The sequence below is a fragment of the Streptomyces sp. NBC_00457 genome, assembly GCF_036014015.1.
Classification (GTDB): Bacteria; Actinomycetota; Actinomycetes; order Streptomycetales; family Streptomycetaceae; genus Streptomyces.
In genome coordinates this window covers 8,009,167-8,237,833 of record NZ_CP107905.1, presented here as the reverse complement: position 1 = coordinate 8,237,833, position 228,667 = coordinate 8,009,167, and the positions used below count along the sequence as shown (strand labels likewise).

210 protein-coding genes and 6 pseudogenes (2 of these 216 running past the window's edge) are annotated in these 228,667 nt (G+C 69.8%); 87 read left to right on the top strand and 129 right to left on the bottom strand.

Annotated features, from left to right (window positions below; genetic code table 11):
• Both OG828_RS37625 and OG828_RS37620 read left to right on the top strand, forming a co-directional pair.
• On the top strand, positions 1-605 hold the 3' portion of the coding sequence (locus OG828_RS37625) for a response regulator transcription factor (protein ID WP_328503708.1). It extends 70 nt beyond the left edge of the window; only the last 605 of its 675 coding nucleotides appear in the window; its start codon lies off the left edge, out of view; its stop codon occupies positions 603-605.
• Between the two features lie 65 nt (positions 606-670).
• A complete protein-coding gene (locus OG828_RS37620) occupies positions 671-2,119 on the top strand; it encodes a peptidoglycan D,D-transpeptidase FtsI family protein (RefSeq protein WP_328503707.1) in 1,449 nt (482 codons plus the stop codon).
• Between the two features lie 77 nt (positions 2,120-2,196).
• Here OG828_RS37620 and OG828_RS37615 read toward each other — a convergent pair whose 3' ends face one another.
• The gene (locus OG828_RS37615; protein WP_328503706.1) at positions 2,197-3,651 is read right to left on the bottom strand and encodes an NCS2 family permease; all 1,455 of its coding nucleotides are present in this window, start codon (positions 3,649-3,651) and stop codon (positions 2,197-2,199) included.
• 250 nt (positions 3,652-3,901) lie between these two features.
• Here OG828_RS37615 and OG828_RS37610 point away from each other — a divergent pair, with 250 nt between their 5' ends.
• From OG828_RS37610 to OG828_RS37600, 3 genes are all read left to right on the top strand, one after another.
• Positions 3,902-4,468 (top strand): SigE family RNA polymerase sigma factor, encoded by a 567-nt coding sequence (locus OG828_RS37610; protein ID WP_328366961.1) that lies wholly within the window; start codon positions 3,902-3,904, stop codon positions 4,466-4,468.
• Positions 4,465-5,322: a hypothetical protein gene (locus tag OG828_RS37605; RefSeq protein ID WP_328503705.1), complete on the top strand. Its 858-nt coding sequence runs from the start codon at positions 4,465-4,467 to the stop codon at positions 5,320-5,322. The genes OG828_RS37610 and OG828_RS37605 overlap by 4 nt, the downstream gene beginning before the upstream one ends.
• A gap of 83 nt (positions 5,323-5,405) precedes the next feature.
• Complete coding sequence (locus OG828_RS37600) at positions 5,406-7,088, top strand: rhamnogalacturonan lyase B N-terminal domain-containing protein (protein WP_328503704.1); 1,683 nt, start codon at positions 5,406-5,408, stop codon at positions 7,086-7,088.
• 101 nt (positions 7,089-7,189) lie between these two features.
• Here OG828_RS37600 and OG828_RS37595 read toward each other — a convergent pair whose 3' ends face one another.
• Entirely contained in the window at positions 7,190-8,344 is a 1,155-nt protein-coding gene (locus OG828_RS37595; protein ID WP_328503703.1) for a right-handed parallel beta-helix repeat-containing protein, read from the bottom strand.
• A gap of 203 nt (positions 8,345-8,547) precedes the next feature.
• On the opposite strand from OG828_RS37595, the gene OG828_RS37590 reads away from it, so the two are divergent.
• Positions 8,548-10,746, top strand: a complete 2,199-nt coding sequence (locus OG828_RS37590; protein ID WP_328503702.1) for a family 43 glycosylhydrolase — start codon at positions 8,548-8,550, stop codon at positions 10,744-10,746.
• A 136-nt stretch (positions 10,747-10,882) separates the two neighbouring features.
• Here OG828_RS37590 and OG828_RS37585 read toward each other — a convergent pair whose 3' ends face one another.
• The 17 genes and pseudogenes from OG828_RS37585 to OG828_RS37505 form a co-directional block, all read right to left on the bottom strand.
• The gene (locus OG828_RS37585) at positions 10,883-11,974 is read right to left on the bottom strand and encodes a dienelactone hydrolase family protein (protein ID WP_328503701.1); all 1,092 of its coding nucleotides are present in this window, start codon (positions 11,972-11,974) and stop codon (positions 10,883-10,885) included.
• Positions 11,916-13,025 carry a pectinesterase family protein gene (locus OG828_RS37580; RefSeq protein WP_328503700.1) on the bottom strand — a complete coding sequence of 370 codons (1,110 nt, stop codon included), beginning with the start codon at positions 13,023-13,025 and terminating at the stop codon, positions 11,916-11,918. Before OG828_RS37580 ends, OG828_RS37585 begins: the two co-directional genes overlap by 59 nt.
• A 98-nt stretch (positions 13,026-13,123) precedes the next feature.
• The gene (locus OG828_RS37575; protein WP_328503699.1) at positions 13,124-14,437 is read right to left on the bottom strand and encodes a pectate lyase family protein; all 1,314 of its coding nucleotides are present in this window, start codon (positions 14,435-14,437) and stop codon (positions 13,124-13,126) included.
• Positions 14,438-14,479: 42 nt separating this feature from the next.
• Positions 14,480-15,268, bottom strand: a complete 789-nt coding sequence (locus OG828_RS37570) for a rhamnogalacturonan acetylesterase (protein ID WP_328503698.1) — start codon at positions 15,266-15,268, stop codon at positions 14,480-14,482.
• A gap of 133 nt (positions 15,269-15,401) precedes the next feature.
• A complete protein-coding gene (locus tag OG828_RS37565) occupies positions 15,402-16,751 on the bottom strand; it encodes an ABC transporter substrate-binding protein (RefSeq protein WP_328503697.1) in 1,350 nt (449 codons plus the stop codon).
• A gap of 73 nt (positions 16,752-16,824) precedes the next feature.
• Positions 16,825-17,883: pseudogene (locus tag OG828_RS37560) on the bottom strand (pectate lyase family protein); the annotation flags it as partial.
• 42 nt (positions 17,884-17,925) lie between these two features.
• Positions 17,926-19,434, bottom strand: a complete 1,509-nt coding sequence (locus OG828_RS37555; protein WP_328503695.1) for a glycoside hydrolase family 43 protein — start codon at positions 19,432-19,434, stop codon at positions 17,926-17,928.
• The gene (locus OG828_RS37550) at positions 19,431-20,276 is read right to left on the bottom strand and encodes a PmoA family protein (protein WP_328503694.1); all 846 of its coding nucleotides are present in this window, start codon (positions 20,274-20,276) and stop codon (positions 19,431-19,433) included. The genes OG828_RS37555 and OG828_RS37550 overlap by 4 nt, the downstream gene beginning before the upstream one ends.
• Complete coding sequence (locus OG828_RS37545; RefSeq protein ID WP_328503693.1) at positions 20,276-21,430, bottom strand: Gfo/Idh/MocA family protein; 1,155 nt, start codon at positions 21,428-21,430, stop codon at positions 20,276-20,278. Before OG828_RS37545 ends, OG828_RS37550 begins: the two co-directional genes overlap by 1 nt.
• Entirely contained in the window at positions 21,427-22,710 is a 1,284-nt protein-coding gene (locus OG828_RS37540) for a pectate lyase family protein (protein WP_328503692.1), read from the bottom strand. The genes OG828_RS37545 and OG828_RS37540 overlap by 4 nt, the downstream gene beginning before the upstream one ends.
• On the bottom strand, positions 22,707-23,606 hold the full coding sequence (locus OG828_RS37535; RefSeq protein WP_443062465.1) for a carbohydrate ABC transporter permease: 900 nt from the start codon (positions 23,604-23,606) through the stop codon (positions 22,707-22,709). Before OG828_RS37535 ends, OG828_RS37540 begins: the two co-directional genes overlap by 4 nt.
• Positions 23,603-24,541, bottom strand: a complete 939-nt coding sequence (locus tag OG828_RS37530; RefSeq protein WP_210575691.1) for a carbohydrate ABC transporter permease — start codon at positions 24,539-24,541, stop codon at positions 23,603-23,605. Before OG828_RS37530 ends, OG828_RS37535 begins: the two co-directional genes overlap by 4 nt.
• A gap of 111 nt (positions 24,542-24,652) precedes the next feature.
• Complete coding sequence (gene araD, locus OG828_RS37525; protein WP_328503691.1) at positions 24,653-26,383, bottom strand: L-arabinonate dehydratase; 1,731 nt, start codon at positions 26,381-26,383, stop codon at positions 24,653-24,655.
• Complete coding sequence (locus OG828_RS37520; protein ID WP_328503690.1) at positions 26,380-27,291, bottom strand: dihydrodipicolinate synthase family protein; 912 nt, start codon at positions 27,289-27,291, stop codon at positions 26,380-26,382. Before OG828_RS37520 ends, araD begins: the two co-directional genes overlap by 4 nt.
• The gene (locus OG828_RS37515) at positions 27,288-27,968 is read right to left on the bottom strand and encodes a GntR family transcriptional regulator (protein ID WP_210575695.1); all 681 of its coding nucleotides are present in this window, start codon (positions 27,966-27,968) and stop codon (positions 27,288-27,290) included. The genes OG828_RS37520 and OG828_RS37515 overlap by 4 nt, the downstream gene beginning before the upstream one ends.
• 124 nt (positions 27,969-28,092) lie before the next feature.
• Complete coding sequence (locus OG828_RS37510) at positions 28,093-28,686, bottom strand: TIGR03086 family metal-binding protein (protein ID WP_328366911.1); 594 nt, start codon at positions 28,684-28,686, stop codon at positions 28,093-28,095.
• A 95-nt stretch (positions 28,687-28,781) separates the two neighbouring features.
• The gene (locus tag OG828_RS37505; RefSeq protein WP_328366908.1) at positions 28,782-29,216 is read right to left on the bottom strand and encodes a VOC family protein; all 435 of its coding nucleotides are present in this window, start codon (positions 29,214-29,216) and stop codon (positions 28,782-28,784) included.
• Positions 29,217-29,335: 119 nt separating this feature from the next.
• On the opposite strand from OG828_RS37505, the gene OG828_RS37500 reads away from it, so the two are divergent.
• Complete coding sequence (locus tag OG828_RS37500; protein ID WP_328503689.1) at positions 29,336-30,547, top strand: MFS transporter; 1,212 nt, start codon at positions 29,336-29,338, stop codon at positions 30,545-30,547.
• On the opposite strand, the gene OG828_RS37495 is transcribed toward OG828_RS37500, so the two are convergent.
• Together OG828_RS37495 and OG828_RS37490 are read right to left on the bottom strand one after the other, a co-directional pair.
• Positions 30,484-31,656 (bottom strand): hypothetical protein, encoded by a 1,173-nt coding sequence (locus tag OG828_RS37495; RefSeq protein WP_328503688.1) that lies wholly within the window; start codon positions 31,654-31,656, stop codon positions 30,484-30,486. The genes OG828_RS37500 and OG828_RS37495 overlap by 64 nt on opposite strands.
• Entirely contained in the window at positions 31,653-32,594 is a 942-nt protein-coding gene (locus tag OG828_RS37490; protein ID WP_328503687.1) for a 5-dehydro-4-deoxyglucarate dehydratase, read from the bottom strand. Before OG828_RS37490 ends, OG828_RS37495 begins: the two co-directional genes overlap by 4 nt.
• 203 nt (positions 32,595-32,797) lie before the next feature.
• Between OG828_RS37490 and OG828_RS37485 the strand changes: the two genes are divergently transcribed.
• From OG828_RS37485 to OG828_RS37450, 8 genes are all read left to right on the top strand, one after another.
• Positions 32,798-33,622, top strand: a complete 825-nt coding sequence (locus tag OG828_RS37485; protein ID WP_328503686.1) for an NAD-dependent epimerase/dehydratase family protein — start codon at positions 32,798-32,800, stop codon at positions 33,620-33,622.
• Between the two features lie 302 nt (positions 33,623-33,924).
• Positions 33,925-34,695 (top strand): DeoR/GlpR family DNA-binding transcription regulator, encoded by a 771-nt coding sequence (locus OG828_RS37480; RefSeq protein WP_328366893.1) that lies wholly within the window; start codon positions 33,925-33,927, stop codon positions 34,693-34,695.
• Positions 34,696-34,770: 75 nt separating this feature from the next.
• Positions 34,771-36,141 carry an ABC transporter substrate-binding protein gene (locus tag OG828_RS37475; RefSeq protein WP_328366890.1) on the top strand — a complete coding sequence of 457 codons (1,371 nt, stop codon included), beginning with the start codon at positions 34,771-34,773 and terminating at the stop codon, positions 36,139-36,141.
• Positions 36,138-37,076 carry a carbohydrate ABC transporter permease gene (locus tag OG828_RS37470; protein WP_210575703.1) on the top strand — a complete coding sequence of 313 codons (939 nt, stop codon included), beginning with the start codon at positions 36,138-36,140 and terminating at the stop codon, positions 37,074-37,076. Before OG828_RS37475 ends, OG828_RS37470 begins: the two co-directional genes overlap by 4 nt.
• Positions 37,073-37,918 carry a carbohydrate ABC transporter permease gene (locus OG828_RS37465; RefSeq protein ID WP_328366886.1) on the top strand — a complete coding sequence of 282 codons (846 nt, stop codon included), beginning with the start codon at positions 37,073-37,075 and terminating at the stop codon, positions 37,916-37,918. Before OG828_RS37470 ends, OG828_RS37465 begins: the two co-directional genes overlap by 4 nt.
• A complete protein-coding gene (locus tag OG828_RS37460) occupies positions 37,915-38,904 on the top strand; it encodes a zinc-dependent alcohol dehydrogenase family protein (protein WP_328441266.1) in 990 nt (329 codons plus the stop codon). The genes OG828_RS37465 and OG828_RS37460 overlap by 4 nt, the downstream gene beginning before the upstream one ends.
• Before the next feature lie 357 nt (positions 38,905-39,261).
• Entirely contained in the window at positions 39,262-39,483 is a 222-nt protein-coding gene (locus OG828_RS37455) for a hypothetical protein (RefSeq protein ID WP_210575706.1), read from the top strand.
• Positions 39,484-39,569: 86 nt separating this feature from the next.
• Positions 39,570-40,787, top strand: coding sequence for a TerD family protein (locus OG828_RS37450; protein ID WP_328505010.1), 1,218 nt, complete (start codon positions 39,570-39,572; stop codon positions 40,785-40,787).
• Between the two features lie 67 nt (positions 40,788-40,854).
• Here OG828_RS37450 and OG828_RS37445 read toward each other — a convergent pair whose 3' ends face one another.
• The 5 genes from OG828_RS37445 to OG828_RS37425 form a co-directional block, all read right to left on the bottom strand.
• Positions 40,855-41,871, bottom strand: a complete 1,017-nt coding sequence (locus OG828_RS37445) for a 1-aminocyclopropane-1-carboxylate deaminase (RefSeq protein ID WP_328503685.1) — start codon at positions 41,869-41,871, stop codon at positions 40,855-40,857.
• A gap of 14 nt (positions 41,872-41,885) precedes the next feature.
• Positions 41,886-42,515, bottom strand: a complete 630-nt coding sequence (locus tag OG828_RS37440; protein ID WP_328505009.1) for a GntR family transcriptional regulator — start codon at positions 42,513-42,515, stop codon at positions 41,886-41,888.
• A gap of 93 nt (positions 42,516-42,608) precedes the next feature.
• Complete coding sequence (locus tag OG828_RS37435; protein ID WP_328503684.1) at positions 42,609-44,192, bottom strand: TROVE domain-containing protein; 1,584 nt, start codon at positions 44,190-44,192, stop codon at positions 42,609-42,611.
• Positions 44,193-44,679: 487 nt separating this feature from the next.
• Positions 44,680-46,131 (bottom strand): alkaline phosphatase PhoX, encoded by a 1,452-nt coding sequence (locus OG828_RS37430; RefSeq protein WP_328503683.1) that lies wholly within the window; start codon positions 46,129-46,131, stop codon positions 44,680-44,682.
• 189 nt (positions 46,132-46,320) lie between these two features.
• A complete protein-coding gene (locus OG828_RS37425; protein WP_328503682.1) occupies positions 46,321-47,748 on the bottom strand; it encodes a hypothetical protein in 1,428 nt (475 codons plus the stop codon).
• A gap of 320 nt (positions 47,749-48,068) precedes the next feature.
• Here OG828_RS37425 and OG828_RS37420 point away from each other — a divergent pair, with 320 nt between their 5' ends.
• On the top strand, positions 48,069-49,895 hold the full coding sequence (locus OG828_RS37420; protein ID WP_328503681.1) for an endonuclease/exonuclease/phosphatase family protein: 1,827 nt from the start codon (positions 48,069-48,071) through the stop codon (positions 49,893-49,895).
• Positions 49,896-49,905: 10 nt separating this feature from the next.
• Here the strand turns inward: OG828_RS37420 and OG828_RS37415 are convergent, their stop codons facing one another.
• The 3 genes from OG828_RS37415 to OG828_RS37405 are packed head-to-tail and all read right to left on the bottom strand — an operon-like array spanning position 49,906 to position 52,028.
• Positions 49,906-50,649, bottom strand: coding sequence for an SRPBCC family protein (locus tag OG828_RS37415; RefSeq protein ID WP_328503680.1), 744 nt, complete (start codon positions 50,647-50,649; stop codon positions 49,906-49,908).
• Between the two features lie 13 nt (positions 50,650-50,662).
• Positions 50,663-51,268: an ArsR/SmtB family transcription factor gene (locus tag OG828_RS37410; protein WP_328366859.1), complete on the bottom strand. Its 606-nt coding sequence runs from the start codon at positions 51,266-51,268 to the stop codon at positions 50,663-50,665.
• Between the two features lie 58 nt (positions 51,269-51,326).
• A complete protein-coding gene (locus tag OG828_RS37405; protein ID WP_328503679.1) occupies positions 51,327-52,028 on the bottom strand; it encodes an antibiotic biosynthesis monooxygenase in 702 nt (233 codons plus the stop codon).
• 101 nt (positions 52,029-52,129) lie between these two features.
• Here OG828_RS37405 and OG828_RS37400 point away from each other — a divergent pair, with 101 nt between their 5' ends.
• Complete coding sequence (locus tag OG828_RS37400) at positions 52,130-52,483, top strand: putative quinol monooxygenase (RefSeq protein ID WP_328503678.1); 354 nt, start codon at positions 52,130-52,132, stop codon at positions 52,481-52,483.
• A 126-nt stretch (positions 52,484-52,609) separates the two neighbouring features.
• Here the strand turns inward: OG828_RS37400 and OG828_RS37395 are convergent, their stop codons facing one another.
• From OG828_RS37395 to OG828_RS37385, 3 genes are all read right to left on the bottom strand, one after another.
• Entirely contained in the window at positions 52,610-52,969 is a 360-nt protein-coding gene (locus OG828_RS37395; RefSeq protein ID WP_328366848.1) for a DUF3618 domain-containing protein, read from the bottom strand.
• A 65-nt stretch (positions 52,970-53,034) separates the two neighbouring features.
• Positions 53,035-53,712, bottom strand: coding sequence for a hypothetical protein (locus OG828_RS37390; RefSeq protein ID WP_328366845.1), 678 nt, complete (start codon positions 53,710-53,712; stop codon positions 53,035-53,037).
• Positions 53,709-53,885, bottom strand: coding sequence for a hypothetical protein (locus OG828_RS37385; protein WP_328503677.1), 177 nt, complete (start codon positions 53,883-53,885; stop codon positions 53,709-53,711). Before OG828_RS37385 ends, OG828_RS37390 begins: the two co-directional genes overlap by 4 nt.
• Positions 53,886-54,028: 143 nt before the next feature.
• On the opposite strand from OG828_RS37385, the gene dapA reads away from it, so the two are divergent.
• Positions 54,029-54,925: a 4-hydroxy-tetrahydrodipicolinate synthase gene (dapA, locus tag OG828_RS37380; protein ID WP_328503676.1), complete on the top strand. Its 897-nt coding sequence runs from the start codon at positions 54,029-54,031 to the stop codon at positions 54,923-54,925.
• A 92-nt stretch (positions 54,926-55,017) separates the two neighbouring features.
• Here dapA and OG828_RS37375 read toward each other — a convergent pair whose 3' ends face one another.
• On the bottom strand, positions 55,018-55,242 hold the full coding sequence (locus OG828_RS37375) for a hypothetical protein (protein WP_210575728.1): 225 nt from the start codon (positions 55,240-55,242) through the stop codon (positions 55,018-55,020).
• 233 nt (positions 55,243-55,475) lie between these two features.
• On the opposite strand from OG828_RS37375, the gene OG828_RS37370 reads away from it, so the two are divergent.
• From OG828_RS37370 to OG828_RS37345, 6 genes and pseudogenes are all read left to right on the top strand, one after another.
• On the top strand, positions 55,476-55,832 hold the full coding sequence (locus OG828_RS37370) for a hypothetical protein (RefSeq protein WP_328503675.1): 357 nt from the start codon (positions 55,476-55,478) through the stop codon (positions 55,830-55,832).
• Between the two features lie 284 nt (positions 55,833-56,116).
• Positions 56,117-56,344, top strand: coding sequence for a hypothetical protein (locus tag OG828_RS37365; RefSeq protein ID WP_328503674.1), 228 nt, complete (start codon positions 56,117-56,119; stop codon positions 56,342-56,344).
• Positions 56,331-56,846, top strand: coding sequence for a DUF6879 family protein (locus OG828_RS37360; protein WP_328505008.1), 516 nt, complete (start codon positions 56,331-56,333; stop codon positions 56,844-56,846). Before OG828_RS37365 ends, OG828_RS37360 begins: the two co-directional genes overlap by 14 nt.
• 73 nt (positions 56,847-56,919) lie before the next feature.
• A pseudogene (locus tag OG828_RS37355) lies at positions 56,920-57,054 on the top strand (helix-turn-helix domain-containing protein); the annotation flags it as partial.
• Positions 57,055-57,129: 75 nt separating this feature from the next.
• The gene (locus OG828_RS37350) at positions 57,130-57,705 is read left to right on the top strand and encodes a DUF5753 domain-containing protein (protein WP_328503673.1); all 576 of its coding nucleotides are present in this window, start codon (positions 57,130-57,132) and stop codon (positions 57,703-57,705) included.
• A gap of 269 nt (positions 57,706-57,974) precedes the next feature.
• Positions 57,975-58,208, top strand: a complete 234-nt coding sequence (locus tag OG828_RS37345; protein ID WP_328503672.1) for a hypothetical protein — start codon at positions 57,975-57,977, stop codon at positions 58,206-58,208.
• A gap of 291 nt (positions 58,209-58,499) precedes the next feature.
• Here OG828_RS37345 and OG828_RS37340 read toward each other — a convergent pair whose 3' ends face one another.
• The 3 genes from OG828_RS37340 to OG828_RS37330 form a co-directional block, all read right to left on the bottom strand.
• Positions 58,500-60,755, bottom strand: coding sequence for a restriction endonuclease (locus OG828_RS37340; RefSeq protein ID WP_328503671.1), 2,256 nt, complete (start codon positions 60,753-60,755; stop codon positions 58,500-58,502).
• A gap of 262 nt (positions 60,756-61,017) precedes the next feature.
• The gene (gene dapD / locus OG828_RS37335; RefSeq protein WP_328503670.1) at positions 61,018-62,013 is read right to left on the bottom strand and encodes a 2,3,4,5-tetrahydropyridine-2,6-dicarboxylate N-succinyltransferase; all 996 of its coding nucleotides are present in this window, start codon (positions 62,011-62,013) and stop codon (positions 61,018-61,020) included.
• Between the two features lie 54 nt (positions 62,014-62,067).
• Complete coding sequence (locus tag OG828_RS37330; protein WP_443062464.1) at positions 62,068-63,279, bottom strand: MFS transporter; 1,212 nt, start codon at positions 63,277-63,279, stop codon at positions 62,068-62,070.
• Positions 63,280-63,404: 125 nt separating this feature from the next.
• On the opposite strand from OG828_RS37330, the gene OG828_RS37325 reads away from it, so the two are divergent.
• Positions 63,405-64,298 (top strand): winged helix-turn-helix transcriptional regulator, encoded by an 894-nt coding sequence (locus tag OG828_RS37325; RefSeq protein WP_328503669.1) that lies wholly within the window; start codon positions 63,405-63,407, stop codon positions 64,296-64,298.
• On the opposite strand, the gene OG828_RS37320 is transcribed toward OG828_RS37325, so the two are convergent.
• Together OG828_RS37320 and OG828_RS37315 are read right to left on the bottom strand one after the other, a co-directional pair.
• Positions 64,267-64,824 (bottom strand): TetR/AcrR family transcriptional regulator, encoded by a 558-nt coding sequence (locus OG828_RS37320; RefSeq protein ID WP_328503668.1) that lies wholly within the window; start codon positions 64,822-64,824, stop codon positions 64,267-64,269. The genes OG828_RS37325 and OG828_RS37320 overlap by 32 nt on opposite strands.
• On the bottom strand, positions 64,824-65,144 hold the full coding sequence (locus OG828_RS37315) for a DMT family transporter (RefSeq protein ID WP_210575738.1): 321 nt from the start codon (positions 65,142-65,144) through the stop codon (positions 64,824-64,826). Before OG828_RS37315 ends, OG828_RS37320 begins: the two co-directional genes overlap by 1 nt.
• Before the next feature lie 173 nt (positions 65,145-65,317).
• Here OG828_RS37315 and OG828_RS37310 point away from each other — a divergent pair, with 173 nt between their 5' ends.
• Positions 65,318-66,133: an AbfB domain-containing protein gene (locus OG828_RS37310; RefSeq protein ID WP_328503667.1), complete on the top strand. Its 816-nt coding sequence runs from the start codon at positions 65,318-65,320 to the stop codon at positions 66,131-66,133.
• An 87-nt stretch (positions 66,134-66,220) separates the two neighbouring features.
• Here the strand turns inward: OG828_RS37310 and OG828_RS37305 are convergent, their stop codons facing one another.
• From OG828_RS37305 to OG828_RS37270, 8 genes are all read right to left on the bottom strand, one after another.
• Positions 66,221-66,553, bottom strand: coding sequence for a metal-sulfur cluster assembly factor (locus OG828_RS37305; RefSeq protein ID WP_055636909.1), 333 nt, complete (start codon positions 66,551-66,553; stop codon positions 66,221-66,223).
• On the bottom strand, positions 66,550-67,017 hold the full coding sequence (gene sufU / locus OG828_RS37300; protein ID WP_328366809.1) for a Fe-S cluster assembly sulfur transfer protein SufU: 468 nt from the start codon (positions 67,015-67,017) through the stop codon (positions 66,550-66,552). Before sufU ends, OG828_RS37305 begins: the two co-directional genes overlap by 4 nt.
• A gap of 16 nt (positions 67,018-67,033) precedes the next feature.
• Positions 67,034-68,290 (bottom strand): cysteine desulfurase, encoded by a 1,257-nt coding sequence (locus OG828_RS37295; protein WP_328366807.1) that lies wholly within the window; start codon positions 68,288-68,290, stop codon positions 67,034-67,036.
• Entirely contained in the window at positions 68,287-69,051 is a 765-nt protein-coding gene (gene sufC / locus OG828_RS37290; RefSeq protein WP_328366804.1) for a Fe-S cluster assembly ATPase SufC, read from the bottom strand. Before sufC ends, OG828_RS37295 begins: the two co-directional genes overlap by 4 nt.
• Positions 69,052-69,058: 7 nt before the next feature.
• Positions 69,059-69,376, bottom strand: a complete 318-nt coding sequence (locus OG828_RS37285) for a non-heme iron oxygenase ferredoxin subunit (RefSeq protein ID WP_210575747.1) — start codon at positions 69,374-69,376, stop codon at positions 69,059-69,061.
• Positions 69,376-70,557, bottom strand: a complete 1,182-nt coding sequence (gene sufD, locus OG828_RS37280; RefSeq protein WP_328503666.1) for a Fe-S cluster assembly protein SufD — start codon at positions 70,555-70,557, stop codon at positions 69,376-69,378. The genes OG828_RS37285 and sufD overlap by 1 nt, the downstream gene beginning before the upstream one ends.
• A gap of 61 nt (positions 70,558-70,618) precedes the next feature.
• On the bottom strand, positions 70,619-72,040 hold the full coding sequence (sufB, locus tag OG828_RS37275; RefSeq protein ID WP_031057584.1) for a Fe-S cluster assembly protein SufB: 1,422 nt from the start codon (positions 72,038-72,040) through the stop codon (positions 70,619-70,621).
• A complete protein-coding gene (locus OG828_RS37270) occupies positions 72,037-72,780 on the bottom strand; it encodes a helix-turn-helix transcriptional regulator (protein ID WP_328366795.1) in 744 nt (247 codons plus the stop codon). Before OG828_RS37270 ends, sufB begins: the two co-directional genes overlap by 4 nt.
• Before the next feature lie 161 nt (positions 72,781-72,941).
• Between OG828_RS37270 and OG828_RS37265 the strand changes: the two genes are divergently transcribed.
• The 4 genes from OG828_RS37265 to OG828_RS37250 all read left to right on the top strand — a co-directional run bounded on the left by OG828_RS37265 (position 72,942) and on the right by OG828_RS37250 (position 76,661).
• Complete coding sequence (locus OG828_RS37265; RefSeq protein WP_328503665.1) at positions 72,942-73,754, top strand: aminoglycoside N(3)-acetyltransferase; 813 nt, start codon at positions 72,942-72,944, stop codon at positions 73,752-73,754.
• Between the two features lie 31 nt (positions 73,755-73,785).
• Positions 73,786-74,709 carry an ABC transporter ATP-binding protein gene (locus OG828_RS37260; protein ID WP_328366789.1) on the top strand — a complete coding sequence of 308 codons (924 nt, stop codon included), beginning with the start codon at positions 73,786-73,788 and terminating at the stop codon, positions 74,707-74,709.
• A 112-nt stretch (positions 74,710-74,821) separates the two neighbouring features.
• A complete protein-coding gene (locus tag OG828_RS37255) occupies positions 74,822-75,595 on the top strand; it encodes an ABC transporter permease (protein ID WP_328366786.1) in 774 nt (257 codons plus the stop codon).
• Between the two features lie 46 nt (positions 75,596-75,641).
• Positions 75,642-76,661 (top strand): COX15/CtaA family protein, encoded by a 1,020-nt coding sequence (locus OG828_RS37250; RefSeq protein WP_328366783.1) that lies wholly within the window; start codon positions 75,642-75,644, stop codon positions 76,659-76,661.
• A 20-nt stretch (positions 76,662-76,681) separates the two neighbouring features.
• Here OG828_RS37250 and OG828_RS37245 read toward each other — a convergent pair whose 3' ends face one another.
• From OG828_RS37245 to OG828_RS37235, 3 genes are all read right to left on the bottom strand, one after another.
• Positions 76,682-77,788: an amidohydrolase family protein gene (locus OG828_RS37245; protein WP_328366780.1), complete on the bottom strand. Its 1,107-nt coding sequence runs from the start codon at positions 77,786-77,788 to the stop codon at positions 76,682-76,684.
• Between the two features lie 101 nt (positions 77,789-77,889).
• Positions 77,890-78,219, bottom strand: coding sequence for a hypothetical protein (locus tag OG828_RS37240; RefSeq protein WP_328503664.1), 330 nt, complete (start codon positions 78,217-78,219; stop codon positions 77,890-77,892).
• A 60-nt stretch (positions 78,220-78,279) separates the two neighbouring features.
• On the bottom strand, positions 78,280-79,248 hold the full coding sequence (locus tag OG828_RS37235; RefSeq protein WP_328366775.1) for a heme o synthase: 969 nt from the start codon (positions 79,246-79,248) through the stop codon (positions 78,280-78,282).
• Positions 79,249-79,630: 382 nt separating this feature from the next.
• On the opposite strand from OG828_RS37235, the gene tkt reads away from it, so the two are divergent.
• Genes tkt through pgl form a run of 5 tightly spaced genes read left to right on the top strand, consistent with a single transcriptional unit; the run spans position 79,631 to position 86,365 of the window.
• On the top strand, positions 79,631-81,718 hold the full coding sequence (gene tkt / locus OG828_RS37230; RefSeq protein WP_328503663.1) for a transketolase: 2,088 nt from the start codon (positions 79,631-79,633) through the stop codon (positions 81,716-81,718).
• A 34-nt stretch (positions 81,719-81,752) separates the two neighbouring features.
• Complete coding sequence (gene tal, locus OG828_RS37225; RefSeq protein WP_328441244.1) at positions 81,753-82,871, top strand: transaldolase; 1,119 nt, start codon at positions 81,753-81,755, stop codon at positions 82,869-82,871.
• Positions 82,872-82,875: 4 nt separating this feature from the next.
• Complete coding sequence (gene zwf / locus OG828_RS37220; protein ID WP_210575775.1) at positions 82,876-84,414, top strand: glucose-6-phosphate dehydrogenase; 1,539 nt, start codon at positions 82,876-82,878, stop codon at positions 84,412-84,414.
• Positions 84,411-85,586, top strand: a complete 1,176-nt coding sequence (opcA, locus tag OG828_RS37215; RefSeq protein ID WP_328366766.1) for a glucose-6-phosphate dehydrogenase assembly protein OpcA — start codon at positions 84,411-84,413, stop codon at positions 85,584-85,586. The genes zwf and opcA overlap by 4 nt, the downstream gene beginning before the upstream one ends.
• Positions 85,583-86,365, top strand: a complete 783-nt coding sequence (gene pgl / locus OG828_RS37210) for a 6-phosphogluconolactonase (protein WP_301978953.1) — start codon at positions 85,583-85,585, stop codon at positions 86,363-86,365. Before opcA ends, pgl begins: the two co-directional genes overlap by 4 nt.
• Before the next feature lie 85 nt (positions 86,366-86,450).
• Here pgl and OG828_RS37205 read toward each other — a convergent pair whose 3' ends face one another.
• The 6 genes from OG828_RS37205 to OG828_RS37180 form a co-directional block, all read right to left on the bottom strand.
• Positions 86,451-87,134: a DsbA family protein gene (locus tag OG828_RS37205; RefSeq protein ID WP_328372493.1), complete on the bottom strand. Its 684-nt coding sequence runs from the start codon at positions 87,132-87,134 to the stop codon at positions 86,451-86,453.
• Between the two features lie 100 nt (positions 87,135-87,234).
• Entirely contained in the window at positions 87,235-88,074 is an 840-nt protein-coding gene (locus OG828_RS37200) for a carbohydrate ABC transporter permease (protein WP_210575781.1), read from the bottom strand.
• Positions 88,071-89,429: an ABC transporter permease gene (locus OG828_RS37195; RefSeq protein WP_328441240.1), complete on the bottom strand. Its 1,359-nt coding sequence runs from the start codon at positions 89,427-89,429 to the stop codon at positions 88,071-88,073. Before OG828_RS37195 ends, OG828_RS37200 begins: the two co-directional genes overlap by 4 nt.
• Before the next feature lie 5 nt (positions 89,430-89,434).
• A complete protein-coding gene (locus tag OG828_RS37190; protein WP_328441239.1) occupies positions 89,435-90,760 on the bottom strand; it encodes an ABC transporter substrate-binding protein in 1,326 nt (441 codons plus the stop codon).
• Positions 90,761-90,785: 25 nt separating this feature from the next.
• Positions 90,786-92,624 carry a glycoside hydrolase family 13 protein gene (locus OG828_RS37185; RefSeq protein ID WP_328503662.1) on the bottom strand — a complete coding sequence of 613 codons (1,839 nt, stop codon included), beginning with the start codon at positions 92,622-92,624 and terminating at the stop codon, positions 90,786-90,788.
• A 135-nt stretch (positions 92,625-92,759) separates the two neighbouring features.
• Entirely contained in the window at positions 92,760-94,031 is a 1,272-nt protein-coding gene (locus OG828_RS37180; protein ID WP_328503661.1) for an ABC transporter substrate-binding protein, read from the bottom strand.
• A gap of 125 nt (positions 94,032-94,156) precedes the next feature.
• Between OG828_RS37180 and OG828_RS37175 the strand changes: the two genes are divergently transcribed.
• From OG828_RS37175 to OG828_RS37165, 3 genes are all read left to right on the top strand, one after another.
• Positions 94,157-94,672, top strand: a complete 516-nt coding sequence (locus OG828_RS37175; protein WP_328503660.1) for a PadR family transcriptional regulator — start codon at positions 94,157-94,159, stop codon at positions 94,670-94,672.
• The gene (locus OG828_RS37170) at positions 94,669-95,418 is read left to right on the top strand and encodes an ABC transporter ATP-binding protein (RefSeq protein WP_328503659.1); all 750 of its coding nucleotides are present in this window, start codon (positions 94,669-94,671) and stop codon (positions 95,416-95,418) included. The genes OG828_RS37175 and OG828_RS37170 overlap by 4 nt, the downstream gene beginning before the upstream one ends.
• 388 nt (positions 95,419-95,806) lie before the next feature.
• Entirely contained in the window at positions 95,807-98,089 is a 2,283-nt protein-coding gene (locus OG828_RS37165) for an ABC transporter permease (protein WP_328503658.1), read from the top strand.
• A gap of 65 nt (positions 98,090-98,154) precedes the next feature.
• Here OG828_RS37165 and pgi read toward each other — a convergent pair whose 3' ends face one another.
• The 13 genes from pgi to OG828_RS37100 all read right to left on the bottom strand — a co-directional run bounded on the left by pgi (position 98,155) and on the right by OG828_RS37100 (position 114,378).
• Positions 98,155-99,810: a glucose-6-phosphate isomerase gene (gene pgi / locus OG828_RS37160; protein ID WP_328503657.1), complete on the bottom strand. Its 1,656-nt coding sequence runs from the start codon at positions 99,808-99,810 to the stop codon at positions 98,155-98,157.
• Between the two features lie 73 nt (positions 99,811-99,883).
• On the bottom strand, positions 99,884-101,152 hold the full coding sequence (locus OG828_RS37155; protein ID WP_328503656.1) for an MFS transporter: 1,269 nt from the start codon (positions 101,150-101,152) through the stop codon (positions 99,884-99,886).
• A 133-nt stretch (positions 101,153-101,285) separates the two neighbouring features.
• A complete protein-coding gene (locus OG828_RS37150) occupies positions 101,286-101,621 on the bottom strand; it encodes an RNA polymerase-binding protein RbpA (protein WP_003957010.1) in 336 nt (111 codons plus the stop codon).
• 199 nt (positions 101,622-101,820) lie between these two features.
• Positions 101,821-102,051: a preprotein translocase subunit SecG gene (gene secG, locus OG828_RS37145; RefSeq protein WP_210576005.1), complete on the bottom strand. Its 231-nt coding sequence runs from the start codon at positions 102,049-102,051 to the stop codon at positions 101,821-101,823.
• A 113-nt stretch (positions 102,052-102,164) separates the two neighbouring features.
• Positions 102,165-102,941, bottom strand: a complete 777-nt coding sequence (gene tpiA, locus OG828_RS37140; RefSeq protein ID WP_328503655.1) for a triose-phosphate isomerase — start codon at positions 102,939-102,941, stop codon at positions 102,165-102,167.
• 6 nt (positions 102,942-102,947) lie between these two features.
• Positions 102,948-104,159, bottom strand: coding sequence for a phosphoglycerate kinase (locus tag OG828_RS37135; protein ID WP_328503654.1), 1,212 nt, complete (start codon positions 104,157-104,159; stop codon positions 102,948-102,950).
• Positions 104,160-104,282: 123 nt separating this feature from the next.
• Positions 104,283-105,290, bottom strand: coding sequence for a type I glyceraldehyde-3-phosphate dehydrogenase (gene gap, locus OG828_RS37130; protein ID WP_328366724.1), 1,008 nt, complete (start codon positions 105,288-105,290; stop codon positions 104,283-104,285).
• A gap of 235 nt (positions 105,291-105,525) precedes the next feature.
• A complete protein-coding gene (locus OG828_RS37125; protein WP_328503653.1) occupies positions 105,526-108,468 on the bottom strand; it encodes a M14 family metallopeptidase in 2,943 nt (980 codons plus the stop codon).
• A 151-nt stretch (positions 108,469-108,619) separates the two neighbouring features.
• Positions 108,620-109,603 carry a DNA-binding protein WhiA gene (whiA, locus tag OG828_RS37120; RefSeq protein WP_210575804.1) on the bottom strand — a complete coding sequence of 328 codons (984 nt, stop codon included), beginning with the start codon at positions 109,601-109,603 and terminating at the stop codon, positions 108,620-108,622.
• The gene (locus tag OG828_RS37115) at positions 109,594-110,661 is read right to left on the bottom strand and encodes a gluconeogenesis factor YvcK family protein (RefSeq protein ID WP_328366716.1); all 1,068 of its coding nucleotides are present in this window, start codon (positions 110,659-110,661) and stop codon (positions 109,594-109,596) included. Before OG828_RS37115 ends, whiA begins: the two co-directional genes overlap by 10 nt.
• Positions 110,658-111,614 (bottom strand): RNase adapter RapZ, encoded by a 957-nt coding sequence (gene rapZ, locus OG828_RS37110; protein ID WP_328503652.1) that lies wholly within the window; start codon positions 111,612-111,614, stop codon positions 110,658-110,660. Before rapZ ends, OG828_RS37115 begins: the two co-directional genes overlap by 4 nt.
• Entirely contained in the window at positions 111,611-113,653 is a 2,043-nt protein-coding gene (gene uvrC / locus OG828_RS37105; protein WP_328503651.1) for an excinuclease ABC subunit UvrC, read from the bottom strand. Before uvrC ends, rapZ begins: the two co-directional genes overlap by 4 nt.
• Before the next feature lie 53 nt (positions 113,654-113,706).
• Positions 113,707-114,378, bottom strand: a complete 672-nt coding sequence (locus tag OG828_RS37100) for a response regulator transcription factor (RefSeq protein WP_328366708.1) — start codon at positions 114,376-114,378, stop codon at positions 113,707-113,709.
• A 199-nt stretch (positions 114,379-114,577) separates the two neighbouring features.
• On the opposite strand from OG828_RS37100, the gene OG828_RS37095 reads away from it, so the two are divergent.
• A complete protein-coding gene (locus OG828_RS37095) occupies positions 114,578-114,733 on the top strand; it encodes a hypothetical protein (protein ID WP_328503650.1) in 156 nt (51 codons plus the stop codon).
• A 111-nt stretch (positions 114,734-114,844) separates the two neighbouring features.
• Here the strand turns inward: OG828_RS37095 and OG828_RS37090 are convergent, their stop codons facing one another.
• Positions 114,845-117,544, bottom strand: coding sequence for a nitrate- and nitrite sensing domain-containing protein (locus tag OG828_RS37090; protein ID WP_328503649.1), 2,700 nt, complete (start codon positions 117,542-117,544; stop codon positions 114,845-114,847).
• A gap of 142 nt (positions 117,545-117,686) precedes the next feature.
• Positions 117,687-119,099 (bottom strand): ABC transporter substrate-binding protein, encoded by a 1,413-nt coding sequence (locus OG828_RS37085; RefSeq protein WP_328503648.1) that lies wholly within the window; start codon positions 119,097-119,099, stop codon positions 117,687-117,689.
• Positions 119,100-119,269: 170 nt separating this feature from the next.
• On the opposite strand from OG828_RS37085, the gene OG828_RS37080 reads away from it, so the two are divergent.
• The 4 genes from OG828_RS37080 to OG828_RS37065 all read left to right on the top strand — a co-directional run bounded on the left by OG828_RS37080 (position 119,270) and on the right by OG828_RS37065 (position 123,001).
• Complete coding sequence (locus OG828_RS37080; protein ID WP_328503647.1) at positions 119,270-119,641, top strand: response regulator; 372 nt, start codon at positions 119,270-119,272, stop codon at positions 119,639-119,641.
• A 213-nt stretch (positions 119,642-119,854) separates the two neighbouring features.
• On the top strand, positions 119,855-120,802 hold the full coding sequence (locus tag OG828_RS37075) for a hypothetical protein (RefSeq protein ID WP_328503646.1): 948 nt from the start codon (positions 119,855-119,857) through the stop codon (positions 120,800-120,802).
• Positions 120,803-121,041: 239 nt separating this feature from the next.
• Complete coding sequence (locus OG828_RS37070) at positions 121,042-122,109, top strand: LacI family DNA-binding transcriptional regulator (RefSeq protein WP_328503645.1); 1,068 nt, start codon at positions 121,042-121,044, stop codon at positions 122,107-122,109.
• Positions 122,090-123,001, top strand: a complete 912-nt coding sequence (locus OG828_RS37065) for a carbohydrate kinase family protein (RefSeq protein WP_328503644.1) — start codon at positions 122,090-122,092, stop codon at positions 122,999-123,001. The genes OG828_RS37070 and OG828_RS37065 overlap by 20 nt, the downstream gene beginning before the upstream one ends.
• 56 nt (positions 123,002-123,057) lie before the next feature.
• On the opposite strand, the gene uvrA is transcribed toward OG828_RS37065, so the two are convergent.
• On the bottom strand, positions 123,058-126,087 hold the full coding sequence (gene uvrA, locus OG828_RS37060) for an excinuclease ABC subunit UvrA (RefSeq protein WP_328503643.1): 3,030 nt from the start codon (positions 126,085-126,087) through the stop codon (positions 123,058-123,060).
• 224 nt (positions 126,088-126,311) lie between these two features.
• On the opposite strand from uvrA, the gene OG828_RS37055 reads away from it, so the two are divergent.
• Entirely contained in the window at positions 126,312-126,998 is a 687-nt protein-coding gene (locus OG828_RS37055) for a maleylpyruvate isomerase family mycothiol-dependent enzyme (protein WP_328503642.1), read from the top strand.
• A gap of 44 nt (positions 126,999-127,042) precedes the next feature.
• Positions 127,043-127,696 (top strand): MBL fold metallo-hydrolase, encoded by a 654-nt coding sequence (locus OG828_RS37050; RefSeq protein WP_328503641.1) that lies wholly within the window; start codon positions 127,043-127,045, stop codon positions 127,694-127,696.
• A gap of 750 nt (positions 127,697-128,446) precedes the next feature.
• Here the strand turns inward: OG828_RS37050 and OG828_RS37045 are convergent.
• Positions 128,447-129,073 carry a hypothetical protein gene (locus OG828_RS37045; protein WP_328503640.1) on the bottom strand — a complete coding sequence of 209 codons (627 nt, stop codon included), beginning with the start codon at positions 129,071-129,073 and terminating at the stop codon, positions 128,447-128,449.
• Positions 129,074-129,265: 192 nt separating this feature from the next.
• Here OG828_RS37045 and OG828_RS37040 point away from each other — a divergent pair, with 192 nt between their 5' ends.
• Positions 129,266-129,535, top strand: coding sequence for a hypothetical protein (locus OG828_RS37040; RefSeq protein WP_328503639.1), 270 nt, complete (start codon positions 129,266-129,268; stop codon positions 129,533-129,535).
• Between the two features lie 21 nt (positions 129,536-129,556).
• Here OG828_RS37040 and OG828_RS37035 read toward each other — a convergent pair whose 3' ends face one another.
• Positions 129,557-130,060, bottom strand: a complete 504-nt coding sequence (locus OG828_RS37035; RefSeq protein ID WP_328503638.1) for a hypothetical protein — start codon at positions 130,058-130,060, stop codon at positions 129,557-129,559.
• A gap of 43 nt (positions 130,061-130,103) precedes the next feature.
• On the opposite strand from OG828_RS37035, the gene OG828_RS37030 reads away from it, so the two are divergent.
• Positions 130,104-130,241 (top strand): hypothetical protein, encoded by a 138-nt coding sequence (locus OG828_RS37030; RefSeq protein ID WP_328503637.1) that lies wholly within the window; start codon positions 130,104-130,106, stop codon positions 130,239-130,241.
• A 42-nt stretch (positions 130,242-130,283) separates the two neighbouring features.
• On the opposite strand, the pseudogene OG828_RS49680 reads toward OG828_RS37030, so the two are convergent.
• The 15 genes and pseudogenes from OG828_RS49680 to OG828_RS36960 all read right to left on the bottom strand — a co-directional run.
• A pseudogene (locus OG828_RS49680) lies at positions 130,284-130,511 on the bottom strand (competence protein CoiA family protein); the annotation flags it as partial.
• A 270-nt stretch (positions 130,512-130,781) separates the two neighbouring features.
• On the bottom strand, positions 130,782-131,447 hold the full coding sequence (locus OG828_RS37025; protein ID WP_328503636.1) for a hypothetical protein: 666 nt from the start codon (positions 131,445-131,447) through the stop codon (positions 130,782-130,784).
• A 29-nt stretch (positions 131,448-131,476) separates the two neighbouring features.
• Complete coding sequence (locus tag OG828_RS37020) at positions 131,477-132,574, bottom strand: tyrosine-type recombinase/integrase (protein ID WP_328503635.1); 1,098 nt, start codon at positions 132,572-132,574, stop codon at positions 131,477-131,479.
• 202 nt (positions 132,575-132,776) lie between these two features.
• Positions 132,777-133,088: a hypothetical protein gene (locus OG828_RS37015; RefSeq protein WP_328503634.1), complete on the bottom strand. Its 312-nt coding sequence runs from the start codon at positions 133,086-133,088 to the stop codon at positions 132,777-132,779.
• 55 nt (positions 133,089-133,143) lie between these two features.
• The gene (locus tag OG828_RS37010; RefSeq protein WP_328503633.1) at positions 133,144-133,344 is read right to left on the bottom strand and encodes a hypothetical protein; all 201 of its coding nucleotides are present in this window, start codon (positions 133,342-133,344) and stop codon (positions 133,144-133,146) included.
• Positions 133,345-133,414: 70 nt separating this feature from the next.
• Positions 133,415-133,945 (bottom strand): hypothetical protein, encoded by a 531-nt coding sequence (locus tag OG828_RS37005; protein WP_328503632.1) that lies wholly within the window; start codon positions 133,943-133,945, stop codon positions 133,415-133,417.
• Positions 133,946-134,389: 444 nt separating this feature from the next.
• Positions 134,390-135,520 carry a hypothetical protein gene (locus OG828_RS37000; RefSeq protein WP_328503631.1) on the bottom strand — a complete coding sequence of 377 codons (1,131 nt, stop codon included), beginning with the start codon at positions 135,518-135,520 and terminating at the stop codon, positions 134,390-134,392.
• Positions 135,517-136,197, bottom strand: coding sequence for a hypothetical protein (locus tag OG828_RS36995; RefSeq protein WP_328503630.1), 681 nt, complete (start codon positions 136,195-136,197; stop codon positions 135,517-135,519). Before OG828_RS36995 ends, OG828_RS37000 begins: the two co-directional genes overlap by 4 nt.
• Before the next feature lie 668 nt (positions 136,198-136,865).
• Positions 136,866-137,072, bottom strand: coding sequence for a hypothetical protein (locus OG828_RS36990; RefSeq protein ID WP_328503629.1), 207 nt, complete (start codon positions 137,070-137,072; stop codon positions 136,866-136,868).
• 484 nt (positions 137,073-137,556) lie between these two features.
• Complete coding sequence (locus tag OG828_RS36985) at positions 137,557-138,090, bottom strand: helix-turn-helix domain-containing protein (RefSeq protein WP_328503628.1); 534 nt, start codon at positions 138,088-138,090, stop codon at positions 137,557-137,559.
• Between the two features lie 200 nt (positions 138,091-138,290).
• A complete protein-coding gene (locus OG828_RS36980; protein ID WP_328503627.1) occupies positions 138,291-138,689 on the bottom strand; it encodes a hypothetical protein in 399 nt (132 codons plus the stop codon).
• A gap of 174 nt (positions 138,690-138,863) precedes the next feature.
• Positions 138,864-139,334: a hypothetical protein gene (locus OG828_RS36975; protein WP_328503626.1), complete on the bottom strand. Its 471-nt coding sequence runs from the start codon at positions 139,332-139,334 to the stop codon at positions 138,864-138,866.
• Positions 139,331-139,714, bottom strand: a complete 384-nt coding sequence (locus OG828_RS36970; RefSeq protein ID WP_328503625.1) for a hypothetical protein — start codon at positions 139,712-139,714, stop codon at positions 139,331-139,333. The genes OG828_RS36975 and OG828_RS36970 overlap by 4 nt, the downstream gene beginning before the upstream one ends.
• Positions 139,715-139,840: 126 nt before the next feature.
• Positions 139,841-140,062, bottom strand: a complete 222-nt coding sequence (locus tag OG828_RS36965) for a helix-turn-helix domain-containing protein (protein ID WP_328503624.1) — start codon at positions 140,060-140,062, stop codon at positions 139,841-139,843.
• 171 nt (positions 140,063-140,233) lie between these two features.
• The gene (locus OG828_RS36960; RefSeq protein WP_328503623.1) at positions 140,234-140,590 is read right to left on the bottom strand and encodes an ASCH domain-containing protein; all 357 of its coding nucleotides are present in this window, start codon (positions 140,588-140,590) and stop codon (positions 140,234-140,236) included.
• A gap of 329 nt (positions 140,591-140,919) precedes the next feature.
• Here OG828_RS36960 and OG828_RS36955 point away from each other — a divergent pair, with 329 nt between their 5' ends.
• Together OG828_RS36955 and OG828_RS36950 are read left to right on the top strand one after the other, a co-directional pair.
• Positions 140,920-141,774: a hypothetical protein gene (locus OG828_RS36955; RefSeq protein ID WP_328503622.1), complete on the top strand. Its 855-nt coding sequence runs from the start codon at positions 140,920-140,922 to the stop codon at positions 141,772-141,774.
• A complete protein-coding gene (locus OG828_RS36950) occupies positions 141,771-146,336 on the top strand; it encodes an NACHT and WD repeat domain-containing protein (protein WP_328503621.1) in 4,566 nt (1,521 codons plus the stop codon). Before OG828_RS36955 ends, OG828_RS36950 begins: the two co-directional genes overlap by 4 nt.
• An 86-nt stretch (positions 146,337-146,422) precedes the next feature.
• Here OG828_RS36950 and OG828_RS36945 read toward each other — a convergent pair whose 3' ends face one another.
• Positions 146,423-146,740: a DUF6083 domain-containing protein gene (locus OG828_RS36945; RefSeq protein ID WP_328503620.1), complete on the bottom strand. Its 318-nt coding sequence runs from the start codon at positions 146,738-146,740 to the stop codon at positions 146,423-146,425.
• Positions 146,741-147,766: 1,026 nt separating this feature from the next.
• On the opposite strand from OG828_RS36945, the gene OG828_RS36940 reads away from it, so the two are divergent.
• Positions 147,767-148,264 carry a helix-turn-helix domain-containing protein gene (locus tag OG828_RS36940; RefSeq protein ID WP_328503619.1) on the top strand — a complete coding sequence of 166 codons (498 nt, stop codon included), beginning with the start codon at positions 147,767-147,769 and terminating at the stop codon, positions 148,262-148,264.
• A complete protein-coding gene (locus OG828_RS36935; protein WP_328503618.1) occupies positions 148,192-148,623 on the top strand; it encodes a transposase family protein in 432 nt (143 codons plus the stop codon). The genes OG828_RS36940 and OG828_RS36935 overlap by 73 nt, the downstream gene beginning before the upstream one ends.
• 32 nt (positions 148,624-148,655) lie before the next feature.
• Here OG828_RS36935 and OG828_RS36930 read toward each other — a convergent pair whose 3' ends face one another.
• Entirely contained in the window at positions 148,656-148,916 is a 261-nt protein-coding gene (locus tag OG828_RS36930) for a hypothetical protein (RefSeq protein WP_328503617.1), read from the bottom strand.
• A gap of 318 nt (positions 148,917-149,234) precedes the next feature.
• Between OG828_RS36930 and OG828_RS36925 the strand changes: the two genes are divergently transcribed.
• From OG828_RS36925 to OG828_RS36915, 3 genes and pseudogenes are all read left to right on the top strand, one after another.
• Entirely contained in the window at positions 149,235-150,461 is a 1,227-nt protein-coding gene (locus OG828_RS36925; protein ID WP_328503616.1) for an IS110 family transposase, read from the top strand.
• 108 nt (positions 150,462-150,569) lie between these two features.
• Positions 150,570-151,398: pseudogene (locus OG828_RS36920) on the top strand (radical SAM protein); the annotation flags it as partial.
• A 172-nt stretch (positions 151,399-151,570) separates the two neighbouring features.
• Positions 151,571-151,759: pseudogene (locus OG828_RS36915) on the top strand (MBL fold metallo-hydrolase); the annotation flags it as partial.
• A 253-nt stretch (positions 151,760-152,012) separates the two neighbouring features.
• Here the strand turns inward: OG828_RS36915 and aroQ are convergent.
• Positions 152,013-152,486 (bottom strand): type II 3-dehydroquinate dehydratase, encoded by a 474-nt coding sequence (aroQ, locus tag OG828_RS36910; RefSeq protein WP_210575842.1) that lies wholly within the window; start codon positions 152,484-152,486, stop codon positions 152,013-152,015.
• Between the two features lie 104 nt (positions 152,487-152,590).
• Here aroQ and OG828_RS36905 point away from each other — a divergent pair, with 104 nt between their 5' ends.
• Positions 152,591-153,634, top strand: coding sequence for a S66 family peptidase (locus OG828_RS36905; protein ID WP_328503615.1), 1,044 nt, complete (start codon positions 152,591-152,593; stop codon positions 153,632-153,634).
• A 62-nt stretch (positions 153,635-153,696) separates the two neighbouring features.
• Entirely contained in the window at positions 153,697-155,001 is a 1,305-nt protein-coding gene (locus OG828_RS36900) for an MFS transporter (RefSeq protein WP_328503614.1), read from the top strand.
• 57 nt (positions 155,002-155,058) lie between these two features.
• Here OG828_RS36900 and OG828_RS36895 read toward each other — a convergent pair whose 3' ends face one another.
• The 7 genes from OG828_RS36895 to OG828_RS36865 form a co-directional block, all read right to left on the bottom strand.
• Positions 155,059-156,159 (bottom strand): calcium:proton antiporter, encoded by a 1,101-nt coding sequence (locus OG828_RS36895; RefSeq protein WP_328503613.1) that lies wholly within the window; start codon positions 156,157-156,159, stop codon positions 155,059-155,061.
• Between the two features lie 58 nt (positions 156,160-156,217).
• Positions 156,218-156,520 carry a hypothetical protein gene (locus tag OG828_RS36890; protein WP_328366670.1) on the bottom strand — a complete coding sequence of 101 codons (303 nt, stop codon included), beginning with the start codon at positions 156,518-156,520 and terminating at the stop codon, positions 156,218-156,220.
• Between the two features lie 131 nt (positions 156,521-156,651).
• Positions 156,652-157,653, bottom strand: a complete 1,002-nt coding sequence (locus OG828_RS36885) for a TerC family protein (protein WP_328503612.1) — start codon at positions 157,651-157,653, stop codon at positions 156,652-156,654.
• A gap of 223 nt (positions 157,654-157,876) precedes the next feature.
• Positions 157,877-159,838, bottom strand: coding sequence for a TerD family protein (locus tag OG828_RS36880; RefSeq protein ID WP_328503611.1), 1,962 nt, complete (start codon positions 159,836-159,838; stop codon positions 157,877-157,879).
• A 50-nt stretch (positions 159,839-159,888) separates the two neighbouring features.
• Positions 159,889-160,467 carry a TerD family protein gene (locus OG828_RS36875; protein ID WP_210575856.1) on the bottom strand — a complete coding sequence of 193 codons (579 nt, stop codon included), beginning with the start codon at positions 160,465-160,467 and terminating at the stop codon, positions 159,889-159,891.
• 139 nt (positions 160,468-160,606) lie between these two features.
• Positions 160,607-162,745, bottom strand: coding sequence for an excinuclease ABC subunit UvrB (gene uvrB, locus OG828_RS36870; RefSeq protein ID WP_210575859.1), 2,139 nt, complete (start codon positions 162,743-162,745; stop codon positions 160,607-160,609).
• 40 nt (positions 162,746-162,785) lie between these two features.
• Positions 162,786-163,652: an MHYT domain-containing protein gene (locus OG828_RS36865; protein WP_328366658.1), complete on the bottom strand. Its 867-nt coding sequence runs from the start codon at positions 163,650-163,652 to the stop codon at positions 162,786-162,788.
• Positions 163,653-163,935: 283 nt separating this feature from the next.
• On the opposite strand from OG828_RS36865, the gene OG828_RS36860 reads away from it, so the two are divergent.
• The 3 genes from OG828_RS36860 (at position 163,936) to fdhA (ending at position 166,756) form a co-directional block, all read left to right on the top strand.
• Entirely contained in the window at positions 163,936-164,814 is an 879-nt protein-coding gene (locus OG828_RS36860; protein WP_328503610.1) for a glycerophosphodiester phosphodiesterase, read from the top strand.
• Positions 164,815-164,863: 49 nt separating this feature from the next.
• Positions 164,864-165,418 carry a methylated-DNA--[protein]-cysteine S-methyltransferase gene (locus OG828_RS36855; RefSeq protein ID WP_328366652.1) on the top strand — a complete coding sequence of 185 codons (555 nt, stop codon included), beginning with the start codon at positions 164,864-164,866 and terminating at the stop codon, positions 165,416-165,418.
• A gap of 111 nt (positions 165,419-165,529) precedes the next feature.
• The gene (gene fdhA / locus OG828_RS36850) at positions 165,530-166,756 is read left to right on the top strand and encodes a formaldehyde dehydrogenase, glutathione-independent (protein ID WP_328441196.1); all 1,227 of its coding nucleotides are present in this window, start codon (positions 165,530-165,532) and stop codon (positions 166,754-166,756) included.
• A 78-nt stretch (positions 166,757-166,834) separates the two neighbouring features.
• On the opposite strand, the gene OG828_RS36845 is transcribed toward fdhA, so the two are convergent.
• Positions 166,835-167,263, bottom strand: coding sequence for a VOC family protein (locus tag OG828_RS36845; protein WP_328503609.1), 429 nt, complete (start codon positions 167,261-167,263; stop codon positions 166,835-166,837).
• A gap of 99 nt (positions 167,264-167,362) precedes the next feature.
• On the opposite strand from OG828_RS36845, the gene OG828_RS36840 reads away from it, so the two are divergent.
• Positions 167,363-168,271 (top strand): pseudouridine-5'-phosphate glycosidase, encoded by a 909-nt coding sequence (locus OG828_RS36840; protein ID WP_328503608.1) that lies wholly within the window; start codon positions 167,363-167,365, stop codon positions 168,269-168,271.
• Positions 168,268-169,218 carry a carbohydrate kinase family protein gene (locus tag OG828_RS36835; RefSeq protein ID WP_328503607.1) on the top strand — a complete coding sequence of 317 codons (951 nt, stop codon included), beginning with the start codon at positions 168,268-168,270 and terminating at the stop codon, positions 169,216-169,218. Before OG828_RS36840 ends, OG828_RS36835 begins: the two co-directional genes overlap by 4 nt.
• A gap of 95 nt (positions 169,219-169,313) precedes the next feature.
• Here the strand turns inward: OG828_RS36835 and OG828_RS36830 are convergent, their stop codons facing one another.
• Positions 169,314-170,108, bottom strand: coding sequence for a methyltransferase domain-containing protein (locus OG828_RS36830; protein WP_328503606.1), 795 nt, complete (start codon positions 170,106-170,108; stop codon positions 169,314-169,316).
• A 243-nt stretch (positions 170,109-170,351) separates the two neighbouring features.
• On the opposite strand from OG828_RS36830, the gene OG828_RS36825 reads away from it, so the two are divergent.
• On the top strand, positions 170,352-171,479 hold the full coding sequence (locus OG828_RS36825) for a magnesium and cobalt transport protein CorA (protein ID WP_328503605.1): 1,128 nt from the start codon (positions 170,352-170,354) through the stop codon (positions 171,477-171,479).
• 30 nt (positions 171,480-171,509) lie between these two features.
• On the opposite strand, the gene OG828_RS36820 is transcribed toward OG828_RS36825, so the two are convergent.
• Together OG828_RS36820 and OG828_RS36815 are read right to left on the bottom strand one after the other, a co-directional pair.
• The gene (locus OG828_RS36820; RefSeq protein ID WP_210575877.1) at positions 171,510-171,941 is read right to left on the bottom strand and encodes a CBS domain-containing protein; all 432 of its coding nucleotides are present in this window, start codon (positions 171,939-171,941) and stop codon (positions 171,510-171,512) included.
• 198 nt (positions 171,942-172,139) lie between these two features.
• Complete coding sequence (locus OG828_RS36815) at positions 172,140-172,772, bottom strand: uridine kinase (RefSeq protein ID WP_328366628.1); 633 nt, start codon at positions 172,770-172,772, stop codon at positions 172,140-172,142.
• Between the two features lie 89 nt (positions 172,773-172,861).
• On the opposite strand from OG828_RS36815, the gene OG828_RS36810 reads away from it, so the two are divergent.
• From OG828_RS36810 to OG828_RS36800, 3 genes are all read left to right on the top strand, one after another.
• Positions 172,862-173,551 carry a DUF2293 domain-containing protein gene (locus tag OG828_RS36810; protein WP_328503604.1) on the top strand — a complete coding sequence of 230 codons (690 nt, stop codon included), beginning with the start codon at positions 172,862-172,864 and terminating at the stop codon, positions 173,549-173,551.
• A gap of 153 nt (positions 173,552-173,704) precedes the next feature.
• Entirely contained in the window at positions 173,705-174,187 is a 483-nt protein-coding gene (locus tag OG828_RS36805) for an anthrone oxygenase family protein (protein WP_328503603.1), read from the top strand.
• 144 nt (positions 174,188-174,331) lie between these two features.
• A complete protein-coding gene (locus OG828_RS36800; protein WP_328503602.1) occupies positions 174,332-175,819 on the top strand; it encodes a glutamate synthase subunit beta in 1,488 nt (495 codons plus the stop codon).
• A gap of 63 nt (positions 175,820-175,882) precedes the next feature.
• On the opposite strand, the gene OG828_RS36795 is transcribed toward OG828_RS36800, so the two are convergent.
• On the bottom strand, positions 175,883-176,368 hold the full coding sequence (locus OG828_RS36795; RefSeq protein ID WP_328503601.1) for a carboxymuconolactone decarboxylase family protein: 486 nt from the start codon (positions 176,366-176,368) through the stop codon (positions 175,883-175,885).
• Positions 176,369-176,415: 47 nt separating this feature from the next.
• On the opposite strand from OG828_RS36795, the gene pdxR reads away from it, so the two are divergent.
• The 4 genes from pdxR to OG828_RS36775 all read left to right on the top strand — a co-directional run bounded on the left by pdxR (position 176,416) and on the right by OG828_RS36775 (position 181,944).
• Positions 176,416-177,831, top strand: a complete 1,416-nt coding sequence (gene pdxR / locus OG828_RS36790) for a MocR-like pyridoxine biosynthesis transcription factor PdxR (RefSeq protein ID WP_328503600.1) — start codon at positions 176,416-176,418, stop codon at positions 177,829-177,831.
• A 247-nt stretch (positions 177,832-178,078) separates the two neighbouring features.
• Positions 178,079-180,226 (top strand): PEP/pyruvate-binding domain-containing protein, encoded by a 2,148-nt coding sequence (locus OG828_RS36785; RefSeq protein ID WP_328503599.1) that lies wholly within the window; start codon positions 178,079-178,081, stop codon positions 180,224-180,226.
• Positions 180,223-181,143: a hypothetical protein gene (locus tag OG828_RS36780; RefSeq protein WP_328503598.1), complete on the top strand. Its 921-nt coding sequence runs from the start codon at positions 180,223-180,225 to the stop codon at positions 181,141-181,143. Before OG828_RS36785 ends, OG828_RS36780 begins: the two co-directional genes overlap by 4 nt.
• A gap of 96 nt (positions 181,144-181,239) precedes the next feature.
• Positions 181,240-181,944: a protein-tyrosine phosphatase family protein gene (locus OG828_RS36775; RefSeq protein ID WP_328366604.1), complete on the top strand. Its 705-nt coding sequence runs from the start codon at positions 181,240-181,242 to the stop codon at positions 181,942-181,944.
• A 45-nt stretch (positions 181,945-181,989) separates the two neighbouring features.
• On the opposite strand, the gene OG828_RS36770 is transcribed toward OG828_RS36775, so the two are convergent.
• From OG828_RS36770 to OG828_RS36760, 3 genes are all read right to left on the bottom strand, one after another.
• Complete coding sequence (locus OG828_RS36770; RefSeq protein ID WP_328441186.1) at positions 181,990-182,805, bottom strand: SAM-dependent methyltransferase; 816 nt, start codon at positions 182,803-182,805, stop codon at positions 181,990-181,992.
• Between the two features lie 85 nt (positions 182,806-182,890).
• The gene (locus OG828_RS36765; RefSeq protein ID WP_210575902.1) at positions 182,891-183,145 is read right to left on the bottom strand and encodes a DUF397 domain-containing protein; all 255 of its coding nucleotides are present in this window, start codon (positions 183,143-183,145) and stop codon (positions 182,891-182,893) included.
• Positions 183,146-184,006: a helix-turn-helix domain-containing protein gene (locus OG828_RS36760; protein WP_328366593.1), complete on the bottom strand. Its 861-nt coding sequence runs from the start codon at positions 184,004-184,006 to the stop codon at positions 183,146-183,148.
• Between the two features lie 173 nt (positions 184,007-184,179).
• On the opposite strand from OG828_RS36760, the pseudogene OG828_RS36755 reads away from it, so the two are divergent.
• The 3 genes and pseudogenes from OG828_RS36755 to OG828_RS36745 form a co-directional block, all read left to right on the top strand.
• A pseudogene (locus OG828_RS36755) lies at positions 184,180-184,809 on the top strand (ATP-binding protein); the annotation flags it as partial.
• A gap of 221 nt (positions 184,810-185,030) precedes the next feature.
• Positions 185,031-185,474 carry a hypothetical protein gene (locus OG828_RS36750; protein ID WP_328503597.1) on the top strand — a complete coding sequence of 148 codons (444 nt, stop codon included), beginning with the start codon at positions 185,031-185,033 and terminating at the stop codon, positions 185,472-185,474.
• Between the two features lie 190 nt (positions 185,475-185,664).
• Positions 185,665-187,521 (top strand): ABC transporter ATP-binding protein, encoded by a 1,857-nt coding sequence (locus OG828_RS36745; protein WP_328372492.1) that lies wholly within the window; start codon positions 185,665-185,667, stop codon positions 187,519-187,521.
• A gap of 118 nt (positions 187,522-187,639) precedes the next feature.
• Here the strand turns inward: OG828_RS36745 and OG828_RS36740 are convergent, their stop codons facing one another.
• The 3 genes from OG828_RS36740 to OG828_RS36730 all read right to left on the bottom strand — a co-directional run bounded on the left by OG828_RS36740 (position 187,640) and on the right by OG828_RS36730 (position 190,106).
• Positions 187,640-187,825, bottom strand: coding sequence for a hypothetical protein (locus OG828_RS36740; protein ID WP_210575910.1), 186 nt, complete (start codon positions 187,823-187,825; stop codon positions 187,640-187,642).
• A gap of 153 nt (positions 187,826-187,978) precedes the next feature.
• Complete coding sequence (locus OG828_RS36735) at positions 187,979-188,668, bottom strand: DUF899 domain-containing protein (protein WP_328503596.1); 690 nt, start codon at positions 188,666-188,668, stop codon at positions 187,979-187,981.
• Between the two features lie 79 nt (positions 188,669-188,747).
• Complete coding sequence (locus OG828_RS36730) at positions 188,748-190,106, bottom strand: amidohydrolase (RefSeq protein WP_328503595.1); 1,359 nt, start codon at positions 190,104-190,106, stop codon at positions 188,748-188,750.
• 138 nt (positions 190,107-190,244) lie between these two features.
• On the opposite strand from OG828_RS36730, the gene OG828_RS36725 reads away from it, so the two are divergent.
• On the top strand, positions 190,245-191,198 hold the full coding sequence (locus tag OG828_RS36725) for an endonuclease/exonuclease/phosphatase family protein (protein ID WP_328503594.1): 954 nt from the start codon (positions 190,245-190,247) through the stop codon (positions 191,196-191,198).
• A 139-nt stretch (positions 191,199-191,337) separates the two neighbouring features.
• On the opposite strand, the gene OG828_RS36720 is transcribed toward OG828_RS36725, so the two are convergent.
• The 3 genes from OG828_RS36720 to OG828_RS36710 form a co-directional block, all read right to left on the bottom strand.
• A complete protein-coding gene (locus OG828_RS36720; RefSeq protein WP_328503593.1) occupies positions 191,338-193,200 on the bottom strand; it encodes an FUSC family protein in 1,863 nt (620 codons plus the stop codon).
• A 164-nt stretch (positions 193,201-193,364) separates the two neighbouring features.
• Positions 193,365-194,180: a nucleotidyltransferase domain-containing protein gene (locus OG828_RS36715; RefSeq protein WP_328503592.1), complete on the bottom strand. Its 816-nt coding sequence runs from the start codon at positions 194,178-194,180 to the stop codon at positions 193,365-193,367.
• 54 nt (positions 194,181-194,234) lie between these two features.
• Positions 194,235-196,133: a tetratricopeptide repeat protein gene (locus OG828_RS36710; RefSeq protein ID WP_328503591.1), complete on the bottom strand. Its 1,899-nt coding sequence runs from the start codon at positions 196,131-196,133 to the stop codon at positions 194,235-194,237.
• 196 nt (positions 196,134-196,329) lie between these two features.
• On the opposite strand from OG828_RS36710, the gene OG828_RS36705 reads away from it, so the two are divergent.
• The 5 genes from OG828_RS36705 to OG828_RS36685 all read left to right on the top strand — a co-directional run bounded on the left by OG828_RS36705 (position 196,330) and on the right by OG828_RS36685 (position 199,730).
• Positions 196,330-196,842, top strand: a complete 513-nt coding sequence (locus OG828_RS36705; RefSeq protein WP_328503590.1) for a hypothetical protein — start codon at positions 196,330-196,332, stop codon at positions 196,840-196,842.
• Between the two features lie 121 nt (positions 196,843-196,963).
• Positions 196,964-197,671, top strand: coding sequence for a hypothetical protein (locus tag OG828_RS36700; protein ID WP_328503589.1), 708 nt, complete (start codon positions 196,964-196,966; stop codon positions 197,669-197,671).
• A gap of 65 nt (positions 197,672-197,736) precedes the next feature.
• Positions 197,737-198,759, top strand: coding sequence for a GNAT family N-acetyltransferase (locus OG828_RS36695; protein WP_328503588.1), 1,023 nt, complete (start codon positions 197,737-197,739; stop codon positions 198,757-198,759).
• A 48-nt stretch (positions 198,760-198,807) separates the two neighbouring features.
• The gene (locus OG828_RS36690; protein WP_328366561.1) at positions 198,808-199,227 is read left to right on the top strand and encodes a RidA family protein; all 420 of its coding nucleotides are present in this window, start codon (positions 198,808-198,810) and stop codon (positions 199,225-199,227) included.
• Positions 199,224-199,730, top strand: a complete 507-nt coding sequence (locus OG828_RS36685; protein ID WP_328503587.1) for a GNAT family N-acetyltransferase — start codon at positions 199,224-199,226, stop codon at positions 199,728-199,730. Before OG828_RS36690 ends, OG828_RS36685 begins: the two co-directional genes overlap by 4 nt.
• A gap of 81 nt (positions 199,731-199,811) precedes the next feature.
• On the opposite strand, the gene OG828_RS36680 is transcribed toward OG828_RS36685, so the two are convergent.
• Both OG828_RS36680 and OG828_RS36675 read right to left on the bottom strand, forming a co-directional pair.
• A complete protein-coding gene (locus tag OG828_RS36680) occupies positions 199,812-200,531 on the bottom strand; it encodes an aspartate/glutamate racemase family protein (protein WP_328503586.1) in 720 nt (239 codons plus the stop codon).
• Positions 200,532-200,536: 5 nt separating this feature from the next.
• A complete protein-coding gene (locus OG828_RS36675; protein WP_328366552.1) occupies positions 200,537-202,015 on the bottom strand; it encodes an NCS1 family nucleobase:cation symporter-1 in 1,479 nt (492 codons plus the stop codon).
• Between the two features lie 218 nt (positions 202,016-202,233).
• On the opposite strand from OG828_RS36675, the gene OG828_RS36670 reads away from it, so the two are divergent.
• Complete coding sequence (locus OG828_RS36670) at positions 202,234-202,899, top strand: GntR family transcriptional regulator (RefSeq protein WP_328366549.1); 666 nt, start codon at positions 202,234-202,236, stop codon at positions 202,897-202,899.
• On the opposite strand, the gene pip is transcribed toward OG828_RS36670, so the two are convergent.
• Both pip and OG828_RS36660 read right to left on the bottom strand, forming a co-directional pair.
• A complete protein-coding gene (gene pip / locus OG828_RS36665) occupies positions 202,896-203,858 on the bottom strand; it encodes a prolyl aminopeptidase (RefSeq protein ID WP_328503585.1) in 963 nt (320 codons plus the stop codon). The genes OG828_RS36670 and pip overlap by 4 nt on opposite strands.
• A gap of 37 nt (positions 203,859-203,895) precedes the next feature.
• Positions 203,896-204,591, bottom strand: a complete 696-nt coding sequence (locus OG828_RS36660; RefSeq protein ID WP_328503584.1) for a uracil-DNA glycosylase — start codon at positions 204,589-204,591, stop codon at positions 203,896-203,898.
• 109 nt (positions 204,592-204,700) lie between these two features.
• Between OG828_RS36660 and OG828_RS36655 the strand changes: the two genes are divergently transcribed.
• Positions 204,701-205,360 carry an RNA-binding S4 domain-containing protein gene (locus OG828_RS36655; RefSeq protein WP_328503583.1) on the top strand — a complete coding sequence of 220 codons (660 nt, stop codon included), beginning with the start codon at positions 204,701-204,703 and terminating at the stop codon, positions 205,358-205,360.
• Positions 205,361-205,515: 155 nt separating this feature from the next.
• Here the strand turns inward: OG828_RS36655 and OG828_RS36650 are convergent, their stop codons facing one another.
• The 3 genes from OG828_RS36650 to OG828_RS36640 all read right to left on the bottom strand — a co-directional run bounded on the left by OG828_RS36650 (position 205,516) and on the right by OG828_RS36640 (position 207,794).
• Positions 205,516-205,992, bottom strand: coding sequence for a DoxX family protein (locus tag OG828_RS36650; protein ID WP_328366535.1), 477 nt, complete (start codon positions 205,990-205,992; stop codon positions 205,516-205,518).
• A gap of 104 nt (positions 205,993-206,096) precedes the next feature.
• Positions 206,097-206,783, bottom strand: coding sequence for a class I SAM-dependent methyltransferase (locus tag OG828_RS36645; protein ID WP_328503582.1), 687 nt, complete (start codon positions 206,781-206,783; stop codon positions 206,097-206,099).
• A gap of 99 nt (positions 206,784-206,882) precedes the next feature.
• Positions 206,883-207,794, bottom strand: a complete 912-nt coding sequence (locus OG828_RS36640; RefSeq protein WP_328366529.1) for an acyltransferase domain-containing protein — start codon at positions 207,792-207,794, stop codon at positions 206,883-206,885.
• Positions 207,795-207,884: 90 nt separating this feature from the next.
• Here OG828_RS36640 and OG828_RS36635 point away from each other — a divergent pair, with 90 nt between their 5' ends.
• Positions 207,885-208,193 (top strand): DUF6343 family protein, encoded by a 309-nt coding sequence (locus tag OG828_RS36635; protein ID WP_328366526.1) that lies wholly within the window; start codon positions 207,885-207,887, stop codon positions 208,191-208,193.
• A gap of 15 nt (positions 208,194-208,208) precedes the next feature.
• Here the strand turns inward: OG828_RS36635 and OG828_RS36630 are convergent, their stop codons facing one another.
• From OG828_RS36630 to rpsA, 5 genes are all read right to left on the bottom strand, one after another.
• Positions 208,209-208,589, bottom strand: a complete 381-nt coding sequence (locus tag OG828_RS36630) for a tetratricopeptide repeat protein (RefSeq protein ID WP_328366523.1) — start codon at positions 208,587-208,589, stop codon at positions 208,209-208,211.
• Positions 208,590-208,705: 116 nt separating this feature from the next.
• Complete coding sequence (gene coaE, locus OG828_RS36625; RefSeq protein ID WP_328503581.1) at positions 208,706-209,311, bottom strand: dephospho-CoA kinase; 606 nt, start codon at positions 209,309-209,311, stop codon at positions 208,706-208,708.
• A gap of 39 nt (positions 209,312-209,350) precedes the next feature.
• Positions 209,351-210,289 carry a PAC2 family protein gene (locus OG828_RS36620; protein ID WP_328366517.1) on the bottom strand — a complete coding sequence of 313 codons (939 nt, stop codon included), beginning with the start codon at positions 210,287-210,289 and terminating at the stop codon, positions 209,351-209,353.
• Between the two features lie 137 nt (positions 210,290-210,426).
• Positions 210,427-211,953, bottom strand: a complete 1,527-nt coding sequence (locus tag OG828_RS36615; protein WP_443062527.1) for a flavin monoamine oxidase family protein — start codon at positions 211,951-211,953, stop codon at positions 210,427-210,429.
• 332 nt (positions 211,954-212,285) lie between these two features.
• Positions 212,286-213,794, bottom strand: a complete 1,509-nt coding sequence (rpsA, locus tag OG828_RS36610) for a 30S ribosomal protein S1 (RefSeq protein WP_210575955.1) — start codon at positions 213,792-213,794, stop codon at positions 212,286-212,288.
• Positions 213,795-214,336: 542 nt separating this feature from the next.
• Here rpsA and OG828_RS36605 point away from each other — a divergent pair.
• Together OG828_RS36605 and hrpB are read left to right on the top strand one after the other, a co-directional pair.
• Positions 214,337-214,972 carry a class I SAM-dependent methyltransferase gene (locus OG828_RS36605; protein ID WP_443060225.1) on the top strand — a complete coding sequence of 212 codons (636 nt, stop codon included), beginning with the start codon at positions 214,337-214,339 and terminating at the stop codon, positions 214,970-214,972.
• A 4-nt stretch (positions 214,973-214,976) separates the two neighbouring features.
• A complete protein-coding gene (gene hrpB / locus OG828_RS36600) occupies positions 214,977-217,463 on the top strand; it encodes an ATP-dependent helicase HrpB (protein ID WP_328503579.1) in 2,487 nt (828 codons plus the stop codon).
• Here hrpB and OG828_RS36595 read toward each other — a convergent pair.
• The 3 genes from OG828_RS36595 to OG828_RS36585 all read right to left on the bottom strand — a co-directional run bounded on the left by OG828_RS36595 (position 217,453) and on the right by OG828_RS36585 (position 220,501).
• Complete coding sequence (locus tag OG828_RS36595) at positions 217,453-218,445, bottom strand: DUF3068 domain-containing protein (RefSeq protein ID WP_328366501.1); 993 nt, start codon at positions 218,443-218,445, stop codon at positions 217,453-217,455. The two genes, hrpB and OG828_RS36595, sit on opposite strands and share 11 nt — an antisense overlap.
• A gap of 21 nt (positions 218,446-218,466) precedes the next feature.
• Positions 218,467-218,601 (bottom strand): SPW_0924 family protein, encoded by a 135-nt coding sequence (locus tag OG828_RS36590; protein WP_155055294.1) that lies wholly within the window; start codon positions 218,599-218,601, stop codon positions 218,467-218,469.
• Between the two features lie 169 nt (positions 218,602-218,770).
• Positions 218,771-220,501 (bottom strand): lytic transglycosylase domain-containing protein, encoded by a 1,731-nt coding sequence (locus tag OG828_RS36585; RefSeq protein WP_328503578.1) that lies wholly within the window; start codon positions 220,499-220,501, stop codon positions 218,771-218,773.
• Between the two features lie 317 nt (positions 220,502-220,818).
• Here OG828_RS36585 and OG828_RS36580 point away from each other — a divergent pair, with 317 nt between their 5' ends.
• Positions 220,819-221,676: a DUF4184 family protein gene (locus tag OG828_RS36580; protein ID WP_328503577.1), complete on the top strand. Its 858-nt coding sequence runs from the start codon at positions 220,819-220,821 to the stop codon at positions 221,674-221,676.
• Here the strand turns inward: OG828_RS36580 and OG828_RS36575 are convergent.
• Positions 221,612-222,016, bottom strand: coding sequence for a hypothetical protein (locus OG828_RS36575; RefSeq protein WP_328366497.1), 405 nt, complete (start codon positions 222,014-222,016; stop codon positions 221,612-221,614). The two genes, OG828_RS36580 and OG828_RS36575, sit on opposite strands and share 65 nt — an antisense overlap.
• A gap of 233 nt (positions 222,017-222,249) precedes the next feature.
• On the bottom strand, positions 222,250-224,976 hold the full coding sequence (polA, locus tag OG828_RS36570; RefSeq protein WP_328366495.1) for a DNA polymerase I: 2,727 nt from the start codon (positions 224,974-224,976) through the stop codon (positions 222,250-222,252).
• 174 nt (positions 224,977-225,150) lie between these two features.
• On the opposite strand from polA, the gene OG828_RS36565 reads away from it, so the two are divergent.
• From OG828_RS36565 to OG828_RS36555, 3 genes are all read left to right on the top strand, one after another.
• A complete protein-coding gene (locus OG828_RS36565; protein WP_328503576.1) occupies positions 225,151-227,430 on the top strand; it encodes an FdhF/YdeP family oxidoreductase in 2,280 nt (759 codons plus the stop codon).
• Between the two features lie 47 nt (positions 227,431-227,477).
• Positions 227,478-227,945: a PaaI family thioesterase gene (locus OG828_RS36560; protein ID WP_210576012.1), complete on the top strand. Its 468-nt coding sequence runs from the start codon at positions 227,478-227,480 to the stop codon at positions 227,943-227,945.
• 62 nt (positions 227,946-228,007) lie between these two features.
• Positions 228,008-228,667, top strand: the 5' portion of a protein-coding gene (locus tag OG828_RS36555) for a hypothetical protein (RefSeq protein ID WP_328503575.1). The gene runs 21 nt beyond the window's last position; the window shows 660 of its 681 coding nt (coding positions 1-660); the start codon lies at positions 228,008-228,010; its stop codon lies beyond the right edge, outside the window.

The following is a 228,667-nucleotide window of genomic DNA, read 5'->3' as shown; positions in this document are numbered from 1 at the left end:
CGATCCTCTCCGCAGAACCGGACATGGAGGTCATCGGCGAGGCGGCAACCGGCGCGGAGGCGGTCTCGGTCGTACGGAACCTCCAACCCGACGTAGTCCTCATGGACGTCCGCATGCCGGAGGCAACCGGCATCAGGGCCACCGAACAGATCCTCGCCACGCTCGACGCACCACCCCGGATCGTCGTCGTCACCACCTTCGAGAACGACTCCTATGTGTACGACGCCCTGCGCGCCGGAGCCGCCGGGTTCCTGCTGAAGCGGGCGGACGCCGACACGCTCGTGCAGGCGGTACGGCTGGTCGCGCGCAGCGACACCCTGCTGTTCCCGTCCGCCGTACGGACCCTCGCCACCGAGCACGCGCGCGTGCACCCCGCTCCACCCGCCTGGGTGGCGAAGCTCACCGGCCGGGAGAGCGAGGTGCTGCGGCTCATGGCGGCCGGGCTGACCAACGCGGAGATCGCGCGGCGCATGGAGGTCGGCCCGGCCACCGTGAAGACGCACGTGGCGGCGGTCCTGGCGAAGACCGGCACGCGGGACCGTACGCAGGCGGTGATCGCCGCGTACGAGGCGGGGTTCCTGAAGTCACCCCGGCCGGCTTCATGAACACCCGATGAGAAAAGCGGGCGGAACGGAACCCTCCGCAAGGCCTCGTTCGTCTTCTTGGCGGGATGAACAAGACGATCAGGCGTGTATCGGTCTTCACGCTGCTGCTGGTGTTCGCTCTGCTGATCAGGGCGACCTGGGTGCAGTTCTACGACGGCCAGGCACTCGCGGACGACAGCAAGAACCGGCGGAACGCGATCGAGACGTACTCGTCGCCGCTCGGGAACATCATCGTGGCCGGCGACGCGATCACCGGCTCGGCACCGACGAAGGGCAGCGACCTCGCGTACAAACGCACGTACACCGACGGCGAGCTGTACGCCGCGGTGACGGGCTACGCCTCGCAGAGCTACGCGCCCACGCAGCTGGAGGGCATCTACGGGGACCTGCTCAACGGCACGGACACCCGGCTGAAGACCTTGATGGACACGGTCACCGACAAGCGGGCCGACCCGGGCAACGTGGTCACGACGATCGACCCGGCCGTGCAGAAGGCGGGGTACGACGCGCTCGGCGACACGAAGGGCGCGGCCGTCGCGATCGACCCGACGACCGGCAAGATCCTGGCGGTCGTGTCGACCCCGTCGTACGACCCGACGTCGCTGACGGACGCGGGCACCGCCGGAGCGGCCTGGAAGAAGCTCAACGCGGACTCCGACAAGCCGCTCACGAACCGCGCCCTGCGCCAACCCCTGCCGCCGGGCTCCACCTTCAAGCTGGTCGTCGCGGCTGCCGCGCTGGAGGACGGGCTGTACTCGTCGGTCGACGAGAAGACGGACAGCCCCAACCCGTACCCCCTGCCGGGCACGACGAGGACCCTGGACAACGAGAACGCGTCCGCGCCCTGCGAGAACGCCACCATCCGCACCGCGCTGCAGTACTCCTGCAACAACGTCTTCGGCAAGATGGCCGTCGACCTCGGCCAGGACAAGGTGAAGGCGATGGCCGAGAAGTTCGGCTTCAACGACGAGACCCAGGACGTGCCGGTGCGGGCCTATCCCAGCGTCTACCCGTCCGGCATGGACGAGGCGCAGACCGCCCTGACGGGCATCGGCCAGTTCGACGTCACGGCCACACCGCTGCAGATGGCCATGGTGTCCGCCGCCATAGCCAACGGCGGCGAGCTGGTCACCCCCCACATGGTCTCCGAGATCACCGACAGCGGCGGCGACGCTCTGGAGAACTACGACGACAACACCAACACCACCCGCATCGTCAGCGACGACACGGCCGAACAACTGCAGTCCGCCATGGAAACGGTCGTCTCCAAGGGCACCGGCACCAACGCCCAGATATCGGGCGCCACGGTAGGCGGCAAGACCGGCACGGCCCAGCACGGCGAGAACAACAGCCAGACGCCGTACGCCTGGTTCACCTCCTACGCCAAGTCCGGGGACAAGGAAGTAGCCGTAGCGGTGATAGTCGAACAGTCGGACGCGGCCCGCTCCGAAGTAAGCGGCAACGGCTTGGCGGCCCCGATAGCCAAGGCAATGATGGAAGCAGCGGTCGAGTAAGCGCCCCGTCAGGGGCGCGGGGAACTGCGCGACCAGCCACGACGAGCCCGCACCCGACCGCGCAGCAAAACCTCACTTCACACGCCGAGAATCTGCTCAATAGGGTCAATAGCGAAGTACACCAGGAACAACGCCGACGCCCCCCACAGCAACCAGTGAACCTCCTTCGCCTTCCCCAGCACCGACTTGATCACCACATACGCCAAGAACCCCGCCCCGATCCCATTGGTGATCGAGTACGTGAAGGGCATCACGGCGATGGTGAGAAACGCCGGTATCGCGATCTCGTACTTGTCCCAGTCGATGTGCTTGACCTGGGTCATCATCAGGAACCCCACGGCGACCAGCGCAGGCGCCGCCGCCTGAAGCGGCACGATCGTCAGCAGCGGCGTGAGGAACAGGGCGAGCGCGAAGAGCCCACCGGTGACCAGGTTCGAGAAGCCCGTGCGCGATCCCTCGCCGACGCCCGCCGCCGACTCGATGTACGACGTCGCGGAGGACGAGGACGCCGCACCGCCGGCGACCGCGGCCGCACCGTCGATGAGCAGGACCCGGCCGAGGTTCGGGACCTTGCCCTGCTCGTCCAGGAGGCCCGCCTCCGCGCTGATGCCGACGACCGTGCCCATGGTGTCGAAGAAGTCCGACAGGATCAGCGTGAAGATCAGCAGGATGACCGTGATGACACCCACGTCGGTCGCGCTGAACGCGCCGAACAGGCTGAACTGGCCGATGAGTCCGAAGTCGGGGGTGTCGACGATCTTGTCGGGCCACTCGGGCGTGGTCAGCCCCCAGGCCTTGACGTCGGCGATCGAGTTGATGATGAGCGCGACGACCGTCATGGCGACGATGCTGATCAGGATCGCGCCCTTCACCTTCCGGGCGAGCAGCGCGATGGTGAGCAGAACTCCGAGGCAGAAGACGAGGATCGGCCACCCGGTCAGCGAGCCGGTGCCGCCGAGCTGAACCGGCACGGTCGTGTTGGCGGCGTCGGGGATGCGGGTGACGAAGCCGGCGTCGACGAAGCCGATGAACGCGATGAACAGGCCGATACCGACGCTGATCGCCTGCTTCAGCGGCTGCGGAATCGCGTGCATGACGGCCTCGCGCAGGCCGGTCAGCACCAACACGCAGATCAGCAGGCCTTCGAGGACGATGAGGCCCATCGCGTCGTCCCAGCTCATCAGCGGGGCGATCTGGAAGGCGACGACCGCGTTGAGGCCGAGGCCGGCGGCGAGGGCGAGCGGCAGGTTGCCGCCGATGCCCATGATGATCGTCATCACCGCGGCCACCAGGGCGGTGGCGGTGGTGAGTTGGACGGGGTCGAGCTGTTCGCCGAACTTGTCCTTGGCGCTGCCGAGGATGATCGGGTTCAGGACAAGGATGTAGGCCATGGTGAAGAACGTGGCGAAGCCGCCGCGTATCTCACGGCCGAAGGTGGAGCCCCGTTCGGAGATCTTGAAGTACCGGTCGAGGCTGCTCACCGCGGAGGGCGCGGGGCTTGGCCGGTCGGCCACCTTCTGCGAATCGGTCATGGACACGGACTCCTTGCTGCCTGATTGATCAGTGTGCGGATGCTGGCTGGATTGTTCCCCTGCCGAACCCGTTTCAGGTTTTCCCCGTGTTACGGAATCGGAGCTGCTCACCGTGCGACCTGCCACACGGTGTTCGAAGCCTCGTACGAATCACGTGTTCGATCACTGCTAGGCTTCCGCATCTCGACCGGATGATCTCCGGACGATCACACGTCTTCCACATGCCACGCAGAGCCAGGAGAGGTCGCCCGTGGGCACAGTCGTCGACGACGCAGCCTCCGTGGAGTTCCATGCCTTCTTCGAGCGCCACTACGCCGAACTGTCCCGTCTCGCCCACCTTTTGACGGGTGAGTCGGACGCCGCCGACGATCTGGCGGCGGACGCGCTGCTGGCGCTGTGGCACCGCTGGGACCGGGTACGCGCCGCCGATCATCCGGTGGCCTACGCCCGCGGAGTCGTCGCCAACCTCGCCCGTACCCGGATCCGCAGCGCGGTCCGCGAACGGCGGCGGGTCGCCCTGTTCTGGTCGCAGCGCGAGGAGAAGACCGAGAACCCGGACGTCGCGGGCGTGGTCGATGTCCAAGAGGCGTTGCGTAGACTTCCGTTCCGCAAACGGGCCTGTGTGGTGCTGCGGCATGCTTTCGACCTCTCGGAGAAGGACACGGCGCTCGCCCTGGGGATCTCGGTGGGTACGGTGAAGAGCCAGACCTCGAAGGGAATGGCCGAGCTGCAGAAACTGCTCGGCACACAGGGTGCTCCGCCCAGGGTGCACGCGGCGATGGCACGCACCAGTGACGCCGGAGGGAGGAACCGATGACCATGCGGCGGGACGTGCACGACGAACTGCGCGCCCGGCTGCACGAGGCGGCCGGACAGCACGAGCCCGACCGCGCGCGCATCCTGGCCCGCGTCGAGCGTGGCATGACCGAGCAGACCCGGCCGGACCACCGGGCCACCCGTCCGCCGGTCTTCGGCTGGGTGCGGGTGGTCAGCGCCACCGCGGCGGTCGCGAGCGTGCTGGCGGTCGGCGGGTACGCGGTCGCCTCCGCCGTGAAGGACGAACCCTCCCCGCAGCAGGAGGTCGCCGTCTCGGCGACTCCCACGCCGTCGCCGGACGCGACGAGCCGCGCCCCCGTCCCGCCGGTGGACCCGACGCGGAGCGCGCCGCCGAAGTCCGGGCAACCGAGCACCCCCGAGTCGGCGTCCCCCTCCGCGCCCGCCACCACCCTGGCGCCCGCGAACGGCGAGAAGGACGGCCCGCTCTGGTCGGACGGCTCGGTCGACCCGCACAGCAACGACTTCTGGGCGCAGAGCAATGTGACCGTCCGGACCGACGAGCAACTCACCGCGCTGACCGTCCAGTTGAAGGTGAAGCAGACCGGCGGGGTGAGCTCCACCGGCGCCTGGCGCGCACTGCCCGAGCAGGACTTCACCCTCACCGCCGGCGAGCAGGACGGCTTCCTCGTCTACACCTGGGTCCTCAAGGAGGGCCGTACGGTCCCGAAGGGCGAGTGGGTGTTCGCCGGCCAGTACAACCATGAGCGCGGCGGGCGCGACGCGGGGGACGACGGCTACGCGGCGACGGCCACCGCAGGGGACCAGCAGCTGTCCGTGGCAGGCGACTTCGCCCCGCACGAGGGCGACGAGTCGGCGTCCGAAGGCGACTCGTAAAAAAGTTCCGAGGACGCGGCAACCTTTCCCGCACGCGTGGCGACCGGGAGACGTAAGGATCCCAGCACGAAGGGCCTGACCCCTTGAGCACGCACAAGAAGCACCTCACACGCAGACGCGTGCTCGGGGCCTCGGCGATCGGTGTCGCCGCCACCGGCGCCGCCGTCGCGGGCGGCACCGGCCTCCTCCCGTCCGCGTCCGCGGCGACCTTCGGCTACAAGGACGACGGCTCGAACTACGTGATCGACACGGGCGCCTCGCTGGTCTTCAAGGTCTCGAAGTCGACCGGCGACATCACGTCCCTGGTCCACAAGGGCAAGGAGTACGAGGGGTACGGCGGCAGGCACTCGCACGTCGAGTCCGGCCTCGGCGCGTCGACGGTCACAATCAGGCAATCCGGGTCGACGATCCTCGTGAAGGCCGTGCACGGCGCGATCACCCAGTGGTACGCGGCCCGCAGCGGCCAGAACAACGTCTACCTGTGGACCGACAAGGCGGACGCCTCCTTCACCGCGACCCGCTACATCGTCCGGCTCAAGCCCGGGATCTTCCCGAACGAGGGCCCGGACACCTGGATCGAGGCCTCGGACAAGGTCATCGAGGCGGGAGACGTCTGGCAGCGCGCGGACGGCACGACCCACTCCAAGCACTACTCGGGCAAGCGGGTCATCGACTACGACCACGTCGGCTTCACCACCGGCTCCGTCGGCCTCTGGCTGGTCCGCTCCAACCATGAGAAGGCGTCCGGCGGCCCGTTCTACCGCTCACTGCTGCGCCACTCGAACGACCTCGGCGTCGGCCTCTACGAGATCCTGCACTACAACCAGTCGCAGACGGAGGCCCAGCGCTTCGGTCTCCAGGGCCCCTACGTCCTGTCCTTCACGGACGGCGGCGCCCCCGCGTCCTCGCTGTTCCACGCGAACCTCGACACCTCCTGGGTCGACGGCCTCGGCATCACCGGCTGGGTCGGCAAGGCGGGCCGCGGCAAGGTGGCGGGCGTCGGCCTGAAGGGCATGGACGCCACGTACGCCTACACGGTGGGCTTCGCCAACAAGGACGCCCAGTACTGGACGAAGGCCGCCGCCGGCACCGGCGCCTTCTCCTGCAAGGGGATGCTGCCGGGGACGTACACACTGACCGTCTACAAGGGCGAACTCGCCGTCCACACCCGGGAAGTGAAGGTGACGGCGGGCGGCTCCACGGCGCTCAACACCCTCACCCTCACCGGCGACCCCTCCGCTGCGCCGGCCGTCTGGCGGCTCGGCGACTGGGACGGCACACCCGGCGAGTTCAAGAACGCCGAGCTGATGACGTACGCGCATCCGTCCGACGCCCGCGCGGCGAAGTGGACGGGCAACGTCACGATCGGCAGCGGCAGCGAGGCCGCGTCCTTCCCGGCGTACATGTGGAAGGACGTCAACGACGGCGTCCTCGTCTACTTCAAGCTGACCGAGGAGCAGGCCGCCTCCGCGCACACCCTGCGCGTCGGCGTCACCACGGCCTACATCAACGGTCGGCCGCGGGTGACCGTGAACGACTGGGTTTCGGCCATCCCCACCGCCCCCACTCAGCCAACTACGCGCTCTCTCACCACAGGTTCGTACAGGGGACACAACCACTCGTTCACGTTCAACGTCCCTAGTAGTGCGTGGAAGACGGACGTGAGTCAGTACAACGTCCTGAAGCTCAACATCGTCAGTGGTTCGACCGGCTCGGCCTACCTCAGCCCGGGCACGTCGTTCGACTGCATAGACCTGCTGATCTGAGCCCCCCTCGATCAGCAGTCGCCGGCCTGAGCCCCCCTCGGCAAAGCAAGAGAGGCCCCGCCGGTGACGACCGGCGGGGCCTTTCCGTGTGCCCGGCCCGTTCAGTTCATCGGCGACCCGATCGCCGTAGAACCCGTCGTCAGAAAGGTCGTCGCAGGCAGCGAGCCGTCCGCCTTACGCGCCCCGTACGCCGTAGCCGCATCCGTCGACTTGAAGCCCGGCGTACTCACCCCGCTGTCCCAGTTGTTCGCGGCGCACACCGTGCGGGAACCCACCTTCGACAGCCCGCCCTTGTTGCCCACCGCCAGATTCCGCGCCAGCCGCGCCTTACCTGTGGCGAAGTAGAACCCGGCCTCGGCATTGGCGTACGCGGTGTTGCGGTGCAGCGCCATCGCGCCGGTGTTGGAGTTCTCGGTGAAGCCGTGCAGCGTGTTGTCCCAGGCCGCGTTGTTGTTGACGACATGCGCGACCGTGGCGCCACCGCCGCCCAGCTTGAACCCGTTGCCGTTGCCCTCGAACGCGGAGTCGCCCCACCGGTTCTTGCCGTTGCCGAAGGCCCACGCGTGGTCGATGGTGACCGGCGAGGAGAACTGCCACAGGTCGAGCCCGTCATCGGAATTGTTGTAGAGGCGAGCGCCCGTGATCCTGTTGCCCGTACCGGAGCCGAACTTCACGGCGATCCCGTCGGCGTTCTGGCCGTGCCCGGCCGGGTCGTAGTTGCCGTGACTGTCCAGGTTCTGCACGAGGTTGTCGCTCGTGCCGTCGCCGCGCAGGGTGAATCCGGAGTCGCCGTTGTTCGCGGTGACCAGGTTCTTGAAGACGCCGCCCACGGACGACGTGGCGACGAAGCCCTGGGCCGGGGAGTTCTGGAAGGTGAGGTTCTGCACGGTCCAGTAGTCACCGTAGATCCCGGCCAGCCAGGAGCCGTCGGGCAGCTTGGAGCCGTCGATCTTCACCTTCTCGCTGCCGTAGGCCCGCAGCGTGATGCGGTTCGAACCGGTGCCGTCGGCCGCGGACTTGAGGGTGGCCGTCGGGTAGTACGTGCCGGCGCGCACCTGGATGACGGTGCCCGCGGCGGCGCGGGCGACGGCCGACTCCAGCTGGGCGGTGCTGGAGACGGTGACGGTCGTCGCGGCCGCCTGGGCGCCGCCGTTCGACAGTCCGAGGTAGACGCCGCCGGCGCCGGCGGAGACGGCCACCGCCGCCGCGATCGAGAGGGTGCGCGTCCTGCGGTGGCGTCCGGTGCTGAGCCGCACTGGGCGTTCCTTTCCTGGGGGATGGGGACGCGATGCAGTCGCCGCCGCGACCGCAAGAGGTTGCCGTGTCCCTGGCGAAAGCGACCGAAACTTTCGCCACCCTTCATCTCATGCCTACCGATTGACGTGCTGTTTCCCACTGGTGACACTCCGAAGGCGCCGCATCATCCAACAGAAACGCCCACACTCCTACAGGACTGCCCATGCGCCCCAGAGCCGTGCTCGTCGCCTGTCTCGCCCTCCTCCTCACCCTTGTCACCGCCCCAGCCGGCACCGCGCAATCAGGAGCGCCGCCCGTGAGCAAGTCCAAGTACGCCGGCTATCTCTTCGCCTACTTCACCGGCGAGGGCACCGCCGACGGCGAGCAGATCCGCTACGCCCTCAGCCGCGGCAACGACCCGCTGCGCTGGCGCGAGTTGAACGCGGGCAAGCCGGTCCTCACCTCCACCATCGGCGAGAAGGGCCTGCGCGACCCGTTCGTGATCCGCTCCCCCAAGGGCGACAAGTTCTATCTGATCGCCACCGACCTGCGCATGTACCAGAACAGCAGCGGCAGTTGGGACCACGTCCAGCGGCACGGCAGCAAGTCCATCATGGTCTGGGAGTCCACCGACCTGGTCAACTGGACCGACCAGCGCCTGGTGAAGGTGTCCCCGGACAACGCGGGCAACACCTGGGCGCCGGAGGCCTACTGGGACGACACGCTGGACGCGTACGTCGTCTTCTGGGCGTCCAAGCTGTACGCCGACGACGACCCCGACCACACCGGCTCGACGTACAACAAGATGCTGTACGCGACGACGAAGGACTTCCGCACTTTCAGCGAGCCGAAGGTCTGGGACGACCCCGGCTACTCGGTCATCGACTCGACCGTGGTCAAGCACAAGGACACCTACTACCGCTACACCAAGGACGAGCGGGACCCCACCTCCTCCAGCCCCTGCTCGAAGTTCATCACCGCCGAGAAGTCGACGACGCTGACGGACACCTCGTACGACTTCGTCTCGGACTGCATCGGCAGCGGCTCGATCGACCGCGGTGAGGGCCCGACGGTGTTCAAGTCGAACACCGAGGACAAGTGGTACCTGTTCATCGACGAGTACGGCGGCCGGGGCTACGTCCCCTTCGAGACCACCGACCTCGACTCGGGCAAGTGGACCATGTCCGCGAACTACCAGCTTCCCGCAAGTCCCCGGCACGGCACGGTGATTCCGGTGACGCAGGCCGAGTACGACCGGCTCCTTGCGGCCTACCCGGTCACCCCGACGTCGGTCGTGGACGCGACGGCGAAGGGCCAGAAGGGGTACGCGGTCGTCACCGAGGCGACGAGCAAGGTCGTGCTCCCGATGCAACCCGCGGCGGATCTACGGCACTTGGCGCCCCGGTTCGCCGTCGGTGTGGGCGCGAAGATGACCCCGCCCAGCGGCACGCGCCGAGACTTCCGCAAGCCGCAGACGTACAAGGTGACGGCGGCGGACGGAACGACCAGAACCTGGACCGTCGAGGCGGTGCCGACCCGCAGCCCGGTCCTGCCGGGGCTGTACGCCGACCCCGACATCCGCTACATGGACGGCCGTTACTGGATCTACCCGACGACGGACGGCTTCCCCGGCTGGAGCGGTACCCAGTTCAAGGCGTTCTCGTCGAAGGACCTGGTCCACTGGAAGGACCATGGCGTGATCCTCGACCTGGGTCCTGATGTCTCGTGGGCCGACAAGAACGCGTGGGCTCCCGCGATCGCCGAGAAGGACGGCAAGTACTACTTCTACTTCTGCGCCGAGCAGCAGATAGGGGTGGCCGTCGCGGACTCCCCCGCGGGCCCGTTCAAGGACGCCCTCGGCAAGCCCCTCGTCGCCAAGGGCGGTTCCCTCAGCGGCCAGATGATCGACCCGTCCGTCTTCACGGACGACGACGGGACGTCGTATCTCTACTGGGGCAACGGACACGGCTACGTCGTCCCGCTGGGCGACGACATGACCTCGTACGACCCTTCGAAGGTGCGGGACATCACCCCGGACAACTTCCGTGAGGGCTCCTTCGTCGTCAAGCGCAAGGGCACGTACTACTTCATGTGGTCCGAGGACGACACCCGCAGCGAGAACTACCACGTCGCCTATGCGACGGGACCGTCCCCGCTCGGCCCGTGGACCAAGCGGGGCACGATCCTGTCCAAGCGCCCGGAGTACGGGATCAAGGGAACGGGCCACCACTCGGTGGTGAACACGCCCGGCACCGACGACTGGTACATGGTCTACCACCGGTTCGCCCTCAACGGCCCCGGCACGGCGGGCGGCGACGGCACCCACCGCGAGACCACCGTCGACCGCATGGAGTTCGCGGCCGACGGCACGATCAAGCCGGTGGTGCCGACCCTGGAGTCGATCAGGCCGGTACGGCGCTGAGCGCTCCGCGGGAAGTGCCGCTCTATACGGTCGGTCGCCTGCGGCACCGTCGTGGCTGGTCGCGCAGTTCCCCGCGCCCCTTCGGGGCGCTGCCGAACCGCAGCGGACTTCGCCGGGCGCGCTTGGCTCAGCTCACTCACAGGACGGTGTCGAGCCAGGCGAACACCTCGTCCTGCATGCGGTCCTCGAAGACATGGCCCAGGTCGGGCCATGTCTTCAGGCGCAGCCGCTCCTCGGCGTGGTGCGAGCGCCAGACGGCGGTCAGCTTGTCGTGGGCCACCCGTACGCCGTCGGCGGGGAAGAGGGGGTCCAGGGCGCCGCTGAAGAAGAGCATCGGCCTGGGTGCGGCGATGCCCGCCACGTCGGGGTAGTCCAGGAACCGGGGAAGCCCGGGGTGGAGCATGTAGTACGACGACTGCCCGCGCAGCGTGTTGTTGCCGGGCACCATCATTTCCTTCAGGCCGGTCATCCAGCAGACGGCCGCCGTGGCCGCGACGGAGTCGGTCAGCGCGGCGGTCTGCCAGGCGCGATAGGCGCCCATGGAGAAGCCGAGCGTGGCGACCCCGCGCACGCGGTGCAGGCCGGCCAGGAAGTCGGCCGCGCGGGCGTCCTCACGGGCCATGAGCCCGGCGAGCGAGGAGCCGAGGTGGTAGAAGGTGCTGGCCAGGGCCTGCTGCTGGTCATAGGCGAGGGGCCCTCGATCGCCCCAGCCGGGCGCGTCCAGGCAGAGGACGACATACCCGCGCCGGGCGAGCTCGTCGCCGATGAACCTGCCGCTGAAGTGCCGGTCCGCCCAGGCCCGCGCGGAGGCGAGCCGGGTGTCGTCGTACCAGGGACGGACCAGCTTCTCCTTCCCGATGTCGAACGTGGCTCCGTGGTCGTGCAGCAGCAGTACGGCGGGGAAGGGGCCGGGGCCGTGCGGGGTGAGCAGAACACCGCGGACGCGTTCGTAGCGGGTGAGGGAGAGGGTGACCAACTCCCGCGTGCAGAAGTCGTCTTGTACGGCGTCCGTGACCTCGGGCGCATACGGAACCCCGTCCTGCCGCCCGACGACCAGCAGTTCCTCCACCTTGGCCCGCGCCGCCCGCCGCCACTCCTCGAAGTCCCGGATCGGCGAGGTGCCCCAGGCGAGCGGGAAACGCAGGTCGTCCTTGAGGGTGGAGTGGAACTCAGGCAGCGGGGCGCCAGTCACGGAGGTATGCCTTCCGGGTGTGCGACTCGGCTTCATCGGCGCTGAGCTGGGGACGGTTCGCCGGGACGGTGATCGCGGCGCCGGGTCCGGTGTTGCGGTACTCGGCGAACCGCTGGTCCTGCCAGGGGAAGCCGGATGCCATGTTGGTGTAGGGCGCGGCGGCGTCGATGCCCGTGCCCATCCAGGTGTCGCGCACGACGAGGGCAGGCCGCGCCGTGGTGTCGGAACTCGGCACCCAGGGCCGGGCCAGCTTGTACGCCCCGTCCTCCGCGCCGCTGGTGATACGGCACTTCACGGCCAGGTAGCCGTACGGGTTGCCACGGGCCGTGGACGGCGCGAACACCATGCCCTTGGGCGTGAAGTCGACGTCCCGGGCCAGCGTGTGGAAGCGGCAGTGCTCGTACACGGCGGTGGCCCGCCCGAAGACGAAGTCGACGTCACCCTCGGCGTAGCAGTGCGCGAAGTACTGCCGGGCGAAGGTGCCGAGCGCCATCGAGTCGGCGTACAGCGTGTCCTGATGCCCGAGGAACCGGCACCGCCAGAACGCCGAGCGGTCGCCCTGCACCTTGATGGCGACGGCCTGGGTGCCGGTGATCTCGGGGTGGTCGGCGCGGAGCCAGTCGTTGGCGAAGGTGATGTCCCGCGCGGTGAACCCGTCAGCCTGCACGGTGGTGGTGGCGGACCCGCTGGTGCCGTAGGTGCCGCCGCCGGGTTTCGGAGTACCAGCCGCGTTGTCGTACACGATCACGACGTCGCGGGGGTTCTCCGAGGCGCCGATCCAGGTCGCTTCCGTCCGGCTGGCGTCGACGGCGACCGTCTCCCGGTAGGTGCCGGGTGCCAGGACCAGCGTCCAGCCGCTGCCGGCCGCGGCGTTCACGGCGGCCTGTACGGAGGTGAAGTCGCCTTGGCCGCGCGGGTCGACGTACAGAGACTTCGGGGTGCGGCGGGCGGCCGGTGAACCGTACCGGCCGAACGGTCGCGGTCTGCCGCCTGCCCGCGCGGGGGCGGAGGCGAGACCGAGGGCGGCGCCCGCCGCGGCGGACGCCATGAGGAATCCTCGGCGGGACAACGGGAACTGCGAGGGCATACGGGTACTCCTTCGCGGTGCGGCTCGTGTGGGTGGGTGGGCAGGCGGGCCGGAGGGGTGCGGCCCCCCGGCCCGTCCGCTCGCTCGCGCTCTTGGATTCAGCGCAGGCGGCCGGCGCCCGCGCGGTGGGCGACGATTCCCGGGACCGCCTTGGGGTGGTCGACCTTCGTCCGCAGGGTCGGCTTCCAGCCGGCGCCGGACTGGAGGGTCTCCTCCGGGATCTCGGCGTTGTGGACGGCGATGAGGTCGGTCCGCTTGCCGTTGACGTAGTTGTTCTCGGCGGTCAGCGGTGACTCGTTCCACTTCTTCAGCGCCTTGCCGACGCTCGCGCCGGGCGGCAGCGTGATCGCGTTGTCGGTGGCGTGGAGCTGCGAGGAGATGCCGACGCCGAAGATGTAGTAGTCGTCCTGCTGTTCCTCGTTCACCACGTAGTGGTTGTTGTAGACGTCGACCTGTCCGAACCGCACGCGCGGGGAACGCTGGAGGATCCCGTCGAAGCGGTTGTGGTGCATGGTGACCTTGAGCTTGCCGGCGTCGATGGCGGCGAGGCCGTCGCCGTTGCCGATCAGCATGTTCTTGTCGTGGTTCTCGTAGCGGTTCCAGGACACCGTCACGTAGTTGGAGCCGCGCACGATGTCCGTCAGGCCGTCGTGCTGCTGGAAGACCTTGCCGAAGTAGACGGGCCGCTCGCTGTCGGGGAAGCGCCCGTCGGTGAACGTGTTGTGGTCGAGCCACACGTGATCCGTGCCGTAGACGACGACGGTGTCGTACTCGGAGTTCCAGTTCCCGGTGTTGTTGTCGTCGGTCGGGTCCCACTTGGGGAAGCAGTCGAGTGGGGCCTCGATGGTGAGGTTGCGCAGGATGACGTTCGAGACACCGAGGATCTGGAGGCTGGCGCCGAGGATGGCGGAGTTCTTCCCGACGCCGACGATGGTGGTGTTGCTGGGGATGAAGGCCTTGATCTCCGCGTCCTGGTTGGCGGCGGACGCGACCCGCGCGTCCTCCTGCGGTCCCATGGCGACCTTGTCGTTGCCGTAGACGGCCGGGTCGTAGTCCTTGAGGTACTGCTGGAGGTCGTAGCCGTCGGTGACGAAGGCCTCGCAGCCCTGGGAGACGGCGTCGATCACGCCCTTGACCTTGATGATCTTCGGTGCGTCTCCCCCGGCCTGCAGCGCGGCCTTGAACTCGGCCCACGTGGTGACGGTGTAGACGTGCTCGGCGTCGGCTGCCGAACCACCGGTCGTCCCCGCACCCTCCGATCCCCAGCCGTCACCCGCGCTGAGGACCTGACGGCCCAGGTCACGGGGTCCGGCCTGGGCACTGGTGCCGGTGAGACCGAGGACGAGCGCGGTGCAGCCGATCAACACAGCTGCCTTGGTTGTGGCATGCGCATGCCATCTCTGTGCGTTCATTGTGCGGCTCTCTTTTCTGGTGGTCGTCTGTGGTCGGTGTGGTTACGCGGCGGCCTGCGGCCAGGTGATCCAGGACTCCGGGATCTCCTCGTCGAGCCGGCGCACGTCCTGCGGGCGGAGCACACGCGTACGCACCAGCTCCCGCGCCGCGATCCGCGCCACGGCGATCGCACCCGGCGGATTGAAGTGCGTGTTGTCCTGCTCGGTCTCGGTCCAGTTGAAGTACTTCTTCGTCGCCTCGACCCCGAGCCCCTGCCACAACGCGAGCGACAGCGCCTGAAGGTCGAGCAACGCCACCCGCTCCTCCTGGGCCAGCGCCCGCATCGCCGCCGGATAGTCGCCATGACTGGGCACAGCGTTGCAGCCCACATCGAACCGACGCCGCTCGACGGCCGTCGCCAGCACGGGCCGCGCCCCACGCGCCCGAGCCCCGTCGACGTACAACCGCAGATACTCCTGATACGTCGACCAGGGCTCCGTGTACCGAGTCGGATCGTCGGCCTTCTCGTCGTTGTGCGCGAACTGGATCAGGAGGAAGTCACCGGCCCGAATCTGTCCGAGGACGACATCGAGCCGCCCTTCATCGACGAAGCTCTTCGAACTACGGCCGTTCACCGCATGGTTGGAAACGGGCCGGTCCTTGTGGAGGAAGAAGGGAAGCGCCATTCCCCACCCGGTTTCCGGAGCGGCGGCGGCGTACTTCTGGGCGGCGGTGGAATCACCGGCGATGAAGAGGGTGCGGGGTCGGCGGCCAGATGCATGAGCGGTACCGGTCGCGACAATCGGAACGACCCCAAATGCAGCAGCAACCTGTCTACGACTGAGAGACACAACGGTGCCCTTTCAGTAAGGGGAAGATCACCCACCCAGGGGCGCGGGGCTGTATCGATTTGCGGCTCCGCCGCGTGGGCGCGACCAGCCACACCAGCCCCGCAGCCCCCCACAACCGAAACGCACCAATCTCTCAGCCGTTCTGTTCCTTCCACTCGGCCTGAGCCTCGTTCAGCTGGTCGGCGAGCGTGTCCAGAAAGTCCTTCGCGCTCATGTCTCCGAGCAGCACCTTCTGGAAGTTCGGCTCGTTCTCCGCCTTGGAAATCGTGTTCCAGTCAGGCAGGTAGTACGGCAGCTGCACAATCGTCGTCGACCCGTCACTCAACGCCTGCGCAGCCAGTTTCGTGGGCTCGGCCTCAGAGATCCACGCGTCCTTGGCCGCATCCGTGTTCGCCGGCACCTGCCCCGCCGACTTGTTGAACTTCGAGTTCTCCTCGGGCGACGTGGCGAACTCGATGAACTTCCACGCCGCGTCCTTGTTCTTGGAGCTCTTGAACAACCCCAGCCCGTCCACGGGGTTGGACACCTGGACCCGCTTGCCGCCGGAGCCGATCGGCTGCGGAATACCCCGGAACTTGTCGACCCCGAGCGCCTTCACATGATCCTGGTACGACCCCAGGTTGTGGTTCAGCATCCCGATCGTGCCGGAATCCCACTGCGCGACCATCTTGGTGAAGTCGTTGTTGAGGTCGGCAGCCGGAGTGACCTTCTTGTACAGAGCCGCGTACTTCTCCAACGCCGCCACGTTCTTGGGGTCGTTGACGGTCGTCTTCTCACCGCTCGCGTCCCAGAAGGACGTGATCCCGGACTGCCCGTACATCGCGTCCAGCGCCTGCGCGATGGACCCGGCGCCACCACGAATGGTGTAACCGAACTCGTTCTTCCCGGAGTTGGTCAGCTTCTCAGCGGCCTTGTAGAAGGCCTCCCAGGTGAGCGGCTCCTCCAGCCCGGCCGCCTTGAACAGATCGGTGCGGTAGTACAGGACACCGTTGTTCGCCGAGGTCGGAATCGAGTACAGCGCGTCGTCCCCGCCGCCGGCGGCCTTCAGCGACTCGACTATGTCCTCGTTGAGCTTGCCGTTCAGCGAGGACTTGGCGAGTCGGTCGTCCAGCGGCTCCAGCGCGTTCTGCGCGGAGAACCCGGCGAGCATGGCCGCGCCGACACCGCCGACGTCGGGCAGGCCGTCGGCCTGGATGGCGGTGTCGACCTTGGACTGGTACTCGGTGGAGGCGATACCGACGTACTCGACGTCGATGTCCGGGTTGGCCTTCTCGAAGTCGGCGATGATCTCTTTCCAGATGTCGGTGCGGACACCGCCGTTGTTGTCCCAGAAGACGACCTTGCCCTTGCCGCTGCCTTCCGCGCCCGTGTCACCGCCCGTCCCGCTGCCGTCGTCACCGCAGGCGGTGGCGGTCAGCGCGAGCACTGACCCCAGGGCGACCGCGATGGCCGCGCGCCTGCTTCTGCGAATACTGATCTTCATGGTCGGCTCTCTTCTTCTTCTGGATCCAGCTGAGTTATGAAGTTGTGGGGGTCTGAGTCGGCTCAAGCGCCACCCCGATCCGCTCCTGCGGGCCGGAGAACCGCTTCACGATCGCGGGCACGGCGGCGGCCGGGTCGAGCCGGTAGTCGTAGAACTCCCGCGGATCGAAGGCCGCACCCCACGCGTCGTGCCGCCCGCTGGTGTTCTTCAGGATCGACCCGCGCTGCACCAACTCGGCGGTGGCATCGGCCTGGTAGGGGTGCTGGACGTCCTGGTAGTAGGAGTTCTCGATGACCATCTTGGTCTTGCCGCGTGACCAGTTCCCGTACGTCCACACGGGGTCGCCGGGATCCACCTGTGCGGTCAGGTAGTTGTTGTAGAGGTGCGCGTACGCGGCGTTGTCGATGGACGGGTTGCGCTGCTTGGTGTGGGCGAACCAGTTGTGGTCGATGGTGATCTGGGTCTTGACGTTGGTGGTCCAACCAAGCCCGAACGTCTTGTTGTTGTTCTCGAACCGGTTGTAGGAGACGGTCACGTACTCGCTGTCCTTGCGGACGTCGAGCTGTCCGTCGCAGATGTTCGAGAAGCGGTTGTGGTCGACCCAGACGTGGTGGACGGTGTCCATCTGGATGCCGTCGAAGTCGGTGTCCTTGCAGTCCCAGTTGCCCTCGATCGCCGAGTCGCGGATCGTCATGTTGCGGATGATCACGTTGTGCGTGCCGGGGCTGAGATGGAACTCGCCCTGCACCAGCTCACCGCTCGCGCCGACCCCGACGATCGTCTTGTCCGAGGCGACCTCGACGCTCGCGCCGAACGGCTGAGCCGTGATCGTGCCCTGGACCCGGATGATGTACGGCTCCTCGGCGCCCGCGTACTTCATCAGCGAGGCCTGGTCGGTGACGGTGACGACCTTGCCGCCCGCGCCCCCGGTGGTACCGCCGGCGAGCGAGGCGAACCCGTGCGGCTGGTCGCTCCAGCGGGACCAGGAGGCCGGGGCGGCGGCCTTCGCCTCCCCGACGGATCCGAGGCACAGTGCGGCGACCAGGCCCACGACCGCGGCCAGGACGAGGCCGTACCCCGGTCTCGAAGCATGGGGCAAGCGCTTGCTATGGAGGCTGTGGAAGTGCGTCATTGCGGCTCCCGACGGGCGTAACAGGCTTACGGGTGACGTGAGTTACAGGGGGGTGATCCGGAAGTGCGTGAAGACCGCGGCGCCGGCGTGTCCCCCGCCGGCGGGCGCGAGCGCGAACAGTCCGAGCAGGGCGCCGACCCAGCGCCAGGGGGTGGCGGCGAAGACGGGACCGGAGGACGTCCAGCCGTCGCCGACGTCGTACGAGAAGCGGCAGCGTGCCCCGGAGCCGATCTCGATCCGCAGCCGGGCCCGTCCGCCGGGCGCGAGCCGCGGATGGGCGGCGTCCCGTTCCTGCTCGGCCACAGCCTCGGCGAACCGGTGCACCAGGTGGACCGTCCCGTCGGTCCCCCGCTGCAACCCGATCCAGCTGAAGGCGTCTCCGAGCACCGCGAGCCCTGCCCTGGACCCGGGCTCCTCGCTGTGGAGCTGCAACCCGACCTCCACCGTGCAGGGCGTCCCGGGCAGTCGCTGGGTGAGGACGCTCGGCAGTTTGCGCAGGTCGTGCGTGTCGGCCGAGCGGACGCAGGTGAGGCGGAGGCCGTCGCCGGAGTGCTGGGTGGCCCAGCCGTCCTGCGGGTTGGCGGTCCACGACCACTGGCGGCCGAAGCGTCCGCCGGGGAAGCCGTCGTCGGTGGCGGGCGCGGTGGCCGGCTGCGGCGGCAGGTCCGGACGCTTGTGTACGGCGACGGGGGCGCCGTCGTCGCCGAGCACGGGCCAGCCGTCCGTGCCCCAGCGCATCGGCTGGAGATGGACGACCCGGCCGTAGGCACCGCGCTGCTGGAAGTGCACGAACCAGTCCTCACCGGACGGGGTGCGCACCCAGCCGCCCTGGTGCGGTCCGTTGACGTCGGTGTCCTTCTGCTCGAGGACGATCCTCTCCTCGTACGGACCGAAGAACCCGCGCGAGCGGAAGGCGCCCTGCCAGCCGGTCTCCACTCCCCCGGCGGGGGCGAGGATCCAGAACCAGCCGTCGTGCCGGTAGAGCTTGGGGCCTTCGAGGGTGAACCAGCCGGGGATGCGGTCCCCGTCGACGATCACCTTGCCCTCGTCGAGGAGTGACGTCCCGTCAGGCTGCATCCGGTGGCCGGTGAGGCGGTTCTTGATGCCGGAGCGGGACTTGGCCCAGGCGTGGATCAGATAGGCCTCGCCGGTCTCCTCGTCCCAGAGGGGGCAGGGGTCGATCAGGCCCTTGCCCGCCTTGACGAGGTGGGGGCGGGTCCAGGGGCCCCGGATCTCGGGGGCGTTGATCTGGAAGATGCCCTGGTCGGGGTCGCCCCAGAAGATCCAGAAGCGGTCGTCGTGGTGGCGTAGAGCCGGTGCCCAGACTCCGCAGTCGTGGCGCGGGGATCTGAACTCGGCCGCCGGTTCCAGGCGCTCGAGTGCGTGGCCGACCAGGGTCCAGTTGACCAGGTCGCGGGAGTGGAGCAGGGGCAGGCCGGGGGCGCGGCCGAAGCTGGAGGCCGTGAGGTAGAAGTCGTCGCCCACGCGGACCACGTCCGGGTCGGACCAGTCGGCGTCGAGGATCGGATTGCGGTAGGTGTCGGTCGTCATGCGTTCACCGCCTTGCGGATCAGGGACGCCGCTTCGAGCCGGCTGATGCGGCCGTCGGCGACGACGGTGACGATCCGGCGGACGGCGGTCTCGCCGGGCGGGATCGGCAGCCGCTGTTCGGCGGCGAGGGAGGAGCCGACGCCGGGGTACTCCGTGGCGCGCACGAACCACCGGTCCCGGCGGGTGTGTTCGGTGGCCCCGGCGAAGATCAGGGTCCAGGTGGAGCCGGCGAGAGCCACCCAGGCGGCGCAGGTGCCGTGGATCTCCTGCTCGCCCTCGCGGTCGAGGGTGAACACGTCCGGCGCCGTGGACTCCTTGCGCGCCCGCCAGAAGAAGCCGCCATAAGCAGCGCCGGGGCGGCCGTTGGTGGCCGGGCTGCCGATCGACAGCAGGTTGGAGGTGATGTTGGTGAGGGAGAAGGTGAGGTCCAACGCCCAGGCGGCGTCGGTGAGTTCGGTGGCCGCCACGGTACGGCGCTCGCGCAGCAGCTCGGCTCCCGCGGCCACCCAGCGCAGCTCCTCCACGAAGCCGTCGGGGTCGCGGAGCTGGAACGCGGTGTGCCGCTGGGCTCCGTGGTTGTCCAGCTCGGTGGGGCCTTGGTCGCGGACGTAGGTGCGTCCGCCCCAGAAGTTGTGCCCCTCGACGTCGGGAACGGCGACACCGACGCCGAGGTGGTGGGTGTGGTCGGCGGGGCTCAGCTCGGTGACCGCCGTGCCGGCCAGGGTGGTGACGGGGTGCAGATAGGGGCGTGGGGAGAGCCGGGGGGCCAGCTCGGGCCGCGTCACATAGCGGGCGACAGGGCGGCCCGCGACGCGCAGGACCGGGGAGTCGGTGGTCGTCATCAGGTGCTCACCTCTTTCGGGCGCGCTTGCGGGAGCGCCCAGGGGGCGCCCAGCTCGGAGTAGAGGGAGAGGGTGTCGGCGGCGGCGGCGACGAGGCCGTCGACGCCGGGGACCACCCGGCGGCCCTCTTCGGGGACGAAGTCCCAGGCCTCCTCGGGCAGCGGGGCCGGGTCGGGGGCCAGTCGAATCGCTTCAACGACTTTCATGAAGGCGCCCGTCGAGTCCGGCGTGACCAGCAGCGCGGCGCCGGTGGTGACGTGGTCGACGAGGTTCTCCAGCAGGTCCGTACGGGCGTACTCGGTCTCCTCCGGGCCGTGGTCGGCGCGCTGGAGCAGCACGCGGTCCTGCTTGTACCAGAAGGTGATCCGGCCGCGGCTGCCGTGCACGAGGACGTACGGCTCGTCGGGAACCTCGGCGCACAGGGTCGCGGCGACGGTGACCGTGCGGCCCGTTGTGGTCGTGACGCGGACGCAGGAGGTGTCGTCGGACTCGATGTCGTTGGCGCGCAGCAGCTCGGTCTCGATGTCGGTGACGTCCTCGGCGCGGGTCGTGCCGTTCAGCGCGAGGGCGGTGGCGACGGCGTGCGCGAGCGGGTTGGTCAGCACTCCGTCGATCACCTCGACACCGTTCAGCCGCCGCTTGCCCGCCCACGGCGCACGCCGGTAGTACGCCTCAGCGCGCGCCCAGGCCCCCGCCCCGCCGATGCCGACCAGCTCACCGATCGCCCCTTCGGCGATCAGCTCACGGATCACCGGCACCGCGTGCGAGCCCAGCGACTGGAACCCGATCTGGCAGGCGACCCCCGCCCGGGCGACCCCGTCGGCCATCCGCCGGAACTCGGCGTACGACGGCGCGGGCGGCTTCTCCAGCAGCAGATGCACGCCCCGCTCGGCGGCGGTCAGGGCGAGGTCGGTGTGGGTCGGGATCGGCGTGCAGATCACGGCGATCCGCGCGCCGGTGGAGTCGAGGAGGGCGCCGAAATCCGGCGACTGGGCGGGCGTGCCCAGGCCGTCCGGGAGCTCCCCTTCCGTCAGCGGGGTCAGCTCGCAGATGCCCGCGAGCCGGACGATGCCCTTGTCCTGGAGTCGGCGGATGTTGTCGAGGTGCCAGCGGCCGTGGCCGCGCGCGCCTGCCAGGACGATGTCTACGCTCATGGGATCCTCCCCGCGCCCGCGCCGCGCGCCACCTCTCGGTCGGCCCGCTCGGCGCTGTCGATCTTTGTGTGCAGGGTAGGTGTCCAGCCGACGTCTGCCGTGAGATCGCGTTCGCTGCCGGAGTTGTAGGCGTTGTGGATCGCCAGCAGGTCGACCGGGTAGCCGTTGAAGAGGGTGCCGGTCTGGTGCAGGGCGGTGCCGTTCCAGCTCTTCACCAGGTCGGCGGCCTCGATGTGGCCGGGGGTGTGGAAGGCGTTGTTCTCGGCGTAGAGGGCGGACTCGGTGGAGACGCCGAGTGAGTACCGGTGGCCGTCCTCCACGTCGTACCGGTTGTTGTAGACGTGCACCTGTCCGAAGCGGACGCGCGGGGCGCGTTGTACGACGGACTCGAATTCGTTGTGGTGCAGGGTCACCCGGAGCTTGCCGCGATCGCCCGTCGCCGTGTCGCCGTTGCCGATCAGCATCGCCTTGTCGTGGTCGGCGAACCGGCTCCAGGAGACGGTGATCAGATCCGAGCCGCCCGTGATGTCCAGCAGGCCGTCGTGGCGGAGGTAGTTGCGGGCGAAGTAGGTGGGTTCCTTCGCGTCGGGGTGGCCCTTGTCGCTGGCGGTGATGTGGTCGACCCAGACGTGGGTGGCGCCGTTCAGCCACAGGGTGTCGTACGCCGTCTTCCAGTCGCCGAGGCCGCCGGTGTTGGGCTGCCAGACGGGGAAGCAGTCGTAGGCGTCGCGGAGTTCGAGGTTGCGGATGATGACGTTGTTCGCGTTCTTGACCTGGAGGCTCGCGCCCTTGAGTACCGCCGAGGAGCCGAGGCCGACGATCGTGGTGTTGGAGCCGACGTTCAGGACGACCCGTTCGGTCTGCCGGGCGGCGGAGGCCTGGCGGGCCTCCTCCTGGGGGCCGCTCGGCTTCGCCGCACCCCAGGTGCGGGGATCGTAGGCAGCGAGGTACTTCTTCAGGCTGTAGCCATCGGTGGCGTAGTCGGCGCAGTCCAGGTGGTGGCCGTCGTCGTCGGTGTTGGCGTCGATCGTCCCGGCGATCCGGATGATCTTCGGGGTGTCGCTGCCGCCGTCGAGGGCGCGGACCAGTTCGGCGCGGTCGCTGACGGTGAAGACGTGGGCGTCGTCGGCCGCCGATCCTCCGGTGGTGCCGGGACCGTACGCCGCCCAGCCGTCGTTCACGGGCAGGGTGTCGCGGCTGATGTCACGGTCCTCGGCGTGGGCGGGGACGCTGAGCGCGGCCAACACGGCCAGCGGCACGATGAGCTGATGCTTTCTCACCCCTTCACCGCCCCCGCGCTGAAGCCGGTGATCAGCCACTTCTGGATGAAGGCGAAGACGATCACCACGGGTACGGCGGCGATGATGCCGCCCGCGGCGAGCGCGCCCAGGTCGACGCTGTCCGCGCTCATCAGGGTGTTGAGGCCGACGGGGATGGTCTGCTTGTCCTGGTTGTTGAGGAACATCAGGGCGAACAGGAAGTGGTTCCAGGAGTGCACGAAGGCGAAGGAGCCGACGGCGATCAGACCGGGCCGCAGCAGCGGCAGGACGACGATCCGGAAGGCGGTCATCCTGTTGCAGCCGTCGACCCAGGCGGCCTCCTCCAGGGAGTACGGCACGTTCTTGATGAAGTTGCTGATCAGGATCATCGACAGCGGCAGCTGGAAGACCGTCTCCGCGAGGATGACGCTGCCCAGCGAGTTGATCATCTGCAGTTCGGCGAAGATCTCGAACAGCGGCACCAGGAGCAGCGCGCCCGGCACGAACTGCGAGCACAGCAGGCCCAGCATGAAGGCCCGCTTGACCTTGAAGTCGAACCGGGCGAGGGCGTAGCCGCCGGCCAGCGCGACGATCGTCGTCATGACCAGGGTCGCGACGCCGACGAGGACGCTGTTCTGGAAGTAGGTGCCGAAGGACCGGTCCGTCCACACCTTCTCGAAGTGGTCGAAGGTCATCGGCCAGGGCACCAGCGAGGTGGATCCTGCCGGGCGGAGCGCGAAGAGCAGGATCCAGTAGAAGGGGATCAGGGTGAAGACCAGGTAGATCCCCAGCGGGGTGTAGATCTGCCAGCGCGGGGCCTCGTCCCAGGCGCGGCGCTTCTTCGCCGGACGCTGCGGCTCGGGTGCCGGGCGGCGGGCTGCCGGGGCGACTGCGGTGGCCTCCTTGATGGTGCTCACTTGGCCTCACTTCCGAACTTGCTCAGCCGCAGATAGACCATCGAGCAGAAGAGCAGGATCACGAACGCGACGGTGGTCAGGGCCGACGCATAGCCGAAGTTGTGGGCGTCGACGCTGGTGTTGGCGATGTAGAGCGGGAGTGTCGTCGTCTCGCCCGCCGGTCCGCCGCCGGTGAGCGTGTACAGCAGGTCGACGTTGTTGAACTCCCAGACCGCGCGCAGCAGCGTGGACAGGATGATCGCGTCCTTCAGATGGGGCAGCGTGATGTGCCAGAACTGCTGCAGCCTGGTCGCCCCGTCGACCTCGGCCGCCTCGTACAGGTCCTTCGAGACGGACTGGAGGTCGGCGAGGATGAGGATCGCGAAGAAGGGCACGCCGCGCCAGAGATCGGCGACGATCGCCGCCGGGAAGACGGTGGAGGTGTCCGACAGCCAGCTGGTGCCGTAGGTGCCGATGCCCATGTCGGCGAGGTAACGGGTGATGCCCGTCTGGGAGTTGTAGAGGAGCACCCAGATCGCGGAGGTCAGCACACCGGAGACGGCCCACGGCGAGAACACCAGCGCGCGGCCCAGTCCCCGTCCGACGAACGTCTGGTTGACGATCAGCGCCAGCGCGAGACCGAACAGCAACTGCAGCCCGACCTCGACGACGACCCACTTCGCGCTGAAGACCAGCGTGTCCCAGAAGATCGGGTCTTCGGTGAAGGCGTGGACGAAGTTGTCGAAGCCCGCGTAGCCGTTCCGCCAGGGTTTGGTGGGGTTGTAGTTCTGCAGGCTGTAGTAGAAGACGCTGAGCACCGGGTAGGCGATGAAGCCGAGCATCAGCACGGCGGCCGGGGCGATCAGCAGGTACGGCAGTCTGCGCGGGGTGGCAGAGGCACGGCGCCGCCGCCTCGGTGGCGCGGGCGGTTTCGCCACGGCTGCGGCTTGGGCCATGACTGTTCTCCGTTCTCGTGCGTTTGCTCGTGCGCTCACTCGTCACGCGGGTGAAGCGCTTACCGATCAACGTTCGGGATCTCGACCGAAGAGGGTCCGGCCGAGAGTGGTTCAGCCCGCGTACGGGTCCTGCACCGTGCCCGGCCGCGCGAGGAACTCGAAGTCGCAGCCGGTGTCCGCCTGGGTGATCTGTTCGTTGTAGAGCGCGCCGTATCCACGCTCGTACCGCACGGGCGGCGGCGTCCACTCCGCCCTGCGGCGCTCCAACTCCTCGTCGTCCACGTTGAGTTGGAGCGTTCGCGCGTCGACGTCCAGGGTGATCGAGTCGCCCGTGCGCACCAGCGCGAGCGGGCCTCCGATGTACGACTCCGGCGCCACGTGGAGCACGCACGTGCCGTAACTCGTGCCGCTCATCCGGGCGTCGGAGATCCGCACCATGTCCCGTACACCCTGCTTCAGCAGATGGTCGGGCAGGGGCAGCATCCCGTACTCCGGCATGCCCGGACCGCCCTTGGGCCCGGCGTTGCGCAGCACCAGCACGCTGTCGGCGGTGATGTTCAGCGCCGGGTCGTTGATGGTCCGCTGCATCGCCTTGTAGTCGTCGAAGACGACCGCGGGGCCGGTGTGCTTGAGCAGGTGCGGCTCGGCGGAGATGTGCTTGATGACGGCGCCGTCCGGGCAGAGGTTGCCGCGCAGCACGGCGACCCCGCCTTCTGGCGCGACCGGGTTATCGCGCGGGCGGATGACGTCGTCGTTGTGGACGACGGCACCCTCGATCTGCTCGCCCAGGGTTCCGTTCACGGTCGGCCGGTCCAGGTGCAGCAGGTCGGTGATCCGCGAGAGGAAGGCAGGCAGGCCGCCGGCGAAGTGGAAGTCCTCCATGAGGTACGTCCGTCCGCCGGGCCGTACGTTGGCCAGCACCGGCACGGTGCGGGCGATGCGGTCGAAGTCGTCGAGGGTGAGCTTGACGCCGGCCCGTCCCGCCATGGCGATCAGGTGGATCACGGCGTTGGTGGAGCCGCCGAGACCCAGGACGGTCGTCACCGCGTCCTCGAAGGCCTCGCGGGTGAGGATGGAGGACGGCGCGATCCCGGTCCAGGCGAGCTCCACCGCGCGGCGCCCGGAGGCGGCCGCCATCCGCTCGTGTCCGGAGTCGACGGCCGGTATCGAGGAGGCGCCCGGCAGGCTCATGCCGAGAGCTTCCGCCGCCGCGGTCATCGTGGAGGCGGTCCCCATGGTCATGCAGTGACCCGGCGAACGCGCCAACCCGCCCTGGAGTTCGCGCAGTTCACAGTCGGTCAGGTTGCCCGCGCGGTGCTCGTCCCAGTACTTCCACATGTCGGTACCGGACCCCAGGGTCGTACCGCGCCAGTGCCCCGGCAGCATCGGACCCGCGGGAACGAAGATCGACGGCACATCGGCCGAGACCGCGCCCATGAGCAGCGCCGGCGTCGACTTGTCGCAGCCGCCGAGCAGCACCGCCGCGTCGATCGGATACGACCGCAGCAGTTCCTCCGTCTCCATCGCGAGCAGGTTGCGGTAGAGCATCGGGGTCGGCTTCTGGTAGGTCTCCGAGAGCGTGGAGACCGGGAACTCCAGCGGGAAGCCGCCGGCCTGCCACACCCCCCGCTTGACCGCCTGGGCGCGCTCGCGCAGATGGACATGGCAGGGGTTGATGTCGGACCAGGTGTTGAGGACGGCGATCACCGGGCGGCCCCGGTACTCCTCCGCCTCGTATCCCAGCTGGCGCATGCGGGCGTTGTGCGACCAGGTTCGCAACTGGCCCTCGGTGCCGTACCACTGGTGGCTTCTGAGTTCTTCCGGGCGCTTTCTTCCGGTCATATGGACCACCCCGCGGCGATCGCGGCGACCTCGGCGCGTTCGTCCTCGGGCAGCAACTTGCTCGGCGGGCGGACGTCGCGGCGGCACAGGCCGAGGGAGGCGAGGGCCTCCTTGACGACGGTGACGTTGTTCGCGGAGCCGTTGGCGGCGCGGAGTTCCTCGAAGCGGCGGATCTGCTCCCAGACCTTCATGGCGGCCGGGTAGTCGCCGGATCGAAGCGCTTCGATCATGTTCAGCGAAACGGACGGGGCGACGTTCACGAGTCCCGAGGTGAAGCCGGTGGCGCCCGCGGAGAAGTAGGAGGGGGCGTAGGGCTCGGCGAGGCCGGCGACCCAGACGAAGCGTTCCAGGCCCGCGTCGCGGGCGAAGGCGGCGAACCTCGCGGCGTCCGGGACGGCGTACTTCACGCCGATGACGTTCGGGCAGGCGTCGGCGAGTTCGGCCAGGCGGAAGCCGCTGAGCTGGGCGTTGCGGAGGTACGGGACGACGCCCAGCTCGGGCACGGACTCGGCGATGGCGCGGTGGTAGTCGACCCAGCCGCCCTGGGAGACGTACGGGTGGACGGGCTGGTGGACCATCACCATCTGGGCGCCGAGTTCACGGGCGTGCCGGGCGGAGGCGACGGCGGTGGGGATGTCGTGGCCGACGCCGACCAGGATGGCGGCGCGGTCGCCCGCCTCGTCGACGGTCAACTCGGTGACGAGCTGCCGCTCTTGGGGCGTGAGGGTGTAGAACTCGCCCGTGTTCCCGTTCGGCGTGAGGATGCCGATGCCGCCGTCGAGCAGCCGACGCAGCAGGGCCCGGTGGGTGTCCTGGTCGACGCTGCCGTCCTCGGCGAACGGGGTCACCGGGATCGCCACCACGTCGGCCAGGGCCGCCCGCTGGGCCTCGAACGTCACGCTGCTCATTCCTGACCTTCCTCGTCCTGCTGCTCGGCCTGGATCTCTTCATGGGCCCCGGGGAAGGCCCGCCGCACGAACGACGCGATGTGCGCGTGGAGGGCGCGGGCCGCACCGTCCGCGTCGCCCTCCAGGGCCAGCCGCAGGATCTCGCGGTGCTCGCCGGCCTCCCGGTCCCAGGAGGGCGAGGCGGCCCAGGCGACGGCGGAGACGAGGGCGGCCTGGTCGCGGACCTCGTCGAGCATCCGGCCGAGCAGCGGGTTGCCGCAGGGCAGGTACAGGGCGCGGTGGAACTCCCGGTTGGCGAGAGAGCGTTCGGCGGTGTCGCCGGCCGCGTCGGCGCGGGTCAGCGCGGCGCGCGCGGCGTCGAGCGAGGCGCCGCGCCGGACCGCGCGCTTCAGCGCCTCGGGCTCCAGCAGCAGCCGCACGTCGTAGACCTCGCGTGCCATGTCCGCGTCCACCATGCGCACCGTGACGCCCTTGTACTGGTTCATCACGACGAGCCCGGTCCCGGCCAGGGTCTTCAGCGCCTCCCGCACGGGGGTCTTCGACACCCCGAACTGCGCGGCGAGCTCGGTCTCGACCAGGGCCTGACCGGGCGTCAACTGCCCGGTGAGGATGCGGCGTTTGATCTCCTCCTGCACATATTGCGTGCGGGAGGGGATCGGCGTGGGCACAGAGGTCATGCGCGCCTCTCGGATCTCACATATCGCGTCTCATATATGACGTACGAAGTACGACGCGTTGAAGGTAAGAGGGGCGCAATGTTTCGTCAATGCTTCTGACAGGTTCTGCCGAAGGAAATTGAAGTTACGGCGCGGGCGTCCACCCCGGGTCGCGGCCGCTCAGGCCCACCGCTCGGTCGAGCAGTGGTGCGTCCTCCGGTACCGGGACGACCGGGCCGAAGATGCCGCCGCCGCGGGAGGGGTCGTCGGCTGCGGCGAGGAGCAGGCCGTGGCAGAGCTGGAGGGCGGCGGGGTCGGGCTCGTAGGGCTGGCCGGTGGCGCGGGCCAGGTCCCAGCCGTGGATGACCAGCTCGTCCACGGCGACGGCTCCGGCCTCCGCGCCCGACAGCGGCACACCGCCCGCGCGGGTCTCGCCGGTCCAGGCCGCCGGGTCGCGCCAGGCCTCGGCGAGTTCGTCGAGGACCTTGGGCAGCTCCTCGCGCCAGCCGGGTGCGATGTCCGGCACGGAGGCGCCGGGGTCGGTGTCCGTGCCGGGGCCGAGGTCCTTGCGGCCGGCGTCGCGGAAGGCGGCGGCCAGGTGGGTGAGGTGCCCGAGCATGTTGCGCACGGTGTAGTCGGGGCAGGGCGTCACGTCCCCGAGCCGTTCGTCGGGCACACCGTCCGCCAGGCGTGCCACGATCCTGGTCTGCGGGCCGAGGTCGATGATCGGCTCGGGCATGGCGGGTCCTCCTGATGTCGGCGGTCGCGGTCTCTGCTCAGGTGGTGGACCCGCCCACGACACAAAACTCATCGGCCGGTCCGCTCATCGCCTCCTCAGCGTTGCGCGAGCGGCGCCGGCATCTCCTGGACCACCCAGCCGTTGCCGTCGGGGTCCTTGAAGAACACGAAGGAGTTCCAGTCGCCCTCGCCCTTGCCCTCCTCCCACCCGGACGCGCCCACATGTCGCACCGGCCCGACCTCGACACCCCGCGCGACCAGTTGCTCCCGGGCCGCCTCGATGTCCGCGACGCAGAGCTGGAGGCCCTGGAGCGAGCCGGGCGCCATCTCCGGCTGGCCCGGCGTCTGCGGCAGACCGCTCTGCAGCACGATGGAGCACCGCGAGCCGGGCGGCGTGAGCTGCACCAACCGCCCGCCCTCGAACGGCGAGACATCGACGTCGGCATGGAAACCGCACTGATCGGCATAGAAGCTCTTGGCCCGGTCCACGTCGGACACCGGGACCGGGATCACTTCAAGGGTCCATTCCACAGGGCTGCCTCCTCGCCCGGACGACTGACCGGCGCCCGTCCTTCCATCGTGCTTCCGCAGCCGTATTAAGGCATCTGCCCGATGCCCGCCACCCTGCCTTAGAACCACCATGACCAGGCATGACACCGACCTGGACAGTGCTGCGCGACCGCAACGCGGGGCTGTATCTCTCGGGCGTGGTCGTCTCCGGCTTCGGTACGTCGGCCCTGTGGCTGGCGTCCGGCGTATGGGTCAAGGACCTCACCGGCTCGGACGGCCTGGCCGCGCTCAGCATGCTCGCCATGTGGGCGCCGACCCTGTTCGGCCCCCTCCTGGGCACGCTCGCCGACCGCACCCGCCGCAAACCTCTCCTCATCGGCACCAACGTGCTCCTGGCCGCCCTGTTGCCCGCCCTCCTCACCGTCGACTCCGCGGACGGCCTGTGGCTGCTGTTCGCGGTCCTGTTCGTGTACGGCGCGGCGGGCGTCGTACATGACGCGGCGGAGTCGGCGCTGGTCGTCACCGCCGTCGACCGATCCCTGCTCGGCGACTTCAACGGGCTGCGGATGACCGCCACCGAGGGCATGAAACTCGTGGCCCCGCTGGCGGGCGCGGGCCTGTACACGGCGTACGGCGGCCCGAGCGTGGCGCTTCTGGACGCGATGACGTTCGCGCTGGCCATCGGCCTGTACGCCGGTCTCCGCGTCCGGGAGGAGAAGCCCCGGCCGGTCTCCGGCGGGCGTGGGCGGACCTCCGAGGGCGCCCGGCACCTGCGGGCGCACCCCCGACTGCGGCCCCTCGTCCTCGCGGGCGGTACGACGATGCTCTGCGCGGGCGTGAACGGCGCGCTGGTCTACGCCGTCGTCGACGGCCTCGGCCACTCCCCCGCGTACGCCGGGCTGCTCGCCGCCGTCCAGGGTGCCGGTTCGGTGGCGGTCGGCCTGCTCTCGGGCGCGGGGCTGCGGCGCCTCGGCGCACCTCGTTTCGCGGCGTGCGGGATGGCGGTGACGGCCGTCGCGGCGGCCCTGCGGGCGGTGCCGTCCGACGCGGTCGCCCTGGTGTGCAGCGCGGCGATCGGCGCGGGGCTGCCGTGCGTACTGATCGCCGCGTTGACCGCCGTACAGCGGGAGACACCGGATGCGCTGCTGGGGCGTACGGTCGCCACGGCCAACACCTTGATGTTCGCGCCGAACGTGGTCGGGCTGGCCGTGGGCGCCGGTCTCGTCGAACTGGTCGACCACCGGCTGCTGTTGCCGGTCCTGGGCCTGGCGTGGCTGACGGCGGCGGCTCAGCTCGCGGTGAGTGCGGCGCGCACCGCCTCCAGGTCGCCGTCCGATGCCAACCCGGCGTGATACAGCCGCATTTCGGTCGCCCCGAGTTCCCGGGCGCGGGCCAGGTCCGCGGAGAGCGTGGCCGGGCTGCCGCCCATACCGGAGACGACGGTGAAGTTGGCGGCGATGACAGCACTCCCCCGCTCCACACCGCCCTGCTCCACGAAGGGCGTGAGCAGACCCGGCCCGCCCGCGCACGGTACGACCACACCGTCCGCCACCGACAGGATGTGCTCGGGGTCCACCCCCGCGTTCGCACCGCAGTGGTACGACACCGGGTCGGCGTGCAGCAGGACCTGCAAGCCGTCGGGAGCGGCCGCGCGCACGGCTCGGACCGCGGCCTCCTGGAGCGTGCGGGCAGTGTCGTCGCGCCACGCGCGCGTGGCCGTCGCGTTCGTCTCGCCGAGCAGCTTCTCGATCGCCGCCCAGCCTCCGTCGGAGGGGGCGCCCTGCCACACGGGCTCCAGCGCGGTGCGTACGGCTGCCGCCAACTCGTCGGCGTCCAGACCCTGTTCGCCGTACCCCGTGCGGCAGTGCGGGCAGAAGCAGAGCGACATCAGGTACTGCCCGGCGTCCCCGAGGCCCACTCCGCCGGTCTTGTCGTGGGCGTGCAGGTGCTGCAGCCCGTACCAGCCGAGGGACTCCAGTTCGGTGCCGCGCGCGCCGGGCCGTACCGCCGCCTCGGCGGCCAGGTCGATCAGGTACGCGCGCGTGTCGGGCTGGGCGATACAAGGCGCCCACGGGTAGCGGTCGCCGTAGGCGTTGACGACCGAGGTGTCCGGATGCTCGGCGCCCATACGGGAGTTGTGCGCGAGGACGACCCAGGTGTGCACCTCCAGGCCGGCGTCCGCGAGCGCGGCGGCCGCCTCACCGTAGGCGTCGCCCGGGGCCCAGTCACCGGCCGCGTACGGGCGCAGCTGCCGCCCGGCCCACCGGTCGTCCATGGGATACAGCACGGCCGCGTGCTCGGCGGTGACGATGCGGTGACGCGGGTGGCGGGGGGTGAGGGCGCGGGTGGAGTGGTAGGCGGCGGCGAGCGTCACCTGCCGCACCCCGAGCGCGGCGATCCGGCCGGGGGCCGCCGGGTCGCCGTTGACGTCCCAGGGGTAGGCGAATGTCGACGCCTTCACGCATCCTCCTGCAGCAACTCGTAGCCCCTGTCGATGAGTTCGGCCAGCTCCTTCACATGTTCCCCGGCCGGTTCGTGCAGCGGCGACCGTACCGGACCGACGTCGAGCCCCCGTAGCCGTACGCCCGCCTTGACCAGCGAGACGGCGTAGCCGCGGCCCTGGGCGCGCAGGTCGACGAAGGGCCGGTAGAAGCCGTCAAGCAGCCGGTGCGCGGTGGTGTCGTCGCCGGAGCCGAGCGCCCGGTGGAAGGCGAGGGCGATCTCCGGGACGAAGCAGAACACGGCGGAGGAGTAGAGGGTGATGCCGATGCCGCGGTAGGCGAGCTGGGTCTGTTCGGCGGTCGGCAGTCCGTTGAAGTAGAGGAAGTCGCCGGGGGCCTCGGTGCGGACGGCGCTCACGACGCGCTGCATGAGGTCCAGGTCGCCGAGCCCGTCCTTGAACCCGATGATCCCGTCCGTGCGGGCCAGTTCGACGGCCGTCTCCGGCGTGAACACGGCGTTGTCGCGCTGGTAGACGATCACGGGCAGCGCGGTCGCGTCCGCCACCTCCCGGTAGTGCCGCAGCAGCCCCTCCTGCCCGGCGACGACGAGGTACGGCGGCATGGCGAGCAGCCCGTCCGCCCCGGCCGCCGCCGCGAGCCGCGCGTACCGCACGGCGAGCGCGGTGCCGTAGCCGGCGCCCGCGACGACCGGGACGCGCCCCTCGGCCGCCTCGACGGCCGCGCCCACACAGGCCTCGAACTCCTCCGGCGTGAGCGCGTGGAACTCCCCGGTGCCGCAGCAGGCGAACACGGCGGCGGCCCCGGCCTCGACGCCCCGGCGGACATGGGTGCGGTAGACGTCCAGGTCGACCGCGCCGTCGGGGCCGTAGGCGGTGACGGGGAAGAACAGCGGCCCGCTGGGGATGCTCAGGCGTGCGGCAAGGGGGGCTGGCGTCACGGGCGCTCCCTATAACGAGGACGGCTGCGAACGAGGGCGGTTGCACAGGAGGAGAACGGCATGCAGGTTTCTGATCAGAGTTTACGTTTATGAACGCAGGCTGCGCCACCCTTGACGGGCAAGGTCGGTGATCCCTAGCTTGTCCATGAATGTGAATACCGTGCGTGCATGCATACGGCCCCTGAACTCAAGGAGAACCGAGGATGCCAGCCCCCCGCATCGTTCTGCTCACCGGCGCCGCCGGCGGGCTCGGCACCCTGATGCGGGACCTGCTCCCGGACTACGGCTACACACTCCGCCTGCTCGATCTGCGCCCGATCGAGGGCGAGCCGGACGCGATCGTCGCCGACCTCGCCGACAAGGGCGCCCTGCGCGAGGCCGTCCGGGGCGTCGACGCGATCATCCATCTCGCGGGCATCTCCCTGGAAGCCCCGTTCGAGAAAATCCTCAGGGCGAACATCGAGGGGACGTACAACCTGTACGAGGCGGCCCACCAGGAGGGCGTCGAGCGCATCGCCTTCGCCTCCTCCAACCACGCGGTGGGCTTCACGCCCCGCCCGCAGGGCGACGCACCCCACGATTCAAGCGCACTGATCCCGATCGACACACCGCGCCGCCCCGACACCTTCTACGGCCTGTCCAAGTCATTCGGCGAGGACCTCGCCCAGTTCTTCTGGGACAAGCACGGCCTGGAGACCGTCTCCGTGCGCATCGGCTCCTGCTTCCCCGAGCCGACCAGCGTGCGCATGCTCTCGGTGTGGATGAGTCCGGCCGACGGCGCCCGGCTCTTCCACGCGGCCCTGACCGCCGAGCACGTCGGCCACACCGTCGTCTACGGCTCCTCCGCCAACACCCGCCTGTGGTGGGACCTGACCACCGCGCGGGCCCTTGGCTACGCACCGCAGGACGACTCCGAGCCGTACGCCGAGAAGCTCATCGCCGAACAGGGCGAGCTCGACCCGGAGAACGTGGCGCACGCCTACCTCGGCGGCCACTTCGTCAGCGATCCGCCGATCTGGCCGTACTGACGTCCGACTTCACTCATACTTGCTTCACTCATACGTACGCGAGAGCACTTCTACGGCGGGCGGGCACCGAACGGGCCCGCCCGTCGGCGTATCCGGGCACGGGTCCTGCCCGATCTCACGCCCTTCTCGACAGCCGTGCTGGTCCGAGGCGGGCACCGGTAGAGTCGAACGGGCACACACGGGCATTATCGGGCCCCCAACAGGCCTGGTCAGTGTCGCGCGCCCGCTGTAGAACTTCCTCCATGGGTCCCACCGGGCCCGAACGGGCAACGGAGCTCACCGTACGAAGGCAGGTGTCGGTCATGGGCGAGAAGACCGCGGAAGAGCGTCAGCGGGAGATCGTCCGCGTCGCTCGCGCCTCCGGCTCGGTCGATGTCACCGCGCTCGCCGCCGAGCTGGGCGTGGCGAAGGAGACCGTACGACGGGATCTGCGCGCCCTGGAGGACCACGGACTGGTCCGCCGCACCCACGGCGGCGCGTATCCCGTGGAGAGCGCCGGTTTCGAGACGACGCTCGCCTTCCGCGCCACCAGCCATGTCCCCGAGAAGCGACGCATCGCGGTCGCCGCGGCCGAGCTGCTCGGGGACGCCGAGACCGTCTTCGTCGACGAGGGGTTCACCCCCCAGCTCATCGCCGAGGCACTCCCCCGGGACCGGCCGCTGACCGTGGTCACCGCGTCCCTGCCGGTCGCGGGCACGCTCGCCGAGGTCGAGGGCATCTCGGTGCTGCTCCTCGGCGGCCGGGTCCGCTCCGGCACCCTGGCCACCGTCGACCACTGGACGACGAAGATGCTCGCCGGCTTCGTCATCGACCTCGCCTTCATCGGCGCCAACGGCATCTCTCGCGAACACGGTCTGACCACCCCCGACCCCGCGGTCAGCGAGGTCAAGGCACAGGCCGTGCGCGCCTCCCGGCGCACCGTGTTCGCGGGCGTGCACACCAAGTTCGGGGCGGTGAGCTTCTGCCGGTTCGCCGAGGTCGGCGCACTGGAGGCGATCGTCACGAGCACCCTGCTCCCGACGGCCGAGGCCCACCGCTACTCATTGCTGGGGCCACAGGTCATCCGGGTCTGAAAATCCACCCCCCCCTGTAGGGCACCTCCTTGCCCGGCAACACCCCTTATCTCCCCAAATGTTCAGGAGCGATCCATGCGAACCCAGAGCCGTCGGAGGCCGCGAGCCACACTCGCCGCGGTCGCCGCAGGGACGCTGCTCGCCCCGCTGCTCACCGGCTGCTGGGTCGGCGCGGGCGGGGCCGGATCGGGCGGAAACTCGATCAACGTCCTCATGGTGAACAACCCCCAGATGGTGGAGCTCCAGAAGCTCACCGCCGCCCACTTCACCAAAGAGACCGGCATCAAGGTCAACTTCACCGTCCTCCCCGAGAACGACGTCCGCGACAAGATCAGCCAGGACTTCGCCAACCAGGCCGGCCAGTACGACGTGGCCACCCTGTCCAACTACGAGATACCGATCTACGCCAAGAACGGCTGGCTGCACGAGATGGACTCGTACGTCGCCAAGGACCCGGCGTACGACGAGCAGGACATCCTCAAGCCGATGCGCGAGTCCCTGACCGCCGAGGACGGCAAGCTCTACGGCCAGCCCTTCTACGGCGAGTCGTCCTTCCTGATGTACCGCAAGGACGTCTTCGAGAAGCAGGGCCTGACGATGCCCGCGCACCCCACCTGGCAGCAGGTGGCGGACCTCGCCGCGCAGACCGACGGCGCCGAGTCCGGCATGAAGGGCATCTGTCTGCGCGGCCTGCCGGGCTGGGGCGAGGTCATGGCTCCGCTCACCACGGTCGTGAACACCTTCGGCGGCACCTGGTTCGACAAGGACTGGAAGGCCCGGCTCGACTCCCCCGAGTGGGAGAAGGCGGTGAAGTTCTATGTCGACCTGGTCCGTGACCACGGCGAGTCCGGCGCCGCCCAGTCCGGCTTCGCCGAGTGCCTGAACAACATGACCCAGGGCAAGGTCGCCATGTGGTACGACGCCACCTCCGCGGCCGGTTCCCTGGAGTCCGCCGACTCCCCGGTCAAGGGCAAGGTCGGCTACGTGCCCGCGCCGGTCGAGAAGACCGAGTCCGCCGGCTGGCTCTACACCTGGGCCTGGGGCATCCAGGACGCCTCCCGCAACCCCGACAAGGCCTGGAAGTTCGTGTCCTGGGCGTCCAGCAAGGAGTACGAGCAGCTGGTCGGCGACGAGATCGGCTGGTCGAACGTACCGGCGGGCAAGCGCGCGTCGACGTACGAGAACCCCGACTACCGCGCGGAGGCCGCCGCCTTCCAGGAGACGACGAAGGAAGCCATCGAAGGCGCCCAGCCGAACGACCCGGGAGTGCAGCCGCGCCCGGCACCCGGCATCCAGTTCGTCGGCATCCCCGAGTTCACCGACCTCGGCACCAAGGTCTCCCAGGAGATCAGCGCGGCCATCGCCGGACGCCAGTCCGTCGACTCGGCCCTGAGCAAGTCCCAGCAGCTCGCCGAGAAGATCTCCGAGGAGTACGAGGGACGATGACCGCCACGACCACCGCTCCGATCGCCACACCAACCGTCCGCGCCGAGAAGCGCCCCTCGGGACGCATGCGCGCCTGGGCCACCCGCGCCCCCCTCCTCCCCGCCCTGATCTTCATGATCGTCGTGACCCAGCTCCCCTTCGTGGCCACGCTGGTGATCTCGTTCTTCGACTGGAACTCGCTCTACCCCGACGCCCGCGAGTTCACCGGCTTCGCCAACTACTCCGAAGTCCTCACCGACCCGGACCTGCGCCGTTCCGTATGGACGACGATCCTGCTCACCGTGGCCGTGGTGCTGGCCAGCCTGGTCCTGGGCCTGGCCCTGGCGCTGCTCCTGGACCGGAAGTTCAAGGGCCGGGGACTGGTCCGCACCCTGCTGATCGCCCCCTTCCTGGTCGTCCCGGTGGCTGCGGCGCTGCTCTGGAAGCACGTCCTCTACAACCCCGAATACGGCCTGTTCAACGGCCTCTTGCACTACGTCGGCGGCCCACAGCCGGACTGGATCTCCAACACCCCGCTCCTAGCCGTCGAAGCCGCGCTGGTCTGGCAGTGGACCCCGTTCATGATGCTGATCCTGCTGGCGGGCCTGCAGAGCCGCGACCAGCAGCAGATGGAGGCCGCGCGGGTGGACGGCGCGAGCGACTGGCAGATCTTCCGCTACCTGACGCTCCCGCATCTGCGCCGCTATCTCGAACTGGGCGCCCTGCTGGGCTCGATCTACATCGTCCAGAACTTCGACGCGGTCTTCACGATCACATCGGGCGGCCTGGGCACCGCCAACCTCCCCTACACCGTCTACCAGACCTTCTACCAGGCCCATGAGAACGGCCTCGCCTCGGCCGCCGGCGTCCTGGTGGTCATCGGCTCGATCATCATCGCGACCTTCGCCCTGCGCGTCGTGTCGTCCCTGTTCCGCGAGGAGGTGGGCCGCGCATGAGCGACATCGCCGTACGCATCCGCAAGCGCAAGGGCATCAGCCTGGGCCTGGTGGCCTGGCTGACCGGCATCGTCTTCTTCCTGCCCATCGCCTGGATGGCGCTGACGTCCTTCCACTCCGAGGAGGACGCGGCGACCAACCCGCCGTCCATCGCGGCCGCCCTCACCCTCGACGGCTACCGCGAGTTCTTCGGAGCGGGCGGCGGCGCGAGCCCCTGGCCGTCCCTGATCAACTCGGCGGTGGCATCGGTGGCGTCGACACTGTTCGTCCTCCTCCTCGCCCTCCCCGCGGCATACGCCCTGTCGATCCGCCCGGTGAAGAAGTGGACGGACGTCCTGTTCTTCTTCCTCTCCACGAAGATGCTGCCGGTGGTGGCGGGCCTGCTGCCCATCTACCTGTTCGCCAAGAACACGGACATGCTCGACAACGTCTGGCTGCTGGTCATCCTCTACACGTCGATGAACCTGCCGATCGCGGTCTGGATGATGCAGTCCTTCCTCTCCGAGATCCCGGTGGAGGTGATCGAGGCGGCCAGGGTGGACGGTGCGCGACTCCCGACGATCCTGGCCCGAGTGGTGGCCCCCATCGCCCTGCCAGGCATCGCCGCAACCTCCCTCATCTGCTTCATCTTCAGCTGGAACGAGCTGCTGTTCGCGAGGGTGCTGACAGGCGTCGTAGCCGAAACGGCCCCCGTCTTCCTGACCGGCTTCATCACCAGCCAGGGCCTGTTCCTGGCGAAGGTGTGCGCCGCGTCGCTCGTCATCTCCCTGCCGGTGCTCGCCGCGGGGTTCGCCGCCCAGGACAAGCTGGTCCAGGGCCTGTCGTTGGGAGCCGTCAAATGAAGGCCGCCGTCATCGAGTCCGTGGGCAAGGCCGTCGTAGCCGAGGTCCCGGACCCGACGCCAGGACCACGCGATGTCGTGGTCGAGGTCGCGGCGTGCGGCCTGTGCGGAACGGATCTGCACATCCTCCAGGGCGAGTTCGCCCCCAAGCTGCCGATCGTGCCCGGCCACGAGTTCGCGGGCGAGGTGGTCGGGGTGGGAACCCAGGTCACGGAGCTGTCGATAGGCGATCGAGTAGCGGTGGACCCATCCCTCTACTGCTACGAGTGCCGGTACTGCCGCACGGGCCACAACAACCTCTGCGAACGCTGGGCGGCGATCGGCGTGACGACGGCCGGGGGTGCGGCGCAGTACGCGGTGGCTCCGGTGGCGAATTGCGTACGACTGCCCGAACACGTCCGCACACAGGACGCGGCACTGGTGGAACCGTTGTCCTGCGCCGTCCGTGGCTACGACGTCCTCCAATCCCGCCTAGGCGCCCACGTCCTCATCTACGGCTCCGGCACGATGGGCCTGATGATGCTGGAACTGGCCAAGCGGACCGGCGCGGCGAGCGTCGACGTGGTGGATGTGAACCCCACCCGCTTGGAGACAGCCCGCCGCCTGGGCGTCTCATCCTCGGCCGCGAACCCCGACGAACTCGACCGCCCCCAGGGCTGGGACCTCGTCATCGACGCCACCGGCAACGCTGCGGCGATCCAGGACGGTCTGGAACGGGTGGCGAAGGCGGGCACGTTCCTGCAGTTCGGCGTGGCGGACTACGCGACGCGCGTGACGATCGACCCGTACCGCATCTACAACCAGGAGATCACCATCACGGGCTCAATGGCAGTCCTCCACAGCTTCGAACGCGCGGCAGAACTCTTCGCAACGGGCGTCCTGAACCCCGACATCTTCATCAGCGACCGCATCCCCCTGGACCGGTACCCGGAGGCACTGGACCAGTTCGCATCGGGGGTCGGCCGCAAGATCGTGGTAGTGCCGTAGCCCTTTCTTCGCCCCCGCCGCCCCTACCCGTCCCATCCTGAAGGGGCTCCGCCCCTTCAACCCCGCCAGGGGGCTCTGCCCCCTGGACCCCCGCTCCTCAAACGCCGGAGAGGCTGGTTTTCCAGCCTGTCCGGCGTTCGAAGACGAGAACCGCCATCCCCAACCCCCACCCACCCGCTGGGGGCGCGCGCTTCTCAGCGCCGGTGCGTGCATTTCAGCCCGTCCGGCGTTTGAGGACGAGGCCGTTCAGGCCGAAGCGGGGGTCTGGGGGCGGCAGCCCCCAGGGATGGGACGGGTAGGGGCGGCGGGGGCGAAAATCGATGGGCCGTACCACCCCGCGCCCGTACCATCGCGACCATGCCAAGACCCCAGGGCTTCCAGTACGAGGACCGCCCCGACGGCACCGTCCTGATCACGCACTCCGGCCGCGAGGCAACAGTCCTGCGCGGCTCCCGAGCGGACCAGTTCCGCCACGAGGTCACCACGGCCGACCCGCAGCTCGTCATGGCCCGCTGGACGGGAAACTACAAACGCGGCAACGAACGCACGGCACGCAACCACCCCCGCAACCGCCACTGAACCGCCGCTGAAACCCCACTCAGCCGATTGGCCCCCAGGTAAGGGAACGGCAAAACACCCTCGCTCGTTCACCGGGCATGACAGCTATGACCCCCGGCTCGAACATCCCTCTTCCCACCGCGCGCGTGACGGTGGACGTCGCCGCCCCGGTGCGGCTCGACGTATCGGGCCTGCTGCTCACCGCCGACGGCAAGGTGCGCTCGGACGACGACTTCATCTTCTACAACCAGCCGAGCGGCCCTGGCGTGACGTACCGCTCGGGCGGCGGCACCGCCCCCGACGCGATCACGGTAGACACCGCGGCCGTACCCCCCGGCATCGAGAAGATCGTCGTCACCGCCAGCCCGGACGCCCCCGGCCAGACCTTCCAGGGCATCGAACCCACGGCCACGATCCGCAACGCGGACGACAACAGCGCCCTGGCCACCTTCACGCCCCCGCAGCTCGGCGCCGAGACGGCCCTGGTGGTCGTGGAGATCTATCTGCGCAACGGCGTCTGGAAGGCCCGCGCGGTGGGCCAGGGATACGCCAACGGCCTGGCGGGCATCGCCACCGACTTCGGCGTCAGCGTGGAAGAACCGGCGCCCACCCCGGCTCCCGTAGCACCGCCCCAGCCGGTCACCCCGCCGCCGCCCCCGCCGGCCCCCACGCCCACGATGCAGTCCCCGGTCACCCCGCCGGCCCCTGCCATGTCCCCGCCCCCGGCCGCCCCCGCCCCCGGCGCCGGAAAGATCAACCTCGACAAGGGCCGGGTCAGCCTCCAGAAGAACCAGACGGTGTCCCTGATGAAGGGCGGCCGCCCCCTGCTCTCCCAGGTCCAGATGGGCCTCGGCTGGGAGCCGGCGTACCGCGGCAAGGACATCGACCTGGACGCCTCGGTCATCGCGTACGGCCCGCAGCGCAACCACATCGACAGCTGCTACTTCGGCAAGCTCCAGATCGTGAACGGCGCGATCCGTCACTCGGGCGACAACCTCACCGGCGAGGGCGGCGGAGACGACGAGGTGATCACCGTAGACCTCGGCCGCCTCCCGCAGGACGTCACCGGCCTGGTCTTCACCGTCAACTCCTTCACCGGCCAGAAGTTCACCGAGGTCGCCAAGGCCTACTGCCGCCTCCTGGACGCCTCGACCGGCGAGGAACTGGTCCGCTTCGACCTCACCAGCGCCGAACCGCAGACGGGCGTGATCATGGCCAAGCTGATCCGCCAGTTCTCCGGCGAGTGGGAGATGACGGCGATCGGCGACTTCGTCAAGTCGCGGACGGTGCGCGGCATGGTGAAGCCCGCGGCCCAGTCGCTGTAGCGGCCGAGTCGAGTCGATACGAACGCCGGGGCGCCCCGACCGCGGGGGCGGCCCGGCGTTCGGTCGTCTAGAACAGCGCGCTGTACGCGTTCAGCGCGGGCTGCCCGCCGAGATGGGCGTAGAGCACCGTGGAGTCCCGGCCGATCTCTCCCCGCGAGACCAGGTCGATCATCCCGGCCATCGACTTCCCCTCGTACACGGGGTCGGTGACCATCCCCTCGGTCCGGGCGGCGAGCCGCATCGCCGCGAGCGTCGCCTCGTCGGGAATCCCGTACGTGCCCGCGTGGTAGCGCTCGTCCAGCTCGACGTCGGCTTCCGTCAACTCCTTCTGTACGCCGATGAGTTGCCCGGTGCCCTGCGCGATCCGCGCGATCTGCTCCCGGGTGCGGACGGGGGCGGCGGACGCGTCGATGCCGATGACCCGTCGGGTGCGCCCGCCCGCCTCCTCCAGCGCACGGAATCCGGCGACCATGCCGGCCTGCGTCGACCCGGTGACCGAGCAGACGATCACGGTGTCGAAGAAGACGCCCAACTCCCGTTCCTGATCGGCGACTTCGTACGCCCACCCGGCGAAGCCCAGGCCGCCGAGCGGATGGTCGGAGGCGCCGGCAGGAATGGCGTACGGCTTCCCACCCCCCTCCTCGACCTCCCTGAGTGCCTGCTCCCAGCTCTCCTTGAAGCCGATCCCGAACCCGGCGCGCACGAGCCGTACGTCCGCGCCGGCAAGGCGGCTGATGAGGATGTTGCCGACCTTGTCGTACACCGAGTCGGGCCACTCCACCCAACTCTCCTGCACCAGCACGCACTTGAGTCCCGCGCGGGCGGCACAGGCGGCGACCTGACGGGTGTGGTTGGACTGCACCCCGCCGATGGAGGCGAGCGTGTCGCAGCCCTTGGCGAGCGCGTCGGCGACCAGGTACTCCAGCTTGCGGGTCTTGTTGCCGCCGTACGCCACACCGGAGTTGCAGTCCTCGCGCTTGGCCCACAGGGACGCGCCGCCGAGGTGTTCGGTGAGGCGGTCCAGCCGGTGCACCGGTGAGGGGCCGAAGAGCAGCGGGTAACGCTCGTACGAGGAGAGGGACATGGAGCCTCCTTGGCTCAGTCGGAGTCGGCCAGGTCCACGAGGGTGCGCCAGATCTCAGCGGTGACGCGGACCGCCTCGTCCACGTCCTTGTCCCCGCAGGCCGCGATCAGCCGTTCGTGCAGTCCGGGCGACCGGCACGTGCCGCCCTCACCGAAGCGGCGTCGCTCCAGCCGGCGGATGAGGGGGGTGTAGCGGGCGACGGTGGCCGCGGCGGCGCGGTTGCCGCTGACCCGGACGAGGACGTCGTGCAGTTCGTCGTCGGCGTGCAGGGCGGTGTCGACGTCGCCCGCGCGGACGGCGGCGGCGAACCGCTCGTTGGCGGCCCGCATCTTCTCGATGTCCGCGGCGAACAGCCGGGGCACGGCGACCCGGGTGGCCAGCTCGTGCATGGCTCCGACGACGGCCGCCGCGTCCCGTACGTCGCCCGCGACGACCGGAGTCACCCGCGTATAGCTCTGCGGCTTGCTCTCCAGCAGCCCCTCGTCCACGAGCCGCGAGAACGCCTCCCGCACCGGCGCCCGCGACAGCCCCAGCCGCTCGGCGAACTCTCCGTCCCGCACGACCGCACCGGGCTCGATCTCACCGGCGACGATGGCGTCCCGTATCGCTTCGTAGGCACGGTCGCGGAGCAGGGTGCGCGGTATGGCTTCCACAAACTGAAATGTTAGATGTCAGTCACGGCGCCGGACAAGGGTGTGCCCCGCACCGAAGTGCGGGGCACACCCTGCACACCCTGACTACGCGACCCAGGGCCAGTCGGCGTCCCGTGCGCTCTCGAGAAGCGGCACCATCCGGAACGCCGCGTCCGACAGGCCACCGAAGGTGTGGCGGTTGCCACGGCCCGACGGGCCGTGGCCCGCCCGGTACCCGGCGAGGTTCCAGGTGTAGACCGGCACGCGGGCCGGCACCTGCTCGGTGGGGTCGCCGTGGTGGCTGTACGCGGCCTGCTCGTCCGTGATGATCAGGACGCGGTCATGCTTCTTGTAGTGCTTGCGCACCGCCTCGGTGGTATCGGTACCGCCGAGGTCACCGAAGCGGTCGAGCACCTTCAGTACGGACTCGCCCTTGCGGAAGCGGATCCGGTTGCTGCTCGTGCCGAACTCGACGAGATCCGCGTCCGCCGCCCGCAGCGCGAGCGCCGTACCGAAGATCGCCGCGGCGTCCGCCCGGTTCAGCTCCGAGCGGTCGGACAGGCGCGACCAGAACATCGAGCCCGAGCGGTCGACGAGCACCAGCGTGCGGCCCGGCAGCGCGGGCACGTTGGCCAGCGAGTGACCGAGTGCCTGCTCCAGCGGGTACGACCAGCGCAGCGACGGGGCGTGCTGGTACGCGGCGAGGTAGCGGAACGGGAACTGCCGCGAGCGCGCCACCTCCGCCGGGTCGCTGATCTTCGCGGCGACCTGGGCCGCCACCTCGTCCGAGACACCGGCCTCGTCGAAGTTCCGCAGGTTGCGGACCAGTGCCATGGCGCCCATGGACGGGATCACGGCCTCCCAGGCCGCCTTGTCCATCGGGCCCTGCAGCCAGCCGGCCAGCGCCTCCCAGGTGATGCCCGCGTCCGCGAGACGCTGCGCGCCGCCCGCACCGGTCACGACCCTGCGCCGCTTGGCGGGCCGCAGTGCCATCAGGTCACGGTGGGCCGCCAGAACCGGCAGCGACTTGGGCACCACAGCCGTGTCCGGGTTGTGCCGGCGGTCGAGGGCGTACTGGAACAGGTCGCCCTGCCACGGCTTCTGAGGATCCGGCGCGGCGTGCACCAGGTTCAGGATGTCGCCGAAGCGGTAGCCCTTGGACGCCGTGTCGTACTTCAGGAGCGACTTGGCGCTGTAGAGGCGGCGTACGGCGTCGGCGACGCCACGCTTCACGGGCTTCGGGATGGCTCGGCCGTACCGCGAAGTCCAGTACGCGAGCAGCTCGCCGGGCTCGTCGGGGCGGCGCAGCACGGAGTCGATGACCTGCCGGTTGGACGGGCCGTCCGTCGCGCCGGCGTCGAGGCGCGCCTTCACGTATTCAGCGGCGCCCACGATCGAGGCCGTACGCAGGTTGCCCTCACCGCGCAGCCAGCCGAGCAGGCCCGCGGTCCACTCCGGGTCCTCGACGGCGACCCGGCGTACGAGCTCGGCGAACCGGTCGTCGCGGGCCTCGCCGCTCTCGTAAAAGGTCTGCTGCGCGACGAAGTTGGCGATCGAGAGGAGAAAGAGCTCGGAGCGTGCGTCACGCTCCTGACCCCGGCCGCCCTGGTGGGTACGCAGAACGCGCCCGGTCGACGTCACGCGGGAAGTGGGCTGTGCCCTGGTGTTCTTGGTGTTGAAACGCGCCATGGTGAATTCCCCCGAATTCATTGATTTTCCAAGGGGGAGGCGCAGCAAATGGAATGTGCCCGAGGTCAGGAGTCGGCGACGGAACAGTCAGATGCTCTGCCGATTGAGCTACACCGACCCTGAGTCGATGACGGGACTCGAACCCGCAACCCTCTGATCCCAGAAGTAACCGTTGCCTGCGCACCGGGCACACACCATCTGCTGCGCCTCCCGAGATCAAGTCGGCGGCGGCGTGGATTCTTTGAGAGAGAAGTAGCCGCAGCCTGCGCACCGGGAGGTGCGTGACATGCATGAAATTGTGGTGTCCAGAGTTCAAGGCCGGCGGAACCGACGTAGGTGCTCTAACCCCTGAGCTACACCGGCGCGTTGTACCGGTGGCGGGACTCGAACCCGCGGCCGCCCCATTATCAGTGGAAGTAGGTCCTGCCTTCGCACCTGGACATGCATCACTGTAGGAGGCGTACCGCGGGCCGGGCCATTGAATTAATCAGCCGCGCTTCTGGCGCTTCCAAGGGCCGGTAATCGCGACCATGATGCCCGGGTCCTGAATGTTCGCGTACAGGATGCGGCCGCAGGGCGAGAAGGTGACGCCGGTGAACTCGCTGTACTCGGGCTCCTCTTCGGTGCCGACGTTGAGGTCGTTGCGGGCGATGGGGTACGTCCGACCGCTGTCCGTCGCGCCGAACAGGTGCTGGATGCCCTCGCCGTCCTCGGCGAGGATCAGGCCGCCGTACGGGGAGACGGTGATGTTGTCGGGGCCGTCGAGGGCGCCGTCCTTGGACGGGTCGGCGTTCACGCCGAGCAGGACCTTCAGGGTGAGGGTGCGGCGCTTGGGGTCGTAGAACCAGACCTGGCCGTCGTGCGGCTGTCCGGGGCTCTCCGCGCGGGCGTACGAGGAGACGATGTACGCGCCGCCGTCGCCCCACCACATGCCCTCCAGCTTGCGGCAGCGGGTGACCTGGCCGGTGGTGAACTGCTTGCGCACGGAGGTCGTCCTGGCGTCGCGGTCGGGGACGTCGATCCAGTCGACGCCGTAGACCGTGCCGATCTTGGTGGCGCGGGAGAGGTCGTCGACGAACTTGCCGCCGGAGTCGAAACACTTGAAGGCCTCGAACGTGCCCGCGTCGTCGGCGAGGGTGCGCAGCTTGCCGCGGCCGTGGCGGAAGCCCTCGGGCGGGGTCCAGCGGTACAGCAGGCCGTTGGGGTTGGACGCGTCCTCGGTCAGGTAGGCGTGGCCGCGCTTGGGGTCGATGACAACGGCCTCGTGGGCGTAGCGGCCCAGCGCCTTGATGGGCTTGGGGTTCTTGTTGGCGCGGCGGTCGGAGGGGTCGACCTCGAAGACGTAGCCGTGGTCCTTGGTCATGCCCCTGGAGCCGGCCTTGTCCTCGGTCTCCTCGCAGGTGAGCCAGGTGTTCCAAGGGGTGCTGCCGCCGGCGCAGTTGGTGGAGGTGCCGGCGATGCCGACCCACTCGGCGACCTCGCCGCCGGGGCGGACCTCGACGACCGTGCAGCCGCCGGCCGCGGCCGGGTCGTAGACGAGGCCCTCGGCGAGCGGGACCGGGGCGTCCGCGTCGGCGTACGGGCCGCCGATCTCGTGGTTGTTGACCAGCAGCGTGGTGCCGCGCGGGCCGTCGAAGGCGGCGGTGCCGTCGTGGTTGGACGGGGTGGTCTCGCCCGACTCCAGCTTGGTCTTGCCGCTGTAGGTGATGACGCGGTACTTGAAGCCGGCGGGCAGCGCGAGGATGCCGTCGGGGTCGGGGATCAGCGGCCCGTACCCGACCCGGCCGTACGCGGCGTCCGTTCCCTCGGCCTCGCTCTCGACGTCGGTGGAGGCGAGCGCGTTCGGTGCGGTGGCGAGGGCGCCGACACTGCCCGCGAGCGCGACACCGGCACCGGTGATCGCGGAGCTTCTGGCAAAGTCCCTACGGGTGAGCGACATGCGTACTCCTGTAACGGTGGGTATGCCGTGGAGGGTGGCGAACCTCGGTATTCGGCCACCACGCTCCCGCTCACGTGTGAACTGCGGTTGAACTCCGGGGATCTCCAGAACACACGCTTCCACGAACGCCGCCAGGGGCGCGGGGAACTGCGCGACCAGCCACGACGAGCCCGCACCCGCCCGACAAGCTCACCCCCCTTGCTGCGACCGCGCCTTGAACGCCGCCTTCCGCGCCTCCTTCGCAACCCGCTTGTCCGGATGCAACCGCCCCATCGCCTCCAGCACATCCGCGGTGGCCGGATGCTCCACCCGCCAGGCCGCCGCGAAGAACCCCCCGTGCTGCTGAGCGAGCCCCTCCACCAGCCCCCTCAGCTCATCGGAATTACCCTCGGCCGCAAGCTGCGCGGCAACCGTGTCGATGGTCAGCCAGAACACCATCGCCTCGGACGGCGCGGGCACGTCCGGCGCCCCGTGCTCGGTGAGCCAGACCCGCGCCAGCCCGCCCAGTTCCGCGTCGTCGAGCACTTCCCGCAGCGCGGGCTCGGCCTCCGCGCCGACGAGTGACAGTGCCTGCTGGCAGCGCAGCCTCCGCAGTGGGGCGCCCTCGTCGGCCCCGCGCGCCGCGGCCAGCAACTCCCGCGCCGCGGCGAGGGGGTCGCGGCGGGCCAGCCACTGCTCGGTCTCGGCCTGCGCGGCGGCCGGCGGGAAGACGGAGGTCCCGTCGAGCAGCGCGTCGGCGCCCTTGTCCGCGAGATCGCCGACGGCCGGCGCCTCGACCCCGGCCTCCAGCAGCCGCGCCCGCAGCCCGTAGAGCCCGAGCGGGGTCAGCCTGACCATGCCGTAGCGGGAGACGTCCGTGTCGTCGACCGGTGACGCGGGCTCCTCGTCGGCGTCGGCCATCAGCGCCTCGTCGACCGGCTGGAACTCGACGAGACCGACGGGCGCCAGCATCCGGAACTGGTCGTCGAGGCGCATCATCGCGTCGGAGACCTGCTCCAGGACGTCGTTGGTGGGCTCCCCCATGTCGCTGGGCACGATCATGGACGCGGCGAGCGCGGGCAGCGGCACCGGCCCGCCGCCCGGACCGTCCTCGCTGACCGTCAGCACATACAGGTTGGCCAGCACTCCGTCGAGGAACTGCGCCTCCGCTTCGGGGTCCCAGTCGAGGGAGGAGAAGTCGATGCCGCCGCCCTCGTCGACCGCCTCGACCAGGTCGTCGAGGTCCGGGACGCTCGCGTCGGCGAGCACCGTCTCCAGCGCTCCGAGCCACACCGCGAGCACGTCGTGGGGCGAGCCGCCGGTGAGCAGGGCGAGGTCGTCGCCCGTCACGACCGTGCCCTCCTCCTCGTCGGCGATCTCGACGAGGCCGGTGTCGACGGCCACCCGCCAGGCCTCGCTGGCGCAGGCGGCGGCGTCGTCGCCGGTCAGCCCGAGGGCCTCGGCGGCGGCGGGCAACTGCTCGTCGACGAGCCCGCCACCGGCGTCGACGCGGGTCTCGGGTCCGGCCCAGCGGGCGAGCCGTGCCGCGCGGGACAGCAACGGCGTGGACAGCGCGTCCCGCGCCAGCTCCGCTTCGGGGTGCAGCCGCACCGGCGGCAGGGGGGAGCTGTCAGACATGAACTGGTTCTCCTCGGGCGCGTTCTACCACTTAGACGCTCAGCGTAGACGGATTTACACCCATGCCGCCCGGTTCATCTCCCGGTCAGGCCCTGTACATGGCTGAAACCTTGACAACTGGCGTGATCAGGCAGGAGATTGACGCGCGTAGAAACAGGGGGACAACTGTTCACTCTTTCCTGGGCTGTTCACTCTTTTCTACGCGCGTCATACGCGCCTCATGCGCCACCCTCGCACCACCTGGCTCCACCTCGCGCCACCCCTGCACCACCTCGCACCACTCTCGTCCCGGCGCCCACGTACATCCCCGGAGGGATCCCTTGCCGAGCAGGAGTTCCACGCGCCTCGCCGCGCTCACCGTCGCCGCCGTCTGTTCCGCGGCGTCCACCATCGCCCTGACCTCTCCCGCGCACGCGGACACCGTGCGCATCCATGACATTCAGGGCACCACCCGAATATCCCCGTACGCCGGAAAGACGGTCACGGACATGGCCGGAATCGTCACCGGCGTCCGCACCTACGGCCAGTCCAAGGGCTTCTGGATCCAGGATCAGAGCGCGGACGACAACCCGGCCACGAGTGAGGGCGTCTTCGTCTTCACCAGCTCCACCCCGAAGGTCGCCGTCGGCGACTCGGTGCTCGTGTCGGGCACCATCTCGGAGTACGTCCCGGGCGGGACCTCCTCCGGCAACCAGTCGATCACCGAGATCACCCGCCCGACGATCACCGTCGTCTCCAGCGGCAACGCGCTCCCGGCCGCGACGAAGATCGACGCGAAGTCGGTGCCCGCGGCCTACGCCCCGGCCGGCGACACCGCCGCGAACGGTTCGGTCAACGGCCTGCCGCTCCAGCCGTCGCAGTACGCCCTGGACCGCTACGAGTCCCTGGAGGGCATGAACGTCCAGGTCTCCGACACCCGCGTGGTCGGCGCCACCGACCCGTTCACCGAGCTGTGGGTCACGGTCAAGCCGTGGGAGAACCGCAACAGCCGCGGCGGCACGGTCTACGGCACCTACACCTCGCAGAACACCGGCCGGCTGCAGATCCAGTCACTCGGCAAGGTCGCCGACTTCCCGGCCGCGAACGTGGGCGACACCCTCACCGGCGCCACCTCCGGCCCGCTGGACTACAACCAGTTCGGCGGCTACACGCTCGTCGCCAATGAGATCGGCACGCTGAAGAGCGGCGGCCTGGAGCGGGAGACGACCCGCAAGCAGTCCCGGAGCGAGCTGGCGGTGGCGACGTACAACGTCGAGAACCTCGACCCGTCCGACTCCTCCTTCGAGGAGCACGCGGCTGCGATCGTGAACAACCTGCAGTCGCCCGACATCCTGTCCTTGGAGGAGATCCAGGACAACAACGGCTCGGCCAACGACGGTACGGTGGCCGCCGATCAGACGGTGCGGAAGCTGATCGACGCGATCGCCGCCGCGGGCGGGCCGACGTACGACTGGCGCTCCATCGACCCGGCGAACAACACGGACGGCGGCGAGCCCGGCGGCAACATCCGCCAGGTGTTCCTGTTCAACCCGGAGCGGGTCTCCTTCACCGACCGTGCGGGCGGCGACGCGACGACCGCCGTCGGCGTCACCAAGGTGCACGGCAGGGCGCAGCTGACGGCCTCCCCCGGTCGTATCGATCCCGCCGACACGGCCTGGGCGAACAGCCGTAAGCCGCTGGTGGGCGAGTTCACGTTCCGTGGGAAGTCGGTCTTCCTGATCGCCAACCACTTCAACTCCAAGGGTGGCGACCAGGGTCTGACCTCGCAGTACCAGCCGCCGGTCCGCAGCTCGGAGACCCAGCGGCACGCCCAGGCGACGGCGGTGAACGCCTTCGTCAAGGACATCCTGGCCAAGCAGCGGAACGCGGACGTGATCACGCTCGGCGACATCAACGACTTCGAGTTCTCCGGCACCACGAAGATCCTCGAGTCCGACGGCGCCCTGTGGTCGGCGATCAAGTCGCTGCCGAAGAGCGAGCGTTACACGTACGACTACCAGGGCAACAGCCAGGTCCTGGACCAGATCCTGATCTCCCCGTCGATCCGCTACAGCTGCGACTTCACGTACGACAGCGTGCACATCAACGCGGAGTTCAACGACCAGATCAGCGACCACGACCCGCAGGTGCTGCGGTTCCGCCCGTAACACCGTGTGCTCAGGGCTGGCTGAACACCCCGTCCAGCCAGCCCTTCCACATGTCCTCGTCCGTCTTGGCGTCGGCGTCCGGGGCGAAGTCGTGGACGGACATACCGACCATGTAGCCCCAGTGGTTGCGGCCGAAGAAGCGGATCAACGCGTCGTCCGTGCGCAGACCGAGGAAGTACGGGTTGCGGAAGTCGACGACGGCATCGATGACTTGGCCCTCGGGACCCCGCACGCGCACGCGCTCGCCCTCCGCCGTGTCGTCGGCGAGCCCGAGCGCGCGACACACGGTGACGAACGCGTCGGAGGTCTTCGAGGCCTCGGGTCCGTCGAAGGTGGCGAAGGCAGTGAGCGGGCGGCCCCGGAAGCGGGTGAGGTACTCGCGCAGGGTGTGCATGTAGAAGTCGGTGTGCCGGTTGGCGCCGTCGTACTGGTTGTCCCAGTCGTCGACGAAGATGCCGCTGTGCACATACCGCACCCAGGCGCGCCGGCCCTCGTCGCGCGGCTCGATGGTGTAGTCGAGCTGGTTGGCGGTCTGCTCGGAGATCCCGTCGACGTCCTCGACGCGGTTGGTGTAGCGGTGCGGCGGGTCCCAGGCGGTGATCGTGGATCCGAAGGGGCCCTTGCCGCCCTCACGCGGCTCGGGCGCCTCCATCGGCCACAGCCAGCCACCCGTTCCGGCGGTGACGGCCTCCCACACCTCCTCGGGCGTGGCGTCGACCTCAAACTCGCGGGCGATCTCGAATTCCTTGGACATGGTGCGCTCCTGGTCACTGACTCTCGTGGGTGGTCTCGGGTTTGACCGTGGGATGGAAGGCCACGACGATCCGGTGGTCGCGGCCGCCCTCGGCGTCCGGGGCGTCGTACTTGCGGAGCAGTCCGCTCACGCCGGCGGTGAGTTCCTCGATGAAGGCGGCCCGGTCGGCGGCCGAGGCGAACCGCACCTCACCGTCCAGCGCGAAGGTGGCGAGGCGTTTACGGGCCTTCGCCGCGCCGGTGATCAGCGAACCGACGTCCCGGACGAGCCGGGCGCCGACCGCCAGCAGCCAGCGCGCGGAGAGCTGGTCCCGGAAGCGGTCCGGGTCGGGCTGCACGGCGGCAAGCGCCAGCGGCGAGATGACGTACGACGCCGCGGTCGCCTGCATCAGCCGCTCGGTGACATTGCCCTTGCGGCGCTCTCCGGCCAGCTCGACCAGGCCGTGCCGCTCCAGCGCCTTGAGGTGGTAGTTCACCTTCTGCCGGGGCAGCCCCACCTTGCCGGCCAGCATGGCGGCCGAGGCGGGCCCGGCCGCCAGCTCGGCGAGCAGCCGGGCCCTGATGGGGTCCAGGGATACGGCTGCGGCCTCGGGGTCTTCGATCACGGTCACGTCCAGCATGGGTCCACGGTCTCACCGAAAACTTTTTTTGTCCAGGAGGGGTAAGTGTTCGGTGGGGTCAGTCGGGGATGAGGCCGAGGGCGTGGTCGTAGCGGCTGACGGTGCTGCCCTTCAGCCCAGGCCAGCTCTGCACGCGCTGCCACTGGGCCGTGGGCGAGCCGATACCGTCACCCGGCGCGGCGAGCGCGTCGATATGAGCCTGGGCGCTCTCCCACTCGGCGTAGTTGAGGACCCTGGTGCCATCGGTGCTCAGGTGGAAGTGGGCGGACATCCCACCGGGGTGCGGGTCGGCCTCGCTCTCCAGCGCGTCGAAGACCGCATCCACCCAGGCGCGCTGCCGGTCGGGGTCGGGTCCCTCGAATTCGATGTCGACGATCACAATGCACCCGGGGATACGCGTGTCGCCGTCGCGGTCGCCGCTGCGGTAGCGCCGGTACCGGCCGAGGTGCAGCCGCTCGATGCCCGGCACCGCGGTGTCGATCTCGTCGTTGCGCTCCTGCCGATGCGTCTTCCGGAAAGCCTCGTAGGCCTGCTCGCTCGCCCACTGCGAGTAGTGCATCAGGGTTGTGCCGTCGTGCCCGGTGTAGATGTGGTACCCGAGCAGGTCAGAGGCGGGCCACGGACGGCGTTCCCATGTGGCCGCGATCGCCTCGACGGTCTGCTTCTGCCGCTCGGGCGTCCCCACCCGCCAGGTACTGAAGAAGGGCGCGCCGACCTCCGGGCGGGTGAGGTCGGGGTGGGCGTCGGTACGGCGGGTCATGTCGGTCTCCTGATCGCTGGGCGATGCCTGTACCGACCACCCTCCGACCTCAACCAAGGTTCAGGTCAAGCCGATTCCGCCCGCGCATTACCTTCTCTTCCATGAACACGCGAAGCACATCCGCGGGCATGATCGGCCGACTGATGACCATGACCGCGCACCCGGGCAAGGGCGAGGAACTCGCCGCGCTCCTGCTGAGGGTCGCGGAGGGACTGCACGGCTTCCCGGGCTGTGAGATCTATCTGATCAGCCGGGACTCGGCCGATCCGGACACGGTGCATGTAACCGAGGTCTGGCGGGACGAGTCCGATGCGCAGGCGGCACTCGCCGCGCCGCCGACCGCCGGTGCTCCGGCCCCCGCGGACGTCCTCGCGCTGCTGTCGTCGCCACCGCAGCGCACGGATCTCACTGTCCTCGGCGGAGTGGGACTTCCCGCGGCGGACGACCGGAGCTGATGCGAGGCGGCTCAGAGGTGACCGTTGCAGCGGCGCCGCGGCGGACGACCGAAGCTGACCGGCGCAGCTAAGTGGTGGCCGTCGTGGCGGCCCCGCGACGGAAGACCGGAGCTGACGCGACGCGGCTCAGTGGTGGCCGTTGTGGCGGCGCCGCAGCAGGCCCGCCGCGACCACCGCGCCCGCGGCGGCGCCGGCGACGACGACCGGCCGGGGGTGCCGCAGGCCGGCCTGGACGACGTTCGCGACGGGACGCGGGACGTTGTGCTCCACGGTGTGGCCGGCCTTGGTGGCGCTGCTGCGCAACTGCACGGTCATCGCGCCGGCCTTGTCCTTGAGGTCGGCGGCGCGGGTCTTCAGGTGGGCCTTGTCGGCCAACTCCTCGACGGTACGGCCGAGTCGGCCCCTGGCGTGTTCGAGCTGCTGCCGCAGTTCGTCGGGGCCCTTGGCCCCGCCGCCCGTGACCTCCGGCGCTGTCCTGTGCGTCATCGTGGTGCCTTTCCCGGGTGGTGCCCTGCCTCTTCGGAACATCCGGGTACCCGCACCTGCCCCCGCTACCCCCTCCCGCCACCGCCGGTCCCGCGCTCGCCGAGCCGGGCCAGCTGGGTCTGGAACCAGTCGAGGCGGGCCTGCAACAGGGCCGCCTCCGCGACGAGTTCGGGCACATCGAGACCGGCCGCCGAGATCGCCGTACCGCCGCTCCCCGCGATCACCCGCACCCCCTCCCCCGCCAGCCGCGCGAACCCGGCGAGCGACACGGACGTACGACCGCGCACGCAGCCCCCGCAGGAGGGGGCCAGCGCGTACCAGCCGGGCCTGCCCCAGCCGGCGTCGGCGAGGGCCGCCGCGACGGCGCCGCACGCGCAGGGTCCGACGGTCGCGGTGCGCACCCGCTGCCGGGCGTACCGGAAACCGCGCTCGAACCGGATGTAGGCGCCCAGGACGGAGACTTCGAGCAGCACGGCCGCGCGGTGCTCGGCGGTGGTGAGGAGCGCCTCGGCCGCCGTACGGTCATGCACGCAGTGGAAACCGCAGTCGCAGCGGCGGTGCGGCGCGCGGTGCCGCAGTCCGTAGACGCACTGGGCCTCGTCGAGAACCCCGTACGGCAGCGCGCCGCCCAGCGACACACCGGTGAACCCGGCCCGGGTGCCGTCCTGGGACAGCATCGGGTGGGCGATCTTGTATCCGGTCGGCGGCTCCGTCGGGCGTTCCTCCGGAAGCCGCAGCCTCATCGGGCGACCGGCACCTCTTCGGGCGTGGACGCCTCGACTTCCGTGATCTCTTCGGGAAGTTCGAGTTCTTCCTCGTGACTGACCGGCCGCTCTTCCGCGACTCCGGTGGCAAGTGCCTTGCCGAGCTTCATGACGCCTCCCATGACCTGCCGTCGGTTGACCGTCTGGGCCATGGTGACCCATGAGGGGCGGGCTTGGACATAGGGCCTCGGGACGATCGTGCGCGCGCCGTCCCCCCGTTGTCGCAGCAACCCTTACCCATACCTCGTAGCAGAATTAAGTGGAGCTACGCGATCGCCCTGCCGAGACTACTGCCATGACGACTTCCGGCTCCCCCTTCGGCCGTGCCCTCTGCGCCATGATCACGCCCTTCACCGAGGAGGGCGCGCTCGACCTCGACGGCGCGCAGCGGCTCGCCGAGCGGCTGGTGTCGGAGGGCTGCGACGGACTGGTGCTCTCCGGTACGACGGGCGAGTCCCCGACCACCACGGACGCCGAGAAGTCGGCGCTCGTCGCGGCTGTCCGGGAGGCGGTCGGCGACCGGGCGTCCATCGTGGCGGGCGTCGGCACCTTCGACACCCGGCACACGGTCGAACTCGCACTGGAGGCCGAAAAGGCAGGCGCGGACGGCCTGTTGGTCGTAGCCCCGTACTACAGCAAGCCCCCGCAGGACGCCGTAGAGGCCCACTTCCGCGATGTGGCCGACGCCGCCGGACTGCCGGTCGTCCTGTACGACATCCCCGGCCGCACCGGCACCCGCATCGAGCCGGACACCGTGATCCGACTGGCCGAGCACCCCCGAGTCGTGGCAGTGAAGGACTGCTCGTACGACTTCCTCGGCACCCAAAAGGTCCTCTCTCGCACCGACTTGGCGTACTACGCCGGCTGCGACGAGCACAACCTCGCCCTCTACGCGGTGGGCGCGACGGGCTACATCAGCACGGTCGCCAACGTGGTCCCCCGCCAACTCCGCTCCGTCCTCGACGCGTTCGACGCCGGAAACACGACGGAGGCGGCCCGCCTCCAGCAACGGGCCACTCCCCTCATCGAGTTGATGATGTCGGCCGGCCTGCCCGGCACGGTCACGACGAAGGCCCTGCTCAGCGAACTGGGCCTGCCCGCGGGCCCGGTCCGCGCCCCACTGCGGCGCGCTGGCCGGGAGGCGGTCGACGGACTGCTGGCGACGTACGAGGAGTTCATGGCTACGGGCTGAAGCGAAAGGCCCGGGGGCCGTTCCGCATGGCTGCGGCACGGCCCCCGGGCCTGGTACGGGCACGGACCAGCTACGGGTTGGTAGTACCGCTCTCAGCCCCAGCGGTACCCGTCGCCGAACAGCAGGAAGTGCTCCAGTACGTCCTCCATCGGGTCGTCCACCTGGCCGACGTTGATCAAGCCAACCCGGGGGCCGTTGTGCGAGGCCGTGTTGGTCTCGTCGGCGTGCGCGGCACCCGCCGGGAGCCAGCACACCATCACCGCGGTGACCGCCCCGGTCAGCAGCCGTGCCACGGTCCTCGCCCGCTCGTTCGTCATCGCTCAGTCCCTTGTTACGTGATACGCGGTTCGGCAGTTGATCGGACGCTGCGTCCACCCGTTCATCTGCCTAAACCTTGATCAGGTCACGTGAGGTAACCCGATCGTGCGCTGCGAGGGCGGGGTGTGTACCCGTACGGGTGGGTGCAGTTGTGGGTGTCGTCGGATTCGTCCGGAGACCGCAAAACGCGATCCGGGACCGGTCCCGCGCCTGTGCCGATACCTTCCGTCGGGTGTCCGTAGCCGAGAAAAAGAGACCACCCGCACCGGTCATCGCAGCGGTTGTGCTCTGGGCCCTGCCGGCCGTCTTCCTTCTCCTCGTGAGTGTGGTCGGAGCCCTGGCAAAGGGCGACCCAGCCATACTCTTGTTCGTCCTTCTGGGGTTCCTACCTGGCATGACAGCCCTAGGCCTGTGGCAAGGCAACCGTGGAGCCAGGGTCGTGGCAATCGTGCAGGGATTCGTGGTCTATGGCGGGATCACGATGATCCTTTTGCTCTCCGTGCCCCGGTCGTCCCGTGACTGGTTCACCCCAGACTTCCTGAAAGAACCCTCCGAAGACCCCCTGGAAGAGTCCCACCGACAGAGCTGACCATGGCCGGAACGATCAACCGGTCGAACTGCTAACGCCGACAACTGTCGATAGCTCAGCACGTCAGAACCTTGATCGAGTAGGCGGCTGCACACCACGGCAGCCCTTCCGCGAGTTGCTGGCCCGTCGACGTGCCTGGTCCGACAGGCGACTGACCAGGAGCGCAGCCAGACGATGTCGGCGTAGGTCGCTCTCCTTGCGCAAGTTCCTGCAAGTTCCTGGCCTCCACGTGGCATTGGGCGCAAGATCGGGCACGGATGCTCCGACGACGCGAGGAGACAGCGATGGCTCTGATCAAACTCGGCCAGGACCCGGAGAGCCCCGACGGCAAGTCGCCCACCATCTACCTGGACGATGAGAAGGGCACTTATCTCGTGCAGGGCTGGAAGGTGGTAGACGAGACCCGTCGTAGGCAGCTGGACCTTCCCGGCCACGAGGACGTGATCGAGATCCCGAAGCGCATGGTGCAGTTCTTCCCGGAGGTGAACGGCGGTGGCGGTGCCGACGCTTGAGGACCGGCTGCGCCACTGCACCCGTTCCGCCGTCCATCTGGAGATGCGCGACGAGTACATGCGCTCCGACCCCCGGTTCATCGCCTGGCGCAACGGTGTCCGCAACGACCCGGCTGACAGCGATCCGGAGCGTCGGCCGTGGCTGCGGCTCGTCGCCGACCTCGTGGGCCAGGGAGTTGACGTCCGCAGGGCGCGCATCGTGTCGGAGCCGGTGTCGGACTACATCCGTTTCGAGCACCACCTGACGGGCCCCAGCGTAGAGGCGGGCGAACAAGTGCGTTGGCTACCGCGCCGTCGCACATCCCGGCTGGCACTGCCCGGCAATGACTTCTGGCTCTTCGACGGCAGCTCCGTGCTTTTCCACTACTTCGCCGGCGATGGCGAACTCGCCCCGGACGACGAGGAGTACACCGACGACCCGGCCGTCGTGAAGCTCTGCGCGGACGCGTTCGAGGCCGTGTGGGACCTGGCTGTGCCGCACGCGGACTACCGGCTCACCTGATCCACAAGTGCCCAGCGTGACCTCATCAAGCGTTCAGCAAGCACGGCAGGCCCTCGGTTAGCGTCTTCGCGAGATCCGCAAGGACGCTGGCCTGACAGCGCGTGAACTTGCCCATCGGGCGGGCTGGCACGAGTCGAAGTGCTCGCGACTTGAGAACGGGCGCACACCCCCGTCGGATACCGATATCCGGACCTACACGACACTCTGCGCTGCCCAGCACCAGACCGCCGACCTGATCGCCACAGCACGAGGCATCGAGGGTGCCTACGTCCAGTGGCGTCGAATGGAGCGGGCGGGCCTGACGCACGTCCAGCAGTCCGTGGCGCCGCTGTTCGAGCGCACGCGCCGCTTCCGTGCCTACCAGTCCTGGGTGATCCCCGGCCTGCTCCAGTCGGCCGCGTACACACGTGCCGTGCTAAGCACCGTGGCCCACCTCCGCGACGTACCGGACGACATCGAGGACGCCGTCGCCGTGCGGATGGAGCGGCAGCGAATCCTCCACTCCGGCGACCATCGATTCGCGATGCTCGTCGAGGAGTGGGTGCTGCGCACGGTCATCGGCGACAACGACACCATGGCCGGGGCGCTGGGCCACCTCATCTCTGTCGCCTCGCTGCCCTCGGTCAGCCTCGGCATCATTCCCCTCGGCACTCCGCGTGGCGCCGGATGGCCTGTTGAGTCATTCACCATGTACGACGACGCACAGGTCAACGTGGAACTCGTCTCCGCACACCTGACCGTCACGCAGCCCGGCGAGATAGCCGAGTACGCGAAGGCGTTCGCCGAACTGTCCACGCTCGCCGTGTACGGAGCCCAGGCCCGTTCACTCATCACCACCGCGATCAATGCCCTTCGGTAACCGCCCCGCAAGTCCGTACAAGTTCATGGACCCAAGGTCACTGCCGCGCCCAGCCTGGGACTTATGAGGCAACAGACGTATCCCGACCCCTGCCCCGTAGAGCTGCCGACCGGCTTCAACGCCTGGTTGCTGGACTGTGCACCCGCACCGGGCTGCGAAGTCTGCACCGCCAACTGGAAACAGCTCAACACCGCCAAGGACGACGGGAACATCACAAGGGCCGCGAGGCACGCCACAGAGATCAGGGACCACAGTTCCGGGGTTCACCAATGATGGACATGCAGACCTACCGGGATCGCCGCACGCAGGCCACAGACGCAGCGGAGGCGATCCGAGCGGCCCTGGCCGGTCTCAGCCTCCCCGAAAGCGTGTGGAGCAGTGTGCGGCCGATGGTGACCCACAACGGCAAGCCGTACGTACACCTGGGCATGATCCGCGCGGCCGCAGCCGAGCGCATAGCCGAGGCCATGGGAACTTCGGCCAAGCTTGAGCCCGTTGAGTAGCCCGGCCGGGCTTCCCTGCCTCCGGTGGTGTGGCGGCACGCTAGTCACAGCATCGCTGCCGGGCTCGCTCGCCCCCAAGTGCGTGTCATCCCCAAACGCATGGGAGCAGCCGACTGTGCACCCGGCAAGAGTTCCTTGCGGTCAGAATTTCCCTACATCCATCAAGGCCCGCGCACGGCGCGGGCGCGCGCCGCCCCTGCGGCGCGACCTGCCTTACGGGGCCATGATCACTCGCTCCAAAGCAGCTCCAGCCCAAAGCCGTTCCGCCTACCAGCGCTGCAGCAGGTCGCGTCAACCTAAATCATCAGCCCGAAGCGAACCCATCATGTCTGCAACATCTCTCATCTCCTGAATATAGCTTTCCGTGGAATCAGAGCCTGATAGCTCACGCCTGCTGTAATCACCCCCGTCCTCATCAAGGTCCGGAATCTTATCTACGGCTTCACCGTAGCCGGGGAAAGTTCGTTCCGGATCCTCATATTCATTCGCGAAAGCCAAAACCCCTTCCATTACCGAATGATCAATCATCGAGTCAGGCCCCATCTCAGCCCATGCCGCAATCGCACCCTCAGCATATCTCTGCATATCCTCCTCGACGTCTAGAATTGCCGATTTCGGAACAATATCGGAGACATTCTCAAGGAAGCCTTTAGCGGATTCCATCAAGTCCCAGGACGACAGATCTCCTGTGATCCATTCAATCGCCATATCGACAGCGTCCGGGAGGGCGCGACGCAATGACTCCCGATCCGACTCGTTCAAAAACTGAATAATGTCGATAACATCCTGCGGATCGTATGCTTCCAAAATGGCTTCGTCTTCAACGATCGCCTTTCGCGCACACTCTAGGATCGGTTCAGATGCGAGGGCTTCACCAAGGTGTAGATACACCCTCGCACGTTGCGCTGGATCGGTGCTCGCATTCACACCATCACCACGGAGGCCCTGTGAGTCAAACGCCTTCAACGCTACGTTTTCGACGATCTTCAAATTCCGCTTGAAGAACTGAAGAACTTCTTCTTGCTCATTAGCCATCACCAAGAGAGCCTCGATCTGCTCAAAATGAGAGAAGCACTTGATGAGCTGGAGGAAATTCGAGCGATCCTCAAGGAGGTATTCTCGCATGAAGTCACGAACTGACGGGTTATGGAAGGCCAGGAAGATCCTATCGGATTTTCGATAAGTTCTTAGCATCGTCCCGTCAAGCGTCGCGAGAGAGGTTCGCAGATCTCTTGAACTTCGCTCCAGGGAAACCCAGAGATCTTGCATATCCCCCAAGTAAACGCCGCCCATAAACGAGTAGGTGAGCGCCAGAAGTTGAACGTCAGGGTCTTTCAGCTGATGACTCACTATATGAGACCACACGCTTCGAGGGTCTCTAAGATTCTCCAGGATGCGTCTCCCAATATCCTCGCCAGCGGACGGGAAGCTATCCGCTTCGGCAATTGTCGCTGCCACCACCCGGGGGTTGAAGTTCTGATGCTGAATAATTGGCCGATATACTGCAGGATCCGCAAAGTTTGACTTTATGTCATCACTGAGCCCGGACGCATAGACGTGATTGTAGAGAATGGTTCCTCTGGCACGGTACGTGTAATCCGCCATATCAACAACACAGGTCTGCAGATCGAAGCGGTGCCTATGGAGCTTTTCGTATCGCTGGCGCGCCTGAGCGAGGATGTACTCACGCGTCGTGAGAATAAACCGCTTGTTACGAGACTTTTCAATCCTGTCCATAAAGGCAAGAAGGCGGCTGTCTTCGTTCTTTCCGAGCTTTTCTTCTAGAGTTGTCTGCCCTAGAAAATCGTCATAGTAGTAGATCTGCGCAACTTTGTCGTCCCAGAGAGAGTTCGCTTCCTCAAGATCCGCAGATACCTCGACTAGCTCATAGCCTTCGCTCACATATCCAGCACAGAGAACTTGCGCCAAAGTTGTCTTACCGATCCCGGGAATCCCTGCTATGACGCACGTGTGCCGCGTCTCCAGAAGGTCCACAGCCCTGCCGTAGCTCTCATTAGGCGCATATGTTCGAAGCGTGGAATCCAACTCTTCTGCAAGTTGCTGAGAGCGCGTCAAAACGCTTTTAGAAAGTAGTGCAGACAAGACCGAAGCACTGGTCAACCATAGGCGCACATGACGCCTGACAACACTTTCATGTTTGCGAAGCAGAGCATTTATTTCCGTGATGCCGTAGATGTCACTCGGCGTTTTCACGTATGGTGACAGGATATTGTATATCTTATCCTTGGCGCCCTTCGTCAACTCTACGGAAGTGGCTAGGATATATCTATCCGGTTGCAGTCTTTGCACTTTCGTGAGCTCGGAATTCTTAATGCGCTCTATTAGTTTTGAGCGTGGCGAGCGAACCCAGTGCTTACATTGGACGACTAGGTGAGTGCCGCCTGCATGGAGATAGCGGAGATCGACTCCAGAATCGGCACCAGGCGAGAATATTTCTAGCCTTACCCTATACTCCGCCTCGAATATGTCCTTGCAGACAGCCTCGAAATCGAAATCCGTTAGCCTGGTTAGATCGAAGTTCTCCATAACTCCCGTCCCCGCTTAGCGTTCCTCGCATTATGGACTGACACCGGGACAGTTCACCCAGAGATACGCGAAGTCCGCCGCGAGCTGTCTGCGCGGCGGACTTCGCGAAGCGCTAGCGCTCTCTATGCCGGAACGCCCTCCCGGGCCGTCCTCAGGCCGCAGAAGGGCGCTCAACAATGGCCAACGCCGACAACTGCCGCCAGCTCACCAGCAGATCAGGACACCGATCGTCCAGGCGGCCGCCAGTCACGGCCGCCCCCCATCAGTTGTGGCTGTGCAGGATCTCGTTCAGCCCGCCCCACACCGCGTTGTTCGGCCGGGCCTCCACCGTGCCGGTGATCGAGTTGCGGCGGAAGAGGATGTTGGAGGCGCCGGAGAGTTCGCGGGCCTTGATGATCTGGCCGTCGGGCATGGTGACGCGGGTGCCGGCGGTGACGTAGAGGCCTGCCTCGACCACGCACTCGTCGCCGAGCGGGATGCCGACGCCCGCCTCGGCGCCGATGAGGCAGCGCTCGCCGATGGAGATGATCACGTTGCCGCCGCCGGACAGGGTGCCCATCGTGGAGGCGCCGCCGCCGATGTCCGAGCCGTCACCGACGACGACGCCAGCGGAGATGCGGCCCTCGACCATCGACGTGCCGAGGGTGCCCGCGTTGAAGTTGACGAAGCCCTCGTGCATGACCGTCGTGCCCTCGGCGAGGTGCGCGCCCAGGCGGACGCGGTCGGCGTCGGCGATGCGGACGCCCTTGGGGGCCACGTAGTCCGTCATGCGCGGGAACTTGTCGACGGACGGCACGGCCAGGTGGAGGCCCTCGGCGCGGGCGTTCAGCCGCACCTTCTCGATGTCGTCGACGGCGACCGGTCCGAGCGAGGTCCAGGCGACGTTGGCGAGGAAGCCGAACATGCCGTCCAGGCTCTGGCCGTGCGGCTTGACCAGGCGGTGGGAGAGGAGGTGCAGGCGGAGGTAGACGTCGTGCGCGTCGGTCGGCTTCTCGGCGAGCGACGCGATGACCGTACGGACCGCTACCACCTCTACGCCACGGCGGGCGTCCGGGCCGATCGCCTTCGCGGCGCCTTCGCCGAGCAGTTCCACGGCCCGCTCGGTGGACAGCCGCTCGGTGCCGGACGGGCCGGGCTCGGCGGAGAGCTCCGGCGCGGGGAACCAGGTGTCGAGGACGGTGCCGTCGGCGGCGATCGTGGCGAGGCCGGCGGCAACGGCTCCGCCGGTGGTGGTGCTGGGTGCAGTCGTGTCGGTCATGAGGGCAACCTAACCGGCGGGGGGTGGGGTGGGCCAACCGGTGGGGGTGGCGTCTCAGGTGGCGGGCCGGTGGGGGTGGCCCGTGGGTGCCAGACAGCCGGTGGGGGTGGCCGTGGGTGCCCGTCGGCCTGTGGCTGCCGTCAGTACGGCCATGGCGGCCACCGCGCCGAGTCCCGCGCACACGGGCCAGAGCATCCCGGGCGCCCTCTCGTACAGCGCTCCGCCCAGGGGTGCCGCCAGGACCGTGCCGCTCATGGACACTCCGGCGTAGAGGGACTGGAAGCGGCCCTGGACGTGCTCGGGAGCCTGGTCGGCCACATAAGCCGTCGCCGTTGTCTTGTAGAGCAGTTCGCCGAGGGTCAGGAGGGTCATCATGGTCACCGCCGTCACCAGGCCCGCGCCCAGCAGCAGCACGCCGTATCCCGCGGCCACGAGCAACAGGCCGGTGCCGACGATCCGCAGCGGCGACCGTCGCCGCAGCGCCAGCGCCGCGGGCAGCTCCAGGCACAGCAGCACGGCGCCGTTGATCGCGAGCAGTGCCCCGTAGGTGCGCGTGTCCATGCCGTGGTCGGCGAGGAAGAGCGGGTAGGTGGAGTACTGCTGCCGGTAGACCACGTCGGTGACCAGGATCGCCGCGAGGAGGATCAGTACGGCCGGGCGTGCGCGCAGTTCCGGCCAGACCCGGCCGGTACCGCCGGGGGACCGTGCGGCGCCTCGCGGTGGGACCACTCGAGCCGTCCAGCAGGCCAGCGTCAGGCTGCCCAGGCCTTCGGCGACGTAGAGCCAGTCGTACGAGAACCTGGTCGCGACCACCGCGCCGAGCAGAGGGCCGACGGTGAAGCCGCCGTTCGCCGCCGCCCGTACGACGGCGAAGGCCTGGCGACGGGACCCCTCCGGCACGATGACGGCCACGAGCGCCGAGTTGGCCGCCCGCTGGACACCCGCGGCGTACTGGCACAGGGGCAGTGCGGCGTACAGGGCCGGTGTCGGGAGGAGGGGGACGGCGGCCAGGAGCAGGCCGGATGTGACGGCTCCGGTCAGCAGCACGCGGCGGTGGCCGAAGCGGTCGCCGTACCAGCCGCCGGTGAAGTTGCCCGCGAGCAGACCGATGCCCCCGACCCCGCTGAGCAGGCCGGCCTCTGCCGTGTCGAGGCCCCGGGGCCCGGTGAGGTAGAGGAAGAGGTAGGCGAAGCTCACGCTCACGGCCATGTTGGCGAAGGTGCCGCAGGCCAGTAGCCAGACAGTTCTCGGTACGTCCTTGAGCACGCATCCCCCCAGTGAGTTCCTTTTGGGAACTCACTGTGTCAGCATGACAGCCTCGGGTCAACGACGATCGAACGACGACCGACCGGCGACCGACCGGCGATCGGTGGCGGAAGGGACGTACGGCCATGGCGCGCAGGACTCGCCTGGAGGACTCCACCTGCGCCATCGCGCAGGCCCTGGACGTCGTCGGCGACTGGTGGACCCTGCTGATCGTGCGGGACACCGCGCGCGGAGTGCACCGGTTCGACGAGCTGCAGCGTGAACTAGGGCTGTCCAGAAAGGTGTTGACCGAGCGGTTGCGGCTTCTGGTGGAGGCCGATGTGCTGGTTCGGGTGCCCTATCAGGAGCGCCCTGTGCGGTACGAGTACCGGCTCACCCCGCGCGGCCTTGCCCTGTTGCCCGTACTCGTCGCCCTTCAGGACTGGGGAGATGCCTGGGTTCTGGGGGACGGGAGCACGACGGCCACGGCGGCGGAGGCGTCCGTCGAGGCGCGGCGGGTGCACGAGTTGACGGGCACGCGGGTTCCCGAGCTGCACCTCGTCGATGACGGCGGGGAGTTGCTCGATCCCGTTGTGGCGGAGAGTCCGTTCACCGTTCTGTACTGCTTCCCGGGGGCCTATGCGCGCGCCGACTCCTATCCGCCCGGGTGGTCGGAGATTCCCGGTGCGCCGGGCTGCACTCTGGAGTCCTGTACGTACCGGGACCGGCTCGGTGAGTTCCGCGCTGCGGGGGCGAGTGTGCACGGGGTGTCCACTCAACGTCCGGACGAGCAGCGGGCGTTCGCGGAGAAGGAGCGGCTGGGGTTTCCGTTGCTGTCGGACTCCGGACTGGCCCTGGTCGCGGGGTTGCGGTTGCCGACGTTCCGGGCGGCGGGGGCGGACCGGCTGAAGCGGCTCACACTGGTCGTCGACCGGGAGCGGGTCGTCCGGGACGTGCAGTACCCGGTCACCGATGTCGCGGGGAGCGTGACGGCGGCGCTGGCCGTCGTCAAGGGGCTTGGCGCGGGCCAGAGGGAATGATCCGCGCCAATGCCTCGCGGGCGTACTCCTCATCGTACGTCTCATCGGTGAGGAGTACCTGGAGGCAGATGCCGTCCAGCAGCGCGACCAGGGCGCGTGCGGTGACCGGGTCCGTGCGCGGGGTGAGGCGGTCGGCCAGGTCCTGGACCCATTCGGCGGCGACGGGGCGGAGGGCGGGGCGGCGCAGGGCGGCGAGGTAGAGCTCGCACTCCAGCTCCACGCCGGTGCGGTCGCCCGCGAGCCATTCGCCTGTCGCGGCGGCGAGTTCGGAGGCCAGGTCGGTGTCCGGGTTCTCCAGGGCGCCGCGTGAGGCGATGACTTTGGCGAAGCCCTCGTTGGCCTGGCGGAGGGCGGCGACCATCAGGTCGTCCAGGGTCTTGAAGTGGTACGTGGTGGAGCCCAGCGGTACGTCGGCCTCCGCCGCGACTGTGCGGTGGGTCAGTCCGGCGAGACCACTGCGTCCTACGACCCGGATGGCGGCGTCGATGATCCGCTGGCGGCGTTCGGGGTCGTAGCGCCTGGCCATCAGTGCGCTCCCCCGAGGTTCAGTACCACCACGCCGCCCACGATGAGCAGGATTCCGGCGACCTTCGTGAAGGTCAGCGCCTCGTCGAACAGCCAGAGCCCGAGGACGGCGATCGTCGCGGTGCCCACGCCGGCCCAGATCGCGTAGGCCGTGCCTATGCCGACGGTCTTGAGGGTCTGGGCGAGCAGGGTGAAGGAGACGACATAGCCGAGGAACGTCAGAAGGGACGGCCAGAGCTTGCTGAAGCCGTCGCTGTACTTCATGGCGGTCGTCGCCGCCACCTCGGCCGCGATGGCGCCGATGAGGGTCAGGTATCCCATGTGTACGAGCGTACATAACCGGTGGGGCTGCGCTGACCCCGGATGCGGAAACCGCTCTCTCCAAAAGGGCTGCTCCCGGCCCCCTTGGTCCACTACTGTTTCACCGTTCACATACCGGGTCTTCGCAGCCGCGGCCTGCCCTGTCGTTCATGGGCGCCGCTGAAGGACAGTGCATGCCAGACACCACGCCACGCCCTCCGCGGAACCAACCCTGGGAGAAAGGCTGGGCCCCTGACACCTCCCGGATACCGGGAACGCGACGGCTCTGGCTGGCCGGCACCCTCGCGGTGGCCACCGTCGCCGCGTGTGTCACGGCGATCGTCATGACGGACAGGGAAGTTGACGAAGCGTCAGGCACTCCGCAGACCCCCGTCAACGCCACCCTGCCCGGCCTGATCTCCTTCGGCTCACCCTCACCGAGTACGACGGCTCCCCCCAAGGGCAAGGGCGGCCTGTCCTCCCCCGACCCCACGACGAAGGCGCCGCCCCGGCACAGCTCCACGCCCACGCCCTCCGCCGAGCCGTCCAAGCCGACGGCACCGGAGGAGAGTTCACCGGCCCCCGTCTCCCGCTGGAAGTCGGTCCGCGCGGTCAACTACCCCGACCGCTACTGGCACGCCACCGACGACTACGTGACCGTCGACCCGATCACCTCCGCCTCGGCCGCCGAGGACGCCACCTTCAAGGTGGTCGACGGCCTTGCGAAGTCGTCCTGTTACTCCTTCGCCACCGCCGACGGCGGCTACCTGCGCCACCGCAACTTCGTCCTGCGCTCCGAACGCGACGACGGCTCCCGCCTCTTCGAACAGGACGCCACCTTCTGCGCCCGCCCCGCGTCCTCCTCCGGCGCGGTCATGCTGGAGTCCGTGAACTACCCCGGCCGCTTCCTCCGCCACCGGAACTTCGTCGTCCGCCTGGAGTCGTACGACCACAGCGACCTGTACCGCCGGGACTCGGCGTTCCAGGTGGTGGCAGGCCTCAAGGACTGAGGCTCGAACAGGGACGGCGCATGACTGAGGCCCCCGGATTCGCTCCAGGGGCCTCAAGACGAAGGGTCGGCTACTCAGACGTCAATCTCAGACGTTGAACCCCAACGCCCGCAGCTGCTCGCGTCCGTCGTCCGTGATCTTGTCCGGGCCCCACGGCGGCATCCAGACCCAGTTGATGCGGAGTTCGTTGACGAGGCCGTCCGTGGCGGACTTGGCCTGGTCCTCGATGACGTCCGTCAGCGGGCAGGCCGCGGAGGTCAGGGTCATGTCGATCGTCGCGATGTTCGCGTCGTCGATGTGAATGCCATAGATCAGGCCGAGGTTGACGACGTCGATGCCCAACTCGGGGTCGACGACGTCGTACAGCGCCTCGCGGACTTCTTCCTCCGAGGCCGGCTTCATCTCAACCGTGTCGCTCATGCCGTCTTCCTTTCAGCGGCGTCGGAACCCAGCGCCTGGGCCGTCGCGTCCTTCCACGCCATCCAGCTCAGCAGCGCGCACTTCACCCGGGCCGGGTACTTGGAGACACCGGCGAACGCGACCGCGTCCTCCAGTACCTCCTCCATGGCGTCGTCGGGCTCGATCTTCCCCTTGGACTGCATCAGCTCCAGGAAGGTCTCCTGGATCTTCTGCGCGTCGGAGAGGTCCTTGCCGACCAGCAGTTCGTTCAGCACGGACGCCGAGGCCTGGCTGATGGAACAGCCCTGGCCCTCGTACGAGACGTCCTCGATCGTCGAGCCGTCGTACTTCACACGCAGGGTGATCTCGTCGCCGCACGTCGGGTTCACATGGTGCACCTCGGCGTCGCCATCCCTCAGACCACGCCCGTGCGGGTTCTTGTAGTGGTCCAGGATGACTTCCTGGTACATGGAATCCAGTTTCACCGTCTCAGCACGCCCCTCAGCCGAAGAAGTTCCGTACGTGCTCCAGGCCGTCCACCAGAGAGTCGATCTCGGCCGGCGTGGAGTACAGATAGAACGACGCTCGCGTGGTCGCAGGAATTCCGTACCTCAGGCAGACCGGCCGTGCGCAGTGGTGGCCGACCCGGACCGCGATGCCCTGCTCGTCGAGGACCTGGCCCACGTCGTGCGGGTGGATGTCGCCGAGCGTGAAGGAGATCGCGGCGCCCCGGTCCTCGGCCGTCGTCGGGCCGATGATGCGCAGGTCAGGGACGCCCGCAAGGCGCTTGACCGCGTACTCGGTGAGCGCGTGCTCATGGGCGAGGATCTTGTCCATGCCGATCGCGGACAGATAGTCGATCGCCGCGCCCAGGCCGACCGCCTGCGCGATCGGAGGCGTGCCCGCCTCGAACTTGTGCGGGGCGGGAGCGTAGGTCGACGAGTGCATCGACACCGTCTCGATCATCTCGCCGCCGCCGAGGAACGGGGGGAGATCCTCGAGCAGCTCCTGACGGCCCCACAGCACGCCTATGCCGGTCGGGCCGCACATCTTGTGGCCGGTGAAGGCGACGAAGTCGGCCTGGAGGGCCTGCACGTCCAGCGGCATGTGGGGCGCCGCCTGGGAGGCGTCGATGCAGACGAGAGCACCGACCTCCTGTGCGCGGCGGATGATTGTCTCGACCGGGTTGACCGTCCCGAGGATGTTCGACACCAGCACGAAGGAGACGATCTTCGTCTTCTCCGTGATGATCTCGTCGATGTTGGAGAGGTCGAGGCGGCCGTCGTCGGTCAGGCCGAACCACTTCAGCTTCGCGCCCGTGCGCTGCGACAGCAGCTGCCACGGGACGATGTTGGAGTGGTGCTCCATCTCCGTGATGACGATCTCGGTCTCGTGGTCCACCCGGTAGGGGTCGTCGGCCCAGCCGAGCATGTTGGCCACGAGGTTGAGCGACTCGGAGGCGTTCTTGGTGAAGATCACCTCGTCGCGGCTGGGCGCGTTGATGAACTCCGCGACCTTGTCGCGCGCGCCCTCGTACAGCGCCGTGGCCTCCTCGGCGAGGACGTGCACGCCACGGTGGACGTTGGCGTTGTAGCGCTCGTAGTACTCGCTCAGGGCGTCCAGCACCTGGCGCGGCTTCTGCGAGGTCGCCGCGTTGTCCAGGTACACGAGCTTCTGACCGTCGTGGACCGTGCGGTCCAGGATGGGGAAGTCCTTGCGGAGCGCCTCGGTGTCGAGGAGGCCCGGCAGCTGTGTCACGCGGATGCGCCACCCTTCGCGTAAGCCTCGTAGCCCTCGTTCTCCAGCTTGTCGGCGAGCTCCGCGCCGCCGGACTCCGCGATGCGGCCGGCCGAGAAGACGTGAACGTAGTCGGGCTTGATGTAGCGCAGGATGCGCGTGTAGTGCGTGATCAGCAGGGTGCCGACCTCGCCGGTCTCACGGACGCGGTTGACGCCCTCGGAGACGACGCGCAGGGCGTCGACGTCCAGGCCGGAGTCGGTCTCGTCGAGGATCGCGACCTTCGGCCTGAGCAGCTCCAGCTGAAGGATCTCGTGGCGCTTCTTCTCACCGCCGGAGAAGCCCTCGTTCACGTTGCGCTCGGCGAAGGCGGGGTCCATGTTGAGGCGCTCCATGGCCTCCCTGACCTCCTTCACCCAGGTACGCAGTTTGGGGGCCTCGCCGCGGATCGCGGTGGCGGAGGTGCGCAGGAAGTTGGAGACCGAGACGCCGGGGACCTCGACCGGGTACTGCATCGCCAGGAACAGGCCCGCGCGGGCGCGCTCGTCGACGGACATCTCCAGGACGTCCTCGCCGTCGAGGGTGACGGTGCCCTCGGTGATCGTGTACTTGGGGTGACCCGCGAGCGAGTAGGCGAGGGTCGACTTGCCGGAGCCGTTCGGGCCCATGATGGCGTGCGTCTCGCCCTGCTTCACGGTGAGGTCGACGCCCTTGAGGATCTCCTTCGTGGCGTTGTCGGCCTCGACGGTGACGTGCAGGTCTCGGATTTCAAGCGTTGCCATGGGTGCCTCAGGACTCCTGGGAAAGGGAGACGAGCACATCGTCCCCTTCGATCTTTACGGGATATACGGGGACGGGGCGCGTCGCGGGAAGGCCGGACGGTTTGCCGGTGCGGAGGTCGAAGCTGGAGCCGTGCAGCCAGCACTCGATCTGGCAGTCCTCCACCTCGCCCTCGGAGAGCGACACGTTCGCGTGGGAGCAGATGTCGTGGATCGCGAACACCTCGCCCTCGGTCTGCACGACCGAGACCGGCGTGCCGTCGAGTTCCACCCTCTTCGGGGTGTCCTCCTCCAGCTCGCTCAGCCCACAGGCGCGTACGAACGTCATCAGACGGACGCCTCCAGCTCCTCGTCGATCTTCACGAGAAGGCGCTCTTCGATGTCGTCGACGCCGATCTGCTGGACCAGTTCGGCGAAGAAGCCGCGGACCACTAGGCGGCGGGCCTCGTCGGCCGGGATGCCGCGGGCCATCAGGTAGAAGAGCTGCTCGTCGTCGAAGCGGCCGGTCGCCGAGGCGTGACCCGCGCCGACGATCTCGCCGGTCTCGATCTCCAGGTTCGGCACGGAGTCGACCCGGGCGCCGTCCGTCAGGACGAGGTTGCGGTTCATCTCGTACGTGTCCGTGCCCTCGGCCTTGGCCTCGATCAGCACGTCACCGATCCACACTGCGTGCGCGTCGTCGCCCTGGAGCGCGCCCTTGTAGGCGACGTTGGACTTGCAGTGCGGGGTGTTGTGGTCGACCAGGAGACGGTGCTCCTGGTGCTGGCCGGCGTCGGTGAAGTACAGGCCGAAGAGCTCGGCCTCGCCACCGGTGCCGGCGTAGGCGACGCGCGGGTGCAGACGTACGAGATCGCCGCCGAAGGTGACCACGAACGACTTGAAGGTGGCGTCGCGGCCGATCAGCGCGTTGTGCTGGCCGACGTGCACGGCCTTGTCGTCCCAATCCTGGACCGAGACGACGGTCAGCTTGGCGCCGTCGCCCAGGACGTAGTCGACGTTGGCTGCGAGCACCGCGTCACCGGTGTGGTCGATGACGACGACAGCCTCGGCGAAGGCGCCCAGCTCGATGACCTGGTGGCCGTAGGCGATCCCGCCCTGGCCGTGTACGGCGATACGGATGGGCTCGGTGAGCACCGTCTCCTTGGGGACGGTGACCACGCCGGCCTTCTCGAACGCCGAGTACGCCTGGGCGGCGACGCGGTCCACCGGGGTGCCGGCCTTGCCGATCCGGGCGTCGTCACGGCCGACGGTCTCGACGATGACGCCCTCGGGGGCGTCGATGTCGACCTTCACGCCGTCACCGGTGGCGACTGCGGTGCCGTCGTGCAGCCCGCGCAGGCGCTCCAGCGGGGTGAACCGCCATTCCTCCTCGCGGCCGTGCGGGACCGGGAAGTCCGCCACGTCGAAGGAGGGCGGGGCGCTCATGCGCGTGGCGACGGTCGACTCGGCGGCCACCGCGATCTGGCCGGCGGTGGTGGACCCCACCGGGATGTTCTGAGCCTCAGCCATGGCTGTCGGTCTGCTCTCTTCCTACGTCAAGAAATCTGGCGACTGCTTCGGGCGGCGGGTCTTAACCGACCGCGCCTTCCATCTGCAGCTCGATCAGCCGGTTGAGCTCGAGGGCGTACTCCATGGGCAGCTCCTTCGCGATCGGCTCGACGAAGCCGCGCACGATCATCGCCATCGCCTCGAACTCGCTCAGACCGCGGCTCATCAGGTAGAAGAGCTGGTCCTCGGAGACCTTGGAGACGGTCGCCTCGTGGCCCATGGAGACGTCGTCCTCACGGACGTCGACATACGGGTACGTGTCGGAGCGGGAGATCGTGTCGACGAGCAGTGCGTCACACAGCACGTTCGACTTCGAGCCGTGGGCGCCCTCGCCGATCTCCACCAGACCACGGTAGGAGGTACGGCCGCCACCGCGGGCCACGGACTTCGACACGATGTTGGACGACGTGTTCGGCGCCATGTGGACCATCTTGGAGCCGGCGTCCTGGTGCTGGCCCTCGCCGGCGAAGGCGATGGACAGGGTCTCGCCCTTGGCGTGCTCGCCCATCAGGTAGACGGCGGGGTACTTCATCGTCACCTTGGAGCCGATGTTGCCGTCGATCCACTCCATGGTCGCGCCCTCGTAGGCGACGGCGCGCTTGGTGACCAGGTTGTAGACGTTGTTCGACCAGTTCTGGATGGTCGTGTAGCGGCAGCGGGCGTTCTTCTTGACGATGATCTCGACCACGGCGCTGTGCAGCGAGTCCGACTTGTAGATCGGCGCCGTGCAGCCCTCGACGTAGTGCACATAGGCACCCTCGTCGACGATGATCAGGGTCCGCTCGAACTGGCCCATGTTCTCCGTGTTGATGCGGAAGTAGGCCTGGAGCGGGATCTCCACGTGCACGCCCTTCGGCACGTAGATGAAGGAGCCGCCCGACCACACGGCGGTGTTCAGCGAGGCGAACTTGTTGTCACCGACCGGGATGACGGTCCCGAAGTACTCCTTGAAGAGCTCCGGGTGCTCCTTCAGCGCGGTGTCGGTGTCCAGGAAGATGACGCCCTGCTCCTCCAGGTCCTCGCGGATCTGGTGGTAGACGACCTCCGACTCGTACTGCGCGGCGACACCGGCCACGAGGCGCTGCTTCTCCGCCTCCGGGATGCCGAGCTTGTCGTACGTGTTCTTGATGTCCTCGGGCAGGTCCTCCCAGGACTCCGCCTGCTTCTCCGTGGAGCGCACGAAGTACTTGATGTTGTCGAAGTCGATGCCCGAGAGGTCGGAGCCCCAGTTCGGCATGGGCTTCTTGTCGAAGAGGCGCAGACCCTTGAGGCGGAGCTTGGTCATCCACTCCGGCTCGCTCTTCTTCGCCGAGATGTCGCGGACGACGTCCTCGTTGATGCCGCGCTTGGCAGAGGCGCCGGCCGTGTCGGAGTCGGCCCAGCCGTATTCGTACTTGCCCAGGCCCTCGAGCTCGGGGTGAGCAGTCTCCGTGGGCAGAGTCATGCGGGGTTCCTCCCGGCCGTGCTTGCAGATGCGTTATGGGTGTTCTTGGAAATCTTTGGGATGAATGTCGTACAGACGCCGTCACCGTGGGCGATGGTTGCGAGCCGCTGGACATGCGTCCCGAGGAGCTGCGAGAAGATCTCCGTCTCGACCTCGCACAGCTGCGGGAACTTCTCCGCGACATGGACCACCGGGCAGTGGTGCTGGCAGAGCTGCTCGCCGACCGGTGCGCTGCGCGCCGTAGCAGCGTACCCGTCCGCGCTCAGGGCCTTGGCCAGGGCTTCGGTCCGCTCCTCGGGGGCCGCGGCCTCGATCGCCTTGCGGTACACGGCGGCCTGCTCGGCGATCCTGGCGCGCGCGAAGGCCACGACCGCCTCGTCGCCGCCGAAGCGCTCCTGGATGTAGCGCAGGGCGTCCGCCGCGAGTTTGTCGTACGACTGGTCGAAGGCGTCGCGTCCGCAGTCCGTCAGGGCGAACACCTTGGCGGGCCGACCGCGCGTCCGCGCGCCGTACACCCGCTGCTCGCGCGCCTCCACGACGTCGTCCGCGACCAGCGCGTCCAGATGCCGTCGTACGGCGGCCGGGGTGAGGCCCAGCCGGCCGGCCAGCTCGGTGACGGTCGAGGGCCCGTGGTCCAGGATGGACCGCGCGACCCGGTTGCGGGTGGACCGCTCACCGGTCGCGAGTTCCTCCTGGGGGGTACCCGTGGGGGTCTCCCGAGCCTCGCCGACGTTTTTCACAACGCCATTGTTGCGTAATTCCTCAGGACCGGGCAAGCGGCGTCCTGCTCCGTGGACGGTGCCCTGCGTCACTTAGGCATACCTAATCTGACCTGCGGGAACGATCTTTGATCGATCAATTCGGTGGCGCATCCGTGGCCCTTCCAGCACACTCCCCAACCATGCCCACACCCCCTCCGACCGGCCCACTTGTCACGCGGACCACCCTCACCGAGGGGCTGCGCCAACTGGGTGTCGAACCCGGCGAAATCCTCCTCGTGCACTCCTCGCTCAGCTCCCTCGGCTGGGTCTGCGGAGGCGCCGTCGCGGTCGTCCGGGGACTGCTCGACGCGCTCGGCCCCGACGGCACCCTCGTGGTTCCCGCCCAGTCCGGCGACCTGTCCGATCCGGCGGTGTGGAGCAACCCGCCGGTGCCCGAGGAGTGGTGGGGGACGATCCGGGCCACGATGCCCGCCTACGACCCCCTCGTCACGCCCACGCGCGGGGTCGGCGTCGTCCCGGAGACCGTACGGACGTGGCCCGGCGCCGTGCGCAGCGACCACCCGCAGACGTCGTTCGCCGCGGTCGGCCCGCGCGCGGGCGAGGTGATCGGCGGGCACGCCACCGACTGCCGGCTCGGTGAGCGCAGCCCGCTGGCGAGGCTGGAGGCGCTGCACGCGCGCGTGCTGCTGCTCGGCGCCGGCTACGACGCGTGCACGAGCTTCCATCTGGCCGAGTACCGGATACCCGCACCGCTGGTTCAGGTGGGCCGCCCCGGACCGGCCGGATGGGAGGTGGTGACCGAGGTGTCGATCACCTCGGAGCGCTTCGACGAGCTGGGGCACGACTTCGAACGGGACCGGCCCGTCGTACGCGGGACGGTGGGCGCCGCCGACGTACGGCTGTTCCCGGTGGCGGACGCCGTCGCCTACGCGGAGCGGTGGCTGGCGATACACCGCCCCCGCGAGGAGGGGATCCTGAACCCGCCCGTCTGAGACGGCGAGCGCGTACCTAGACTCTGGACCCATGCGAAGTGAGCCCGTGGTCCAAGTCCAGGCCCTGGTGAAGCGGTACGGCACGAAGACCGCGGTGGACGGCCTCGACCTGGTGGCCGATGCGGGTGTGACCGCCGTGCTCGGACCCAATGGCGCGGGCAAGACGACGACCGTCGAGACCTGCGAGGGGTACCGGAAACCGGATTCCGGCACGGTGCGGGTCCTGGGCCTCGACCCGGTGCGGCAGTCGGCCGCGTTGCGCCCCCGTATCGGCGTGATGCTGCAGTCCGGCGGTGTGTACTCCGGTGCGCGGGCCGACGAGATGCTGCGGCATGTGGCGAAGCTGCACGCGCACCCCCTGGACGTGGACGGGCTGATCGAGCGGCTCGGGCTCGGCAGCTGCGGACGGACGACGTACCGCCGGCTGTCCGGCGGGCAGCAGCAGCGCCTGGCACTGGCGATGGCGGTCGTGGGCCGCCCTGAACTGGTGTTCCTGGACGAGCCGACGGCGGGGCTCGACCCGCAGGCCCGCCGGGCGACCTGGGACCTGGTGCGCGATCTGCGTACGGACGGCGTCTCGGTCATCCTCACCACCCACTACATGGACGAGGCCGAGCAGCTGGCCGATGACGTCGTGATCGTGGACGCGGGCCGGGTCATCGCCCAGGGCACGCCCGAGGAGCTGTGCCGCGGCGGCGCCGAGAACACCCTGCGGTTCACCGGCCGCCCCGGTCTGGACGTGGGCTCCCTGCTCAAGGCCCTGCCCGTCGACTGCACCGCCGCCGAGCTGACCCCGGGCTCCTACCGGGTCGCCGGCAAGGTGAACCCCCAACTCCTCGCGACGGTCACGTCCTGGTGCGCCCAGCACGGCGTGATGCCGGACCGGATATCGGTGGAACGGCACACGCTCGAGGACGTGTTCCTGGAGCTCACGGGTAAGGAGTTGCGCTCATGATTCCGGCCGGCGAGCGGGTCTGCCGGGGGTCCGGCCCGCGGCGCAGCCGCAATTGGATACTGCGCACCCCGGGAAGACACAGCCTGGAGATGACCGGCAAGGAGCTGCGTTCATGACGACGACCGTGGGTGCGTACGCGCCGAAGCCCGGTGCCGCCCCGCTCCCCCGCATGATCGCGGCGCAGGCGGTGCTGGAGACCAAGATGCTGCTGCGCAACGGTGAGCAGCTGCTGCTGACGGTCGTCATCCCGACGCTGCTGCTGGTCCTGTTCAGCACGGTGGACATCGTCGACACCGGCGCGGGCGAGACCGTCGACTTCCTCGCCCCCGGCGTCCTCGCGCTGGCGGTGATGTCGACGGCGTTCACGGGGCAGGCGATCGCGACGGGCTTCGAGCGGCGGTACGGCGTCCTGAAGCGCCTCGCCGCCTCCCCGCTCCCCCGCTGGGGCCTGATGACGGCGAAGACGGCGTCGGTGCTGGTCACCGAGGTCCTGCAGATCGCCCTGCTGACGGCGATCGCCTTCGCCCTCGGCTGGTCCCCGCACGGCAACCCCCTCGCCGTACTCCTCCTCCTGCTCCTCGGCACGGCCGCCTTCTCGGGGCTGGGACTACTGATGGCGGGCACGCTGAAGGCGGAGGCGACGCTGGCCGCGGCGAATCTCGTGTTCCTGCTGCTGCTCGTGGGAGGCGGGGTCATCGTCCCGCTGGACAAGTTCCCGTCCGGCGCCCAGGACGTGCTCGGGCTGCTGCCCATCTCCGCACTGTCGGACGGACTGCGGGACGTGCTGCAGCACGGGGCCGGGATGCCCTGGGGTGACCTGGGGATTCTGGCGGTGTGGGCAGTCGTGGGGCTGGGAGCGGCGGGGAAGTTCTTCCGCTGGGAATAGGCGCCCGGTGGACCCTCGTGAACGCGTGCACAAGCGGCCCCCTACGATGGGTCCCGTGCCAAACGTGACCCGCGCCGACGCCGTAGCCGCCGTGCGCAACCCGCTCGCCTTCATCGCCGCACGCTGGACCCCGCATCCCCGGACGGTTCAGCGGGCGGCTCTCGCCGCGCTCGTCATGTCGGTGGTCATCGTGGTGACCGGCGGGGCGGTACGGCTGACCGGCTCGGGCCTCGGCTGTCCGACCTGGCCCAAGTGCACCGCCGACTCGCTGACCACCACCAGCGAGATGGGGCTGCACGGCGTCATCGAGTTCGGCAACCGCATGCTGACGTATGCGCTGTGCGCGGCCGTCGGTTGGGCGATCATCGCCGCGCGTTCCGAGAAGCCGTCCCGGCGCCGCCTGACCCGGCTGGGCTGGGCGCAGTTCTGGGTCGTGATGGGCAACGCGGTGCTCGGCGGCATCGTGGTGCTGGTCGGCCTCAACCCGTATACGGTCGCCGCGCACTTCCTGCTGACCTCCGCCCTGATCGCGGTCGCCACCGTGATGTGGCAGCGCACGCGCGAGGGTGACGGGGTGCCGCGTCCGCTGGTCGGCAAGGTGGTGCGGCAGCTGGTGTGGGTCCTGGTGGGAGTCACCGTGCTGTTGATCGCGGTCGGCACGGTGGTCACCGGCACGGGTCCGCACGCGGGCGACTCCAGCGACGTGCCGCGCATGGACCTGCCGATGGGCATGGGCTGGGAGGACGTCAGCAAGCTGCACGCCGTGCTGGCCTGGATCGTGGTGACGCTGGTCTTCGCCCTGTGGTTCGTGCTCAAGGCGGTCGACGCCCCCAAGGGCCCGCTGGCCCGCACCCGCGAACTGTTCCTGATCCTGCTCGCCCAAGGCGTCATCGGCTACGTCCAGTACTTCACGGACCTCCCCGAGATCCTGGTCGGCGCCCATATGTTCGGCTCGTGCCTGGTGTGGATCGGGACGCTGAGGGTGCTGCTGGCGCTGCGGGAGCGGCCCGAGGGTGTCGTGGATGTGCCGGGCCCGGCGGCCGAGGCGGCCCTCACCAGGGCCTGACGCTCACCTCGTCCGTCCGCTCACTCCAGCCCGTACACCCGCCGCGCGTTCCCGGCCGCGATCAGCGCGGCCACCCGCTGCGCGTCCGCCAGCGACCATGCCCCCTCGGCCACCCAGCCGCCGAGCACCCGCCCGAGCGCCTCGCGGAACAGCCGCGCCCCCACGACGTGCAGCTCCGGCAGCCCCTGGGCCCCGCTGGAGAAGACGATCTTGCCGAAGGGGGCCAGTTCGAGGATCTCGGCGAGGACGGTCGCGGCGCGGGCGCCGGTGCGGGCCAGGGCGGCGCCGGAGTCGGCGTAGACGTGCGGGAAGACGCCGGCGAGGTGGGCGGCGTGCCGGTGGTAGGGGTAGCTGTGCAGCAGGACGAGGTCCGTGCCCAGGCCCGCGGTGGCCCGTACGAAGTCGGTGAGCAGGACGGGGTCGGTGCGGTCGATGCGTAAGCCCGGTTCGCCGAGCCCGGCGTGCAGCTGAAGGGGCAGCCCCGACGCCACCGCGATCCACAGCAGGTGCCGCAGCAGCACCGGGTCGCTCAGCTCCCCGCCGACCCGCCGCCCCGCCAGCCAGCGCCCCGCCGCGCCGCGCACCTCCCCGGGCCCCGGCGGCTCGGGCGCCAGCGCCAGCCCGTGCCGCACCCCTGCCACGGACGTGAAGGCGACGGCACTCCCGGCCGCTCCGTGCACCGATTCGGCGAGGTTGGCGAGGAACGACTCCACCGTGCCGGACGTGTCGGCGACCTGTTCGGCGAGCAGCTCCAGCCGTACGATCTCGCGCGCCTCGGCGGAGGCGGCGGATGCTACCTCGTCGGGTCCTGTGAGGTCGCCGGGCAGCCCCGTGTCGATCAGATACGTCGTGATGCCGCTGCCGCGCAGCAGCCTGCGGCCCGATTCCAGTACGCCGAGTTCACGGCGCCGGGCGAGATAGCGGGCGGGCGGACAGTGCGGTTCCAGGCCGAGCAGCGGGGGGCACCAACGCCGTACGGCGAACCCGGTCTGGGTGTCGAAGAGGGTGGTACCGGGCGCGGGCGGGCCCTCGGTACGGGACAGCTGCGCCTCGAAGGTGCCGAGGCCCAGCTCGGTCCGCAGTACGCCATGGCAGTATTGGTCCACGAGGGACGGCATCTCGATCATCCTGGCTCCCCGTTGCTGGACCGTGTCGTTCTACGGTCCTAACGGGTGAGCCCGCGTTCAGGTGTTGCTCGTACACACCCCGGGCGAACGACCGACTGATGTCAGCCTCGGGACCCGCCGAGCTGAATGCCCGCCATCCGCTTCCACTCGTACGTCCCCGTCGTCACCTTCGCGGCGAACTCCCCGTCGAAGTCCTCGTGGACCGTGATCCCGGACTTCTCCACCGCCTTCTGGGCGATCTCGTACGAGGGGGCCACCAGGTCGCCCCAGCCGCCGTCCGCGCCGACGAGGATGATGCGGGCGCCGCGTTCGCCGATGTAGGCGATCTGCCCCTCGGCGCCGCCGTGGGCCTTGGAGAAGGTGCTGATCTGCTGGGCGAGCCGGGCCACCTTGCGCTCGGCCTTCGCGTCAACCTGCTGCGTGTCTGCCATGGTCAGGATGCTACTCACGGGTAGATCAGCTGGCGAGACCAGGGGCGTGTGATGCGTACGTCAGCGCAGGAAGGGGTCCACCGCGACCGCGACGAAGAGGATCGACACATAGGTGATCGACCAGTGGAACAGCCGCATCTCCTTGAGCTTCGCGCCCGTCACCTCGGCCTTGGCGCGGCTTTGAAGACCGTGCGCCTCCCAGAGCCAGAAGCCGCCCGCCAGCAGCGCGACCAGCGTGTAGAACCAGCCCGTGTAGCCGAGCGGGGTCAGCAGCAGGGACACCGCGACCATCACCCAGCTGTAGAGGACGATCTGCCTGGCGACCACCTTGTTGCTGGCGACGACCGGCAGCATCGGCACGCCCACGCGCGCGTAGTCCTCTTTCACCTTCATGGACAGCGGCCAGTAGTGCGGCGGCGTCCAGAAGAACATGACGAGGAAGAGGATGATCGGCGCCCACGACATGGAGTTGGTGACGGCCGACCAGCCGATGAGGACCGGCAGGCAGCCCGCGATGCCGCCCCACACGATGTTCTGCGAGGTACGGCGCTTGAGGATCATCGTGTAGACGACGACGTAGAAGAGGAGTGCGCCCAGCGACAGCCAGGCGGAGAGCCAGTTGACGGCCAGGCCGAACAGCAGCGTCGAGACGATGGCCAGGGTGATGCCGAAGGCCAGGCACTCGCGCGGGCTGACCATGCCGGTGACGAGGGGGCGCTGCGAGGTGCGGTCCATGAGCGCGTCGATGTCGCGGTCGATGTACATGTTCAGCGCGTTGGCGCCTCCGGCGGAGAGATAGCCGCCGACGCAGGTGAGCAGGACCAGCTTCATGTCCGGAACGCCCTGCTCGGCGAGGAACATCACCGGAACGGTGGTGATCAGCAGCAGCTCGATGATCCGCGGCTTGGTCAGCGCCACGAACGCCTTGATCCGGGCCCCTACCGGCCGCCGGCTCGGGCTCTGGCTCGCCCCGATAACCCCCGCAGGACGGGATTCAACGGCCGTCACGCACACCCCTGACAGAGACATCCCAGCAAGCCTGAACCGTGAAGTCCCGGTAAAGGCTCGCGCGTACCACGCCACTGTAGACGTTGCCCAGACCCGGACATTCGCGGGGGTGGGGTCGTGTTGAGCGGCGCCCGTGGACGAGGCCCGGGACAGTCGATTGAGCACTCTTCCGAGCGGCTCCGTATTCAGATGCCGAACACGAAACGGACCGGTCGGGAGGCGGATCCGGGGCAGCCCCGGCAGTCTGGAATGACTCGAAAAACCGCGCGTACTGGCGGGGGTAGGCTCGACAACGGCCGGGGCGTGCAGAGCACCGGCAATCGACGTGCATGACATGCACCGGCATGGCGACATGCGTGACGTTCCGACATGCGTGACATGTGGAGAGGAGCCCTGACCCAGGGTGAGCACCAAGCCGACCACCACAGACCTCGAGTGGACCGAGCTGGACCAGCGGGCCGTCGACACCGCCCGCGTCCTGGCCGCCGATGCCGTACAGAAGGTCGGCAACGGCCATCCCGGTACGGCGATGAGCCTGGCGCCCGCCGCCTACACCCTCTTCCAGAAGGTGATGCGGCACGACCCGGCGGACGCCGACTGGACCGGACGCGACCGCTTCGTGCTGTCCGCCGGGCACTCGTCCCTGACCCTCTACACCCAGCTGTACCTGGCCGGCTTCGGCCTGGAGCTGGACGATCTGAAGGCCTTCAGGACGTGGGGTTCGAAGACCCCGGGCCACCCGGAGTACGGCCACACCACCGGCGTGGAGACCACCACCGGCCCGCTCGGCCAGGGTGTCGCCAACGCGGTGGGCATGGCGATGGCCGCCCGCTACGAGCGCGGTCTGTTCGACCCGGAGGCCGCCGAGGGCACCTCCCCCTTCGACCACTTCGTCTACTGCGTCGCCGGTGACGGCTGCCTCCAGGAGGGCATCTCCGCCGAGGCCTCCTCCATGGCCGGCCACCAGAAGCTCGGCAACCTGATCCTGCTGTGGGACGACAACCACATCTCGATCGAGGGCGACACCGAGACCGCTGTCTCCGAGGACACCGTCAAGCGGTACGAGGCGTACGGCTGGCATGTGCAGCGCGTCGCCCCGAAGCCGGACGGCGACCTCGACCCGCACGCCATCTACAACGCCATCGAGGCCGCGAAGCAGGTGACGGACAAGCCGTCCTTCATCGCGATGCGCTCGATCATCGCGTGGCCCGCCCCGAACGCGCAGAACACCGAGGCCGCGCACGGCTCGGCGCTCGGCGACGACGAGGTGGCCGCCACCAAGCGCGTCCTCGGCTTCGACCCGGAGCAGTCCTTCGAGGTCTCGGACGAGGTCCTGGGCCACACCCGCGCACTGGGCGAGCGCGGCCGGCAGGCCAAGGCGGAGTGGGAGAAGTCGTTCCAGGAGTGGCGCAACAACAACCCGGAGCGCGCCGCCGAGTTCGACCGCATCAGCAAGGGCGAGCTGCCCACCGGCTGGGAAGAGAAGATCCCGGTCTTCGAGGCGGGCAAGGGCGTCGCCACGCGTGCCGCGTCCGGCAAGATCCTGCAGGCGCTCGGCGCGGTCATCCCCGAGCTGTGGGGCGGCTCGGCCGACCTGGCCGGCTCCAACAACACGACGATCGACAAGACGTCGTCGTTCCTCCCGGCGGACAACCCGCTCCCGGAGGCCGACCCGTACGGCCGGACCATCCACTTCGGCATCCGCGAGCACTCCATGGCCGCGGAGATGAACGGCATCGCGCTGCACGGCAACACCCGTATCTACGGCGGCACGTTCCTCGTCTTCTCCGACTACATGCGCAACGCCGTCCGTCTGTCGGCGCTGATGCACCTGCCGGTGACGTACGTATGGACGCACGACTCCATCGGGCTCGGCGAGGACGGCCCCACACACCAGCCGGTCGAGCACCTCGCCTCACTGCGTGCGATTCCGGGCCTGAATGTCGTGCGGCCGGCCGACGCCAACGAGACCGCCATCGCCTGGCGCGAGATCCTCAAGCGCTACACCAAGGTCTTCGGCAAGGGTGCCCCGCACGGTCTCGCGCTGACCCGGCAGGGCGTGCCGACGTACGAGCACAACGAGGATGCCGCGCGCGGTGGTTACGTGATGTTCGAGGCGTCCACGGGCACGCCGGAGGTCATCCTGATCGCGACCGGTTCCGAGGTGCACGTCGCCGTCGGAGCGCGCGAGCAGCTGGAGGCGGACGGGGTGCCGACGCGAGTCGTGTCCATGCCGTCCGTGGAGTGGTTCGAGGAGCAGGACCAGGGGTACCGGGACAGCGTCCTGCCGCCTTCCGTGAAGGCGCGTGTGGCGGTCGAGGCCGGGATCGGACTCACCTGGCACAAGTACGTGGGGGACGCCGGTCGCATCGTTTCCCTGGAGCACTTCGGTGCTTCGGCGGACGGCAAGGTCCTTTTCCGCGAGTTCGGGTTCACTGCCGAGAACGTCGCCGCCGTAGCGCGGGAATCGATCGCCGCAGCCCAGCGCTGACGCTCACATACGACACGTAGGAGATGCATTTTCCATGACAGACGCACTGAAGCGCCTCTCCGATGAAGGCGTCGCGATCTGGCTGGACGACCTGTCGCGCAAGCGGATCACGTCCGGCAACCTCGCCGAACTGATCGACGAGCAGCACGTCGTGGGCGTCACCACCAACCCGACCATCTTCCAGAAGGCGATCAGCAGCGGCGACGGCTACGAGCAGCAGCTCGAGGACCTCGCCGCCCGCAAGGTCACCGTCGAAGAGGCCGTCCGCATGATCACCACGGCGGACGTCCGCGACGCCACCGACATCCTGCGCCCGGTCTTCGACGCCACCGGCGGCCAGGACGGCCGCGTCTCGATCGAGGTCGACCCGCGGCTGGCGCACAACACCAAGGCGACGATCGCCGAGGCCAAGCAGCTGGCCTGGCTGGTGGACCGTCCGAACACGCTGATCAAGATCCCGGCGACCAAGGCCGGCCTGCCGGCGATCACCGAGGTGATCGGCAACGGCATCAGCGTCAACGTCACGCTGATCTTCTCGCTGGAGCGCTACCGCGAGGTCATGGACGCCTACCAGTCGGGCCTGGAGAAGGCCAAGGCCAAGGGCCTGGACCTCTCCCTGATCCACTCGGTGGCCTCCTTCTTCGTGTCCCGCGTGGACACCGAGATCGACAAGCGGCTCGACGCGCTCGGCACCGACGAGGCCAAGGCGCTGCGCGGCAAGTCCGCCGTCGCCAACGCGCGTCTCGCCTACCAGGCGTACGAGGAGGTCTTCTCCACGGACCGCTGGAGCGCGCTGGAGAACGCGGGCGCCAACAAGCAGCGTCCGCTGTGGGCCTCGACCGGCGTGAAGGACCCGGCGTACAAGCCGACCCTGTACGTCGACGACCTGGTCGCCCCGAACACGGTGAACACCATGCCGGAGGCCACGCTTCAGGCCACCGAGGAGCACGGCGAGATCACCGGCAACACCATCGCCGGGACCTACGAGCAGGCCCGCGCCGACCTCGACGCGGTCGAGGCGCTCGGGATTGCGTACGACGACGTGGTCCAGGTGCTGGAGGACGAGGGCGTCGACAAGTTCGAGGCGTCCTGGAACGACCTGCTCAAGTCGACCGAGGCGGTCCTGGAGCGCCTCGCCCCTTCGGAGGGCTGACACCTTGACCCCTGTCTCCGGTTCCGGAGCGAATCCGCTTCGTGACCCCGCCGACCGACGGCTCCCGCGTATCGCGGGGCCGTCGGGCCTGGTCATCTTCGGTGTCACGGGCGATTTGTCCCGGAAGAAGCTGATGCCCGCGGTGTACGACCTCGCCAACCGGGGTCTGCTTCCGCCCGGTTTCTCCCTGGTCGGCTTCGCGCGCCGCGAGTGGCAGAACGAGGACTTCGCGCAGGAGGTCCACGACGCCGTCAAGGAGCACGCCCGTACGCCGTTCCGTGAGGAGGTCTGGCAGCAGCTCATCCAGGGGATGCGCTTCGTCCAGGGCACCTTCGACGACGACGACGCGTTCGAGCGGCTGCGCGGCACCATCGAGGAGCTGGACAAGGCCCAGGGCACGGGCGGCAACTTCGCCTTCTATCTGTCGGTGCCGCCGCGCTCCTTCCCGGTGGTCATCCAGCAGCTGAAGAAGCACGGCCTCGCCGACCAGACGAGCGGTTCCTGGCGGCGCGCGGTCATCGAGAAGCCGTTCGGCCACGACCTGAAGTCGGCCGAGGAACTCAACTCGACCGTCGAGGAGGTCTTCGCCCCGGACCAGGTCTTCCGTATCGACCACTACCTGGGCAAGGAGACCGTCCAGAACATCCTGGCGCTGCGCTTCGCCAACACGATGTTCGAGCCGATCTGGAACCGGTCCTTCGTGGACCACGTCCAGATCACGATGGCCGAGGACATCGGCATCGGCGGCCGTGCGGGTTACTACGACGGCATCGGCGCCGCCCGTGACGTCATCCAGAACCACCTCCTCCAGCTGATGGCGCTGACGGCCATGGAGGAGCCCGCCTCCTTCGACGCGGACGCGCTGGCCGCCGAGAAGACCAAGGTGCTCGGCGCGGTGCGGCTGCCGAAGGACCTGGGCCGGGACACCGTCCGCGGGCAGTACGCGGCGGGCTGGCAGGGCGGCGAGAAGGCGGTCGGGTACCTCCAGGAGGAGGGCATCGACCCCCAGTCCAAGACCGACACCTACGCCGCGATCAAGCTGGAGATCGACAACCGCCGCTGGGCGGGCGTCCCCTTCTATCTGCGCACCGGCAAGCGGCTCGGCCGCCGCGTCACCGAGATCGCGGTCGTCTTCCAGCGCGCGCCCCACTCCCCCTTCGACCACACGGCGACGGAGGAGCTCGGCAAGAACGCGATCGTCATCCGCGTCCAGCCCGACGAGGGCGTCACCGTCCGCTTCGGCTCCAAGGTGCCCGGCACCTCCATGGAGATCCGGGACGTCTCCATGGACTTCGCGTACGGCGAGTCGTTCACGGAGTCGAGCCCGGAGGCGTACGAGCGGCTGATCCTGGACGTCCTGCTCGGCGATTCCAACCTCTTCCCGCGCACCGAGGAGGTCGAGCTGTCCTGGGAGATCCTCGACCCGATCGAGGAGTACTGGGACCGCAACGGCAGGCCCGCGCAGTACCAGTCCGGGACGTGGGGCCCCGTCGAGGCGGACGACATGCTCGAACGAGACGGACGGAGCTGGCGCCGGCCATGAAGATAGACCTCACGGACACTACGGCCAGCAAGATCAACAAGGCGCTCGTCCAGGGGCGCCGCGACATCGGCACGCCCGCCGTCGGCATGGTCCTCACCCTGGTCATCGTCACCGACGAGGAGAACGCCTACGACGCCCTGAAGGCCGCCAACGACGCGTCGCACGAGCACCCTTCGCGCACGCTGGTCGTCATCAAGCGCGTCTCCCGCTCCCCGCGCGACCGTACGGCCTCGCGGCTGGACGCCGAAGTGCGGGTGGGCGCGGACGCCGGTACCGGCGAGACGGTGGTGCTGCGGCTGTACGGCGAGGTGGTGGGCCACGCCCAGTCCGTCGTCCTGCCGCTGCTGCTGCCGGACGCGCCGGTGGTGGTGTGGTGGCCGGTCAACGCACCGCTCGACCCGGCCCACGACCCGCTGGGCGCCCTGGCGCAGCGCCGGGTCACCGACACCTACGCCGCCGAGCAGCCCGTACGGGAACTCAGCGCCCGCGCCGACACCTACGCCCCCGGCGACACGGACCTGTCGTGGACCCGCATCACGCCCTGGCGCTCGATGCTGGCCGCCGCCCTGGACCAGGTCGTCTGCGAAGTGAAAGCCGTCGAGGTGGAGGGCGAGGAGTTCAACCCGAGCTGTGAGCTGCTGGCGATGTGGCTCGCGGACCGGCTGGACGTCCCGGTGAAGCGGTCGCTCTCGTCGGGCCCCGGTCTGACGGCCGTCCGCATGGACACCAACTGCGGCCCGATCGTCCTGGACCGGGCGGACGGCTCGCTGGCGACCCTGTCCATCGAGGGACAGCCGGACCGCGCGGTGGCGCTGAAGCGGCGTGAGACGGCCGAGCTGATCGCGGAGGAGCTGCGGCGGCTCGACCCGGACGACACGTATGCGTCGGCGCTGCGGTTCGGGGTGGAGCGGCTGAACTCGACGCCCACGTCGGCGGTTCGGGGCGCCGAGGCCGCGGTGGCCAAGGCGGAGCAGGCCGTCGCCCTGGCCCAGGCCGCGGTGGCCAAGGCCGAGGAGTCACCGACCGAAGAGTCACGGGCCGAGGAGTCGCCGGCCAAAGGAGAAGCTCCGGCCAAAGGAGAAGCGGTCCGCACTCCCGTCGAGTCGGCTGCCAAGGCTCCCGCGAAAGACGCGACGGCGGAGGCACCGGTGAGGAAGGCGGCGGCGAAGTGAGCACTCCGCAACTCGTCGTGCACCGCGACAAGGAACTGATGGCGCAGGCCGCCGCGGCCCGGCTGATCACGAAGATCGTGGACGCCCAGGCCTCGCGCGGCTCCGCGTCGGTGGTACTCACCGGTGGCCGCAACGGCAACGGCCTGCTCGCCGCGCTGTCCGCCGCTCCCGCCCGGGACGCCGTCGACTGGGGCCGGCTCGACCTGTGGTGGGGCGACGAGCGGTTCCTGCCCGAGGGCGATCCCGAGCGCAATGTCACGCAGGCCCGCGAGGCCCTGCTGGACGCGGTTCCGCTCGATCCGAAGCGGGTGCACGCGATGCCCGCCTCGGACGGTCCGCACGGCGCCGACGCGGAGGCGGCGGCCGCCGCCTATGCCGAGGAGCTGGCCCGTGCCGCGGGCCCGGAGAACCACGGCGCCGTGCCCACGTTCGACGTCCTGATGCTGGGCGTCGGCCCGGACACCCACGTGGCCTCCCTGTTCCCGGAACTGCCCGCCGTACGCGAGACCGAGCGCACGGTGGTCGGCGTCCACGGCGCCCCCAAGCCCCCGCCCACCCGGGTCACCCTCACGCTCCCCGCGATCCGCGCGGCCCGCGAGGTGTGGCTGCTGGCGGCCGGCGAGGACAAGGCGAACGCCGCGGCGATCGCCCTGTCCGGCGCGGGCGAGGTCCAGGCCCCGGCGGCGGGTGCGTACGGCAGGCAGCGCACCCTGTGGCTGCTGGACGCCGCGGCGGCGTCCCAGTTGCCCCGGTCGCTGTATCCGCCGGCTTCGCCGTAACGGCCGTACCGCTCAAGGAAGTTGACGCCGGGCCCCGCCATGATGGCGGGGCCCGGCGTCGCTCGGAGGACGCTGTCCTCTCGGATCAGAACGCGTAGTCCTGCCACTCCTCGGGTCTTTCGCCGATCAGCTCCAGGAGTCCGGTGAAGGCCGACGCGTCGAAGAGCAGCCCGTTGTAATCCACCGGAATGCGCACGTCGTTGACGACGGCGGTGGGCGTGCCCGGACCCTCGGGCTCCTTCTTGCCTCCCGCGCGCTCGTAGGCCTTCTCGGAGGCGGTCACGAAGGCGCGGTACTTCATGGTCTTGACGGCGGAATCGAAGGCCGGGCCGCGCAATCCGTCGACTTGGTCGGCCAGTTCGAGCAGATAGGCGTCGGTGAAGCCGTCGACGGCCTCTTCGGGCTGATGGGTGTAGAGCACCTCGTGATACTCGGCGAACTTGCCCTCCTCCAAGGCGGCCCGCAACGCGTTGACCGCCTTCTTCGATCCGCTGCCGCCGACCCGGTCGTCGAGGAAGGACGCGAGGGTGTACTCGGTCGCCGCATCCCGCGCCAGGGTGGCCTTCCGCAACTCCGGGCCGCCGCCGGTGGTTTCGAACTCCTCGCACACCGGGCAGCGCGGATCCTCGTACAGATGGACCGTCACGACGGCTGACGGATCCCCGACCACGACGGTCGTACCGTCTGCGGCCAGCTTCTCCGGCACCTCGTCGAGGCTGCCGTAGGGCGCCTGTCGACCGCACCCCGTGAGCGACATCCCCAGCACCATCACGGTCGCCGCCACGGCGGTGGCCGCACGTCTCTTCCCCACCCCTTGCCTCCCCTGAGTCAGCGAGAGACTAGGGCACCCGAACGGGAATCGCACAAAGTTACTTGACCGACCCCGCCATCACCCCCTGCACGAAGTGCCGCTGGAACGCGAAGAACACCACGACCGGCACGATCAGGGAGACAAAGGCGCCCGGTGCCAGTACGTCGATGTTGCTGCCGAACTGCCGTATCTGGGACTGGAGTTCCACCGTGAGCGGCTGGGAGGCGCTGTCCGCGAAGAGCAGGGCGACCAGCATGTCGTTCCAGACCCAGAGGAACTGGAAGATGGCCAGGCTGGCGACGGCCGGGCGGCCGACCGGCAGGACGAGGCGGAGGAAGATGCGCCACTCGCTGCCGCCGTCCATCCGAGCCGCCTCCAGCATCTCCTTCGGTATCTCGGCGAAGTAGTTGCGCAGCAGGAACACGGCGAACGGCAGCCCGTAGGCCACGTGGAAGAGCACGACGCCCGGGATCGTGCCGAACAGGCCCAGCTGGCCGAAGAGTTTGGCCACCGGCAGCAGGCCGATCTGCACCGGCACCACCAACAGCGCGACCACCAGCAGGAAGAGCGGCTCGCGGCCGGGGAAGTCCAGCCAGGCGAAGGCGTATCCGGCGAGTGCCGCGATGACGACGACCAGTGCCGTGGTCGGGACCGAGATCAGCACGGTGTTCCAGAAGGCCTGCGTGATGCCGGCGTTCTCCAGCAGGGCGGAGTAGTTGTCGAAGGACAGCTGGCCGGGGCTGGTGAACACCGTCCACCAGCCGCCCGTCGCCGTGTCCTCGGCGGACCGCAGCGAGGACAGGAACAGCCCGGCCAGCGGGGTGAGCCAGATCAGGCCCAGCACCACGAGGAGGGCCTGGACCAGGCTGTTGCCCAGGCCCCGTCGGACGGCGTTCATCGCTGACTCCTTCGGAAACGGCGGACGTTGAAGACCATCGCGGGGATCACCAGAAGCAGGAGCAGGACGCCGAGCGCACTGCCGAGTCCCTGGTCGTTGCCCCCGCCGAAGGACACCAGCCACATCTGCGTCGCCAGGACGGTCGCGTCCTCCTGCACCGGTCCGGGCGCGATGATGTAGACGAGGTCGAAGACCTTCATCACGTTGATCACCAGGGTCACGAACACCACCGTCAGCACCGGTGCGAGCAGCGGCACGGTGATCTTCCGGAAGATCTGCCACTCGTTCGCGCCGTCCATCCGGGCCGCTTCCAGCGAGTCCCGGGGCAGCGTCGACAGCCCCGCGCCGATCAGCACCATCGCGAAGCCGGTCCAGATCCACAGGTACGCCCCGATGATCGCGGGCGTCACGAGCGCGGGCCCGAGCCAGGAGACGCCGTCGTAGGGCGGGGCGAAGTTCGAGGCGGGCAGCTTCACGGTGTACGAGCCCTCGCGCAGCCCCTCGAAGCGGAAGGAGCCGTCGGACGCGGTGGTCGTCGTACCGACCGTCTTCCCGTCGCGCAGCGCCTCGACCGTCATCTCCGGCAGCCCGCTCTCCCGCCGGTCGACGCGCCCCTGTTCCCCTCCCCCGCCGGGCGTGAAGTCCAGGTACACGACTCCGCGCAGCTCACCGGTGGCGGCCTTCTGCCCGGCCGCCGCGTACGCGGGCTCGGCGCCGTCCGGCACATCGCCGGGCAGCACGCCGACCAGGCCGAGCGCCACCGTGTCTCCGGACGAGACGCCCGCGGTCGTCCGGTACGCCCCGCTCGCTTCCTTGGCCATCCCCTGGCCGTCGCGCGCCCGGGCCGTCGGATACGACGACGTGCCCTGGAAGGCGTCGTGGACGCCGACGACCGCGGCGTTCAGCACGCCCTTGTCGGGATCCTCGTCGTAGGCGAGCCGGAAGATGATGCCGGCGGCGAGGAAGGACACCGCCATCGGCATGAACAGCAGCAGTTTGAACGCCGTCGCCCAGCGGACCTTCTCCACCAGGACGGCCAGGATCAGCCCCAGCCCGGTCAGCAGCGTCGGCGCCACGACGACCCAGATCGCGGTGTTGCGTACGGCCTTGAGGGTCGCCGGGTCGCGGAACATCTCGGTGTAGTTGTCGCCGCCGACGAACTGTGTCCCGGACGCGTCGAAGAAGCTGCGGCCGACGGAGAACAGCACCGGGTAGACGACGAGGGCGCCGAGCAGGAGCAGCGCGGGGAAGACGAACAGCAGGGCGACGATCCGCCCCCGCCGCCGCGAGCGCCGGACACGTCCGGCACCGGCGGCAAGAGGAGGGCTCGTCTCTTTCACGAGGGTCGCGGTCATGGCGGTCAGTTCCCGTACGCCTTGGCCGCCGCCTTCTCCAGCTCGGCCGCGGTCGCCTTCGGGTCCGAGGGGTCACGCAGGAAGTCCTGCAGGATCTTCCACTCGCCGGCGCCCTTGGTGCCGCCGAACGCCGCCGGTGCCTGGTCGGACATGTCGAAGCGGACCGAGTCGCCCGCGCCGACCAGGGACTTGGCAGTGGCCCGGGTGACGGCGTCGCCGTAGGAGGCGAGGTCGAGCCCCTTGTTCGGGGAGAGGAAGCCGCCCGCGTCGGCCCACACCGCCGCCGCTTCGGGGGTCGCGAGGTATTCCAGGAGCTTCATGCCGGCCTCGGCGTTCTTGCCGTCCTTGAGGACGACGGCCGCGTCACCGCCGCTGACCACCGGTGCGGTGCCGCCCTCGACGGCCGGGAACGGGAAGAAGTTCGCGTCCTCGCCGATGCGCTTGCCGAACTGGTCCTTGGCCACCCCGGCCACGAAGTCGCCCTCGTAGACCATGCCGGCCTCGGGCTTCGGCCCGAACACCTTCTCCACCGAGCCCGGGAAGTCGGTGTTGAGGGCTCCCTTCTGCCCGCCCGCGACCAGCTGCTTGTCCTTGAACAGCGTGCCGAGCGTGGTGAGCGCCTCGACCACCGTCGGGTCGGTCCACTTCAGCTCGTGGGCGGCCAGGGCGTCGTACTTCTCGGGTCCGGCCTGGGACAGGTAGACGTTCTCGAACCAGTCGGTGAGCGTCCAGCCGTCCTGCCCGGCGACCGAGAACGCGGCAAGACCGGAATCGGAGACGGTCTGCCCGGCCTTCAGCATCTCGTCGTACGTCTTCGGCGGCTCGACGCCGGCCTGGGCGAGGGCGTCGGGGCTGTACCAGACGGTCGACTTGTGGGCGGCCTTGAAATACAGGCCGTACAGCGTGCCGTCGACGCTGCCGTACGTCTTCCAGACATCGGCGTAGTTGGCGCCGACGGACTTCTGGGTCGTCTTGGACAGCTGCTTGAGCCAGCCTTCCTTCGCGAACTGCTGGAGCACGCCGACCTGCGGGACCATCACGACGTCGGGGGCGTTGCCGCCCTCGATCTTGCTGCCGACGACGGTGGAGACGTTGTCCCCGGTGGACACGAACTGGGTCTTCGCGCCGGTCTTCTCGCCGAAGGCGTCGAGCACCTTCTGGAAGTTCTCCTGCTCACTGCCGGACCAGACACCGGCCACGGTGACCGTCTGGCCGCTGAGCGCCTTGTCGCCGCCGCCCGCCGTGACCGGGCCGCCGCCACAGGCGGTGGCGCCGAGCGCCAGTACGAGGCCGATGCAGCCGGTGAGCAGGGTGGTACGTCGTCGCATCATCGTTGATGTCCCTTCAGAGGGTGGGTCAGAGGGTGGGGAGGAGATGGGGAAGTGCCGGGAGGTCACTGATCCACCAGGCGGTGGTCGAGCCAGGCAGCACCCCGGCCGCCGGGCAGGGCCCGCTGGACAGCAGCGGGGTGCCGGAGACCGGCGCGGGCACGGGCGCGGTGGTGAAGTTGACGGCGCAGACCAGGTCGTCGCCGCGGGCAAAGGCGAGGACGCCCGGCGGGGTGTCCAGCCAGCGCAGCGTTCCCTCGCCCAACTGGGGCAGGGACGAGCGCAGTTGGAGGCCCTCGCGGTACAGGTGCCAGAAGGAGCGGGTGTCGGCGAGGGCCCGGTCGGTGGCGTGCTCGGCGAACCACTCCGGCTGCGGCAGCCACGGCTTGGCGCCCTCCACCCCGGAGGTGAAGCCGAACGGCGACGCCTGCCCCGACCAGGGCAGCGGCACCCGGCAGCCGTCACGGATCCGGGCCCGGCTGCCGGTCCGGCGGAAGATCGGGTCGGTGAGCACGTCGTCGGGCAGGTCGACGACCTCCGGCAGGCCCAGCTCCTCGCCCTGGTAGATGTACGCGGCTCCGGGCAGCGCCAGCATCAGCAGCGCGGCGGCGCGGGCGCGGGCGGCGCCCAGGGCCTGCGTCGGAAGTGGCGTCGTCCGCCCGAAGGGCGGGCCGGGCGGCGTCTGGTGCGTACTCTCGGCGTGCCGGGCGGAAGCCCTCGTACTGGACGTACTTGGGCTTTCGCCCGGTGCGGCGAGAGTGCGTGCCAGGCGTCGCGCGGCAGGCGCCACTTCCGACGCAGGCCCTGGTCCGCTGCCTTCGGTGGCCGGTTCGCCGTAGCGGGTGACGGTGCGGACCTGGTCGTGGTTGTTGAGGACCCAGGTGACCGTCGAACCCGTGCCGGCTATGTCCTGCATCGCCTCGGAGATGACCTTGCGGAAGGCGCCGGCCTCCCACGGGGCGCTGAGCAGGTCGAAGAAGAAGGCCTGGTGGAGTTCGTCGGAGCGGACGTACTCGGCGTGCTCACGGGCCGTCGGGACGGACACCTCGCCGACCAGCAGCCGTTCGCGGCCGTCGCGGGCGGCGTATTCCTCGCACACGGCCCGCCAGTGCCGCCACACGTCGTGCACCTCGGGCTGGTTCCAGGCGAGCGGGTTGACCGAGTCGCGGGTACGGGCGTCGGCCTCCGGGTCGTCCGAGTCGGGCAGCTCCGGGTGCTTGAAGAGACCGGCCGCCACGTCGATGCGGAAGCCGTCGATGCCCCGGTCCAGCCAGAAGCGCAGGATCCGGTCGAACTCCGCGCCGGTCTCGCGGTTGCGCCAGTTCCAGTCGGGCTGCTCGGGCGCGAACATGTGCAGGTACCACTGGCCGGGCCGCCCGTCCGCCTCGGTGACGCGGGTCCAGGCCGGGCCGCCGAACATGGAGTGCCAGTTGTTGGGCGGTTCGGCGCCCTCGGGTCCACGGCCGTCGGCGAAGTGGAAGCGGGCGCGGGCCGCGCTGCCGGGTCCGGCGGCGAGTGCCTCACGGAACCACGGGTGCTCGCTGGAGCAGTGGTTGGGGACGATGTCGAGCAGCACCTTGATGCCGAGCCGCCGGGCCGTCGCCATCAGCAGGTCGAACTCGGCAAGGTCGCCGAAGAGCGGGTCGACATCGCAGTAGTCGGCGACGTCGTAGCCGTGGTCGTGCTGGGGCGACGGGTAGAAGGGGCTCAGCCAGATCCCGTCGACGCCGAGCTTCTTCAGATACGGCAGTCCGGCCCGGACGCCCGCGAGATCGCCGATGCCGTCACCGGTGCTGTCCAGGAAGCTGCGGACGTACACCTGGTAGATCACCGCGTCACGCCACCAGCGGCGGTACTTACTCAACATGCATGCATGTTAGGTAGGTGTATCGCAGAGGTGTCAATGAAAGAAACAAAGGATACTGGCGAGTTGGCTCACCAAATAAGGACACATGGGGGCATCTAGCCGTCAGGTGAGACGGTGCCGTTACCTAACAGGTAGCTAGCGGCTGGAGATGGCCGCCAGCTCGCGCGCCATCCGCCGCACCGCGCCCCCGGGCGTCTCACGCCCGGTCATCGCGTCCTGCACGGCCGCCTGCACCGCCAGGCTGACCTGGTCGTAGCGCGGGCTCTTGGGGCGCGGCGCGGCCGTGAGCACGCTCTCGCGCAGGATCGGCAGATAGGGAAAGCGCCGGACGAGCGCCGGATCGTCGTAGAGATGCGCACGCACCGGCGGCAGCGCCCCGTTCGTGAGGACCTGGCGCTGGACGGGCTCGCTGGTGAGGTACGCGAGCAGGCGCGCGGCCGTGTCGGGGTGCCGCGCATGGGTGCTGACGGCCAGGTTGGAGCCGCCGAGCACGCTAGCGCCCGGCCCGTCGGGACCGGGCAGGGGCACGGCCCCGACCTTCCCGGCCAGCGGGGATCCCGCGGCGGACGCGGCGGCGTAGGCGTAGGGCCAGTTGCGCAGGAACAGCAGACGGCCGTCGAGGAAGGCCTGCTTGGACTCCTCTTCCTTGTAGGTCAACGCCCGCCGCGGAATCCAGCCCTCGCGCACCCCGCGAGCGAGGAACCCGATGCCCTCGCGGGCCGCGTTCGAGTTCACGGTGACGCGTTCGCCCTCGTCGCCCAGGATCGTGCCCCCGGCCGAGTACACGGCCTCGGCCGCGTTGACGGTCAGGCCCTCGTACGGCAGGAACTGGCCGGCGTAGCCGTCGAGTCCGTACTTCGGGGCGACGGTCTTCGCGACCCGTTCCAGCTCGGTCCAGGTGCGCGGCGGCGGCAGGCCCTCCCTCGCGAGGACGTCCTTGCGATAGAGCAGCAGCCCCGCGTTGGTGACGTACGGGACGGCGTACAGCCGCCCGTCGTAGGTCGCCGTGTCGACGACCGGGGGCAGGAAGGAGCCGAGCGGGAAGCGGTCGGGTTCCAGCGGGCGGATCCAGCCGGCCGCCGCGAACTCGGAGGTCCAGGCGACGTCGATGTTGAGGACGTCGAAGCGGCCGCGGTCGCCGCCGCGCAGGTCGGTGATCATCTGTGCTCGGGTCTCGTCGGCCGAGTCCGGCAGCTCGACGAGCGTCACCTTCTCGTCGGGATGGGTGCGGTTCCATCCCGCCAGCAGAGGGCCGAGGTATCCGGTGAGGTCTCCGGCGGTGGCGAGGGTCAGGGGCCCCCGGTCGCCCGCGGCCGGCTCGTCGGCCCGCGCACCCGAGGCCACATACCCCGTCAAGATCACGACGAGGACGAGAAGGCCCCTACCGGCGGCGTGTATCCACCGCATAGGTTCCTCCCTGTGCACCGGCACCGGGCCTCTTCGCCCGGAGTCAGAGGCCATGTATACCTGTTAGGTATGGGCGATACTAGGGTCTGCAGCACATTACAAGGACGCGAGGAGGAGAGGGACGAGTGCGCCTGCCGCTCCTGGCACTCCTCGCGCGCGGTCCGGCCCACGGCTACGAGCTCAAGCAGGACCTTGAGCAACTGCTGGGCTCCGCGTACCCTCAGCCGAACATCGGCCAGATCTACGTCACCCTCGGCCGCCTCGAGAAGACGGGACTGATCGAGGGCGAAGAGGTCGAGCAGTCGAGCCGGCCGAACAAGAAGATCTACCACCTCACCGATGCCGGGCGCGAGGCGCTGCACGCCTGGTACGAGGAGACGGCGGACGAGCCCCGGGTGCGGGACGAGTTCTTCATGAAGCTCGTGCTCGCCCCGCAGACCGGTCTGGCCGACCAGATCGCGCTGATCAACAAACAGCGGCGCCAGTATCTGAACACCATGCGCAGCCTGTCGAGGCTGGCCTCCACCGAGGACCGGGACAACCGTGTCGCCCACCTGCTGATCGAGGGCGCGATGCTGCATCTGCAGGCCGACCTCGACTGGTTGGAACGCTGCCAGGAGGAACTGGAGGAGCCGGAGTGAGCGAGAGCCCCACTCCTCTGCTGCGCGCCGAGGGCCTGGTCAAGACGCACCATGGCGAGGGTGCCCCGGCACATGCCGTGCGCGGGGTCGATCTGTGTGTGACGCGGGGCGAGTTCGTGGCCGTCACCGGCCCGTCCGGCGCCGGCAAGTCGACGCTGCTGCATCTGCTCGGAGGGCTGCAACGGCCGGATGACGGCAGCATCTGGCTGGACGGCGAGTGCACGGACTCCTACACCGAGGCACGCTGGGCCGTGGCACGGCGCCGGCGCATCGGGATCGTGTTCCAGTTCTTCAACCTGGTCTCCAACCTCTCCGTCGCGGACAACGTCGAGCTGCCCGCGCTCCTCGCCGGGACGCCGCCGAAGCGTGCGCGGGCCGAGCGGGAGGCGCTGCTGGACGAGCTGGGGCTGGCCGGCAAGGAGCGCAGCATGCCGGGCGAGCTGTCCGGCGGTGAGCAGCAGCGGGTCGCGCTGGCCCGCGCCCTGGTCAACCATCCGCCGCTGCTGCTGGCGGACGAACCCGCGGGCAGCCTGGACAGCCGGGGCACCCGTGAGGTCATGCGGCTGCTCTCCCGCTTCCACCAGCGCGGCCAGACGATCGTGCTGGTCACCCACGACGCCCGGCTGGCCAGCGCCGCGGACCGGGTCATCAGCTTCTTCGACGGACGGATCGCGGACGACGCGCAACTGACCGGCACACCGTCGCGCCGAGTCGGCACGTCCGGGGTGCTGGAGCTGAAGGACTGACCGCGGTGTACGACGATTCGGTGTACGAGGAAGCGGCGTACGGCAAACTGGCGCCGACCCGCCCAGGCGCACACGAGCCGGGGCAGGCGGTCCTGCGGATCACCCGACGCAGCCACGGCGGCTCTGACGCACACGAGCCCGGAGACCCAGCCCCGCAGATCGCCCGTCACAGCCACGACCGCCCAGGCACACACGAGCCAGGACGGCCGACCCTGCGAATACCCCGGCCCCACCACAGCCACCCCAGCGCACTCGATCCGAGACGACCGACCCTGCGGACACCCCGGCCCCACCACAGCCACCCCGGCGCACCCAGGTGCGGACATCCGGCCCCGCGGAACCCTCGGTTCAGCCGCCCCGCCGCACCCGGCTCGAGAGGCTGACGCCCATGCGAGCAACCCTGCGCTGGGTGCACTCCGATCTGCGCACACACCGCGGCGAGGCACTGTTCATCGTGCTCGCCACCGCCGGAGTCGTCGTCTCGCTGCTTCTTGCGACGGCGCTCTTCGGCTACGCGACCAACCCCTGGCAGCGCGTGTTCGCACAGTCGCGGGACGCGCATGTGTGGATCCACACCGGCCCCTCCGCCGACGCACGCGAACTCGCGGCGCTGGACGGCGTCGAGTCCGTCGCCGGCCCCTACCCGACCGAGTCGGCCACTCTCGCCTCCCGCGGTGTGCGCGCCTCCGTCGAGCTGCGCGGCACGGCCGCCCGGCCCGCCATCGGCCGCCCACTCCTCACCTCCGGCCGCTGGCTGGACGGCGCACACCCCGACGGCGTGGTGCTGGAGAGCCGCCTGGCCCGCGCCCTGCTCGCCGAGCCCGGTGACGTCCTCGCCCTGCCCGGCACCGCACGCACGCTGACCGTCGCCGGGATCGCCGACAGCGCCGAGCCGCGCTACCGCCCCGGCGAGCGCGCCGGACTCGTATGGGCGCTACCGTCCGCCGTGCGCGCCCCGGACGGCGAGGTGACCGGACTGCGCCTGGCGGACCCGGACGAAACGGACTACGCCGTCCAGCGCGCCGTCACCGTGCTCGGCGCCGGCGCGGTCAGCGAGGTCACCACCTGGCAGCAGGCCCGGTCCGAAGCGCAGGGCGACACCCGGCTCCTGGGCCAGGTGCTCGGTCTGTTCGGACTCGGCGCGCTGCTCGCCGCAGGACTCGCCGTGCACGGGGCGATCGGCACCCGCATCCGGGGCCATCTGCGCGACATCTCGGTACTGAAGGCGATCGGCTTCACGCCCGGCCAGGTCGTCCGCGTCTTCCTGTTCCAGCACGTCGCCTACGCCCTGCTCGGCGCGGTGACCGCGGCGGCGCTCACCCAGGCGCTGGGACGCCGGATCCCGGGCCGGCTCGGTGACGCGGTCGGCGTGTGGCAGGGGCTGCCGGGGCACACCGCCGCGCTGCTCGCGATACCGGTGGGCGCCGTGCTGTTCATCGCCGCGACCACCGGGCTCGCGGCCTGGCGAGCGGGACGTGTGTCCCCGGTGCCCGTGCCGCGGACCGCAGCGCCGGCCGCCGGCCGGCTGTCGGGTCTGGCGCGCGGGGCGCTCGGGCTGCGGCTGCCGCCGGCCCTGGTCCTGGGCTGGCACAAGGCATTCCCCCGCCGGCCACGGACACCGGCCACCGTCGCCCGCCTCGCACTGCCCCTGCTGCTGATCGTGGTGGCGATGAGCGCCTGGACCACCATCGACCGCTTCCACAGCAGGCCCGACCAGGTCGGCCTCGCCGCCGCGCTCACCGTCCGCCCCGACGGCGAGGTCGGCGACCGTGACGTCCGAGCCCTCCTCGACCGCGACTCGCGGATCGCCGCCGCCCACCCGGGCGTCGAGGTGGCGGCCCTGGTGCCGGGCCAGACGGCCACGATCGCCCTGCGTGGTCTCGGCACCCGCCAGGACCCCTACCCGTACGCCCTGGCCGAGGGCCGCCCGGCGCACGGCCGGGACGAAGCGGTGGCCGGGCAGGGGCTGCTCGATCTGCTGGACGTGCGCGTCGGCGACTGGGTGCGGATGACCGTGGGCGACCAACCGCAGATCCTGCACATCGTGGGCCGCAGCATCGAGCCGGACAACGCCGGCCGGGTCATCTCCACCTCGCTCGACACCCTCCGTGAGAACGACCCCGGGCTGCGCCCCACGCTCTACCAGCTGCGCCTCCAGCCGGGCACAGCCCCCCGCGAGGTCGCGGGCGACCTGGCCACCGCCGCGCGCGGGCACCTGGACGTGCACGCCGTGCCGAATCCGGCGGACGGGCTGTCATCGCTGCGCGGAGTCGTGCTCGCGTTGATCGGCGTTCTCGCGCTGATCGGGATCGTGGAACTGCTGACCGTGATCGGCGGCTCCGTCCGCGAGGGTGAGCGGGATCTGCTGGCGCTCAAGGCCGTCGGCCTGACCCCGCGGCAGATCACCGCCGTCACCGTCACGGCCACCGCCTGCACCGCCCTGGCCGCGGTCCTCCTCGGCACAGCGCTGGGGCTGCCCCTCGCGCACTGGCTCATCGACGCCCAGGGCAGATCCAGCGGCATCGGCGCCGGCATAGCTCAGGGTCCGTCGCCCGTACTCCTGGTGCTGTTCGGCGCGGCCGCCGTGGTGGGCGCCGCCGCTCTCGCCGCCCTGCCCGCGGCCCGCGCGGCCGGCCGCCGACTCGCCGACACCCTGAGCGCCGTGGCGTAGGGCCGCGGCGGCAGCCGGCTCGGCGGAAGCGGACGGCCGCGCGCCGTCCGCTTCCCGCATCGCGGTCACTGCCGGCCGCGCAGCTCCCGGTACTTAGCGACCAGCGCCTTGCTGGACGCGTCCAGGCCCGGCACGTCCGCGCCCTCGGTCAGTGCGGGCTCGACGCGCTTGGCGAGGACCTTGCCGAGTTCGACGCCCCACTGGTCGAAGGAGTCGATGTTCCAGACGGCGCCCTGCACGAACACCTTGTGCTCATACAGCGCGATCAGCTGGCCGAGCACCGACGGGGTCAGCTCGCGCGCGAGGATGGTGGTCGTCGGGTGGTTGCCCAGGAACGTCTTGTGCGCCACCAGCTCCTCGGGCACACCCTCCGCACGCACCTCCTGAGGCGTCTTGCCGAAGGCCAGCGCCTGCGTCTGGGCGAAGAAGTTCGCCATCAACAGGTCGTGCTGCGCCCCCAGTTCGTCACTCAGCTCGGCGACCGGCTCGGCGAAGCCGATGAAGTCGGCCGGGATCATCTTCGTGCCCTGGTGGATCAGCTGGTAGTAGGCGTGCTGCCCGTTGGTGCCGGGCGTGCCCCAGACGACCGGCCCGGTCTGCCACTCCACCGGAAGACCGTCCCGTCCGACGTACTTGCCGTTGGACTCCATGTCCAGCTGCTGCAAGTAGGCGGTGAACTTGGACAGGTAGTGGCTGTAGGGCAGCACCGCATGCGACTGGGCGTCGTGGAAGTTGCCGTACCAGATGCCCAACAGGCCCAGCAGCAGCGGCACGTTGGCGTCGGCGGGCGCGCTCCGGAAGTGCTCGTCGACGAGCCGGAACCCGTCGAGCATCTCCCGGAACCGGTCCGGCCCGATGGCGATCATCAGGGACAGGCCGATCGCCGAGTCGTACGAGTAGCGTCCGCCGACCCAGTCCCAGAACTCGAACATGTTGGCCGTGTCGATACCGAAGCCGGAGACCTTCTCGGCGTTGGTCGACAGCGCCACGAAGTGCTTGGCGACGGCTTCCTGACCGGCCTTCAGCTCACCCAGCAGCCAGTTGCGGGCCGAGGTGGCGTTGGTGATCGTCTCGATCGTGGTGAACGTCTTGGAGGCGATGATGAACAGCGTCTCCGCGGCATCCAGGTCACGGATGGCCTCGTGCAGGTCGGCCCCGTCCACGTTCGACACGAAGCGGACCGTCAGGTCGCGGTCGGTGAAGCTGCGCAGCACCTCGTACGCCATCGCCGGGCCGAGGTCGGAGCCGCCGATGCCGATGTTGACCACGTTCTTGATGCGCTTGCCGGTGTGGCCGGTCCAGGCGCCGGAACGGACCCGCTCGGCGAAGTCGGCCATCCTGTCGAGGACTGCGTGCACACCGGGGACCACGTTCTCCCCGTCGACCTCGATGACCGCGTCCCGCCGCGCGCGCAGCGCGGTGTGCAGCACGGCGCGGTTCTCGGTGGTGTTGATCTTCTCGCCGCGGAACATGGCGTCCCGGAGGCCGAACACATCCGTGGCGGCGGCCAGCTCACGCAGCAGCCGCAGCGTCTCGTCGGTGACGAGGTGCTTGGAGTAGTCGACATACAGGTCGCCGACCTGGAGCGTGTAGCCGGAGCCGCGGCCGGGGTCGGCGGCGAACAGCTCGCGCAGCTGCACCTCGCCGAGTTCCTCGCGGTGCTTGGCCAGCGCGGTCCACTCGGGCGTCTGGTTGAGCCGGGTACGGCTTTCTGCGTTCATCTCGGACTTCAGCCTTCTTTCCTACCTGTCCTGCCTGCGTACCTTGCCCCGCTGCCGGTCCCAACCTAGTTGATCAGCGTGTGACGTGAGCTGTCGTGGTGTCGTCGTGCGGTGCAACAACAAGTACGTTCACCTTGAGCGCGGGTATCAGCGCGGTGACGGACAGGACGAAGAAGGCGGCCGCGAGCAGGGGCGGGGTGTTCAGTCCCCAGGTGGTGGCGACGGCTCCGCCGAGCAGGGCGCCCAGCGGTGCCCCGGCGACCCCGACCGTGCGGAAGGCGGAACTGACCCGGCCCAGCAGTTCGGCGGGACTGCGCTGTTGCATCAGCGTCGTGGTGTTGACGTTCCACACCATCCCCATGAACCCGAACACGGCCAGCGCCGCGGCCAGCCCGACGAGGCTGCGCACCGAGCCCATCACCACGAGCGCGCCGATCTGCACAGTGCCGGCGAGCAGCACCCCGCGGACCCGCCCCACCAGGGCGGTCAACGGTCCCCCGGCCACTCCGCCGGCCAGGCTGCCGACCGTGTACGCCGTCATGGCGACCGCGTATCCCGTGGTGCCCGCGTCCAGCCAGCCCGTCACCAGGAGCACCAGCGTGGCGATGAGGGCGCCCATGCCGATGTTGCACAGGGCGGTGGCGGCGCACAGGCCGCGCAGGGCCCGGTCCCGCCACAGGGTGCGCAGCCCCTCCACGATCTCCCGGCGCAGGGTGCTGCCCGCCGGTCTGGGTTTCCGCTCGGGCGGGGCGGTCCGCAGGGTGGCGACCAGCGCGGCCGCCACCAGATAGGTGACCGCGTCGGCCGCGAAGGGCGCCGCCGCCCCGGCCGCGATCAGCAGGGGCACGACCGGCGCGCCCAGCAGACCGCCGGCGAGACGCTGTCCGGTCATCAGACGCGCGTTCGCGCTGCCGAGTGCCGCGCGGTCCACCAGGGCGGGGAGCAGGGCCGTCGACGCGTTGTCGAAGAGGGTCTGGAGGGTGGTCAGAGCGAAGGCCAGCGCGATCAGCAGGGCGATCGAGGCGTGTCCGAGAGCCACGGCAGCCGCGAAGGAAGCGACCAGCAGCCCTCGTACCGCTTCGACCATCCACATCGCGCGCCGCTGGTCCACGCGGTCGGCGACGGCGCCGCCCAGCAACCCGAAGACGATCCAGGGCAGATAACCGCACGCGGTCACCGCGGCGATCAGCATCGGCCGGTCGGTCAGCGTCGCGGCGAGCAGCGGCAGTGCGGCCGTACGCAGCGCGTCACCGAAACTGGAGAGCACGGCGGCGCTCCACAGCCGCCCGAACCCCCCGCGCCACGCCGGCGCACACCCGTCCCCCGTCACGACCGTCGCCACGTCTCCCCCTCACGATTCGCCCGATGCACAAACCGTAGAGGGCACCACTGACAATCGGCCCGGGAGCGGGGGCCCGGCGGCCCGCAAACAGCTCCGGCCGGGCTCCTCTCGGTACCCGGCCGGTTCTCAACTCCTAGATTTCGCCCCGCAGTTTGGCGAGTGCCTCGGCGAGGATCGCCTCGCCGTCCGCATCGCTGCGCCGCTCCCGTACATACGCGAGATGCGTCTTGTACGGCTCGGTGCGCGGCGGGTCCGGCGGGTTGTCCCGGTCCTGTCCTGCGGGGAACCCGCAGCGCGGGCAGTCCCAGGTATCGGGGACCTGCGCGTCGCTGGCGAAGCTGGGCTGCGTCTCGTGCCCGTTGGAGCACCAGAAGGAGATGCGCAGCCGGGGCGCGGACTCGCCCCGCTCGGCCTCGCCCATCGGCCCCGCCCCGACCCGGCTTCCTCGGATCGCGTTGCCACTTGCCACGGTCGTAACTCCCTGCGTGATGGTGCCGCGAAGCGAGTCGGCGTTTCGCTTCGCTGCGAGCGCCTCAGTCTACGTAAGGCCCAACGCGCGTCCAGTGATTGGAGTTACAGCCCCCACACCTAGACGCAAGCCCCATGATAGGCCGCGCTCAGCTGCGCGTACCGAACATGGGGCCTTACGTACGGAATGTGCGTGCCGATCAGTTGTTCACCTTCATCAGAAGGCCGAGAACAACGATGCACGCGAACCAGAGCAGCCCGACCACCAAGGTGATGCGGTCGAGGTTGCGCTCGGCGACCGAGGAGCCTCCGACGGACGACTGCATGCCGCCACCGAACATGTCGGAGAGGCCACCGCCCTTGCCCTTGTGCATCAGCACCAGCAGCATCAGCAGACCGCTGAACACGATCAGGGCGATCGAGAACCCCATAACCACGGCTGGACCAACTTCCTCGGATCTGGATGGACGACAGGGGCACAGCCACCGGGCTGTGCCCCCGCAAGGGTACGACGTTCCGCCGCTACCGCATACTCACTGGATAATCACTGGTCGCGGAAGCGCACGATCTTGACGAACTCGTCGGCGTCCAGCGAGGCGCCGCCGACCAGGGCGCCGTCGATGTCGGCCTGGGCCATGATCTCGGCGACATTGCCCGACTTGACGGAGCCGCCGTACTGGATGCGGACCTGGTCGGCCAGCTCCTGGGTGTACAGCTCGGCGAGCTTGCCGCGGATGGCGGCGCAGACTTCCTGGGCGTCCTCGGCGCCGCAGACCTTGCCGGTGCCGATGGCCCAGACGGGCTCGTAGGCGATGACGACGGACTCGGCCTGCTCGGCGGAGAGGTCCTTGAGGCCGCCCTCGACCTGGGCGAGCGTGTGCGTGACGTGGTTGCCCGCCTCGCGCACCTCCAGCTCCTCGCCGACGCACAGGATCGGGGTCAGGCCGTGCTTGTAGGCGGCCTTGACCTTGGCGTTCACGATCTCGTCGGTCTCGGCGTGGTACTGCCGGCGCTCGCTGTGGCCGATCGCCACGTACGTGCACTTCAGCTTGGCCAGCATCGGGCCGGAGATCTCGCCGGTGTAGGCACCGGAGTCATGCGCCGAGATGTCCTGGGCGCCGTACCTGATCTTGAGCTTGTCGCCGTCGACCAGCGTCTGCACGGAGCGCAGGTCGGTGAAGGGCGGCAGGACGGCGACCTCGACGGCCTCGTAGTCCTTGTCGGCCAGGGCGAAGGCGAGCTTCTGGACGTGCGCGATGGCCTCGAGGTGGTTGAGGTTCATCTTCCAGTTGCCCGCCATCAGCGGCATACGAGTGGTCATACGGGGTCAGTCCTCCAGTGCGGCGAGGCCGGGGAGCGTCTTGCCCTCGAGGTATTCGAGGGAGGCGCCGCCACCGGTCGAGATGTGGCCGAATGCGGTCTCGTCGAAGCCCAGGATGCGGACGGCGGCGGCGGAGTCGCCACCACCGACGACCGTGAAGCCCGGGGAGTCGAGGAGGGCCTGGGCGACCGCCTTGGTGCCCTCCGCGTAGTCGGGGTGCTCGAAGACGCCCATGGGGCCGTTCCAGAAGACGGTGGCGGCGTCGGCGAGCTTCGAGGCGTACAGCTTGCGGGTCTGCGGACCGATGTCCAGGCCCAGCTGGTCGGCGGGGATGGCGTCCGCGGCGACGGTGTTGGGGTTCGCCGGCGCCTTGGTCTTCAGGTCCGGGAACTCGGTGGAGGTCACCACGTCGACGGGGAGTACCAGCTCGACGCCGCTCTTCTCCGCACGCTCGATGTACTCCTGGACGACCGGGATCTGGTCCTCCTGGAGGAGGGAGGCGCCGACCTCGTAGCCCTTGGCCTTGAGGAAGGTGAACACCATGCCGCCACCGATGAGGAGGCGGTCCGCCTTGCCGAGCAGCTGGTCAATGACGGCGAGTTTGTCGGAGACCTTGGAACCCCCGAGCGCTACGACGTAGGGCCGCTGGACGTCCTCGGTGAGCTTCTTCAGGACACCTACCTCGGTGGCGATGAGGTAGCCGGCGTAGTGCGGCAGGCGCGCCGGGAGGTCGTACACGGAGGCGTGCTTGCGGTGGACCGCGCCGAAGCCGTCGCCGACGTAGACGTCCGCGAGGGCGGCCAGCCGGTCGGCGAACTCGCCGCGCTCGGCGTCGTCCTTGGCGGTCTCGCCGGCGTTGAAGCGCAGGTTCTCGATGACGGCGACGTCGCCGTCGTGGAGGCCCGCGACCACGGACGTGGCGGATTCGCCGACCGTGTCGGTCGCGAACGCCACGCCCCTGCCCAGGAGTTCACCCAGGCGAGAGGCGGCGGTGGCGAGGGAGAAGGCGGGGTCCGGGGCGCCCTTGGGGCGGCCCAGGTGGGAGGCGACGACGACCTTGGCGCCCGCGTCCGCGAGGGCCTTCACGGTGGGCAGCACGGCGCGGATACGGCCGTCGTCGGTGATGGTGCCGCTGTCGAGCGGGACGTTCAGGTCGGCGCGGACGAAGACCCGCCGGCCGGCCACGCCTTCGGCGAGGAGTTCGTCGATCGTCTTCATGAAGAGGGCTCCTGGGAGGGCTGGTGGTCCAAGAGTGCTGATCTGTACGTGAGTCAGGGCTCGGACGGCGCGTCCCTGCGCTGCCCGAGCCCTGCGTTCACATCGTGGTGCCTGATCGGTGGATCAGAGCTGGTTGCCGACGAAGACCGTGAGGTCGACGAGGCGGTTGGAGTAGCCCCACTCGTTGTCGTACCAGCCGAGGATCTTCACCGACGTGCCTTCCTGGACCATGGTCAGGGAGGAGTCGAAGGTGCAGGACGACGGGTCGCTGACGATGTCCGAGGAGACGATCTCGTCCTCGGTGTAGGTCAGGTAGCCCTGCAGCTCGCCCTCGGAGGCCTTCTTGAAGGCGGCGTTGACCTCGTCCTTGGTGACCTCGCGGGACAGCTCCACGACGAGGTCGGTGGCCGAGCCGGTCGGGACCGGGACACGCATCGCGATGCCGTCCAGCTTGCCCTTCAGCTGCGGCAGGACCAGGGCGGTGGCCTTGGCGGCACCGGTGGTCGTCGGGATGATGTTCTCCGCGGCGGCACGGGCGCGGCGCAGGTCCTTGTGCGGGAAGTCCAGGATGCGCTGGTCGTTCGTGTACGCGTGCACCGTCGTCATCAGACCCTTGACGATGCCGAAGTTCTCGTCGAGGACCTTGGCCATCGGCGCCACACAGTTGGTGGTGCAGGAGGCGTTGGAGATGACGTGGTGGTTCGCCGGGTCGTACTTGTCCTGGTTGACGCCCATCACGATGGTGATGTCCTCGTCCTTGGCCGGAGCCGAGATGAGGACCTTCTTCGCACCGCCCGCGATGTGCTTCGCGGCGTCGTCCTTCTTGGTGAAGATGCCGGTCGACTCGATGACGATGTCGACACCCAGCTCGCCCCACGGGATGTCGGCGGGGTTGCGCTCGGAGAGCACCTTGATCGTGTGGCCGTCGACGGTGATCGTGTCGGCGGTGTGGGTGACCTCCTGCTTGAGGCGCCCCAGAATCGTGTCGTACTTCAGCAGGTGAGCGGTGGTCGCGGTGTCACCCAGGTCGTTGACAGCCACGATCTCGATGTCTGCACCCTGCTCCAGCAGCGCGCGGAAGTAGTTACGACCGATGCGGCCAAAGCCGTTGATGCCTACGCGGATCGTCACGAACCGATCTCCTCGTTGGTACGCCGGTTTCGAGACCGGCGAGCTGTATGGGATGTCCCCGACCGCCTACGACCCTACCTCCCTGTGGCCTCGGTGGTGACATCGAGATGTCCCATACACGGCAGGGCGGTCCGTACCCGCCAGTAGGGGTACGGACCGCCCTGGCCGAGAGCCGTGATCACTCACGGATCACTCGATTTCGCTACGGCGAGTCGGTCACCGTTGACCGGCCGGTTCACCCCTCGAGCGCCTCCAGCGCCTTGCCGATCAGGGTCGTACGGCCGATGGGCGCGGTGACGTGCTCCAGACCGAAGCCCAGCAGCACGGTGTCGTCCGTGGTGACGGCGCCGTACGTCTTGAACAGCTCGCCCGCGCGCCCCCAGTCCTTGACCACCGCGGGGCTGCCCGCGGGCGGTCCGGGGGTGCTCCAGGCACCCAGCGACGTCTCGAAGCCCTCGGCCTCCGCGGCGTTGCCGCCGATCACGACGGACGCGTTGTCGGCGAGGACGCCGCGCCCACCGGTGCCGGGGTCGGTGACGTAGCCGAGGGAGACCTCGACCTTCTTCCCGGCGTACGCGGAGAGGTCGAAGGAGACCTCCTGCCAGCCGGACGACGACCCGGTGAAGCTGTTCCAGGAACCGGACGTGCCGGTGGGCGTGCAGGTCCCTGAGGCGAGCGTCAGATACCGCTTGAGGGCGGGATGTGCCTGGATGAAGTACCCGGCGTCGCACTCGGCCGGCACTGCCGTGCTGGTCGCGCCGCCTGCCTCCGGGAGCGTGGTCCAGTCGTCGGCACCGGCCGTGCGCGCCTCCAGGAGGGCGTGGTCGTAGCTCTTCTCCGTGTCCCAGAGCAGCCTGGTCCGCAGAGTTGGCTTTTCGGACGCACTCACGGAGGTGAGGTCGATGGTGCGGGTGAGGCGGTTCCAGGCGTAGTCGCTGTGCGTGACGGCGGCCATGGAGGCGCCTTCGTACGGGCCGTACGGATTGACGGTGCCGGGGTAGGCGCCCGCTCCCGCGCTCTCGAACTGCGGGTGGGTGTCCGCGGGGAGCGTGTCGGAGGTGACGCTGTAGGACCCGGCGGCGTTCAGCGGGGCGCCGCCCAGCGGTGTGGTGGCGCCGAGGAGCGGGCCGGAGCCCTGGAAGGACGTGGCGTCCGGCAGGGACGTACGGGTGTAGGCGCCCAGGTAGTACTGACTGAAGTCGTTCGACAGGGTGCCGCCGCCGAGGTCGACGGAGCCGCCGGCCTGCTCGCCCGCCTCGATCAGGTTGCCGCCCTCGTTGAGGTAGGCGCGCAGCTGGAGCTGGGTGGCGTTGCCGGGAACGCCGGCGCCCGTGTAGTGGACGACCGTGTCGAAGTGGCTGAGCACGCCGAGCGCGTCGGGCGCGCCCTGGTTGGCGACGTCCCAGACGATGGCCCTGCGGCCGTTGGCCTTCAGCGCGTCGACGTAGGTCTTGGCCTGCGTGGCCGCCGCGCCCTCTTCGGCGACAACGAGCGTGTCGGCCCTGGGCCGTTCGGCGATCTTGTAGGTGAAGTGCTTGCCGGTGACCGGCTTTCCACTCCTTGTCCTGCCGGTGAACCAGACCTCGACCTTGTCGCCGGGCTCGCCGTCGCGGACCTTGGCCCGGTACTCGTCGAAGTGGATGTTGTCCTCACCGCCGTAGGTCTCTCCGCCCTTCCAGGGCCGCAGAGCGCTGTCCCGGGTACGGCCGCCGTTGACGCGGTAGTTGAGCTCCTTGTCGCGCACCGACTTCCGTGCGACGACGGAGACTTCCTGGTCGGCGCCGCGGGAGTACGACGTCGTGAACGGGGCCGGGGTGAAGTCGGCGGCCTTCAGGCCGACCGAGGAGGACGGCTGATCCGGGTGCGCGGCGGACTCGGCGACGGAGAGCGCGAACGGGATGTTCTTGGCGAACTCCTGCTGGATCAGGGTCTCGTCGTCCGGGAAGGTGAAGATCGACTGGCAGTCGTCCGGGTTCCATTGGTCGTCGGGGTCGACGCTGGACGCGGTTTCGCAGGTCGACATCTCGGGGGTGAACATCGCCATGCCGTTGACGTTCGCCGCGTGGCCGTCGGCCTCGCCGTTGGTGGTGTACAGCTCCGAGGAGACCTGCGGGTGGTAGCCGGGGATCGCGGAGTTCTCCGGCGTACCGGCGAGGGCCTCGTACACCGCGTCGTCCGGGGTGGGGGTGGCGACCTGCCAGCCGACTCCGTAGAGGAGGAGTTCGGCGGCGGAGTGGTAGTTGATGCCGTACTCGAATCCGATCCGCCGCTCGAAGGCGTCCAGGGCCCGGGTCTCGGGCTCGGAGTTCGGGGCCGCGCCGCGGTAGGTCTGGCTGGTGGGGTTGGGGGACGAACCCTCGTCGTCGTAACCCCACTTGTAGGCGAAGTTGCGGTTGAGGTCGACGCCGTCGCCGGTGCTGATGACGCCGTCGCCGTTGACGTCCCGCAGGTTCTTGCGCCACAGGCGGTTGTCGGAGTTCTCGAAGGTGTGGTCGTAGCCGTCCGGATTGGCGGAGAGGACGAACCACAGTTCGGTCGAGTCGACGATCTTCTTGATGCGCTTGTCGGTGGCGTAGTTGTCCACGTAGTGGTGCATCAGCCGCCGGGTCATCTCCGGGGTGATCCACTCGCGCGCGTGCTGGTTGGAGAGATAGAGGACGGCGGGCTTGGCGCCGTCCTTCGTCTTCTTGGCGTTCTTGGTGAGCTTCAGCGCCAGGATGTCCTGGCCGTTGACGGTCTTGCCGATGGAGACGACCTTGGTCAGGCCCGGGTTGGCCCGTGCGGTGGCGAGGATCTCCTGCCGCAGTCCGCCGTCCGAGCTGTACGGCCGGAACACGCCCTCGGCCGCGGCCTCGACGCGGGCCTCCGCCTTGCCGGAGAGCGTGTGCTCGGTGAGGTCGACGCCCTGTTTCTCGAGCTTGTCGGCCTGTTGGTCGGTGAGGTAGACCTCGACGGTGGCCGTGCCCTTGTCGGGCACCTGCTCGCCGAGTTCGTGGCCGTCCTGTCCGGTGGCCAGCAGCAGGGGTACCTGCTTCTTGGTGACGTCGGCGCGGAAGACCTTGACCTCGTCCCCTCCGGAGGCCGAACTACCGCTCTGTGCCTGGGCAATGGGTGCGATGCTCGCTCCACCGATCAGGAGCGTGCCGACAGCGAGGATCGTTCTCGCTCTATGTCTCATGAACCCCCCTAGCAAAGCTCGCCACAGCAGCGAACAGATGCCAGGCTCATGACAGTTCATGATCGAGTCAAGGGTGCCTCAACGCCGTGCAACACGCCGGTGCCGACGCCCAGTTGGGCGTCGGCACCGGCGTGTTGCATGCGTGTCCGGGTCAGCCGGCGTCGGCCATCTCCTCGGTGAGGCTGGACTCCGTGCCCGGGATGCCGAGGTCCTGGGCCCGCTTGTCGGCCATCGCGAGCAGTCGGCGGATACGGCCCGCCACGGCGTCCTTGGTCAGCGGGGGGTCGGCGAGCGCGCCGAGTTCCTCGAGGGAGGCCTGCTTGTGCTCCATGCGCAGTCGGCCTGCCGCCGCGAGATGCTCGGGCACGTCGTCGGCGAGGATCTCCAGGGCGCGCTGGACGCGGGCGCCGGCGGCGACGGCCGCGCGTGCGGAGCGGCGCAGGTTGGCGTCGTCGAAGTTGGCGAGCCGGTTCGCCGTGGCCCGGACCTCGCGGCGCATCCGGCGCTCCTCCCAGGCCAGCACCGACTCATGGGCGCCGAGCCGGGTCAGCAGGGCGCCGATGGCGTCTCCGTCGCGGACGACGACCCGGTCGACGCCGCGTACCTCACGGGCCTTGGCGGCGATCGACAGACGGCGGGCGGCGCCGACGAGGGCGAGCGCGGCCTCGGGACCCGGGCAGGTCACCTCCAGGGAGGACGAGCGGCCGGGCTCGGTCAGCGAGCCATGGGCCAGGAAGGCGCCGCGCCAGGCCGCTTCGGCATCGCAGGTGGCCCCCGAGACCACCTGCGGGGGCAGGCCGCGGATCGGGCGGCCACGGCCGTCGACCAGGCCGGTCTGCCGGGCCAGCTGGTCACCGCCGGCGACGACCCGCACGACGTAGCGCGAACCGCGGCGCAGCCCGCCGGGTGCCATCACGATCAGCTCGGAGCTGTGGCCGAAGATCTCCAGGATGTCCCGTTTAAGCCGGCGAGCCGCCATCGCGGTGTCCAGCTCCGCCTCGATCACGATGCGCCCGCTCACCAGATGGAGGCCGCCGGCGAACCGCAGAACGGCGGAGACCTCCGCCTTCCTGCAGCAGGTCCGGGTGACGGGGAGCCGGGAGATCTCATCCTTCACCGCTGCCGTCATCGCCATGGGCCGATCCTTCCATGCATCCGAAAAATACGGTCGTACGCGGCGGCCAGCAGCTCCGGGTCATGCCTGGGGCTGCCGTCCCTCCGGGCCACCGGCGCCAGCTCGACCGCCGCACCGAGCCGCTTGGCGGCCTCGGTGAGTACAGCGCGGTCGGGCACGGCGGCCTCGTCGGCCAGCACCACGTCCAGGGCGAGTTTAGGGGCGTGTCGTCCCAAAACCTCCAAATGACGCTGCGGGGAGAAGCCCTCGGTTTCTCCGGGCTGCGGCGCGAGGTTCAGGGAGAGTACCCGGCGTGCCTTCGTCTGCGTGAGGGCGTCCAGCAGCTCGGGCACGAGCAGATGCGGGATGACCGAGGAGAACCAGGAGCCGGGGCCGAGCACCACCCAGTCCGCGTCGAGGACCGCCTCGACGGCCTCGGGGACGGCGGGCGGGTCGTGCGGTACGAGGTGCACGGACTGCACCTCGCCGGGGGTGAGCGCGACGGTGGCCTGGCCGCGGACGGTGTCGACCTCCTCGGGCCGGTCCGGGTCGTGGCCCTTGACCAGGGCCTGGAGCTCCAGCGGTACCGCGGACATGGGCAGCACGCGGCCGTGCGCGCCCAGCAGCTTGCCGACCAGGTCCAGGGCCTGGACATGGTCGCCGAGCTGCTCCCACAGGGCGACGATCAGCAGATTGCCGACCGCGTGGTCGTGCAGGTCGCCCTGGGACTGGAAGCGGTACTGGATGACGCGGGACCAGGTCTGGCCCCAGTCGTCGTCGCCGCAGAGCGCGGCCAGCGCCTTGCGCAGGTCGCCGGGCGGCAGCACGCCCAGCTCATCGCGCAGGCGCCCGCTGGAACCGCCGTCGTCGGCCACCGTGACGACGGCGGTGAGGTCGCCGGTGATCCGGCGCAGTGCGGCGAGCGAGGCGGACAGGCCCATGCCGCCGCCGAGGGCGACGACCTTGGGCTGTGTGCCGCGGCGGCGTGCACGGCCGCCGCGGGCCTCGGCGGGCCGGCCGGCCCGGGCCTCGGGCACGGCCCGGCGCAGCCTGCTCAGCCGCGGTGTACGTCCTGTCATTCCCGTCCCATGTCCCGGTGCACGACCACCGTCTCCACACCCTCGGCCGCGAGCCGCGCGGCGAGCTTCTCCGACATGGCGACCGAGCGGTGCTTGCCGCCGGTGCAGCCGATGGCGATGGTCACATAGCGCTTGCCCTCACGGCGGTACCCGGCGGCGATCAGCCGCAGCAGTTCGGCGTACCGGTCGAGGAACTCCTTGGCGCCGGGCTGGTTGAAGACGTACGCGGCGACCTCCTCGTGGGTGCCGGTGTACGGGCGCAGCTCCGGGACCCAGTGCGGGTTGGGCAGGAAGCGCATGTCCGCGACCAGGTCGGCATCGACGGGAAGGCCGTACTTGAAGCCGAAGGACATGACGGTGGCCCGCAGCTCGGGCTCCTCGTCGCCGGCGAACTGGGCGTCCATCTTGGCGCGCAGCTCGTGCACGTTGAGGCTGGAGGTGTCGATCACCAGGTCGGCGTCGCCGCGCAGCTCACGCAGCAGCTCACGCTCGGCGGCGATGCCGTCGACGATGCGGCCGTCGCCCTGCAGGGGGTGCGGGCGGCGCACCGACTCGAAGCGGCGGACCAGGGCGTCGTCGGAGGACTCCAGAAAGACGATCCGGCGTGTGACGTGCTTGGCCGCGAGGTCGGCGAGGGACTCGCGGAGGTTGTCGAAGAAGCGCCGGCCGCGGACGTCGACGACGACCGCGATCCGGGCGACGTTGCCCTGGGAGCGGGCGCCGAGCTCCACCATGGTGGGGATCAGCGCGGGTGGGAGGTTGTCGACGACGAACCAGCCGAGGTCTTCCAGACACTTGGCTGCTGTCGAGCGGCCGGCCCCGGACATGCCGGAGATGATCACCAGCTCGGGGATGGCCGTCTCGGGGGCCCCGGCGGTGTCGCTGCCCGTAGTCACCTGTTCTCCGTCGCTCTGGTCTTCCTGGCCTGTGGGTTGCTTGTCCTGCTCGCTCATCTCTCCATCCCCCGTCGCTCGTCCGGGGTGCCCGCGGACACGGGCTCCCCCGGGGTGCCCGCCGTCGTCTCGGGCGCCCCGTCTTCCATGTCGTCCATGATCTCTCCGGTCGCCGTGTTCACGGCGGGTGCCGCCGGGGCCGCCTGGGCGAAGGCCACGGCAATGGTCTCGGCCGTCTTACGACCTATGCCCGGAACCTCACAGATCTGGTCAATTGTCGCGGATCGCAGCTTTTTCACGGACCCGAAGTGTTTGATCAGTGCCTGCTTGCGGGTCTCGCCGAGTCCCGGCACATCGTCCAGGGGACTCGACCGGAAGCGCTTGGCACGCTTGGCGCGCTGATAGGTGATCGCGAAACGGTGGGCCTCGTCGCGGACCCGCTGGAGCAGATAGAGACCCTCGCTGGTGCGGGGCAGCACGACGGGGTCGTCCTCGTCCGGCACCCAGACCTCCTCCAGGCGCTTGGCCAGCCCGCACACGGCGATGTCGTCGATGCCCAGCTCCTCCAGGGCCCGCCGGGCGGCAGCGACCTGCGGCCGGCCACCGTCGACGACGACGAGTTGCGGCGGGTAGGCGAAGCGCTTGGGCCGTCCGTTCTCCTCGACGAGGCCGTCCTCCTCGCTCCACTCCCCCGTCTTCTCCTTCTCGGCGAGGTACCGCCTGAAGCGGCGGTTGATCACCTCGTGCATGGAGCGGACGTCGTCCTGGCCCTCGAAGCCCTTGATCTGGAAGCGCCGGTACTCGCTCTTGCGCTGGAGGCCGTCCTCGAAGACGACCATGGAGGCCACGACGTCGTCTCCCTGGAGGTGCGAGATGTCGTAGCACTCGATGCGCAGGGGGGCGCTGTCCAGGTCGAGAGCCTCGGCGATCTCCTCCAGGGCGCGCGAGCGGGTGGTGAGGTCGGAGGCGCGCTTGGTCTTGTGCAGGACGAGGGCCTGCTGGGCGTTGCGCTGCACCGTCTCCATGAGGGCCTTCTTGTCGCCGCGCTGCGGGATGCGCAGGGAGACGATCGAGCCGCGGCGGTCGGTGAGCCACTGCTGGACGGGTTCGACCGGGTCGGGCAGCGCCGGGACGAGGACCTCCTTGGGGACCGCGTCGCCCGTCTCCTCCCCGTAGAGCTGCTGGAGGGCGTGTTCCACCAGGGCGCCGGTGGTGATCTCCTCGACCTTGTCGGTCACCCAGCCGCGCTGGCCGCGCACGCGTCCGCCGCGGACGTGGAAGATCTGCACGGCCGCTTCCAGCTCGTCCTCGGCGACCGCGATGAGGTCGGCGTCGGTCGCGTCGGCGAGCACGACCGCGCTCTTCTCCATGGCCTTCTTCAGGGCCTCGATGTCGTCGCGCAGGCGGGCCGCCCGCTCGTACTCCATCTCCTCGGCCGCCGCCGTCATCTGCTTCTCCAGGCGGCGCAGGTACGTGCCCGTGCGGCCGGCCATGAAGTCGCTGAACTCCTCGGCGAGTTCGCGGTGCTCCTCGGCGGAGACCCGGCCGACGCAGGGCGCGGAGCACTTGCCGATGTAGCCGAGCAGGCAGGGGCGGCCGGTGCGGGTGGCGTTCTTGAAGACGCCGGCCGAGCAGGTGCGCACCGGGAAGACGCGCAGCAGAAGGTCGACGGTGTCGCGGATCGCCCACGCGTGCCCGTACGGCCCGAAGTAGCGCACGCCCTTCTTCTTGTGGCCGCGCATCACCTGCACGCGCGGGAACTCCTCGTTCATCGTCACGGCGAGGTACGGGTAGCTCTTGTCGTCGCGGTACTTGACGTTGAACCGGGGGTCGTACTCCTTGATCCAGGAGTACTCCAGCTGCAGGGCCTCGACCTCCGTGGACACCACGGTCCACTCCACGGACGCGGCCGTGGTGACCATGGTGCGGGTGCGCGGGTGCAGGCCCGCCAGGTCCTGGAAGTAGTTCGCCAGGCGCTGGCGCAGGCTCTTCGCCTTTCCGACGTAGATCACCCGGCGGTGCTCGTCGCGGAACCTGTACACCCCGGGCGAGTCGGGGATCTGCCCCGGCTTGGGGCGGTAGCTGGAGGGGTCGGCCATGTTTCACACCCTACTGGCGAGGGGTGACAGAGCGACGAGCCTGTGGACAACGCCTATCGGGTCTCGAGAAAGGTCAGGACCGCAAGGACACGGCGGTGGGCGTCGGTGTCCTCCTGAAGGTTCAGTTTGCCCAGGATGCTGCGCACATGCTTCTCGACGGTGCCCTCGGTGACCCACAGGCGGCGGCCGATGCCCGCGTTGGAGCGGCCCTCGGCCATCAGGGCGAGCACCTCGCGCTCACGGGCGCTGAGCTGGGAGAGCGGGTCGTCGCGGCGCTGGGCGGCGAACAGTTCGTGCACCAAGGAAGGGTCGACGACCGAGCCGCCCCGGTGGATCCGTTCCAGGGCCTCGATGAACTCGTCGACCACCGTGACCCGGCTCTTGAGGAGATAGCCGACCTGCCGGCCGCTCGCCAGCAGCTCCAGGGCGTCCTCGACCTCGACGTACGCGGACAGCACGAGGATGCCGGTGCCGGGGTGGCGCTCGCGGATCGTGCGGGCCGCCTTCAGGCCCTCGGTGGAGTGGTCCGGCGGCATTCTTATGTCGACGATCGCGAGGTCGGGTCTTAGCTCGGCAACCAGTTCCAGCAGCCGTTCCGCGTCACCCGCCTGGCCCACCACGTCGTATCCGACGCGCTCGCAGAGGCTGGCGAGACCCTCGCGCAGCAGAACGTCGTCGTCGGCGAGTACGACCCGTCCCCGCGCGGGCTGCTGCGATGCGTCCATGGTCCCGGCTCCCCTTGCCCGGCCGATGTCCTGCGCCCCAACAGCCTGCCCGACCGCCTGGGTTACGGCTAGCCGGAAGCGGAATTGGGGGGTGGCCGTGACGACATGGGGACATCGGCAGGCGATGCTCTAGGCAGCGGTTGCAAACGGACCGGCAGCCTCCGCAGGAGGCCGCGGGTCACGGCGAAGGGCGCGGCGGATGCGGCGGACGCGGATCGAGAAAGCACGGCGGCCGGCCCGGACCCGCCACGACGCGGACGATCTGTACGCGCGGGCCCTGGACCCCAGAGACCCCGACATCGTGCGAGCCAAGCGTCTGCGGCTCGCCGGGAACGGCGGTACCGACCGCCTCTAGAGCCGGACGGCAGGCCCACCGTCCGAAGAGGCCGCCCGGAGCGTATGCGCACGTCACAGAGTCCTGGGTCCCCCCGTCCCGGACGACTCCCCTCGTGTACGTTCCGGGCGGTCACGTATCCGGCGCGGCCCCGTTCAGCGGCAACCGTACGGTCAGGGTCGTGCCCTGGTCCGGCGGGCTGCTGACGGCCAGCCTGCCGCCGATCGCCTCGACACGGTCGATGAGGCCGATCAGGCCGGAACCCCGTGCGGGCTCGGCGCCGCCCGTCCCGTCGTCGGCGATCGTCACCTCCAGGACGTCGTCGTAGGTCCGCGCCGTCACTTGTACGACGCTCGCGCGCGCGTACTTGGCGGCGTTGGTGAGGCATTCGGAGGTGACGTAGTAGACGGCGACCTCCGTCTGCTCGGCGAGCCGGTCCGGCGGCAGACGGAGGTCCAGCTCGACGGGGACCGGGGAGCGCCGGGCCAGGGCGCGCAGGGCGGGACCGAGGCCGCCCTTGGAGAGGATCGCCGGGTGGATGCCGCGGGCGACCTGGAGCAGATCCGCGAAGGCGTCGTTGAGCCCCTTGGCGATGTGGTCGAGCTGGTCGGGCAGGGCGTCGGGCTGCTCCTCCAGCATCGACTGAGCCGTCCTCAGGTCCAGTTGGAGCGAGACCAGGCGCTGCTGGACCCCGTCGTGCAGATCGCGTTCGATACGGCGCCGGGAGGCGTCCCCGGCGGCCACCACGCGCGCGCGTGACGCCGTGAGCTGGGCCCGGCTGTCGGCGTTGGCGAGGGCGGTTGCGGCGAGTTCCGTGAAGTCGGCGAGCCTCGACTCGGTGCCCGGGGGCAGGGGTTCCGGCCCGGCGGCGGCCGCGACGACGGCACCCCACAGACGGCCGTCGACGACGATCGGCGCACCGACGGCACACCCCACGCGCGCGGGGCGCCGCGTCGCCGCCACCTCGGCCGCGACCGCCTCGCCCTCGGCCGCGGGACCGCGGGCGGTACCGAGGACGGTGGCGGTGCCGTCGGCGGCGTACCGCAGGACGGCGACGGAGCCGCTGCCCAGGACCGTGCCGACCTGGTCGGCGACTTCGGAGAACACCTCCTGCGGCGGCACACCGCGGGCCACGAGGGTGGCGACCCGGCGCAGCGCCGCCTGCTCACGGGCCGTGCGGCGGCTCTCGGTGACGTCGCGGGCGGCGGCGTAGATGAGGCCTTCGTCGGTGACGGGGCGCGCGCTCCACTGGAGCCAGCGTTCGGTGCCGTCGGCCCGCAGCAGGCGGTTCTCGAACTCGGCCAGCTCCACACCGCCGGCGAGCCGTTCGAGGGCGGCACGCGTGCGTGCCCGGTCGTCCGGGTGCACGAACTCCAGCAAGGGCGTGCCGATGAGGGCCTCGGTGGTGTGGCCGAGGGTCCGTTCGAAGGCGGGATTGACCCGCTTGAAGAAGCCGTCGAGCCCGGCGATGCACAGCAGGTCGAGCGAGAGGTGGAAGATGCTCGCCAGCTCCCGCTCCGCCTGTCGGCGCCGTCCGTGGGCCGCGGCGAACGACGCCATGGTGCCGTTCATGCCGCCCAGCAGCCGCGCCCAGGTCCCCTGGAACGCGCCGACGTCCGCCCGGTGCTGGAGCCGGTTGTCGTCGATCGCCTCGTTCATGGCGTGGATCTCGGCGGCGAGCTGTTCTGTGGTCACCCGCAACTCGCGGAACGTGTCGGCGACGTCTCCGAGTTCGTCCCGGCCGGCGTACCGGATGTCGTACGACAGATCGCCCTCCGACAGCGCCCTGGCGCCCGCGGAGACCTCGCTCAGCGGCCGGGTGATCGAGCGCCGCAGTGCCAGCGCGAGGGCGGTGACGGAAGCGAGGACGCCGATGGAGACGACGAGGTCGCGTATCTCGCGCCGCTGGGCGGCGTCGAGGTCGGCGGCGGCGGTGCGTCCCAGCTCGGCCGCCGCCCGTCCCTGGATGCCGCGCAGGGCGTCGATCCGGGCCGTCGAGGCGGTCATCCAGCGGTCGTACGACGGCCAGTCCCGTCCGCTGTCCGGATCCGCGAGTGTGTCCCGGGTCTTGCGCACGACCAGGCCCGGGTTCTGCAAGAGCGTGGCGTAGAGCTCGCTCTGGAGGGCGGCGGAGGCGGTCTGCCGGAAGGCGTCCAGGCGGGACCGCTCCAGGGCCGGCCAGCGGTTCGTGGCGACTGCTCGGGCGGGCGGGGCGTGGAAGAGGACGGCGAGTTCGGCGCGTTCGCGTTCGGCGGCCTCGATGGCGTCCAGGAGCGCGAGGTGCGCATCGGCGGCGCGGCCCGACTCCCGGGTGGGGCGGCCGGATTCGAGGGTGGCGACCGTGCTGAGCAGGTCGTCCTCGATCGTGTCGTACTGGCCGGCGAGCTGCGGGGCAGTGAGGGAGCCGGTCCGGATCTGGATGCGCAGGGCGTGCAGCTTGCGGTCGGCGGCGTCGAGCCGGCCGGGGACGTCGGGTTGGCCGGTCCAGGAGCGGCTGTCGTCGAGGGCGTTGTGGAGGACGGCCTCGGTGGCCTGCTGGGTGGCGGACCGTTCCCGCAGGGTGGTCGAGCCGGGGCGCAGCCGGGCCTGGACGGCCGCGATGCGCTCCCGGGCGACCGCATCGGTGAGCGCCGTGGTCGCGAACGACACCTGGGTCGCGGCGCTGAACTCCTCCAGAGCCCGTGCCTCCCGCCACTGGCTCACACCGCCGACCAGAGTGAAGACCAGCATGGACGTCACCGGCAGCAGCACGAGGAGCATCAGCTTCCGGCCGATGCGGAGACGGGCGAGGAAGGGGATGCGCGGCGCGGTGAGTGGTCGAAGGCGGAGCATGACCGGCTCTCAGGTTCCAGGGGTGGATTCCAGGGGCGGATTCCAGGGGGCGTATCCCCCGCGAACTCCGCGGGGAGATCGAATGGTTCGGTGGCCCGGCGGCCGTCCACGGGCGCGCGCCCTGCGGGGCGGCACGTCCGGTCTACGGCCCGTTCGTCGGATAGCCGTCGTGAGCGGCCAGGTCCTCGTCGATCCGCTCGGCCGCCGCGTCCAGGGTGGACTGGACAGGAGCCCCGTCGAGCATGATCTTCGCGAAGGCCCGGGAGAAGGCGTCCGTGATCGTCGGATAGGCGGGGGTCTGTGGCCTGGGGCGGGCGAATCCGCCCCGCAACTGCTCGAGGAACAGGCGCTCGGCGCCGCCGCGGGCGTACTTCGTGGAGAGCTTCAGGGCGCTGTTCGTGGCCGGAATCGCCCCGTTGGCCACGGTCATCCGGTGCACCTGCGCGGGCTCGAGCAGATACGAGAGGAACCGCCAGGCCGCGTCACCGTCGGTGGCGTCCGCCGGGATGCCCCACTGCCAGGAGCCCATGCCGGTGACGGTGCCCGAGCCGAAGTCGGGCAGCGGAACGATCGTGACGTCACCGGGAAACGCCTTGTCGAACTCCCCGTACACCCAGTGCCCGCACCAGCTGATCGCGCTGCGGCCCGTCACGAACGCCCGGTCGTCCTCGACGAGGTCGACGAGCCCTTCCTCGACCCAGCTCCGCATCGTGGTCAGCGCCTTGACCGACTCCGGCCCGTTCACGTGGCCGTCGGCCGTGCCTCCGCTCCGGGGGTCGATGAGGTCGCCGCCCGCCGACCACACGGCGGGCGCGAAGCCGTACGTGTTCCACTCCTCGCCCGGTGACGCGTCGACGAGCCGGAGGTCGAGCGGGGCCTGGTAGCCCTGCTCGCGGAGTTCGCGGAGGATGCCGGTGAGTTCGGTGGCCGTCCAGGCGTCGTCGGGGCCGGCGGGTATGCGTACCCCGGCTTCCTTGAGGGCCGACGTACGCACGCACAGCCCGAGGCCCGAGTCGAAGGTGCCGACGCCCCACAACCGGCCCGCGTAGCTGCCCTGTCGGCGGATCGAGGGCAGCAGATCGTCGCGGACGCCGTCGGGAACGCAGGAGTCGATCGGCTTGAGCTTGCCCGACCAGGCGTAGCTGTACAGGTTCGGCCCGTCGAAGTCGAGCAGGTCGGGCAGGTCGCCGCTGGCCGCGGCGGACAGCACCAGGTCGGTGTACGGGCGGTTCTCGGGCAGCGTGACCAGCTCGACCCGCACTTGCCGCTGCCCCTTGTTGAACTCGCGGACCTGCGCCTTCAGCGTGCGGAGCTCACCACTCGGCCCGGCGTGGAACCACACCCTGAGGTGCACGGTCCCGTCGATCTTCCCGTCACAGGTGGTGTCCTTGCGCGCCGAGCGCCCGTCATCCGACGAGCCGCTGCCTCCGCTGTCGCAGGCGGCCAGCAGGAGAGCGGCACACAATGTCCCCGGCACCAGGACACCCCGGACCCGGCGGACGCAGGGCCACGCGCGCGTGCCCGTGCTTTCGTGCGACACCTTCGTGGCGTTCATGACGCACCCCCTCACCGGGCGACACGGGCCTCCCCAGGGTGCCGTCATGCTACCGCCGGTCGGCGGGCGACTGCGCTGGGTGAGTCCGAACCGTCTCTTCCGGCACAGGACTTCAGCACTTTCCGGCTAGCAGGAAGGCGCAGCCGCCCCTTGGTTGGCAATCTGTGCCCATGACCTTGCGCTGTCTCCTCGTCGATGACAGCGCCCGGTTCCTGGAGGCCGCATGCGCCTTGCTGGAGCGGGGTGGTGTACGGGTCGTCGGTCTCGCCACGACGGGCGCTGAGGCGCTCGCGCTGGCCAGACAGGCGGCACCGGACGTCGCGCTGGTCGATCTCGACCTCGACGGCGAGAACGGCTTCGATGTGGCCCGGCTGCTGACCGGCGAGGTACCCGCGGTGATCCTGGTCTCGACCCACTTCCGGGAGGACTTCCAGGAGCTCATCGCGGCCAGCCCCGCGCGCGGGTTCCTGCACAAGTCCGCGCTGTCCGCCCGCGCGATCCAGGAGGTTATCGGCAACGACGACCCCGGCGCGCCGACTTGACGTCGGGGACGGCGACACGGCCGGGACCGCACCGTCCGTTCCGCATGAGGTGTTGTCGGGACCTGGTCAACACGCTTCAATGCGGGGGAACTCGGGGCCGTGAACGCAGGCGTACGGATGTGAAGACTTCCCCGGCGCCGACGGGGGTGGCCCCCTGACAGCCTGCGCGAACGGTCTGACCAGCCGTTGAACATTCGACAGAAGGGCCCCTGCATGCCGCACGCCACCCAAGCCGCGGACGTCGCCGCCGAACTGGACACGGCCCTGCGAGGCGGCCCGTTCCACGTCGCGCTGCGCGCCGCGATCGCCGCCCGTGGACTGCCGCTGCAGCGCGTGCAGCACCATCTGTCCCGCTACGGCGTCAAGGTCGGTGTGACGAGCCTGAGTTACTGGCAGCAGGGGGCACGGCGCCCGCAGCGCCCCGAGTCGCTGCGGGCCGTGCGGGCGCTGGAGGAGATCCTCGGGCTGCCGGAGGAGTCCCTGATCCGGCTGCTCGCCGACACCGACGAACCCTCCTCCGCCGGGCAGCGGCCCGCCGGACGCTCCTACCGCTCGTTCGTCGAGGCTTCGGGCGTCCTTGAGCGGCTGCTGGCCGACCTCGATGCGCGGGCCGAGGGCGGGCTGCATGCCCTCGGACACCACGAGCGGATACGGATCGGGGCGCACCGCGAACTGCAGGGCCGCGAGTCGCACCACATCGTGCGCGCCCACCGGGACGGCGTCGACCGCTTCTTCGCCGTCCACCACGGCGACGAAGGGTGCGCTCCGGAGCGCATGACGGTGCACGCCCTGGAGAACTGCCGTACGGGGCGCATCTGTTGGGATCACGCCACGGGTGTGCTGGTGGCCGAGCTGCTCTTCGACACCCGGCTGCGGGCCGGCGACACCTTCCTCTTCCGGTACGGCGTCGAGGACGGCACCGCCGGTGTCTCCCGCGAGTACGTCCGCGGGTCCGGGCCGGCGGGCGGCCAGTACGCCCTTGAGGTGCGGTTCGACGAACACGCCCTGCCGGTGCGCTGCCACCGGTTCCATCAGCACTCGCCGGCCGCGCCCCGCAGCGGCCGCCAGGAGCTGACGCTGAGCGGACGGCACCACTCGGTGCACATCGTCGAGCCGCGGGTGCGGACGGGGATGGTGGGGATCGGGTGGGACTGGGAGTGAGGGGGCGGGGCTGAGGGCGGGTTGCGCTGGGGGCGGGCCGCGCTCGGGGCGGGTGTGCTGGGGGCGGGTGTGCTGGGGGCGGGTGTGCTGGGGGCGGGATTCGGTCGGGGGCGAGACTCGGTCCGGGTGGGCTGTTGTTCGGTTGCTCGTAAACGTTTGCGCAAGCGTTTACGTCCGCCGTCGGATGGGATACCTTCCCGGTCGGAGGGCCCACGCCGGCCCGGGAAGGGGAACGGGACGTGCCGACCATGGCCGATGTCGCACGGAGCGCCGGCGTATCCGTGGCGACCGTCTCGCACGTGCTGAACGACACGCGGCCGGTGCTGCCCCACACCCGTCAGGCAGTCCTGGACGCCATGGAGGAGCTCGGCTACACGCCGAACACCCTCGCCCGCTCACTGGTCACGTCCCGCACCCGCTCGATCGGGCTGGCGGTGTCGGCGATCAGCAACCCGTACTTCACGGAGATCCTCCAGGGTGTCGAGGCCTGCGCCCTGGAACACGGCTACAGCCTGCTCATCGCCGACCCGCACGACGACCCCGAGCACGAGCGCAAGGTCGTCCAACTCCTGCACGAGCGACGCGTGGACGGCATGATCGTCGCCCCCTCCGCGGACCCGCGGGAACTCCTCGCGTACCTCGACCGGCACGCCGTACCCACCGTGCTTCTCGACCGGGTGGTCGACGCGGACGGGGCGTCGCGCTTCGACCAGGTCTGCGCCGAGAGCGCGGCACCGACGACGCGGTTGGTCAGCCATCTCGCCGAGCTGGGTCACCGGCGTATCGGCCTGGTCGCGGGCCTGGCCGGGCTCAGCACCACCGCCGAGCGGATCACCGGCTACCGGCACGGCCTCGCCGCCGCCGGGCTCCCGTACGACGAACGTCTCGTCGTGCACGGCGACTCAGAGTCGGCGGGCGCCGAGCGGGCCACCGCCGCCCTGCTGTCCCTCGGCGCACCGCCCAGCGCGCTGGTCACCGCCAACAACACGATGACGCTCGGCGCCCTGCGCGCGCTGCGCGCCCACGGCCGGTCCGTGCCCGACGACATCGCGCTGTGCTGCTTCGACGACTTCGCCTGGGCGGACCTGTTCTCGCCCCGGCTCACCGCGATCGCCCAGCCCAGCAGGGAGATCGGCGCCCAGGCGGTCCGGGTGCTGCTGGACCGCCTCTCCTCGCCGGACCGGCCCGCCCGGACCGTACGGCTCGACTGCACCTTCGTCCATCGCACCTCGTGCGGCTGCGCCGAGCAGCCCGGCCGGCCCCGCACGCCCGAGAAAGGAACGTCTCGTGATCGTCGTCGCCGGTGAGGCCCTGATCGACCTGGTACCGCAGGGCCGGGGCGCCCTCGCGGGCCTGCAGCCGGCGCTCGGCGGCGGCCCCTACAACACGGCGGTCGCCCTCGGCCGCCTCGGCTCCCCCACCGCCTTCTGCTCCCGGACGTCGTACGACGCCTTCGGCGAGGCGCTGCTCGACGGGCTGCGGCAGGCGGACGTGGACGTGTCGGCCGTACAGCGCGGCGCCGAACCGACCACGCTCGCGGTCGCCACGATCGACGGGAACGGCTCGGCCGCCTACTCCTTCTACGTCGAGGGCACCGCCGACCGCCTCTTCGCCGTGCCCGACCGGCTCCCCGAGTCGGCCCGCGCGGTGTCCTTCGGCACCTGCTCGCTCGTCCTGGAGCCGGGCGCGACCGCGTACGAGGAGCTGATGCGCACCGCGTCCGCGCAGGGTGTGTTCACCGCGCTCGACCCGAACATCCGCGCCGGACTGATCCCGGATGCGGACGCCTATCGCGCCCGCTTCAAGAGCTGGCTGCCTTCGGTGTCGCTGCTCAAGCTCTCCGAGGAGGACGCCTTGTGGCTGGGCGGCACCCCGCGCGAGTGGCTGGCCGCGGGGCCCTCGGCCGTCGTGATCACGCAGGGCGGCGACGGGCTGACCGCCTTCACCCGGGACGGCGCGGTGCACTCCGTGCCGGGCGAGGTGGTCGATGTCGTCGACACGATCGGCGCCGGCGACACCGTGAACGCGGCCCTGTTGCACGGCCTGTCCGCATGGGAGGCCCTGTCTCCGGAGGCGCTCACGAAGCTGGGCGCCGAGGGCTGGAGCCGACTGCTGCGGTTCGCGGCGCGCGCGGCGGCGATCACCTGCTCACGGGCGGGGGCGGAGCCTCCGTACGCCTCTGAGCTGGGTGATCTGTAACGGGCTTCCGGTGCGGTGCCGCCCGGCGGGGAGCCGGGCGGCACCGGTGAGTCCGCTCAGGCCTTGCGGGCCCGAGTCGTCTTCTTCGCGGGCGCGGCCTTCTTGGTGGCGCCGGCCGCCTTCTTGGTCGCCGTGTTGTTGGCGGTCCTGACCGTGGCCGTCTTCTTGGCGGTCGACTTGGCCGCGACCGTCTTCTGGGCCGCCGCTCTGCGTGGAGCCGTGACGTCGGCCGCGTCGCTGATGCGGTCGGCGCCGAGGATCTCCTGCAGGAACTTGCCGGTGTGGCTGGTGGGCACCCCGGCGACCTCCTCGGGCGTGCCCTCGGCGACGACGAGACCGCCGCCGGCGCCGCCCTCGGGGCCCATGTCGACGACCCAGTCGGCCGTCTTGATCACGTCGAGGTTGTGCTCGATGACGATGACGGTGTTGCCCTTGTCGACCAGGCCGCCGAGCACGGTCAGCAGCTTGCTGATGTCCTCGAAGTGCAGACCCGTCGTCGGCTCGTCCAGGACGTAGACCGTGCGTCCGGTGGAACGCTTCTGGAGCTCGCTGGCGAGCTTCACGCGCTGGGCCTCACCGCCGGACAGGGTGGTCGCGGACTGGCCGAGACGGACGTACCCGAGACCGACGTCGTGCAGCGTCCTGAGGTGGCGGGCGATCGCGGGGACGGCCTCGAAGAAGTGCAGGGCCTCCTCGATCGGCATGTTCAGGACCTCGGCGATGGACTTGCCCTTGTAGTGGACCTCCAGGGTCTCCCGGTTGTAGCGGGCGCCGTGGCAGACCTCGCACGGGACGTACACGTCCGGGAGGAAGTTCATCTCGATCTTGATCGTGCCGTCGCCCGCGCAGTTCTCGCAGCGACCGCCCTTCACGTTGAACGAGAAGCGGCCGGGCATGTAGCCGCGGACCTTCGCCTCGGTCGTCTCGGCGAACAGCTTGCGGACGTGGTCGAAGACGCCGGTGTACGTCGCCGGATTCGACCGCGGGGTGCGGCCGATGGGCGACTGGTCGACGTGGACGACCTTGTCGACGAGGTCGTCACCGTCCACGCGCGTGTGCCGCCCGGGAACGCTGCGGGCGCCGTTGAGTTCGCGGGCCAGGTGCGTGTACAGGATGTCGTTGACCAGCGTCGATTTGCCGGAGCCGGACACGCCCGTGACGGCGGTGAACACGCCGAGGGGGAACGAGACGTCGATGTCCTGGAGGTTGTTCTCGCGGGCGCCGTGCACCGTGAGCCGGCGCGTCGGGTCGTGCGGGCGCCGGATGTCGGGCAGCGGGATGGACTTCTTGCCGGACAGGTACTGCCCGGTCTGCGACTCGGCGTTGTCGAGCAGCTCCTCCAGGGAACCGCTGTGCACGACCTTGCCGCCGTGCTCACCGGCGCCGGGGCCGATGTCGACGATCCAGTCGGCAACCTTGATGGTGTCCTCGTCGTGCTCCACGACGATGAGCGTGTTGCCCATGTCGCGCAGCCGGACGAGGGTCTCGATGAGCCGGTGGTTGTCGCGCTGGTGCAGGCCGATGGACGGCTCGTCGAGGACGTACAGGACACCGACGAGACCGGAGCCGATCTGGGTGGCCAGGCGGATGCGCTGGGCCTCACCGCCGGAGAGCGTGCCGGCCGCGCGGTTCAGCGAGAGGTAGTCCAGGCCGACGTCGACCAGGAACCGCAGCCGCTCGTTGACCTCCTTCAGCACGCGCTCGGCGATCTTCTTGTCGCGGGCGCTGAGCTTCAGCTCGCCCAGGAAGTCGGCGCAGTCACTGATGGACATCGCGGAGACCTCCGCGATCGACTTCTCCATGATCGTGACCGCGAGGACGATCGGCTTCAGGCGCGTGCCCTCACAGGTGGGGCAGGGCACCTCGCGCATATAGCCCTCGAAGCGCTCACGGCTGGCGTCGCTCTCGGCCTCGCTGTGCCGGCGCTTGACGAAGGGGACGGCACCTTCGAAGGGGGTCGTGTAGACGCGCTCGCGGCCGTACCTGTTTCGGTACCGGACCTCGATCTGGGTCTTGTGGCCGTACAGCAGCGCCTTCCTGGCGCGCTGCGGGAGCCCTGCGAAGGGGATGTCCGTCCGGAATCCCAACGCATCCGCGAGGGCGCCGATCAGGCGGCCGAAGTAGTCCTTGGTGTGGCCGTGCGACCAGGGGTGGATGGCGCCCTCGTCGAGGGACTTGTCCTCGTCCGGGACGATCAGCTCGGGGTCGACCTCCATGCGCGTACCGATGCCGGTGCACTCGGGGCAGGCGCCGAAGGGCGAGTTGAAGGAGAAGGAGCGGGGCTCCAGCTCCTCGAAGGACAGGTCGTCGTACGCGCAGTACAGGTGCTCCGAGTACATGCGCTCGCGCTCGGGGTCGTCCTCGGGGAGGTCGACGAAGTCGAGTACGACCATGCCGCCGGAGAGGCCGAGCGCAGTCTCGACGGAGTCGGTGAGACGGCGCTTGGCGGAGTCCTTCACCGTGAGGCGGTCGACGACCACCTCGATGGTGTGCTTCTCCTGCTTCTTCAGCGTGGGCGGGTTGGAGAGCTGGATGGTCTCGCCGTCCACCCGCGCGCGGGAGTAGCCCTTGGTCTGGAGATCGGCGAAGAGGTCGACGAACTCGCCCTTGCGCTCACGCACCAGCGGCGACAGCACCTGGAAGCGGCTCCCCTCCGGCAGCTCCAGGACCTTGTCGACGATGGCCTGCGGCGACTGCCGCGTGATCGGGCGGCCGCACTCGGGGCAGTGCGGCTTGCCGATGCGGGCGAAGAGCAGGCGCAGATAGTCGTAGACCTCGGTGATGGTGCCGACCGTGGAGCGCGGGTTGCGCGAGGTCGACTTCTGGTCGATCGAGACAGCCGGGGACAGGCCCTCGATGAAGTCGACGTCCGGCTTGTCCATCTGTCCGAGGAACTGGCGGGCGTACGAGGACAGCGACTCCACATACCGCCGCTGGCCCTCCGCGAAAATGGTGTCGAAGGCCAGCGAGGACTTGCCCGACCCCGACAGGCCCGTGAAGACGATGAGCGAGTCGCGCGGCAGGTCGAGCGAGACATTCTTGAGATTGTGCTCGCGCGCGCCACGGACGATGAGACGGTCGGCCACGCCGGTCCGCACCTTTCTTGAGAGAAGTGACAGGGGCGAGGCCCCCGTGCTTTCTCAGACTAGGGGGAGCCACTGACAACGCCGGGTCGGATTCTCGAAGGCATAACAATCCCGGGCCATCCAGCATGCCCGACGCCGCTCCCGACGATATAGCACGGGCTTTCGATTTACGGCACACGTTCACCACCTTCACCCAAAGGTGTGGCGAGGCTAGGGTCAGCACCATGATTGATCACGCTCGTGACCTGGTGTCTGTACGTGACGCGACGGAGCGGCTGCTCAGCGCAGCCGTGAAGCTGGACGACGCGGCGGTGACCGAGCCGTCACGGCTCCCCGGCTGGACCCGTGGCCATGTCCTCGCCCACCTCGCCCGCAATGCGGACGCCCTCGTGAACGTGTTCCAGGGCCGGCCCATGTACGTCTCCGCCGAGGCCCGGGACGCCGACATCGAGCGGGACGCCCCGCGCCCCCTCGACGTCCAGCTCGCCGATGTGCGGGACAGCGCCGCCCGCTTCCAGGAGGCGGGGGCCGTACCCGCGGACTGGTCGCGCACGGTGGAGCTGCGGGGCGGAGTGACCGACTCGGCGTCCCGGGTGCCGTTCAGGCGGTGGGTCGAGGTGGAGCTGCACCATGTGGACCTCGGGATCGGGTACGAGCTGGAGGATCTGTCGGAGGAGTTCGTCGAGCGGGAGATCGACTTTCTCGCGGCACGGTTCACGGGCCACGCCGACGTGCCGCCCACCCGTCTCACGAACGGCACGCGCACGTGGAGCACGGGCCGGGAGGCCGATGCACCGGACGTCACCGTGACAGGGAGCCGGCCCGACCTGCTCGGCTGGCTCGCCGGGCGCCGGGACGGCTCCGGGCTGACCGCGGGCGGCGGTCCGCTGCCCGCACTGCCCCCGCTGTAGGGCGCGATCGGTTCTCGGGCACCTCCCCGCTATAGGCTGCCGCCATGACGTACAGCGGAGAGGTGACGGCCGGCGGCCCGGCGGACGTGCACGAGCTGAAGGACCTGATGATCACCAAGATCGCGGTCGGTCCGATGGACAACAACTGCTATCTGCTGCGCTGCCGGGCCACGGACGAGCAGCTGCTGATCGACGCCGCCAACGACGCGGAGACGCTGATCGGCATGATCGGTGACGACGGCATCGCGTCCGTCGTCACCACGCATCAGCACGGGGACCACTGGCAGGCGCTCGCCGAGGTCGTCGCGGCCACCGGCGCCCGCACCTACGCCGGCCGGGACGACGCAGACGGCATCCCCGTGCCGACCGACGTCCTGGTCGACGACGGCGACACCATCCGGGTGGGACACGTGGAACTCACCGCGCGCCACCTGGTCGGGCACACGCCGGGCTCCATCGCCCTCGTCTACGACGACCCGCACGGACATCCCCACGTCTTCACCGGCGACTGCCTGTTCCCGGGCGGTCCTGGCCGGACAACACGTCCGGAGGAGTTCAACTCCCTGATGGGCGGCCTGGAGACCAGGCTATTCGACGTACTGCCCGACGAGACGTGGATCTACCCCGGTCACGGCAACGACACCACCATCGGCACGGAGCGGCCTTTCCTCGCGGAGTGGCGCGCACGAGGCTGGTAACCGCCCAACGATGACCGCCCCCGTTTCTAACCGAAGCGGGGGCGGTCGCGCGTTCAGTCCGTCGGCGCTCGGGGAGCGTCATGCCCCACGGACGGTGGCGTCCAGAACTCCGTCGCCGACGCCAGCAGCAGACCGCCGGAGGTGGGGTGCCGGTAAGAACCGTGTCACCAGCCGAATACGCGGTCGGCCAGGACAGAGTCAACGAGGGGCATCGCTCTTGCGTGGCCGCACGCTTGAAGCCTCCGCTGTCACGGCCCTACCCAGTTCCCGCGGCTGCCGGCCTTGAGCTACGGCAGCGGATTGCCTCTGGAGGTAGCCATGCGCCCACGCCCTGACTGCCGCTTCTACCTCCTCCGCGGAAGCCCCGGGTAGCGACCCGGAAAAGAGCTCCATGCTGTGAGCGTCGTTAAGCACATCCTTGACGAGGTCCGCTTCTTCCGTCGAAGAAACTTCTGAGTAGCTCAGTGCACGGCCATGGCCCATGCCGCCACCATACTGCTTCCGCTTACCGGCGACAGAACTTGCACACCCCCGCCGGATTACCGAAGATCGTTCTCTTCATGAACTCCAGCGCAGCACGCCGCACCGCAGACTCCGGTTGACCGTGCACATGCGGAAACTGCGAGACCCAGCCCTCAATCCGGCTGTAGTGGTTCTCCGCACGACCAGGTCTCCCCGCGTGAAGGTCTCGAAAGCGGATGCACATTCTCAGGTCAGCGGGTGTCTCCGGCCGGGGATCAAAGAGGCTGCTCATCCGGACTGACCACCCACCCTCCGGCCAAGGCATCTGAACAAGTAGACGAACGGGTAAACGAACGGCCAGACGAACGGCCAGACCACCCACTTGATCGGCCAAGTGATCACCGCGAAGATCCACAGGAGGAACCGGGAAGTCCTCGACCGGGTAGGCGTTGACTCTGGGTCACGGGTGTACAGCAGCCTTTTCTGCTCCGCAGCGAGAAGTCCGGCCGCCGAACCCACCGCCGCCGGAACCGCGAGCCAGCCAGCGAAACGGAGAACGATCGCCATGAACTGTTGAACAGGTCGTAGATGTAGATCGCCTTTGGGAGCGAACGGATCCGCATACCCGAGCATGAATCGAGCGGCCAGGACCCAACGGAAGCCAAGAACAACAGTGACCGTCACGTACATAGCCCCCAGCGCAACGAAGAGCCAAACCCCTCGGTGGCGGAACCAAACGAAGAAGGGCCAGCGCACCCATTTCCAATAGACGACGGCGATCCGGCGCCACATCGTCAGGGGCGGCGGATCGGTCATGCCGAGCGCCAGGTAGGCACGCCGGGAGGCGCGCTCCGCCCGGCGCTGCATCCGGCGGATGGCGGCCAGGCGCGCGGCCACGTCCGGCTCGGTACCCATGATCGCAGGCTAAGGCGGTCAGGTACTGTCTGCCGCTTTTGTCGGTCTGGTCGCATCACGCGCGTTTGAACTACCAGCCGCAAGACCAGGCACTGATTGCCGTCGTTTGCGGCTGGTGACGTGGTCTTCCCGACACCCCGACTTGCGGCGGCCCGGGATGCGGCCGTGACAGACAGAGCCGAAGGTGGCCACATGACGATCGTCGTGCTGCGCGAGCTGCGCAAAGAAATGTCACAGGACTTCGGCCCAGGCACTGCGGTCTCGTTCATCAAGGCGGTACACGCGGCGCCGGCCGACTCGGATGTCTCGGGAGACCCGGACGACCGGACGTTCTGCGGGAAGCCGACCCTGGACATGGAGCGGGTGAACTACCAGCCTTCGGGCCCGAGCGCGCCGTGGCTACCGCCCAACATGAGCGACTGGGAGTGCCGCGACTGCGCCGACGTGCTCCGGTCGTTGTAGACCCCGCCGGCCGCGCTCCCCTTACTCAAGGTCGGGGGATTGGTTGGCCGCCCGGACCCGCTCACTGATCGCCCTGTACTGCTCGAAGTGTTCGCGCCGTTCCTCCGTCGGGAAAAGCAGCGGCAGGTCGACGTCAAGGAGGAACGCGGGGCAAGGGCCGGCCTGCGGGAGCGGATCGAAGACACCGAGGAGGGTCCCGTTCTCGTTGACGAGCGGGACCCCGCAGGCGTACCGGCTGTCTCCTACGCTCCAGCCGACGGTCACGCGCATGCGCCCGAGATACCTTGCGGCGACCTGGGCAATGGCCTGGTCTATCCCAGGCAGCCGCGCGGAGTGCCAGGCCAGGGCCCCCCGGTCGGGGTCAGTGCGGGCCCTACGTTCGGCGAGCGCCGCCTCCTGTCGGGCGTAACCGCGTCGCTCGGCACGCTCCTGCTCCTCCCGCACCGCACGCTGCTGTCTTTCCTCGGCCCCCAGCTTCTTGGCTTCCGCCAGAACGCATCTGGGGTGGGCCCAAAGCCGCGCCACGGACCGGGCCACGTGCCGCTGTGGCGTGCGTGGAGTATGCGAGATGACCCGCGAGGTAAGGAGCCTGCCCACGAACTCGGTGAGCGGCATGGGACGGCTCGGGGGTCCAGTAGGCGTCGTCGAACCGGGCCATGGGTTCGACGGCGACCAGGTCGTCACCCTGCCGGGCCAACCGTACTGAGGGCACGGCGCCTAGCCAGGGGATGCGGCCGCGGTCGCTGAACCAGCAGGAACGGACTCCGTAAGAGCTCATCCGCACCGTGCGGTCGCGGATGTCGGCAATGGTGATGCTTGCCAACTGCGCCTCCAGGGCGATCCGGCGGCCGCTGGCCGTGGAGGTGAGGACGTCCGCCCGCCAACTGCCGTCTGGCCCGCTCACCTCTAGCTCGGCCATCCACCCGGCCGCGCGGGCTGCCTGGGCAAGCTCCAGTTTGAGCAGGTGGTGGGCCATGGACTCCTCCGCCAGCGTGCAGGTCGGAGCCCCCGGCGCATGGGCGAAGAATCGCAGTCCCAGGCTCGACACCTTGGCGTGCATCCCGTGGCCGCACTCCGGGCAGGCCAGCGGGGCCGGCGGCCGTACCCGGTGGACCGCTTCCCACTGCCAGCCGCAGCCAAGATCCGGCAGAGAGGCGTCCAGACGACCCCGGTCCGGGTGAACGGCAGTGAAGCTCACGGCTGCCTCCAGCCGGTACGGCCCGGCTGCGCGCTTCCCCCGGGCCGGTCACAGCATCCTCACCGGCTCCACGTCAGCGGGGAGCGGACGCGCTCCCATGAACAGCCCGGCCCGCTCCAGATCTACCAGGAGGTGCACCTCGTCGTCGTACGGCCAGCGGGCCACGGCGCCCTCCGTGAGCAGGTGCGCGAAGGTGCGGCTTGGCAGGGTGTATCCGACCTCCAGCGGTACTGAGGACGGGCGTACCTCGAACGGCGCCTGAATGGCCCCGTGGAGCACGTGCGCCCCCAGGACGGGCGTGGCCGTGCTGCGCCACGTCACGACAGGCTCTGTCCACTCCAGCAGGCCGTCACAGTCAGCCCCGTGTTGGGTCATGCTGAGGTGGGCCACGAACGGCGCCGGGAGGCCCTGGAGGCGAGCGGCGTTGCCAGTGCGGTCGGCGTCCGCTCCGGGAGACGCCCCGAGCCGGATACGGCGGCGGGCGACCCGGCCGAAGGCGAGCCTCGTCAGGACGCTCGCGAACGCGGCGACCTGGTGCGGCGGCCAGGACCCCGGTTGCGACGGCGTCTGCCCGACCATGGCGGCGAGCCAGTCAGGAAAGCGTCCCTCACGCAGCCGGGCGGCCACGGCGTGCAGGTGCTTCGCCTTGTCGGCGTCGGCCAGCATGTCGGCCAACTCATCCTCGGCGATGTCCTCATGGATGGTGCGCCCCACGGGGTCTCCTCCTGGCTGGTCTGGCGATGTCAGGTGAGGCCGGCGGTCGCGTTGTCCTCCCAGCCGTCGACCCGCTGGAAGTAGCCGTTCATGGAGCGAGAGTGCCGGGCCCATCCGCCCTGGTCGGCGATCGCCACGGCGTCCTTCCCCTTCTTGCGGGCGGTCGTGGCCAGGCCGATGCGGAGGCTGTGGCCGGTCCACGCTAGAGCGACACCCGCGCGGACGCTGATCCGCTTCACGGCCCGGGTGACGGAGTCGGGGACCATGCCGCCGGTGACGTTGCCGTGCCGGTCGACACCGACGAACGCGGGCGCGGTCGGCTCGGACCAGCGCGGCTCGGCCTCGGCGGCGAGGCGGCGCCGGTACGCCTTCCACGCCTCCACGGGGCAGACCTCCGGGTCGTCCTGATAGTTGATCTTCGCGTCACGGACGCTGTGCTTGGTCTTGCCGGTGAGCACGGATACGACCAGGCCGCGCGGCGTGAGGGCGACGTCCCCGGCGAGGAGGCCGGCGGGGTCCTGGGCGCGCGAGGCGTAGTGGAAGCCGGTCAGGATGAGCGCCTTGTCCCGGGCCCCGGCGAGGGTGTCGGGGCAGGCCCGCACCACCCGGTACATGTCCGGGACTTCGGCAGCCGCCGCCTGGCCCCGGCCGCGTCGCTCCCCGGCCTTGAGGAGTTCGACGGAGGCAGCCTCCAACGTCCCGCGGGCCTGCGCCTGGTCGTCCCTGCTCACCTCCGCGCCACGGCGGCGCAGCTCCACGACAGCCCCGGCGAGGATCGTCCCGGCCGACGACGAGGCGTAGCCCTTCCCGTTCGTCTGGCCCCGGTCCAGCATCCACATCACGAACGCCACCAGGGCACCGCGCGTGGCCTCCAGCTCAGGGAGCTGCTGCGCGGCGCAGAACCGCGTCCAGACCTTCCACGACTTCGAGTAGGTCTCCGTCGTGTTCGCTGGGCGCAGCCGCCGCTGGACCTCGTCGGCGAAGTCCTCGGCGTCGGCGAGGCGCTGGGCGACCTCCACGCCGTGGCGCTGCGCCCACTGGACGACGAGGGCGGGCCGCCCCTCGGACGCGGCCGGAACGAGAACCGCGCCGGCCTCTCCTGACAGGTGCTCGGTGGCGGTGGTCAACGGGCTTTCCTCCTGCGGTTTCTGACGTCGGATAAGGAGAGGTTATCCGACGTCAGACCGCAACGGACGACAACAGACCGAAGCGGACCGCAACATCCCCCCGGGTCGCTACGGTGGGAGCAGCCGCATGCGTCGGCCCGACTCCGAGCCGCACCCGCCCACGCCGGGACGGCGACGACGGCACGGGGCTCAGCCACTGACCTCATTGCTCGTGTCCGAAGCCGGGAAAGTCGCCCCCAAGCACGCTTCTGGCCTGCCGTGCAAAGGATTGCTTGGCGCGTATGACGTCGGTGCGAGCTTCGTCCCTGCGGGGCGAGTCCAGAGCCCACAGCTGCGTGTGGGCCCCGGCAGGATCCGCATAGAGGGCAGTGACGACCTGCAGCAGGGACCAGCAAGCCTCCGCCAGCTCGTCGGCGGCGCTGCTCACCGATTCCGGGCCTTCCAGCGACACGGCAGCGGCTGCTTCGTACAAGGCAATGACCGACTCCTCGGCCTCAGCGATTTTGTCGGCCACCGGTGCGTCTGCTGACGCAGGGGGTGTGAGCTGGCCCGTGGCCCGGAGCTTTCGATCAGCTTCGTTGGTACCGGCTGATGAACTGGCCGTAGACCTCACGTCGTGACTCGCGATGCATCACTCGGCGTTGCACGTCCCGGTCTGCTTGCTTGTCTAAGCGCTCCTGGCGCCCCTTGAGCAAGGCAAAGCCCCCCGTGAGGACCACGCCTGCCAGCGCACTGGCAGCGCTGATCAATGCGACGGACTGCTCAGCCATGGTCACATCTAAGCCGACACACCGGACGCCTTGTGGCAGTTCGTGGCTCGGGCCCGAGGACAAGAAGCCGCTACGAACCGTCCGGGGCCGGGAGCTGGACGCCCCGGGCGCGCGACACCCAGTGGATACGCTGACGCGGCGGCAGCAGGCTGTAGTCCAGCGTCCGCAGGCCTGAGCCCTCGGTCAGGTGCCAGGGCGCGACCCTCCACAGGCCCTCGTGGTCCGGAACAGGCTCGACCGGGCAGCCAGTCAGCACCAGGTCCCACCGGTCCGTGCTGCCGTTGTCGCGGTCGTCCTCCACGGTCACGCTGCCGCGCACCTGGTGAGGCAGCTCGTGGCCGGCCTGCTTCGCCGTGAAGTTCTCCGCGAGTTCCTTGATGGTGAAGTCACGCTGGAGGTAGACCTCCGGGCTCGTCTCGCCCGGCTCCAGGAGGAACACCCCGGCGGCCGTGGGCCTGTTCTCCTCGCTGGCCACCACCAGGTCGCCGCCGCACCGGACCTGCACCCGCCGGTCGCTGAGGTTCTCCAGCACCAGGACCTGCTGAAGCACGAGACGGTTGGAGCCTTCCTGCTGCGCGGGGAAGTGCCATGTGTGCCCCACTGGCCAGGTGCTGCACGGCATCCCGGTGTTGTTCCACGCCAGCGGCTCCCAGGGCGGGCGGTCAGCTTGAGGGTGACGCCCGGGGCCTGGGAGTCGAGCCGACTGCGGATCGCGTCCGCCGTCATGAGCTGGCTGACCCTGAGCGATTCGCGGGTGAGGTACGCCTGCCACCCGACGAAGCCCAGGGCGAGCGTCGTGCCGATCGAGCCGACGGCGGTCCAGAAGGTCTCTGACATGACTGAGATTCTGGCCCCCCTACCGCGGCCTCGGGGAACGGGTGGAGAGGCCTCGGAAGGCGACGCAGAGCGCCCGGTGGTCGTCCTCACAGTTGAATAGGCGAGGCCACCAGTATCAACCCCGGGACGTAGGGTCGGGGACCCGGCCGCCGCAGTCGGTGGAGGGGGTCGCGGACATCGCGGACTGACGCGGGCGGTACGGCAGCCCTCACCGCACCTGCGGTGGGGGCTGCACCTGCATGCGGACCGTGTCGTCGTACGGCACGACAAGGGTCCGGGCCGTATCGGGGTCCCAGTCCGCGGGGACCAGGAACAGGCGCGAGCCGGACTCGACGAGCAGGCGTAGGCCCGTACAACGGTAGCGGAACGCCGCCTTGCCGTCCGCGCCCGGCAGGACCGACTGCCGTACGCCGGGCGGGAGATCGTTCAGCGGCTCCTTCGTGTAGAGGACGACGGCGGGGCGGTCCGGAAGCGCCGCGGCGTCGTCGAGGGCGCGGGCCCGGCCGTACGAGGCGGCGAAGCTGTTGACGGCCCAGAAGGCGCCGGCCACGAGGAGGACGGCGACCCAGGCCAGGCCGTAGCGCAGGGTCCGGGCGAGGGCGGGCGACTCCAGCCAGTCGGCGAGCTCGCCGGGGCGGGTGCCCTCGGCGGCGGGGCGGGCCCGGTCCCAGCGGACCGCCACAACCCGCAGCACGTGCAGCCCGCAGGCCAGCAGCACGGCGCCGCCGGCCAGCGAGGCGGGGGTGGTGGCGATGGCCTCGTTGCGGGCAACGCCGGGCACCAGCAGGCCCATGACGCCGCGCAGGAGCGCCAGCAGGCCGGCGAGGGCCATGAGCACGCCTGTCCAGCCGCTGATCGCGTCGCGGCGGGGGGCGGCCATCAGCCACCGCAGGCCGGTGCGGGCGGCGACGACGAGCAGGCTGGCCAGGGCGATGAAGATCAGCGGCGGTACGAGGGCCTCGACGCCGTACAGCAGCAGGTCCTGGAGCGACAGGTCGACGAGGTCGAGGGAGACGCCGAAGGAGCGAAAGCGGGCGTTGGTTGCGACGTAGCCGAAGTAGAAGAGCAGCGCGGTCACGACCGTGGTGGGCGCGACGACGTTGGCGAGGGCGGTCAGCCGCGACCAGAGGTCGCCCAGCGGGGGGCTTCCGGCGGGGTCGGGCGTTGGCGCCGGGTCGGGTACGGGCTGAGGCTCACGGTCTGGGCCTGGATCGGGGGGCGGCCGGGTGGCCGGGTCAGGGCTTGGTACGGGGTCCGGTGCCGGGGTGGCCGGGCGGGGGGCTGGGACCGGGGTTGGGATGGGTGCGGGGTTGGAGGGGTCCGGGGTGGTTCGGCTCACGGTGTGCCCGTATCCATTGCGTCGTCCGTTCCGGTGCCCTCCGTCTGCGATCCCGTCGTCTCCGTGCCCGCGATCTCGCCCCCACCGATTTCGCCGCCACCGACCTCGCCCGTGCCGTCAGTCGTCTGGCCCTCGCTCTGCCCCTCCGTGGTCTGACCCTCGCTCGTCTGGCCCTCGCTCGTCTGCCCCTCCGTGGTCTGCCCGTCCGTGGTCTGACCCTCGCTCGTCTGTCCCTCACTCTGCCCCTCCGACGTCCCCGTCGGTTGCGAGGACATGAAGCCGTACACCCGCGTCCACATCCCCTCGCACGGTCTGACCTCGTGCGCACCACAGTCGACCACACTGACCCGTGCTCCGACGGTGGCCGTCCCCGCGTCGTGGCCGGCCTCGCGGTGCACGTAGAAGACGCAGGCCTGGCGGGGCGGGCCCTGTTTGGGCTGCAGCACGGTCGTCCCCGGCTGGCAGGGGGGAACGAGGCCCTCGATGAGGTTCAGGTCGACGCCCCAGGACCCGGGTGCAAAGATCTCGCCCCCGCAGCCGGATTCGACCGACACGCCCTCGCCGCGGACGACGCTGAAGGACTCGACCCGCAGGGGGGCCGGGGAGTTGTTGACTAGGACCCCGCAGCCGCCCTCCGGGCTGTCGAACACACCGTTGTTCTTATTCTGCGGGAACATGTCGTCCACCGTCGGTCCCGGAGGCGTCCCGCCCCCCGGCTTCCCGCCGGACGACCCCGACGTCCCGGAGGATCCCGACGACCCCGACGACCCCGACGACCCCGACGACCCCGACGTCCCGGACGACCCGCCGCTGGACCCGTCGTCCCGCTCCCCCTGCCTCGGCGAGGACCCGCCCGACGACTCGGGAACACCTCCGGACGCGTCCACAAGCGCGTACCCGCCGACCGCGAGCAGGACCGCCCCCAGCGTTCCGAACACCGCGTGCGTCAAACGCCGTTCAGCCATGGGCCCCCCTCGGCGACATACTAGGGGTCATTACCATGACAACACCCGGTATTTCCCGCAATCCCGTTATCGCATGGCGGGCGCCCGCCACGAACTCATAACTCGTCCTGGCGGGAGGTGGAGGAGCGGCACGCCGTGGCCCGCCTGGTCGACCAGCACGGCGGCTACGCCCCCGGCGCCCGGGGTCGGCTGCGCGACGGCCGCCCCGCCCTGGTGTACGCCGTGGAGTGGGGTGAGGACGGCCCGCCCGTCCTAACGCGTCCGAGAGCTGGAACCGGGCACACACGGCAATGTGGGCCGCCTGGTGGCGTCCCTGACGAGTGACCTTCTGGTCAAGGCCGCCAAACACCGGCCCCTTGGACGACTGACCGGGGACACGTTCACCCGTCGATGGGGCCCCGACCGGGCGTTGGCCGCCCCGTCTCCTGAACCTCGGCGAGGACGATCCCGCTCACCGGGTCCCGGTGGACGGGGCGGTACAGCGCCCAGTGAACGCCGTCTGCCGTGAGCCAGCCGCCGGGCCACGGCTCCGGGGACGTCGACAGCACGCGTCCGGCCAGGGGGCCGCCCAGGAATCGCACCTTCACGTCAGGACCTCCGATCGGGCGGGCACTTCCCGCCTCACCCCTTGAGGGGCGCTCGGAGCCAAGACCACAGGAAGCCTCAGCGAGATAGTGCGAACTGGGCCTAGTTCGTCCCGGCCGGGACGGTCGCGTACGTCATCGGCGGCCGCCGTACGTCAACCGGTTCACGTACGGCCCGGGCGAGGCGCCGGCGCCCGGGGCCGCAGCCGCGAGTGACGGTGGAGCGTTAGTCCGGAGTTGCGCTCTACCGCAAGTCCGGACTGCGGGTAGACCGCAACGGAACTAGATCAAGGGCAACCAGATCCACCGGAACCACTCCCGGTGGTCGCCGTTGCGGACCGTGCCGAACCGGGACGGATCGCCGGGTTGTTGCGCTACTTGCGCAGGTCCACGCGCACGGGCGCGGGTACGCGGGGCCCGGAGGTTCAACCCTCGCGTGACCCGGTTCAACCCCTCGCCCGCGCGGCGGGTGTTCTGGCGCGGCGCGTCAGGCGGCGGGTTCCTCGTCGGCGAGGTCGTCCAGGAGCGCGGCGAGCTGGTCGGCGTCGGCCTCGTTCAGGGCGTCCAGGTCCGCCCAGTCGGTTCCGGCGGCCTCCAGCTCCGCCAGGTCCTCCGGGGCGATGCCGAACCGGGCCCGTGCCCACGCGGTGAACGCCTCGTCAGGGTCCTCGGGCGGTGGGGCCGGTGCCGGGCGCTGTGGGGGCCGTGGAGCGGCTGTGCGGGCCTTGAGGTCGTCCAGGGGCGGGAGCGCGGCGAGAGCTGCCGCCAGGCCCTCCGGGTCGTTCTCCTGGTGCCATAGCGCCGTGCCGCGCTGCGCCCAGCGCCACACGGTCGACGGCGACACCCGGTAAGCGCGGGCGATGTGCCGGTACGGGAGGCCGGCGGCCGCCAGGACGGCGACCGTGCGCAGGTGTTCCCGGTCTGCCTCCTCCTGGCGCTCCATCGCGTCCAGGGCCTCGCGGGTGGGGCGGCCGTCCAGGATGGCGGCGAACACGGCCCGGGGCCGCTCGTGCTCGGGCACCAGGCGCTCGAACAGGTCGGCCGCGGCGAGGGGTGCGCGGCGGATCTCCTCGGCGACGGTGACCTTCCACGGCCAGTAGACCTCTGCGTACCAGCGCTCGCGGCGGGCCCGGCGCTCCTCGGGCGGGACGGCCGGGTCAGCCTTCGGCGGCCGGGGTGTAAAGGGGCCGGGAGTGCCCGGGAAGGGCTTCCCGGCCGCCTCTACAGGCCCGCGAAGAGGCCGCCCAGGAGGGCGCTCATGGTGGGGTCGGTTGGCTGGTCGGCCCGGTTCTGGATCTGGAGTGCCTTGTCGGCGGCCTCCATGAGCCGTCGTGCTGCGCCCGGGGCGCCGTGCCGGTCGCGTTCGATGCATCGGGCCATCTGTAGGGCGATCTCCCGGTACATCACGGCGGCGGGCACGGTGACGTCGCCCAGGGCGCGCAGCACGGCGGCGGTCATCTCGCCGTCAGGCGGTGGCGGTGTGCCGTCCTCGTCGGCCACGGCGGCGCTCAGCAGATCGGCGGCCGTCGCGGCGAGGGACGTGCGGCGGCGGGCGGCGAGTGAGGTCAGGGCCTCGTGGACGGCCGGGGAGACGCGGGTGGTCAGTGGCTTGGACGCCATGGCGTGGCCTCCGGTCGGGTCTGACGGTCGGTGTCAGGGGTGTATACGCGTGCACGGGCCGTGACCTGCGCGGATGTGTAGCGGTACAGGACGGTCAGGCCGCTCGGAGTGCAACGAATGTCAGCGTTTTGGCTACCTTTCGTAGCTCGTCGTGGGGCCAGGAGCGGGGCGGGGTCACCGGGCGCCAGCCTTTCCCGTGGGGCGGGCGGAGGGCGCGATGCGGGACCGCTCGAACTCCTCCTCCAGGCGGGCGAGGTCGGCGGCCGCGGCCTCCAGGACGTCCGGGGGGATCCATACGAACGGCTCGGACGGTGGTGGGGTGTCCTTCGGTGCGTCGTACCAGGCCGTGACGCCGTGGCGGCGGGAGACCTCCTCCAGCCACCCCGTGCGAAAGCCGGTGTCGTGCCAGGCGCGGGGCAGGGCGAGGGCGACGTACAGGGCGGAGGCGGCGCGGCACCTGGCGTTGCGGCCGCGCGGTTGGGCGTTCCAGCAGCGCGGGCACGGGTGGGCGCTCACGTGGACGTCGGAGCGCAGGTTGCCGTGCGGCGGCGGGAGGCCGGGCAGGCCGCAGAGCCAGCAGTGATTGTGCTCGGGGCGGCGGGTCCCGGCGATGCGGGCGGCGGCTGTGGACCTGGTGGCCTTCACGGGGCGGTCCTCTCTCGGGTGGCGGTGATGTGGTCGACGGCCGCGGACCAGTCGGGGACGGCGGCCGGGCGGAGGGCGTAGACGTCCGTGCTCTGCCGTTCGACGACCCCGGCCGCCATGGCTGCGGCGAGGTACCGCACCGCGTCCTCCGTGCTGAGGCAGGCGCCCCGGGCGAGGTCCTGGACGACGTCGCCGCCGTGGCGCGGGCGGACGTGCCCGATCTCGTCGGCGCGGTCGTGGAGGACGTACAGCAGCCCGAGGAACCGGGAGCGGATCAGGACGGGCGGCATGGTGGCCTCCCACTCGCGGGCGAGGAGCCCGAGGTAGGTGGCCGGGACGGGACCGGCGGACTGTCGGGGGATGAGGTCGACGGCAGGCATGGGCGCCTCCGTGCTCGTGGGTTTCGTCCGGCCCTCAACCAGCGACGTGCGAGGCGGCGCGGTGGCCGGCCTCGGGGTTGTGCAGCGCGCCCGGGCCCATAACCACGCAGGCGCGTTCGGCGACGGTCAGACGGTCGCCGTGGTGTCCCCAATTGGGGACGTCTCGGAGCGGCGGCGCTCCAGCTCGGAGCGGTGGATACGGACGCGGTGCCCGTTCGGGCCCAGGCGCTTCACGCGCATGTCCGGGTCGGCGGCGATCCAGCGGGAGACGGTGCCCACGTGGACCTGGAGGGCGGCGGCGAACTGTGCCCGGGTCAGCCACTCCGGGCCGTCGTCGGCGGTGCCCATACGGGCCTCCTTCGGTCGGTCAATGACGTACCGCAACGGACCGCAATGAAGTGCAACGGACCGAAGCAGCGGGGAAGTGTGCCACAACGCGGCGACGTGCGCAGACGCACGAAAAAGGCCCCCGGCCGCTCCCTCGCGTGGAGGGGCGGCCGGGGGCCTCGTTCTCTGGGGTCAGTTGACCAGCTCGATACCGATGGCCAGGCACCCCAGCCGTTCCTTTTCCGGCGGGTAGATGCGACGGATGTTGGCCAGTTGCTCCTCACGGGTCGCGTCGGGGTTCACCTGGGAGGGCCCTTCGGCGTCCAGGAGTTCCTCGAACGAGGCGTATTCGGCGACCCGCGTTACCCGCGTCAGGCATGACCGGTCGGTGTCCTTCACGGCGAACCGGATCAGGTCACCGGCCGTCAGGCCGTCGAACTTCGGGTACTTCACCCGGACTTCCCGGGTCTTGCGGCCGGCGGCCACGAGGTCGAAGTACTGGGGGTACAGGTTCAGCTCGATGACGCGGGCTGAGGTGGTGCGACTCATGTAGTCGGGCTCCCTACCCTTCGATCTGTGGTGCAGATCATGGCGCTTGATGCTGGCCAAGGCCCGCTTCCACTCGATCGAGTCAGAGAACTACGGAGCCGACCTGCCCACCGAACGCACCGCACAGCCTCAAAAAAAGAGATCACTGAGTGGCCGTCGGTATACCACTCCAGCGGACGTGACCTCCGGCCTTGAACCGCCCCTGTGCCCACACCACATGCAGCACAATGGTCTTCAGCCCGGAGGGGACAAAAGCATATCCGGGGCTTGAAGGCAGGCACACGGTGAGCGAGGCGGGGTAAGGCGTGCAGACAATACCGGTCGTCGGCGTGCACGGAATCGGGCAGTCGAAAACCTCCCAGCATCAGCTGACCGCCGACTGGGGCCGGGCGCTCCAGCGCGGCATCGACTCGCTGCCCGACGTAGCAGCCTGTGGGACGTCCCTCGAAGTGCCGCACTGGACGGCGCTCCTGGCGAGGGGAACGGACTGTCTTGGCCCCGAGGACGACCTCTTCGGCGAGTCCGTGCCGATGGAGCTAACGGAAGAAGAGTTCGTCGCCGAGGCCTTCGCCGACCTTGTACGGCCCGAGGACGTAGCCTTCGCCGAGACCCAACCCATGGCAACCCTGGGACTGCCCAAGCTGTGGTCACCGCGGTTGACCCGGCTGGCGATGGCCTATGACCGCCGTTATCCGGGTGGTGGCGTGCAGTTCTTCGTCCGGCGCATGCGGGAGGTGCGCTATTACCTCACCAAGCCGGCCTTAGCTGCCGAGGTGCGGGCATTCGTCCGGGACGGGTTCACGCTGGATACCGCCGTGGTCATCGGCCATTCGCTCGGCAGCGTCATCGCCTACGATCTGCTCCGCCGCAAGGAGGTCAGTGCTGCCGACACGCCCGGCTCTGCCCTGCACACGCTGGTGACCTGCGGATCGCCGTTGGGCATTCCCGCCGTGCGGCGGCTTATGGGAATCACCGACGGCACGCCCCTCCAGCTCGACTCGAACATCAGGTGGGTTAATGTCTTCGACCCCAACGACTTCATCACCGGAGGCGCAAGCCTTTCCGCCGGCGCGCGGAAGCTCACCGAAGCCCAGGTGAACAACGGCATCGGTGACCCGCACAGCGCCCTGAGGTATCTCCGCAGTGTGCCGGTTGCCCGCGCCATGACGGGCGGTCAACCGTGACACGCGCGCCAGCCCCGGATACCTTCGCCCGCCGCCTCGTCGTCATCGCGATCTCGGATTACGACGACGGATCTGCAGCCAAGCAGCAGGCGTTCAGCAAGGAAATCACCGCGCAGGTGACGACGGTGAAGGACTGGTGGGCACACCCCTCTCTCGACAACGCGCGCCGTTTCGAGCCCTCCGAAGCTAAGCAGCTCCACGATCTGCGCGATCTGCGCACCTTCCTCATAGAGGAAGACCTCGGGAATGCGGACGACGACGAAGCCCTCGTCGTCTACATCACCGGGCACGGTTTGGCCCCGACTAACTCCCCCCAGCATTTCCTTCAGTTGCGGGACACGTACGTGGAAAGGCCGTACGCCACCGCGTTCCCGACCGCCGAGATCATCACCACCGTGCTGGACTCCCACGCCACGCACGTCCTGGTGATGGTGGACTCATGCTTCTCCGGTCGGCTCGAGACCGAGCTCAAGACCATGCTGAACGGCCTACGGCAGGAGCGCCGCGCCCTCGGCTCGCTGGTCGTCCTCGTCGCCGGGAACGACCAGAGCACGCCCCGCACGAACGCCTTCGCCAACATCCTGCGAGCCGTGCGCGCACACTGCGAGGACAAGACCAACGGCTTCGCCGAGCCGCACCTCAGCTGGCAGGACTGGAAGGGCATCGTCAACGAGGTGTTCGACGAGAGCACCATGGCCGACCTCACGTACGCCTGGCCCACACCGTCGGCGAGCATGGAGAGGGCACAGGAACGGCTGAGCCCCTGCCTCCCCAACCCCGGCCACACGGGGAGCGAACCGGTGCTGAGGGCTTCCTCCCGCCAAGTCGGGTGGACACAGGCCCAGCTCGACACATTCTGGGTCTCGCGTGCCACCGGCGCCTCCGAACAGGAGAGTCCCAGCTGGTACTTCACCGGCCGCACCAAGCTGGTCAAGCGCATCCTCTCCTTCTTGACCGGCGCCGAAGGCGTACTGATCGTTACCGGGGTCGCCGGCTCCGGAAAATCCGCCCTCCTGGCCCGTACGGTGACCCTCAGCGACACCCGCTTCCGAGCCGACGAGACGTACCGCGCGCTGGTCGCCGAGATACCGGAGGAACTTCAGGTCCCGGAAGGCTCCGTGGACGCTGCCGTTCTCGCCCGCAACACCGACCCGGACGAGCTCGCCCGGGTGCTCTGCGAGGCGCTCGGCGACGCCCCGGGCCGGGCAGTCCCGTTCGGGGCCGGTGGCTACGAGAGCGGACATCTCGCTCGGCTGCGGAGCCTGGTGCAGAGCACGGCTCGGCAGCAGGGCGAGCCGCTGACCCTCGTGGTAGACGGCATTGATGAAGCCAGGAACCCGACGCGCACCATCACCGACCTTTTGCGGCCGCTGGCGGATCTGCGGATGCCAGACGAACGGCCTGCCGTCCGGCTGCTGCTCGGCATCCGCAGTAGCTCGTTCGGTACGTCGGCCCAAGGCGGCGCTCCGACCGTCCGCCCGCAGGCCCCGGACCTCCTCGACCTGCTGATCCGGGCCACTGCCGCCGGTCCCCCACTTCGTACGGACGATCCTGACGCCACGCCGGACATTGCCGCGTACGCCTTCGCGTTGCTGGAGGCACCATTCGGGGACCAGGAAGGTGGAGAGGTTCCGTCGGCGTCGCTGCTGGACCGCTACGGAGAACTGGCCGAGACAATGGCCCGGGAGGTGGCCCCTTCCTTCCTGGACGCCCGCATCGCTGCCCAGCGGCTCCGGGCACGGCGCACCCTGCCCGATCCGGAGGACCCTGAATGGCTCCAGACCCTGCGGCAGGGCACCGAAGCCCTCCTGCGGGAAGACCTCCTTGAGGTCGCCGACACACACTCCACGGCCACTGAGCAACTCATGTCCGCACTGCGCGCCACCGCATTCGCGCACGGAGCTGGCCTGCCATGGGCTGATATCTGGCCAACCGCCGTAGAGTGCCTGTCACCGTCCCCCGTCACCGACCCAGACGACGTCATCCGCAAAGTCTGGGACAGCCGCCTCTCCGGCTACCTCATCACCGCCATCGAGGACGGCAGGACGGTATACCGGCCGGTGCACGAGCGGATCAGCGAAACACTCCGGTACGCCCCGCACACCCTCGTCGGCGCCCCGAAAACAGGCGGGCGGGAGAGACTCTCGGACGAGGAGATCACGGCTACTCACCGGTCACTGGTCGAGGCGTTCGAGCGGCTGATTCCCCGCGCGAGCCACCATCAGGCACCGCACCCCTATCTGCGGCGCCACCTAGTGGCCCACTCCACAGCCGCCAAGGCCCTCGACGGCGGTCACGTTCCGACGCACTTCCTGCCCTGGGAGACCAGCGGCACCGTACGGGGCGCTCTCGGGCTCCCTTCGAACCCGACGTCCCGGACGCTGCACTTGGCCTCCTGGGCACGTATCGAGCCGTTCCTCGCCGATGCCCTGCACTCGGCACGCGCCGACAGCCTGGCCCTGGCCGCCTTCGGAATGGCCAGCGACTACGACGGCATCGCATTCAGCGCGCAGGACGTGACGGTGGACGAAGCGGGGCCGACCACCCGCAGCGAGCACGATGAGGCACCTACACAGCCGCGTCTCGCCCCGCAGTGGAACGAATTGCGGCTGGCCGGAAACCTGCTGGGTCGCTCCCATGCGCCAGTCTCCTCCCTCGTGTCCTTCACTCTGCCCGACGGCACCCTCCTCGTGGCGGCCGGAGACACCAGTGGCGAGGTCCGCCTGTGGGACCCGCTCTCCGGCACCGACTTCGGGCTGCCCGTACGCCGCGCTCCATACGCACGTGCCCTGGCTGTGCTGGCTGGCCACCAGGGAGAACCCCTCCTTGCGGTCGGCTGCAACAACGGCGCGTGGCTCTACGATCCGCAGAGCGGCCGGATCGACCACCTCCCCGTTTCGGTCCCTGTGCACGCCCTGGCCGTCTTCGCCACAGCGGGCGGCAGTGCCCGGCTGGCGCTGGGCACCACCGAGGGCCTAGTGATCTGCGATCCTCTCGTCCGGCAGGTGCTTTCCAGAACACCCCGGGCAACCATGTGGGGCGATTCGGTCAAGGCCCTTGCGGCGCTGCGGCTGCCCACCGGCCAGCCCCTGCTCGCCGTCGGCGGAGAGGGCAGCACGGTCGAGATTCTCGATGCCGAGTCGCTCCGGCCGGTCATTCAGGTCGCGGGCCAAGGACGAGGGGTCTCGGCGCTCGCCCTGTACCTCGACCCTGACGGCAGGCCGCGGATGGCCGCGGCTTCACGGTCCACGGGGTCCGTGCGCAACTACGACGCGTGGACAGGCGAGGAGACCGCACCTGTCATCCGCGAGTCTGCCGTGGCCATCTGCTTGTACCCCGTCGGCCCCGATCCCCGCAGAGGAATGCTGCTTGCTCTAGGCCCCAGCCGGGGCGGGCCTGTACGCCTCTGGGATCCAGAAACTGGGGCGGCGGTGAGCGAGTTCGCAGCCGACCACGACAAGAGGGTCAAGGGCCTGGCCATCCTCGACACGGGAGGGAGGCCACCGCTGCTGGTGTCCGGATCCGACGATCACACCGTGCGGATCTGGGACCCTTCCGCCCCCGCATCACTCCGAGCTACACGCTGGGAAGAGCCGAGTGACGGTTCACTCCTGGCCCCGCTGCCCGCGCCGGGAGGGGCGACCCGCCTTCTGAGACCGATCTCCATTCGCTTCCTCAACGTCACCGCAGCCGCCACCGGAGAAGTACTGCAGCAGTTCAGTCTGCCCGAAGAGGTGGCCCCCGAGGGGCTGACCGCTATCACCAGCCACCTGTGGCCCAATGGGTCGGTATCAGTGATTGCGGGCACGTTCCGTGGCGACATCTTCCGTTGGGACCAGGAAAACGGCTGGTTTCGCATGCATGATCCGATCGAGGCGATGGAGCGGCTCATGCCGATACATAGGCTGACCCGGACACGTGCCCTGGCCACGTTCCGGGCAGATGGCACGGACCAGGTGTTCCTGGCCAGCGGTACCAGTTCAGGCACCGTGACCTTCCACGACTTGGACACCCGCGAGCCGTGGTCTGTCATCCATGAAAGAGGAGCGGTCCGCGCCCTGGCGGCTCTGCCACACCCGGATGGCGTGATGGTGGCCTTCTCAGCCGCTGCCGCCGTACGGTTCTGCCGTCCCGAGCAGCCATCCGCACCACTGCTCCCTCGGCGTATCGGCGTCGTCGGTTGCCTGACTACATGGACGGCGGAGGACGGTTCTATCCTCCTCGCCACCGGAGGCTCCGACGGCACCGTCCGCCTCTGGTCCCCGGAGGCACCGAGGCGGGAGGCGTACCCCGTACTGCACGGCCATCAGGGCCCGGTCACCGCCATTACTAGCTTCCAAGCTTCACCCACCGCACCATGCCTACTTGCCACGGCAGGCCAACAGGACACCACCGTGCGCGTGTGGGATCCCCGCACGGGCGATGAGCTGGCGCGTGTCGTCACTGGCGCTGCTCTGACGTCGCTCTGCGCCCTGCCCACCGAGGGCGATCCGCAGCTCTCGGATCCGCTGCTCGCCTTCGGCGGACCGGCGGGCGCGGGTGCGATTTCGGTCAAGCTGTGAGCCAAGCAGGGGCAACTCGTAATACGTAGGGCGCGAGTACGGGCCCTACAAGCAGGTCTGTTGATTGAGCCAAGGGGGCACCACTACTACTGAGAGGGCATCTCGTGTGGATGCAGCCGCACCTGGCGCTCGTCACTGCGCACGTACCACTCGACCGGATTGCCGCACTCGTGGCAGGACGCGGTCTGGCCGCAGCGCAGCAGCCGGCTGACCCCCGTCGGGTCGACCCGCAAGGACCTGCGGGGTGGGTGCTCGCGGGGCTGCCGTTTGGGTGACGACGACCATGGTCGTGCCGGTGGTGGCGAGAACTCCCGCCAGGCGACTACTTTGACGTGCGGCCGTTGACGCGGATGAGATCCGAGTCGGGGAGCGATGAGCCGCTCAGCTCTGGTGAAGGGGCACACGCGAGCGAACAGACCGTCGGGGATCCTTTCTCAGAAGCTCCTGGAAGTGAGCCCCGTCGGCATGCAGGGCCATGTACTGACGTACCAGTGCGTTCCGGTCTCGGGCGAGAACCTCCCCAGTGACGGGGTCGGCATTCTTGGCCTCGCACCACAGGCCTGCCGCCAGAAGGCGGATCAGGTGATCCGAGTGGCTGGCCAGCAGTGCTGGTTCCAAGTGCACTTCTTGGCGCTGCAGTTGGAAGAGGGCGCGAACAACTGTCTGCCTGTCCCCGTCATGGGTTTGCAGGAGGTCGCCGTGGCCTCACAGCCTGCTTCGCTGCTCCACGGGGGCAAGCTCATGCAGGGACTTCCGGCAACTTGCGACGAAGGCAGCGATGTTACGTTCGGTGCGCTTCCAGTCCTTGAGGGCGGAGATGCCGAGCCCTTGATCGACGCTGTGTGTTCCTTCGAACGCTTCTACCGCGCCGACAGTTCCTGCTCCCCGCGCCCGTGGCGCTGGGGCGGGTCTCGGCCCTTCCATCGTCCAGTCCCTGGTCACACCGCCCACCATGGACGGGTCGAAATGACCACCGGTCCGGGACAAGGGGCGGCCTTCCGCATAGTGCTGCCGCCGGTCACGGATGCGCGTCCGACGCGAACCCGCCCAGCGGCACAGCACGTCGATGCCCAACAGACAGACCGTGGCGGGGAGATACTGCCGGCCCGCTCGTGGCGCCAGGTGAAATTGTGCGTTGCGTCCGCCGTGTCGTCGCTCATGTTCGGGCCCTGCCCGTACTGGGCCTCAGCCAGTGCCCCGACGGCCTCGTTGGAGGGGTCTTCTACCGAGTTTGCTACCGGCCCGCCGCCTGGCCATTGCACTCCCAGCGACGCCTCGGACCAGGCCAGATAGCGAAACGCTGCCGGAGTACTAGTTAGATTGGTGCGTAGCCGGATGCGACGCCCGTCAGTCATGCCTCACCCTCGCTTCTAACGACCTCGTGCACGGTTGGCAGTGGCCCGGCGCCCAGGTTGCTCGTTGCACTGATCATGGTAAGGGCTGGGGCGCGTGAGTTGATCGTGGCGGAGTACCGGATCACCGGGCTGTCGCCGGATGTGATCGCTGAACTCATCGCCGAGGTAGGGCCGTTGTGGCACGAGCAGCATCACGCTCGGCTCACGGCTCGGCCGCGGCGGCGGGCGGTGGGAGCCGGGGCGAAGTACAGGTTCGTCTTCGTCGACCGGCTGCTGGCCACGCTGGTGAATCTGCGCCACGGCACCACTCATGACGTGCTGGCCTGCTGGTTCGGCGTGGACCGCTCCACCATCACCCGCGCCATCGGCGAGGTGCGGCCCCTGCTGGCGCAACGAGGCTGCACGTCGCACCGGGCATCCGGCTGCGCTCCCTCACCGAGGTCATCGAGCACCTGGGCACCGACGGTCGAACCGGGATCATCGACGGCACGGAGATCCGCGTGCGGCGCCCGGCCGCAGGCCGCAAGGACCGGGACAAGTTCGTCTCCGGCAAGACCAAGCAGAACGCCGTGAAGTCCATGGTCCTCACGGACGCCGAGGGACGCGTGCTGTTCTGCAGCCCGGTCCGGCCCGGCAGCTGCGCCGACATCACCCAGGCCCGACAGCTCGGACTGGTCAAGCTCCTGGCCGACGGCCCCTTCATGGAGATCCTTGCGGACGCCGGCTATCAAGGCATGGGCGCGCAGACCGGCGGACGGGTGGTGACACCGCCCCACCGCAAGTTCAAGAAGAACGCTCCCGCCTGGTACGAGGAGCGATACGAACTGCAGCGCAAGGCACACTCCTCACGCCGCATCCGCGTCGAGCACGGCATCGCACACCTGAAGAACTGGCGGTCTCTGGCCCGCCACCTCGGCCGCCGCGACACATGAGCGACATCGTCCAAGCCGTCGCCGGACTACTCTCACACCAGCAGACCGCCACCCGCTCCCGCGGTCGTCGAGCGTGAACACCGCCAGCGCATAGACCTCGACGTGGCGCGGCCAACCGTGCACGAGGTCGTTAGGTCGGGCGTCTCGCCAGTGGCGAGGGTGGCCAGGGCCTGGGAGATGTTGATGCCGGTGGCCCGCTCGACGAGGAGTGGTATGAGGTCCCCCGCCGGCCGACGGTTGACCTCGATCACGCGGGGACCGCTCGCCGTCAGCCGCAGCTCGACGTGAAGCACCCCCAGCTCAGGCCCAGAGCCCGGACCGCGGCGGCCACGACCCCTTCAACAGGCCGCTCGACCTACTCGGCATCGCCTAATGGGAGCTGTTGGGTCGTAGAGACTCGATGCCGTAGCCGCCAGTAGGTGAGCACTTTCGTCGCCGGAAGCATTCGACTTCTGAGGTCAGACCGTGCCCCTGCTGGTCGGCCGGGAGGCCAGACCGTTGATGGGGTGGCGTGCCCGCCGGGCAGTGGGGCGTGAGCACTGGATCCATTAGGCCACGTGCCGTGCCTTCCGCAGGCTGCAAGGAGCGAAGCACCTGACCAGGAGGACGAGTTGCTGCTGATCGGCGACGACTGGGCCGAAGACCACCATGACGTCGAGGTCCAGGACGAGGCAGGCCACAAACTCGCCGCGGCGAGACTGCCCGAAGGTGTGGAGGGGATCGGGAAGCTGCACGAGCTCCTCGCGAAGCACGGTGGCGGGGACCTGGATGCCGCCGAAGTGGTGGTCGGGATCGAGACCGACCGCGGCTCCTGGGTACAGGCCCTGATCGCCTCCGGCTACCAGGTCTATGCCATCAACCCGCGGCAGGTCGCCCGGTTCAAGGAACGCTATGCCTCCTCCGGCGCCAAGAGCGACAGGGGAGACGCGCACGCGCTGGCCGACATGGTCCGCATCGACCGGGCCCAGTTGCGGCCGGTGGCCGGGGACAGCGAGCAGGCGCAGGCCGTCAAGGTTGTCGCCCGCGCCCACCAGACCTTGATCTGGGAACGCACCCGCACCTTCCAGCGGCTGCGCAGCACGCTGCGCGAGTACTTCCCCGCCGCCCTGGCTGCCTACGCGGACCTCACGTTGAACAGCACGGACGCCTTGGAACTGTTGATCAAGGCGCCCACCCCGCAGACCGGGGCGAAGCTGACCCGCACGCAGATCCATGCCGTCCTGGCCCGTGCCCGCCGGCACAACCGGGACGCGAAAGCGGCCACGATCCAGGCCGCGCTGCGCGAACGCCAGCTGGGCCTGCCCGAGCCGGTCACGGCCGCCTACGCGGCCACCGTCATCGCTCACGCCCGGCTGCTGATCGCCCTGAACGAGCAGATAGCCGACCTGGAAGGGCAGGTGAAGGCCCATTTTCTGAAGCACCCGGACGCTGAGATCTACCTCTCGATGCCCGGCATCGCGCACGTCACCGGCGCCCGGGTGCTCGCCGAGTTCGGAGACGACTCCACCCGATACGCATCCGCGAAGGCGCGCAAGAACTACGCCGGCACCAGCCCTATCACCCGGGCCTCCGGCAAGAGCCACACCGTCCAGGCCCGCTACGTCCGCAACAACCGGCTCGCCGATGCGCTGCAGACCCAGGCGTTCTCCGCCCTGCGGGCCTCGCCCGGTGCCCGCCGCTACTACGACAAGCAACGAGCCCGCGAGGCCGGCTACAACCCGGCCCTGCGGCAGCTCGGCAACCGTCTCGTCGGCATCCTCCACGGATGCCTCAAGACCCGAACCCTCTACGACGAAGCGACCGCCTGGTCGCACCACGCCTACACCCCTGCCGCTTGACATCAAACGACATGGGGTGTCTGACCTGCACGATCACCCGCAAACAGGACTTTGAAACGACCCTGCCTCATGCCTCCCGCCTCGGACACGAGAAGATACCGAGGGTGAAGCAGTACCTGCGTGTACTGCTTCGCCCGCAAGACCCACAGCTATCTGGACCTCGACACCGGCCTCGGCTTCGACTCGCAGATCGTCGTCAAGGTGAACGCCCCGGACCTGCTGCGCCGCCAGCTCGGCTCACGGCGCTGGCTCGGCGAGTACATCGCGATGGGCACGAACGTCGACTGCGACCAGCGAGCGGAGGGCCGCTACCGGCTGATGCCGGGCATCCTCGGCGCCCTGCGCGACCACGCGAACCCCTTCTCGATCCTCACGAAGGGCACGCTGATCCTGCGCGACCTGGACCTCCTGGTGCAGGCCTCCCAGGTCACCGACGTCGGCATCTCCGCCTCCGTCGGCTTCACCGACCCCGCGCTGTGGCGCACGGTGGAACCCGGCACGCCCTCCCCGGAGCGGCGCCTGGACGCCGTACGGACACTGACCGAGCACGGCATCGACGTCGGGGTCCTGATGGCACCGGTGATCCCCTTCCTGAGCGACCACCCGGCCCAACTGCGGGCCACTGTAAGGGCGATAGCGGCCTCCGGGGCCAGCTCGGTGACTCCCCTGGTGCTGTATCTGCGGCCCGGCGCCCGAGAGTGGTTCATGGCCTGGCTCGGACACCACCACCCGCATCTGATGCGCCGTTACGAGCGGCTGTACGCGGAGGGCTCGTACGCACCGAAGTGGTACCAGCGCCGGATCACCCGTCAGGTCCACGACCTGGCGCAGGAGTACGGCATCCGTCCCGCGCGCGGGCATGCCCCGCCGGATTCCCGAGCCGGCGCAGCCGGTCGACGAGCCGGTGAGCGAGCCGACGCAGCTCTCGCTGATCTGAGAGGGCGTTGGCTCGGGGGTCGTCCATCTGTCGGTCGACACCGCGCTTCAGGTCGCGGGGGTCCTCGTTGATACGGGCGTACAGAAACGCCACGGTGCGGGCGGGGGCAAGGTTGGCGGTCACATTTGCTGTGTTACCCGGAGACCTTTGGTGTGTTACCCGGTGATCTTTGCTGTTCCCGGGCGGCGTGGGCAACACCCGCAAGGACCCGAAGGCGTTCGCCAGCCTGATCCACGACGTCGAGACGAAGATCTTCGCCGCCCTCCCGGACGAGACCTGGGTCTACCCGGGGCACGGCAACGACACGTCCCTGGGCGCGGAGCGACCGCATCTGCCGGAGTGGCACGCGCGGGGGTGGTGAGGGCAGACGCGGAGGGCGCGCGCACCCCGTGTGAACCTTTCACACGCGCCGGAGCCCTGCGCACGCTCCCGGCGTACGTGGTTGCGCAGTCAACTGGAAGTAGCCCCGCGCAGGATGACGGCTCCTGCGTGGCACGGGCCGCCGGCCCTTCGATCCCCGCCCTCGGCCGGCGGCCCCGGCGTATGCCTCGGACGGGGCGTCGCGCTCGTGGAAGCGGGGCGGCGGTAAGGGGCCCGCGCCTGGGCGACGGGACTTACGCCTCGGTCTGTGCCGCGCCGACGAGCGCGGCGACCCGCTCCACGCCGAACACATACCCCTGGACCCCGCAGCCCGCGATGACCCCGTTCGCGCGCAGCGAGACATACGAGTGGTGCCGGAACGACTCGCGCTGGTGGATGTTGGAGATGTGGACCTCCAACACCGGCATGCCGTCACAGGTGTTGAGTGCGTCCAGAATCGCCACCGACGTGTGCGAGTAGGCGCCGGGGTTGATCACGATGCCGCAGTGGTTCAGCCGCGCCTCATGGATCCAGTCGACCAACTCACCCTCGTGGTTGGACTGCCGGAAGTCCACCGTGCCGCCGTGCGCTGCCGCCGCCTTGGCGCACATCGCCTCGACGTCGGCGAGTGTGTCGGAGCCGTAGATCTCCGGCTGGCGCTGGCCGAGCAGGTTCAGGTTGGGGCCGTTGAGGATCATGATCGGGGCGTTGGCCAGGGTGCGGGGCACGGTTCCTCCGGTCCGTCACGGGTGGGGCGATCCGTCGAGGACCGCTGCTCGGACCCGGTTTATCACGGTGCGCCGACAGCGCGACCGGCTCTACCCTCCCTGGGATGACGATCTCGTACCCACCCAAGCCGTCGCCGGGTGACCGTATCGCCGTGATCTCGCCGTCCGCCGGGCTCGCCGGGCTCTTCCCGCGCCCCTACGAACTGGGCGTGGAGCGGCTGCGCAAGGAGTTCAGCCTTGTACCGGTCGAGTATCCGGCGACCCGGACGATGGGCTCGACGCCCCAGGAGCGCGCCGACGACATCCACGCGGCCTTCTCCGACCCCGACATCAAGGCGGTCATCGCCTCGATCGGCGGCGACGACCAGATCACCGTGCTGCCGTTGCTGGACCGGGAGTTGATCCGGGCGAATCCGAAGCCGTTCTTCGGGATGAGCGACAACACCAACCTGCTCGCGTATCTGCACAACACGGGGATCGTCGGCTATCACGGCGCGTCCGTGATGGTGGAGCTGGGCCGTCCCGGCGCCATGCACCCGCAGACCGCCGACTCCCTGCGGGCAGCGCTGTTCACCTCGGGCGAGTACGAACTGCGGCCCGCCGAGCACTGGCGGGACATCGACCGCGACTGGGCCGATCCGGCGACCTTCGACGCTCAGCCGGAGACCCGGCCGGGCACCGGATGGACCTGGCGGAACGCCGACCAGGTGGTCGAGGGCCGCAGTTGGGGCGGCTGCCTGGAGATCCTCGGCTGGCTGCTGATGGCCGACCGGGAGATCTCGCACGACCTCACGGAGTACGACGGCGGAGTGCTGCTGCTGGAGACCTCGGAGGACTTGCCGAGCAGCGACGAGGTCTTCCGCACCCTGCGGAACATGGGCGAGCGCGGGCTGCTCCAGCGGTTCGACGCGCTCCTGATGGGCCGTCCCAAGACGTGGTCCTTCGCGCACCCCAACAGCCCGGAGGAGAGCGCGCGTTATGCGGCCGGGCAGCGCGAGGCGGTGGTGCGGGCGCTGGAGGCGTACGCCCCCGGCCTTCCGGTGGTCTTCGATGTGGACTTCGGACACACCGATCCGCAACTCGTCATTCCGTACGGCGGCACGATCCGCGTCGACGGCCCGGCCCGGCGCATCACAGTGACGTACTGAGGCACGTCCCGCGCTCCTGCGCGCTCCCGTAACCGTTGATCACCGTGGGTAGTTGACGCGGCATGCACGATGTACGCACCGTAAGGGCACCCTCCATGCTGCGGCTCGCGACCGCCTCGCTCGCGGGGACGGCCATCGAGTTCTACGACTTCTTCGTCTACGGGACCGCGGCGGCGCTGGTCCTGGGTCCACTGTTCTTCCCGACGTTCTCACCGGTGGCGGGGACGCTGGCCGCGTTCGGCACGTTCGGCGTGGGCTTCGTCGCCCGGCCGCTCGGCTCGGTGCTGTTCGGGCACATCGGGGACCGGCACGGCAGACGTCCGGTCCTTGTCGCGTCGCTGCTCCTCACCGGCGCTTCCACCGTCGCGGTGGGCTGCGTGCCGACGTACGACACGATCGGTGTGGCCGCTCCCGTGCTGCTCCTCGTCCTGCGGTTTCTGCAGGGCCTCGGGCTCGGCGGGGAGTGGGGCGGGGCCGTGCTGCTGACGGCGGAGCACGCGCCCGCCGAACGGCGCGGGCTGTGGTCGAGCTTTCCGCAGGTCGGGCCGGCGCTGGGGTTCCTGCTCGCCAATGGCGTGATGCTGGCGCTGTCGGCGACCCTGACCGACGCGCAGTTCGCGACCTGGGGATGGCGGGTGCCGTTCTGGGCGGCCGGAGTGCTCGCCGTGGCGGGCCTTTGGCTGCGGTCCTCCCTCACCGAGAGCCCCAGCTTCCTGGAAATCGACGACCACGCGCGCGTGCCGCTCGCGGAGGTGGTGCGCGACCACTGGAGGCTCGTCCTGCTGACCGCCGGTGCGCTCGCGGTGGGGTACGCGATCTTCTACGCCGTGACGACCTGGTCGCTCGCCTATGCGACGGAGCGGCTCGGGGTGAGCCGTACCGTCATGCTGACCTGCATCATGGCCGCCGTGGTGGTGAAGGGAGCCCTCACGCCGGTGGCGGCGCTGCTGGGCGACCGCTGCGGCCGGCGGCCCCTGTGCCTTGCGGGGTGCGCTGCCGCCGCCCTGTGGATGTTCCCGATGGTCGCGCTGCTCGCCACGGGGGCACCGCTGCTGATGTTCCTCGGCTTCCTGGGGGCGATGCTGGCGTTCATCACGATGTTCGCCGTGATCGCCGCGTATCTGCCGGAGCTGTACGAACCGCGGGTGCGTTGCACCGGCGCCGCGGTGGGCTACAACCTCGGCGGGGTCCTGGGCGGCGCGCTGACGCCGATCGTGGCGACCGCGCTGGCCGAGCAGAGCGGCCGTGTGCCGTGGGGCGTGGCCGCGTATCTGACGGGGATCGCGCTACTCAGCCTGGGGTGCTTCGCGCTGCTGCCGGAGACGCGCCCGGTGCGGGTGGTGGCGGCGAAGGCTGCTGCGGGATGACGGATGGCGCGTAATCGCTTGCGCAAGCGACTACGCACCATGGGTCGATGAATCGCCTTATGGATTGATGGCCAGCTCCAAGTACGCCGCGAACAGCACCAGATGGACGCCTCCTTGGAGTGGCGTGGCCCGTCCTGGCACGACCGTCAGGGAGCTGACCACCACAGTCAGTGCGAGCAGCACCATGTGGGTGGAGCCGAGGCCGAGGACCAGCGGCCCGGACAGCCAGACCGACGCCAGCGCGACGGCGGGGATGGTCAGGCCGATGCTGGCGATCGCGGAGCCGAGCGCGAGATTCAGGCTGGTCTGCACCCGGTCGCGGCGGGCGGAGCGCAGCGCGGCGATGGTCTCGGGAAGCAGCACGAGCAGCGCGATGATCACACCCACGACGGCGTGGTGCAGTCCGGCGGCGGCAACGCCGGACTCGATGGTCGGCGACACCCCCTTGGCCAGGCCGACCACGCCGATCAGGGCGAGGCCGAGCAGTCCCAGGCTGACACCGGCGGCATGGGCGGACGGCGCGTCCGCGTGGTCGTCGGCGGTGATCACCTCGCCCTGCCGGGTGATCGGGAGGAAGTAGTCACGGTGCCGCACGGTCTGGGTGGCGACGAACAGGCCGTACAGGATCAGCGAGGAGAGCGCGGCGAAGGTCAGTTGGACGCCGGAGAATTCCGGGCCGGGCCTGCTCGTGGTGAACGTCGGCAGGACCAGGCTGAGCGTGGACAGCGTGGCGACCGTCGCGAGAGCGGCGCCGGTGCCTTCGGGATTGAAGACGGCCGTGCCGTGACGGATCGAGGCGACCAGGAGGCACAGGCCGACGATGCCGTTACAGGTGATCATCACGGCCGCGAAAACCGTGTCCCGGGCGAGCGTGGAACTCTTGTCGCCGCCGTCCGCCATCAAGGTGACGATCAGAGCGACCTCGATGATCGTGACGGCGACGGCGAGAACGAGGGAGCCGAAGGGCTCCCCGACCCGGTGGGCGACGACTTCGGCATGGTGGACAGCGGCCAGTACGGCGCCGGCCAGCACCAGCGTCACCACGGCGACGACAGCGCCGGGCAGGTCTCGCCCCCAGGTGAGAATCAGCAGGATCGCCGCGAGCACCGGCACGAGGAGCGTCCACTGTGTCGTGAGCGACCTGAGCCGAGCGATCATGCGGTGATCGTCGCAGACCGGGACAGGCCACGCATTCCGGTCCGACCGGCCGCCCGGGCTACTTGAGCTCGCGCATGTCCAGCACGTCGCAGTTGGTGTAGGTGCGTTCACCGATGCTCAACGCGCCCAGTTGCTCCGCCAACTTGGCCGTCTCGGGGTCTTCGCTGTTGCGCATGGCGTCGTCGTACGAGTCGAACTCGAGCACGGCGAGGTAGCGGCGGGGGTTGTCGCGGTCCTTCAGGAGCATGCGGTGCGTGGGGCCGCCGGCTTTGCCCGCGTTGCGCTGGGCGAACTCCTGGAGTTGTTGCTCCATTTCCTCGAGGCGCTCGGTCTCGAAGCCGATGATCTGCACGAACTTCATGGGTGCCTCCACCCGGACGCGGCGTCCCCGGAACGGGGAACGCGCTCAAGACCCAACCAAGCACCGGGAGCGGTGCCCGGCAATTCGCCGCGCACCGCTCCCGGTGATGGTTGTTTCTACGCCCGAAGCGGTCAGGCTTCGATGTCGGCCTTGGGAGCGCCTTCGGCCTCCTTCTGCGCATCCTCGGCCGCCGCCTGCTTCTTCGACGCCCGCAGACTGGTGATCGTGGTCACGATGAGGACCGAGCAGATCACGCCGAGCGAGACGGGGATGGAGATCTCGGGGACGTGGACCCCGGACTCGTGCAGGGCGTGCAGCACCAGCTTGACGCCGATGAAGCCGAGGATGACCGACAGGCCGTAGCTGAGGTGGACCAGCTTCTTCAGCAGGCCGCCGATGAGGAAGTACAGCTGCCGCAGACCCATCAGCGCGAACGCGTTGGCCGTGAACACGATGTACGGGTCCTGGGTCAGGCCGAAGATCGCGGGGATCGAGTCGAGCGCGAACAGCACGTCGGTGGAGCCGATGGCGAGCATCACGACCAGCATCGGGGTCATGACCCGCTTGCCGTTCTGCTGGATCCACAGCTTGGTGCCGTGGTAGCGGTCGGCCACACCGAAGCGGCGCTCGGCGGCCTTGAGGAGCTTGTTCTCCTCGAACTCCTCGTCCTCCTCGTCGGCCCGGGCCTCCTGGATCAGCTTCCAGGCGGTCCAGATCAGGAAGGCGCCGAAGATGTAGAACACCCACGCGAAGCTGGCGATGATCGCGGCGCCCGCGGCGATGAATATCGCGCGCAGCACCAGGGCTATGAGCACGCCGACGAGCAGCACGCGCTGCTGGTACTGCGTGGGCACGGCGAACTTCGCCATGATCAGGACGAAGACGAAGAGGTTGTCGACGCTCAGCGACTTCTCGGTGATGAACCCGGCGAAGAACTCACCGGCGGGCTGTCCGCCGCCGAAGATGGCCAGGCCGAGCCCGAAGAGGCCGGCCAGGACGATCCAGACGATGGTCCAGATTCCGGCTTCCTTGATGGATACGTCGTGCGGCTTGCGGCCGATGAAGAAGTCGACCGCGATGAGGGCGGCAAGCCCCAAGATCGTCAGGACCCATAGGGTCACGGAAACATCCACTGCGCCTCCGGCAGTACGTAACGGCAAATGTCAGCGTCGTCGCTGCCGGAGGTCTCTTCCACCCAAGTGGGCCGACGCCCCGGGATCTGGCCTGATCCGTATTGACGGGTACGCCGCAGTAGACAGGGAGTACTCCCCTCCGCACTGAAAACACTACCTCAATCACCAAGGATTGGTAAAGCGCTTGGCAAAAGAAAGGCCAAAAGACCTGGTCAGATAGGCTTTACCTGTGCTTGGTGCGGGCTATGGCGACCTGGGTGAGCACCTGCTGGAGCACCTCGCTGCCGTGCGGTACGAGGCACGGCTCGTACGTCCACGCATGGCCGACCCACGGGTCGGCGAGGTGGTCGTCGGGTACCGGGGTGAGTCGCATCAGCGAACGCCACAGCGGGTCGAGCAACGGGCCGTAGGCGCTGGCCTCCTCGCGATCGGCGACCATCATCAGATGGACGCCGACGGCCGGGCCCTCGTCCGCGAGGTAGCGCAGCTGAGTCACGGCCCGGTCGTCGAAGCCGTGCGGGAAGTCATTGACGATGAGGAGTTGCTCGGAGGTGTCGAAGCCGGGCGGGAGCGAGTCGGCCGCGCCGCCGCGCACCGCCATCTGCACCAGGTCGACGCGCTGGGTGAGCCGGGCGAGGACGTCCGACACACCGGCCGCCCCGATGGCGGGCGGCGCGGCGAGCACGCCGGTCTGCACGAGCGGTGCGAGCGCCTGTGCTCCCGAACCGGCGGGGTCGATGGCGTGCACGGTGAACTCACCCGCCGGATAGACGGCGAGCAGCCGGGCCGCATGCGCCACCGCCGTCTCCATGGCCAACTTCCGCAGGTCATGTGAGTCGTTGTACACATCGTCCAGCGATCCGGACCTGCCGCTGTCGATCCACAGGCCCCGCTCCAGCGGCAGCCTGACCAGCATGGGTATGCGCAGCTCGGGGCATTCGGGCAGATGCAGGTCGCCGAGGCGCAGGGCCATGGGGATCTCCATCGGCACCCGGTAGCCGTGCCACACCGGGTTGTCCCAGCGGGCGAACGCCAAGGGCAGCGCCGGCTCGACGACTTCGATCTCGGCGGTGAGCTGGGCGAGGTCCCGGTCGAGGGCCGTCCTGGCCTGGTCGACGAGCTGAGTGTGCTTGGCCCGTGCGGTCTCCCGCGCGGCGTCGCCCTGTCCGCCGATCCGGCTGCGCGGGTCGGACAGGACCTGGTCGAGTTCCTTCTCCATCCGCGAGTCGGCGAAGTCGACGGCGCTGCGGTAGGCGGCCGTGGTGCGGGCCAGGTCCTCGAACATGCCCCAGACCTGGTTGTAGAGCCGCTCCTCCATGGACCAGCCGGTCGCGTCACCCGCGACGGGCCGGGCGGGCTGCCCCGGCTGGGCCGGGGGTGCGGCCGGCGGGGGTGGGGGCGGGGCCGCGTTCTGCCGTTGTGGATGGCTGTAGTCGATCGGGCCGCCGGCGCCGGACGCGGACGGCTGGGTGGCGGCCGAGGGGTCCACCGACCCGGTGGGGTAGCCCTGCCGGGGCTCCGGGGCGCCCTGAGCGCCGTACGGAGAGCCGGTCTGGTCCGGGCCGAGGGCCGGTGCGGCCGCCTGCCGGGAGCGGTCGCCGTCCGAGGTGCGCGGGGCCTGCACCGAGCGGGCCACGCCCTGGGCCACCGCTTCGTTGATGCCACCGGCGAGCTGGTGGGCTTGGGACAGGCCCTGGTCGGCGAGCAGCTCGGCGAGGCCGCCGGCGTATCCCTGGCCGATGGCACGCACCTTCCAGGCGCCCTGCCTGCGGTACAACTCCAGGGCGACAACGGCCGACTCGGCCTCCAGGCCGGTGATGGTGTAGCTGGCGATCTCGGTCCCGTCGAGGCCCGTGACCGCGACGAAGGGGGCGGCCACGGCGCCGAACTGGACCGGGCCTCCTACCCCGGAGGGCAGGGCGAGCAGCACACTGACCCGGTGCACGGCCTCCGGCACGGAGTCGAGGTCCACCGCGAGGCGATGGTCGGCGGCCGCCTGCCGGGAGACCTCCAGGCCCGGCAGGGTGGGTGTGCCCGGGTGGGCCACCCACTCGACGCCCCGCACCTTGCCGCGCTCGTCGCTGAGCGTGGCTGCGGCGACGATCGGCTTGCCGGCCGAGACCCGGATCTCGAGGCGGGCCTGGGAGAGCGGGTGGTTCTGCCCCCGCACCAACTCGGCCGTCATGCCTGCGTCCCCCTGTGCTTCATCGTGTCGTGTGCCCCCCGCCGGGCGCGTTACAGGTGCGGCAGGATCGCCGGCATCAGGTCCTGGAAGGTGCGGCCGTTGGCCTGGGTACCCAGGGCCGTCATCGTCCAGCCCGGGCCGTTGCGGTGCACCTTCGCCATGATCTGGGCCGTGTAGGCACCGCCGCCGGCGAGCGTGTAGCGGGCGAGTTCCTCGCCGTTGGTCTCGTCGACGATGCGGCAGAACGCGTTCTGCACTTCCTGGAAGGTCTGGCCCGTGAAGGAGTTCACGGTGAAGACGATCTGGTCGATGTGGACCGGGACACGCGCGAGGTCGACGAGGATCGCCTCGTCGTCGCCGCCCTGGCCGACACCGCCGACCAGGTTGTCACCGGTGTGCCGCACCGAGCCGTCGTCGCTCACCAGGTGGCGGAAGAAGACGACGTCGACCGGCTGCTTGTCCGCGAACAGCACGGCGGAGGCGTCGAGGTCGATCTCCCGGGTGCGCGAGCCGAAGAGGCCGCGCCGGGGAGCCGCCTGCCAGCCGAGACCCATGCGCACCGAAGTCAGGCTGCCGCCGTCGTTCTTCTGCAGACTGATGGCCTGACCCTTGGTCATGTTGACGGTCACGCGCTGATTCCCCTCTCGAGCTGTCCCCTGTTGCCGCGGAATCCGCGGATGACGTGAACCCTACGCAGAGCCACTGACAGTGACGTACCCCGGTCCGCACTTTGTGTCGGTCTTGCAACACAGCGCGTTCGACGCGAGGTCAGGACAGCCCGGCCTCCCGCATCTGGCGCAGTTCCTTCTTCATCTCGGAGACCTCGTCGCGCAGCCGGGCCGCGATCTCAAACTGGAGGTCGGCGGCGGCGGCACGCATGCGCTCGGTCATCTCCTCGATCTGCCCGGCGAGCTCGGCCGCCGGACGGTCGGTCGGCACCGTCTCCTTGGCCTTGCCCTTGGCGGACTTGCCGCCCTTGGCCGTTTTGGCGCCGAGCGAGGGCACGGGGGCCTTGGCCCCCTTGCCGTCCGTCATCTTGCGGTAGCCCGAGCCGAGGAGCTGTTCCGTGTCGATGTCTTCGCGGGCGATCTGCGCGACGATGTCATTGATCTTCTTGCGGAGCGGCTGGGGGTCGAGGCCCCTCTCCTTGTTGTACGCGACCTGCTTCTCCCGTCGGCGGTTGGTCTCCTCGATGGCCTTCTCCATCGCCGGGGTGATCTTGTCGGCGTACATGTGGACCTGGCCGGAGACATTGCGCGCCGCGCGGCCGATGGTCTGGATCAGGGACGTCCCCGAGCGCAGGAAGCCCTCCTTGTCGGCGTCGAGGATGGCCACCAGGGACACCTCGGGCAGGTCGAGGCCCTCCCTCAGGAGGTTGATGCCGACGAGGACGTCGTACTCGCCCGAGCGCAGCTCGCGCAGCAGCTCGACGCGGCGCAGGGTGTCGACGTCGCTGTGCAGATAGCGCACCTGGATGCCGAGTTCGAGGAAGTAGTCCGTGAGGTCCTCGGCCATCTTCTTGGTGAGGGTGGTGACCAGGACGCGCTCGTCCTTCTCGGTGCGCTTGCGGATCTCGTGCACCAGGTCGTCGATCTGGCCCTCGGTGGGTTTGACGACGACCTCGGGGTCGACGAGGCCGGTGGGGCGGATGATCTGCTCGACGAAGCCGTCCCCACGCGAGAGCTCGTACTTGCCCGGAGTCGCGGACAGGTAGACGGCCTGGCCGATGCGCTCCTGGAACTCCTCCCACTTCAGGGGGCGGTTGTCCAGCGCGGAGGGCAGCCGGAAGCCGTGGTCGACGAGGGTGCGCTTGCGGGAGGCGTCGCCCTCGTACATGGCGCCGATCTGCGGGACGGTGACGTGCGACTCGTCGATGACGAGCAGGAAGTCGTCCGGGAAGTAGTCGAGCAGGGTGTTCGGCGGGGAGCCGGGCTCGCGGCCGTCGAAGTGCATCGAGTAGTTCTCCACGCCGGAGCAGGAGCCGATCTGGCGGAGCATCTCGAGGTCGTACGTCGTGCGCATCCGCAGCCGCTGGGCCTCCAGGAGCTTGCCCTGCTTCTCCAGTTCCGCCAGGCGCTCCCCGAGTTCCTTCTCGATGTCGTTGACGGCCCGCTCCAGGCGCTCGGGCCCTGCGACGTAGTGGGAGGCCGGGAAGACGTACAGCTGGTCGTCGTCGCTGATGATCTCGCCGGTGACCGGGTGGAGCGTGGACAGGGCCTCGATCTCGTCACCGAACATCTCGATGCGGACGGCCAGCTCCTCGTAGACCGGGAAGATCTCGATGGTGTCGCCGCGGACGCGGAAGGTACCGCGGGTGAAGGCCATGTCGTTGCGCGTGTACTGGATGTCCACGAAGCGGCGCAGGAGCTGGTCGCGGTCGTGCTCCTCGCCGACGCGGAGGGGGACCATGCGGTCCACGTACTCCTGCGGAGTACCGAGGCCGTAGATGCAGGAGACGGAGGCGACCACGACGACGTCACGGCGGGTGAGCAGCGAGTTGGTCGCGGAGTGACGCAGCCGCTCGACCTCCTCGTTGATGGAGGAGTCCTTCTCGATGTAGGTGTCCGACTGCGGGACGTAGGCCTCGGGCTGGTAGTAGTCGTAGTACGAGACGAAGTACTCGACGGCGTTGTTCGGCAGCAGTTCCCGGAACTCGTTGGCCAGCTGGGCGGCCAGTGTTTTGTTCGGGGCCATCACCAGGGTGGGCCGCTGAAGCTTCTCGATCATCCACGCGGTGGTGGCGGACTTGCCGGTGCCGGTCGCGCCGAGGAGGACCACGTCCTTCTCACCGGCCTCGATGCGCCGGGCTAGCTCGGCGATGGCCTGCGGCTGGTCGCCGCTGGGCTGGTAGGGGCTGACGACCTCGAAGGGCGCCACCGTGCGTTCGATGCTGGAAACGGGCCGCATGGGATCCACCGTACGACCCCCCACTGACAACGCGGCCTGATCACCTGTTCTGCGGGGCGCGGGAACTCCGGCCGCCCACTCTGCGGCGGGTGCGGATCATCGGGCGCCGGGTGGTGTGCGAAAGGGTGGAGTGGGCCGGGATGCCGGGCTTGTTCTCGACGGGGGCCCCGGCAGGCTTCCCCATGATCATGAGCGGGTCGAACATCACCACGACGCCCGCGAGGAGGAGGAAGGCCAGCGGGCCGACCATGAGGGGCGCGAGGATGCCGGCCGGCGAGTCTCCCGAGGTGGGGGCGCTCGCGGTGTGGACGTGGACCTTGAGGGCGGCCATCCCCGTGTAGTGCATGCCGCTGACGGCGAGCCCCATGACAAGGCTCGCCCCCACGCTCCACATGAACCCTCTGACCTGTCCGGCCGCCCACAGGGCGGCGGTGGCCGCGACCATGGCTATGACGACGGACGCGGCCACGGTGAAGGTGTTGTACTCCAGGTTTCCGTTGAGGCGCATTCCGGCCATGCCCAGATAGTGCATGGAGGCGATGCCCAGGCCGGTGATGGTGCCTCCGGTGAACAGAGCCGTTCCCCGCGCGCCCTTGTAGCCGACTATGAAGATCCCGATGCCCACCATGACGATCGCGACGCCCAGGCTGGCGAAGGTCGTCAGCATGTCGTAGCGGATCGGCGCGCCCACGACGGTGAAGCCCATCATCGCGACGAAGTGCATGGTCCAAATGCCGGAGCCGATCGCGGCCGAGCCCAGGGCCAGCCATCCCGGTCTCCAGGACTGGGAGACCAGCATGGACCGCGTGGTGCAGCGCAGACCGAGCGCACCGCCGAGGCAGGCCATCAGGTAGGCCACCAGCGGTGTGACGAGTCCGTAGCTGAATCCGTCGACCGTGCCCTGCATGCGCGGCTGCCTTTCCACCCTCTTACGTCCCGGACCTACATGAAACAAGCCCCCATCCCAGGACCACCGACGAGCGGTCAAGGTTGTGGTGGAGAGTATGTCTCCACCCGGAACGGTCGAACGATTATCCGGCGAAGAAACACGCCCTTGCCGCACTTGTGCGGCACCAGTGAGCGGAGTCGGGCGACTTCATTCAACCTGTGGCCATTCTGTACCCCTCCGCCGTTGACCCTCCGCTGTCACAGTCGATCTGTCCGTGATCGCCTCGACGCGAGGAGTACGCATGCACGCGCGCGCAGTCGCCACCGCGAGCACCGCGGTGGCCCTGGGCACCGCCGCCCTCCTGCTCCCCACCTCCGGTGCGCAGGCCGACCCCGCCGCCGAGCCCCCTACGGTCATCGCGCACCGCGGGGCCTCCGCGTACGCGCCCGAGAACACTCTGGCCGCCATCGACAAGGCGGCCGAGCTGGGCATCGACTGGGTCGAGAACGACGTCCAGCGCACCAAGGACGGCGAGCTGGTCGTCCTGCACGACGACAGCCTGGCGCGCACGACCGACGTCGAGGACGTCTTCCCGGGCCGGGCTCCCTGGAAGGTGAAGGACTTCACCGCGGCGGAGATCGCCCGCCTCGACGCGGGCAGCTGGTTCGACCCCGCCTACGCGGGCGCGCGCGTGCCGACGCTGCAGCAGTACGTACGGCGCGTGGAGCACCACGACCAGAAGCTGCTTCTGGAGATCAAGAACCCCGGGCTGTATGCCGGCATCGAGCGGGAAACCCTCAAGGTCCTCGCCAACGAGGGCTGGCTGGACCAGCGGCACCTCGCCGGTCGGCTGATCGTGCAGAGTTTCAGCGCGGACAGCATCCGGACCGTCCACGAGGTCAAGCCCGACGTCAAGACCGGTTTTCTCGGCACGCCGTCCGTGGCGGCCCTTCAGGAGTACGCACGCTTCACCGACCAGATCAACCCGTCCCACCTCACCGTTTCGACAGGCTACGTCTCCGCCGTCCACGGGTTCACCGGTCCGCACGGCAAGCCGCTGGAGGTCTTCACCTGGACCGTCGACGACGCGCGGACCGCCCGCCGTGTCGCCGGGTACGGCGTCGACGGCATTATCACCAACAAGCCGGACTTGGTGCGGGACGCGGTCGAGAGGTCCTGAGTTCCGCGCGGCCGGGGCGTTGTCAGTGGCGGACCGTACGGTGGAGCGCATGGACAGCCATGGGCAGTACGAGCAGCAGGTCGTGTGGACCGTCGTCGGCACCGACATCGGTCCGCTGCTGCTGGCCGGGACCCGCGACGGCCTGGTCAATGTCGTGTTCCACGCCACGGAGGCGGTGCGCGACAAGGCCCTCGACCGGCTCGGGTCCCGCCTGGGCAGCGAGCCCGTCGAGGCACCTGACTCCCCGCTGCTGGCCGAGGCGATACGGCAGTTCAAGGCGTATTTCGCGGGTGAGCGGCGCGACTTCGAGCTGCCGCTGGACTGGTCGCTGATCTCGGGGTTCAACCGGGAGGTGCTGCGCGAGCTGGCCTCCGGCGTGCCGTACGGCGCGGTCGTCGGCTACGGCGATCTCGCGGGGCGGGTCGGTCAGCCCGGCGCCGCCCAGGCGGTCGGAGTGGCGATGGGCGCCAATCCTCTGCCGGTCGTCGTGCCCTGCCACCGGGTCGTGGAGAGCGACGGCGGCATCGGGGGGTTCGGGGGCGGCCTGGAGACCAAGCGGCGGCTGCTGGCGCTGGAGGGGGTACTGCCCGAGCCGCTGTTCTGAGGGTTCGGTCCCGCGCGGAGGCTGGCCGGGAGGCGGAGCCGGTAGCAGACTCCGCCATGCGTACAGCCACTGGCATCCGAGGGCTCGGAGCCGAAGGGACGGCGATCACGCATGAGCGGAAACAGGGCAGTCGCATATCTCAAGCCGGGCGCGGTGGAAGTGACAACCATCGACTACCCGACGCTTGAACTCCAGGACGGGCCGGGGGTCGCACCCGACAACGTCGGCCGCAAGTGCCGGCACGGAGTGATCCTCAAGGTGCTCGCCAGCAACATCTGCGGAAGCGACCAGCACATGGTGCGCGGGCGGACGACCGCGCCCGAAGGGCTGGTCCTCGGACACGAGATCACCGGAGAGGTCGTCGAACGGGGTCCGGACGTCGAGAACATCGACGTCGGCGACATCGTCTCCGTACCGTTCAACATCGCCTGCGGGCGGTGCCGCAACTGCAAGGAACGCAAGACCGGCATCTGTCTGAACGTCAACCCGGCCCGCCCGGGGGCGGCTTACGGCTATGTCGACATGGGCGGCTGGGTCGGCGGCCAGGCCGAGTACGCCATGGTCCCCTACGCGGACTTCAACCTGCTGAAGTTCCCGGACCGGGACCAGGCACGCGCGAAACTGCTCGACCTGACCATGCTGTCGGACATCTTCCCGACCGGCTTCCACGGCGCCGTGAGCGCGGGCGCCGGGGTCGGTTCGACGGTGTACGTCGCCGGGGCGGGCCCGGTCGGTCTGGCGGCGGCCGCGTCCGCGCAGCTGCTGGGGGCCGCGGTGGTCATCGTGGGCGACCTCAACGCCGAGCGCCTCGCCCAGGCGCGGAGCTTCGGCTGCGAGACCGTCGACGTGTCGCGCGGCAGCGTGGGCGAACAGATCGCGCAGATCCTCGGGGAACCCGAGGTGGACGTCGCGGTCGACGCGGTCGGCTTTGAAGCCCGGGCCCATGGGCCGGATGCTCCGGAGGCGCCCGCGACCGTCCTCAACTCACTGATGGGCATCACGCGCGCGGGCGGTGCCCTGGGCATTCCGGGGTTGTATGTCACGGACGACCCGGGCGGGGTCGACGAGGACGCGAAGTCCGGGACGCTGAAAGTGCGGCTCGGCCTCGGCTGGGCCAAGAGCCACCGGTTCACGACCGGGCAGTGCCCGGTGATGCGGTACCACCGGGGCCTGATGATGGCGATCCTGCACGAGCGTGTGCACATCGCCAAGGCGGTCAACGCGACCGTCATCGATCTTGAGGACGCACCACGCGGCTACGCCGAGTTCGACCAGGGCGCGAGCCGCAAGTACGTGCTCGATCCGCACGGGGCATTGAAGGGAGTACAGCCGGTCTGAGCGTCCGGCAGAACAAGCAGGGGGTGCTCACGCGCGCGTGAGCACCCCCGTCGTGGCCTTGCCGCGAACAGCGGGCCCCTAGTCGTAGTGGCGGGCCTCGATGACGTTCCCGTCCGGGTCACGGAAGTAAAAGCTGCGCTTTGCCAGACCGCGGGCGCCGAAGGAGTCGTACGAGATGTCCGACACCGGAACGGCGCGTTCCTCCAGGCGGCCACGGAGGGCGTCGAAGTCGTCGGCGGCCAGGGCGACGCAGACGTGGTTGACCGGGTGTCCGGCGCTGTCCGCGGCGCCGGGGAGCATCTTCATGCGTTCCGCCATGGTCTGCGGCATCAGGTCGAGAATGGTCTCCTCGTTGAGGCGTACGGAGGGGAAGGGGACCTGGCCCGCTGCGAAATCGGTGAGCCTCAGGGGCTCCATGCCGAGGGTCTTCTCGTAGAACTCGGCCGAACCGATCGGGTCGTTCACCCAGAGAACGACGTGGTCAAGACGTGTGGTGTGGTCCGTCATGCACCCCAGGCTGGTGCTCTCCCCCACAGGCCGCAAGGGTTTGACGTGGCGTGCCGCCCGCCAGAGATGAGGGAAGACCGAACGACAGGAGGCAGGCGCGTGGTGCTGATGGTGTCCGAGGAAGTGCGGGAGGCGGTCGACGCGCGTCGACCGGTGGTGGCCCTGGAGTCCACGATCATCGCGCACGGGCTGCCGCGCCCGCGCAATCTGCAGGTGGCGCTGGAGCTGGAGGCCGTCGTACGGCAACAGGGTGCTGTACCGGCGACGATCGCCGTACTGGACGGGCGGCCCCATGTCGGCCTGGACAAGGAGCAGCTGGAGCGGATCGCCAACGAGGACGGGATCCGCAAGCTGGGCCATCGTGACCTGCCGCTCGCCGTGGCGTCGGGTGCGAGCGGGGCGACCACGGTGTCGGCGACGGCCCTGCTGGCGGCTTCGGCCGGCGTCCGGGTGTTCGCGACGGGCGGTCTGGGCGGGGTGCACCGGGAGTGGACGGTGACGCAGGACGAGTCGGCGGACCTGGGGTTGCTGGCCCGTACCCGGATCACGGTGGTGTGCGCGGGCGTGAAGTCGATCCTGGACGTGCCGGCCACGCTGCAGCGGCTGGAGACGCTGGGCGTCGCCGTGGCGGGGTACGGCACGGACCGCTTTCCCGGCTTCTATCTGTCCGACTCGGGGCATCCGGTGGACTGGACGCTGCGGACGCCGGAGCAGGCGGCGGACGTCATGCGGGCGCAGGACGCGCTCGACGGCCCCGAGTCGGCGCTGATCGTCGCCAATCCGGTGCCCGAGGACGAGCAGCTGGATCCCGAGGTGCACGCGCGCGTGCTGGCCGACGCGCTGCACGCGTGCGAGGAAGAAGGCGTCAGCGGACAGGCGGTCACACCGTTCCTGCTCGACTACCTGGTACGACACACCGAGGGTGCCTCGCTGAGCGCCAATCTGGCGGCGGTGCGCGGCAACGTGCGGTTGGCGGCGCAGATCGCGGCGGCCTGGGCCGGGGCGTGACCGCGGGACCGCAGGGCGCGCTGTTCGTCGTCGGGGACGTCGTCACGGACGTGGTCGCCCGGCACCGGGGGCCGCTCGCCTCAGGGACCGACACGGCCGCGACGATCCGCACGGTACCGGGCGGCGCGGGCGCCAATGTGGCCTGCTGGGCGGCTCATTGGGGCTGTCCCGAGGTGCGGCTGCTCGGCCGGGTGGGCGCGGACGCGAGCGCGTGGCACGACCAGGAGCTGGTCGACAGCGGAGTACGGCCCCACCTCGTGGTGGACCCGCAGGCCCCTACCGGAACGGTGATCTGCCTGGTCGACACGGAGGCCGCGGCCCAGCGGATGTTCCTCACCGACAGTGGGGCGTCGTTGCGGCTCGAACCCGGCGACTGGTCGGCGGCGCTGCTGGACGGGGTCGCATGGCTGCATCTGTCGGGCTACCTGCTGTTCTCCGAACCGAGCCGGGCGCTGGTGGCCGTGGCCCTGGAGTCGGCACGCGCGCGTGGCGTGCCGGTCAGCATGGATCCGGCGTCCGCCGGTTTTCTCGCGCAGCTGGGCGTCGACCGCTTCCTGGCGCTGGTCGAGGGTGTGGACGTCCTGCTGCCCAGCCGTGACGAGGCATGTCTGCTGACCGGCCTGCCCGATGCGGCCGACGCGGCGGCCAAGCTGAGTCGCCATGTCCCACTGGTGATTGCCAAGCAGGGCGAGCGGGGCGCGCTCGTGGCCCGGTCCGGCACCGTGTCCGCCCATGTCCCCGCAACCCCGGCGACACCGACGGACACGACGGGAGCGGGCGACGCCTTCACGGGCGCTTTCCTCGCGACGCTGCTGACGGGCGCCGGGCCCGAGGACGCGGCGGCGGAAGGATGCCGGGCGGGTGCGCTGGCGGTCGAACGGGTGGGTGGCAGACCGCCGGGACGCAATGCCGACGGGGCGAGTGACAGACCACGGGTGCATGACTGACGACGGGACAAGGACCAGAGCACCGGTGCACAACTGACGACGGGACTGCCTCGCACGCGGTGCCTCCCGCGCCGGCCGACATCCCGCTGTCGGATCTACGGCCTGCGCCCCCACGCCGAGATCATCGGGGCCGTGGCCAGATCCATGGTGCCGGAGGCGACGTTCGTCAGGTGGCGGTCGATATCGGCGTCCGTGGCGAGGCCCGCGGTGACGAGCTGGTCGCGGATCTGACGGATCGTCGCGGATTCCAGGGCGGCACAGGCGGGTGAGGCGACCGGGAAGTACGCGTCGGCCTCCACACCGCGCAGTCCGGCCTCACGCAGCAGGCGCGGCAGCGTGCGGCCGTACGCAAGGTCGGCGCCCCGGTCAGCGAGCAGTTGGCGGAAGCCGGTGCGCAGCCGGTTCGCCAGCTGCTGGTCGGGGCCGTACTCGTCGGGGCAGGTCAACGGCTGCAGGGCAGGGTCGGCGTCCTCGATCAGGAGCCGTCCGCCGGGACGCAGGGCCTTGACCATGGAGCGCAACGCCCGTTCCCGGTCCGGCACATGGACGAGGACGAGCCGGGCGTGCACCAGGTCGAACCCCTCCCCCGGCGGCTCGTGGGCACCCACGTCATGGACCCGGATCTCGACGGGAGGCCGGGCGGCCGGGGCGAGGCGCGAGATGTCGATGTCGGTCGCGACGACCTTTCCCGTCGGACCGACCTTCTTGGCCAGCCATGACACCACGGAGGTGCCACCGGCACCGACCTCCCAGCAGCGCCAGCCGGGTCCGATGCCGAACGCTTCGAGGTGCCGGAACGTCGTGGGGTCGAAGAGGGCGGCGAAGGCGGCGAAGCGCTCGGCCGCCTCGCTCTGCCGGTTGTCGAGAAGGTATCCATCGCTTCGCGTCATGCCGTGATCATCCCATTCGCTCTACTTGCCCGGTTCGCCGACGCTCCGGTAGGACGATCCGGTCGGAGACGCCCCTGCCCACTCTTCGCCGCCACGTCGCAGGCGGCGCCAAACGTTGTCCACAGCCGGGAACAAAGCGGAATTGGCTGTTCCCACAGGCCCGCCCAACAGTCCGGCGGAGCTGGCAAACTGGCACGCCAGGGCGCAGAAATGCGGCGCGGAGATCCACGCGAGGAGATCCAGATGGCGATGGCAGGGAATCTGCGGAGGGTGACGGGCCTCGGCAAGGTCGGTGGCCTGCGCAGAGTGGCGCGGCTGGCCCGGCGGCGCCCGCGCGTCGACCTGAGCCATCCCGCCCGGTCCCCGCTGGGTTCCTCGGTGGTGAACTGCGTGACCTACCGGGACGGCACCCGGGATCTCGCCGGCGGCGATCTGGTCGACGCGGTGCAGCGGGTGCGCAAGCACGGCGACGGTTTCGTGTGGCTCGGCCTCCACGAGCCGACGGACCAGGAGTTCGCGGGTATCGCCGAGCTCTTCGACCTGCATCCGCTGGCGGTCGAGGACGCGATCGAGGCCCACCAGCGCCCGAAGCTCGAGCGCTACGACGAGACACTGTTCGCGGTGTTCAAGACGGTCTGCTACGTCGAGCACGAGGAACTCACGGCGACGAGCGAGGTGGTGAACACCGGCGAGATCATGGTGTTCGTCGGCCGGGATTTCGTGATCACCGTACGGCACGGACGGCACGGCTCGCTGGGCCCGCTCCGTGAGGAGCTGGAGTCCGACCCTCAGCAACTCGCGCAGGGTCCCGCGGCGGTGCTGCACGCGATCGCGGACCATGTGGTCGACGACTATCTGAGCGTCACCGACTCGGTGCAGGGGGACATCGACGAGGTCGAGACGGCGGTGTTCGCGGAGAACGGCGCGCGGGTCGACCCGGGGCGTATCTACCAGCTCAAGCGCGAACTCCTCGAACTGAAGCGGGCCGTGGTGCCGCTCGGCCGCCCGCTCGAGGATCTCGCCACCCGGCCGATACGGGTGGTCGATCCGGAGATACAGGCGTATTTCCGCGACGTCTCCGACCACTTGCTGCGCGCCAAGGAGCAGATAGCCGCCTTCGACGAGCTGCTCAACTCGATCCTGCAGGCGCATCTGGCGCAGGTCACGGTCGCGCAGAACGAGGACATGCGGAAGATCACGGCATGGGCCGCGATCATCGCCGTACCGACCATGGTCTGCGGGGTGTACGGCATGAACTTCGAGCACATGCCGGAGCTGCACTGGCAGTTCGGCTATCCCTTGGTCATGGCCGTGATATCCGTCGCCTGTCTGACGCTGTACCGCGGCTTCCGGCGCAGCGGCTGGCTCTGAGCGGCGTCCTGCCCGAGGTGATCGAGCGGGTCAGCGTGTGGGGGTCGTCCTCGCGTAGACGGACTCGGCCCAGGTGGCGATCTGGTCCTCCGTCAGATGCTGGGCCAGATCGGCCTCGCTGATCATGCCGACCAGGCGCTTGTTCTCGATGACGGGGAGCCGGCGGATCTGGTGCTCCTGCATCTCGTGGAGTACGTCGCTGACATCGGCGTTCGCCGCGATCCAGCGCGGGGTGCCCTGGGCCATCTCACCGGCGGTGACCTTGGCCGGGTCGCGGCCCATGGCCACGCAGCCGACGACGATGTCGCGGTCGGTGAGGATGCCGCAGAGCCGGTCGTTCGAGTCGCCGATGGGCAGGGCTCCGACGTTGAGCTCGCGCATCAGCTGGGCGGCGCGGTCGAGGGTCTCGTGGGCGGGGATCCACTGGGCGCCACGGTGCATGATGTCTCCGGCGGTGGTCATGGGCGTACCTCCCGATGCCGGACGGCCGGCGCGGCGCGGAACGCACCGCTAGTCCCGGCGCCCTCATTCTCGCCGTGCGGCCGGGCGGATGCACCCGGAACGTCGGGATGACGTTCGAGCGCGGGCGGCAGGCGTCGGACCAAGCGCTTCGCCCATAAAACCGAGGGCTTCGCGCATACACGCGAGATGTGTGCCCGGTCAGCCGCTCCAGGCCGGATGCCGGGGGTCGTCGGCGCGGACCAGGACGTCGGCCGTGGCGGCGGGGTCGGTCTCGTCGTCGTAGCGCTCGAAGGCGGGGAGGGTCCACTGCTCGGCTTCGGGAGTGCGGCGGCGGAGGGCGCCGGACGTGAGGCGGACGTGGACGGACAGGTCGAAGGGGAACCAGTGGCGCAGCAGGAGGGGACCGTGGAGCAACAGGACGCCGCCGGGCGGGAGTTGGACATAGGGACTGCGGGTGGCGCGGTCGGTGGCCGGGTCCCACAGGTCGGGCAGGACGCGGCCGTCGCCGGAGGGTTCGAGGGGGCCGAAGACCTCGCGCCATACGGCGCCGGTGTCGAACCAGCCGTTGTAGTAGGCCTCGACGTCCCGGTGGCCATATTCCAGACGCACGGAGGCAGGGCGCAGAAAGCCCTCCATGCCCACGACGAGTGAGGGGCGGCCGCGTATGCGCAGTGCTTCACAGACGCGTTCGGCCAGGTCTCCCGGGCGGGCGGCCGGGGCGCCGTCGAAGGCGATGCGGGGCCACGGGCTGCCGTCGGCCGTCTTCAGATCGAGCAGCCGCTCGGCCAGGAGATCGCCGAGCCGCTCCCAGGTGATCGCTTCGAGTCGCACACGCCCATGATGCGCCCGTCCCCGGTCGGCGGTGACGGGGGGCGGGAAACCGGCGTGGATCGCGGGTCACCGGCGGGAAGGAAGCGCGTATGGCACCCCTCGCAACGTCCGTGCACCGCGCCGGACTTCTGGTCTTCCAGCCGATCAAGAGACGGAACTGCTCCGCATGCCATCGCGGGCCGCTGCCGATGCTCGTCATGGAGGAGGGCGCGCCGCGGTGTCTCGACTGCGCCGACCTCGGGCATCTGGTCTTTCTGCCGAGGGGCGACACGGCGTTGACGCGCAGGTCGCGGGAGGAGAGTGGGCTGTCGGCGGTGGTCGTGCGGTTCAACCGGCGCCAGAGTCGGTATGAGCGGCAGGGCGTACTGGTCGAGGAGGCGGCGCTCGCGCGAGCGGAGCAGCGGTGTCTGGTGGACGCGGAGGCACGGCGGCGGCGCCGGGTGCGGGACGCCGCGCGGCGGGCGGCGCAGGATCTGCGGTTCACAGAGGCGTTCGCGGGCGAGATACGGCGGCTGTTTCCCGGCTGCCCGCGGGAGCGGGCATGGGAGATCGCGGCGCATGCGTCCGTGCGGGGCAGTGGGCGCGTGGGGCGGAGCGCGGCGGGGCGGGCGCTGTCCGAGGGGGCGGTGACGTCGGCGGTCGTGGCGTCGGTGCGGCATGTGGACACGCCGTACGACCAACTGCTGATGAGCGGGGTTCCGCGGCATGAGGCGCGGCGGCGGATCGCGGCGGATGTGGAGGCGCGGCTGGGGGCCTGGCGAGCGGTGGGGGTGGTCTGAGGTCGGCCGACTGCTCCGAGTGAGTGCCTGGCTCTGGACTCTCGCGTATGTCGTCGCGCGCATGGGCCATGGTCACTGATCTCGTACGGGATTTCACTTGTGGTGACGGAAGGTGCCGGGCAGGTCTCGGCCGACGTGGGAGTGGGTGTTGAGATGACGATCGACGGGCCGTACTTCGTGCTCACGGTGCTGGGTGTGGTGGGCACCGGGCTGGTGGCCGGGGTCTTCTGCGCGTTCTCGACCTTTGTGATGCAGGGGCTGGCCGCGCTGCCGCCCGCGCAGGGAATCGCCGCGATGAAGGCGATCAACGTGACCGCGCTGCGCCCGGCCTTCATGCTGGTGTTCGTCGGCTCCGCTGTGCTGTGCGCGGTGATCGCGGTGGTGACGTTCGTGCTGTGGCCGGACGAGGGCACCGTGGAGTTGCTGGTCGGCAGTGCGCTGTATCTGTTCGGATCGTTCGGGCTGACGATGTTCGCGAACGTGCCGCGCAACGAGGCGTTGATGAAGCTGGACGCCGGCACTCCGGAGGCGGCGGCGTACTGGCCGACGTATGTGCGCGAGTGGACGGCCTGGAATCACGTCCGCATGGTCGCGTCGGCCGGCGCGGCGGTGGCGTATGTGCTGGCCATCGCTTGAGGGAGCCCGTGCCTCAGCGCGGGAAAACTCAGGAGAAAGCGCTGTCCGGCCCTCTGCGGGCGTGGCCGGAGGGACGTATCGTGGCCGAAAGAGTGCCGCCCGATGACGCACGGCCTGTCACACGCGTATCTGAGGAAGACGGCCATGGCCGATCCGAAGGGTTTCCTGACCACGCCTCGCGAGGAATGGCCCCGCCGGCCCGTCGAGGAGCGGGTCCGGGACTGGGACGAGGTGTATGTCCCCGGGGCGTTGCTGCCCATCATCAGCAAGCAGGCTGACCGCTGTATGGACTGCGGGATCCCGTTCTGCCACGAGGCGTGTCCGCTGGGCAATCTGATCCCGGAGTGGAACGACCTCGTCTCCCGGGAGGACTGGCGGGCGGCCGCCGACCGGCTGCACGCCACCAACAACTTCCCCGAGTTCACCGGCCGGTTGTGCCCGGCGCCCTGCGAGGCGGGCTGTGTGCTGGCCATCAACCAGCCCGCGGTCACGATCAAGAACGTCGAGTGCGCCATCGCCGACCGGGCCTGGGAGGAGGGGTTCGCGCCGCCGCAGCCGCCGGACCGGCTCTCTGGGCGGACGGTCGCGGTGATCGGGTCGGGGCCCACCGGGCTCGCCGCCGCACAGCAGTTGACGCGGGCGGGCCATACGGTCGTCGTGTACGAGAAGGACGACCGGCTGGGCGGGCTGATGCGGTACGGCATCCCCGAGTTCAAGATGGAGAAACGGCATCTGGAGCGGCGGCTGGAGCAGATGCGGGCCGAGGGCACGAAGTTCCGTACGTCGACGGCGGTGGGGCGGGACGTCGGCGCCGCGGAGCTGCGGGCGCGGTACGACGCCGTCGTGATCGCCACGGGAGCGACCGCGTGGCGTGAACTTCCCGTACCGGGACGGGAGTTGGCCGGAATACAGCAGGCCATGGAGTATCTGCCGTTGGCCAACCGGGTGTGCGAGGGCGATCTGGAGTCCTCGCCGATGTCGGCGGCCGGGAAGCATGTCGTCATCGTCGGTGGCGGGGACACCGGAGCGGACTGTCTGGGCACGGCGGTGCGTGAAGGCGCCGCGTCCGTCACGCAGTTGGACATCTACACCCAGCCGGGCGCGGAACGGGACGACGATGCCGAGCCCTGGCCCACGTATCCGAAGATCTACCGGCTGTCGGCCGCGCACGAGGAGGCCGGTGAGCTGCGGACGGCGCCGGCGGCGGATGCGGACGCACGGTTGTTCGCGGCGTCCACGCTCCGCTTCACCGGCGACGAGAGTGGGCATGTGCGGTCACTGCATCTGGTCGAGGTGGACGCGGGGCGGCGGCCGGTGCCGGGCACCGGGCGGAGGCTGCCCGCCGACCTTGTGCTGCTGGCCCTCGGGTTCTCCGGGCCCGACCGGGGGGACGGGCTCGTCGACCAGTTGGGGCTGACGATGGAGGCCCGGGGCACGGTCGCGCGGGATGCCGGCTTCGCCACGAACGTCCCCGGCGTGTTCGTCGCCGGGGACGCCGCGCGGGGGCAGTCGCTGATCGTGTGGGCGATCGCGGAGGGGCGGGCGGTGGCGGCGGCCGTCGACCGTCATCTGACGGGGAGTTCGCGGCTGCCGGCGCCGATCGGGCCGTATGACCGACCGATGGCTGTGTAGGCGCTGGGCACAAGGGCCACGGGTGCCAGGGGTGCCATGTGCCATGGGTGCCATGGGTGCGGTTCAGCGTTCGTCCGTGCCCGCCACCTTCCCCGTCGACAGGGCCACCCGGTTCCACGTGTTGATCGTGAAGATCAGGGCGAGCACGTGGGCGAGTTCCTCGTCGTCGAAGTGGGCGGCTGCCTCCGCGTAGACGTCGTCCGGGACGCCTCCGTCGGCGATCAGGGTGACCGCTTCGGTCAGGGCGAGGGCGGCTTGTTCCTGTGGGGTGAAGAAGTGCCGGGCCTCGCGCCAGACCGGGACCATGTGCAGCCGGTCCTCGCTCTCGCCGGCCTTGCGGGCGTCGTTGGTGTGCATGTGGAGGCAGTACGCGCAGTGGTTGAGGTGGGAGGCCCGGATCTGGATGAGCTCGACGAGGGCCGGGTCGAGGCCCTCGCGGGCGGCGGCGTCGAAGCCGATGAGGGCGCGGAACACCTTCGGGGCGGTCTTCGCGAAGTTGATGCGGGTTGTCGTCGTGTGCGTCGTGTCCGTCGTCGTGTTCGTCGTCATGCGCATCAATCTATGGAGCCGAAAGACCGGCTGTAGGGTGCATTTCCATGACGGAATCGTGGGTCAATTCCGCGGAGCGCATCGGCGCCGACCTGCATCTGGAGCTGTCGGGACCGGGCGGGCGGCGGGCCGCGCTGATCCGGGCGCTGCGCGATGCCGTGCGCGGTGGACGGCTCGCTCCGGGCACCCGGCTGCCGCCGTACCGTTCGCTCGCCGCCGATCTCGGCGTGGCCCGGAACACGGTGGCCGACGCGTACGCGGAACTCGTCGCGGAGGGCTGGCTCACCGCCCGTCAGGGCTCGGGCACGCGGGTCGCCGCCCGGGCCGAGCCCCTGCGACACGCCGAGCGGGTGCCCATAAAGGCACCTCCACGCGCGCGTGGACCACGGCACGACCTCAGACAGGGCGCCCCGGACGCGTCGGCGTTCCCGCGCGCGGCCTGGCTGGCCTCCTATCGGCGAGCCCTCCAGCAGGCGCCGAACGAGGTGTTCGGGCCCGGTGATCCGGCCGGGCGGCGCGAGCTGCGGGAGGCGCTCACCGAATATCTGGCACGCGCGCGTGGCGTACGCACCGAGCCGGGCCGGATCGTCGTCTGCTCCGGTTTCGCGCACGCCCTCCGGCTGCTCTTCGGGGGCGGCGTGCTGCGCGGACCGGTGGCGGTGGAGGCGTACGGACTGGCCTTCCACCGGGAACTGCTCCAGACGGCGGGGGCCCGGACCGTGCCGCTCCCCCTGGACGACGACGGCGCCCGCGTCGACCTGCTGGCGCGCGAGCGTGCGGTCCTGCTGACGCCCGCGCATCAGTTCCCCACCGGCGGACCGCTGCACGCCGAGCGACGGGCCGCCGCCGTCGACTGGGCACGCGCGCGTGGCGGGGTGGTTCTGGAGGACGACTACGACGGGGAGTTCCGCTACGACCGCAAGCCCGTCGGCGCCGTCCAGGGCCTCGACCCCGAGCGGGTGATCCACATCGGCTCGGTGAGCAAGAGCCTGTCGCCCGCGCTGCGGCTGGGCTGGATGGTGCTTCCGGAGCGGTACATGGGCGCCGTGCTCGAGGCCAAGGGCGAGCGGGAGGGGTGGGCGAGCGTTCTCGACCAGCTGAGCCTGGCCGACTTCATCGTCTCCGGGTCGTACGACCGTCATGTGCGGCGTATGCGGCAGCGGTACCGGAGCCGCCGTGACCGGCTCGTCGCGGCGCTGGCCGAGCACGTGCCGCACATCGAGGTCACGGGTGTGGCGGCCGGACTGCACGCCGTGCTCAGACTGCCGCCCGGCACCGAGCGGTCCGCCGTCAAGGCCGCCACCTGGCAAGGCGTCGCGCTGGACGGACTCGCCGAGTTCCGGCACCCGGAGACGGACATGCCGGCCGCCGACGGACTCGTCGTGGGCTACGCGACGCCCTCGGAGCACGCGTACGGGGCGGCGCTGGACGCGCTGTGCGGCGTATTGCCATCAGCGGACTGAACTCCCGTCGCCTGGCTGAGCCGGTCGCGGAATCCCGTCATCGAATCCACATATGACCGGAATATGACTCATGCCTGTCATGTTGGACAACAGAAGTGGGATCCTTGATCCCAGGAGGCGCGTCGTTGCCGTCGCCGGATCTCGATCCGGTCCCGACAGGGAAGCGCCCCATCCTTCGTTCCGCCGTCAGGCGCAGGGCCACCCCAGCGCGTCCCCCCTGTTGGCGGCCGGTCCTGGAGGGTGTTCGATGACGACGATCGACGAACGTCACGGAGATGGTGCGCGGGGTGGGGAAGAGCCCCGGGTCGAGGTGGCCCTGAGCCCCGTCGAGGCCTGCGGCCCGGCCGTGATCGCCCTGGAGCAGCCCACCGCCGCACTGTCCCGGCTCACGGGTTCCAAAGCTGCGAACCTGGCCCGCGCGGCCCGCGCCGGCCTGCCGGTACTCCCCGGCTTCGTGATTCCCAGCAGAGCGGGCGACGACCCGGTAGCCCTGCGAGAGGCCTGGCAGAGGCTCTCGTACGGCGGCACGCGCCCCCTGGTCGTACGGTCCTCCTCTCCGCAGGAGGACACCGAGGAGTCGTCCCTGGCGGGCCAGTTCGACTCCGTACTCGACGTACGCGGCTGGCGGGACTTCCGTACGGCCGTACAGACCGTGCTCGATTCGGCGCACCGGCCCGACGGGTCCACGGCGCCCATGGCGGTGCTGGTGCAGCCCATGCTGACGGCCCGGGTCGGCGGGGTGGTGTTCGGTGCCGACCCGGTCGAGGGGCGGGCCGACCGCATGCTGGTGAGCGCCGTGCTCGGCGGCCCCGACAGCCTGGTCAGCGGGGCGCGGACGGGCACCGATCACTGGCTGAGCAGGAGCGGACGGGTACGGCGCACTCAGGCGCCGGAGGGCGGTTCGCCGCTCACCCGGACCGAGTTGTTCCGGCTGGCGCGTCTCGCGCGGCAGGCACGGCAGGTGTTCGGCGGGCCGCAGGACATCGAGTTCGGGTTCGACGAGGACGGGCGGCTGTGGCTGTTCCAGAGCCGGCCGATCACGGCGATGGCGGCACGGCCCGCGCCCGGGGCGCGGCTGCTCGGGCCCGGGCCGGTCGCGGAGACGTTGCCCGGCCAGTTGGAGCCGCTGGAGGAGGACTTGTGGGTGGCGCCCATGTCCCGCGGGCTCGCCGCCGCGCTCGACATCGGGGGCAGCGCGCCGCGCCGGCTGTTGCGGACGACGCCGGTGGTCACCACGGCGGGCGGACGGGCCGCCGCCGACCTGCGGCTGCTCGGCGCGGTTCCGCCGAGGCACCGGTGGCTCGCGCTGCTCAACCCGGCACCGGGGGCGCGCAGGCTCGGCGCCGCCTGGCGGGTGGGCCGCCTCACCTCGGCGCTGCCCGGCCTGGCGACCGACCTGACGGCCGACGTCGACCGCCACCTCACCCAGCTCCCGCCACCCGCCTCGCTGTCCACGCCCGACCTCACGGCCGAGCTCCGCTGGACCCGCGCGGTCCTGGTCTCCCTGCACGCCCAGGAGGCCCTCTCGGGCGCCCTCCTGCCCGAACAGACCAAGGCCCGCACGGCGGCGGGCGCGGCCCTGACCGCCCTCGCGGCGGCCCGCGCCCGAGGCGTGCCGGACGACCGCGTCGCCGCGTCGGATCCGGTGGTACTGGCGCTGACGGCGCCGAGTCTGCGGGGGAACGTCCGGCTTCCGGGTCAGGTGGGGCCGGCGGGCTCGGGGATCAACACGTACACGACAACAGACAGCCGCGTGACAGCCAACGGTCACCCCGCACCCGAAACCACCCGCCCAGCAACCCCCCACCTCCCACCCCGCGAAGCCCTCCGCCTCCGTATCCGCTGGGTACAGGAGCTCCAAGTCCGCCTGGTCCGCGAAGCGGCCCGGCGACTCGGCCTGGACGTGGAGCGCGTCGGGCTGCTCCGCTGGCCGGAGCTGACCGCCGCCCTCGACGGGGCCGCGCTCCCGGCCGATCTGCACGACCGGGTGCCGCAGGCTCAGTCGCCCCCGCTGCCGGACGCGTTCCGGCTGGCGGACGGCGGGGTGGTCGTCGCCGAGCGGAGCGGCCGTGGCCGGCGCCGTGGCGAGGACGGCGCACGGGGCGTGTCCGCGGGGCGTGCGGTCGGCACGGTCTGGGACGGGACCGGCGCCCGGCCGCCGGACGCGGTGCTCGTCGTACGGATGCTGGACCCCGCGCTCGCGCCGCTGCTGCCCCGCCTCACCGGACTGGTCGCGCAGACCGGCAGCCCGCTGTCGCATCTCGCGGTGCTGGCCCGTGAGCTGGGGCTGCCCGCGGTGGTCGGCGCCACCGACGCCGTACGCCGCTTCCCTCCCGGCACCCGCCTCACCGTCGACGGGACGACCGGAGGCGTCGACACCTGGGAGGGACCATGAGGCGGATCGCGTTCGTCTTCGGGGCCCTGGCCGCCGCGGGAGCCGGGACCTACCTGGTCGTGTACCTGTACCGGTGGCAGTGGCAGCGCGCCATCCTGTCCGGGGTGCTGCTGCTGATCGTCGAGGTCATGCTGCTCGGCATCGTGATGCTGGGCCGGCTGGCCCGGATCGAGGAGCGGGTACGGGACACCGACCGGCGGCAGCGGGAGCTGACCGCGCGGCAGGAGGACGTACTGACCCGCCTGCGCGCCGGCGCGCCCGAGCCGGAGAGCAACGGCCGCTTCCGCTGGCTGGACGACCCCGCCGAGCGGACGTACGTCTTCGTGCCGGTCCTCATGGTCGCCGGTGTCGCGCTGTCCGGGCTCGCCTGGGTGGTGCAACGGGTGTCGACGGCGACGTCCCGTCCGGCGGAGCGGCGGCTCGCGGGGCGGGCGGCCGTCCTCAGCGCGCCAGGCCCGGACGTCGGTGACGACCTGGAGGATCTGCCGCCGCCGGGCACGAGGCGCGCACAGGCGGGTACGGCGCGTATCGCCACCGTCATCGTCGTCGGCGTCGCGCTGCTCGCCGCGCTCGTCGTGGGGCTGGCCGACCTCACCCAGACCCGGGCGGAGCCGGAGCGCACCGGCAGGGCGACCTCCGTGCTCTTCCAGGTCGACACGCGCGACGCAGTCATGACAACCGAGCGCCGCTCTCTCGCCGCCCAGCAGCTCTGGGAGCGGTGCCGGGACTCCACCTCCATCCCCCTGCACCATGCGACCCTCGGCGACCTGGGCGACGGACTGTTCGCCGGAGCCGTACGGCCCGCGCTCGGCGAGCACGACCGGATGCGGCTGCGCGGCTGCCTGGAGGACACGACGCTCGACCGAGCCCGCCTCACGGTGGTCGGCATCGGCGACGCCGATATGCACGATGACTGAGATATAGAGCACAAAAACGGACATATCGAACAGATGATCACAGGCCCGGGGTTACGATGCCAAAGCGCCCTCGTCCCCTAGTCCCCCTGGTCGCCCATGGCTGTCATCACCGCAACCCTGCCCCGCCCTGCCCACCGCAAGCGCCCGCTGTCGCGGCGCGCACTGCGGATCCTGCTCGGGGTCGTCATCGGCTACCTCGTCCTCTGGGCCGCCGGCGCGGGAGGCATCCTGGGCCTGTCGTACTGGGCGAAGGCCGAGACCCCCGCGCCTGCGGGAACCCGCAGCGTCCAGGGCGTCCACAACTTCCAGCCGGTCGACCCCGACGGCAAGCTGTGGCGGGGCGCCGCCCCCTCCCCCGCCGGATACCGCGCGCTGGCGGGCATGGGCTTCACCACAGTCGTCGACCTGCGCGCCGAGGACCTGAGCGCGGCCCAGCTCTCCGAACCCGGCAAGGCCGGGCTGAAGGCCGTACACCTGCCCATCCGGGACGGACAGACGCCGACGCCGAAGCAGGTGCAGCACCTGTTCAGCATCGTCTCGAACGCGTCCGGCCCGGTGTTCGTGCACTGCGGTGCCGGAGTCGGCCGTACGGGCACGATGGCGGCGGCCTACCTCGTGCAGACCGGCGAGGAGTCGTCGGCACAGGCGGTCCGGCGCAACCTCGCGGTCGGACCGCCGTCGATCGAGCAGATCTACTACGGCCTGAACCTCAGCCCCAACAAGGCGGAGCAGCCGCCGCTGCCGGTCGTGGCCGTCAGCCGTGTGGTCGACGCACCGCGCCGCATCGCGTCCTGGTTCTGAACCGCCCGCCGCTCTCAAGGCTTGCGTTGAACCCGCCCGATGCCCTTACGGCTTGCGCCCCACCGCCCCGTACCCGGGAATGACCCCGTCGTCCTGCCCGGGCACCGGCTCGCCCAGCTCGGGGTGCCACTGGTGGGGCACCTCGACGCCGGGCTCGACCAGTTCGAGGCCGGCGAAGAAGCGGGCGAACTCCTCGCGGGAGCGCAGGGCCAGGGTCACGCCCGCGGCCTTCATCTTCTCCACCGCCGCCTTCGACTCCTCCGGAGTGAAGTCGGCGGTGGCGTGCGTGACCGTCAGGAAGCTGCCGGACGGCAGCTCGGACAGCAGCCGGCCGACCAGTTCGTGCGCGCCGTCCTCGTCGGAGACGAAGTGCAGCAGGGCGACGAGGGAGAGCGCCACGGGCCGCGTGAAGTCGAGAACCTTCCTGGCGCCCTCGATGATCGTGTCCGGGTCGCGGACGTCGCCCTGGAGGTACTCGGTCACCCCCTCGTCCGTGCCGCGCAGCAGGGCCTCGGCGTGGGCGAGCACGATCGGGTCGTTGTCGCAGTAGACGATGCGCGCGTCGGGCGCGATGCCCTGCGCGATCTGATGGAGGTTCGGCTCGGTCGGTATTCCGGTGCCGACGTCCAGGAACTGCCGTACGCCGTGCTGGGCCAGCCAGCGGGTGGTCCGGTGCATGAAGGCGCGGTTGACCCGTGCCATCACCGGGACCCTCGGGTCGAGGGCGAGCATCTGACGGCCCATGGCCTCGTCGACCGGGTAGTTGTCCTTGCCGCCGAGATACCAGTCGTACATCCGCGCGGGATGCGGCTTGGTGGTGTCGATCTCGACGGCGTTGCGGCCGGTGTCCTGCCCGGTCATGCGGCACCCCGTAAGTGTGTGAGACGGAAAGTGATCAAGTCAGCACCAAAGTTAGGCAAGTTGATGAAGCAATCACAGGTGACATTCAAGACAGCAGGAAGTCCGCCTCCCCCGCCTTCGCTCCTTCGATGAAGGCCGTCATCTCGTCAGTGGTGTAGATCAGCGCCGGCCCGTCGGGATCGGTCGACTGGCGTACGGCGATCCGGCCGTCGGCCAGCTTCATCGCCTCCAGGCAGTTGCCTCCGTTACCGCCGCTCCACGGCTTGTGCCAGCCTTCGCTGCCCAAGTCCCGCGCGGGCATGCCGTTGTAGACGCGAAGGCGCGGCTTGATGCGATCCATTCACAGCTCCTTGCGGAGATCCCGGAGGATCTCCTTCGTGCGATGTGCTGTAGCGGCCTGCGCCGCCATGCGGTCCATGACCTCGAGGTGGGTCGCCACCTCTTCACGCGCGTCGAGATAGACGGCGCCGGTCAGGTACTCGCTGTAGACCATGTCCGGGAGTTCGGGCACGGCAAATCGGAAGAGCACGAAGGGCCCGTACGTGCCGGGGTGCGGCCCGCCGGCGAACGGGGCGACCTGCAGCGTCACGTTGGGCAGCTTCATGAGCTCGAGCAGCTTGTCGATCTGAGCACGCATCACCTCCGGGCCCGCCACGGGGCGACGCAGGGCGGTCTCGTCCATCACCGCCCAGAATCGGGGCGCGTCAGGACGGGTGAGCAGATCCTGGCGTTGCATGCGCAGCGCGACATGGCGCTCTATGTCCTCGGGCCGGGTCTGGCCGATGGCCCCCGACTTCAGGACTCCGAGGGCGTATTCCTCGGTCTGGAGCAGACCGGGGACGAAATGCGGTTCGTAGCTGCGGATCAGGGCGGCCGCGCCCTCCAGGCTGACGTACATGGAGAACCAGCCGGGCAGGATGTCATGGAAGCGCTGCCACCAGCCGGGCTTGTTGGCCTCCTCCGCCAGCTGCACAAAGGCGTCGGCCTCTTCCTCGGAGACGCCGTAGGACTTCAACAGCAGCTGGAGATACGGGATTTTGAGCCCGACCTCGGCCATCTCCATGCGGCGCACGGTGGCGGGGGCGACGCGGAGGATACGGGCGGCCTCCTCGCGCTTGAGGCCGGCGCGTTCGCGCAGGTCGAGCAGGCGCCGACCGAGGACGACCTGACCGACCGTCGGCGCGGACCGCGGCTCGCTCACCCTCCACCTCCACAAAAGATTCCTGACAGCCCGGCGGCGCCATTCGAAGACCTATTCGAAAATCTGGGTCAACCTTCGAGGTCTCAACTGGCGCCGCTCAACATGCTGTTGCGAGCAGTGTGCCACGGCATTCCACCGCGTCACACAGCACTCTGCATTTTTCAGAGTGGCACTTGCCAAGTGTTCACGGCGGGGCGATAGTGGCAAGCGTGATTCCGTCCGCGCCCTTAGGAACAGACGCCGCCGCAGGCCCCTTCGGCCTCGGTGCGGCCCCGGTAGGAGGCCCTGGTGGGGCCGCAGCCGAGCGCCGGTTCCACTTCGAGCTGGCCGCACATCCGGGCTCGCCCGCCCAGGCGAGACGCCTGACGCGCTCCCGGCTGACCGGCTGGTCGGTGGGCGAGGACACCTGCGACTCGGCGGCGCTGGTCGTCTCCGAGCTGGTGACCAACGCGATACTGCACACCGCGAGCACCCACATCGTGTGCGAGTTGCACGACGGCGCCGATCTCGTGCGCATAGCCGTGCGCGACGAGGGCTGTGCTCCGGGTGAGCCCCACCCGGCCGCCGCGCGGTCCGAGGAGGAGCACGGGAGGGGATTGTTCCTCGTCGACGCGCTGTGCCGGGCCTGGGGCGCGCAGGAACACGGTCCCGGCCTGCTGGTCTGGGCGGAGCTGCCGCGCGAGGCCGCCGAGGCCGTCCCGAGCCCGCGGGGCGACCTGGGCTGGGGTGCCCGCCCCAAGCCGGGCCCGTCCGGCGGCTCGACCGGCGGCACGGGCACGGCGGACGAACACGACAGGGACGCGTACGGCGGGTACGGGGCCGGCGCACCAGGCGCGGGATCCGGCGCGCCTGGCGCGTACGGTCACGTGCCCTTCGGACGCGACACACACGCGCCCGACACGCACGCACGCGACACATACACGCGCGACAAGCACGACGGACACGGTCAGCACGACGCCCACCAAGCGCCGCGGCACCACGGCCACACGGCACGCCCCCACGACAGTCACGGGGCGGGGGCCGAATGGCTGTAGGCGCTGGTCACAGCGGCGGCCGGGTACTGACCCTGGACACGGTGGTCCGCCTTCGCCGCGGACTGCACACCCCCGCGGCACCCCGGCGGCTCCCCGTCCCCGAGGGCATGACCGCCCCCCTGGGCTGTGACGCGGTGGCGGTGCCGGCCCGCCTCGGCCCGCTGGTGCTGCCCCGGCTGCCCCGCGTGGGCTGCGTCTACGCCGACGACGCGCACTGGTGGTGGATCGTTCCGTCCGACTCCGACTACGCCCTGGAGTGGCCGGCCCCCGTGCGCTATGCCACCGGCGCCCTGATCCCGGACGCACCGCAGGCCCCGGGCCTCATTCACCGGCCGGACGGCGAAGTGCCGTACACCCCGCCGATCCCGCTGTATCTGGCCCTGTGCCGGGTGACGGGCACGACCCCCGTCTGGTCGCGGTCGGTGAGCGCGTAAGCACAGGGCGTACGCCCGCGTGCTTCGATCTCTCCCGTCTGCGCTCTCCCCGAGGGGCATATGTCCCGCGATAGTGGCCGTCGTCCACGATCGGGGGAGGTCCACGGTGGTCGGCAGGAAACACGACGCGGGGAAATCCGAGGTCTCCGAATCCGAGCAGTTGCTCTTCGGCGGCCCGTTGCGCTACGACATGGGCTGGAACCAGCACCGTGACGCATTCCTGGAGCTGAACTTCCGGGCCATGGTGGCGCGGCTGCCCGGCATGCTGGCCTCCAGTTTCCGGCTGGCCTGGCAGGCCGACCGGCGGGCGGCGCGGACCGTGCTGGCCGCCGAGGTCGCCCGGGGTATGGCGCAGGCGGTGAGTCTGCTCGCGGTCAACAGCGTGCTGGGCCGGCTGCTGGCGGGCGGCGCCATCGAGGACCGGCTGCGCGGAGCGGCCCCCGCGCTGATCACGGTGGCCGCCGTGATGTTCGTATCGGCGCTGCTGCGGGCGGCCTCGACGTACGCCACCGGACGGCTCGAGCCGAAGGTGGAGCGCGTGGCCACCGAGCGGTATCTGGAGCGGGCGGCGGCCGTGGAGCTGGCCGCGATCGAGGACCATACGTTCCACAAGCTGCTGGACACCGCGCAGTACGGCGCTCAGTCGGCCCGGCGCATGATCTCGTACAGCACCCGCGTGGTGAACGCGATGATCTCGCTGATCGCGGCGGCCGGTGTGCTGACCGTCCTGCATCCGGCGCTGCTCCCGCTCCTGGCGACGATGACGCTGCCGAGCGCGTGGAGCGCCCTGACGAACGCGCGGCGGCGCTACGAGTCCTTCCACACCTGGGTGCAGCACGCCCGCGCCGGGCACCTGATCAGCAGTCTGCTCACCGAACCCGCGGCGGCGCCGGAGATCCGGCTGCACGGCGTCGGCCCGTTCCTGCTGCGTCACTTCCGGGCGATGTCGGAGACGGCGGAGGCGGAACAGGCCCGGCTGGCGCGGCTGGCGGCCCGTACGGGGCTGTTCGCGGCGGCGTGGACAGGCATCGCGACGGTGGCGACGTATGCCACGCTCGGCGGGCTGCTGCTCGCCGGGGCGATGGCCCTGTCCGTCGCGGGCACGGCCGTGATCGCGATCCGCACCGGCTCCTCCAGCCTCGACACCCTCGTCCTGGAGGTCAACGCGCTCCACGAGGAGGCGCTGTTCGTGGGCGATCTGCAACGCCTGTACGTCGAGGCGGCCGAACGGGCGATCCCGGTCGGCGGCGACGCGCTCCCGGAGGCGCCCCGCGAGATCCACTTCGAGAACGTGTCGTTCAGCTACCCGGGTGAGTCCACGCGCCCGGCCCTGGACGACGTCACGCTGACCATCCCGCTCGGCCGCATCGTGGCGCTCGTCGGCGAGAACGGCTCCGGCAAGACGACCCTGGTGAAGCTGCTCTCGGGCCTGTACACGCCGGACCGGGGCCGGATCCTGTGGGACGGCGTCGACGCGGCGGGCGCGGACCGGCATCAACTCGCCGAGCGCATCGCGATGGTGGCGCAGGACTTCAAGCGCTGGCCGTTCACGGCCCGCGTGAATGTGGCCGTCGGCCGCTCCTCCGCGCCCCTCACCGAGGAACGTCTGGCCGCATCGGTGGCCGAGGCGGGCGCCGAGGACGTGGTCGCCGATCTGCCGCGGGGTCTGGACACCCTGTTGGCCCGGCACTTCAGCGGCGGACACGAGCTGTCCGGCGGCCAGTGGCAGCGGCTCGGCATCGCGCGGGCGGCCTACCGGCGCGGCAGCATCCTGATCGTCGACGAGCCGACGGCGGCGCTGGACGCGCGGGCCGAGCTGGAGGTCTTCGAGAAGATCCGCGCCCTGGCCTCCACCGGCCAGACAGTCATCCTCATCACCCACCGACTGGCATCCGTCCGCCACGCGGACCTGGTGCACGTCCTCGACCAGGGCCGTCTGGTGGAGTCCGGCACCCCGGACGAACTGCTCGCCACCGGCGGCGTCTACGCGGAGCTGTACTCGCTCCAGGCGGACCAGTTCACGACACCGGTACCGAAGGCGAGCTAGGCAGCGCCCCCGAAGGGGCGCGGGGCTGTGTCGATATGCGGCTCCGCCGCGGGGCGCGACCAGCCACGACGAGCCCGCAGACGACAGACGGCACATCGCGGCTCGTCCGGCGGAGCCATCACGCCGCGATGTCCGTGACGGCGTCACCGCCCCGGAGGATCACCAGGAACGAGTCCGTGGCGAGGTCCATCACGACTTCCGCGGGCAGGCCCTTCAGACGCTGCGCCTGCGCGAACTCCTCCGCCGGCCAGGAACCTCGCGGCCCGCCTGCGGGAAAGCTCTCGAGCACCGTTCGCCCGTTCACCCTGCACCTCCATGTAGCGCTGACTCATAGAGTTAAACGCCAAAGTCGGGGTGAACGCCTCGCGAAGTGACGGTACTGAGACGTAGTTGACACTCGTCCACCACAGGCTGTGAGGACTCTCTCAGCATTTCGGACAAACAATCACTCTGCGCGTCAGTCTTCGTACTCATCGTGATACCGAATGCGCTCACTGCCCGCAGGCGCACCGAGAGCCGACGCGCGCCCCTTGGGCTCCTCCCACTCCTCCTGCCGCCCCAGTGCGGTCAGATCCAGCAGGCTGGTGGTCGATCCGAGTCCGTCGAGCCCGCGTTCGTACGTCGAGTAAGTGTGGAAGACGCGATCACGGTCCCGCAGGAAGCAACTGACGCCGGGCCGCTCGGACAGCTCCCCCTCGTGCTCCAACGTCACCTCGAAGTCGTGGTTGAAGTCGCCGCCGTACGACGAGTACCAGGGCAGCGTCCAGCCCATCCGCGCCTTGAACGGCAGGATCTTCGTGTACGGCGCCCGGGACACCGCCGCGAACGTCGTCCCGCGCGCGTGCAGATGCGCGAGATGCCCTATCTGGTCAAGGAACGCGGAGCAGCTGCGGCAGCCCGCGTCCCATTCCGGCGCGAACATGAAGTGGTAGACGACGAGTTGTTGCCGCCCCTCGAAGAGGTCCAGCAGCGTGGCCTTGCCGTCGCCGCCCTCGAACACGTACTCCGCGTCGACCTCGACCATCGGCAGCCCGCGCCGCTCGGCGTTCAGCACATCCCTCGCGCGCGTGGCCGCCTTCTCCTTGAGCAGCAGTTCGGCACGTGCCGCACGCCATGCGTCACGCGTCACGATCTCCGGAAGCGACATGACCCCTCCAGTGCAACGATCCGTTCTGGGTTGGTGACCGGAGGCGACGGCGGAACTCATCGCTGCTTGAGGAATTTTCTTACGTGTCGTATTCCTGGATCCGCTTGCCGTGGCTCCGGTCCAGCAGTCCGGGCAGCCGCTCCCCCAGCTCCCCCACCACCGCGGCCACATCCAGCGTCAACAGCTCACGGTCACGCATCAGGACCCGGCCGTCGACGATCGTCGTACGGACGTCGGCGGACCGCGCGCTGTGCACCAGCGTCGCGGCGAGATCGTGCACGGGCTGGGTGTGCGGGCCGGTGAGGTCGACGAGGATGATGTCCGCGCGGCGGCCCGGTGCGATGCTGCCCAGCTCGGCCCCCAGCCCGACGGCCCGTGCGCTCTGCAGCGTCGCGTGGTGCAGGGCTTGACGGGACGTCAGCCAGCGCGGATCGCCCTGGGTCGACTTCTGGATGAGGGCGGTGAGCGCCATCGACTCCCATACGTCGAGGGAGTTGTTGGAGGCGGCGCCGTCCGTGGCAAGTCCGACGGGGACGCCGATGTCGTACAGCGCGCGCACGGGTGTGGTGTCGGGCCAGGCGAACTTGAGATAGCCGCGCGGGGCGGAGGCGACGGCGATGCGTCCGCCGGCGCGCTCCAGGACGGGCAGGTCGCGGTCGAGGATGCCGGTGCCGTGGGCGATGAGGAGGTCGGTGTCGAGGAGCCCGGTGGCGGCGAGGACGTCGATGGGGGTACGGCCGTGGCGGGCGAGGCTGGTGTCGGCCTGGTCGCGGTTCTCGGCGGCGTGGATGTGGACGGGGAGGCCGTGCTCGCGGGCGAGTGCGGCGGTGGCGGCGAGGTCGGCGTCGTCGACGGTGTAGGGGGCGTGCGGGGCGAGGGTGGTGGTGATACGGCCGCTCGAGCCTCCCCGGTGCCGCAGCGCGAACTCCAGGGACTTCTCCCGCCCTTGAGGACCCTGGGAGGAGAAGAAGGCCTCGCCGAGATGCGCCCGCATCCCGCATTCGTCGACCACGGCGGCGACCGCGTCCATGGCGAAGTAGTGATCGGCGAAGCAGGTGACACCGCCGCGGATCATCTCGGCGCAGGCGAGCCGCGCCCCCAACTCCACGTCCTTTTCGGTGAGGTTGGACTCGATGGGCCAAACGACGTCGTTGAACCACTCCTCGGTCGGCAGGTCCTCGGCGACACCGCGCAGCGCGACCATCGGGGCGTGTGTGTGGCAGTTGACGAGCCCGGGCATGGCGACCTGTCCGCGGGCGTCGATCCGTTCCCGCGCCGCCAGCCCTCCGGCGTCGGCAGCGCTGGTGACCGCCTCGACGAGACCGTCCCGTACGACGATGGCGGCGTCTTCCTCGAACCCGATCCGCTCGTGATCGTCGTGCACGAGGACGGCGCATCCGGTGATGATGAGATCAGCTTCCACGGGAGAAGGCGTCATTGGGCCAACGTACGACGGTGTCGTGCGGTGACGTGAGCCGAACCGCGCATCCCGTCGCGGCCCTGTCGTGGGCGGGCCCGTGCGGTCACCCTGGCCTCACCACAGCCCGCACCGATGGCTTCTGGAAAGGAGCCCGGCATGCTGATCGGCACCTGGAACCTGGAGAACCTCTTTCTGCCCGGCGGCCCGTCCGGCCCGAAGGACAAGGCCGCGTACGAGACGAAGCTGGCCGCCCTCGCGAACGTGATCAAGGAGCTCGACCCGGCGCTGCTCGGTGTGCAGGAGGTCGGGGAGGACACGGCGTTGCAAGACCTGATCGCGATGGTGGGCGGCACCTGGCACACCGCGCTCTCCCAGCACGGCGACAGCCGCGGCATACGGGTCGGCTTCCTCAGCCGGACGCCGATCGAGGTGCTGGCCGACACGACGGCGTTCCCGCCGAAGCTGCGCCCGGTGCAGGTGGCCGACGACGGCACAGTGGTGTCGGCGGCGGGCCGGGGTTTCCTGGCGGTGGAGACGACGACGGAAGCGGGGCCGTTGCGGGTGGCGGTCTGCCATCTGAAGTCGAAGCTGCTGACCTTCCCCGGAGGCCGCTTCCACGCGCGCGACGAGGGCGAGCGGGCGCGGTTCGGGGCGTATGCGCTGTACCGGCGGGCGGCCGAGGCGACGGCGCTGCGGGCGCTCGCGGACGAGTTGCTGGCGGGCGACGGCCGCGAGCGGGACGTGGTCGTACTGGGCGACCTGAACGACGAGGTGCAGGCGGCCACCACACAGATCCTGCTCGGCCCGCCCGGCTCCGAGATCGGCACGCCCGGCTTCAAGATGGGCGACAACGGAGACGCGGCCCGCCTGTGGGACGTCGCCCCACTCATACCGGCCGAACGGCGCTTCTCGCGCATCAACTCCGGGCGGCTCGAGCTGATCGACCACGTGCTGGTCAGCCACCGTCTGGTCCGGCGGGTGTCGGAGGCGGGGACGGGGCTGCCGGGTGCGGACACGCCCCGGTTGCCGTCCGTGGGGCCGGACCCTGCGGCTCGACGCGGGAAGCCGGGGTCGGACCATGCGCCGGTGTGGGTGCGGGTCGGGGACTGAGGCGTGGATTCTCTCAGAGGACGGTGCCACTCACGGCTTCGTTCGAGCGGGGACCCCCATCGGCGGCGGAGCCGCACATTGACACAGCCCCGCGCCCCTTCGGAGCCTGCCGAACCGCAGCGGACTTCACCGGGCCCGCTCAGACGGCGAGGGGCAGCTCGGGCGTGGGTATGCCTACCCGCTCCCGGTGCGCGGCGAGTTCGTCGAGGAGGGCGGCGAGGCGCTCGGTGTGCCGCGCGGTGAGCCGGCCGGAGTCGTCGAGGTGCACGGCGCACGCCGTGGTGGTGTCGACGATCCGTTCGAGTACGAGGACGATCTCGTCGGCGCCTTCCGAGTGCCGGGCGAGGGCGGGGAGTTCGGCGGCGGCGAGGGCGATGGCGGTACGGGCTTCGGCAAGCGTGCGGTAGGCCTCGCGGCGGAGGGTCCAGCGGAGGGGGCGGGAGTCCGAGCCGTTCAGGACGTGTGTCAGATAGGCGTGCGCCGCATCCTCCGCCGCCACCAGCCGGGCCCGCACTCCTCCACCGCGCTGCCCCGGCATCGGCAGGTGCCCCACGACCAGCACGATGGCACAGGCCAGCAGCGTCTCGCCGATGCGGCTCCAGGAGGCCGGGGGCTCACCGCCGACCATCACCAGGGCGAGGACGAGAACGGTGACGACGGCGGTCTGGGCAGCGAAGTGCCGCGTGGCGACGGGAATGAGGGCACCGCTGAGAGCCACGAGCGCGATGAGCCCTCCTGGCTGAGGCAGCACCGCGGCGAATCCGGCGAAGACGACAGCTCCGAGGACCGTCCCCGCGGCCCGGCACAGAACGCGTGAGACGAGCGGCCCGAGGTCGGGCTTGACGAGGAAGACGGCGGTCGCGGGCAGCCAGTACCAGTGCTCGTGCTGCCCGTACCACTGGGCGTGATGCAGCGCTTGGGCGATGGCGGCGCTGGCCCCGAAGCACAGGGCGACGCGCAACCCGTACTCCCGCCCGCCGGCCCCGAAGACGCTGTGGAGGAGCGCCCGCGGGGACCGCCGACGGGTGTGCAGGTCGCGGCCCTCGCCCTGGTCGAACACCTCGGCAGCGTGCAGGAGGGCGTCATCGAGGGCACGCAGCGCGGGCGCGGACCGGTTGGGCGCGGGCAACGGCCCGGTGTGCGTGTTCCCGCGCACGGCGGCAGCGAGCCGACGGGGACCTTCGGAGGCACGCGCCGACACACTCTCCCCGCCCCAGGCCAACGCGGTCGCCGCCTCCGCGAGGGGCAGCGCCGCGGCGTACTGCGCCCGCAGCCGCCGCTCGGCCGCGGAACTGGCGTACCGGCGCAGCCGTGGCCCGGCGAGAGCGTCCTGCGCATGATCGAGGGCGGCGGTGAGGGAGACGCGACGGGCGGTCGCCGCGGAGGACCCGACGGCATCGAGAAGTCCGGCGACGGCGTCGTACACAGCGGCGACGGCCTTCCGCTCCCCGTCGAACCGATAGTCCCCGACGATCGCACCGGGCGTGGGAAGGAGCAGCCGCAGCGCGAGCAGCCATCCCGCTCCGGCGACGAAGGCAAGGGCCCGCAGCCACCCCGGCTCGGGCAACGGCATCCCGGCCCCGATGGCGGCCGCGACCAGCAGCTGCGTACCGGCGGAGGAGGCGACGGGGCCGACGGCACTGATGCCTCCGGCGACGAGCCCGAGGCCGGTGAGGATCAAGGTCAGCACGAAGACGCCCGTGCCGTGACCGGCGTACGTCCCGACGAGCATCCCGCCCGCCCCCGCGACCGCTGGCACCCCGAGCCGCCTGACAGACGCCCGCCGGCTCCCCGGCCGGTCATTGATCCCGGCGAGCATGGCGGCGACGGCGGCGACGACACCGAGTGAGGCACGGTCGAACAGGACGGCCAGGAGCAGAAGCGGACCGGCGGACAGCGCCCCACGCGTCACCGCCATCCAGGGCACCGGCCCGCGCTGAGCACGGAGAGCATGGGCGAGCCAGGGCGGGAGGACGAACGACGCGAACGCGGGGCGTGACACGGGGCTCCTGTCGGGACGAGGGCGCGGGCTTTGCCTTCGGGCGACGGTGGCCGGGCTTTGGGGTGTGTGGCTCCCACGGTAGATCGGGTTCCTGGAGGGGATGGAACGGTCGTATTTCGGGAGTGTGACGGTTGGCAGGAAGAGCGCGATCTTTATGAACGCAATCAACCGTCCAAGGGTTCCCGGTCAGGAGTGGACGGGTGATCCCCCCTCAGCGGTGAGACACGCGCCCGCAAGAGCGATTCCGCCGCTGCTACGGCTCGCCCCATCGCATCGGGGGTCACTCCGATGGAGGCGATGATGTCGTCGACCCCCCGCAGGTCCGCCCGCTCCAACAGTCGCTTCTCGTTCGTCACCCACTCCCCTCGGGCCGCGAGCACGGCGTGCCCCGCCTGAACAGCCGCGACCGCGATGGCACCCGCGACCTCCGTACGACGACCCGCGGGCGCATGGTTGGTTCCGGCGTAGGCGAGGGTCGCCTGGGCGGTGCCGTACCAGCGGTCGTTCGCCGCACGGCGCAGCTTCTCCGGATAGGTCGCCGGTCGGGGCAGTTCACCCCTCAGCACCCAGTTGACCGCCAACTCCGCCACCACCAAGTAGCTCGGAATCCCCGCAAGATGGAACAGCAACGGCTCCACCCGGAACCGCCCCTCCTGCGCCTCCGCCAACTCCCGCTCCACGACGTCGAGATCGCGATAGTGCACATCGACGCGCCGCCCGTCGATCGTCAGCCACGCGCCGCCGTTGAACACCCCGCCACCCCAGCCGCCCACCTCTGAGACTTCGCCCTCCCAGCCGACGGCGCGGAGGTCGGCGGGGTCGAAGGGGCCGCGGTAGTAGACGGCCAGGTCCCAGTCACTCTCCGACGTGTGCGTGCCCTGGGCGCGGGAGCCGCCGAGGGCGACCGCCTGGACGGTGGGGAGGGCGGCGAGGCGGTCGGCCGTGCTTTCGAGGAAGTCGGGGTCGGTTAGGGACGGCATGAGCGCAGCGTACGGAGCCGTGTTCCGCGACTCCACGCAATTACGCGGGGGGCCTCAACCCGTCGCCGCCACTCCGAAATCCGCCCCGGAGATTCCTCCGAGCCGCTCCGCGATGCGCAGCAACGGCTCCCGCAGCCGCGCCAGTTCGTCCCGCATGGCCGCCGCCTCCGGCCAGGACGCCTCATGGTCGAGCGGTGCGACGCCGGCCGGGCATCGCGCCTCGTAGGCGGCGAGCCGGGGGTGCCAGGTGCCGGTGAAGGGACGGATGGCGTCGTTGATCAAGGAGTACGCCAGGCTCTGCACCGTCGGCGTGCCGCCCTCCGTGCCGCGCTCCAGCCCGATGCTGTACGTGTGCAGCGTCGCGCGCGTGAAGTCGATCAGGGACTTCAGGGAGGTCAGGGCCTCGCGCAGACTGCCGGTGCCCGGTGCCAGTTCCTGCACGCCGATGCGGGTGACCAACTCGACCTGGATGTCGAAGGCGGCCATCCGTTCCGACTCACTGGGTGCTGCCATGGGGGCCTCCCTTCGGCTTCCGGGGAGGCCCAGCGTAACCGGGTCGCGGCGGGCGCACAGGGTGCGCAGGGCGGCGTGCCGGAGGACCTCGGTACGGGCGGGGGCCGGGTCGTGATGGTGCCAGGCGTGCAGGGTGACCGGGTGAAGCTGCCAGCGGCCGTCGGGAGCGGGGGTGACGAGGCTTCGTACGTGGAGTTCGGCGACGCCGTTCCGGGCACGCCGGTGGGCCACCGCACGCGGCACTCGGTCGGCGGCGGCCAGGACGCGCTCCGCGTCCTCGACGGTCAGCGGCAGCGGGTGCAGAGCCGCCGCGCACCGCAGGACATCGGACGCGTCTCTCGTGCTCACATCCCGGACGAGGGACGCCGTGACGTCGTCGCCGGCCAGCATGTCGAGAAGGGAGCCGTCCCGGGCGTGCAGACGGTCGTAGAGGGTGCGCGGGTCGTGACCCGCCCGGACCGCGCGGCCCAGGAGGGCGAGTGCGAGTGGATGCCCCTCCACCGCCTGAGCGAGCACGTCGTCGCCGATCAGCACGCGCGCGTGCCGCTCGTCGAGCGGTCCGAGGTCGACAAGGGTGCCGAGTCCGTCGTACGCCCGACCGCGCAGCGTGAAGAGCGTGTGGCCGAGCGGGTGCGGTGCGGCCATCGCCGCGACCTCGCGCTGGGTGAGCCGGCCGACGGGGACGGCGTCGACGATCCAGAGGAACGGTTCGCCCATGTCACCGAGGTTCGGGCCGAGTTCGCGCAGCGAGTCCTCGTACGACTCCCCGTTCAGCCAGAAGACCCCGCCCGGGTACGCCGCTTCGAACCCTACGGCGTACTCCAGCGCCAGCAGCGACTTCCCGATGCCCGCCATGCCGCGGATCTGGACGGCGTGCGCGGCGGTGCGGCGGCCGGTGACCAGGGGTGCGGTGTGGGCGTGCAGCGCGGAATGCACCTGCCACAGCTCGGACAGGCGCCCCAGGAACTCAGCGCGCGGCTGGGGCACGCCGGACACCCATCGCCGTACCCCGTGCCGAGCGGGCGCCATCGGACCGTCGAGCCTGGAGACGTGCGCGCGTACGTCGGCCACGACCGCGTCGATGTCGTCGGCCGAGGCGTGTCGCGCGTCGCGGAGTTCGACGGGGTGGATGTGGCCGGTTCCCGGTTCGGGGTTGACTACCATGACGCGGCGTCGCGGGTCACCCTCGCCAAGTCCGGCGAGATACGCGGTGGTCAGCTCCCACTGGCAGGCCTCGCGTTCGGGGTAACCGGTGGAGTAGTACGCCAGCAGGGCCTTGGCACGGGCCAGTTCGCGCCAGATGGTGTCACTGATGCCGGTGAAGGAGGCGACTCCCGTCTCGTCCGTGAACACCTCAAGACCACCGTCGCGCAGCGCACGTGCGAGCGGACGCACCCACTCCAAGTCACCGCGGCTGTAGCTGAGGAAGACGTCCCACACGGCGACTTACCCTACTGTGGGTACCCGGGAGGGCGATCATGAGACGCAGGCAGCGCAGGCGACTGAGTCCGGCGGTCCGTCGCAGATCACGGCCAAGCTGACGATTCCCTTCGTCGGCGAGATCTCCGGGACCTGAGAGCCGGCCGAGGCGGAGCGCAGCGCGGCCTGGGAGCTGTACCTGGAGCCGATCACGCGGGTGTCGGTCGAGGAACTCGACCGGGACGAGGGCTTCCTGCGCGAAGCGCTGTCCTCCCTCTACACCATCTTCAACACCACTCGCGAGATCCTCCGCCGCTACGGCCCCGAAGTCGCCCCGCCCCTGGCTCCCGGCCATGTCAGCTTCGGCGTCCTCGCCGTGACCGTCCTCAACCGTGTGCTGCGACCGCTGCTCGCGTCGTGGCATCCACGACTGAGCGCGTACGAGTCCCAGCGGCCGGGCGGACGCGATCCGGTGGCGTACGAGCGTGAGTGGGAGCACGCCGACGCGCTGCGCGGCGAGATCGAGGCCGTGCGGCAGTCGTTGGTGTCGCTGGCGCGGACCTTGCAGGAGGTGGCGGGGGTGAGCGATCTGATCGACCTTCCGGCACCGCGGTCCCCGGGCGGGCGAACCGCGGATGGGGGCACCCCCCCCCGCTGGCCGACGGGGGTCCTGACGGTCCGGGTGCGTGAGCGGGGCCTCGAAGCCCGGCACTTCATGTCGGTGTCCTGACACGCAGCACCCTCCGGCCCTCCGGCCCTCCGGCTCGGCTGGGGCGATTGTCAGTGGCGTGCGCTCTAATTGATCTCGTCGTCACAGAGCGTGACAGACGAGAGCGCTACGGGGGTGCGCGATGACGGTGCTGGAGCGGGACGAGGGCTGGGACGAGGGCGGTCGGGAACACGGTGCGGAGGATGGCGGCGGCCTGCGGTCGACGCGTGCGCACATCTCGGCGGCCGGGCTGCGTGCTCGCGGCTGGACGCCGGGAATGGTGCGCCGACTGCTCGGTGAACCCGATCTGTTGCGGGTCAATCCGCACTTCCGTGCCGCCCCGCAGATTCGGCTCTACCTCGTCGAGCGGGTGGAATCCGCCGAGCGGAGCGAGGAGTTCCGGGCGGTGGCGGCAGCAGCCGCGCGACGGTCCGCGTCGGCGAAAGCGGCCGCCCAGCGCCGTCGGCAGGAAGTGCTGGCCCGGATCGCGGCGGAGCCGGTCGACGTGCCGCGGCTGGCCGAGCGGAAGCTGGCGGCCATGGCGGTCGACCACCACAACTGCCAGGACGGCCAGAGGAATTACGAGAGGTGGGGACAGAGTGCGGATCCCCCCACAGCCGACGGCACCGGCCCTCCCGACCTCGACCGATGGAAGGTCGACTACCTCCGCCATCGGCTCACCCGCTACGACGAGCTCCTGAGCGGACTGCACGGCAGCACCGGACGCGCGGCGGCCGAAGATCTCCTGCGGCGACGCGTCTACACAGCCATCGCCGAGGCGTACCCGCACCTTGCACAGGAGTGCGAACGGCAGCTGCGTGAACGGGAGTGGGGTCCACCGCCGGAATGACATCTCCCGGCGAGGATCCGGCAGCGCCTGCGCCGTCGACCGCGGTGAACCTAGCCTCCGGGCCCATGAAGGATGATCAAGCTCTCCGCGTGCACGACCGTCTGGCGGCCTCCCCCTGGCTGCGCCCCGTCACCTTCGGTGAGGGCCGCCGGTTCGGTCTCTGGGATCTCGCCTCACTCGCGGAGGGCGCACTCGGCACCTGCGTCGACCCGGACTCGCTCACGGTCTCCGGGGAGAAGCGCTTACGCGTCCGACTGGGCTCGTCGGGGCGCGAGTACAGGTACGACGAGGACTTCGGAAGGAGGTACTGGATTCGGACACCCGGTGGCGGGTGCGGCACGGTGGGGACCGTCGCCGTGGACACCTGGCCCATCGGCGCGGGCGCGTTGCGACTCTCCTCGCTCTACGTCCATCCCGTGGCCCGGCGGCGGGGAATCGCGTCGGCCGTCCTGGACATGGTGTACGACGCCTGCCGCGCCGAAGGGCTGCACGGGTTCCGTCTGGACACGCACTGGACCTGGCATCGGACCGTCCGCTACTACCTCGGCCGGGGGCTGTGGGTCACGTCCTGGAAGCACGCGCTGGGATTCGCCAGGCTTGCCTATCTGCCCCGGTATGAAGTCATGGAGACGGATGGTGAGTTGACGTTTCTGATCGCCGACTCGGAAGAGCCGGGCGAAGGGCCCACAAGCGGCGGGTCCACGGCGATGGTCCCGCTCCTCGTGGCCAGGAACGCCGGCGGGCGGCTCCGCCTGCGGGAGACCGAGCGGTATCGGCGTATGCGGGATGAGCGCGATGCCGTACGCCTGTATGCGCGTTCGACACTGGCGCTGCACCTCGCGGTGCGGGGTTGGCCGTTGGTGCGAGGGGAGGAGGAGCGGTCCGAGGCCGCATGGTCGTGTGACATCGGTGAGCCGGAGGGACTCGCCTACAAGATCGCGATCTTCGAGCGGGTTGCCCGGGAGGAGGGCTGGTGTGTGGAGAGCCCGTATGCCGACGGCCGGGTTGTGCCGTTCGGGGAGCGGTTCGGCGAGCGGTTCGGCGAGCGGTTCGGCGAGCGGGAAAATTCGGATGCCGTACCCGGGTGACAGCACGGATGATCGGCAGGTTGCCCGTTCACCGCACGAGGAGCCGCCGTGATCCAGCGCGTCACCGTCCCGAGTCTCTTTCCTCCGCCGACCTACTCCCACGCCTCCGTCGTCGAGGCCGGCACGAAGCTCGCGTTCCTCGCCGGGGCCGTGCCGCTCGACGCCGAGGGGAAGCTGGTCGGGGAGGGAGATCCCGTGCGACAGGCCGAGCAGGTGATCGCCAACCTGCGTGTGCAACTGCGGTCGGTCGGGAGTGACTTGGCCCATGTCGTATCGACCGACGTGTATGTCGTGAGCGGTGAGACCGCGGTGCTGTCCGCCGTGTGGGACGTCGTCGAGGCGTCGGGGCTGAGTGCGGGACCGCACTCGTCCACGCTCCTCGGCGTCGCCTGCCTCGGCTACACCGGGCAGCTGGTCGAGATCACGGCGACGGCCGTCGTCCCTGAGCCGGAAGAGGCGAGCGCATGACGTCCGTTGTCGCCCCGGAACCGGAAGGGGAGCTCATGATGTCCGTCGTCCTCCGTCGGGCCTCCGCCTCGGATGCCCGCGCGGCGGCGGACGTGTGGCTGCGCTCCTACAGCGCCGCCCTGCCCACCGTCGGGCGGGCCCACTCCGACGACGAGGTGCGCGCGTACTTCCGGGACGTGGTGATACCGCGGGGCACGACGTGGGTCGCGGAGGCCATGGTCGAGAGCGGGGGCGCCGGTGTGGTCGTCGGCATGATGACCCTGGACGGCGAGGAAGTGAACGCGCTGTATCTCGACCCCGGTTGGCGCGGGCGGGGCATCGGGGACCGTTTCGTCGCCCTGGCCAAGGAGCTCAGCCCCACCGGCCTCGCCCTGTGGGCCTTCCAGGTCAACCACCCCGCCCAGCGCTTCTACGAACGGCACGGCTTCACAGAGGTCCACCGCACCGACGGCAGCGGCAACGAGGAGCGGGAGCCCGATATCCGGTATGCCTGGCGGCCCTGAACCGGTCACGGGCCGTCACTCCGCCGACGGCCCCACGCACCCGTCACTCCGACGATGGTCCGACGGCGTTCCTCACAGCCGTCACTCCGCCGACGACCCCCACACCCTCCTCTTCGGCACCGGCTTCGCATAACTCCCCGCCCTGCTCGTCATCAGCCCCAGCCCCACCAGCGACTCCGCCAGCTTCACCGCCGCCCCGACCCCGTCGACAACCGGAATGCCCAGCTTCTCCCCCACAGCCCGCTGAAGCCCCGTCATCCCGGCACACCCCAGTACAAGAACCTCCGCCCCCGCAGCGCACGCCCGCTCGGCCGCCGTCAGGAACGCCGCCTCCGTGCGCGCGGCGTCACCCAGGTCGAGGACGCTCAGCCCTGTTCCCACGACGGCCGCGCAATTGCGCCCGACGCCCGCCGTCTCCAGACTGTCCTCGATCTGCCCACGCGACCGTTCCAGCGTGGTCACCACCCCGTACCGCCGGCCGAGCAGACACGCCAGATGCGCCGCCGCCTCCGTGATGTCGACGACCGGTACGTCCACCAACTCCCGGACGGCCTCTCGCCCGTGCTCCCCGAAGCCCGCCATGACCACGGCGTCGTACGCAGGACCCTCATACGTCCGCAACGTGTCGAGGACCGCCGCGGCCGACAGATAGCTGTCCAGCCAGCCCTCCGCCGACTCGGGTCCCCACGCGGGGGTCAGCCCGGTCACGGTGGTGCCCGGGCCTGCGGCGGCCCGGGCACCTCGTACGATCTCCGCGGTCATCTCCTGCGTGGTGTTGCAGTTGGTGACGACGATCCGCACGTTCCTCAGACCTCCACGGGCTTCTCGGAAACGGATGCGGGGGCAGCCGCCCGCTCGCTGCGGCACAGCAGCACATAGAGCCCCGCCGCCAACGCGGTGCCGATGAACCAGGAGTACGGCGCCACATCGCTGAACGTCTTCACCAGGGCCAGCACCGCCGCGACTCCCGCCGCCGGCAGGAACGCCCACAGCGCCTTGGGATTGACGCCCTTCTTGTAGTAGTAGCGCGAGCCGGGCGTGGCGTCGAACAGCTCGTTGACGTCGACCCGGCCGCGCTTGACCCAGTAGTAGTCGACCATGATCACGCCGAAGAGGGGTCCCAGGAAGGCACCCAGGCCGCCGAGGAAGTACTGGACGACCGTCGGGTTCGAGAAGAGGTTCCACGGCGTCACCAGCAGCGCGGCCACCGTGCTGATCATGCCGCCGATCTTGAAGGTGATCTTCTGGGGCCAGACGTTGGCCAGGTCGTACGCCGGTGAGACGAAGTTGGCGACGATGTTGACGCCCATGGTGGCGATGGCGAAGGTCAGGGCCGCCAGCACCAGCACCCAGGTGTTGCCGACCTTGGCGACCAGCTCCGCCGGGTCGGTGATGGCCTCGCCGAAGACCTCCAGCGAGCCGGCCGTGACGATCACGGACACGACCACGAAGGCGGTCGAGTTGATCGGCAGGCCCCAGAAGTTGCCGCGGCGCACGGTGCGGTAGTCCGGCGCGAAGCGGGAGAAGTCGCAGAAGTTGAGCATCAGAGTGCCGTACGTGGCGAGGATCAGGCCGATCGCGCCGAACCACTGCCGCCACTGCTCGCCGACGGAGACCGGATGCGGGGTCGAGGTGAGCGAGATGGTCCAGCCGGCCTTGGCCAGGACCCAGACCGCCAACGCGATCATCACCACCCAGATCGCCGGTCCGCAGAAGTCCTGGAACTTCCGCACCGACTCCATGCCCTGGCTGATGATCGCCGCCTGTATCAGCCACAGGGACAGAAAGGACACCCAGCCGAGCGCGTCAAGACCGAGGAAGGAGCTGTGGGTCCAGGACTCCAGGCCCGGCCAGGCGGCGAGCAGCATCACGTTGACCGCGACGGAGGCCAGGTAGGTCTGGATGCCGTACCACATGATGGCGATCACGGCCCTGATCAGCGCGGGGATGTTCGCACCCCAGACGCCGAAGCTGATGCGGCTGACGACCGGGAAGGGCACGCCGTGGCGCTGGCCGATGCTGCCCATCCAGTTCATGCCGATGTAGATGAGCACGAAGCCGACGAGCAGGGACGTGAAGACCTGCCACACGTTCATGCCGAGGACCAGCAGGCCGGCGGCGAAGGTGTAGTTGCCCAGGTTGTGGACGTCGGACATCCACATGGCGAAGAGGTCGAAGACCTTCCAGTTGCGCTTGCCCGCGGGGGCGAGGTCTTCGTTGGTGAGCCGGGGATCGGGGACGAACGCTGCTGTGCCGGTGGCTTCGGCACGGTCGGCGAGGGACACGGGGCCTCCATGGACGGGGGACGGAGGAGGAAGGCTTTCCGGTGGCTTGGTCCGGTGACTGCTTTCCGGCGGTTTGATTCCGGTGGCTTGTTTCCGGTCGCTTGGCAACGCGTTTGGTATACCAAACTGCCGACATAGTCCTCCCGTCAACCGTTCCGACCGATGTCGTTGCTGTTAACGCTCCGTAAAACAGGCCCTGAGTCGGCGAAGATGGCTCCATGAGCTCCGTGACGAAGATCGAACCCCTCGGCGCGGTTCGCGAGCGCGTCCTGGCGAACCTGCGACAGGAGATCATCGCGGGCCGCCTCCGCCCCGGCGACCGGCTCGTGGAGCGGGAGCTCGCCGAACGCTTCGGCGTCTCCCGCGTGCCGGTCCGTGAAGCGATCCGCGCGCTGGTCGCGGAGGGGTTCGTCCACTTCGAGACGCCACGCCGTACGGTCGTCCGCCGGCTGACCCCGAACGACGTCAAGGAACTCTTCGAGCTGCGCGAGGCGCTCGAGGTGTACGCGGCGGGACTGGCCGCCGCGCGCGCGACCCCGCAGGACCTGGCCGAGGTGGAGGAACTGCTCGAGCGCGCCGCCACCGCGACCGAGGCCGGGGACGCGGAGGCGATCACCGACATCAACAGCCGCCTGCACGACCGCATCGTGGCCATGGCCGACAACAGCCTGCTGCTTCAGGCCCTCGAACCGGTCGCCGGCCGCCTGCGCTGGATGACCCGGCGGAACGAGGAATGGCCCCAACTCCTCGTGGAGCACCGCGAGTTGTACGAGGCGATCGCCTCCGGCGACCCGGAGCGAGCCCGCGCTCACGCACTCGCCCACGTGCGGACCAACTACCGCTCGACGGTACGGCAGCTGTTCGGCGAGGCCGAACTTCCCTAGCGGACCGCGTACTTGTCCGTCGCCGCCACCAGCGCCTCGGCCACCCCCGGCGCCCCGGCATCGTGGCCGACCTCGTCGATCATCACCAACTCGCTTCCCTGCCAGGCGTGATGAAGCCGCCACACGATGCCGAGCAGGTTGCCGAAGTCCAGGCTGCCCTGGACGAGCGTGCCGGGAATGCCTTTGAGCAGGTGCGCATCACGCAGGACGACGCCCTGGTCATTGCCGTCGCCCAGGAAGTGATCGTTGCCCCAGTAGTGCGTGACCGTGCGGGCGAATCCCAGACGGAACACCGGATCCTCGAACCGCGGCACCGAACGCGGCGGCGCGGGAATGGTCGACGTCTCCCAGTCGGTCCAGGCCCGCGCGGCCCGCGCCCGCACCTCCGCATCCGGTGACTCGAGCAGCCGGTTGTACGCGGCCGCGAGGTTGCCGTCCCTCTCGTCGACGGGCAGTTCACCGACGAACCGCTCGAACGCCGCCGGAAAGATCTTCCCAAGTCCCCTGGTCAGCAGGGCGACTTCGGGGTTGGCCCCGGTCGCCACCCCCGTCAGCACCAGCTCCGACACCACCTCGGGATGCGTCTGCGCATACCGCAGCCCCAGCACCGAGCCCCACGACACGCCCCACACCAGCCACCGCCCGATCCCCAACTCCCGCCGCAGCAGCTCCAGATCGGCGATGAGACGATCCGTCGTATTGACGCTCATGTCGGTCTCATACGCGCTCGTCGGCGGCGTCGAACGCCCGCAGCCCCGCTGGTCGAGCAGCACGATCCGGTACGCGGCCGGGTCGAACAGGCGCCGCGGATACGGCGAACATCCCGATCCCGGACCGCCGTGCAGCACCAGCGCGGGCTTGCCGTGCGGATTGCCGCAGGTCTCCCAGTACACGCGGTTGCCGTCACCGACGTCGAGCATGCCGTGGTCGTACGGTTCGATCTCCGGATAGAGAGCCATCCGCGCACCCTAATGTCCTGACGACGGTCAGGTCGCCTCAATTCGCGCGGCTCAGGCCCGCCGCCCCGGCCGCCGTGCGGAGTACGTCCCGCAGCATCGCGGGCGTGAGCCGGCCGGTGAAGGTGTTGCGCTGACTGACGTGAAAGCAACCGAAGATGTCGAGCCCGTCGAGCGGGACCCTGACACCGTGCCCAAAGACGGGACGCGGCCTCGGCACGCTCCACCCGGCCTCCGCGAGCGCGGGCAGCGTGGCCTGCCACCCGAAGGCACCGAGCACCACCACCGCCCGCACCGTCGGCCGCAGCAGCCTCAGCTCCTGAACGAGCCAGGGACGGCACGTGTCCCGCTCGCCCGGCGTGGGCTTGTTCGCGGGCGGGGCGCAGTGCACGGGCGCGGTGACTCGGACGCCGTACAGCTCGAGCCCGTCGTCCGCCGACACGGAACTGGGCTGCGACGCCAGCCCCACGTCGTACAGCGCCTGATACAGCACGTCTCCGGAACGGTCACCCGTGAACATCCGCCCAGTGCGGTTCCCGCCGTGCGCGGCCGGCGCCAGTCCCACGACCAGCAACCGGGCATCCCCCGGCCCGAACCCCGGAACCGGCCGCCCCCAATACGTCCAGTCGGCGAAGGCAGCACGCTTGGTACGGGCCACCTCCTCACGCCAGGCGACCAGCCGCGGGCAGGCCCTACAGCCCGCGACCCGCTGGTCGAGATCGGCGAGACCGTCCATAGGGCAACGGTAGCTCTAGGCCCAGGCTGCCCTCCTGCTCCTCGGGCGCCGGCTTCGCCGCTGGGAAATCCCGGCCGATTCATCCGGTGCGGAGGACTAAGGTCGAAACATGGCTTCGAAGGCTATGGACTACGACGAGACGAACGGCTGGGCGAACGGCGACGGGGCCACGCCTCAGGGACCAGGGCACGAGGGGCATGAGGGGCACGAGCGCCCCGTCCCCGTCGACGCCCCCACACCCGCCACACCGGCCACATCCACCACCGCCGTCCCGGCCGACGCCAAGACTGCCGCCGCGAACGACGCCGCCGAAGCCGCCCGCCCGCAGAACGGCGAGACCGTCCGCATCGACAGCTGGATCTGGTCCGTACGCCTGGTCAAGACCCGCTCGATGGGCGCCGCCGCCTGCAAGGGCGGCCACGTGCGGGTGAACGGCGAGCGCGTCAAGCCCGCCCATTCCGTCCGCGTCGGCGACGAGGTCCGCCTGCGGCACGAAGGCCGGGAGCGGATCGTCATCGTCAAGCGCGTGATCCGGAAGCGGGTCGGCGCCCCCGTAGCCGTCCAGTGCTACGTCGACAACAGCCCGCCGCCCCCGCCCCGCGAGGCCGTCGCCCCCGCCGGCATCCGCGACCGGGGCACGGGCCGCCCGACCAAACGAGACCGCCGCGAGCTGGAACGCCTACGGGCGCTGCGCGGACTGAGCGGCCGCGCCACGGGGGACCGTCCGGCAGGAGGCCGCCCCACGGGAGGCCGATCCGAAGGCCGCTGATCGCAGGTCCCGGCCTCGCCCGCCGATGCCAGGCCACCGCTGGGGCACACCGCGCAGAACGCCACTCGAAGGCCGGTGCCTCTTGCCCAAGGACAAGGCACCGGCCTCACAGCAGCGGCCTCCCCGGCCGCCCCTCCCTCACGCTCATCGTCCCCTCACGCCCGTCGTCGCTCCAGCCGCACCAGCCGCAGAAGGTCCGCGTTGTGCCCTCGCCGAGCCCAGGCGATGAGCGCGAGCGGCACGATGAGGATCAGCGGAGTCGCGGCGTTCTCCCCGTTGAAGTACGTGAGGGTGACGACGAACGCGCCCACCATCAGACCGCTCAGCGCCAACGCCGCCACCGACTGCAGTACCGGAATCAACAGCGCTATGCCTCCGGCCAGTTCGAGGGCGCCGATGATGTACATCCCCGTGCTGCCCCAGCCCATCTCGTTGAAGCCCTCGGCGGCGGTGGGGTGCGCGATCAGCTTGGGCAGTGCGCTCGCGATCACGTAGAAGAGGGCGAGCAGCACCTGCAGGCCGCGCAGGGCGATGCGGGCACGCCGGCCACGGGCGGTCGCGGACTCGGCGATGACGAGACGGCGGGACGAGGCGGAAGCGGGGGTGCTGACCGAAGCGGTGGGCTCGGACATCGGGGTCTCCTGTGTGCAGCGGTCCGTGTTGCTGTCACAGAGGTAGACCGGCACCCACTCCAGAACTCATCGCTGCCCGGCGACCCGTTCTCAGTCGCCTCGACTCACCCCCCGGCGGCGGGAACCGCCCGCACCCATGTCCGATCGTCCGTCAGGTACTTGTCCACCCTCAGCCCCTCCTCCGCCAACGCCCCCTCGAACTGCTCCTTCGTCAGCGGCCGTGCCAGGAACGTCTGCGTCCAGACCGCGTCCGGGAACTCATACTCCGCGCGCACCGAGTTCACCCCGTCGCCGACCGGCTCCGAGGACGCGACCCGCACGGTGAAGCCGCTGGGATCGACGCGCTCGCGCGGTATGTCCCTGTGGTAGTCCTCTCCCTCCCGTTGGATCAACACGCAGCCTCCGTCGGCCAGATGCCGGACGCACGACCGCAGCAGCCCTCGCCGCACCTCGATGTCACCGGAGTGCACGAGGAACGACGCGAGCAGCACCACGTCGAATCTCTCGCCGAGGTCGAGATCCTCGATCGCGCTGCATATGGTGCGGGCCCCGCGGACCCGTTCGAGCATCTCCGCGGATTCGTCCACCGCCGTGACCGTGAAGCCGCGTTCCAGCAGCGGATGGGTCATTCGCCCCACGCCGCAGCCCAGCTCCAGGATGTCCGCGCCCGCCGGGACCTCCCCGGCGATGATGTCCGGCTCTCCCCCCACGGGCAGCCGAGAGTAGAACTCGACCGCACAGCCGTCCGGGGTGATCGCCCCGGGTCCCGTCCCCTGATGTCCACTTCGCATGGTCAGCCCCATGCCCGCACAACGGCCCACATCCGCACGGCCGTTCCCACGCCGCCGGGGTTCACCCGTTCGAGCTATAGCCCCCTCGATGAGCCCCGCTCACAACGGAAACCACCCGTGACCGATGTACCAGTGCCCGCCCGCCCGCAGATGATCTCCGACCGCCCGCTCCACCGACGTGCGCCGCGGCAGCCTCTCCACCGGCAACTCCGGGTTCCCGAACACGAACTGGACCGGTTCCGTGTCGGCGGGCTCGGTGTCCTGGCGGGCGATCCGGAACCGCTCCTGGAACCGGACGATGTTGGAGTCGGCGGTGAGGTACTGCTTCAACTGCGGGTCCAGCAGCCAGGAGTGGCACATCACAGCCCGGTACTCCTCCTCGGGGTAGTGCTCCGCGAAGAACTCGCGGGCCAGCGCCACCGAGCGGTCACAGGCGTCCGGGGACAGCGGGCCGAGGAATTCGGGGATGTGGATGTCCAGACAGGGCATGCCGGCGGTCGCGTCCATCCCCGCGGACGCGAGCTCCGACGCCGCGCGCCGCCAGAGCCGCGCCCGTTGGAACTGGAGCCGTCCCAACTGGTACAGCTCGCCGCGGAAGTGAAGGGTGAGCCACTGCGGGGACTGCACGCCTCCCCTCCCGTGCCGTCTGCGGTGGATGGCCATGTTCCGCCCGAGGTCGGCGAGAGTGCGCCGGGAGATGTCGGCGGGAATACCGCGTGCGCGGTGGTACGCGCGCGTGTGCGGAAGCGCCGCGACGAGCACGTACGCGGCGAAGTAGCGGCCCAGCGCTGCGGGCGCCTCGGCGACCCGCTCGCCCAGCTGCAGCCCCTCGCCGTACTCGAGGATCTCCCCGATGTCGCGCACCAGTCCCCTGGCGCACTCCTCCAGGAGCCGCATCGCCCCCGCGTCGGCGGTCAGTGTGCGCCGCAGGCGGACCAGTTCGTTGATGTCCTCGTGGGGTACCGCAAGGTCGAGCAGGATCTCGGGCAACGCGTCGGTGTCCGGCAGCACGGTGTGGTCTCCCCCTCCTCGGGCAGCTGATGAGCTCTTTGGTGAACGTCCGTACCGAGGAGTACGTTGCAGACAGGAGTAGTGATCCCGATGCGTACGGGCAGTGAACCGGCGACCGCGCGCAGTGCACTGCGGGCGCGCTTCTGGCTGAGCGTGTGGGGCCTGGTCTGGGCGGTCTTCGGCACCATCGCTTTCGCGCTCGCCGGACGCCCGGGGTGGGCGATCGCCTGCGGGGTGCTGTGGCTGGTGATCACCGTCGACATGGCGCTGATCCTCCGGCACATCCGCCAGGGCCCGCACTACCAGCCGGGCCGCGACATCCCGCCGTACCGACCGCCGGACCAGCAGTACCCGACCCGACCGCACCAGCGGCGCCCGCCGGGCCGGCAGCCCCCATGACCGGCTGCCGGGCGCTCATCCGTCGAAGCGTGCCGCCTTGATGTACTCCGGGTTCGGGTCCAGGGCGGCCGCGAGCCGGAAGTGGCGTTTGGCCTCGTCGTGCCGCGCCTGGCGCTCATAGGTGCGGGCGAGGGCGAAGTGCGCGAACGCGTTGTCCGGTTCGCGCTCCAGGACGATGGTGAACTCCAACTCGGCAGGTCGCAGTTGCGCGGCCGCGAAGAAGGCACGCGCGCGGAGCAGCCGTGCGGCGGTGTTCTCCGGGTGCGCCGCGATCACCGGGTCGAGCAGTTTCACCGCGCCCCGCGGGTCCCGTGCGGCGAGCAGATGCTCGGCGGCACGGAAGTCGATGACATGGGTCTCCGGAGTACGTCCGGTCGATCCGCTGGTCTCGGGCACGGCACAGTCCTTCCCTCACTCAACGGGTTCAACGCCCGCAACGGGGCCGCGATTCCGTGGTCGTCACCGAGCGGCGCCCTGGCGCGACGATCGCCGAAACGTCCTGCGCAGGGCGGCTACCGCGACGCCTGCGCCCGTCCGACGAGATCCGTCCAGACCTCGCGCACGCGTGCCTGAAGCTCTTCCAACGGTACGTCGTTGTCGATGACGATGTCCGCGATCTCCACGCGCTTCTCCCGGGTGGCCTGCGCGGCCATACGCGCGCGTGCGTCCTGCTCCGTCATGCCGCGCAGCCGGACCAGCCGGTCGAGCTGGGTCTCGGGGCTCGCGTCGACGACGAGCACGACGTCGTACAGCGGCGCGAGGCCGTTCTCCGCGAGGAGCGGGACGTCGTGGACGACCACGGCGTCCTCGGCGGCGGCGCTTTCGAGTTCACGGGAGCGCGCGCCCACCAGAGGGTGCACGATCCCGTTCAGCACGGCCAGCTTGTCGGGGTCGGCGAAGACGATGGAGCCCAGCTTGGGCCGGTCCAGGCTGCCGTCCGCGGCGAGCACCTCCGTGCCGAAGGCCTCGACGACCGCCGCGAGTCCGGGAGTTCCCGGCGCGACGACCTCGCGCGCGATACGGTCCGCGTCGATGAGGACGGCACCCTGCTCCACGAGCAGCCGTGACACCTCGCTCTTGCCGGCGCCGATGCCACCGGTCAGGCCCACTTTCAGCATGACCGGCAGCTTAGGGCCTGCCACTGACAGGGCACCCGGTCAGGTGTCGCCCTCCCGCTCCGCCAGGAAGCGCTCGAACTCCTGCCCGATCTCGTCCGCCGAAGGGATGTCCATGGGTTCGGCGAGCATGTTGCCCCGCGTTTCGGCGCCCGCGGCGGCGTCGTACTGGTGCTCCAGGCCCTGGACGAGGGCGACCAGTTCCTCGTCGCCCTCCTGGATCTGCCGGTCGATCTCCGTCTGCGTACGGTAGGCGTCCGTGCGCAGGGAGTGGGCGATGCTGGGGAGGACCAGTCCGGTCGCTCCCGTGATGGCCTCCAGGACGGTCAGCGCGGCGTCCGGGTACGGGGAACGCGCGATGTAGTGCGGCACGTGCGCCGCGACGCCCAGGACCTCGTGTCCGGCTTCCATGAGGCGGTACTCCAGCAGCGCCTCGGCGCTGCCCGGCACCTGTGCCTCCTCGAACGGGCTGGTGTGACCGGGGACCAGATCGGTGCGGCTGCCGTGCGGGGTGAGGCCGACGGGGCGGGTGTGCGGGACGCCCATGGGGATGCCGTGGAAGTTCACGGCCAGTCGCACGCCGAGGCGCTTCACGATCTGCTGCACGGCCGCGGCGAAGCGCTCCCACTCCACGTCCGGCTCGGGGCCGGACAGCAGCAGGAAAGGCGCGCCCGTAGCGTCCTGGACGAGCCGCACCTCGATGCCGGGCACGTCGTAGTCGGTCCACCGGTCGCGCTGGAAGGTCAGCAGCGGCCGGCGGGCACGGTAGTCCACGAGCCGGTCGTGGTCGAAGCGGGCGACGACCTGGTGGGGCAGCGAGTCGAGGAGCCGGTCGACGATCTGGTCGCCGGTTTCGCCCGCGTCGATGTAACCGTCGAAGTGGTAGAGCATGACAAGGCCGGCCGACTCCTGTGCCAGCGCCACGTCGACGACGGCCAGGCCTTTCGGCTCCCATGCGTACAAACCCTGCGGATCAAGCACTGTGACCGCTCCTCCTCGTGTTCGTACTGCACAACACAGCCCAGGACACGGGCATTCCCACCCGTGTCCCTGATCAGGCCTGTCTCATCGCGTTTTCATGCGGCACTGCCGGCCGGGTCGAGCGCCGTCCCAGTGGTTCACGAGGACAGCACGCGCGCGTGGAGGGCTGTTACGGCTTTCCGGGCGGACGTGAACGCGCCGTGCTGCCAGGCGTCGGTGTAGCTGAGCCAGTCGCCGGCGAAGTAGACGCGGCCGGTGGGCTCGTTCAACGGCTTGTAGCGGACGTCGTCGGGTCCGCCGGGCGTGTCGTGCCAGGCGGCCTCCAGGTGGGGTGTCTGCCGCCAGTGGTGCGAGAAGGAGGAGGCGAGTTCGGTGCGGTACTTCTCGCCGTAGATCTTCACGCCCGCGGCCACCGCGCGCGCCTCGCGCTCCTTGGGGCTGAGCTTCGCGTACGCGTCGGCGTCGTCGCCGTAGTTGTAGTAGCCGATGACGATGCCGCGTTCGCGGTGGAAGCCGTACGAGGGATGCCAGATGTGGCTGACGTCCTGGTCGGTCTCGGTGATGCCGCCGTAGATGCGGTGGTCCAGTTCCCACCAACGGGACCTGTACTCCAGCCCGATCTTCGCCGCCGACGACGGCGTGATCGCCTTCAGCGCGGACTGCACTCCGGCGCCCAGGTTGTGCGGCACCTTGGCAAGGATGTTGGGCGGCAGCGCGGCGATGCAGAAGTCGGCCTCGACGACCTTCGTACGCCCGCCTTGCGCATACGCGACGGACACCCCGCCGCCCGTGTCGGTGATCTTCGAGACGACCGCCCCCGTACGCACCCGATGCGCGCCGATCGCCTTGGTCAGCGCCCTGGGAATCCGGTCCATGCCACCGACCGGCTGGAACATCAGCATGGCCTGGTCGAACCCGAACTCGAAGGAGAAGTACCGCCCGACACCACTGGCGAACACCTCGGAGGCGCTGGGAATGTCCCCGAGCAGCACACCAGGCGTCCCGGCCGCGGCGGGCACGGTGGTGTACCCACGGCGCTCGCCGCCCTCGTACGCCAGCTTGTCGCCGAGTTCCCCCCAGTCCTCCAGGAACTCGATCAGCCGTTCCTGGTCGGTGGCCGTCAACTCCTTGTCGAGAGCACCCTTGTTGGTGGCCTTGGCGAGCAACTCCGAGACATAGCCGTAGACATCGGCCTTCGCCGTGCGATAGCGCATCGGCTTGGTCATCCCGGCGGACTCGTTGTAGAGATACGCATCGGCGTTGACGTTGGTGAACACCTCGAGGGGAACGCCGAGTTCACGGCAGTAGTCGAGGGTGACCATCCACTGCGGAATGCGAGCGGGCCCGGCGTTCATGTACTCGCCGTCACCGAAGCGCGCGGTCTGCCGGTTGTCGTAGAGGTCGACGGTGGTGTCCCCGCCGCGAACAGTGAAGTTACGTCCGCCCGCGCGCTCCCTGGCCTCCAGCACCGTACAGTCGTAGCCGGCCTTGCCGAGTTCGTACGCGGCCGCCAGCCCGGCAATCCCCCCACCGACGATGACGACCTTCGCGGCGCCACGTCCGGTGAGCGTGAAGTCCCCCGCACTGAGCGCCCGAAAGGGCTGCTCCCGCTGAGCGGCCTGAGCGGTGGGGGCGAGCCCGAGGGCCCCCATGGTGGCAAGCATCGTGCCGGCACCGCTGGTGAGACCGACGTTGCGAAGGAAAGCGCGACGACTGGTTCCGGAGGAGCACTGAGTCTCTGCCATATACCGGCTCCCTTGTCCGATCATGAATGACCGGGGAAGCGTCCCAACGACCGGTTACGGCCCATCAGTTACTCGTGTATCCCGCACGTTTCTACAAAGGTGGCGAAGACGCCTCAGGGGCGCGGGGAACTGCGCGACCAGCCCCCACCGCCCCGCAGCCGAACAACAACCGCACAAGACTGAGGGACCGCACCTCGAAAGGTACGGCCCCTCAAACTAACCGCTATGCCTCAGCGGCCAGCGTTGAGCGTTCAGCTCTGCCCACCCGCCAGCTTCTCCCGCAGCGCGGCAAGCGCCTCGTCCGAGGCCAGCGCACCGGAGTTGTCCGGGCCCTCGGAGGAGTACGAACCGCCGCCGCCACCACCGGACGCGGCCGGAGCCGCACCCGCCGTGTCGCCGCCCTCGGCCGCGGCAGCGGCGTCGGCCTCGCGGGACTTGATGACCTGCTGCTGGTGCTGCTCGAAGCGCTGCTGCGCCTCGGCGTACTGGCGCTCCCACTCCTCGCGCTGCTTCTCGTAACCCTCGAGCCAGTCGTTGGTCTCGGGGTCGAAGCCCTCGGGGTAGATGTAGTTGCCCTGGTCGTCGTACGACGCGGCCATGCCGTACAGCGTCGGGTCGAACTCGACCGAGGCCGGGTCGGAGCCGAAGGACTCGTTGGCCTGCTTCAGCGAGAGGCTGATGCGACGGCGCTCGAGGTCGATGTCGATGACCTTGACGAAGATCTCGTCGTTGACCTGGACGACCTGCTCCGGGATCTCCACGTGGCGCTCGGCCAGCTCGGAGATGTGGACCAGACCCTCGATGCCCTCGTCCACGCGGACGAACGCACCGAACGGAACCAGCTTCGTGACCTTGCCGGGCACGACCTGGCCGATCTGGTGGGTGCGGGCGAACTGCTGCCACGGGTCTTCCTGGGTCGCCTTCAGCGACAGGGAGACACGCTCGCGGTCCATGTCGACGTCGAGGACCTCGACGGTGACTTCCTGGCCGACCTCGACAACCTCGGAGGGGTGGTCGATGTGCTTCCAGGACAGCTCGGAGACGTGGACCAGACCGTCGACGCCACCCAGGTCCACGAAGGCACCGAAGTTGACGATCGAGGAGACCACACCGGAGCGGACCTGCCCCTTCTGGAGGGTCGTGAGGAACGTCTGGCGGACCTCGGACTGGGTCTGCTCCAGCCAGGCACGGCGGGACAGGACCACGTTGTTGCGGTTCTTGTCCAGCTCGATGATCTTGGCCTCGAGCTCCTTGCCCACGTACGGCTGGAGGTCGCGAACGCGGCGCATCTCGACGAGGGAGGCCGGCAGGAAGCCACGGAGGCCGATGTCGAGGATGAGTCCACCCTTGACGACCTCGATGACGGTACCGGTGACGATGCCGTCTTCTTCCTTGATCTTCTCGATCGTGCCCCAGGCACGCTCGTACTGAGCGCGCTTCTTGGACAGGATCAGACGGCCTTCCTTGTCCTCCTTCTGGAGAACAAGGGCCTCGATCTCATCGCCCACGGCGACGACCTCATTGGGGTCGACGTCGTGCTTGATGGAGAGCTCGCGGCTCGGGATAACGCCTTCGGTCTTGTAACCGATGTCGAGCAGGACCTCGTCCCGGTCGACCTTCACGATGACGCCGTCGACGATGTCGCCGTCGTTGAAGTACTTGATCGTCTCGTCGATCGCGGCGAGGAAGGCTTCCTCGTTACCGATGTCGTTGACCGCAACCTGCGGGGTGGTGGCGGTGGTCTCGGTGCTGCTCGTCATGTGGGAAAGGGCTCCGGTACGGACATTGAAGTCGTAGGTACTGCTTACGCCGGGAGCCCGTTTCGCTCTGCAGAAGCCGGACAGCCTAGGAAGCGCCACCGAAACCACTGGTGGCGCCTCGACAACCGAGGGGACATACAACAGATGCGAGCGCAGCCTGCTACGTCTGAGGAGCGCAGGCCCGCAGCGCAACTTGTAGCATACGGGGGCAGCCGGACAGGGTCAATGCGCGAAGGCGCACACCCGGGGCGGATCGCCGCAATCCCGGCACAATACGTGTCCCTTGAGGCCACGCATGGCCCAAGGCGCCCCTCGCGTGACACCACCGCGGCGGGGTTGGACGGAAGAGTACGACGAGGGAGCCGATCATCCAAGAGCCCGAAGCGTTCGAGCCGGAAGCCACCCGACGTGACGCCTCAGTCACGGAGAGCACCCGGGCAAACCGGGGCTGGTGGGACCGCAACGCGGACGAATACCAGACCGAGCACGGCACGTTTCTCGGGGACGACCGCTTCGTCTGGTGCCCCGAAGGCCTCGACGAGGTGGAGGCGGAGCTGCTCGGTCCGCCGGAGGAGCTGAAGGGCAAGGACGTCCTGGAGATCGGCGCCGGCGCGGCCCAGTGCGCGCGCTGGCTGGCCGCCCAGGGTGCCCGCCCGGTGGCCCTGGACCTCTCCCACCGCCAGCTCCAGCACGCGCTGCGCATCGGTACGGCGTTCCCGCTGGTGCAGGCGGACGCGGGCGCCCTCCCCTTCGCCGACGCCTCCTTCGACCTGGCGTGCTCGGCGTACGGGGCGCTGCCGTTCGTCGCCGACCCGGTCCTTGTCCTGCGGGAGATCCGCCGGGTCCTGCGCCCCGGCGGCCGTTTCGTCTTCTCCGTCACGCACCCGATCCGCTGGGCCTTCCCGGACGAGCCCGGCCCCGAGGGGCTGACCGTCTCGTCGTCCTACTTCGACCGCACTCCGTACGTCGAGCAGGACGACGACGGCCGCGCGGTGTACGTCGAACACCACCGGACCCTCGGCGACCGCGTCCGGGACGTCGTCGCGGCGGGCCTGCGACTGGTGGATCTGGTCGAACCGGAGTGGCCGGACTGGAACACCTCGGAGTGGGGCGGCTGGTCGCCATTGCGCGGGAACCTGATCCCGGGGACGGCGATCTTCGTGTGCGTACGAGACTGAGTGCGTGATCCGTTACGACGCCCTGGACGCGCTGCCCGTACGCGGCGCCCTGCCCGCACTGGACGGCGCCCTGGACGCGCACGGCACCGCGGTCCTCGTGGCACCGCCCGGCACGGGCAAGACGACCCTCGTGCCGCTCGCTCTGTCCGGACTGCTCGGGGACGGTCCCGTACGCCGTGTGATCGTCGCCGAGCCGCGGCGGATCGCGGCGCGGGCGGCGGCGCGGCGCATGGCGTGGCTGCTGGGCGAGAAGGTCGGGGAGAGCGTCGGCTACACCGTGCGCGGGGAGCGGGTCGTGGGGCGGCACGCGCGCGTGGAGGTCGTCACGACCGGCGTGCTGTTGCAGCGGGTGCAGCGCGACCAGGAGCTGGCGGGCGTGGACGTGGTGGTGCTCGACGAGTGCCATGAGCGGCATCTGGACGCGGACACGGTGGCGGCGTTCCTGTGGGACGTACGGGAGACGCTGCGGCCGGAGCTGCGGCTGGTGGCCGCGTCCGCGACGACCGACGCGCAAGGGTGGGCGCGGCTGCTCGGCGGGGCGCCGGTGGTCGAGGCCGAGGGGGTCTCGTATCCGGTGGAGGTGGTGTGGGCGCCACCGGTGCGTCCGGTGCGGCCGCCGCACGGCATGCGGGTCGACCCGGCGCTGCTCGCCCATGTGGCGTCGGTGGTACGGCGGGCGCTGGCCGAGCGGCCGGGGGACGTGCTGTGTTTCCTGCCGGGGGTCGGGGAGATCGCGCGGGTGGCCGGGCAGCTGGGCGGCCTGGGGGATGTCGAGGTGCTTCAGGTGCACGGGCGGGCACCGGCGGCGGTGCAGGACGCCGTGCTGTCGTCCGGTGTGCGGCGCCGGGTGGTGCTGACGACGTCCGTGGCCGAGTCCTCTCTGACGGTTCCCGGCGTGCGGGTGGTCGTCGACTCGGGGCTGGCCCGGGAGCCGCGGGTCGATCACGCGCGCGGGCTGAGCGCGCTGACCACGGTACGGGCCTCGCTGGCGGCCGGCCGGCAGCGGGCGGGGCGTGCCGGGCGTGAGGCGCCGGGGGCGGTCTACCGGTGTTGGGCGGAGGCCGAGGACGCGCGTCTGCCGCGTTTCCCGTCGCCGGAGATCAAGGTGGCCGACCTGACGGCGTTCGCCCTTCAGGCGGCGTGCTGGGGCGATCCTGAGGCCTCCGGACTGGCGCTGCTGGATCCTCCGCCGGGTGGGGCGATGGCGGCGGCGCGGGCCGTGCTGTCAGCGATCGGAGCGGTGGACTCCCACGGGCGGGCCACGGAGCGTGGGAGGCGGTTGGCGCGGCTGGGCTTGCATCCGCGGCTGGGGCGTGCCCTGCTGGACGCCCCTGGTGGGGGCGCGGAGGTCGTGGCGCTGCTCTCCGAGGAAGTGCCACGGGACTACGGGGATGATCTGGTGGCCGCGCTGCGCACCGCCCGGCGCGGCGGTGACGCCTACGCGGGACGGTGGCGGACGGAGGTGCGGCGACTTCGGGCCGCTTCGGAGGGGGTTTCCCAGCCGTCCGCCGGTGACTCCGATGACCGTCTTGTCGGGCTGGTCACGGCCCTCGCGTTCCCCGAGCGCCTCGCCAAGGCCGACGGGGCCTCCTATCTCATGGCGTCCGGGACGCGTGCCGAGCTCGGGGAGGGGAGTGCGCTGCGGGGTGCGGCCTGGATCGCCGTTGCCGCGGCGGATCGGCCCGTGGGCAAAGGGCACGCGCGCGTGCAGCTTGCCGCCGTGGTGGACGAGGGCCGGGCACGGTCGGCTGCCGCCTCGCTGTATTCCGAGGGCCAGGAGGTGCACTGGGCCGACGGGGACGTCGTCGCCCGGAGCGTCGAGCGGCTCGGGGCGATCGAGCTGGCGGTGCGTCCGCTCAGGAGCCCCGACCCCGTCCTCGTACGCGATGCCCTTCTCGACGGGCTGCGGCAGGAAGGGTTCGGCCTGTTGCGCTGGTCCCCCGATGCCGAGGTACTGCGGCAGCGGCTCGCCTTTCTGCGGCTGCATCTCGGTGAGCCGTGGCCCGATGTCTCCGATGACACGCTGCACGCGCGCGTGGAGGAGTGGTTGGAGCCGGAGCTTGGCCGTGCGCGGCGGCGCGCGGATCTCGCTCGTATCGACGCCGGGGCCGCGCTTACCCGGCTGCTGCCCTGGGCCTCAGGTGACGCCGCGCGGCTCGACGAGCTCGCGCCCGAGCGGATCGCCGTACCCAGTGGGTCCAGAATCCGGATCGACTACGCCAACCCCGAGCAGCCTGTGCTCGCGGTGAAGTTGCAGGAGATGTTCGGGCTCCAGGAGTCGCCGAGCCTCGCCGGTGTGGCGGTGCTCGTGCATCTGCTCTCCCCCGCCGGCCGGCCCGCGGCCGTCACCGCCGACCTCGCGTCCTTCTGGCGGGACGGCTACAAGGGCGTACGGGCGGAGCTGCGCGGCCGGTATCCGAAGCATCCGTGGCCCGAGGACCCGGCCACCGCCGAGCCGACCCGGCACACCAACGCCCGGCTCAGGCGCTGACCGGCTCAGGCGCCGCCGTTTCCACTCCCGCGGGGCCGGCGGGGCGGCGGCTGCGGGCCTCCAGGTAGAGGGAGAGGGACAGCAGCAGGGCGCCGAGGAAGAGGAAGCCCCACGGCAGGTACGACGTCATCAGCAGGACCAGGGTGCGGTTGGACTTGACCAGGTCGACGGTGGAGTCGATGTAGTCCTCGCGCATCTTCACGTGCCCGGCGAACGCCGTCACCTTGTCGCGGTCGCCGAGCAGGGTGCCGCCGCGGAGTTCCTCCTTGTGGATCTCCTCGCCGTAGACGGGGGCGCCGGTCAGCGGTTCGACCCAGAACTTGCGGACGGTGGTGTACCAGCGGGTGGTGCCGGTCTTGGCGACCGATTCCGGTGTGATGCCCTGGACCGGCATCGTCTTGGGCATCGACACCTTCGTCCACGGAATGGTCTGCTCGAAGTAGTAGACCTCGACGCCGCGGAAGTCCTGCGTCCCCTTGTAGTGGATCGGCGCCGTCACGCGCGCCTGCGCGTCGAAGTACTCGTAGTCCCGTTTCTCCGTCATGAACGGCCATTTGAACTCGATGCCGTCCCGGCGCACCGGGTCGCCGTCGACCATCTCGCCCGTGGCGTGGACGGGTTCCTGGGTGTGGGCGTCGAAGATGTAGCGCTCGGGGATCTTGGAGACCATCTTGCCGTCGGGTCCGACGACGTAGGACAGCCCGTCCCAGACGACGACGTCCTTGCCCGCGGTCTTCTCGATCTTCTCGGACTCCTCCACGTTGCCCTTGAGGGTCTGCACGATGGTGACCTTGGGGACCTTGCGCGCCTGCATGGTGCCGTAGTCGAGGAGGGTCGCGTCCTTCGCCTCGAGGACCATGTCCTGGTACTGGTTGGGCGGGATCTTGGCCAGGCGCGGGAAGGTGTACCAGCGCAGCAGTGGGGACAGCGCCGCGAAGAACACGGCGAGGGCGAGCAGGATCAGGCTGGCCTTGCGGCGCATCTCGGCCTCCCTCCCGGGTGGTCAGGGGTGTGCGGGCACCGTTGTCAGGAGCGGCTTCGGGGAGGTCTCGCCGGTGGGTGAGCCCAGCGCCGTGATGGTGAGCACGAGGGCGAGCGCGACGGCGAGACCGGTCGCGGCGGCGATCAGGGCGCGCATAGGGACGCCTCCCGACGGGCGGAACTGATACATCGTCAGGTCCGGCACCGTAGCAACGGGCGGGCGAGATGAGAACACGTTGCACACACAACGACGGCGCCCCCTCGGCGAAGGGGCGCCGTCGTTGTCGTAGAAAGCTGTGTGAAGTTGTGGGATCGAGTACGAGGGGCTACGCGCTGGGGCTCGCCGACGGGCTCGGTGAGGACGTCGCCGCGGCCTTCTCCACGGTCAGCATGACCGTGAGCGTCGCCCCGCCCGCGGTGTCGATGCGGAGCAGGAACGTGCCGGTGGTGTCGTCCGCGTAGAGCTTGGGCAGCTTCAGCAGCCCGTTCCCGTCGGTCTTGAGACCGGTCAGGGTGCGTACGGTCTTGCCGTTCGCGTCCTTGAAGTAGGGGCCCTTGTCGTTCTCGGTCGGGTCGAGCACCGACTTGATCAGTGTGGCGGTGGCGGCGACCTTGTCCGCGGCCTCGCCCCGGTACGTCGCCTTCACCTCGACCTGCTCGGCGAACTCGCCGCCCGCCGGGCAGGTCAGCGCGGTTGCGCTGGTGCGGGTGAGGGCGCTGGCGACTCGTTCGGTGACGGTCGCCGTGTAGTTGACGGCGCCGACGGTGCGGCCGACGACGGTGGCGCGGACGGTGAAGTCGCCCGTCTTCTCACCGGCCTTCAGCGCGGGTGCGACGGCGACACCGGAGGCGTTGGTGGCGACCGTGGCCACGTTCTCGCCGCCGGTGAAGGTGGCGTCGGTGTCGCCGGTGATCGTGAAGCGGATCCTGACCTTGCCGACCGCCTCGCCGTCCTCGGTCTCGGCGCGGGTGCTGATCTTCTGGATGAACGTGTCGCCGGCCATCGCGGTGAGGTCTGCGGTGCCCGCGTCTTCCAGGCGGTCCACCGTGTCGGTGGGGGTCGGGTCCGGGGTGTTCGGGTCGCTCGGGGATTCCGACGGCGGCTTGGGGCTCGGACTCCCGGAGCCGCCGTCATTGTTCGCGGGGGGCTTCGGGCTCGGGCTGGTCGTGCCTGGCGTGCGCGGCGGTGTGGGCGAGGGGCTGGTGCTCGCCCCGCCGTTGCCGGTGTCGCTGCGGTCCCTCGGCAGCGTGCCCGTGCCGTCCGGGACCTCGTGCGTGCCCTTGCGGTAGTACTCCAGCCACGACAGGACCAGGTTCAGGTAGTCCTGCGAGTTGTTGTAGCTGAGGATCGCGCTGCTCAGGTCGGTCTCGGTGGACAGGTCCCAGCCGTAGCGGCACAGGTAGTGGCCGGCGGCGAGCGCGGCGTCGTAGATGTTGTTCGGGTTCTTCTCGCCGTCGCCGTTGCCGTCGCGGCCCGCCCACGACCAGGTGGACGGGATGAACTGCATGGGCCCGACGGCACGGTCGTACGAGCTGTCACCGTCGTACACGCCGCCGTCGGTGTCGCTGATGTTCGCGAAGCCGTTGCCGTTGAGCTGCGGGCCGAGGATCGGCGAGAGGGTGTCGCCGGCGGAGTTGACGCGGCCGCCCCGGGCCTGGCCCGACTCGACCTTGCCGATGGCGGCGAGGAGTTCCCAGGGCAGGTTGCAGCCGGGCTTGGACGCCCGGAGCGACGCCGCCGCCTGCTTGTAGGCGTCGAGGACGGTGGCGGGTATGCCTGCCTCCGCCGCGCCGCGGGCGGCGGGGCTGCCGATGGTCGGCGTGGGGCTGGGCGTGTTGAGCGGCGGCAGGTCCGTGTAGTACGGCGAGTTGCCGGTCGCGCTCTCCGCAGGCGGGTCCGCGTCGGGGGTGGACTGGGCGTCGCCGGCGGTCCGTCTGCCGGAGTCGTCGACGGTGACGCCCGGCGCCTGGGACGCGGACAGCGCTGCGACCGCCAACGCGGCCGCGGCCGTCGTTGCCGCACCTGCGCGCAGCCTCCTGCCGAATTGCGCCGCCATAAGGTGAATCCCTCCCGTGGGCGCTCCGCGCCCTTCTCCGACTGCTGTGCTCGCCCTGAGAGACGATCGGCCCGCCGCCGCGGTTGCCCTCGCGGGGCCCGCCGGTGTTCTGTTGATGGGGTCGGTCACGCCCCTGGGAATGCCGACCCAGGTGACCCTACGACAACTTGCTTTCCACGTGCACCCGTTCGAGCCGGGTCTTAACCGGTTGGCCATATCTCGTTGGGCCGCTACGACTGCGCCGGTCATCCCGCATACTGGACGTCGATGATCAACGGGACCGGCAGGTCCGCCAACGTCCGTCGCGAGGGATGCAGTTGCCGTTCACGCTGAGCCACGCGGCGGCCGTGCTGCCCGCCGTACGCACCGACGGAACCGGCCGCGGCCGGCTTGTGCCCGCCGTGCTCGTGGCCGGTTCCTTTGCGCCCGACATGACCTATTACGCGGCGAGTGTCCTGTCCGGGGCGATGGAATTCGGCGATGTCACCCACTCGTTCGGCGGCGTCTTCACCGTCGATGTGGTGGTCGCCTGGGTCCTCGTGGGGCTGTGGCTGCTGATGCGTGAGCCTCTGGTGGCGCTGCTGCCGCGGAAACGGCAGGCCAGGGTGGCTTCGTTGGCGCGCTGCGGGGTGCCACGCGCGCGTGTCCGGCTGTCCCTGGTGGTGCGGTGGTACGTCTCCGCCGCGCTCGGCGCGCTGACGCATGTCGTGTGGGACGCGTTCACGCATCTCGACCGGTGGGGGATGCGGCTGTTTCCCGTCCTGGGCGAGGAGGTGGCCGGCTCGCCGTTGTACTGGTACCTGCAGTACGGCGGCTCGGCGGTCGCGGCTGTCGTGATCGCCGTGTTCGTGGCGTACGCGCTGCGGCGGACTCCGTCGGTCGAGCCGGTGGAGCCCGTCGAGCCGGTCGGGGTGCCTGCTCTGTCGGTGCGGGACCGGTGGGTGGCGGGTGCGCTGATCGGCGGGTGTGCGGGGGTGGCCGCTGCGGAGCGGGCGGTGGGCTGGTGGGCGTACTGGGGGTCCATGGCGGAGCCCTGGGAGCTGATTCCGACCCTGTGCTTCGGGGCCGGCGCCGGGCTGGTGCTGGGGCTGCTGCTGTACGCCGTCGGCGTCAGGGTGTGGCGCGGGTCCCCGGCGGTTCCGGAGCGGAGCCGGAGCCGTCCGGCCGCCCGCTGACGGTGGACGCGGTCGCGATGAACACGGTGACGGTCTGCCCGGGGCGTGACCGTGGCAGCCGGGAGAGGACCAGGGCCAGGTAGCTGCGGGCCAGGTCGGTCCACAGGCGCCAGTGGGGCGTGTGCCCCGGCTGTACGGCGGGCCGCTCGCTGTCGCTGAAACGGTGCCGGAGCCTTGTGGCCGCCCCGCGCAGGGCCGCCGGGAGGTCGGTGGGGATGCGGGCGGTGCTTGCGGCGGCCGAGAAGACCGGGACCGGTGGGGGCGGCGGGGGCGGGGTCGCGTCGGCGTTCGCCTGCGCCAGTGCCCATGCCGTCCGGCGGTTGAGCATGCGTATACCCATGCGGGCATCTTTACGGGCTGGTGGGGGTGGGGCGTTTTCGCGGGGGCCACGTGGGTGACGGGGCCTTTGGGGGTTGGGCGGGTTCCTTCGCGTCTGCCGGGTTGCCGTTGTGTTGGGGCTGCGGGTGGGTTGTGGCTGGTCGCGCAGTTCCCCGCGCCCCTTAAGGCGTTGCAGTCCCGGCCGCCTAACAGCACTGCCAGCACAGCCCACCCGCTTGGCTCAATCCCCGTTGGCTAGTGCGCTGCCGACTCCCAGTCCGGGCCTGCGCCCACTGAGACGCCCAGGGGGACGTTGAGGTGGACGGCGTTGGCCATTTCGTGGCGGACCAGTTCTTCTGTGGCGGCGCGCTCGCCGGGGGCGATCTCCAGGACGATTTCGTCGTGGACCTGGAGGAGCATGCGGGAGGTGAGGTCGGCTTCGCGCAGGGCCCGGTCCACGTTGAGCATGGCGATCTTGACGATGTCGGCGGCGGTGCCCTGGATGGGTGCGTTGAGGGCCATCCGCTCGGCCGCCTCACGGCGCTGGCGGTTGTCGCTGTTGAGGTCGGGGAGGTAGCGGCGGCGCCCGAAGAGGGTCGCCGTGTAGCCCGTCGCCCGTGCCTCGTCGACCGCGCGGCGCAGATAGTCCCGTACGCCGCCGAAGCGCTCGAAGTACGCGTCCATCAGGGCACGGGCCTCGCCCGCGTCGATGTTCAGCTGCTGGGAGAGGCCGAAGGCGGACAGGCCGTACGCCAGGCCGTACGACATCGCCTTGATCTTGCGGCGCATCTCCGCGTCGACCGCGGTGGGCTCGACGGCGAACACCTGCGACGCGGCCGTGGTGTGCAGGTCCTCGCCGGAGGTGAACGCCTCGATCAGGCCCTCGTCCTCGGAGAGGTGGGCCATCACGCGCAGCTCGATCTGGCTGTAGTCCGCGGTCATCAGGGACTCGAAGCCCTCGCCGACGACGAAGCCCCGGCGGATGGCCCGGCCCTCGTCGGTACGGACCGGGATGTTCTGGAGGTTGGGGTCGGTCGAGGACAGGCGGCCTGTCGCCGCGACCGTCTGGTTGAAGGTGGTGTGGATACGGCCGTCCGCCGCGACCGTCTTGATCAGGCCCTCCACGGTGACCCGCAGCTTGGCCTGCTCGCGGTGGCGGAGCATGATCACCGGCAGTTCGTTGTCCGTCTGGCCGGCGAGCCATGCCAGCGCGTCGGCGTCGGTGGTGTAGCCGGTCTTGGTGCGCTTGGTCTTGGGCAGGGCCAGCTCGCCGAAGAGGACTTCTTGGAGCTGCTTGGGCGAGCCCAGGTTGAACTCGTGTCCGGCCGCCGCGTGCGCCTCCTTCACGGCCTGCTGCACGGCGCCGGCGAACATCTGCTCCATGGCCTCCAGGTGGGCCCGGTCGGCGGCGATGCCGTGCCGCTCCATGCGGGCCAGCAGCGCGGACGTCGGCAGTTCCATGTCCCGCAGGAGGTCCGCGGCGCCCACTTCCTGGAGCCGCTCGCCGAAGGCCTCGCCGAGGTCGAGGATCGCGCGGGCCTGGACCATCAGGGCGTCGGCCTCGGCGCCGTCGTCCGTGCCGAAGGCGAGCTGACCGTCGGCCGCGGCGGCCGGAGCCAGCTCGCGGTGGAGGTACTCCAGGGACAGCGCGTCCAGGTCGAAGGAGCGGCGGCCCGGCTTGACCAGGTAGGCGGCGAGCGCGGTGTCCATGGTGACGCCGTCGACGGTCCAGCCGTGCTCGGCGAAGACACGCATCGCGCCCTTGGCGTTGTGGAAGACCTTGGGGCGGCCCGCGTCGGCCAGCCAGGCGGCGAACGCCGTCTCGTCGGCCTCGTCCAGCTGCGAGGGGTCGAACCAGGCGGCCGCTCCGCCGGGCGCCGCCAGGGCCACCTCGGCGACCGAGCCGGCGCCGAGCGCCCAGGTGTCGACGGTGGCGACGCCCAGTGTGTCGGTGCCGTGCTCCGTCAGCCACGGGGCGAGCTCGCCGGTGGAGAGCACCTTGCCGTCCAGCTGGACGCCGTCCGTGGTGATCGGGGTCGTCTCGGCCTCCTCGGCGCCGGGGTCGACGGCGAAGAGGCGCTCACGCAGCGACGGGTTGCGGATCTCCAGGGTGTCCAGCACCATCGCGACCGCCTTGCGGTCGTACGGCGCCCGCTCGAGGTCCGTGACGGTCTTCGGCAGCTCCACCTGCCGCTCCAGCTCGGTGAGCCTGCGGTTGAGCTTGACCGCCTCCAGGTGATCGCGCAGGTTCTGCCCGGCCTTGCCCTTGACCTCCTCGACGCGCTCGACCAGGTCCTTGAAGGAACCGAACTGGTTGATCCACTTCGCGGCGGTCTTCTCACCGACGCCCGGGATGCCCGGCAGGTTGTCAGAGGGGTCGCCGCGCAGGGCCGCGAAGTCGGGGTACTGCGCGGGCGTCAGGCCGTACTTCTCGAAGACCTTCTCCGGCGTGAACCGGGTCAGCTCGGAGACGCCCTTCGTCGGATACAGCACCGTGGTGTGCTCGGAGACCAGCTGGAAGGAGTCCCGGTCGCCGGTGACGATCAGCACGTCGAAGCCGTCGGCCTCGGCCTGGGTCGCGAGGGTGGCGATGACGTCGTCCGCCTCGAAGCCGTCCACCGCGAAGCGCTGCGCGTGCATCGCGTCGAGCAGCTCGCCGATCAGCTCGACCTGGCCCTTGAACTCGTCCGGGGTCTTGGAGCGGTTGGCCTTGTACTCCGTGAACTCCTCGGAGCGCCACGTCTTGCGGGAGACGTCGAAGGCCACCGCGAAGTGGGTGGGCGCTTCGTCGCGCAGCGTGTTGGCGAGCATCGACGCGAAGCCGTAGATCGCGTTCGTCGGCTGGCCCGTCGCGGTCGTGAAGTTCTCGGCGGGCAGCGCGAAGAACGCGCGGTAGGCCAGCGAGTGCCCGTCCATGAGCATCAGCCGCGGGCGGTCGCCGCCGGGGGTGCTGTCGGTCTTCTTCGATGCTGTTTCTGCCACGCCCCGATCCTGCCACGCCCCACTGACAGTCGGGACCGCGGTGGCTTCGGTCCCGACGAAACCCGGCGTCGGCGATCTCCACAAGCCCGACCGCAGGCGTTGTCGGCGGCGCGTGCGAGGATCGTAGATGTACCTCACACACGCAGTGGCAGCAGTCGTATAGGAGAGCGTGCGATGGCAACGAAGCCGCCCCAGGGTGATCCGGTTCAGGACGCGCCGCAGGTCGCCGAGCCGCAGCACGCGGCGGCGGGGCTCCCGGCCATCGGGCACACCCTGCGTGTCGCCCAGCAGCAGATGGGTGTGAAGCGGACCGCGCTGACCCTGCTGCGCGTCAATCAGAAGGACGGCTTCGACTGCCCGGGCTGCGCCTGGCCGGAGCCGGACCACCGGCACAAGGCGGAGTTCTGTGAGAACGGCGCGAAGGCGGTCGCCGAGGAGGCCACCCTGCGCCGGGTCACCCCGGAGTTCTTCGCCGCGCACACGGTCGCCGACCTCGCCACCCGCTCCGGCTACTGGCTGGGCCAGCAGGGGCGGCTGACGCACCCCATGTATCTCCCCGAAGGGGGAGAGCGCTACGAGCCGGTCACCTGGGACCGCGCCTTCGACATCATCGCCGAGGAGCTGAAGAGCCTCGGCTCCCCCGACGAGGCCCTCTTCTACACCTCCGGCCGCACGAGCAACGAGGCCGCCTTCCTCTACCAGCTGTTCGCCCGCCAGTTCGGCACGAACAACCTGCCGGACTGCTCCAACATGTGCCACGAGTCGTCCGGCTCGGCACTGTCCGAGACGATCGGCGTCGGCAAGGGCAGCGTCCTGCTCGAAGACCTCTACCAGGCCGACCTGATCATCGTCGCCGGCCAGAACCCCGGCACCAACCATCCGCGCATGCTCTCCGCCCTGGAGAAGGCCAAGGCCAACGGCGCGAAGATCATCAGCGTGAATCCGCTGCCCGAGGCGGGCCTGGAGCGCTTCAAGAACCCGCAGACCCCCCAGGGCATGCTCAAGGGCGCCACGCTCACCGATCTGTTCCTGCAGATCCGCATCGGCGGCGACCAAGCCCTCTTCCGCCTGCTCAACAAGCTGATCCTCGACACCGAGGGCGCCGTCGACGAGGACTTCGTCCGCGAACACACCCACGGCTTCGAGGAGTTCGCCGAGACCGCCCGCGCCGCCGACTGGGACGAGACGCTCACCGCGACCGGTCTCGAGCAGCGGCAGATCGACGAAGCCCTCCGGATGATCCTCGCCTCCGAGCGCACCATCGTCTGCTGGGCCATGGGCCTCACCCAGCACAAGCACGCCGTGCCGACCATCCGCGAAGTGGTCAACTTCCTGCTCCTGCGCGGCAACATCGGCCGCCCCGGCGCGGGCGTGTGCCCGGTGCGCGGCCACTCGAACGTGCAGGGCGACCGCACCATGGGCATCTTCGAGCGCCCCGCCCCCGCCTTCCTGGACGCCCTGGAGAAGGAGTTCGGCTTCGCACCCCCGCGCGAGCACGGCTACGACGTCGTACGAGCCATCCGCGCGATGCGCGACGGCATGGCGAAGGTCTTCTTCGCCATGGGCGGCAACTTCGTGTCCGCCTCCCCCGACACCGACGTCACCGAGGCGGCGATGCGACGGGCCCGGCTGACCGTGCACGTCTCCACGAAGCTCAACCGCTCACACGCCGTCACGGGCGCCCGGGCACTCATCCTGCCCACCCTGGGGCGCACCGAGCGGGATCTGCAGGGCAGCGGCGAGCAGTTCGTGACCGTCGAGGACTCCATGGGCATGGTGCACGCCTCCCGCGGCCGGCTGGAGCCCGCGAGCACGCATCTGCTGTCCGAGCCGGCGATCGTGTGCCGCCTGGCCCGCCGCGTCCTCGGCGACGCGTCCCGCACGCCCTGGGAGGAGTTCGAGAAGGACTACGCCACGATCCGCGACCGCATCGCGCGCGTGGTGCCCGGCTTCGAGGACTTCAACGCGCGCGTGGCGCACCCCGGAGGCTTCGCGCTGCCGCACGCCCCGCGCGACGAGCGCCGCTTCCCCACGGCCACCGGCAAGGCCAACTTCACCGCCGCGCCGGTCGAGTACCCGCGGCTGCCCGAGGGACGGCTGCTGCTGCAGACGCTGCGCTCGCACGACCAGTACAACACCACGATCTACGGCCTCGACGACCGCTACCGGGGCATCAAGAACGGCCGCCGCGTCGTCCTCGTCCACCCCGAGGACGCCCACGCGCTCCGCATCCCGGACGGCTCGTACGTCGATCTGGTCAGCGAATGGCGCGACGGCGTCGAGCGCCGCGCGCCCGGCTTCCGCGTCGTGCACTACCCGACCGCGCGGGGCTGCGCGGCCGCCTACTACCCCGAGACCAACGTCCTGGTCCCCCTCGACGCCACCGCGGACACCAGCAACACCCCGGCCAGCAAGTCCGTCGTCGTACGTCTGGAACAATCGGCGACCGACTGAGCGTTTGCTCAGCAGATGTGACCGACGACGAAACGGAGCCGGGCCCCATGGGCGAACAGCAGCACGCGAAGTTCCCGCAAGAGGTCATCGACGAGTACGCCGCGCTCGGCGTCGACCTCGTCGCCATGTTCTCCGCCGGACACCTGGGCACCCGCATGGGAGTGGAGATCGTCGAAGCCTCCGCGGACCGCGTCGTCGGCACCATGCCCGTCGAGGGCAACACCCAGCCGTACGGACTGCTGCACGGCGGCGCGTCCGCCGTGCTCGCCGAGACCCTCGGCTCCGTCGGCTCCATGCTCCACGCCGGCAGCTCCAAGATCGCCGTCGGCGTCGACCTCAACTGCACCCACCACCGCGGCGCACACTCCGGACTCGTGACCGGCGTGGCCACGCCCCTGCACCGGGGACGCTCCACGGCGACGTACGAGATCGTCATCAGTGACGAAGACGGACGGCGGGTCTGCACCGCCCGGCTGACCTGCCTGCTGCGGGACGCCCCAACGCCCGCGGCCTGACCGGGTTTTCGGCTGGGCAACCGCCCCCGGCTCCCCTACCGTTTCCCCATGAGGCGGCCCTCATGACCGGAATCGGCCCCGTCGAGCCCGTCGACTCGCCGGGGTCCGAGGACAGTTGCCCCACCGTCGGCTCCGACCGGACACGGCTGGCGGAGCATTGGAGCGCGCGCTGGGCCCGGCTGTCGCCCAAGACCCGCAAAGCCGCCCTCGGCGCGGCGGCGATCGCCCTGGTCGCGGCGGGAATTCTGGTGCCGCCCGCCCTGACGCCCGAAGACCGCGCCAAGCCGCAGGAAACCCCCGTCCCCTGGCCCGCCAATGTCACCACCTGGCGCTACCTCGGACTGGCCACCCCCCACAAACCCGGGGCCACCAGCGGCCGTTTCCTGTTCGCCGTGACCGTCGACCACGGGCCGCCCGTCAGCCTCGAGGTCTCCGGCACCGCCTTCGACGGGCTCACCGCACACGCCGTGCCCTGGCCCTCCTTCCTCGTGCCCGGCGGAACAACCCTCCGGATCGCCGTCGAGATATCCGTATCCGACTGTTCGGGAGTGCCCCTCGATGCGGACCTTCCCTTTCTCGACGTAACGCTGCGTAACACGCGCGCAATACAACACCACAGTTTCATCTTCGGAGGCGCGTACTCCCACGATCTTTCCCGGCTCCTTCGGGGCGCCTGCGCCCCGATACACCGGCAGCCGCCCGCACGGCCAACCGGAAGTGCA

Bases quoted from the DNA above. Each gene is read 5' to 3' on its own strand.
- OG828_RS36730 (WP_328503595.1), bottom strand. From the start codon at position 190,106: ATGACGCCTTCTCCCGTGGAAGCTGATCTCATCATCACCGGATGCGCC.
- OG828_RS37425 (WP_328503682.1), bottom strand. From the start codon at position 47,748: ATGTCTGACAGCTCCCCCCTGCCGCCGGTGCGGCTGCACCCCGAAGCG.
- OG828_RS37565 (WP_328503697.1), bottom strand. From the start codon at position 16,751: ATGAAGATCAGTATTCGCAGAAGCAGGCGCGCGGCCATCGCGGTCGCC.
- OG828_RS37235 (WP_328366775.1), bottom strand. From the start codon at position 79,248: ATGTCTCTGTCAGGGGTGTGCGTGACGGCCGTTGAATCCCGTCCTGCG.
- OG828_RS37575 (WP_328503699.1), bottom strand. From the start codon at position 14,437: ATGAACGCACAGAGATGGCATGCGCATGCCACAACCAAGGCAGCTGTG.
- OG828_RS36660 (WP_328503584.1), bottom strand. From the start codon at position 204,591: ATGGACGGTCTCGCCGATCTCGACCAGCGGGTCGCGGGCTGTAGGGCC.
- OG828_RS36670 (WP_328366549.1), top strand. From the start codon at position 202,234: ATGAGCTCCGTGACGAAGATCGAACCCCTCGGCGCGGTTCGCGAGCGC.
- OG828_RS37200 (WP_210575781.1), bottom strand. From the start codon at position 88,074: ATGAACGCCGTCCGACGGGGCCTGGGCAACAGCCTGGTCCAGGCCCTC.
- OG828_RS37585 (WP_328503701.1), bottom strand. From the start codon at position 11,974: ATGAAGCCGAGTCGCACACCCGGAAGGCATACCTCCGTGACTGGCGCC.
- OG828_RS37485 (WP_328503686.1), top strand. From the start codon at position 32,798: ATGCCAGCCCCCCGCATCGTTCTGCTCACCGGCGCCGCCGGCGGGCTC.
- OG828_RS37455 (WP_210575706.1), top strand. From the start codon at position 39,262: ATGCCAAGACCCCAGGGCTTCCAGTACGAGGACCGCCCCGACGGCACC.
- OG828_RS37365 (WP_328503674.1), top strand. From the start codon at position 56,117: ATGGCTCTGATCAAACTCGGCCAGGACCCGGAGAGCCCCGACGGCAAG.
- OG828_RS37190 (WP_328441239.1), bottom strand. From the start codon at position 90,760: ATGATGCGACGACGTACCACCCTGCTCACCGGCTGCATCGGCCTCGTA.
- OG828_RS36785 (WP_328503599.1), top strand. From the start codon at position 178,079: ATGACGACGATCGACGAACGTCACGGAGATGGTGCGCGGGGTGGGGAA.
- OG828_RS36695 (WP_328503588.1), top strand. From the start codon at position 197,737: ATGAAGGATGATCAAGCTCTCCGCGTGCACGACCGTCTGGCGGCCTCC.
- coaE (WP_328503581.1), bottom strand. From the start codon at position 209,311: ATGCTGAAAGTGGGCCTGACCGGTGGCATCGGCGCCGGCAAGAGCGAG.
- OG828_RS37350 (WP_328503673.1), top strand. From the start codon at position 57,130: ATGGAGCGGGCGGGCCTGACGCACGTCCAGCAGTCCGTGGCGCCGCTG.
- OG828_RS37010 (WP_328503633.1), bottom strand. From the start codon at position 133,344: ATGGCTGAGCAGTCCGTCGCATTGATCAGCGCTGCCAGTGCGCTGGCA.
- OG828_RS37205 (WP_328372493.1), bottom strand. From the start codon at position 87,134: ATGGTGCTGGGGATGTCGCTCACGGGGTGCGGTCGACAGGCGCCCTAC.
- OG828_RS36725 (WP_328503594.1), top strand. From the start codon at position 190,245: ATGCTGATCGGCACCTGGAACCTGGAGAACCTCTTTCTGCCCGGCGGC.
- OG828_RS37085 (WP_328503648.1), bottom strand. From the start codon at position 119,099: ATGAACGCCACGAAGGTGTCGCACGAAAGCACGGGCACGCGCGCGTGG.
- OG828_RS37080 (WP_328503647.1), top strand. From the start codon at position 119,270: ATGACCTTGCGCTGTCTCCTCGTCGATGACAGCGCCCGGTTCCTGGAG.
- OG828_RS37450 (WP_328505010.1), top strand. From the start codon at position 39,570: ATGACCCCCGGCTCGAACATCCCTCTTCCCACCGCGCGCGTGACGGTG.
- OG828_RS37040 (WP_328503639.1), top strand. From the start codon at position 129,266: ATGACGATCGTCGTGCTGCGCGAGCTGCGCAAAGAAATGTCACAGGAC.
- OG828_RS36700 (WP_328503589.1), top strand. From the start codon at position 196,964: ATGACGGTGCTGGAGCGGGACGAGGGCTGGGACGAGGGCGGTCGGGAA.
- OG828_RS37250 (WP_328366783.1), top strand. From the start codon at position 75,642: ATGGGTCCCGTGCCAAACGTGACCCGCGCCGACGCCGTAGCCGCCGTG.
- OG828_RS36805 (WP_328503603.1), top strand. From the start codon at position 173,705: ATGACGATCGACGGGCCGTACTTCGTGCTCACGGTGCTGGGTGTGGTG.
- OG828_RS37435 (WP_328503684.1), bottom strand. From the start codon at position 44,192: ATGGCGCGTTTCAACACCAAGAACACCAGGGCACAGCCCACTTCCCGC.
- OG828_RS37180 (WP_328503661.1), bottom strand. From the start codon at position 94,031: ATGCGGTGGATACACGCCGCCGGTAGGGGCCTTCTCGTCCTCGTCGTG.
- OG828_RS37510 (WP_328366911.1), bottom strand. From the start codon at position 28,686: ATGCCCGAGCCGATCATCGACCTCGGCCCGCAGACCAGGATCGTGGCA.
- OG828_RS37075 (WP_328503646.1), top strand. From the start codon at position 119,855: ATGCCGCACGCCACCCAAGCCGCGGACGTCGCCGCCGAACTGGACACG.
- OG828_RS37345 (WP_328503672.1), top strand. From the start codon at position 57,975: ATGATGGACATGCAGACCTACCGGGATCGCCGCACGCAGGCCACAGAC.
- secG (WP_210576005.1), bottom strand. From the start codon at position 102,051: ATGGGGTTCTCGATCGCCCTGATCGTGTTCAGCGGTCTGCTGATGCTG.
- OG828_RS36825 (WP_328503605.1), top strand. From the start codon at position 170,352: ATGGCGATGGCAGGGAATCTGCGGAGGGTGACGGGCCTCGGCAAGGTC.
- sufD (WP_328503666.1), bottom strand. From the start codon at position 70,557: ATGGCTGAGGCTCAGAACATCCCGGTGGGGTCCACCACCGCCGGCCAG.
- dapA (WP_328503676.1), top strand. From the start codon at position 54,029: ATGACGACTTCCGGCTCCCCCTTCGGCCGTGCCCTCTGCGCCATGATC.
- OG828_RS36750 (WP_328503597.1), top strand. From the start codon at position 185,031: ATGGCTGTAGGCGCTGGTCACAGCGGCGGCCGGGTACTGACCCTGGAC.
- OG828_RS37135 (WP_328503654.1), bottom strand. From the start codon at position 104,159: ATGAAGACGATCGACGAACTCCTCGCCGAAGGCGTGGCCGGCCGGCGG.
- OG828_RS36615 (WP_443062527.1), bottom strand. From the start codon at position 211,953: ATGCTTGCCACCATGGGGGCCCTCGGGCTCGCCCCCACCGCTCAGGCC.
- OG828_RS36735 (WP_328503596.1), bottom strand. From the start codon at position 188,668: ATGTCGCTTCCGGAGATCGTGACGCGTGACGCATGGCGTGCGGCACGT.
- OG828_RS36965 (WP_328503624.1), bottom strand. From the start codon at position 140,062: ATGGGCACCGCCGACGACGGCCCGGAGTGGCTGACCCGGGCACAGTTC.
- OG828_RS37470 (WP_210575703.1), top strand. From the start codon at position 36,138: ATGACCGCCACGACCACCGCTCCGATCGCCACACCAACCGTCCGCGCC.
- sufB (WP_031057584.1), bottom strand. From the start codon at position 72,040: ATGACTCTGCCCACGGAGACTGCTCACCCCGAGCTCGAGGGCCTGGGC.
- OG828_RS37045 (WP_328503640.1), bottom strand. From the start codon at position 129,073: ATGGGTACCGAGCCGGACGTGGCCGCGCGCCTGGCCGCCATCCGCCGG.
- OG828_RS37615 (WP_328503706.1), bottom strand. From the start codon at position 3,651: ATGACCGATTCGCAGAAGGTGGCCGACCGGCCAAGCCCCGCGCCCTCC.
- OG828_RS36590 (WP_155055294.1), bottom strand. From the start codon at position 218,601: ATGCGCGCCCTGATCGCCGCCGCGACCGGTCTCGCCGTCGCGCTCGCC.
- OG828_RS37480 (WP_328366893.1), top strand. From the start codon at position 33,925: ATGGGCGAGAAGACCGCGGAAGAGCGTCAGCGGGAGATCGTCCGCGTC.
- OG828_RS36795 (WP_328503601.1), bottom strand. From the start codon at position 176,368: ATGACGACGAACACGACGACGGACACGACGCACACGACGACAACCCGC.
- pdxR (WP_328503600.1), top strand. From the start codon at position 176,416: ATGACGGAATCGTGGGTCAATTCCGCGGAGCGCATCGGCGCCGACCTG.
- OG828_RS37090 (WP_328503649.1), bottom strand. From the start codon at position 117,544: ATGCTCCGCCTTCGACCACTCACCGCGCCGCGCATCCCCTTCCTCGCC.
- OG828_RS36970 (WP_328503625.1), bottom strand. From the start codon at position 139,714: ATGCCTGCCGTCGACCTCATCCCCCGACAGTCCGCCGGTCCCGTCCCG.
- OG828_RS37255 (WP_328366786.1), top strand. From the start codon at position 74,822: ATGACGACGACCGTGGGTGCGTACGCGCCGAAGCCCGGTGCCGCCCCG.
- sufC (WP_328366804.1), bottom strand. From the start codon at position 69,051: ATGGCAACGCTTGAAATCCGAGACCTGCACGTCACCGTCGAGGCCGAC.
- OG828_RS36845 (WP_328503609.1), bottom strand. From the start codon at position 167,263: ATGACGGACCACACCACACGTCTTGACCACGTCGTTCTCTGGGTGAAC.
- OG828_RS37580 (WP_328503700.1), bottom strand. From the start codon at position 13,025: ATGCCCTCGCAGTTCCCGTTGTCCCGCCGAGGATTCCTCATGGCGTCC.
- OG828_RS36650 (WP_328366535.1), bottom strand. From the start codon at position 205,992: ATGTCCGAGCCCACCGCTTCGGTCAGCACCCCCGCTTCCGCCTCGTCC.
- araD (WP_328503691.1), bottom strand. From the start codon at position 26,383: ATGACCGGAAGAAAGCGCCCGGAAGAACTCAGAAGCCACCAGTGGTAC.
- OG828_RS37285 (WP_210575747.1), bottom strand. From the start codon at position 69,376: ATGACGTTCGTACGCGCCTGTGGGCTGAGCGAGCTGGAGGAGGACACC.
- OG828_RS37410 (WP_328366859.1), bottom strand. From the start codon at position 51,268: ATGCTGGACGTGACCGTGATCGAAGACCCCGAGGCCGCAGCCGTATCC.
- OG828_RS37310 (WP_328503667.1), top strand. From the start codon at position 65,318: ATGCCAGACACCACGCCACGCCCTCCGCGGAACCAACCCTGGGAGAAA.
- OG828_RS37515 (WP_210575695.1), bottom strand. From the start codon at position 27,968: ATGACCTCTGTGCCCACGCCGATCCCCTCCCGCACGCAATATGTGCAG.
- OG828_RS37620 (WP_328503707.1), top strand. From the start codon at position 671: ATGAACAAGACGATCAGGCGTGTATCGGTCTTCACGCTGCTGCTGGTG.
- OG828_RS36895 (WP_328503613.1), bottom strand. From the start codon at position 156,159: ATGATCGCTCGGCTCAGGTCGCTCACGACACAGTGGACGCTCCTCGTG.
- OG828_RS37460 (WP_328441266.1), top strand. From the start codon at position 37,915: ATGAAGGCCGCCGTCATCGAGTCCGTGGGCAAGGCCGTCGTAGCCGAG.
- OG828_RS36575 (WP_328366497.1), bottom strand. From the start codon at position 222,016: ATGGGTATACGCATGCTCAACCGCCGGACGGCATGGGCACTGGCGCAG.
- OG828_RS36880 (WP_328503611.1), bottom strand. From the start codon at position 159,838: ATGACGGCCGAGTTGGTGCGGGGGCAGAACCACCCGCTCTCCCAGGCC.
- OG828_RS36960 (WP_328503623.1), bottom strand. From the start codon at position 140,590: ATGAGTCGCACCACCTCAGCCCGCGTCATCGAGCTGAACCTGTACCCC.
- dapD (WP_328503670.1), bottom strand. From the start codon at position 62,013: ATGACCGACACGACTGCACCCAGCACCACCACCGGCGGAGCCGTTGCC.
- OG828_RS36940 (WP_328503619.1), top strand. From the start codon at position 147,767: ATGGTAAGGGCTGGGGCGCGTGAGTTGATCGTGGCGGAGTACCGGATC.
- OG828_RS37100 (WP_328366708.1), bottom strand. From the start codon at position 114,378: ATGGACGCATCGCAGCAGCCCGCGCGGGGACGGGTCGTACTCGCCGAC.
- OG828_RS36780 (WP_328503598.1), top strand. From the start codon at position 180,223: ATGAGGCGGATCGCGTTCGTCTTCGGGGCCCTGGCCGCCGCGGGAGCC.
- whiA (WP_210575804.1), bottom strand. From the start codon at position 109,603: ATGGCGATGACGGCAGCGGTGAAGGATGAGATCTCCCGGCTCCCCGTC.
- OG828_RS36905 (WP_328503615.1), top strand. From the start codon at position 152,591: ATGACGATCTCGTACCCACCCAAGCCGTCGCCGGGTGACCGTATCGCC.
- OG828_RS36865 (WP_328366658.1), bottom strand. From the start codon at position 163,652: ATGCAGGGCACGGTCGACGGATTCAGCTACGGACTCGTCACACCGCTG.
- OG828_RS36645 (WP_328503582.1), bottom strand. From the start codon at position 206,783: ATGCGAAGTGGACATCAGGGGACGGGACCCGGGGCGATCACCCCGGAC.
- tpiA (WP_328503655.1), bottom strand. From the start codon at position 102,941: ATGACCACTCGTATGCCGCTGATGGCGGGCAACTGGAAGATGAACCTC.
- OG828_RS36565 (WP_328503576.1), top strand. From the start codon at position 225,151: ATGGCAACGAAGCCGCCCCAGGGTGATCCGGTTCAGGACGCGCCGCAG.
- OG828_RS36685 (WP_328503587.1), top strand. From the start codon at position 199,224: ATGACGTCCGTTGTCGCCCCGGAACCGGAAGGGGAGCTCATGATGTCC.
- OG828_RS36715 (WP_328503592.1), bottom strand. From the start codon at position 194,180: ATGCCGTCCCTAACCGACCCCGACTTCCTCGAAAGCACGGCCGACCGC.
- OG828_RS36595 (WP_328366501.1), bottom strand. From the start codon at position 218,445: ATGCGCCGCAAGGCCAGCCTGATCCTGCTCGCCCTCGCCGTGTTCTTC.
- OG828_RS37260 (WP_328366789.1), top strand. From the start codon at position 73,786: ATGCGAAGTGAGCCCGTGGTCCAAGTCCAGGCCCTGGTGAAGCGGTAC.
- OG828_RS37095 (WP_328503650.1), top strand. From the start codon at position 114,578: ATGCGGCGGACGCGGATCGAGAAAGCACGGCGGCCGGCCCGGACCCGC.
- OG828_RS36820 (WP_210575877.1), bottom strand. From the start codon at position 171,941: ATGACCACCGCCGGAGACATCATGCACCGTGGCGCCCAGTGGATCCCC.
- OG828_RS37125 (WP_328503653.1), bottom strand. From the start codon at position 108,468: ATGAGACATAGAGCGAGAACGATCCTCGCTGTCGGCACGCTCCTGATC.
- OG828_RS36980 (WP_328503627.1), bottom strand. From the start codon at position 138,689: ATGGCGTCCAAGCCACTGACCACCCGCGTCTCCCCGGCCGTCCACGAG.
- OG828_RS37385 (WP_328503677.1), bottom strand. From the start codon at position 53,885: ATGGCCCAGACGGTCAACCGACGGCAGGTCATGGGAGGCGTCATGAAG.
- uvrB (WP_210575859.1), bottom strand. From the start codon at position 162,745: ATGCGGCCCGTTTCCAGCATCGAACGCACGGTGGCGCCCTTCGAGGTC.
- OG828_RS37340 (WP_328503671.1), bottom strand. From the start codon at position 60,755: ATGGAGAACTTCGATCTAACCAGGCTAACGGATTTCGATTTCGAGGCT.
- OG828_RS36890 (WP_328366670.1), bottom strand. From the start codon at position 156,520: ATGAAGTTCGTGCAGATCATCGGCTTCGAGACCGAGCGCCTCGAGGAA.
- OG828_RS36995 (WP_328503630.1), bottom strand. From the start codon at position 136,197: ATGTTCCCGCAGAATAAGAACAACGGTGTGTTCGACAGCCCGGAGGGC.
- OG828_RS36655 (WP_328503583.1), top strand. From the start codon at position 204,701: ATGGCTTCGAAGGCTATGGACTACGACGAGACGAACGGCTGGGCGAAC.
- OG828_RS37400 (WP_328503678.1), top strand. From the start codon at position 52,130: ATGAACACGCGAAGCACATCCGCGGGCATGATCGGCCGACTGATGACC.
- OG828_RS36635 (WP_328366526.1), top strand. From the start codon at position 207,885: ATGCGTACGGGCAGTGAACCGGCGACCGCGCGCAGTGCACTGCGGGCG.
- rpsA (WP_210575955.1), bottom strand. From the start codon at position 213,794: ATGACGAGCAGCACCGAGACCACCGCCACCACCCCGCAGGTTGCGGTC.
- OG828_RS36860 (WP_328503610.1), top strand. From the start codon at position 163,936: ATGCACGCGCGCGCAGTCGCCACCGCGAGCACCGCGGTGGCCCTGGGC.
- OG828_RS37500 (WP_328503689.1), top strand. From the start codon at position 29,336: ATGACACCGACCTGGACAGTGCTGCGCGACCGCAACGCGGGGCTGTAT.
- OG828_RS37475 (WP_328366890.1), top strand. From the start codon at position 34,771: ATGCGAACCCAGAGCCGTCGGAGGCCGCGAGCCACACTCGCCGCGGTC.
- OG828_RS36745 (WP_328372492.1), top strand. From the start codon at position 185,665: ATGGGCTGGAACCAGCACCGTGACGCATTCCTGGAGCTGAACTTCCGG.
- OG828_RS37315 (WP_210575738.1), bottom strand. From the start codon at position 65,144: ATGGGATACCTGACCCTCATCGGCGCCATCGCGGCCGAGGTGGCGGCG.
- OG828_RS37395 (WP_328366848.1), bottom strand. From the start codon at position 52,969: ATGACGCACAGGACAGCGCCGGAGGTCACGGGCGGCGGGGCCAAGGGC.
- OG828_RS37445 (WP_328503685.1), bottom strand. From the start codon at position 41,871: ATGTCCCTCTCCTCGTACGAGCGTTACCCGCTGCTCTTCGGCCCCTCA.
- OG828_RS37545 (WP_328503693.1), bottom strand. From the start codon at position 21,430: ATGAGCGTAGACATCGTCCTGGCAGGCGCGCGCGGCCACGGCCGCTGG.
- OG828_RS37530 (WP_210575691.1), bottom strand. From the start codon at position 24,541: ATGGCCCAAGCCGCAGCCGTGGCGAAACCGCCCGCGCCACCGAGGCGG.
- OG828_RS37115 (WP_328366716.1), bottom strand. From the start codon at position 110,661: ATGACAGGACGTACACCGCGGCTGAGCAGGCTGCGCCGGGCCGTGCCC.
- OG828_RS36800 (WP_328503602.1), top strand. From the start codon at position 174,332: ATGGCCGATCCGAAGGGTTTCCTGACCACGCCTCGCGAGGAATGGCCC.
- OG828_RS37320 (WP_328503668.1), bottom strand. From the start codon at position 64,824: ATGGCCAGGCGCTACGACCCCGAACGCCGCCAGCGGATCATCGACGCC.
- OG828_RS37550 (WP_328503694.1), bottom strand. From the start codon at position 20,276: ATGACGACCACCGACTCCCCGGTCCTGCGCGTCGCGGGCCGCCCTGTC.
- uvrC (WP_328503651.1), bottom strand. From the start codon at position 113,653: ATGGCCGACCCCTCCAGCTACCGCCCCAAGCCGGGGCAGATCCCCGAC.
- OG828_RS37520 (WP_328503690.1), bottom strand. From the start codon at position 27,291: ATGAGCAGCGTGACGTTCGAGGCCCAGCGGGCGGCCCTGGCCGACGTG.
- OG828_RS37195 (WP_328441240.1), bottom strand. From the start codon at position 89,429: ATGACCGCGACCCTCGTGAAAGAGACGAGCCCTCCTCTTGCCGCCGGT.
- OG828_RS36560 (WP_210576012.1), top strand. From the start codon at position 227,478: ATGGGCGAACAGCAGCACGCGAAGTTCCCGCAAGAGGTCATCGACGAG.
- rapZ (WP_328503652.1), bottom strand. From the start codon at position 111,614: ATGAGCGAGCAGGACAAGCAACCCACAGGCCAGGAAGACCAGAGCGAC.
- OG828_RS37605 (WP_328503705.1), top strand. From the start codon at position 4,465: ATGACCATGCGGCGGGACGTGCACGACGAACTGCGCGCCCGGCTGCAC.
- OG828_RS37305 (WP_055636909.1), bottom strand. From the start codon at position 66,553: ATGAGCGACACGGTTGAGATGAAGCCGGCCTCGGAGGAAGAAGTCCGC.
- OG828_RS37590 (WP_328503702.1), top strand. From the start codon at position 8,548: ATGCGCCCCAGAGCCGTGCTCGTCGCCTGTCTCGCCCTCCTCCTCACC.
- OG828_RS36775 (WP_328366604.1), top strand. From the start codon at position 181,240: ATGGCTGTCATCACCGCAACCCTGCCCCGCCCTGCCCACCGCAAGCGC.
- OG828_RS36855 (WP_328366652.1), top strand. From the start codon at position 164,864: ATGGACAGCCATGGGCAGTACGAGCAGCAGGTCGTGTGGACCGTCGTC.
- OG828_RS37185 (WP_328503662.1), bottom strand. From the start codon at position 92,624: ATGTTGAGTAAGTACCGCCGCTGGTGGCGTGACGCGGTGATCTACCAG.
- OG828_RS37325 (WP_328503669.1), top strand. From the start codon at position 63,405: ATGGCGCGCAGGACTCGCCTGGAGGACTCCACCTGCGCCATCGCGCAG.
- opcA (WP_328366766.1), top strand. From the start codon at position 84,411: ATGAAGATAGACCTCACGGACACTACGGCCAGCAAGATCAACAAGGCG.
- OG828_RS37240 (WP_328503664.1), bottom strand. From the start codon at position 78,219: ATGGCAGACACGCAGCAGGTTGACGCGAAGGCCGAGCGCAAGGTGGCC.
- OG828_RS37430 (WP_328503683.1), bottom strand. From the start codon at position 46,131: ATGTCGCTCACCCGTAGGGACTTTGCCAGAAGCTCCGCGATCACCGGT.
- OG828_RS36830 (WP_328503606.1), bottom strand. From the start codon at position 170,108: ATGACGCGAAGCGATGGATACCTTCTCGACAACCGGCAGAGCGAGGCG.
- OG828_RS37390 (WP_328366845.1), bottom strand. From the start codon at position 53,712: ATGAGGCTGCGGCTTCCGGAGGAACGCCCGACGGAGCCGCCGACCGGA.
- OG828_RS37415 (WP_328503680.1), bottom strand. From the start codon at position 50,649: ATGTCCAAGGAATTCGAGATCGCCCGCGAGTTTGAGGTCGACGCCACG.
- fdhA (WP_328441196.1), top strand. From the start codon at position 165,530: ATGAGCGGAAACAGGGCAGTCGCATATCTCAAGCCGGGCGCGGTGGAA.
- OG828_RS36770 (WP_328441186.1), bottom strand. From the start codon at position 182,805: ATGACCGGGCAGGACACCGGCCGCAACGCCGTCGAGATCGACACCACC.
- OG828_RS37555 (WP_328503695.1), bottom strand. From the start codon at position 19,434: ATGACGACCGACACCTACCGCAATCCGATCCTCGACGCCGACTGGTCC.
- OG828_RS37050 (WP_328503641.1), top strand. From the start codon at position 127,043: ATGACGTACAGCGGAGAGGTGACGGCCGGCGGCCCGGCGGACGTGCAC.
- OG828_RS36810 (WP_328503604.1), top strand. From the start codon at position 172,862: ATGGCACCCCTCGCAACGTCCGTGCACCGCGCCGGACTTCTGGTCTTC.
- OG828_RS36585 (WP_328503578.1), bottom strand. From the start codon at position 220,501: ATGGCGGCGCAATTCGGCAGGAGGCTGCGCGCAGGTGCGGCAACGACG.
- OG828_RS37165 (WP_328503658.1), top strand. From the start codon at position 95,807: ATGCGAGCAACCCTGCGCTGGGTGCACTCCGATCTGCGCACACACCGC.
- OG828_RS37055 (WP_328503642.1), top strand. From the start codon at position 126,312: ATGATTGATCACGCTCGTGACCTGGTGTCTGTACGTGACGCGACGGAG.
- pip (WP_328503585.1), bottom strand. From the start codon at position 203,858: ATGGCTCTCTATCCGGAGATCGAACCGTACGACCACGGCATGCTCGAC.
- OG828_RS37030 (WP_328503637.1), top strand. From the start codon at position 130,104: ATGACCCGCGAGGTAAGGAGCCTGCCCACGAACTCGGTGAGCGGCATG.
- OG828_RS37265 (WP_328503665.1), top strand. From the start codon at position 72,942: ATGCCCACACCCCCTCCGACCGGCCCACTTGTCACGCGGACCACCCTC.
- OG828_RS37465 (WP_328366886.1), top strand. From the start codon at position 37,073: ATGAGCGACATCGCCGTACGCATCCGCAAGCGCAAGGGCATCAGCCTG.
- OG828_RS37245 (WP_328366780.1), bottom strand. From the start codon at position 77,788: ATGATCGAGATGCCGTCCCTCGTGGACCAATACTGCCATGGCGTACTG.
- OG828_RS37375 (WP_210575728.1), bottom strand. From the start codon at position 55,242: ATGACGAACGAGCGGGCGAGGACCGTGGCACGGCTGCTGACCGGGGCG.
- tal (WP_328441244.1), top strand. From the start codon at position 81,753: ATGACAGACGCACTGAAGCGCCTCTCCGATGAAGGCGTCGCGATCTGG.
- OG828_RS37405 (WP_328503679.1), bottom strand. From the start codon at position 52,028: ATGACCCGCCGTACCGACGCCCACCCCGACCTCACCCGCCCGGAGGTC.
- OG828_RS36765 (WP_210575902.1), bottom strand. From the start codon at position 183,145: ATGGATCGCATCAAGCCGCGCCTTCGCGTCTACAACGGCATGCCCGCG.
- pgi (WP_328503657.1), bottom strand. From the start codon at position 99,810: ATGAACGCAGAAAGCCGTACCCGGCTCAACCAGACGCCCGAGTGGACC.
- OG828_RS36900 (WP_328503614.1), top strand. From the start codon at position 153,697: ATGCACGATGTACGCACCGTAAGGGCACCCTCCATGCTGCGGCTCGCG.